Genomic DNA, 163,561 nt, shown 5'->3' on the forward strand with positions numbered 1-163,561 from the left:
CGCGCTCGTTGTTCAGCGTGGTCTGCGCGACCTTCCAGCCGTCGCCGACCTCGCCGAGGCGCCGCGTGTCGGGGATGCGGACGCCGGTGAGGAAGACCTCGTTGAACTCGGCCTCACCGGTGATCTGCCGCAGCGGCCGCACCTCGACGCCCGGGTCGGTCATGTCGCACACGAAGTAGGTGATGCCGCGGTGCTTGGGCACGTCCGGGTCGGTGCGGGCGATGAGGATCGCCCAGCGGGCCACATGGGCGCTGGACGTCCAGACCTTCTGCCCGTCGACCACCCAGGTGTCGCCCTCACGCACCGCGCGGGTGCCGAGGGCGGCCAGGTCCGACCCGGCGCCGGGTTCGCTGAACAGCTGGCACCAGACCTCCTCGCCGGTCCACAGCGGCCGCAGGTAGCGCCGCTTCTGCTCCTCGGTGCCGTACTGGAGGATCGTCGGCGCGGCCATGCCGAGGCCGATGCCGATGCGCCGCGGGTCGTTGTCGGGCGCCCCGGCCGCGGTCAGTTCGGCGTCGACGACGGCCTGGAGGGAGCGGGAGGCGCCGAGTCCGCCGAGGCCCTGCGGGAAGTGCACCCAGGCCAGTCCGGCGTCGAAGCGGGCCCGCAGGAAGTCGAGGCGGTCGGTCGAGGCCGGCGGGTGCGCGGCCAGGAACTCCCGTGTGCTGTGGCGCAGTTCCTCGGGGGTCATGCCGACTCCTCCATGACGACGGCGATACGGCCGGTGGTCCGGCCGTCGGCCACCTTCTGCACGGCGTCGGCCGCTCGGGCGAGCGGCACGCGCTCGCTGACCAGCGGCTTGATCGCGCCCCGCGCGGCCAGCTCGGTGAGTTGCTCGTGGCAGTGCCGCACGAGCTTCGGGTCCTTGGTGTTGTACAGACCCCAGTGCAGGCCCAGGATCGAGTAGTTCTTCACCAGGGCGTGGTTGAGGGCCGGGCTCGGGATGGTGCCGCTGGCGAAGCCGACGACGACGATCCGTCCCTCGAAGGCGACGGTCTTGGCCGACTGGGTGTAGGCCTCGCCGCCGACCGGGTCGTAGACCACGTCGGCGCCCCGGCCGCCCGTGGCCTCCTTGACGGCGGCGACGACGTCCTCGGAGCGCCGGTCGATCACCACGTCGCACCCCAGCTCGCGGGCGACGGCCGCCTTGTCGGGGCCGCCGACGACACCGATGACGGTGGCGCCGGCGGCCTTCCCGAGCTGCACGGCCGCGCTGCCGACCCCTCCTGCGGCAGCGTGGACGAGCAGGGTCTCGCCGGCCTCCAGACCGGCCCGGCGGTGCAGGCCGAACCAGCCCGTCTGGTAGCCGATGTGCAGGGCCGCGGCCTCGGCGTCGTCCAGGGCCTCGGGCGCGGGCAACAGGGCGGCGGAGTCCGCGAGGGCGTACTCGGCGAAACCGCCGTGCGGCAGCGCCGGGTTGGCGATGACCCGGCGGCCGTCCTCGGTCTCGCCGCAGATCTCCACGCCGGGGGTGAACGGCAGCGGCGGCCGGACCTGGTACTGGCCGCGGCACAGCAGGGCGTCGGGGAAGTTGATGTTGGCCGCCCGCACCTTCAGCAGGACCTGGCCCTCACCGGGGGTGGGCGGTTCCGCGTCCTCGAGCCGCATCACCTCGCCCGGCTCGCCGTTCTCGTGCACGTGCCATGCCTGCATGCGGGGCCTCCACGGGGGACTGCTTCGTCTGACCGGGTCCGGTTCGCATACTAAGCGGTCGCTTGCCGATCAGGGAACAGCCTCCGGCGGAAAGGTCCCGCGCTCGGCCTGTCGTGTGCGTCACGACCGCTTCGGCCGCGCCCGCACGTGCATCCGCTCCCCCTGCGGCCCGAACAGGCTGAGGAACTCCACGGGCCCCTCCCCCGTCGACCCGAACCAGTGCGGCACGCGCGTGTCGAACTCGGCGGCCTCGCCCGCCGTGAGCACCACGTCGTGCTCCCCCAGCACCAGGCGCAGCCTCCCGGACAGCACGTACAGCCACTCGTAGCCCTCGTGCGTGCGCGGGTCCGGCTCCAGCTTCCGCTGCGGCTCCAGCACCTTGTAGGCCTGGAGGCCGCCGGGCTGGCGGGTGAGGGGCCAGTGGGTGCGCCCGCCCATCTGGATCGGCTTGGCACGCACCCGCGGGTCGCCGGCGGGCGGCGCCCCGACCAGCTCGTCCAGGGCCACCTGGTGGGCGCGCGCGATCGGCAGCAGCAGTTCCAGGCTGGGTTTGCGCAGGCCGGACTCCAGCCGCGACAGGGTGCTGACCGAGATGCCGGTGGTCTCCGACAGCGCCGCCAGGGTCACTTCCCGCTCCTTGCGCATCTGCCGCAGCCTCGGGCCGACGCCCGCGAGTACCTCGTCCGTGGTCATGGGGGTATTGCAGGTTCGGCAAAGGCGTTTGTCAATCCCGGGGGTCCGGAGCGACGCTCGGCGACGGAGGTGGTCACCATGACCGAGAAGTACGCAGTGGTCGTCGTCGGCGGGGGCGCGGCCGGTCTGTCCGCGGCGCTGGTGCTGGGCCGGGCCCGGATCCGCACCCTGGTCGTCGACGCGGGTGAACCGCGCAACGCGCCCGCCGCACACATGCAGGGTTATCTGTCGCGTGACGGCATGCCACCGGCCGAGTTCCTGGCCGCGGGCCGCGCGGAGGTCACCGGCTACGGCGTCGAGCTGGTGCGGGACCGGGTGGTGGAGGTGGGACGGGACGAGGACTTCACCGTGGTGCTGGCCGGCGGCCGGAACGTGTGCGCCCGCCGCCTGGTCGTCGCCACCGGGCTCGAGGACGAGCTGCCCGACGTGCCGGGGGTGGCGGAACGGTTCGGGCGGGACGTCCTGCACTGCCCCTTCTGCCACGGCTGGGAGGTGCGGGACCAGCCGTTCGGGGTGCTGGCGACGAGCCCGGCGAGTGTGCACCAGGCGCTGATGGTGTCCCAGTGGTCCAAGGACGTGCGGTTCTTCCTGCACCGGGTCGCCGAGGAGGAGCTGTCCGACGTCGACCTGCGCCGGCTGGCAGCCGCCGGGGTGGACGTGGTCCCCGCCGAGGTGGCGGGCCTGGTGGTCGAGGACGACCGGCTCACCGGGGTCCGGCTGGCCGACGGCAAGGTGCACGCCCGCTCGGTGCTGTTCGCCGCTCCCCGGCCGGTGCCGCGGACGGGCTTGCTGGAGCGGCTCGGCGCGGAGCTGCACGAGACGCCCTTCGGCGCGTACCCGGTGGTCGACGCGACGGGCCTGACGACCGTGCCGGGCGTGTGGGCGGCGGGCAACGCGATCGGTTTCGCCGAACAGGTCGTGCACGCGGCGAGCGGCGGCTACCGGGCCGCGTCCGCGATCGTCGGGGACCTGCTGATGGCGGACCTCGACGCGGCGGTGCAGGGATAGGGGGCGCGGGGCAGGCACCGCGCGAGGACCGGTGATGACGGTCCGGCGGCCCCGGCACGGCGGCCCCGGCACGACCCTCCGGGCGGCCCGCCAGGCTCCCCGGGCAACCCGCCAGGGGCCCCGGGCGGCCCGCCAGGCTCCCCGGACGACCCGCCAGGGCCGCCCGGGCAACCCGCCAGGGGTCCCCGGACGACCCGCCAGGGTCCCCGGGCAACTCGCCAGGGATCCCCGGGCGACCCGCCAGGCTCCCCGGGCAACACCGGCCCGGGCGTCCGGGTGTAGAGGTGGCCCCGGCGGTGCACCATGACTGCATGCTTCTGCACCGGTTGGCCCGAGTGTCCCAGGAGGTCGCCGCCACCTCCGCACGGTCGAGGAAGACGGCGCTGCTCGCGGAGCTCTTCCGGGACGCGGAGGCGGACGACGTGCCCGTCGTCATCCCCTACCTGGCGGGACGCCTGCCGCAGGGCCGCATCGGCGTCGGCTGGAAGGTGCTGGGGCGGCCGGTCGTCCCCGCCGCCGAGCCGAGCCTGACCGTGCGGGACGTCGACGCCCGGCTGTCCGAGCTCGCGAAGGTGTCCGGCCCCGGCTCCCAGGCGGAGCGCACCCGGCTGGTCGGGGAGCTGATGGGCGCGGCCACCGAGGACGAGCAGCGGTTCCTGCTGGGACTGCTCACCGGCGAGGTCCGGCAGGGCGCGCTGGACGCGGTGGCCGTGGAGGGCCTGGCCCAGGCGACCGGGGCGCCCTCCGCGGACGTGCGCCGGGCGGTGATGCTCGCGGGTTCGCTCCAGTCGGTCGCCGAGGCGCTGCTCTCGGACGGGCCCGCGTCCCTGGAACGGTTCCGGCTCACCGTCGGCCGCCCCGTGCTGCCCATGCTCGCGCACAGCGCCTCCTCGGTCGCCGAGGCCGTGGACAAGCTCGGCGCCTGCGCGGTGGAGGAGAAGCTGGACGGCATCCGGGTCCAGGTGCACCGGGACGGCGGCACGGTGCGGCTCTACACCCGCACGCTCGACGACATCACCGACCGGTTGCCCGAAGTGACGGCCGCCGTGCTGGAGTTGCGCGGCGAGCGGTTCATCCTGGACGGCGAGGTGATCTCCTTCGGCGAGGACGGACGCCCCCGTTCGTTCCAGGAGACGGCCGGCCGGGTCGGCTCGCGCACCGACGTGGCGACCGCCGCCCGCGCGGTGCCCGTCTCCCCCGTCTTCTTCGACGCGCTGTCCGTCGACGGCCGTGACCTGCTGGACCTGCCGTTCACCGAGCGCCACGCCGAACTCGCCCGCCTGGTCCCCGAGCCGATGCGGGTGCGCCGCACACTGGTCTCCGGTCCCGAGGAGACCCCCGCGGCGGAGCAGTTCCTGGCCGCGACCCTCGGGCGCGGCCACGAGGGGGTGGTCGCCAAGGCGCTTCAGGCCCCCTACAGCGCGGGCCGGCGGGGTGCGTCCTGGCTGAAGGTCAAGCCCGTCCACACCCTCGACCTCGTCGTCCTGGCCGCCGAGTGGGGCCACGGCCGCCGCAGCGGCAAGCTCTCCAACCTCCACCTGGGCGCCCGCACGGCCGACGGGGGTCTCGCCATGCTCGGCAAGACGTTCAAGGGCATGACCGACGCGATGCTCGCCTGGCAGACCGAACGGCTCCAGCAGCTCGCCGTCGAGACGAACGACCACGTGGTCAGGGTCCGCCCGGAACTCGTCGTCGAGATCGCCTACGACGGCCTGCAGCGCTCCACGCGCTACCCGGCCGGCGTCACCCTCCGCTTCGCCCGCGTGATCCGCTACCGCGAGGACAAGCGCCCCGAGGAGGCCGACACCGTCGAGACGCTCCTCGCGGCGCACCCGGAGGTGAGGCCGTGAAGCGCAGCGCAGGCCTGCTGCTCTTCCGCCCGTCCGCGCACGGCCGCGAGGTCTTGCTCGGCCACATGGGCGGCCCCTTCTACGCCCGGCGTGACGCCGGCGCCTGGACCATCCCCAAGGGCGAGTACGAGCCCGACGAGTCCCCCTGGGCCGCCGCCCGCCGCGAGTTCGAGGAGGAGCTGGGACTGCCCCCGCCCGACGGTGAGGCCATCGCCCTGGGCGAGGTGCGGCAGACCAACGGCAAGATCGTCACCGCCTGGGCGATCGAGGCCGACCTCGACCCGGACACCGTCACACCCGGCACCTTCCGCATGGAGTGGCCGCCGCGCTCGGGGCGGATGCAGGAGTTCCCCGAGCTGGACCGGGTCGCGTGGTTCGGGGCCGAACAGGCCCGAGCGGTGATCATCACGACCCAGGCCGCGTTTCTCGACCGGCTGGCGGAGCACTCGCCCTGAGGAGACACTCCCGCGTTGCGGTCCCCTCCGCCGCGCGGGAAGGTCGAGACACAGCCCGCACCGAGGGAGGTCAGCCATGCCCATCGCGACGGTGAACCCGGCGAACGGCGAGACGCTCAAGACGTACGAGGCCATGGGCGAGGAGGAGATCGAGCGCCGGCTCCAGCTCGCGGAGGCCACGTTCCGCACCTACCGTACGACGACCTTCGAGGAGCGCGCGCGGCTGCTGCACCGGGCCGCCGACCTCCTCGAGGAGGACCAGCAGGACATCGCCCGGGTGATGACCACCGAGATGGGCAAGCCGATCCAGCAGGCCCGGGCCGAGGCCGCCAAGTGCGCCAAGGCGATGCACTGGTACGCCGACCACGCCGAGGAACTGCTCGCCGACGAGCGGCCCTCCGACGCGGACGTGAAGGACTCGGGCGCCTCACGCGTCCTGGTGCGCTACCGGCCGGTCGGCCCGGTGCTCGCGGTCATGCCCTGGAACTTCCCGCTGTGGCAGGTGATCCGCTTCGCGGCGCCCGCGCTGATGGCGGGGAACGTGGGTCTGCTCAAGCACTCCTCGAACGTCCCGCAGACCGCCCTCTACCTCGAGGACCTCTTCCACCGGGCGGGCTTCACCGAAGGCTGTTTCCAGACCCTGCTGATCGGCTCGGCGGCGATCGACGACATCCTGCGCGACGAACGTGTCAAGGCCGCCACCCTCACCGGCAGCGAGCCGGCCGGCCGTGCGGTCGCCTCCACCGCCGGGGAGATGATCAAGAAGACGGTGCTGGAGCTGGGCGGCAGCGACCCGTTCGTGGTCATGCCGTCCGCCGACATCGACCGGGCGGCGCAGGTCGCGGTGACGGCACGGGTGCAGAACACCGGGCAGTCCTGCATCGCCGCCAAGCGGTTCATCGTGCACACGGACGTCTACGACGCCTTCGCCGAACGGTTCACCGAGGGCATGCGGGCGCTGAAGGTCGGCGATCCCCTGTCCGAGGACACCGAGGTCGGGCCGCTCTCCACCGAGCAGGGACTGCGCGACCTGGAGGAGCTGGTCGACGACGCGGTGCGCGGCGGCGCCCGGGTGCTGTGCGGTGGCGAACGCCCGGAGGGTCCGGGCTGGTACTACACGCCGACGATCCTCGCCGGCATCACCCGGGAGATGCGCATCCACCGGGAGGAGGCGTTCGGGCCGGTCGCCACGCTGTACCGGGCGGCGGACCTGGACGAGGCGGTGCTGATCGCGAACGACTCGCCGTTCGGGCTGAGTTCCAACGTGTGGACGCGCGACGAGGCCGAGGTGGACCGTTTCGTCCGGGATCTGGAGGCCGGAGGCGTGTTCTTCAACGGGATGACGGCCTCGCACCCGGCGTTCCCGTTCGGCGGTGTGAAGCGCTCCGGCTACGGGCGTGAGCTGTCCGGGCACGGAATCCGCGAGTTCTGCAACATCACCACGGTTTGGCACGGTGCGTGAGTGATGCGGGGCTACGATCCCGTGTGTGAACCGCGAAGTGACTCTGCCTCTGATCGTCGACAACCGCGGGACCCTGCAGGTGGCTGCGGCGGATGTCAGCAAGCTGCTGCGGACGGTGGGGGGACGGTGGGTGCGGCTGGTGGAGGACGGGGAGTCCGGACTGGACGAGGACACGGTCGCGGCTCTGACCATCGAACTGGCGAAGCTCGCCGACCGTATCGACGTGGCCTGCATCGCGCACAGCAGCGGGACGGCCACGTAGCGGGTGCGTGTGCGGGTGCGGGTGCATGACGGCTTCTCGCGCGGTTGCCCCGAGGCCGGTTGACCGCCGGGGCCGGGACCGCGTCCGGCGGTGGGGCGCCCAGGGCCTGCCGGGCCGCGTACGCCCGGTAGGCCCGGCGGCCGCGCGGCGGCCGCCGGCAGCGGGTCCCGGGCCGGACGCGTCGTCGCGCGGCCGCGTCATCCGACTGCCGCAACGAGCCTTGCACGTCCTCCCCGGTACGGAGTAGCCCGGCGCGAAGTCACCGTGCCCCCGGGTGATCGTGGGGTGACCACCCCTAGTGGTGAACCACCTTCTGGCCGGGGGGCGAAGCGCCTTCCGGAAGGCGAAAGCAGGCACGGTTCATGGCGACTTTGTGCAGACCCTCGGTGTCCGTCCCGGAGTACGTGATCACGATGGAGGAGACGCTGGAGCTGGCGCGGCAGCGCCACGCGGGCCACCCCCAACTGCCGCTCGCCCTCCGGCTGATCGAGAACACCGGCGTGCGCACGCGACGCATCGTGCAGCCCGTCGAGGAGACTCTGAGACACCCGGGTTTCGAGGAGCGCAACAAGCTCTACGAGGCGGAGGCCAAGGCGCGGGTGCCCGCGGTGGTCCAGCGGGCTCTCGACGACGCCGAGCTGCTCACCACCGAGGTGGATCTGATCGTCTACGTGTCGTGCACGGGCTTCATGATGCCGTCGCTGACGGCCTGGCTGATCAACGAGATGGGTTTCGAGCCGACCACCCGTCAGCTGCCGATCGCCCAGCTCGGGTGTGCGGCCGGCGGGGCGGCGATCAACCGGGCCCACGACTTCTGCTCCGCCTACCCCGAGGCCAACGCGCTGATCGTGGCCTGCGAGTTCTGCTCGCTGTGCTACCAGCCCACCGACATGGGCGTCGGTTCCCTGCTGTCGAACGGGCTGTTCGGCGACGGCATCGCCGCCGCCGTGGTGCGCGGCCGGGGCGGCGAGGGCATCGCGCTGGAGCGCAACGGTTCGTTCCTGATCCCGAAGACCGAGGACTGGATCACGTACGACGTGCGCGCGACCGGTTTCCACTTCCTGCTGGACAAGCGGGTCCCGGGCACGATGGAGCCGCTCGCACCGGTCATCACGGACCTGGCGGGCGACCACGGGTGGGACGCGTCCGACCTGGACTTCTACATCGTCCACGCGGGCGGGCCCCGGATCCTGGACGACCTGAGCACCTTCCTGCGCGTCGACCCGCACGCCTTCCGGTTCAGCCGGGCCACGCTCACCGAGTACGGCAACATCGCCAGCGCCGTCGTCCTGGACGCGCTGCGCCGGCTGTTCGACGAGGGCGGCCCGGAAAGCGGGGCGCGCGGGCTGGTCGCCGGGTTCGGTCCCGGCATCACCGCCGAGATGGCGCTGGGCCGCTGGCGGGACGGGGACCGGGCGGGATGACGGCGACGGAAGGGCTGCTCGTCCCGCCGGGGCAGGGCCGGGTCGTCCGGGCGCCCGCCCAGCACGTGACCTTCAAGGTGACCGGCGCCCACTCCCGCGCGGCCTCCTCCTTCGAGGTGGTGGTGCCGCCGGGGTTCGACGTCGGCGCCCATGTGCACGCGCGCAGCGAGGAGTTGTTCTACGTGCTGGAGGGCGAGCTGGACGTGCTCGCCTTCGAGCCGCGGATCCGCACCCCCGACCGCTGGCAGGGGTGGGAGTCCGCCGCCGGCAACCGGGTGGTGCGGGCGACCCCCGGCACGGTGATCGTCGTGCCCCCGGGGTGCCCGCACGCGTTCGCCAATCCGACGGACGAGCCCGCGAAGATGTTCTTCCAGGCGAGCCCGCCGCCGGACCACGAGCGGTACTTCGAGGAGCTGCTGGAGATCCTCGGCGCCGGCGGCCCGCCGGACCACACGGCGATCGAGGAGCTCCGGGCGCGGTACGACATCGAGCAGCTGACGCCGCTCAGGCACCGCTAGCGGACGTCAGCGGATGGGCACGCCGGCGAGGGTGCGGGCGATGACCAGGCGCTGGATCTCGCTCGTGCCCTCGAAGATGGTGTAGATGGCGCTGTCGCGGTGCATGCGCTCCACCGGGTACTCGCGGGTGTAGCCGTTGCCGCCGAGGATCTGGATGGCCTGGGCGGTGACCTTCTTGGCGGTCTCGCTGGCGAAGAGCTTGGACATGGAGCCCTCGGCCGCGGTGAACGGCTTGCCGTTGATCGCCATCCAGGAGGCGCGCCACACCAGCAGCCGCGCCGCGTCGATCGAGGTGCGCATGTCCGCGAGCTGGAACGCCACGCCCTGGTTGTCGATGATGGGCCGGCCGAACTGCTCGCGGTTCGTGGCGTAGTCGAGGGCGACCTCGTAGGCGGCGCGGGCGGTGCCGACCGCCATGGCCCCGACGGCCGGGCGGGAGGCCTCGAAGGTGGCCATGGCCGCGTTCTTCACGCGCTCCCCGCCCTGCCGGGCCTTCTCCCGGGCGCGGGCGAGCCGCTCGTCCAGCTTCTCCTTGCCGCCGAGCAGGCAGGAGCCGGGCACGCGCACGTTGTCGAGAACGACCTCGGCGGTGTGCGAGGCGCGGATGCCGTGCTTCTTGAACTTCTGGCCCTGGGAGAGTCCATCGGTGCCCGGCGGGACGATGAAGGAGGCGTGGCCCTTGGAGCCGAGCTCGGGGTCGACGACCGCGACGACGACGTGGACGTTGGCGATGCCGCCGTTGGTGGCCCAGGTCTTGGTGCCGTTGAGCACCCATTCGTCCTTGGCCTCGTCGTAGACGGCCCGGGTGCGCATGGAGGCGACGTCGGATCCGGCGTCGGGCTCGGAGGAGCAGAAGGCGGCGACCTTCACGTCGTCGGCGTCGCCGTACATCTGCGGGATCCAGGTGCCGATCTGCTCCTCGGTGCCGTTGGCGAGGACGCCGACGGCGGCGAGGCCGGTGCCGACGATGGACAGGGCGATGCCCGCGTCGCCCCAGAAGAGCTCCTCCATCGCCATGGGGATGCCGAGGCCGGTGGGGTCGAAGTACTGCTGGGCGTAGAAGTCCAGGGAGTAGATGCCGACCTTGGCGGCCTCCTGGATGACCGGCCAGGGAGTCTCCTCACGCTCGTCCCATTCGGCGGCCGCGGGCCGGATCACGTCGGCGGCGAAGCCGTGGATCCAGTCGCGGACCTCCTTCTGTTCGTCGTTGAGCTCCATGGTGAACTCGGCCATGTCGTCCCCTCCAGCGGCGCACGTGCATGTTACTTGCGGTAACCGCAGTCTGTTACCGACGGGTAGTCCACGTCAACTCCCCTCGGCCCGGTCGGGCCCTTCCCCTGTCCGGATCACGCCCGAGTGCTAGTTTGCGCAGGCGTCATCGAAACACCACGGGTGGGGAGAGCACATGGACACCACACAGCGGACCGATCAGCAACGGTCCGCCGACCGCCGGCGGCGCGAGCTGCTCGAGGCCGCCGACCGAGTGGTGCTGCGCGACGGCCCCCAGGCCTCGATGAACGCGATCGCGGCGGAGGCCGGGATCACCAAGCCGATCCTCTACCGCCACTTCGGCGACAAGGGCGGACTTTACGCCGCCCTTGCCAAACGGCACACCGACGCACTGCTGGACTCCCTGCGGGCGGCGCTGGACGCCCCGGCGGACCGGCGCGAGCGCGTCGAGGCGACGCTCGACACCTACCTCGCCGCCATCGAGGCGCGCCCCCAGGTGTACCGGTTCCTGATGCACCCCGCCGAGGGCGGCCAGCCGGGCGACCCCGGGTTCGACGTCGGCAAGCACAGCGCGCCGTTGCTGCGGCGGATGGGCGAGGAGCTGGCCCAGGTCATCGAGGAGCGGCTGGACCTCGGGCCGGGCGGCCAGCAGCTCGCGCGGGTGTGGGGCCACGGGATCGTCGGCATGATGCACGCGGCCGGGGACTGGTGGCTGGGGGAACGGCCCTGCTCGCGGACCGAGTTGGTGCGCAGCCTGGCGGACCTGCTGTGGGGGCGGCTGGCGAGCGTGGGCGACCGGGTCGGGGGCCCGGGGTTCTGACCACGGCGCTCAGGCATTCCAGGAGGCCCGGGCGACCTGCCGCATCAGCTTGCGGTGCCGCCGGCCCGTGAGGCGGTCCGCGTAGATGCGGCCCTCCAGGTGGTCGGACTCGTGCTGCAGGCAGCGGGCGAAGAAGCCCGTGCCGTGGACCGTGACGGGCTCACCGGTCACGGTGAAGCCCTCCACCACGGCGTGGTCGTGGCGTTCGGTGCCCGCTTCCAGGCCCGGCAGGGACAGACAGCCCTCCGGACCGCGGACCACCACCCCGTCCGCGACCACCAGGCGCGGGTTCACGACGTGGCCCAGATGGCGGACGTCCTCGTCGTCCGGGCAGTCGTACACGAAGACCCGCAGCGGCACGCCGACCTGGTTGGCGGCGAGGCCGACGCCCCGCGCGGCGTACATCGTGGCGAACAAGTCCTCCACGAGCCGGGCCAGTTCGGGGCCGAAGTCGGTGACCTCCGCGCAGGGCGTGTGCAGGACGGGATCGCCGTGCAGCGTGAGGGGTCTCACGCGGCCTCGGGCGCCGGGGATGGGGCTGTGTCGCATGGCGGCAAGAGTAAGGTCCTGTCGGTCCGCGCCTTCCACACGAGTTCGCCACAGTGCCACGGTTCGGGAGTGCGAATGGATCTCGATAGGCTGAGGTCCACACCACGTGGCCGTCAGGCTTCAGGGCGCGGCGCGTACGCAAGGAGGATCGAGAACTGATGGCAGGCAACTCGGACCCGCTCTCGCCGCGGGCCAAGCTGGCCGTGACCGCGGGCAAGGCGGTCGCGGCGGCGTCCCGCGCCGCGGGACGCGGCAGCGGATCGGTGATCGGCGGCCGGGTGGCACTCAAGCTCGACCCCGACCTGCTGGCCCGGCTCGCGCAGAACCTGGACGTGACGCTGGTCTCGGCGACCAACGGCAAGACCACCACCACCCGGCTCATCGCCGAGGCCCTGCGCGCGGCGGGCCCCGTCGTGTCGAACGCGCTGGGCGCGAACATGCCGGCCGGCATCACGTCGGCGCTCGCCGGCGGCTCGGAGGCCCGGTACGGCGTCATCGAGGTCGACGAGAAGTACCTCGCCGGGGTCGCCCGGGACACCGCGCCGAAGTGCATCGCGCTGCTCAACCTCTCCCGCGACCAGCTCGACCGGGCCGCCGAGACGCGCATGCTCGCCGAGAACTGGCGCGAAGGGCTCGCGGGCTCCAAGGCCGTGATCGTGGCCAACTGCGACGACCCGCTGGTCGTGTGGGCCGCCTCCTCCTCCCCCAACGTGGTCTGGGTGGCCGCGGGTCAGATGTGGAAGGACGACGCCTGGTCCTGCCCGTCCTGCGGCGGTGTGATGCAGCGCCCGGGCGACGACTGGTTCTGCGGCGAGTGCGGCTTCCGCCGCCCGACGCCGAGCTGGGCGCTCTCCGGCGACCACGTCCTCGATCCGCACGGCTCGGCCTGGCCGATCCACCTCCAGCTGCCCGGCCGCGCCAACAAGGCCAATGCGGCCTCCTCGGCCGCCGTCGCCGCCGTGTTCGGCGTGCCGCCGCAGGTCGCGCTGGAGCGCATGTACCAGGTGCAGGCGGTCGCCGGCCGGTACGACGTCGTCCAGTTCCAGGGCCGTGACCTCAGGCTCCTGCTCGCGAAGAACCCGGCCGGCTGGCTGGAGACGTTCTCCCTGATCGACCCGCCGCCCACGCCGGTCATCCTGTCCGTGAACGCGCGCGGCGCCGACGGCACGGACACCTCCTGGCTGTGGGACGTCGACTACACGCGGCTGTCGGGCCACCCGATCTGCGTGATCGGCGACCGGCGGCTGGACCTGGCGGTGCGCCTGGAGGTAGCCGACCAGAACTTCCAGGTCCACGACACCCTCGACCAGGCCGTGGCCGCCTGCCCGCCGGGCCGGATCGAGGTCATCGCCAACTACACGGCGTTCCAGGACCTGCGCCGCCGCGTCGGCAACTGAGCACGAGACGTCAGGGGACTTTTGTGAGCGACAACCAACTGCGGGTCGTCTGGATCTATCCCGACCTGCTCAGCACCTACGGCGACCAGGGCAACGTCCTCGTCGTGGAGCGCCGTGCCCGGCAGCGCGGCCTGGACGTGGCCCGGCTCGACGTGCGCAGCGACCAGCCGATCCCGACCTCGGGCGACATCTACCTGATCGGCGGCGGCGAGGACCGGCCGCAGCGGCTCGCCGCGGAGCGGCTGCGCCGGGACGGCGGACTGACCCGGGCGGTGGAGAACGGCGCCATCGTGTTCTCGGTGTGTGCCGGCTACCAGATCCTCGGCCACGAGTTCATCAACGACCTCGGCCAGCGCGAACCCGGCCTGGGGCTGCTGGACGTGGTCTCGGTGCGCGGCGAGGGCGCGCGGTGCGTCGGTGACGTGCTGGGCGACATCGACGAGCGCCTGGGACTGCCGCCGCTGACCGGCTTCGAGAACCACCAGGGCGTCACCCACCTGGGCCCCACCGCCCGCCCCCTCGCCCGGGTGCGGTTCGGCAACGGCAACGGCACGGGCGACGGCACCGAGGGCGCCTTCAACGACACCGTCTTCGGCACGTACATGCACGGCCCGGTGCTGGCGCGCAACCCGCTGATCGCGGACCTGCTGCTGAAGCTGGCCCTCGACGTCAACGCGCTGCCGCCGACCGACGACCGCTGGTACGAGGCCCTGCGCAACGAGCGCATCGCGGCTGCTCAGCAGCCCGCCTGAGCACAGCGCCGCAGCTCGTCCGAGGCACGCGTCGACCTCCGGGTCAACAGCCCGTCTGACGGCACATCCGCACAGGTGAGCGGGGTCGTCCAGCAGGCGGACGCGTGCTTCGGTCCGGTGCCCGGATGCGGCTAGGGTGGCGGGGATTCCCGCCGGACAACGTGGTCCGGTCCCCGGCCCACGTTGAGAAGGTATTCGGGCTATGCGCATTGGTGTCCTCACGTCCGGCGGCGACTGCCCCGGCCTGAACGCCGTCATCCGGTCCGTCGTGCACCGCGCCGTCGTGGACCACGGCGACGAGGTCATCGGCTTCCGGGACGGCTGGAAGGGCCTCCTGGAGTGCGACTACCTCAAGCTCGACCTCGACGCGGTGGGCGGCATCCTCGCCCGCGGCGGAACGATCCTCGGTTCCTCCCGTGTCCAGCCCTCCCACCTGCGCGACGGTGTCGAGCGGGCCCGGGGGCACCTGGAGGAGCTGGGTCTCGACGCGATCATCCCCATCGGCGGTGAGGGCACGCTGAAGGCCGCCCGCCTGATGTCCGACAGCGGACTGCCCGTGGTGGGCGTGCCGAAGACCATCGACAACGACATCGCCGTCACGGACGTCACCTTCGGCTTCGACACGGCCGTGGGCGTGGCGACCGAGGCGCTCGACCGGCTGAAGACCACCGCCGAGTCGCACCAGCGGGTGCTGGTCGTGGAGGTCATGGGCCGGCACACCGGCTGGATCGCGCTGCACTCCGGGATGGCGGCCGGCGCGCACGCGATCGTCGTCCCCGAGCGGCCCTTCGACATGGAGGAGCTGACCCGGCGCGTCGGCGAGCGGTTCGAGGCGGGCAAGCGCTTCGCGATCGTCGTGGCGGCCGAGGGCGCCAAGCCGCGGCCCGGGACCATGGACTTCGACGAGGGCGGCAAGGACATCTACGGGCACGAGCGCTTCGCCGGCATCGCCCGGCAGCTGTCGATCGAGCTGGAGGACCGGCTGGGCAAGGAGGCCCGCCCGGTCATCCTCGGCCACGTGCAGCGCGGCGGGACGCCGACGGCGTACGACCGGGTGCTCGCCACGCGATTCGGCTGGCACGCGGTGGAGGCCGTGCACCGGGGCGAGTTCGGGCAGATGACCGCGCTGCGCGGGACGGACATCGTGATGGTGCCGCTGGCGGAGGCCGTCGAGACGCTGAAGACCGTGCCGGAGGACCGCTACGACGAGGCGGAGTGCGTCCTCTGAGCCCGAGCTGATCTGCCGGGTGCGGGTCGCGGGTGGTCGCTCGCGCCGTTCCCCGCGCCGCCGAGGCGCCGTGCCGCCCCCGGTCACCGTGGTGACCGGGGGCGGCTCTACTCTTGTGGACGGACAACTTGTTGCACACCCCCACGAAACAGGAGCCGGCGGAATGGATCACAGCGGGCACGGCATGACCATGGATCTGCCGCCGTTCACGCTGGGGCGAGGGCTGGAGTGGTCGGCGGACCCGTTCTTCCTCGTCGCCTGCCTGGCGGGTCTGGCCCTGTACGGGTGGGGTGTCGTCCGGCTGGTGCGGCGCGGGGACAAGTGGCCCGTGGGCCGGACCGTCGGCTACACGCTGGGCGTGCTGAGCATCATGCTCATGATGTGCACGCAGCTCAACGACTACGGCATGGTCATGTTCAGCGTGCACATGGTGCAGCACATGGTGATCAGCATGGTCTCGCCGATCCTCATCCTGCTCGGAGCGCCGATCACGCTCGCGCTGCGGGCGCTGCCCACGGCCGGACGGGGGCGCAAGGGGCCGCGTGAGCTGCTGCTGATGTTCCTGCACAGCCGGTACATGCGGATCGTCACCCACCCCGCGTTCACGATCCCGCTGTTCATCGCCAGCCTGTACGGGCTCTACTTCACGCCGCTCTTCGACACCCTGATGGGGTCCAGGGCGGGGCACGTGGCGATGATGGTGCACTTCCTCGCCGTGGGCCTGGTGTTCTTCTGGCCGATCATGGGCGTGGACCCGGGTCCCCACCGGCCCGGCTACCTGATGCGGATGCTGGAGCTGTTCGCGGGCATGCCGTTCCACGCGTTCTTCGGCATCGCCCTGATGATGGCGACCGAGCCGATGGTCGAGACGTTCAAGAACCCGCCCGCCTCCCTCGGCGTCGAGGCGCTGTCCGACCAGAACGCGGCGGGCGGCATCGCCTGGGCGTTCAGCGAGATCCCGTCGGTGCTGGTCCTGATCGCCCTGCTGTTCCAGTGGTACGCCTCCGAGCAGCGCCAGGCGCGGCGCACGGACCGGGCCGCGGAGCGCGACGGCGACAAGGAACTGGAGGCGTACAACGCCTATCTCGCCTCGTTGAACGCGCAGGGGCGCTGAAGGCGGCTCGCGCAAGGCCCGTGCGCGCCGGGCGTCCGGCAGGCACCATGGAGGGACCGGACCACGAGGAGGGTGTCGCGATGCCCGGTTCCACGAACGGTTCCCACTCGACGAAGACCATGGGGGTGCTCACCGTCGGCGGTCTCGTCGTCGTGACGGCCTACACGGTGGCGCTCGGGAGCAACGGCTGGCTGTGGTTCGGCTGGGTCGTCCTGGGATTGATCACCCTCGGCATGGTGGTCACCACGCGCAGCACCTGAGCGCTCACCCGCCGGTCAGCCGGCCCGCCGAGTGGACGCCCGGCTGGTACTTGGGCAGCCGGACGGTGATCTTCATGCCCGCTCCCTGCGCGGTCTCGATGACGAGGCCGTGGGCGTCGCCGTAGACCTGGCGGAGCCGGTCGTCGACGTTCGACAGGCCGATGCCGCCCGAGGGGCTGGCCTCGCGGGCGAGGATGCGGCGCAGGAGTCCGGGGTCCATGCCGGCGCCGTCGTCCTCGATGACGACGAGCGCCTCGGCGCCGGCGTCCTGCGCGGTGATCTGGATGTGGCACCGGCCCGCGGCGACGGCCTTGCCCTCCAGGCCGTGCTTGACGGCGTTCTCGACGAGTGGTTGCAGGCACAGGAAGGGCAGGGCGACGGGCAGCACCTCGGGCGCTATCTGCAGGGTGACGGAGAGGCGCTCGCCGAAGCGCGCCCGGACCAGTGCCAGGTAGTGGTCGATGGCGTGCAGCTCGTCGGCGAGGGTGGTGAAGTCGCCGTGCCGGCGGAACGAGTAGCGGGTGAAGTCGGCGAACTCCAGGAGCAGCTCGCGGGCGCGCTCGGGGTCGGTGCGCACGAACGAGGCGATCACCGCGAGCGAGTTGAAGATGAAGTGCGGCGAGATCTGGGCCCGCAGCGCCTTGATCTCGGCCTCGATGAGGCGGGTGCGGGAGCGGTCGAGGTCCGCCAGCTCCAGCTGCACCGAGACCCAGCGGGCGACCTCGCCGGCGGCCCGGACCAGCACGGCGGACTCGCGGGGGGCGCAGGCGACCAGGGCGCCGTGCACGCGGTCGTCGACGGTGAGGGGGGCGACGACCGCCCAGCGCACCGAGCAGTCCAGGTTGTCGCAGGTCAGCCGGAACGCCTCGCCGCGGCCGGTGTCCAGCGGCCCCCCGAGGCGCTCCATGATCTCGCCGCGGTGGTGGGCGCCGTCGCCGTCCCAGACGAGGACCTGTTCACGGTCGGTGAGGCACAGGGCGTCCGTGCCGAGCAGGGAGCGCAGTTTGCGGGCGGACCTGCGGGCGGTCTCCTCGGTCAGGCCGGCCCGCAGCGGCGGCGCGGCCAGGGAGGCGGTGTGCAGGGTCTCGAAGGTGGCGTGCTCGACGGGCGTGCCGAGTCCGGCGAGGCTGCCGGCCCGGGCGGTGCGCCGGCCGATCCAGACGCCCAGGGCCAGGACCGGCAGCACGGCGACGCACAGGCCCGCCAGGAAGTCGCTCACGGCGTCACCTCGCTGCGCAGTTCCTCGGGCAGGTGGAAGCGGGCCAGCACCGCGTTCGTGCCGGGCGGCACCCGGCCGGGGGTGGCCAGGGAGACCACGACCATGGTGAGGAAGCCCAGCGGCACGGACCACAGGGCGGGCCAGGCGAGCAGGGCGTGCAGGGCGCCCGGGCCCGGGTAGCCCGTCATGGTCGCGGCGACGGCGAGGAGGGCGGAGCCGCCCCCGACCAGCATCCCGGCGGCCGCGCCGGGCGGGGTCAGCCGCCGCCACCAGATGCCCAGCACGAGCAGCGGGCAGAACGAGGACGCCGACACGGCGAAGGCCAGTCCCACGGCGTCGGCGACCGGGAGCCCGCCGACCAGCACGCTGGCCGCGAGGGGCACGGCCATGGCCAGCACGGTCCCCAGCCGGAAGTGCCGTACGCCCCGGGAGGGCAGCACGTCCTGCGTGAGGACACCGGCGACCGCCATGGTGAGCCCCGAGGCCGTGGAGAGGAACGCGGCGAAGGCGCCGCCGGCGACCAGCGCGCCCAGCAGGTCGCCGCCCACTCCCCCGATCATGCGGTCGGGCAGCAGCAGGACCGCCGCGTCGGGGTCCGAGGTGAGGGTGAGTTCGGGCGCGTAGAGGCGGCCGAGGGCGCCGTAGACGGGGGGCAGCAGGTAGAAGGCGCCGACCAGGGCGAGGACGGCGACCGTGGTGCGGCGGGCGGCGACGCCGTGCGGACTGGTGTAGAAGCGGACGACGACGTGCGGCAGGCCCATGGTGCCGAGGAACGTGGCGAGGATCAGGCCGTAGGTGGCGTACAGGGGGCGCTCCTCCCGGCTCTCGGCCTGGGACGGGGACAGGTCGCCGCCGCCGCTGCGTTCGGCCTCGGGGACGGCGGCGCCGGCGGGGAACGCGAGGCGCGTGCCGCCGTCGATGCGGTGGGTTCCGGCGGTCAGGTCGACGCGGCCGGCGGTGTGGGTTCGGCCGTCGACGGTGCCGGTGACCGTCACGGTCAGCGGGCGGTCCAGCCTCAGGTCGATGTCGTCCGCGACACGGACGACGCGCTGCTCGCGGAAGGTGGCCGGTTCGTCGAAGGCGTGGCGCGGGGCGCCGTCGCCCTGCCAGGCCAGTACCAGGAACAGGGCGGGGACCAGCAGGGCGGTGAGCTTGAGCCAGTATTGGAAGGCCTGGACGAAGGTGATGCTGCGCATGCCGCCCGCGGCGACGGTGGCGGTGACGACGAGGGCGACGGTGACCCCGCCCAGCCAGTCCGGCGCCCCCGTGAGCACGGTCAGCGTGAGCCCCGCTCCCTGGAGCTGGGGCAGCAGGTACAGCCAGCCGACGCCCACCACGAAGGCCCCGGCGAGCCGCCGCACGGCCGGGGAGGCGAGGCGGGCCTCGGCGAAGTCGGGCAGCGTGTAGGCGCCGGAGCGGCGCAGCGGCGCGGCGACGAACAGCAGCAGCACGAGGTAGCCGGCGGTGTAGCCGACCGGGTACCAGAGCATGTCGGGGCCCTGGACCAGGACGAGCCCGGCGATGCCCAGAAAGGAGGCGGCGGACAGGTACTCGCCGCTGATCGCCGCCGCATTCAGCCGCGGGCCGACCGTGCGGGAGGCGACGTAGAAGTCGGACGTGGTGCGGGAGATGCGCAGGCCGAAGGCGCCGACCAGGACGGTCGAGACGACGACCAGGGCGACGGCGGGGACGGCGTAGCCGGAGTTCATCGGGCGGGGCTCAGCGGTCTTCGACGAGGCGCACGAAGTCGCGTTCGTTGCGTTCGGCGCGGCGGACGTACCAGCGGGCGAGCAGCACCAGGGGCAGGTAGAGGCCGAAGCCGAGGACGGCCCACTCCAGGCGGCGGGCGCCCGGCAGCGCCGCGAACAGCAGGGGCAGCGGGCCGACGAGCAGGCCGAGGACCGCGAGGACGGTGAGGGCGGCGCGCAGCTGGCTGCGCATCAGGGAGCGCACGTAGGTGTGGCCGAGGGTGGTCTGCTCGTCGATCTCGGTGCGCGGCCGGTAGGAGGCGGAAGGCGCGGGATGGCGCCCCCGGGAGCGCAGCCGGGCGTGCGGGAGGCTCTGGCGGGGCGGGCCGGTGACGACGACGCGGCGCGCGGTGGGGTCCTGGGGCACCGTCACGGCCTCCGCATCAGCAGGTCGCGCAGTTCCCGGGCATGGCGCCGGCTGACCTGCAGCTCCTCCGAGCCGACGAGGACGCTGACGGTGCCGGCGTCGAGGCGGAGTTCGCCGATGTGGCGCAGGGCGACGAGGTGGCGCCGGTGGATGCGGACGAAGCCGCGCGAGCGCCAGCGCTCCTCCAGGGTGGACAGCGGGATGCGCACCAGGTGGCTGCCGCGGTCGGTGTGCAGGCGGGCGTAGTCGCCCTGGGCCTCGACGTGGGTGATGTCGTCGACGGCGACGAAGCGCGTCACGCCGCCGAGTTCGACGGGTATGTGGTCCGGGTCGGGTTCGTGCACGGGGATGCTCGGGGCGGTGCCGCGCCGTTCGGCGGCCCGGCGGACGGCCTCGGCCAGTCGTTCCTTGCGCACGGGTTTGAGGACGTAGTCGACGGCCTTGAGGTCGAAGGCCCGGACGGCGAAGTCCTCGTGGGCGGTGACGAAGACGACGAGCGGGGGCCGGGCGAAACCGCCCAGCAGCCGGGCGAGGTCGAGGCCGTCCAGGCCGGGCATCTGGATGTCGAGGAAGACGACGTCGATCGCCTCGGGTCCGCCGGGGCCGGACTCCAGGGCACGGTTGATGCGGCGCAGTGCCTCGGTCGCGTCGCCGGCGCCCTCCGCGCTGCCGATGCGGGGGTCGGCCCGCAGCAGGTAGAGGAGTTCCTCCAGCGAGGGGCGTTCGTCGTCGACAGCCAGGGCGCGCAGCATGAACCCGGAGTGTAGGGGCGATCCCCGCGTCCGGACACGGGCCGGTGGTGATCGTTCGCACCGGCCGGGGCGGCCGCGCCGGGCCGGGGGCGCACCGGGGCGGCGGTGGATACAGTGCCCGCATGAACAGCAGGTCCGCGCCGTTCGACGAACTCGACCGGAAGATCATCACCGCGTTGATGGCGAACGCGAGGACGTCGTTCGCCGAGATCGGTACGGCGATCGGGCTGTCGGCCACCGCCGTCAAGCGCCGGGTCGACCGGTTGCGCGAGACGGGCGTGATCACCGGGTTCTCGGCCACGGTCAAGCCGTCCGCGCTGGGCTGGCGCACGGAGGCCTACGTCGAGGTGTACTGCGAGGGCGCGGCGCCCCCGCGGCGGCTGGCGGAGGTCGTGCGGGACTATCCGGAGATCGCCGCGGCGATGACCGTCACGGGCGGCGCGGACGCGCTGCTGCACGTGCGGGCGCGGGACGTGGAGCACTTCGAGGAGGTGCTGGAGCGCATCCGCCAGGAACCGTTCATCCGGAAGACGATCAGCGTGATGGTGCTGTCGCATCTGCTGCCGGAGAGTCCCGAGGCGGGAGCCAGTCAGCCGGCACCCGAGTAGCCCGGCCGGCCGGCGCAGCAGGCGTGCGCTGACCAGCCTGAAGACGCAGCATTCGTGCGTCGACGCGCAAGCAATGTTTCTTGTCGGGCCCGGCTCTTGATTCCTACCGTTGTGTCCACCACCCATTACGGACCGTGAGGAAGCGGAGGGACCCCTTCGTGCCCGACTCCCGTGTGCCGCGCCGGCGGCGCTATCTCGTCTGCGAGCCCAGACACTTCGCCGTGCAGTACGCGATCAACCCGTGGATGCACCCCGACGAACCCGTCGACGTCCTCCGCGCCCTGGACCAGTGGCAGACGCTGGTCGACACCTACCGCGCCCACGGCCATACCGTGGACATCGTGAAACCCGTGCCCGGTCTGCCCGACATGGTCTTCGCCGCGAACGCCGCGGTCGTCGTCGACGGCCGCGTCTTCGGCTCGCTGTTCCACGCCCCCGAGCGCCGTCCCGAGTCCGTGCCCTACGAGGCGTGGTTCAAGACGGAGGGCTACGAGGTCTACCACCCGGAGTCGGTGTGCGAGGGCGAGGGCGACCTGGTGCCGGCCGGCCGGTGGATCCTGGCCGGGACGGGCTTCCGCACCACGCGGGAGGCCCACAGCGAGGTGCAGGAGTACTTCGGTGTGCCGGTGGTGAGCCTGACGCTGGTGGACCCGTACTTCTACCACCTGGACACGGCGCTGTTCGTCCTCGACGACGGGCACGACGGGCGCGACGGGAACATCGTCTACTACCCGGAGGCGTTCTCGCCGGGCAGCCGCGAGGTGCTGGCCCGGATGTACCCGGACGCGGTGCTCGCCACCCGGGAGGACGCGATGGCCTTCGGGCTCAACTCCGTGTCCGACGGACGCCACGTGTTCGTCTCGCCCGGGGCGTCGGGACTGGCCGCGCAGCTGGCCGACCGCGGTTACGTCCCGGTCCCCGTCGACCTGTCCGAGTTCCAGAAGGCCGGTGGCGGCATCAAGTGCTGCACCCAGGAGATCCGGGAGAACCGCTCATGACCGCACCCGTCCGCGCCCAGGACTCGCCCGGGACCCGTGGCTCCGAGGAGCTGATCCGCGCCGAGGAGCCGGTCCTGGCGCACAACTACCATCCGCTGCCCGTCGTCGTGGCCCGGGCCGAGGGCACATGGGTGGAGGACGTCGAGGGCCGGCGCTACCTCGACATGCTGGCCGGTTACTCGGCCCTCAACTTCGGTCACCGGCACCCGGCGCTGATCGAGGCGGCCCACCGCCAGCTCGACCGGCTGACCCTCACCTCGCGCGCCTTCCACAACGACCGGCTCGCCGCCTTCGCGGAACGGCTGGCGGGGCTCACCGGCATGGACATGGTGCTGCCGATGAACACCGGCGCGGAGGCGGTGGAGAGCGGCGTCAAGGTGGCCCGCAAGTGGGCCTACGACGTCAAGGGCGTCCCGGAGGGCCGGGCGACGATCGTCGTCGCGGCGGACAACTTCCACGGCCGTACGACGACGATCGTCAGCTTCTCCACGGATGAGACGGCACGGGCCGGCTTCGGGCCGTTCACGCCGGGGTTCCGGGTCGTGCCGTACAACGACCTGGCGGCGATGGAGGAGGCCGTCGACGAGACGACGGCGGCGGTGCTGATCGAGCCGATCCAGGGCGAGGCGGGCGTCATCGTCCCCGACGACGGCTATCTGGCCGGCGTGCGCGAGCTGACCCGGCGCAAGGGGTGCCTGTTCATCGCCGACGAGATCCAGTCCGGCCTGGGCCGGACGGGCAGGACGCTGGCGGTCGCGCACGAGTCGGTGGTGCCGGACGTGCTGCTCCTGGGCAAGGCGCTGGGCGGCGGCATCGTGCCGGTGTCGGCGGTGGTCGGACGGCGTGAGGTGCTCGGGGTGCTGCACCCCGGTGAGCACGGCTCGACCTTCGGCGGTAACCCGCTGGCGGCCGCCGTCGGCACGGCAGTGGTCGAGCTGCTGGAGACGGGCGAGTTCCAGCGCCGGGCCACGGAGCTGGGCGAGGTCCTGCGCGACGGTCTGACCGGCCTGGTCGGCAAGGGCGTGGTCGGCTTCCGCTCCCGCGGCCTGTGGGCGGGCGTCGACGTGGACCCGGCGCTCGGCACCGGCCGCGAGATCAGCGAGCGCCTGATGCGCGAAGGCGTCCTGGCCAAGGACACCCACGGCTCGACGATCCGTCTGGCCCCGCCGCTGACCATCACGGCGGAGGAGCTCACGGGCGCCCTCGCGGCGCTGGAGAAGGCCCTGGGATGAGACCCGGCCGGGGAGGGCCGCCTTCCTGTCCCTCCCCGGCCGCCCGGGCGGCCCGGCGGGCACCCTGTCGGGGCTACCGCGGGGCCAGGGGCTCCCCCGCCGGAGGTGGCGCGGGCCCCGACCGGACCCTCCCGGGCCGCCCCCTGGCGCCGGAAGGGTGAAGATTGGGGCAAGAGGTGGTAGACCACTCTCAGCGACAGAGAGGTCGGCCGTGGGCGCACACGAGGAGTCCGGCGTTGCCCGGCATCGGTTCGACGTGGCCGATGCCGCGCCCCTGTTGCTCGATTCCCGGGGCGTGGTGACGGGCTGGACGGGCGACGCCCGGCGGCTGCTGGCGTACCCGGCGGCGGAGGCGGTCGGCAGGAAGCTGGCCGATCTGCTGGTCGCCGAGGACGCGCAGCGCGTACCGGACCTGGTGGAGCGGTGCCGCAGGGACGGCGGCTGGGCCGGGCTGCTGACGGCCCGGCGCAAGGACGGGCGGCGGGTGAGGGTCGCGGCCCGCATCGCCTCCGCCGAGGAGGCCCAGGGGGCCCCGCGCTGGCTGGTGCTGCTGTCGGAGCTGGCCGGCGCGACCGGCTGGGACATGAGCCGCACGGTGCTGGAGCAGATGGTGGCCGACGCGCCGGTCGGCATCGCGATCGTCGACACGGACCTGCGCTTCGTGTGGTCCAACACCGCTCTCGAGCAGTTCGGCGGCGGACCGGCGGCGAGCCGGCTCGGCCTGCGATTCGCGGACGTCCAGCCCGGCATGGACGCCCAGGCGGTCGAGGCGCAGATGCGGCACGTGCTGGAGACGGGCGAGGCGGTCGTCGGGTACGAGCACGTCGGCCGCGTGCGGTCGGCGCCGCTGCGCGAGACGGCGCACATGCTGTCCTTCAGCCGCCTCGAGGACGACCAGGGGCGGCCGATAGGCGTCTACTACACGGTCGTCGACATGACCGAGCGGCACCGCGCCCGCCAGCGCCTGGCGCTGCTGGACCGGGCCGGGGAGAGCATCGGCCGCACCCTCGACCTCAACCGCACCGCACAGGAACTGGCCGACGTGGCCGTGCCGGGCCTGGCCGACTTCGTCTCCGTGGACCTGCTGGAGTCGGTCCTCGGGGGTGCCGAACCGGCTCCCGGGCCGCTCGCGGACACCGGGGAGCCGGTGGCGCTGCGCCGCGCCGGCTTCCGGTCCGCGCAGGAGGACCTGGTGGAGGCCGTCATCGCGATCGGCGAGGTCGTGGAGTTCCGGCCCGGCACGCCCCCGGTGCGCTGTCTGGCCACCGGCCGGTCCTGGCTCGGGGAGCGGATCGACCCGCAGGCCAGGGACTGGACCACGGACGTCCCGAGCGGCCGGCCTGCCACGTTCCGGGAACTGGGCCTGCACAGCGTGCTGACCGTGCCGCTCCGGTCGCGCGGCATCACGCTCGGCGTCACCACCTTCTTCCGCCGCAACCGCCGGGAGTCCTTCGACGAGGGGGATCTGCGGCTGGCGGAGGACCTCGTCACTCGGGCGGCCGTCTGCGTGGACAACGCCCGCCGCTACACCCGTGAGCGGGACGCCGCGCTCGTGCTCCAGCGCAGTCTCCTGCCCCACCGCCTGCCCGAGCAGGGCGCGGTCGACGTGGCCGCCTGCTACCGGCCGGCGGACGAGCTGACCGGCCTCGGGGGCGACTGGTACGACCTGATCCCGCTGTCCGGTGCCCGGGTGGCGCTCGTCGTGGGCGAGGTGCCCGGGCACGGCATCGACGCCGCCGCGGCCATGGGGCAGCTGCGGACCGCCGTGCGGACCCTGGCGGCACTGGACCTGCCGCCCGAGGAAGTGCTGGCGCACCTCGACGACCTGGTGGCCCGCACGGCGCGGGAGGACGGCGCCGAGCCGGGCGCGGCGGGGTCGGCGGGCTCGCTGTGCGTGGGCGCGGGGTGCCTGTACGTCGTCTACGACCCGGTCGACGGCGGCTGTGCGATGGCCGCGGCCGGGCATCCCGCACCGGCCGTGGTCCGGCCCGACGGCTCGGTGGTGTTCGCCGATCTCCCGCAGGGACCGCCGCTCGGGGTAGGCGGCCCGCCGTTCGAGGCGGTCGCGATGCCGCTCGACGAGGGCAGCACGCTCGCCCTGCACACCGACGGACTGCTCGCCCGGGGCGAGGCCTGGGCGGTCGACGCCGGACGCGAGCGGCTGCGCCGGGCACTTGAGCACGGCGGGCCGCTGGAGACGTCCTGCCGCGCCGTGGTGGACGCGCTGGTGCCGGCGCGCCCCTACGACGACGTGGCCCTGCTCATGGCCCGGACGAAACGTCTCGGCAGTGATCAGGTCGCCGACTGGGAGCTGCCCTCGGACCCGGCCGTCGTCGCCGAGGCCCGTCGCACGGCCACCCGGCAGCTGGCCCGCTGGGGCCTGGACGAGCTGGCCTTCACGACGGAGCTCGTGGTGAGCGAGCTGGTCACCAACGCCATCCGGTACGCCACCGGCACGATCCGGCTCCGCCTGATCCGCGAGCGCACCCTGGTGTGCGAGGTGTTCGACGGCGGTGCCACCGCCCCCCACCTGCGGCACCCGCGCACGACGGACGAGGGCGGGCGCGGTCTGCTGCTGGTCTCCCAGCTCACCCAGCGGTGGGGCACGCGCTTCGTCGCCGACGGGAAGATCATCTGGGCCGAGCAGTCCCTCACGGAGCTCGCGGACTGACGCCCGGGCGAGGACGGTCCAGGCCGTGCGAAACTGGGGTGATTCCGGCAGCAGTGAGGCGGCGGCCATGACGGAAACGGCGATCGATTTCTCCGCGGTCTTCCAGTCCCTGCCCGGCATGGTGGCCCTGCTGACGCCCGACCTCGTGTACGCGGACGTCAACGCGGAGTTCGTCCGGGTCTCCGGCCGCACCCGCGAGCAACTGGTCGGCCGCTATCTCTTCGACGTCTTCCCCGACAACCCCCACGATCCGCAGGCGACGGGCGTGCGCAACCTCCAGGCGTCGCTGTACCGCGTCCTGGCGACCGGCGAGCGGGACGCCATGGCCCTCCAGCGCTACGACGTGGAGGATCCGCCGCACTCCGGGAAGTGGCAGGAGCGCTACTGGAGCCCGGTGAACACGCCGGTACCGGGCCCCGACGGACGCGTGGTGCTCGTCGTGCACCGCGTCGAGGAGATCACGGAGCTGATCCGGGCCCGGGGCCGCTCCGACGGCCACGGCGACGGCCGCGCCCGGGTGCTGGAGGCCGAGCTCTACACCCGCGCCCGTGAACTGCAGGAGCTCAACGAGCGGTTGCGTCTGGCGCACTCGCGGGAGCGGGAGGTGGCGCTGGCCCTCCAGGAGGCCATGCTGCCCGCCGGGCCGCAGACCCGGCACGACCACCGGGCCGCCGTCCGCTACCGGCCCGCCGTCGGGGCGCTCAACGTGTGCGGGGACTGGTACGACCTGGTGGACCTGGTCGGCGGTCACCGCACCGGGGTGTCCGTCGGCGACGTCGTCGGGCACGGCCTGGGGGCCGCCGGGGTGATGGGCCAGCTGCGCAGCGCGCTGAGCGCGGCGTCCCGGGTCGCGGAGGGGCCGGCGCAGGCCCTGGACGTGCTGGGGCGGTACGCGCACGTCGTCGACGGCGCCGAGTCGGCGACGGCGGTGACGACCTTCATCGACTTCGACCGGCGGACCATCACCTACAGCAGCGCCGGTCATCCGCCGCCCGTGCTGGTCCACCCCGACGGCCGCACGGAGTTCCTGGACCGGGCCACGGACACACCGCTCGACGCACGCCCCGACCCCATCCCCCGGCCGCAGGCGGAGACGGTGTTCACGGCGGGCGCGACGCTCGTGCTCTACACGGACGGGCTCGTCGAACGCCGGCGCGAGGACATCGACACCGGCCTGGAACGCCTCGCCGACGCCCTGCGCCGGCACCGCGCCCTGGACCCCGAACTGCTGGCCGACACCGTCCTGATGGAGCTGCTGCCGCCCGGCGGCGCCACCGACGACACCGCCCTCATCGTCGTGCGGCTGTGACTACAGCCGGGCCTTGCCGTGGTCGAGCAGCCGCACGCGGTCCACGTTCTGGCGGTCCTCCGGGTCCGCGCTGGGCTCGCCGGCGAACCAGGCGTCCAGGATCTCGCCGAGCAGCGGCCCGGACGTCAGGCGCAGGCTCAGCGCGAGCACGTTGGCGTCGTTCCAGCGCCGGGCCCCGTCGGCGGAGTAGGCGTCCGTGCACAGGGCGGCCCGCACGCCGGGCACCTTGTTCGCGGCGATCGAGGCTCCCGTGCCGGTCCAGCAGCACACCACGGCCTGGTCCGCCGTCCCCTCGGCGACCTCCCGGGCCGCGGCCTCGGAGCACACCGCCCATTGCGGATCGTCGCCGGGGCGCAGCGCCCCGTGCGTCCGCACCTCGTGGCCCCGCTCGCGCAGCGCGTCCACGAGGGCCCGGGCCACGGGCTCGTCCATGTCCGAGGAAACAGAGATGCGCATGTCCGGCAGACTACTCGGCGCTCCCCCCGCACGGCACCGGCCGCGCAGCCGAGCGGCGGCATCGGACGGGGCGGCTCGCCCCTCACCCCGGGGACCGCCGGTCGATCGGCGGAGGATCGGCGCGGACCTGTCGGACCTGGTGTCCGGCGGCCGCGCCTGCACCTACACTGGCACCCCACGACATGCCGGTTGACCTGCTGGAACGCGGTGGTTGAGTCCCCCGCGAGAGTCGAAGGGCGCCCGCTTTGTTCTACTACCTGCTGAAATACGTGCTGCTGGGTCCGCTGCTGAGACTGGTCTTCCGGCCGAGGATCGAGGGTCTGGAGCACGTTCCGGCGGAGGGCGCGGCCATCGTCGCCGGCAACCACCTGTCGTTCTCGGACCACTTCCTGATGCCCGCGATCCTGAAGCGGCGCATCACCTTCCTCGCCAAGGCCGAGTACTTCACCGGCCCGGGCGTCAAGGGCCGCCTGACGGCGTTCTTCTTCCGCAGCGCCGGGCAGATCCCCGTCGACCGCTCCGGGAAGGACGCGGGCCAGGCCGCGATCCGCGAGGGTCTCGGCGTGCTGGGCAAGGGCGAGTTGCTCGGCATCTACCCCGAGGGCACCCGCTCGCACGACGGGCGGCTCTACAAGGGCAAGGTCGGGGTGGCGGTGATGGCGCTCAAGGCCGGCGTGCCGGTCGTGCCCTGCGCGATGATCGGCACCTTCGAGGCCCAGCCGCCCGGCAAGGTCGTCCCCCGCCTGCACCCGGTGGCGATCCGCTTCGGCGAGCCCCTGGACTTCTCCCGCTACGAGGGCATGGAGAACGAGAAGGCGGTGCTGCGGGCGATCACCGACGAGATCATGTACGCGATCCTGGCGCTGTCCGAGCAGGAGTACGTCGACCGGTACGCGGCCGACGTGAAGGCCGAGGCGGCCGCCGCCCGGCAGCGCAGGTTCCGGCGGTCGCCCCAGAGCTGACCTCCGCCGTCCGCGGCATGGGTGTGGGGCGGCCGGAGGTCCGGCCGCCCCACGTCGTTCGGTCCGCTACGGCTTCGGCGTGGCGTGCGGCGCGCACGTCACGTCCGCGCCGTCCAGCTTGCCGGTGAGCAGGTAGGCGTCGACCCGCGTGTTGATGCACGGGTTGGTCAGCCCGGTCACGCCGTGGGAGCCGGCGTCCTTCTCCGTGATCAGGCGCGAGCCCTTGAACCGCTTGTGCAGTTCGACGGCGCCCTCGTACGGGGTGGCGGCGTCACGCTCGGACTGGACGATGAGCACGCCGGGCAGGCCCTTGCCCGTCCGGACGTTCAGCGGCGTCTGCTGCTTGGCCGGCCAGGTGGCGCACGGCAGGTTCATCCAGGCGTTGGCCCACGTCATGAACGGGTGGTCCTTGTGGAGCCGCGTGTTGTCGCGGTTCCACTTCTGCCAACTGGTGGGCCACTTGGCGTCGGCGCACTCCACTGCCGTGTACACGGCGTTGCCGTTCTCCGAGGAGGCGTTGCCGACCGTGTCCGACAGGTCGGGGGCGGCGGCGTCGACGAGCGCCTGGGTGTCTCCGGCGACGTACTTGCTGAAGACCGAGGCGACCGGTGCCCAGGAGGAGTCGTAGTAGGGGGCGCTCTGGAAGAAGGAGATGAGCTCGGCCGGGCCCACGACCCCGCCGATCGGGTTCTTCTTCGCGGTGGCACGCAGCTTCAGGTACTGCTGCTGGACCTCGGCGCGGGTGTCGCCCAGGTGGTAGGTCGCGTCGTTCTCGGCGACCCAGTCCTGCCAGTCCTTCCAGCGGCCCTCGAACGCGACGTCCTGGTCCAGGTTGGCCTGGTACCAGATCTTCTCGCGGGAGGGGTTGACGACGCTGTCGACGACCATGCGGCGCACGTGGCCCGGGAAGAGCGTGCCGTAGACGGCGCCGAGGTAGGTGCCGTACGAGACGCCCAGGTAGTTGAGCTTCTTCTCGCCGAGGGCGGCGCGGATGACGTCGAGGTCGCGCGCGGTGTTCGGCGTGGTCATGTGCGGCAGCATCCAGCCGCTGCGCTCCTGGCAGCCCTCGGCGTACTCGCGGGCCAGCTTGCGCTGGGCGCGCTTGTCGGCCTCGGAGTCGGGCACCGGGTCGGCCTTGGGCGCCTTGACGAACTCCTGCGGGTCGACACAGGAGATGGGCGTGGACCGGCCGACGCCGCGCGGGTCGAAGCCCACGAAGTCGTACGCCTTGGCCGCGTTGGCCCAGATCGGGTTCTTGGACGTGACGCGGGCCGGGAAGCGCAGTCCGGAGCCGCCGGGGCCGCCGGGGTTGTAGAGGAGCGCACCCTGCCGTTCGGCCTTCGTGCCGGTGTTGCCGATGCGGTCCACGGCGAGCTTGATCTGCTTGCCGTACGGCTTGGCGTAGTCGAGCGGCACGGTGACGTACCCGCACTGGATCGGCTTGGCCAGGTTCCAGTCGGCGGGGCAGTCCTGCCAGTCGATGCCGGTCTTCGCGGCCCGGGCGGCGGCAATGGCGGCTCCACGCGCCTCACGGTCCTGGCCGTGCCCGCTGCCCGCGCTGGCGTTGGCCGTGGGCGCCGCGACGGCGCCGGCTATCAGCGTGGCCGTGACGAGCGCACCGGCCGAACCGAGCGCCGTCATACGCCTTGTCGGTCTCATACCCCTCAAGGGGGACCTCCCCGTACATCGTTGCGATCAGTACGGGGGATCCTCGCGGTTGCGAGGTGTCCGGGAACAGGGGCGGCCGCCCTTCTTTGCCAATCCGATAAACGGAGAAGTCGTGCTGCTGTACGGACGTGGCCCGTCTAGGAGAGGAGCAGCAACGCCTCGTCGAGCACGCGCCGCAGGCGCAACGCGTCCGGTGCCAGGGCGCTGACCAGCGCGGCGGGGCCGGCGAGCGGCATGAGGCAGGCCGTCTCCCCCAGCATCCGTGCCGTCACCGGCCGCGTGGCGAACTCCGGGCGGACGACGACGAGCTGGCCGACCGCGCGATGGCCGGCGAGTACGGCCGGGCCGTCCCAACCGCCGGGCGCGCCGGGTCCGCAGGCCAGTTCCTGGTCGAGCACGACGCGTTCGGCGACCCGCACGGTCAGCCGGCTCGACAACCGCCCGGGCTGCTCCCCCGCGCGTCCCAGCACCTGCTCCTCGCGCAGCACGAGTCTCGCGGTGGGCGCCAGGTCGGCCCGGGTGGTGACGCGCAGGCCGCTGCCGCGCACGGAGATCAACTGCTGGGGCAGCCAGTGCAGTTCGCCCCGGTCGGCGACGGACAGCCGGACGTCGTAGCGGGCTTCGTCCCCGCTCTGCCCGGGCAGTGCGAGGGTGGCGGCCGCCGACTCCACGGTCAGGCGGGCGCCCTCCTCCACGTGGCCCTCCACGGTGAAGTGGTCCCCGCCCAGCGGCCCGCTCATGGCGCCCACCAGCACGACCCGGGCCTCGGAACCGGCCGAGCGGGTGCGGCGCAGGGCCAGGGGGCCGTCGCTCTCCAGGACGGGCAGCGCGGTCCCGCCCCGCCCGTCGTCGCGGGCGACGATCCGTGCGACGGACCGCACCCCCGTGCCGTACGTGGTCACGCCGTCCACGCGGCGAGCCGGTCCCGCACCCAGGCGGCGACTTCGGCCACCCCGGCCTCACCGCTCAACGACTGGAGGACGACGGGGAGTTCACCCCGCTGCGCCTTGGCGTCGGCGGCCATCCGGGCCAGATCGGATCCCACGTGCGGGGCGAGGTCGGTCTTGTTGACGACGAGCAGGTCGGCGGTGGTGACGCCCGGTCCTCCCTTGCGCGGGATGTCGTCACCCCCGGCCACGTCGATGACGAAGATCTGCGCGTCGACGAGTCCCTTGGAGAAGGTCGCCGTGAGGTTGTCCCCACCGGACTCGACGAGCACCAGGTCCAGCGGGCCGGCCTCGTCCTCCAGGTCCTCCACGGCCTCCAGGTTCGCGGAGATGTCGTCCCGGATCGCGGTGTGCGGGCAGGCACCCGTCTCCACCGCGGTGATCCGCTCGGGTGGTAGCACGGCCTCCCGCAGCAGGAACTCGGCGTCCTCGCGGGTGTAGATGTCGTTGGTGACGACGGCCAGGGACAGTTCGTCGCGCAACGCCCGGCACAGTGCGGCCACGGTGGCGGTCTTGCCCGATCCGACGGGCCCACCGAGCCCGATGCGCAGGGCACGGCGGCGGCCGTCGGGACGCAGGGCGTCGGCGCCGACAACGGCCGGGCCGTCGTGGGTGTGGTCGAGGTGCATGGTGCGGCTCCTGCCGTGTGGCCCGTTCGGTGCGGCTGGCCCGACGGGTGCGGGTGGTTCGGTGGGGGGCGGGTGGTCCGGAGGGGCGATCGGGTCGGCGAGTCGGCGGATTGACGGGGTGCCGGGGTGCCGGGGTGCCGGGGTGCCGGGGAGGCTAGGAGGCGAACAGCCGCGTTCCCCACGCCGCGTGCGCTTGTGCCCCCGTCTCCAGCAGTGGCGCCGACCCGGCGGGCAGTGCGTCGGTCCCGTCCTCGACGGCTCGGCGCGCCGCCTCCACCGCCCGGCCGGCGACGAGGTCCATCTCCGGCGCGAGCCGGGCGAGGACGCCCGTCGCGTCGAAGGGGTCCAGGCTCAGCAGGCGCACGGTCGCCGCCGCGGGTCCGCTCACGCTCTCGTACGCGGCGCAGTACGCGGCGTCGGCCGGTCCGAGGCCGGCCGCCCGGGCGGCCAGGCCCAGCACCACCGGCTGATGCGCGCCCTTGGGGAACTCCCGGGCGAGTGCGTCGAGTTCCCGGGAGGGCCAGGTGGTCCGCGCGGCCCGCAGCAACTGCCGTCCCAGCTTCCGCGCGGCGGTCCGCAGCGCGGGTGAGGGCGTACGGGCGTCCGCCGCACGGTCCAGCGCGACCGCGTCGAGCCCGAGCGCGGCAGCCGCGGCCAGCCCGGCCGCCGTCAGGCCCGCCGTGTGCAGCCGTCCCCGGCAGAACTCCCCGAGGCTCGCCGCCCCGGTGATGCGCCCGGCGCCGACGGCCGCCTCGGCGCCACCGGAGTGGGCGTGGCCGCCGGCCGGGAACCGCCCGTCGGCCAGGATCAGCAGCGTCGCACGCGACATGGGATCACCCCTGGCCGTCAGAAGAGGAAGTAGCGCTGGGCCATGGGCAGTTCCGCCGCGGGCGCGGCCTCGACCGGTCGGCCGTCGATGTGCACGGCGAAGCTGTCGGGGTCGATCCGCACGTCGGGCCGGGCGTCGTTCTCCCGCATGTCGGCCTTGGTGACGCCGCGGGTGGACTCGATCGGCACGAAACGCTTCCCGAGGCCGAGCCGTTCGGGCAGGCCGTCGTCGAGGGCGAGGGGCGCGACGAAGTTGACGGAGTTGGCGGCGGGCGCCCGGCCGATCGCCCCGAACATCGGACGCGGCAGGATCGGCTGCGGGGTGGGGATGGAGGCGTTCGCGTCGCCCATCTGCGCGTACGCGATCTGCCCGCCCTTGAGCACGAGCAGCGGCTTGACTCCGAAGAACGCCGGTTCCCACAGCACCAGATCGGCCAGCTTGCCGGTCTCCACCGAGCCGATCTCGCGGGCGAGGCCCTGGGCGAGGGCGGGGTTGATCGTGTACTTGGCGACGTAACGGCGTACGCGGTGGTTGTCGGCCCGCCCGTCCCCGGGCAGCGCACCCCGGCGCAGCTTCATCGCATGGGCCGTCTGCCAGGTGCGCAGGACGACCTCCCCGACGCGTCCCATCGCCTGGGAGTCGGAGGAGATGATCGAGATGGCACCGAGGTCGTGCAGCACGTCCTCGGCCCCGATGGTGGACGGCCGGATGCGCGACTCGGCGAAGGCCAGGTCCTCCGGCACGGCCGGGTTGAGGTGGTGGCACACCATCAGCATGTCGAGGTGTTCCTCGGCGGTGTTCACGGTGAACGGCCGGGTGGGGTTGGTGGAACTGGGCAGCACGTGCGGCTCGGACACCACGGTCATGATGTCCGGCGCGTGGCCGCCCCCGGCGCCCTCGGTGTGGTAGGCGTGGATGCCGCGCCCGGCGATCGCGGCGAGCGTGTCGCCGACGAAGCCGGCCTCGTTGAGGGTGTCCGTGTGGATGGCGACCTGGATGCCGGTCCGCTCGGCGACGGTCAGCGTGGCGTCGATGACGGCCGGGGTGGAACCCCAGTCCTCGTGGAGCTTCAGGCCGAGCGCGCCGCCCCGGATCTGCGACAGCATCGCCTCGTGGGAGACGGTGTTGCCCTTGCCGAGCAGGCCGATGTTGAGCGGGTGGGCCTCCATCGCCTCCAGCATCCGCGCCAGGTGCCAGGGGCCGGGTGTGACGGTGGTGGCCTTGGAGCCCTCGGCCGGGCCGGTGCCGCCGCCGACGAGGGTCGTGATGCCCGACGCGAGGGCCTCGTCGGCGATCTGCGGGCAGATGAAGTGGACATGGGCGTCGATGGCACCGGCGGTGAGGATGCGTCCGTTGCCGGAGATGATCTCGGTCTCCGGGCCGATGACCAGCTCGGGGTGGACCCCGTCCATGGTGTCGGGGTTGCCGGCCTTGCCGATGCCGGTGATCCGGCCGTCGCGGATGCCCACGTCGGCCTTGACGATCCCCCAGTGGTCGACGATCACCGCGCCGGTGACGACGGTGTCCGGCGTGCCCTCCGCCCGGGTGGCACGGGCCTGGCCCATGGACTCGCGGATGACCTTCCCGCCGCCGAACACGGCCTCGTCCCCGGCGCGTCCGGGCCCGCCGGAGCGGTCCTCCTCGATCTCCACCAGCAGGTCGGTGTCCGCCAGGCGGATCCGGTCACCGGTCGTCGGGCCGAACAGGTCGGCGTAGGCGGCACGCGAGAGCTCAGGCATCGAGGGGACCTCCCGTCCGGCCGCGCAGGCCGGGCACGATCCGGGCCCCGGCGAGCGGGACGAGTTCGACCTCGACGGGGATGCCGGGCTCGAAGCGCACGGCCGTCCCGGCGGCGACGTTCAGCCGCTTGCCGCGCGCCGCGACGCGGTCGAACTCCAGACCGGGGTTGGCTTCCGCGAAGTGGTAGTGGGAGCCGACCTGGACGGGGCGGTCGGCGGCGTTGAGGACGGTGAGCCGGGTGACCTCGCGGCCGGAATTGCACACGATCGGCCCGTCGGCGAACAGGATCTCTCCAGGAATCACTGCGGTACCCCGTCAGACGATCGGGTCGTGGACGGTGACGAGCTTGGTGCCGTCCGGGAAGGTGGCCTCGACCTGGACGTCGTGGATCATCTCCGCGATGCCCTCCATGACGTCGTCCCTGGTGAGCAGTTGGCGGCCGGAGGACATCAACTCCGCGACGGTGCGCCCGTCACGGGCCCCCTCCAGGAGGTGCGACGTGATCAGGGCGACCGCCTCGGGGTGGTTGAGTCGCAGGCCGCGGTCCCGGCGCTTCCGCGCCACGTCGGCCGCCACATGGATGAGCAGACGCTCCTGTTCGTGCGGGGTCAGCTGCACGTCCCACCTCAGTCCTCGCTCCGGACCGTGCGGGGTCCGGTGGCCGCCGCCACGGGGCGACGAGCCGGGTGGCGTGCGCGGCAGGCTAGTGGGGCCGCGTTTCGGGTGCGTTAACCGCGTGGCACTCCGCCGGCGGCGGCGGACCGGCCCTCCATGCTCATCAGCGCCCGCAGTCCGTCCCGCAGGATCTCCACCGGGGCCGGGCCGAACAGGGACTGCTGGGCGATGAAGCCGAGCACGGAGGCGATCATCGTGCGGGCCACGTCGTCCGGCTCGACGTCCGCCCGCATCATCCCGGCCTCCTGGTAGGCCTGGACGATCCTGCCCCAGGACGCGCGGACCGAGCCGTAGCCCTCCCGGAGCAGGGCCGCCAGCTCCTCGTTGCGCAGGGTCTCCGTCCACACCTGGATCACGAGCCGGGGGAAGGCGGGCCTGCCGTCCACGACGAGGGACTCCCGGGCGCCGAGCGTCCTGCCGAGCACGGAGGCGACGAGTTCGTCGGGCGGCGGGGGCGGGGCCTGACGGGCCGCCTCCTCGAAGGCGTCCCGGACCGAGCCGAGGACCTCGGTCACGATCGCGCCGATCAGCTCCTCCTTGCCGCTGAAGTAGCGGTACACCGCACCCGCCGAGAGGTCGACCTCCTTCAGCACGTCCTGCATGGAGGTGGCGTGGAAGCCGTTGCGGGCGAAGCAGAGCGCGGCGCCGTCGAGGATCTGGCGGCGGCGGGCGTCGAGGTGTTCCTGGGACACGCGGGCCATGGCCCCTAACGTAAAACGAATATTCATTCTTGACAAGGACGCACCCCGGGAGGACGGTGGAGACAGCAAAACGAACGATCCTTCTTTTTAGTCCAGACCTCTCCCTCCAGGAGACCCTCATGTCCTCCCGAGCCCGCCCGCTGATCGCGGTCGTCGTCCTCGTGCCCGTCGTCGCCGCCCTGGCCCTGTGGGCCTTCGCCTGGCCGGCCTCCCGCACGGCCCCCCGCGATCTGCCGCTGGGCGTCGCCGGACCGCCCGCCGCGGCGGCCCAGGCCGAACGGCAGCTCCAGCAGCACGAGGGAGCTTTCGAGATCCACCGCTACGCCGACGAGGCAGCCGCCCGCGACGCCATCGAGGACCGGAGCGTCTACGGCGCGATCGTGGTGACGCCCCAGGGGCCCGAGCTGCTCACGGCCTCCGCGGCCGGGCCGGCCGTCGCCCAGTTCCTGCAACAGGCCGTGGCCCGGCAGTCCTCCGCCGAGGGCACCCCGGTGCGGACGGTCGACGTGGTGCCCACCCCTGCGAGCGATCCCCGCGGCGCGGTGCTGAACGCCGCCGTGCTCCCGCTCGCCCTGGCCGGGATCGCGGCCGGCGCGGCGGTCACTTTGCTGGGGCTGCGCGGCGTCCGCGCCGTGACGGCACTGCTCGCGGTGTCCGCCGCGGTGGGTGCGGTCGCCGCCGGGATCGCGGACAGCTGGCTCGGCGCCCTCGCCGGCGACTGGTGGGTGGAGGCCTCGGCGCTCGGTCTGTCCACCCTGGCCGTCGGCGCGGCCGTCGCGGGTCTCGCTGCCCTGATCGGCCCCGCCGGCACAGGACTCGGGGCGGCCCTGGTGATGCTGCTGGGCAACCCCTTCTCCGGAGCCACCTCGGCCCCGCAGATGCTCCCGGAGCCGGCCGGGGCCATCGGCCAGTGGCTGCCGCCGGGCGCGGGTACGGCGCTGCTGCGCTCGGTGTCCTACTTCGACGGCGCCGCGGCAACCGGGCCGGCGCTCACTCTGGCCTGGTGGGCGGCGCTGGGACTGGGGGCCGTCCTGCTCGGCGGCACCCTGCGCGCCCGCAAGAAGGGCGGCGCCCCCGCCGAGGAGCGGCGCGACCTCGCAACGGTCGGCTGACCGCCGGCGACGGCCGTCGCCGGGCGACGGCACCCTGACGACCGTGCATCCCCGCTGTAGCGGACGGGGGTGCACGGTCCTGCCGTGCTCCTACGGAGTCCGGCACCGGACCCCTGCGGGGGTTCTTGCGGGGGCGCGACGACCTTCGCCGGGGAAGGGCCGCCCGCGACCGCAGGTACCGATGCGACTGCCCGCCCTGGCCTGCCGACGCGCCGTGCTCCCGGCGCGCTCCTGGTGCTCCGTCAGCCGGGCCGGCCGAGCCGGTGAGCGGGCGGCCGGTGAGCGGGCGGCCAGTGATCCCCTGGTGCGGGTGGAGGAGCCGACCCGGTCGAGGGCGAGCGAGGGCGGGCGAGGGAGGGCCGGGCGGGAACCGGCCCCGCCGCTCGGGAAGGCTGAGCTGATCGGTCGTTACCTCGGCGTCGTCGACCTCCTCGGACGGGCCAACTCGGCGTGTCGCGCTCACCCTGATGCACCAACGGGGGAAGACGGACTCGCGCGGCGCCACGCCGGACCGCGTTCCGACGCGTGCGGGACGGCGAGCCGCGCACCGCCCGGGTCACCCTTCCGCCGCGGTCCGCCAGTTGAGGGGGGGTGCACCACCCGGAACACGCCGACCGGCGGAGCGTCCGGCTCCGAGCCGAAACCGACAAAATGGCGTACCCCTGTTCGGAGTAGACACGCGTCCGGACTTCGGGTGGCTGAAGTTGCGCAACGGGCCTGGCCGCGGGGCGGAATTGGACATTCCATCCCTGGTCGGACCGTCCACGACGGGGTGGACGGTGGCTCGAACACAGACGTGTCCACCCGAACGGGTGAGTGGTGAGTAACAACACAAATCCTCGGTTCCGTTGGGATTTCGGGACAGCCATGAGTCAAGATCCCTGACTGACGACAAGCCCCCGCCACAGCGGCGGGGCGATCCGGGCGGACGCCGAGTCCTGCCGCCGCCCGGATGACCGGTCGACAGGAGTGGATCGGCAGGAGTGGAGGACCCAAGCACGACGGGTCGCCGGGACGGTCACGCCATGACCGGGTCCGAGCAGCCCTTGGGGTGAAGCCGCGTCAGCGGCCGGGCAACTTCGCCAGCCCGAATCCGACAGGTCATCCTTCACAGGCGGCTGACGAAGGGTTGCGCATGACTGCGCTCAATCGTGTCCCGTCGCTCATGGCCCGTGCCGGTACGGCCTCGGCTCTCACCATCGCCGCCGTCGGCGGCTCGATAGTGGCGCCCGGCTTCTCGTCCGAGGCCGCGGCAGCCACCCCGGCGACCAAGGCACTCCAGATCGCGGCCTCGAAGAAGGGATCGCCGTACAAGTACGGGGCCACCGGTCCGCACCGGTTCGACTGCTCCGGGCTGACGCTGTACTCGTTCAAGAAGGCGGGCAAGAAGCTGCCGCGCACGGCCGCCCAGCAGTACAACAAGACGCGCCACATCTCCGCCAAGAGCCGCAAGGCCGGGGACCTGGTCTTCTTCCACTCGGGCAAGAACGTGTACCACGTCGGTATCTACGCGGGTAAGAACAAGCTGTGGCACTCCCCCAAGACCGGGGACGTGGTGCGACTGCAGAAGATCTGGACCAAGAGTGTCTGGTACGGGCGCGTGAAGTGACCGCCCGGCGTGCGGCGGCGTCCTGACGCGCCGCCGCACGCCGTGGGCGTGAAGGCGGCTCCGACGGATACCCGTGAGGTCACCCAGACGGACGTGCAGATCCCCTTCCTGCCGTCGCTGGCCCTCACCGCGCGCTTTCGCCTTCAGCGGCTCGGCCCTGCTGGTGGTGGTGGACGTGACCATGGGCCGCAAGGCCGGGATCGCGGCGAGTGGGGCCACCAGCCCGGCTCCCTCAGAGCGCGCACGGAGGCCCCGGCCAGGCATCGCCGAGCGGGAAGGGGTCCCGGGGGCCGAACGAAGGGTGATCAGGGGCTGTCCGCGGAGGTCCGTCGGAGTTCTAGGGTTCCTGAGGTCCCCGGGACGGTACCGGCTGGGCCGGGATGATCCAGGGCAGTTCGATCGTGATGGTCTTGCCGCCCTCGCGGGTCGGCCGGATGCGCAGCTTGCCGCCGCATTCCGCGGTCAGCCACCGGATGATGACCAGGCCGCGCCCGTTGTCCTGCTGGACCGCGGCGGGCAGGCGCCTGGGAAGGCGCGGATGGCTGTCGGTGACGCCGATGCGCAGATGCTCGTCACGGTCGAGCACGACGTCCACCGTGAACGTGGGCGACTGGCCGAAGGTGTGCTGGACGGCGTTGGTGGCCAGTTCGGAGATGATCAGCCGGACGGTGTCGGACACCTCCGTGTCGGCCGGCAGGCCCCACTCCGCCAGCGTGCCCACCACATAGGCGCGCGCCGCGGGGACCGAAGCGGGATCGCTCGGCAGAGTGACGGATGCTTCCAGATGGTCTGCCATGGCGACGTCGTCCCTTTCCCACGGCACCGCGGTCCGACACCACGCGGATGGTTCGAGTACGGTCCCGGACTGGTGCTTCCGTCGCCAGAGTGCCACCAGAACACCCCCGAAGGACGGCGATCCACCAAGATATGCATATATCTGTCGCCCGAAGCGGTGAACTCTGCGACGCGAGACCGTATATGGGTGGTCCGGAAGGAGTAAGGAGAAGCACATGCAGCACGGTCCCGCGGTGCGCCGCCGGAAACTGGGCGCCGAACTGCGCGCCCTGCGCACGTCGGCGGGGCTGACCAGCGGTGAGGCGGCCCGGCTGGTGGGCTGGCACCAGTCCAAGGTCAGCCGGATCGAGACCGGCACGAGCGGGGTGAAACCGGCCGACGTGCGGTTACTGCTCGACGCCTACGGCGTGGCCGATTCCCAACTGCGCGAACTGCTCGCGGTGTTGGCGGGTTCGGACGACGGTGGCGGGCGGCACCACTGGTGGCACGCCTACCGCGGTGTGCTGCCCCCGACCTACCGGGACTTCATCAGTCTGGAGTCCCAGGCCACCGCGATGCGCACGCTGGAGACCACCGTCGTCCCCGGCCTGCTCCAGACGCCCGAGTACGCCCGTGCGGTGACCAGGGCGGCGGTGGGGAACGTGCCGGAGGACCGGCTCGACACCCTCGTGGAGGTGCGCCTCGCCCGGCAGGACGTGCTGCGCGCGGATCCGCCGCTGGAGTTGAGCGCCGTCCTGGACGAGGCGGTGCTGCGCCGGGAGGTGGGCGGCCCGGGGGTCATGGCCCGGCAACGGGAGCGACTGGTGGAGGCGGCGCGGCTGCCCCACGTACGGCTTCAGGTTCTGCCGTTCGCCGCCGGTGCACATATCGGGGTGACCGGACCTTTCGTTATCTTGTCATTTTCGAGCACTTCTGATCTGGACGTGGTTGTTCTCGACCACTTGACGAGTAGCCTCTACCTCGAACGGAAAGAAGACCTCCGGGCCTACACGGAGGCCTTCAACTCCCTTTTGATCCACGCCCTTTCGCCCGAGGATTCGTTGGATTTCATCGCCGGGACATCCACCGGCGCATAAGGAGGCACCATGCGTGCACTGCCTCGTCATGTCCCCTCGAGCCGCGCACTGCACGGTGTGCGGTGGCTGCGCAGCAGCTACAGCACCGGCGCGAACAACTGCGTCGAGACCGCGCGTCCGGACGCCCCGCCGTGGGCCGGACTGCTCGCCGTGCGCGACTCCAAGGCCCCGGACGGGCCCGCGCTGCTCTTCTCACCGCGGAGCTGGGCGGGGTTCACCGCCGGCCTGGACCGTCTGTGAAGCCCGTCTGTGAAGCCCGTCTGTGAAGCCCTTTTGATCAGCCGCTTCAGGCGCTGCGTCAGCTGCCTCAGCCGCTGAAGAGGCCCGTCCCCCGTCCGATCAGTCCGTCATCGTGCCGACGCACGGCCGTGTCACGCCGACTCATGGTCGCGTCTCGCCGATCACTCGTACAGCGCGTTCGATCTGTTCACCGGTCAAGTCCGCGCGGGCGGTCAGCCTGAGCCGGGAGATGCCGTCGGGCACGGAGGGAGGACGGAAGCAGCCCACGGCCAGGCCCGCCGCGCGGCATTCGGCCGCCCAGCGCACCGCGTCCTCGGCCGAGGGCGCCCGCACCGAGACCACCGCGGCGTCGGGGCGTACCGCCTCCAGACCCGCGGCGCTCAGGCGTGCGTGGAGTTCGCCCGCCACCTCCCGGGCCCGGGCGGCCCGTTCGGGCTCGCGGCGCAGCAGCCGCAGCGCCGACAGGGCCGCCCCGGCCGCGGCGGGGGCCAGGCCTGTGTCGAAGATGAACGTCCGCGCCGCGTTGACGAGATGGTCGACGACCCGCGCGGGACCCAGGACGGCTCCGCCCTGGCTGCCGAGCGACTTCGAGAGGGTGACCGTCGTGACGACGTCCTCGGCGCCCGCGAGCCCCGCCGCGTGGGGCGCACCCCGGCCGCCCTCCCCCAGGACGCCCAGGCCGTGGGCGTCGTCGACGACGAGTCCGGCGCCGTGCTCGCGGCAGACGTGGGCCAGTTCCGTGAGCGGGGCGGCGTCGCCGTCGACCGAGAAGACGGTGTCGGAGACGGCGATCGCGGGTCCGTCGTGTGTCCTCAGTGCCTTGCGCACCGCCTCCGGTTCGGCGTGCGCGGCGACCTGGGTCGCGCCGCGGGCCAGCCGGCAGCCGTCGATGAGCGAGGCGTGGTTGCCGGCGTCGGAGACGATCAGCGAGCCGTGCGGGGCCAGCGCGGTGACGGCGGCGAGGTTCGCGGCGTATCCCGAGGAGAAGACCAGAGCCGCCTCGTAGCCGCAGAAATCGGCCAGTTCGCCTTCCAGCTCGGCGTGCAGTTCGGTGGTGCCGGTGACGAGCCGGGAGCCGGTGGCGCCGCCGCCCCAGACCCGGGCCGCCCGGGCCGCCCCCTCGGCCACCTCGGGATGGTGGGCCAGTCCGAGGTAGTCGTTGCTCGCGAGATCGAGGAGGGGCGAATCGGCCGGGCGGGGGCGCAGCGTCCGGACGAGTCCGGCGCTGCGGCGCCGCTGCGCCTGCTCGTCGAGCCAGCCGAACGCCATGGGTGGTCCTCCGCGGGATTTGTAGGCAGTGCACAGACACTAGCGGGACGACCAGCGGGTCACAGTGTGGCAATACCCACACGTCGAAGCCGATTGCTTGTGTGAAGTCTCCTTGGCCCGAAGCGGGTCCGTAGGACAGGATCGGCTCTCATGGACCTGCTGAACACGCTGGTGGACAAGGGGCTTCGGCGCGAGACGCCGACCCGTGACGAGGCACTGGCCGTCCTTCGGACGTCCGACGACGACCTCCTCGATGTGGTGGCCGCGGCCGGGAAGGTGCGCCGGCACTGGTTCGGCCGACGGGTGAAACTCAACTATCTCGTCAACCTGAAGTCGGGCCTGTGCCCGGAGGACTGCTCGTACTGTTCGCAGCGGCTCGGCTCCACGGCCGGGATCCTGAAGTACAGCTGGCTCAAGCCGGACCAGGCGTCCGACGCGGCGGCGGCCGGGGTGGCCGGAGGCGCCAAGCGGGTGTGCCTGGTGGCCAGCGGACGGGGCCCGACCGACCGCGACGTGGACCGGGTCTCCGAGACGATCAAGGCGATCAAGGAGAACAACGAGGGCGTCGAGGTGTGCGCCTGCCTGGGGCTGCTCTCCGACGGCCAGGCCGAGCGGCTGCGCGAGGCGGGAGCGGACGCCTACAACCACAACCTCAACACGTCCGAGGCGACGTACGGGGACATCACCAGCACGCACACCTACGCCGACCGCGTCGACACGGTGAACAAGGCGCACGCGGCGGGGCTGTCCGCCTGCTCGGGGCTGATCGCCGGCATGGGCGAGACGGACGAGGACCTGGTCGACGTCGTCTTCTCGCTGCGCGAACTGGACCCCGACTCCGTTCCGGTCAACTTCCTGATCCCCTTCGAGGGCACCCCGCTCGCCAAGGAGTGGAACCTCACCCCGCAGCGGTGTCTCCGGATCCTCGCGATGACGCGGTTCGTCTGCCCCGACGTGGAGGTCCGGATCGCGGGCGGGCGCGAGGTGCATCTGCGCACCATGCAGCCGCTCGCCCTGCACCTGGCCAACTCGATCTTCCTGGGCGACTACCTCACCAGTGAGGGCCAGGCCGGAAAGGCCGACCTGGAGATGATCGCGGACGCCGGGTTCGAGGTGGAGGGCACCGACCAGGTCACGCTGCCCGAGCACCGGGCCGGCGGCGGCTGCGGCAGCGGTGGCGGCGGCTGCGGTACCGAGGCGGCCGAGGGCACAGGCGCGTGCGGTTCCGGTGGGGCCGAGGGAGCGGGCGTGTGCGGTTCCGCGCCCGCCACCGAGCCCGCGTCCGCCCCCGAGCCCGCGTCCACCTCCGGGGCTGCGCCCGCTCCCCCTGCGGAGCCCGCTCCCGCCGGTCCCCGTACGGACCTGGTCGCCGTGCGCCGCCGGGGTGCCGGGACGGATCTCGCGCCCAATGCCTGAGCTGACGGTCCCCGAGCTGCTGGAGCTCGACCGGCGGCACGTCTGGCACCCGTACGGCCCCATGCCGGGGCAGCAGGAACCCCTCGCCGTGGAGTCCGCGAGCGGGGTGCGGCTGCGGCTGGCCGACGGCTCGGGCGAGCTGGTCGACGGGATGTCCTCCTGGTGGTCGGCGATCCACGGGTACAACCACCCCGTGCTGAACGAGGCCGCCCGCGAGCAGCTCGGGCGGATGAGCCACGTGATGTTCGGCGGGCTGACCCACGAGCCCGCCGTCCGTCTGGCGAAGCACCTTGTCGACATGTCGCCGGAGGGGCTGGAGCACGTCTTCCTCGCCGACTCCGGGTCGGTGTCGGTCGAGGTGGCGGTCAAGATGTGCCTGCAGTACTGGCGTTCCCTGGGCCGCCCCGGCAAGCGGCGGCTGCTGACCTGGCGCGGCGGCTACCACGGGGACACCTGGCAGCCGATGTCGGTGTGCGACCCCGAGGGCGGGATGCACGAGCTGTGGGCCGGGGTGCTCCCGCGCCAGGTGTTCGCCGACCCGCCTCCGGCGGAGTTCGAGGAGACCTACGCCGAGCACCTGCGCTCGCTGATCGCCGAGCACGCCGACGAGCTGGCCGCGGTGATCGTCGAGCCGGTGGTGCAGGGCGCGGGCGGCATGCGGTTCCACTCCCCCGCCTATCTGCGGGTGCTGCGCGAGGCGTGCGACGCGCACGACGTGCTGCTGGTGTTCGACGAGATCGCGACCGGATTCGGCCGTACCGGCGCGCTGTTCGCGGCGGGGCACGCGGCGGTCACGCCCGATGTGATGTGTGTGGGCAAGGCGCTGACCGGCGGCTATCTGACGATGGCGGCGACGCTGTGCACCGGGCGGGTGGCCGACGGCATCTCGCGCGGCGAGGTGCCGGTGCTCGCGCACGGCCCGACCTTCATGGGCAACCCGCTCGCCGCCTCGGTGGCCTGCGCCTCGATCGAGCTGCTGCTCGGGCAGGACTGGCTCGCGGAGGTCAAGCGGATCGAGTCGGGACTGCGCGACGGGCTCGCCACGGCCGCCGAGTACCCGGGCGTCGCCGACGTACGGGTCCTGGGCGCCATCGGCGTGGTCCAGCTGGACCACGCCGTTGACATGCGGGCGGCCACGGCGGCGGCCGTGCGCGAGGGTGTGTGGCTGCGGCCGTTCCGCGATCTGATCTACACGATGCCGCCGTACGTCACGGGCGACGCGGACCTGGCGCGGATCGCGCGGGCGGTGTGCGCGGCGGCGCGGGAGGGATGACATGCCGGTACTGATGATCACGGGCACGGGCACGGAGGTCGGCAAGACCGTCGTGACCGCCGCCGTCGCCGCGGCGGCGCTGGCGGCCGGACGTACGGTGGCCGTGCTGAAGGCCGCGCAGACCGGCGTGCTGCCGGACGAGCCCGGGGACGCGGCGGAAGCGGCCCGGCTGGCGGGTCCGGTGACGACGGCCGAACTGGACCGGTACCCCGAGCCGTTGGCCCCCGCCACCGCCGCACGCCGGGCCGGCCGGGCTCCGGTGCGGCCGCACGAGGTCGCGGAGGCGGCCGCCAAGCTGGCCACCGAGCACGACCTGGTGCTGGTGGAGGGCGCGGGCGGGCTGCTGGTCCGGTTCGACGCGGCCGGCGGCACGCTGGCGGACGCGGCCGGGCTGCTGTCGGCGCCGGTGCTGGTCGTGGTGCAGGCGGGCCTGGGCACCCTCAACACCACGGAGCTGACGGCCCGTGAGCTGCGGCGGCGCCGCCTGGACCTGGCCGGGATGGTGATCGGGAGCTGGCCCGCCGAGCCGGACCTGGCCGCGCGCTGCAATCTCGCGGACCTTCCGGACGTGGCCGGGGCGCCCCTGCTCGGTGCGGTCCCGGCCGGGTCGGGGAGCCTGTCCCCCGCCGAGTTCCGGTCGTCGGCGCCGGAATGGCTGGCGCCGCGTCTGGACGGCACCTGGGACGCGGAGGCGTTCCACACACGGGAGGCTCCCCGGGAGGTGTGAGCGCCCCGGTGGCCCGGACGGCCGGCGCCACCGGGGGGACCGGGGCACCGGGGGGCGCGAGCGTCGCGTGGGGCATGGCGGTGAAACCGCGCACGGGCGTGATCGCGTGGTGAACCACGCAGGCGATCACCTCCGCACCTCCCACCCTCCGCTCCTGCGCTCCTGCGCTGCTTCGAAAGGACCACCGTGACCACCGTGCGCACCACACCTCTGCTCCCGTCCCGGCGTACCGCCCTCACCCTGGGTGCGGCCGCCGCCCTCGCGCTGGGCGGCGGATCGGCCCGAGCCGCGACCGGCGCCGGCGGCGTCACCGCGCGGCTGAGGCAGCTGGAGCGGGAGCACACCGCGCGGCTGGGGGTGTACGGCCGGAGCCTGCGCACGGGCCGCACGGTCGTGCACCGGGCCGACGAACGCTTCCCGATGGCCTCGCTGTTCAAGACGCTGGCCGCGGCGGCCGTCCTGCGCGACCTCGACCGCGACGGCACGTTCCTGGCCCGGCGCATCCACTACACCCAGGACTACGTCACGCGGTCCGGCTACTCCCCGATCACCGAGCAGCACGTGGCCACCGGGATGACCGTCGGCGAACTGTGCGACGCCACCCTCCGGTTCAGCGACAACACGGCAGGCAACCTGCTGCTGAAGGAGCTGGGAGGGCCGGCGGCCGTGACGCGTTTCGCCCGCTCGGTCGGTGACCGCGTCACGCGGCTGGACCGCTGGGAGCCCGAACTCAACTCGGCCGAGCCCTGGCGCGAGACCGACACGACCTCCCCGCGGGCCATCGGCCTCACCTACGCGCGTCTGGTGCTCGGGGACGCGCTCGACCCGTGCGACCGGGCGCGGCTGACGGACTGGATGCTGCGCAACACCACCAGCGGCGAGAAGTTCCGCAGGGCCCTGCCCGCCGACTGGCTGATCGCCGACAAGACCGGCGGCGGGCGCTACGGCGGCAACAACGACGTGGGCGTCGTGTGGCCGCCGGACGGATCGCCGATCGTCCTGTCGGTCCTCACCACCCAGCCCGTGGAGGACGCTCCCGCGGACAATCCGCTGGTGGCCCGGGCGGCCGAGTTGGTGGCGGCGGAACTCGCCTGAGCAGGCCGCTCCCGGCCGGCCGGGGCGGCGGCTCCCCCGGCCGCGACCGCATGCCCCGCGGACCACGGACACCGTCCGCAGCGGTGAGGGGTGCGGCGCGTCCGTCCGGGGGAGAATCCGGGTGAGGCCCGCCTCACGAGGGAGGTCCCCCATGCCGCTCCGGTCCGGCCGGGTGCCGCGGGACGCCGTGCACCACCCGCTGTTCGCCCGGTGCTACGCCCGGGTCAGTGTCCGCGCGGAGACCGGCATGGGCATGGGCCGGGTCCGCGAGCGGCTGCTCGGCGGACTGTCCGGGCGGGTGATCGAGATCGGCGCGGGCAACGGCCTGAACTTCGCGCACTACCCGGGCACGGTCGCGGAGGTGGTGGCCGTCGAGCCGGAGCGACGGCTGCGGCGGCTGGCCGTGGAGGCGGCGCTGCGTGCCGAGGTGCCGGTGGACGTGGTGCCGGGGGCGGCGGAGGCCCTGCCGGTCAAGAGCGAGGGGTTCGACGCGGCCGTGGTGTCGCTGGTGCTGTGCAGCGTGCGCGACGTGCCCCGGGCCCTCGGGGAGCTGCGGCGGGTGCTGCGGCCGGGCGGTGAGCTGCGGTTCCTCGAGCACGGCCGCGGTGGCGGCCGGGCGATGGTCTGCGCGCAGCACGCCCTGGACCGGACGGTGTGGCCGCTGGTCAGCGGCGGCTGCCACGTGGCGCGGGAGCCGGTGCGGGCGCTGCGGGAGGCCGGCTTCGAACTGGGCCCTTACCGGCAGCTTCTGATGCCGGAGCAGGGTCCGGTGCTGCCCACGTCGTACTGCGTCCTGGGCACGGCCTGGCGCCCGGCTGACGACTGACCCCTGACCCCTGACCGCCAACGGCCTACGGCGACGGCCGACGGCTCACGGCTCACGGCTCACGGCCGACGGCTCACGGCTCACGGCTCACGGCTGACGGCTGACGGCCGACGGGCGACGGGCACCTGATGGCGGCCGGCATGCGGGAGCCCGCGCGCCCGTGAGGTCGCGAGCCCGCGAGGTCGCGCGCGGCGAAAGGACGCGTGCGGGCCCTCGGGTGTTTCGGGTGTGGGGCGGGTCACATTACCCTCGGCGGGGACGTGCCCGTGTCACCGGAGGAGGCGCCGTGTCCACACCTGCTGCCGAGCACGCTCCCGGCCTCGCGCCGGCCGACGGGATCGCGGCCCGCGCCCGCGGCCTGACCAAGGCGTACGGCTCCGGCGAGACGGCCGTGCTGGCGCTGGACTCGGTGGACGTGGACATCGCCCGCGGCCGGTTCACCGCGGTCATGGGCCCCTCGGGCTCGGGCAAGTCCACGCTGATGCACTGCCTGGCCGGGCTCGACACGGTCTCGGCCGGACAGGTCTGGCTCGGCGACACGGAGATCACCGGGCTGAAGGAGCGGGACCTCACGCGGCTGCGCCGGGACCGCATCGGGTTCATGTTCCAGTCGTTCAACCTCATCCCCACCCTGAACGCGCGCGAGAACATCACCCTGCCCATGGACATCGCGGGCAAGAAGGCCGACGAGGAGTGGCTGGACCGGGTGATCGACACCCTCGGCCTGCGCGACCGGCTGCGGCACCGGCCGGCCCAGCTCTCGGGCGGGCAGCAGCAGCGCGTGGCGTGTGCGCGGGCCCTGGCGTCCCGGCCGGAGCTGATCTTCGCGGACGAACCGACGGGCAACCTCGACTCCCGGGCCGGCCTGGAGGTGCTGGGGTTCCTGCGGGAGGCGGTGGACCGGCTGGGGCAGACCGTCGTCATGGTGACCCACGACCCGGGGGCCGCCGCCCACGCGGACCTCGTGCTCTTCCTCGGTGACGGCCGGATCGTGGACGAGATGCCCCGGCCCACGGCGGACGCCGTGCTGGAGCGGATGAAGCGGTTCGACGTGATCCGCTCCCGGTCCGGGGACGCCCCGGCGACGGGTGCGGAGAACTGACACCGTGCTCAAGGCGACCCTGAGGAGCTTCCTGGCCCACAAGGGGCGGCTGCTGCTCTCGGCGCTCGCCGTCGTGCTGTCCGTCGCGTTCGTCGTGGGGAGCCTGATCTTCTCGGACACCGTCAGCCACACCTTCGACCGCCTGTTCGCCTCCACCGCGGCCGATGTCACGGTCAGCCCGCAGGAGGACCTCGACGAGGCGGTGCCCTCGGGGCGGACGGCCACCCTGCCGGCGTCGCTCGCCGCACGCGTGCGCCGGATCGACGGGGTCGCCGCGGCCCGGGCCGACGTCGAGGTCTCCGGCCTCACGGTCGTCGACCGCGAGAGGCGAGCGGTGAGCCCGACCACGGGCGCGCCCGCGCTGGGCAACGCCTGGAACCCGGGCGAGCACAGCCGGGTGGAACTGGCCTCCGGCCACGCCCCGCGCGGCCCCGGCCAGGTGCTGGTGGACGAGGAGACCGCGCGCCGCAAGCACGTGCGCGTCGGCGACACCCTCACCGTGATCGCGCCCCCGGGTTCGTTCGAGGCCCGGGTGGTCGGCATCGCCGGTTTCACCACCGCCAACGCCGGTGCCGCCCTGTTCTACTTCGACACCCCGACCGCGCAGAAGAGGCTGCTGGGGCGGCCGGGACTCGCGACGAGCATCTCCGTCGACGCGGCGGCCGGAGTCGGCGACGAGCAGCTCGAACAGCGGGTCGTCGCCGCGCTCGGCTCGCGGGGCTACGACATCAGGACGGCCGGGGAGCAGGCGAAGTCCGACGTCCAGAAGCTGGGCGGGTTCCTCGACGTCATCAAGTACGTGATGCTGGGCTTCGCCGGGGTGGCCGTCCTGGTGGGCGTCTTCCTGATCGTCAACACCTTCAGCATGCTCATCGCCCAGCGCACCCGGGAGCTGGGGCTGCTGCGGGCCCTGGGGGCCGACCGGCGCCAGGTCCGCCGGTCCGTGCTCACCGAGGCGCTGCTGCTCGGCCTGGCCGGCTCCACGGCGGGGCTCGCCGCGGGCATCGGGCTCGCGGCCGGCCTGATCGCGCTGATGGGGCTGCTGGGCACAAGCATCGACGCCGGTGAGATGCAGATCGGCTGGGTGACGCCGGTGTCGGCGTACGTCGTGGGCCTCGGGGTCACCTTCGTCGCCGCGTACCTGCCGGCGCGCCGGGCCGCGAACGTCTCGCCGATGGCGGCGCTGTCGGACGCCGAGGTCGCCGGCGTGGGCCGGCCGCTGCGGGTGCGGGCGGTCGCGGGCGCCCTGGTCGGGGCGGCCGGGGCGGCGGCGCTCGCGGGCTGTGCGGCGGCGGACCGGACGGCGCCGGCGGCCTCGCTGCTGGGCCTGGGGGTGGTGCTGAGCCTGATCGCGACCGTGATCGCCGGGCCGCTGCTGGTCCGCCCGGTGATCCGCGTGCTGGGCGGCGCGTTCCCCGCCCTGTTCGGTCCGATCGGCCGGATGAGCCAGCGCAACGCCCTGCGCAATCCCCGGCGCACCGGTGCCACGGCGGCCGCCCTGATGGTGGGTCTCGCCCTGGTCGGCGGGATGTCGGTGGCCAGCGAGTCGATGACGGCCTCGTTCGACCAGCAGATCGACAGGACGCTGGGGGCCGACTTCGTCGTGCAGAACACCAACTTCCTGCCGTTCCCGAGGGAGGTCACCGACGCCGTGCGGGGCACGGAGGGCGTCGGCCTGGTGGTGCGCGGGCGGTTCGCCCCGGTCGCGGTGCGGCTCCCCGACGGCGACCGCGTGGAGACCACGGCGGCGGGCTACGACCCCCGGCTCGACGAGGTCGCCGACATCACCTACACCCAGGGCGACTCGGCCACCGCGCTCGCCCCCGGCCACCTGGCCATGGACCTTGACTTCGCCCGCGAGCACGGCGTACGGGCCGGCAGCACCCTGCCGGTGGAGTTCCAGGGCGGGCGCCGGGCGGAGCTGACGGTCGGCGCGCTCACGGACCAGGACACCGCCGAGGGCTTCGGCACGCAGGGCGGGCTCTACTTCGGCCTCGGCACGCTCCAGCGGTACGCCCCGGGCGGCCAGGACTCCGCGCTGTACGTCAACGCCGCCCCGGGCACCGGCGACGACGAGCTGCGCGCGAACCTGGAGGAGGTCCTCGACCCCTATCCCCAGGTGCAGGTGCGCGACCTGGCCGACTACAAGCAGCTGGTCCGCGACCAGATCGCCGTGCTGCTGTACCTCGTGTACGCGCTGCTGGGGCTGGCGATCATCATCGCGGTGCTGGGGGTGGTCAACACGCTGGCCCTGTCGGTCGTCGAGCGCACCCGGGAGATCGGGCTGCTGCGGGCGATCGGGCTGGCCCGCCGCCAACTGCGGCGCATGATCCGGCTGGAGTCGGTGGTGATCGCGGTGTTCGGTGCCGTGCTGGGCCTGGCGCTGGGGCTGGTGTGGGGCGTGTGCACCCACGAGGTGCTGGCCCTGCAGGGCATGACGGCGCTCGCGATCCCGTGGCTCACGGTCGTGGCGGTGGTGGCCGGTTCGGCGGTGATCGGCGTGGTGGCGGCCCTGCTGCCGGCCCTGCGCGCCTCGCGGATGAACGTCCTGGCCGCGATCGCGCACGACTGACCGGCGGCGTGCCGGTGGCGTGGTGGCGTGCCGGTGGCGTGACCGTGCCGGGACCCGAGGGAGGGCTGTCCGCATCGTGGAACCGTCTGTCCGAGAGGGCCGCCCCTGGTGTGATCGTCGGCATGGACGACGTGCGCATCAGGGCAGCGACCCCGGACGACCTCGACTCGGTCCTGGCCTTCTGGAAGGTCGCCGCCGAGGGGACGAGCATCAGTGACGACCGCCAGGGCGTGGAGCGTCTCCTGGCACGCGACCCCGGGGCGCTGCTCCTGGCCGAGAGCGGTGGCGACACGGCCGGCACGGTGATCGCGGGCTTCGACGGCTGGCGGTGCCACCTGTACCGGCTGGCCGTGCATCCCGGCCACCGCCGCCGGGGCGTGGCGAGCGCACTGCTCGCCGCCGCCGAGGAGCGGTTCGCGGCGCTCGGCGGGCGGCGGGCCGACGCGATGGTGCTGACCCGCAACGAGACCGCGCAGCGCGCGTGGGAGGCCGCCGGCTACGCGGCCGAGGAGCAGTGGCGACGCTGGGTGAAGCCCCTCACCGACGCGTCCGTCTGAACCCCTCCGAAGGACTTTGCACATCCTTTACTCTTGTCGGGCCACTCGGTTCTGCATGAAAGGTCGTGAGCGTCCGCCCATGGGCGATCCTCCCCGCGCGTACCCCGCCGTCCTGGAGAACCATGGAACGGGGGTGAACCGATGACCGAAGTGCTCCTGCTCCTCGCGGCGATCCTGCTGTCGCTGGCCTGCGGCGCCTTCGTGGCCGCCGAGTTCTCCCTGACCACGGTCGAGCGCGCCGAACTGGAACGGGCCGTGGAGCGCGGCGAGCGCGGCGCGCAGGGCGCGCTGAAAGCCGTACGGAACCTGACCTTCCAGCTGTCGGGGGCCCAGCTGGGCATCACCGTCACGAACCTGGTGGTCGGCATGCTCGCCGAGCCGTCCATCGCCGCCCTGATCGCCGGGCCGCTGGAGGACCTCGGCGTCTCCCGGTCGGCCTCGCGCAGCGTGGCGCTGGTCATCGGCACGGCCCTGTCGACGGTGTTCCTGATGGTGGTCGGCGAACTGGTGCCCAAGAACTGGGCGATCTCCTCGCCGCTGGCGGTGGCCAAGACGGTCGGCAACGCCCAGCGCGGGTTCAGCGCCGTGTTCCGGCCGTTCATCACCCACCTGAACAACACCGCGAACCGGGTCGTGCGGCGCATCGGCGTGGAGCCCGCCGAGGAGCTGGCCTCGGCGCGCGGGCCGCAGGAGCTGGCGGCCCTCGCCCGGCACTCCGCCAAGGAGGGGGTCCTGGAGCCGGACACCGCCGAGCTGTTCGTGCGGACCCTGAACCTCGCCGACCTGACCGCCGAGAACGTGATGACGCCGCGGGTGCAGGTCGTCGCGCTGGAGGTGCAGGCGACCCTGGAGGACGTGGCGAACGCGACCCGCGCCACCGGACTGTCCCGCTTCCCGGTCTACCGGGGCACCCTCGACTCGGTCGTCGGCACGGCCCATGTCAAGGACGTGCTGGCGGTGCCCGCGGAGCGCCGCACCCGGATCCACGTCTCCGAGCTGATGCGCGAGCCGCTGCTGGTGCCGGAGAGCCTCACCGTCGACCGGCTGCTGGACCGGCTCTCCGGCAGGCGCACGATGGCCGTGGTGATCGACGAGTACGGCGGCACGGCGGGCGTCGCCACGCTGGAGGACATCGTCGAGGAGGTCGTCGGCGAGGTGCGCGACGAGCACGACCCGCACGAGACGCCGGACCTCGCCCCCGCCGGGACGGACGAGGGCGGCCACGCCCTGTACGCGGCCGACGGCGCCGCCCGCGTGGACCATCTCCAGCGCGTCGGCCTGCGCGCGCCGGAGGGACCGTACGAGACGCTGGCCGGACTGGTGGCCGCCACCCTGGGGCGGATACCGGCCCCTGGTGACACGCTCGAGGTCGCGGGCTGGCGGCTGGAGGTCCTCGACGCCACCGGCCGCCGGGCGGCCCGGGTCATGCTGCGCGCGCCCCTGGACGAGAAGCCCGAGGAGAAGGGGGCGGAGCTGTGACCGCCGTGCAGTTGCTGATCGGTCTGGCGACGCTCGTCGTCAACGCGTTCTTCGTCGGGGCCGAGTTCGCGCTGATCTCGGTGCGCCGCAGCCAGATCGAGCCCTACGCCGACCAGGGCGACCGGCGCGCCAAGAGCGTGCTGTGGGGCCTGGAGCACGTGTCCGCGCTGATGGCGGCCGCGCAGCTGGGCATCACGCTGTGCACGCTGGTGCTGGGCGTGGTCGCCGAGCCGGCGATCGCGCACCTGCTGGAGCCGGTGTTCCACGCGGTCGGCGTCCCCGAGGGGGCGGGGCACGCGGTGTCCTTCGTGATCGCCCTGGCCCTGGCGACGTATCTGCACATGCTGCTCGGCGAGATGGTGCCGAAGAACATCGCCCTCGCCGAGCCGGTGCGCAGCGCGCTCGCGCTCGGTCCGCCCCTGGTGGCGCTGTCCCGGGCGCTGCGCCCGGTGATCTTCACGGTGAACGCCTTCGCGAACGCGCTGCTGAAGCTGTTGCGGGTGGAGGCCCGCGAGGAGGTCGCGGCCTCCTACTCGGACGCGGAGATCGCGCAGATCGTGAAGGACTCCGGCGAGGCCGGGCTCATCGACGACCGCGCCCAGGAGCGGTTGCGCGACGCGCTGGAACTGGGGCGGCGGCCGGTGCGCGACGTGGTGATGCCGCTGGAGCGCGTGGTGTACGCGAGCGTGGGCATCACGCCCGAGGGGCTGGAGCGGCTGTCGGCCGAGTCCGGGTTCTCCCGGTTCCCGGTGGTGGACGAGGGGCGGCGGATCGTGGGCTACCTGCACGTGAAGGACGCCCTGGAGGCGGTCGGGCGGGACGTGCCGTTCCGGTTGCGGGACATGCGGTCCATCGCACGGGTGCGGGAGGCGACCCCCATGGACGACGTCCTGACGGCCATGCGGGGCAGCCGGACGCACCTCGCGGCCGTCCTCGGCGCCGACGGAAGGCTGGCGGGGCTGGTGACGATGGAGGACGTGCTGCGGGAGCTGTTCGGGCAGCGGGCGTGACGGGGCGGCCCCGGGTGCCGTGAGGGGGCCGGTGCGGGGCCCGGGCGGAGGCCGACCGACTGCTGGGTATGTGCACGGGATACCCTTTCCGTCGCCATGCAGACGAACCCCACCTACAGCAGCCTGGTCGCCCTCGGCGACTCCTTCACCGAAGGCATGTCGGACCTGATGCCCGACGGCACCTACCGGGGCTGGGCCGACCTGCTCGCCGCCCGGATGGCGACCCGCACACCCGGCTTCCGGTACGCCAACCTGGCGGTACGCGGCAAGCTGATCCGGCAGATCGTCGAGGAGCAGGTGGACGTCGCGGCCGCCATGCAGGCCGACGTCGTGACCTTGGTCGGCGGCCTCAACGACACCCTGCGGCCCAAGTGCGACATGGGCCGGGTGCGCGGGCTGCTGGAGGAGGCCGTGGAGAAGCTGGCCCCCTCCTGCAAGCAGCTCGTGCTGATGCGCAGCCCGGGCCGGCAGGGACCCGTCCTGGAGCGGTTCCGCCCGCGCATGGAGGAGCTGTTTGCCTGCGTCGACGACCTGGCCGCGCGGCACGGCGCGCTCGTCGTCGACCTGTACGGCGCGCCCTCGCTGAGCGATCCGCGCCTGTGGGACGTGGACCGGCTGCACCTGACGGCCGAGGGCCACCGCCGGGTCGCGGAGGCCGTGTGGCAGGCGCTGGGCCACGACCCGGAGGACGCCGACTGGCACACGCCGATGCCGGTCACGCTGCCGCCGGGCTGGATCACGCGCCGGGTCACGGACGTGCGCTTCGCGCGGCAGCACCTGCTCCCCTGGATCGGCCGCCGCCTCACGGGGCGCTCCTCGGGCGACGGTCTGCCCCCGAAGCGGCCGGACCTGCTGCCGTTCGAGGAACTGACCTAGGACCTGTCGTCCGGACCGCGCAGGACCGGCCGCCGCCGCACGGCCGAGCGCTGTGGCGCGGATCTCGTAGGTTCCGACGAAGCCACCCGTGGCGCTGGCCTGCACGAATCGCCAGTAGAATCCGTCCACGTGACTTCCGCTCCCGCCAAGCCCCGCATCCCGAACGTCCTCGCCGGACGCTACGCCTCGGCCGAGCTCGCCACGCTCTGGTCGCCCGAGCAGAAGGTGAGGCTGGAGCGGCAGCTCTGGCTCGCCGTGCTGCGCGCCCAGAAGGACCTCGGGATCGAGGTGCCGGACGCGGCGCTCGCCGACTACGAGCGGGTGCTCGACACCGTCGACCTGGCCTCCATCGCCGAGCGTGAGAAGGTCACCCGGCACGACGTGAAGGCGCGGATCGAGGAGTTCAACGACCTCGCCGGGCACGAGCACGTGCACAAGGGCATGACCTCCCGCGACCTGACCGAGAACGTCGAGCAGTTGCAGATCCGGCTCTCCCTGGAGCTGGTCCGCGACCGCACGGTGGCCGTCCTGGCCCGCCTCGGCAAGCTGGCCGGCGAGTACGGCGAGCTGGTCATGGCCGGCCGCTCGCACAACGTGGCCGCGCAGGCCACCACCCTCGGCAAGCGCTTCGCGACCGCGGCCGACGAGCTGCTCGTCGCGTACGGCCGGGTCGAGGAACTCCTCGGGCGCTACCCGCTGCGCGGCATCAAGGGCCCGGTCGGCACCGCCCAGGACATGCTGGACCTGCTGGGCGGGGACGCCGCGAAGCTCGCCGAGCTGGAGCAGCGCATCGCCACGCACCTGGGCTTCTCGCAGGCGTTCACCTCGGTCGGCCAGGTCTACCCGCGCTCCCTGGACTACGAGGTCGTCACCGCGCTGGTGCAGCTGGCGGCGGCGCCGTCCTCGCTGGCGAAGACGATCCGGCTGATGGCCGGGCACGAGCTGGTCACCGAGGGCTTCAAGCCCGGCCAGGTCGGCTCCTCGGCGATGCCGCACAAGATGAACACCCGCTCCTGCGAGCGCGTCAACGGCCTGATGGTGATCCTGCGCGGCTACGCCTCGATGACCGGCGAGCTGGCGGGCGACCAGTGGAACGAGGGCGACGTGTCCTGCTCGGTGGTGCGCCGGGTGGCGCTGCCCGACGCGTTCTTCGCGCTCGACGGCCTGCTGGAGACGTTCCTGACCGTGCTGGACGAGTTCGGCGCGTTCCCGGCGGTCGTCGCCCGGGAGCTGGACCGCTACCTGCCGTTCCTCGCCACGACCAAGGTGCTCATGGGCGCCGTGCGCGCGGGCGTGGGCCGGGAGCTCGCCCACGAGGCGATCAAGGAGAACGCCGTGGCCTCCGCGCTCGCGATGCGGGAGCAGGGCGCCGAGCGCAACGAGCTGCTCGACAAGCTGGCCGCCGACGAACGCATCCCGCTGGACCGCGAGCGGCTGGACGCCCTGATGGCGGACAAGCTGTCCTTCACCGGCGCAGCGGGCGACCAGGTCGCCACCGTCGTCGCCCGGGTCGAGGAGATCGTCAAGCAGCACCCGCGGGCCGCCGGCTACACGCCCGGCGCGATCCTGTGACGCGCCGCCGCTGATGCCGCGTTTCACCCCCGAGGAACTCCGGGCCGCCCGCGACCGCGTCGTGCCCGACGTGGTCGCGGAAGGCCTGCACGTGCTGTTCTGCGGCATCAACCCGGGCCTGATGACCGCCGCGACGGGCCACCACTTCGCCCGCCCCGGCAACCGGTTCTGGCCCGCGCTGCACCGCTCCGGCTTCACGCCGAGGCTGCTGAAGCCGTCCGAGCAGGGGGAGTTGCCCACGTACGGGCTCGGCATCACCAACGTCGTGGCGCGGGCGTCCGCCCGGGCCGACGAGCTGAGCGCCGAGGAGTACCGGGAGGGCGGGCGGCTGCTCGCCCGGAAGGTGGAGCGGCTGCGGCCGCGCTGGCTGGCCGTGGTGGGCGTGACCGCGTACCGCGCGGCGTTCGACGACCGCAAGGCCCGGGTGGGGCCCCAGTCGCTCCTGATCGGCGATACGCGCGTGTGGGTGCTGCCCAATCCGAGCGGGCTGAACGCGCACTGGACGCTGGAGACGATGGCGCGGGAGTTCGCCCTGCTGCGGGAGGCCGCCGAGCTCCCGGACGCTACGGGGGATCCGTCTCCGTGACGAGCGCGAGCAGCCGGACCGCGTCCGCCGGGTCGCGGTCGGCGACCGCCACGGCGACCCAGCGGCCGGTGCCCCCCACCTGCCACAGGTGGGCCACGCTCGCCCGCTGACTCAGCTCGGCCCAGGGCCGGGGTATCTCCTCGCGCTCGGTGCGCAGCAGGACGGTGAGCAGGTTGTAGGGGTCCGCGTCGCCCCAGCGGGAGGCCAGCACCTCGTGGACGGCGTCGCGGTCCTTCTCGAACCGGTCGACCGTCACCGCCCGCAGTGCCGGATCGTCCTCCTCAGCCGTCGCCAGCACCGCCGTGTGGTGACCGGGTCCCGACACGCCGACGTCCGACGGGCCGTGCTCCGCCGGAAAGGGGCGGTGGCACAGCTCGTCGACGACGGCGATGTGCCGTGCGATGTCCATGGCTCCAGTAAACCCGCCACCACTGACAGTTGGCGGTGCGTCAACCGGCCGCCCCGCCGTCCGCCGCCGAACCGGCCGGTTCGGCCGGTGACTTCCCGCCCGGACCGGAACCGGCCGGTGGTCCGGGTGAACGGCTGCGACCATGACCCGCACGACCGGCCTGACCCGCATGCGGGACCGCACGCAGGCGGTGATCGCCGCCTACGAGTCGGGGTTCGTCGCGCCGGGCTGACGGACCCGTCCGGGTGCCCGCCCCTCGCCGGGGCGGGCCGGGGCAAGTACGATCCGGCCAACACGCGCACGACCTGGGAGGACGGACGGTGGGGCGGCTGACCGGCGGGGATCCCTCGCTGCTGCGCAGGATCAACTCCGCGGTGGTGCTGCACGCGTTGCGTGCCACGGACTGCGCGACGCTGACCGAGATCACCCGGGTGACGGGGCTGTCCAGGCCGACCGTCGAGGGTGTCGTGGAGGGCCTGATCGAGGCCGGGCTCGTCGTGGAGAAGGCCGCGGAGGAGGGCGCCGCGCGGCGGCAGGGACGGCCCGCGCGGCGGTTCCGGTTCCGGGCGGAGGCCGGGCACCTGCTCGGGCTGGAGATCGGCGCACGCCGGGTGGCGGCGCTGCTGGCGGACCTGGACGGCCGGGTGATCGGCTCCCAGGCGCGGGACGTGCCCGAGACCGCGGGGGCCGACGAGCGGCTGGAGCGGCTGCGGGGAGCGGTCGCCGAGCTGCTGCGCCGGGCCGGGGTGGCCCGGGGCTCGCTGCGGGCGGTGGGGGTGGCGACGCCCGGGATCGTCGACGCGGACGGCACGGTGCGGCTGGGCACGGCGCTGCCGGGCTGGACGGGCCTGCGGCTGGGCGAACGGCTGAGCCGGTCCTTCAAGTGCCCGGTGCTGGTCGAGAACGACGCGAACGCGGCGGCCGTGGCCGAGCACTGGAAGGGCGCGGCGGCCGAGACGGACGACGTGGTGTTCGTGCTGGCCGGTCTCAGCCCGGGCGCCGGTTCCCTGATCGGGGGACGGCTGCACCGCGGCTACGGCGGGGCCGCCGGGGAGATCGGCGCGCTGCACCTGCTGGGCCGTGAGGTGACTCCCGAGACGCTGCTGTCGACCACCGACGAGCCGCTGCCCCCGCTGGACGAGCAGGCGGTCGCCGGGGTCTTCGCCCAGGCCCGCGAGGGGGACCAGCGGGCCCGGGCGGCCGTCGACCGCTACCTTCAGCGCCTGGTCCACGATGTGGCGGCCCTGGTCCTGGCCCTCGATCCCGAGCTGGTCGTGATCGGCGGCTGGGCGGCGGGCCTGGACGGTGTGCTGGACCCCCTGCGCCGGGAACTGGCCCGGTACTGCCTGCGCCCGCCGCAGGTGACCCTGTCCCGGCTCGGTGACGCGGCGGTGGCGACGGGAGCGCTGCGGCTCGCCCTGGACCATGTGGAGGAGCAGCTGTTCAGCGTGGAGGGCACGACCACGCCGCGCCGCTGAGGGCCCGGGGCCGGACGGGCCGGACCCGGGGGTCCGGCGTCAGCTGGCCTGGCGCTGCGGGCCGTCGTGGATCTCCACGCGCCCCGCGTCGCCGAAGGTCAGCCGGCAGGTGTCCGCCCGGTACGTCGCGACGGACAGCGCGGCCGTGCGCCCCGCCGTGACGAACCGCGTCGTCACCACCAGCACGGGCGCTCCGGGCAGCCGGTCCAGCTCGCGGGCGTCGTCGGCCCCGGCCGAACCGAGCTCCACCGCGTTCTCCTGCCGGTCCAGCTCCAGGCGCTGCAGCTCGCGCAGCACCGCTCGCGCGCGTGCGGTGCCCGAGGGCGCGTCGATGCCGGAGAGCTCGGGCACCGAGGCCCGGGGGATGTAGAGCAGTTCGGCCGCGACCGGGCGGCCGTGGGAGACGCGGAAACGGCGCACGACGTGCACCTGCTCGTCGTCACGGGTCTCCAGCGTCCCGGCGACCGCGGCGGGCGGTACGGCGGCCGTGCAGTCCACCGGCTGCCAGGCGTCCTCGGGTCCGCCGGGCCAGGTGTGCGGGCCGGTGCCGAGGGAGACGCCCATGCGGGGCGGCGCGACCGTCGTGCCGACACCGCGGCGGCGCTGCAACCGCCCTTCCAGCTCCAGCTGCTCCAGGGCCTGGCGGAGCGTGGCGCGGGCGACGCCGAAACGGGCGGCGAGATCGCGCTCGTTGGGCAGGATCTCCCCCACCGCGAACTCCGAGTCGAGGGCTTGGCTGAGCACGGTCTTGAGGTGCCAGTACTTCGGCTCCGGCACCGGTTCCAACTGCGTGGTCCCCACCCTGTCCTCCGCAATCGCCGTGGTCGGCTTCGTTTAAGCGCCCTTGTTTATTAAAGGTTGTTGCACTTATCTGCGACCATAGGGCGGCCCTGATGCTTGGTCAAGACCAATGCCGGGAACGTTCACGGCGCGTTGACACAGGGCGCGCCGGGCCGCGCGGCACCGGCTAGGCGGCGGGCAGCGCCCCCAACTTGTCCGGGTTGCGGACCACGTAGACGGTCTGGACGCGGCCGTCGGCCACATCGAGCTGGAAGACCGTGTCGGGCTTGCCGCCGGACAGGACGAGGACCGCCGGGCCGGCGTTGAGCTCCAGGAAGCGGACCGAGAAGTCCTCCACACCCTTGCGCGCCGCACCGACGAGGAAGCGGCCGACCTTGTCCGCGGTGTGCACCACCCGCAAGGGCGCCCGCGACTTGCCGCCGCTGTCCCCGACGAGCCGGACGTCCGGGGCGAGCAGGGCCATCAGCCCCTCCAGGTCGCCGTCGGCCGCGGCGGCGAGGAACCGTTCGGTGAGGTCGCGGCGCTGGGCGGGGTCGACCTCGTAGCGGGGCCGCCGTTCCTCGACGTGCTTGCGGGCCCGCCCGGCCAGCTGGCGAACGGCCGGTTCGCCCCGGTCGAGCATGGCGGCGATCTCGGCGTGCGGGAAGCCGAAGGCCTCGCGGAGCACGAAGACCGCGCGCTCCAGCGGGGAGAGCGACTCCAGCACGACGAGGACGGCGAGGGAGACGGAGTCGGCGAGCACGGCCCGCTCGGCGGTGTCGGGCACGGTGTCGCCGAAGTCGGTGACGTACGGCTCGGGCAGCCAGGGCCCGACGTAGGTCTCGCCGCGTGACTTGATCTGGCGCAGCCGGTCGATGGCGAGGCGGGTGGTGATCCGCACGAGGTAGCCGCGCGGCTCGCGCACGCCCCCGCGATCGGCGCCCGACCAGCGCAGCCAGGCCTCCTGGACCACGTCCTCCGCGTCGGCCACCCGCCCCAGCATGCGGTAGGCGACGCCCAGCAGAACGGGCCGGTGTGCTTCGAAGACGTCGGTCGCGGTCTCGGTCGTCACGGTCCCATCCCAGCCCACGGCCGCCGCCCTGTCCAGGCGGAACCGGTCCTTCCCGGACACCATGGCCGAGTGGCGCCGGACCCGGCGCCCGCCCTCGGCGGGATCCGGCCGGTGCGGTGGGCGGAGAGGGGCCTGCTCCTGGGGAACCCGGAGGTGGGCACGGCCCGTTGAGCGTGCCACCCGGGGGTGAAGGTGGCGGCTTCCGGGGGCTACCCGCCGGTAGCAATTGCTGACAAGCTGTCTACGGCGTCTGTCAGCGCATCCAGCCGAGGAGCACCCCATGTCCGCCACCGTGTCCTTCGACGTCGCCACCGCGCGCGGCGAGCGATCTGTGACCCTGTCGTACACGCGCAGGGGCAGCGGCGATCCGCTGCTCCTGCTGCACGGCATCGGCCACCACCGGCAGGCGTGGGACCCGGTGGTCCCCGCCCTGGCCGCCGAGCGCGACGTGATCGCCGTGGACCTGCCGGGCTGCGGCGAGTCGCCGGCGCTGCCGGACGGCATGGCGCACGACCTGCCCACGATGAGCGCGGTGCTGACGGCCTTCCTCGGCGCGCTGGACATCGAACGGCCCCACGTGGCGGGCAATTCGCTGGGCGGTCTCCTGGCCCTCGATCTGGCCCGGGCCTCCCTGGTGCGGTCCGTGACCGCCCTGTCCCCCGCCGGCTTCTGGAACGACGCCGAGCGCCGTTACGCCTTCGCCGTGCTGACGGCCATGCGGGGCATCGCCCGGCGCATGCCGCTGCCCGTCGTGGAGCGGCTGGCCAGGCCCGCGCTCGGCCGCACCCTGCTCACCAGCAGCATCTACGCGCGCCCGGGGCGCCGCGCCCCCGAGGCCGTGGTCGCGGAGACCCGCGCCCTGGCCGGCGCGCAGGGCTTCGCCGAGACGCTGCGCTCGGGCCGTACCGTGCAGTTCACGCACGACATCGTCGGCACACCCGTCACCGTCGCCTGGGGCAACCGGGACCGGCTGCTGGTCCCGCGCCAGGGGGTGCGCGCCAAGACCGTCATCCCGCAGGCCCGGCTCGTGCGGCTGCCCGGCTGCGGCCACGTCCCGATGAACGACGATCCGGCCCTGGTGGCCAGGGTGGTCCTGGACGGCAGCCGCTGACCGCCCGAGGGCGGAAGGCCCCCGCCGGGGGGCGGGGGCAGCCTCTAAGGTCTCCTTCCATGAGGTCGACGCACAGCGAGCCGGGCGAGGGCGGCGCGTCCACCGCCTGGGAGCTGCTGCTCCCCGCCGCCTCCGCGCCCGCGCGCACCCGCGGCCGCGCGCTCCAGGCGGCGCTGCGCGAGGCGGTCCGCTCGGGACGGCTCACCCCGGGCACACGACTGCCGTCGAGCCGGGACCTCGCCGCGGACCTGGGGGTCTCCCGCGGTCTGGTCACGGAGGCGTACGAGCAGCTCACGGCCGAGGGCTACCTGCGCAGCGGCCGGGGCGCCGGGACCTGGGTGGGCGACGCGGTCCGGACCGCGCGGCCCCGGGCGCACGACCTCGCTCCCCGGTCCCCGGGCACCCGGGCGGACTTCGTGCCCGGCACCCCGGACCTCGCGCTGTTCCCCCGCTCGGCCTGGGCCGCCGCGCAGCGCGGGGTGCTGGCGGAGCTGCCCCACAGCGACCTGGGCTACCCCGATCCGCGCGGCCTGCCCCGGCTGCGCACCGCGCTGGCCGAACTGCTCGCCCGGCGGCGGGGCGTGGTGGCCGACCCCGAGCGGATCGTCGTCGTCTCCGGCGTCGCCCAGGCGACGACCCTGCTCGGTCACGCGCTGCACGCGCGCGGGATCCGCAGGGTCGGGGTGGAGGACCCCGGCAGCCCGCAGCACGACGCGCTGTACGGCTCGGCCGGCGTCACGGCCGTACCGCTGCCGGTCGACGGCGAGGGCATCGCCATGGAGCCCCTGCGGGCCTCGGGCGTACGGTCCCTGGTGACGACACCGGCCCACCAGTTCCCCACCGGGATCGCCTGCTCGGCCCGGCGCCGCGCCGAACTGCTCGACTGGGCCCGGTCGGTGGACGGACTCGTCCTGGAGGACGACTACGACGGGGACTTCCGCTACGACCGCGCTCCCGTCGGGGCGCTCCAGGGCCTCGACCCCGACCGCGTGGCCTACACCGGCTCGGTCAGCAAGTCCCTCGCCCCCGGGCTGCGGCTGGGCTGGCTGCTGGTACCGGAGGCCTGGACCCCGGAGGTCGTGGAGCGCAAGCGCACCATGGACCTCGGCCATCCGGCCCTCGACCAGGCCCTGTTCGCCCGGTTCCTGGAACGCGGCGACTACGACCGGCAGTTGCGCCGCTGTCAGCGGGCCTACCGTGAGCGGCGGGACGCCCTGGTCGCCGCGCTGGACGCGCACTTCCCCGGCTCGGTGGTCTCGGGCATCGCCGCCGGGCTGCACGTGATCGCCACCCTGCCGCAGCGCTACGGGCCCGAGGAGCGGTTCCTCGCGCGCGTGGCGCGGGCCGGGGTGGCGGTGCGCCCGCTGTCCTCGTACGCGCACGCGCCCGGCGCCGGTGACGGCGCGAAGGAGGTACGGCTGGTCCTGGGCTACGCCCACGTGCCGCCCGCCCGGATCCTGGAAGGCGTACGGCTGATGGCGGAGGCGCTCGCCGGCTGACGGCGGGTCGGCCGCGGGACCGCCACCGACACCCTCAGGCGACACCGTCACCGACACCCACCGGCGACAGGAGGACGTCGCCCTGTTCCCTCACCCTGCGATCAGTTGTTCACTTGGGGTTCGTGCGGGCGCTGCGGCGTGCCAGTAGGTGTGGCTCTGCACACTGGCCGGATTCCGTCCCTGGAGGCGCATCCATGTCCCACCGTCCCTTCCCCCGACGCAGCGTCCTGCGCGGCACCCTCGCCGCGTCGGCGGCCCTGTCCCTGCCCACCGCGCTCGGCTCCGCCCCCGCCTTCGCGCGGTCCGGGCGCCCGAACGCCGCCTGGGGCGTCCAGGCGGGCGACGTGACCTGCGACTCGGGGCTGGTGTGGGTGCGCTCCGACCGGCCCGCCCGGATGATCGTGGAGACCTCCGCCACCGAGTCGTTCCGCCACACCCGGCGGTGGCACGGCCCGCTGCTCGGTCCGGGCACCGACTTCACCGGCACCACCCGGCTGCGCGGACTGCCCTCCGGTGAGCAGATCCACTACCGGGTCTCGCTCGCCGACCCGGACGACCCGCGCCGTACCGGCGAGCCCGTCACCGGCACCTTCCGGACCGCCTCCGCCCGGCGCCGCGACGGCGTGCGGTTCGTCTGGTCCGGCGACCTCGCGGGGCAGGGCTGGGGCATCAACCCGGAGTTGGGCGGCTACACCATCTACAACGCCATGGCCGCCCTCGACCCCGACTTCTTCCTGTGCAGCGGCGACAACATCTACGCCGACGGACCCATCGCCGAGACCGTGACCCTGCCCGACGGCCGGACCTGGCGGAACGTCACCACCGAGGAGAAGTCCAAGGTCGCCGAGACGCTCGCCGAGTTCCGCGGCAACTTCCGCTACAACCTGCTGGACGAGAACCTGCGGGCCTTCAACGCCCGGGTGCCCTCCGTCGTGCAGTGGGACGACCACGAGGTCGTCAACAACTGGTACCCCGGTGAGATCCTCACCGACGGCCGCTACACCGAGAAGCGCGTCGACGTGCTGGCCGCCCGCGCCCGCCGGGCGTTCTCGGAGTACTTCCCGGTCTCCACCCTGCGCCGGCCGGACGGACGGGTGTACCGCGTGCAGCACCACGGCCCGCTGCTGGACGTGTTCGTCCTGGACATGCGCACCCACCGCAACGCCAACTCCCCCGGCGACCAGCCCGTGGACGAGCAGGGCATCCTCGGCCGCGAGCAGCTGGAGTGGCTCAAGCGCGAGCTGTCCCGCTCCCGCGCGGTGTGGAAGGTGATCGCCTCGGACATGCCGATCGGCCTGGTCGTGCCGGACGGGAAGACGGACGTCGAGGCCGTCGCCCAGGGCGACCCGGGCCGGCCGCTGGGCCGGGAGCTGCAGATCGCCGAACTGCTCCGGCACGTCAAGCACCGGCGGATCACCGGCACCGTGTGGCTCACGGCCGACGTGCACCACACCTCCGCCCAGCACTACCTGCCGTCGCGGGCCGCGTTCACCGACTTCGCGCCGTTCTGGGAGTTCGTGTCGGGCCCGCTGAACGCCGGCGCCTTCCCGGCGAGCGCGCTCGACGGCACCTTCGGCCCGGACCGCGTGTTCGTGAAGGCGCCGGCCACGGGCAACGTCTCGCCCGCCGGGGGCTACCAGTTCTTCGGCGAGGTCGACATCGACGGGCACAGCGGCGAGCTGACGGTGCGTCTGCGCGAGCAGGACGGCACGGTGCTGTACACGAAGGTGCTCCAGCCCGGCCGGGTCGGTCAGTGAGTACACAGCGCAACGTTTGAATCGTCGATAAAACGGGGAAAATGGCGCCTTTACCCGCCGGTCACAATCCGTTCTCGACCGCGCAACACCGTTCCGTCACAGTGGGTGCATGACGCGCGAAGCGAACGAACCGACGAACCGCAACGACGACCACCGCACCACGACGGCATGGCAGCGGGCCGGGGCGGCCTTCCGCGGACGCTTCAGTCGCCGCCACGGACACGCCCCGCCGACGAGTGATACCGGGTCCCCGGCACCGCAGCAGGTGCCGGGGGCGGACACCCTGTGGCGGATGCGGACCACGGTGCAGGACGAACCGGGGTCCCTGGCCGCCCTGTGCGCGGCCCTCGCCGCGCAGCGGGTGGACATCATCAGCCTCCAGACCCACCCGCTGGCCGAGGGCACGGTGGACGAACTCCTGCTGCGGGCCCCGGCCGAGCTGCTCGCCTCGGACCTCTCCGCGGCCGTGAGATCGGCCGGCGGCGCCGACACCTGGCTGGAACGGGCCGACGCGCACGACCTGGTCGACGCGCCGACCCGGGTCCTCGGGCTCGCCGCGCGCACCGCCCTCGACGCCGCGGAACTGCCGCTGGCGCTCCGGCAGTTGCTGGGCCGGTGCACGATCCGCTCCCGGCCCGCTCCGGCGGGCGGCGACCGCGCGCCGGCCACCTCGCCGGTGGAAGGGGCCCTCGACGGCACCGTGCTGCGGCTGCGCTCCCCGGAGGGCGGGACGATCACCGTGGAGCGGCCGTACCTGCCCTTCACCCCGACCGAGTTCGCCCGGGCCAGGGCCCTGGTGGAACTGGACGCCCGGCTCGGCCCGCGGGTGCCGCAGGGCGCCGACGTGCTCACTCTCGCCGAGGGCAGCGACATCACCGTGCGGCGGGCCGACCCGAGGGACCTGCCGGCGGCCCGGGCGATGCACGAGCGCTGCTCGCCGCGGACGCTGCGACTGCGCTACCACGGGCCCGTCGGTGACGCGGACCGCTACCTCGGCCATCTGCTCAGCCCCCGGCACGGCCGCACCCTCGCCGTGCGGACGGCCTCCGGCCGGATCGTCGGCCTCGGTCACCTGCTCTGGGACGGGGACGAGACGGAGGTCGCGCTGATCGTCGAGGACGCGTGGCAACGGCGGGGTGTGGGCACGCAGTTGCTGGCCCGGCTGGTGGGCATGGCCGTCGAGGCGGGCTGCTCCAGCGTGTACGCCGTGACGCAGGCGTCCAACACGGCGATGGTCGCGGCCATGCGGGGGCTCGGGCTCCCCCTCGACTATCAGGTCGAGGAGGGCACGCTGGTGATCACGGCGCGGCTGGCCGGGGCCGTGCCGGCGGGTGCGGAGGAACTGGGCAGCACCTCCGCACCGTAGGGCCGCCGGTCAGAGGGCGGGGACGGGGGTGTGCCGCCCGTGCGTGCGGCTCCCCGCGGCACCGGCCGCGCCGGACAACGCCCGGTCCAGGTCCGCCCAGAGGTCCTCCACGTCCTCCAGGCCGACGGACATCCGCAGCAGCCGGTCGCCGACCCCGGCGCCCCGGCGGTCGTCGGCGTCGACGATGCGGTGGCTGATGGACGCCGGGTGCTGGATGAGGGTGTCCACACTGCCCAGGCTCACGGCCGGGGTGATCAGGCGGACCCCGGCGATGACCTCGTGCGGGTCGCCGTGCACCTCGAAGGCGACCATGCCGCCGCCGATGCGCGGGTAGTGCACCCGGGCCACCCGCGCATCGGCGGTGAGGCGGCGGGCCAGTTCGGCGGCCGTGGCGGACGCGGCGCGCACCCGCACCGGCAGCGTGGACAGGCCGCGCAGCAGCAGGTAGCCGGCCAGGGGGTGCAGGACCCCGCCCGTGGCGAAGCGCACCTGGCGCAGCTTCCCGGCGAACTCCTCGTCGCAGGCGACGACGCCGGCCAGGACGTCGCCGTGCCCGCCGAGGTACTTGGTGGCGCTGTGCAGCACCAGCCGGGCCCCGTACTCGGCCGGGCGCTGGAGGACGGGTGTGGCGAAGGTGTTGTCCACGAGCAGCGGCACCGAGCCGCAGGCGTGGGCGACGGCCCGCAGGTCGACCTCGGTGAGCGTCGGGTTGGCCGGCGACTCGACCATCACCAGCCCGGTGTCCGGGCGCAGCGCGTCGGCGACTCCGGCCGGGTCCGTCCAGGTGACCTCCGAGCCGAGGACCCCGGCGGTCAGCAGATGGTCGCTGCAGCCGTACAGGGGGCGCACGGCGACGACGTGGCGCAGGTCCGCCGCGCCGCGCGCGAGGAGGACGGCGCTCAGCGCGGCCATGCCGCTGGCGAAGGCGACCGCCGCCTCGGTGCCCTCCAGCCGGGCCAGGGCGGTCTCGAAGCGGGCCACGGTCGGGTTGCCGAGCCGCCCGTAGACGGGCGGTCCGTCCGGCTCCGCGCCGGTGGCGGCGAAGGCGTCGATCCGGGCCGCCTCGGCACGGCTGTCGTACGACGGGTAGGTCGTGGACAGGTCGATCGGCGGGGCGTGCAGCCCCTGCCGGGCGAGATCGTCCCGGCCGGCGTGCACGGCCTCGGTGGCGAGTGCTCGCGGTGCGGTGCGTACGTCGTCGTAGGCGCCCATGCTCGCTGTGTCCATGACGGAAGGGTGAACACCGGCCGGGTCGGAGGGGGCGGAACCCGTGCTACGTTCGGCCGATGGCCGAATCTGTCGTACTGGACCCGGTGGATCTCCATCTTCTGCGGCTGCTGCAGAACGACGCCCGGGCCACCTACCGGGATCTCGCCGCACAGGTCGGGGTGGCGCCGTCGACGTGCCTCGACCGGGTGGCCCGGCTGCGGCGCTCGGGGGTGATCCTCGGGCACCGGCTGGAGCTGGATCCGGCCAAGCTCGGGCGGGGCCTCCAGGCGCTGCTGTCGGTGCAGGTCAGGCCGCACCGGCGGGAGCTGGTCGGCCCGTTCGTGGAGCGGATCCGCGCGCTGCCCGAGTCCCGGACCGTCTTCCACCTGACCGGCCCCGACGACTACCTGGTCCATGTCGCGGTGGCCGACATGGCGGACCTCCAGCGGCTCGTGCTGGACGAGTTCACCGCGCGGCGGGAGGTGGCGCGGGTGGAGACGCGGCTGATCTTCCAGGAGTGGGCGTGCGGCCCGCTGCTGCCGCCTTCGCCCTCGGCTCAATCCGCGTGACGCGGGCGGTCCGCCGTACCAGGATGGACCGCATGTCTGAGATCACCAGCGCGCTTCCCCGAGAGGTCGCCGACGCCTACGTCGACGAGCTCGTCGCCCTCGACCCGATCACCGGCACGTTCCTCGGCGACAAGGCGAGTTCGAACCGGCTCCCCGACACCTCGCCCGCCGGCCAGGAGGCGCTGGCGGAGCTGGCCCGCCGGACGCTGGCCCGGCTGGACGAGGCGGAGCGGCGGCCCGGCGCGGACAGCGACATCGAGCGCCGCTGCGGGCGGCTGCTGCGTGAGCGGCTCACCGCCGAACTCGCCGTGCACGAGGCCGACGAGAGCCTGCGCTCCGTCAGCAACCTGAGCTCCGTCGCGCACGCGGTGCGGCAGGTGTTCACCGTGACGCCGGCGCAGAGCGAGGAGGACTGGGCGGCGATCGCCGAGCGGCTGCGCGGGGTCCCGGCCGCGCTGGAGGGCTACCGGGAGTCCCTGGCGCTGGGCCTGGAGCGCAAGCTGTACGGCGGGCCGCGCGCCACGGCCACCTTCGTCGGGCAGCTCGGCGAGTGGGCCGACACGGACGGCTCGGGGCGCGGCTGGTTCGAGGGGTACGCGGCCGCGGGCCCCGAGTCCCTGCGGACCGAACTCGACACGGCCGCCCGGGCCGCCACCGAGGCGGTCGCCGGGCTGCGGGACTGGATGCGGGACGTGTACGCACCGGCCGTCGAGGGCGCCCCGGACGTGGTGGGACGGGAGCGGTACGCCCGCTGGGTGCGCCAGTACAACGGCACGGACCTCGACCTGGACGAGGCGTACGCCTACGGCTGGTCCGAGTACCACCGCCTGCTGGGCGAGATGAAGGGCGAGGCCGAGAAGATCCTCCCCGGTGCCGCCACCCCCTGGGAGGCGCTGGCCCACCTCGACGGGCACGGCACCCACATCGAGGGCGTCGACGAGGTCCGAAACTGGCTCCAGGGCCTGATGGACGAGGCGATGGACGCCCTGGACGGCACCCACTTCGACCTGGCCGAGCGGGTGCGCCGGGTCGAGTCGCGCATCGCCCCTCCGGGCAGCGCCGCGGCCCCCTACTACACGCCGCCGTCGGACGACTTCTCCCGCCCGGGCTGCACCTGGCTGCCGACCATGGGGGCGACGCGCTTCCCGGTGTACGACCTGGTGTCGACCTGGTACCACGAGGGCGTGCCCGGCCACCACCTGCAACTGGCCCAGTGGAAGCACGTGGCGCAGGACCTCTCCCGCTACCAGGCGAGCGTCGGCATGGTCAGCGCCAACGCCGAGGGCTGGGCGCTGTACGCGGAGCGGCTGATGGACGAACTGGGCTTCCTGACCGACCCGGAGCGCCGGCTCGGCTACCTGGACGCGCAGATGATGCGGGCGGTGCGCGTCATCATCGACATCGGCATGCACCTGGAGCTGACGATCCCGGACGACTCGCCGTTCCACCCCGGCGAGCGCTGGACGCCGGAGCTGGCGCAGGAGTTCTTCGGCTCGCACAGCAGCCGCCCGGCCGACTTCGTGGAGAGCGAGCTGACCCGCTACCTGTCCATGCCCGGGCAGGCCATCGGCTACAAGCTGGGCGAGCGGGCCTGGCTGCTGGGCCGGGAGAACGCCCGCAAGCGGCACGGGGACGCGTTCGACGCGAAGGCGTGGCACATGGCGGCGCTGTCGCAGGGGTCGCTGGGGCTGGACGACCTGGTGGACGAACTGTCCCGGCTGTAGGCCCCCCGCCCGGGGGTCACCTCGGCGTGCGCAACCGGAGCCGGACGAGGTCCAGCCAGGTCTCCTGGCCCGGCTGGACCCGCGCGGCGCTGACCGCGTAGGTGCCGGGTCGCAGGGCGACCCGGACCTGGTCGGCGTCCGTGAGGCCGGTGCCGGGCCAGGCGGCGTCGAAGAGACGGACGGGGCCGGGCACCCTCCAGGCCAGCTCCGGCCCCCACTCGGCCGTCGCGGCCGCCGAGGGGAGGCTCGCCAGCAGCTCCTCCTCGGAGTCGGCCGCGCACCAGCGGACGAACAGGCCGTGGCCGGGGAGGTACGCCGTCGCGGCCGGTTCGTCGCCCAGGACGAGGGCGGTGCCGTCGCCGACCGGGAGGAGCCCGGCCTGCCCGTCGACCTCGCAGGCCCGGTCGTAGTCCGAGGCCGTCTCCTCGCCGTCGGCGCCCGCCCAGAACGGCAGGACGGTCTCGGGAACCGCGATCAGCGGCCCGCCGCCCGACTCCACCCACTCCACGACGCCCGGTTCCGCGTATCGCACCATGGCGCACGAACCTACAGGGTCAACACCTGGGCGTGGACGGGGGTTCAGCAGCCGCAGTCGTCCGCGTCCACGGGGGCCGTCAGCGGGTCGGGGTCCCGGTGGACGGCGCCGCCGCGGGTCTCGAACGCCAGGCCCTCGCGCACCCAGTACTCGAAGCCGCCGAGCATCTCCTTGACCCGGTAGCCGAGTTCGGCGAGGGCGAGCGCGGCGCGGGTGGCGCCGTTGCAGCCGGGGCCCCAGCAGTACGTGACGACGGGCACGGACGGATCGAGGAGCCGGGCGGCCTGCTCGCGGACGAGCGCGGTCGGCAGGTGGAGCGCGCCGGGGACGTGCCCCTGCTCCCACGCCCGGGTGGCACGGGAGTCGACGAGGACGAAGCCCGGGTCCCCGCCCGCCGCGAGCGCGGCGGAGACGTCGGACACGTCGGTGTGGAAGGCGAGGGCGGCCCCGAAGTACGCGGCGGCCTGCGCCGGTGCGGCCGGCGCGACCCGCAGGACGGGATTCACGGTGGTGGTCATGGACAAGAACCTACGGACCCCGACCCGCCCGTTGAAGGAGTGATCCCCGGCCCCGGCCTTGATCCGCCGGGGATTCCCCTGCTATTCCTCGGGAATGACCGACTATTCCCCGGACAGCACCGACTGGCGCATCCTCGACGTCCTCCAGCACAACGGCCGGGCCGGTTTCGCCGAGCTGGCCCGGGCCGTGTCGATGTCGGCGAGCGCGGTCACCGAGCGCGTGCGCCGCATGGAGGAGGCCGGGGTGATCCGGGGCTACACGGCGGTCGTCGACCCGGAGCGGCTGGGGCTGCCGATCCTGGCGTTCGTCCGGCTCAGGTACCCGACCGGCAACTACAAGCCCTTCCACGACCTGGTCGCCGTCACGCCGGAGATCCTGGAGGCGCACCACGTCACGGGCGACGACTGCTTCGTCATCAAGGTCACGGCGCGGTCCATGCGCCACCTGGAGGAGGTGTCCGGGAAGATCGGCGCGCTGGGGTCGGTGACCACGAGCGTCGTCTACTCCTCGCCGCTCCCCCGGCGTGCTCTGGGCCGCTGACCGGCCTCAGCCGGCGCCCCGCTGCCTCAGGACCGATCCCGAGCGGCCCTTGACGACCTCCAGCCGGGCGTGGATCCGCCGTCGCAGGTCGGCGACGTGGCTGACGATGCCGACGCTGCGGTCGCGCTCGCGCAGGGAGTCGAGGACGTCGAGCACCTCGTCGAGGGTCTGGTCGTCGAGGCTGCCGAAGCCCTCGTCGATGAAGAGGGTGTCGAGCCGCACCCCGCCCGCCTCGTCCGTGACGACGTCGGCGAGGCCGAGGGCGAGCGCGAGGGAGGCGAAGAAGGTCTCGCCGCCGGAGAGCGTCGCCGTGTCGCGTTCGCGGCCGGTCCAGGCGTCGACCACGTGCAGTCCGAGACCGCTGCGGCCGCGCCCGGTGCGGTCGTCGGAGTGGACGAGGGTGTAGCGGCCGGACGACATGCGGCGCAGCCGCACGGTCGCGGCGGCGGCGACCTGCTCCAGCCGGGCCGCCAGCACATACGACTCCAGGCGCATCCGGCGTTTGTTGTCCGCCGAGGTGCCGGCGGCGAGGCCCGCCATCCGGGCCACCCGGTCGTACTGCTCGCGCAGCGGCGCCAGTCGGCGAACCGCCGCCTGCGCGCGGGCGGACAGCCGGTCGAGTTCGGCGCAGCGCCTCCGGGCGGCGTCGTGGGCGGAGGCGGCGTCGCGCAGACGTCGGGCCGCCCGGTCGGCGGTCTCCTGCGCCGCGGCCACGTCGGCGGGCGGCCGCGCGGCGGCGTCGGCGGTGTCCGCCTCGGCGAGGACGGCCCGGACGGCTGCCTCCTCGTGCTGCCAGGCGTCCAGCCGCCGCTGCAGCTCCCGGTGGGCGGCGTCGTCGAGGAGGGCGGCGGCCGCGGCCTGCGGGGTCTCGAAGCCGGCGCGGAAGGCGGCGTCCGCGAGCCGGGCGTCGGCCTCCTTCAGGCGCTGGGCGCAGTCCGCGGCCGCGCGGACGGCGTCGGCGGCGTCCTGGAGGAGTGCGGTGCGCCGCTCCAGCTGCGCCGCGCGGGCCGCGACGCTCTCCGCAGCGCCCCGCGCCCGGTCCAGTTCCTCCTGGAGGGCGGTGCGCTCACGGTCGAGGCGCTCCCGGTGCCCCACCCGGGAGGCGGCCCGGACGGCGGCCTCCTGCCGGGCGGCGACGCGCCGCTCGTGCTCGAGCCCGGCCTGGCGCAGCCTCTCCTGGGCGGAGTGCAGTTCGGCGGCGGCGCCGCGGGCCCGCGCGTACTGCTCCTCCAGTTCCTCCGCCTCGGCGGCCAGCCGGGCGGTGGGTGCGTCACCGGCCTCGGCGGTGGCGGCGGCCAGGGCCTCCCGGACGACGCCGAGGCGGCGTTCGTGCTCGGCGCGCTGCTCCTCGGCGCGCTGGTGTGCGGCGAGGGCGCGTTCCTCGGCCTCGCGGTCGACGTGCCCGGCGACCTTGCGGGCGGGGGCGGGGTGCTCGGTGGCGCCGCACACCGCGCAGGGTTCGCCGTCGGCGAGGCTCTCGGCGAGTTCGGCGGCGATGCCGGCCAGCCGCTGTTCCTTCAGGTCCAGCCAGTGCTGCTTGGCCCGCAGCGCCTCCTCCTGCGCGGTGCGGACCTGTTCGACGGCCTCCTCCGTGTCCCCGGCGAGCTGGTCGCGCAGCCGGGCCGCGGCCAGCCGCTGCCGGGCGGGCTCACGCCGCACGGCGAGCTGCTCGGCGAGGGCGGCGGCCCGCTGGGCGTGGTCCACGCGGGTCTGGAGGGCCGTGCGGGCCTCCTCCCAGCCGTCGAGCCAGGCCTCGGCCTCCTGGAGGAGGTCGGCGTCGGCGCGCTCCTGGCGGTCCAGGCCGGTGCGTTCGTCGTGGAGTTCGGCCAGCCGGCGTTCGGCGCGGCGGGCCGCGTCCAGTCCGCCCAGTTCCTCGGCGGCGCGGCGGGCGGCGGTGGCGAGACCGGACGCGCCCGCGTCGGCGAAGTCGGCGGGCAGCAGGGCGCGGGCGCGCGCTTCGGCGGCGGCCGCCCGGTGGTGTGCGGCCTCGGCGGCCTCCCGCAGGTCCAGGGCGGGGGCGACGCCCTCGGCCTTGCGGGCCCGCTCCATGAGTGCCTGCGCCTCCCGGAACGCCCCGGCCCCCTCCTCCAGCCGCGCCGCCCGCTGCCGCGCCTCGGCGAACCTGCGCTGCAGCCGGGCGAGCTCGCGCACGGCGTCCAGGGCGCGGGTGGCGGCGGTCTGCGCGGACTCGGCGGCGGCGAGGGTGCACTCGGCGACGGTGAGCTGTTCGCGGGCGGTGCTGCGGGCCACGGCCGCGGCGCCCAGCACGGCTTCGGCCAGCCCGGGTTCGCCCGGGGTCAGCTCCGGCAGCCGCAGGGCCTCGCCGGCGGCCTGCTGCATCCGGTGGGCGTCGGCCAGCAGCTCGGCGTCGCCCTCGCGCACCCGCGTCTCGGTGGCGCGGCGGCGGTCGGCCAGGCGCTTCTCGACGTCGGCGAAGCGACGGGTGTCGAAGAGGCGGCCCAGCAGCTTGCCGCGAGCCTCGGCGTCGGCGCGCAGGAACCGCGCGAAGTCGCCCTGGGGCAGCAGCACGACCTGGCAGAACTGCTCCCGGCTCATGCCGAGCAGCTGGGTGATCTCCTCGCCGACCTCCTGGTGGGAGCGGCTGAGGTCCTTCCAGACGCCGGCGGACGCGTCGTAGGCGCGCAGCCAGGTCTGGGCCTTGTCGACGGTCGTGCCGGTGCCGCGCTTCTTGGGGCGCTCCCAGGGCGGCTGGCGGGTGACCTCCAGGCGGCGTCCGGCGACGGTGAGTTCGAGGCTCACCTCGGTGCGGGTCGCGGGCGCGGCGTGGTCGCTGCGCAGGCCGGTGCCCTGGCCGCCCGTCTGGCGGGCACCGGGGACCGAGCCGTACAGGGCATAGCAGACGGCGTCGAGGACGGAGGTCTTGCCCGCGCCGGTCGGTCCGTGCAGCAGGAACAGGCCGGCGGCCGACAGGTCGTCGAAGTCGACGCTCTGGGTGCCGCCGAAGGGCCCGAACGCGGTGACCGTGAGCCGGTGCAGCCTCACCGGGCCACCTCCCGCACGGTGTCGTCGGCGCGGACCGCGTCGAACGCGTCGCCCAGCACGCGCTGTTCGTGCGGATCGGGCCCGGTGCCGCGCACGTGCGCGACGAAGTCCTCGGCGATCTGCTGGTCGCTGCGTCCGGCCAGGCGCCGGGCGTAGGACTCCTCGCCCTCCTCCCGCTCGCGGTCGGGGTCGAACACCAGGCTGAGGGTGTGCGGGAAGCGCTCGGTGAGCCGGGCCATGGGGTCGGCCGGGCGGACCGGGTCGGTGAGCGTCGCCTCCACCCACGCCTCCTCGTGCCGGGCGAGACCCGGGTCGGCGAGCAGGTCGTCGAGCGTGCCGCGGATGCGGGCCAGGGGACGCGGCACGGGGCAGTCGACGCGCTCGGCGCCGACCGTGCCGTCGGCGGCCAGGTCGATCAGCCACATGCTCTTGCGGTGGTCCGCCTCGGAGAAGGAGTACGGCAGCGGGGAGCCGGAGTAGCGGATCCGGTCGGTGAGGGTCTGGCAGCCGTGCAGATGCCCGAGGGCCACGTAGTCGACGCCGTCGAAGACCCCGGCGGGCACGGCGGCCACTCCGCCGACGGTGATGTCGCGCTCGCTGTCGCTGGGTTGCCCGCCGGTGACGAAGGCGTGGGCGAGGACGACGGAGCGGGTGCGGGGCGCCCGCCCCGCGAGGTCGGCGCGGACGCGGTCCATGGCGGCGGCGAGCACGCTCTCGTGCCCGGCCTTCTCCACACCGAACTCGTCCTTGACCAGGGCCGGTTCGAGGTAGGGCAGTCCGTAGAAAGCGATGTCGCCGTGGGCGTCGGCCAGCACCACCGGGGTGCCGGCCGCCGACGGCTCGGTGCGCAGGTGGATGCCGGCCCGGTCGATCAGCCCGGCGGCCACGCCCAGCCGGCGGGCCGAGTCGTGGTTGCCGGAGATCATGACGGTGGGCACACCGAGGGCGGCGAGCCGGTGCAGGGCGTCGTCGAACAGCTCGACCGCGGCGAGCGGCGGCACCGCCCGGTCGTACACGTCTCCCGACACGACCACCGCGTCCACGGCCCGCTCCCGCACGGTCGCGACGAGGTGCCCGACGAACTCGGCCTGGGCACCGAGCATGTCGACCCGGTGGAAGGAGCGGCCCAGGTGCCAGTCGGACGTGTGCAGGAGTCTCATGATCCCCCGAGACTAACCGCCGGTGCCGACATCACGGGTGCTTACTCCCGTATCGCCCGGCATCAGCAGGCGCGTTGTGACCCGTTAACGTCCGCTTCGTCCCATGTCCTCAGGCGTCGCCGTACGCCTCGCCGCCCTCTTCGAGACGGGCCGTGCCGGAGGTCACGTCGGCGAGCCAGGCCCGGAAGGCGTCCAGGTCGGCGTCCGGGAGGGCGATCTCCAGGTCGACCTCCTCGCCGTACCGGACGTCGCGCACCCCGCGTCCGGTGGTGCGCAGGTCGTTCTCCAGCCTCCCGGCGCGCTGGTGGTCGACGGTGACCGTGGCCAGGCGGTACCGGCGGCGGGTGCGGGTGCCGACCGCGTCCAGGGCCTCGCCGACCGCGCCGCCGTAGGCCCGGATGAGCCCGCCCGCGCCGAGTTTGACGCCGCCGAAGTAGCGGGTGACGACGGCGACGACGTAGCGCATGTCGCGGCGCAGGAGCATCTGGAGCATGGGAAGACCGGCGGTGCCGCCGGGCTCGCCGTCGTCGCTCGCCTTCTGGACCGAGGCGTCGGCGCCGATGACGTAGGCCCAGCAGTTGTGGTTGGCGTCGGCGTGCTCCTTGCGGACCGCGGCGATGAACTCCTGGGCCTCCTGCTCGGTGGCCGCCGGGGCGAGGGCGCACAGGAAACGGGAGCGGTTGACCTCGGTCTCGTGCACGGCCGCGCGGGCGACCGTGCGGTATTCGTCCTGCATCCGGCCAGCCTATGCGTGCGGCCCGTGGTGCTTCCTGTCGCCCCGGGCGACGGTCACCGCGGTGAGCAGCGCACTTCCGGGGGTGAGGGCGTGCCAGGCCGTGCCGTGCCAGGACAGGACGGCGATCGCCGCGGTCGGGAACTTCGTGCGGACCCGCTCCAGGGTGTCGTCGAGGCCGTCCCCGGCGAGGGCCAGGACCAGATCCTCCAGTCCGGGGTTGTGCCCGATCAGCAGCAGCGTCTCCACCTCGGCGGGCACCTCGTGGATCACGTTCAGCAGGCCCTGGGGCCCGGCGGCGTACAGCCGCCGGTCGTGCCGGACGGGCGGTGGTGTGCCCCATTGCGCGGCGGCCAGGTCCCACGTCTCACGGGCGCGCACGGCGGTGGAGCACAGGGCGAGGTCGGGCAGGCAGTCCGCCTCGGCCAGGGCACGCCCGGCGGCGGGGGCGTCCCGGCGGCCGCGCGGCGCGAGGGGGCGTTCGTGGTCGGCGGCGTCCACGGGCCAGGCGGACTTGGCGTGCCGCAGCAGCACCAGGCGGCGCAGCGGGCCTCCTCCCGCACGGTCGATCACGAGGATCCCAGGCCGGCGGTGAGGTCGAGGCCGAGGAGGCGGTCGGCGTGGGCGTAGGTCTCGAAACGGGCCCCGTCCGGCACCTCGGGCCCGGTCTCCACCCGGCGCAGTTCGTCCAGCACCGCCGGGAGGCCGAGGTCGTGCTCCCAGGCCTCGCGCAGCCGCCGGCGCACGTCCTCGGGGACCGGGCGCGAGGGGCTGCGGGCCCAGCGGGCGACCGCCTCGCGCCAGCGCGTGAGCGTGGCGTCCGCCTCCTGGAGAGCGGCCGGCCCCACGTGGACGGGGGTGCCGTGGTGCCGGGTCAGCAGGGCCAGGCGCAGGGCCGCCGGGTCGGGGAGGCCCGCCGGGCCGGGGCCGCTCGCCGCTGCGACCGCGATGCGCGGCCCGTCCGGCTCGAAACCGCCGTCGGCGGCGACATGGACGACCCGGGTGCCCCTGACCCCTGCGTCGGGTCCGGCCTCGAAGGGCCGCATGCCGAGCGCGGCGGCACCGGCCCGCAGCTCCGACTGGAACGGCCCGCCGTCGAGCCACGCCGACGCCACGCAGCCCCCGATCTCCAGGGCCCGGACGAGCAGATCGGCCACGAGCAGGACGCGCAGGTCCGTCAGCGCGGAGCCGGCGGCGTGCGCCCGGACCAGGGTCGGTCCGCGGTGGGCCGGGGCGGCCTCGGCCGGCTCGCCGGTACGGGCGTCGATGATGCGCAGCACAGGGCGAGCCTAGGCCGGTCGGCGGCCCCGTGCGACGTGTTCCGGACGGCGTTTCGGCGCACGGTGCATCGCCGCGAGATGGAGGCTCTCCTGCGCGACGACGGTCGTTGCCGGCGGCCAGGTGCTCCAGGGCCTCCTCGCTGCCTCCCCCGCCGCGCCGGACGGGGGAGCTTCGCCGTTGGTCGGCGATCCGGTGCCGGATCGCGCGAAGCGTCCCCTACGGTGCTGCGCCAAGGCAGCTTGTCGCGGCTCTGGCGACGAGCACACATGAAGTGAGGTGCCGTCATGGCCGTCCGGGATAGAAGTGCCACCATCGGAGCGAGCGGGATCGAGCAACTCCACCTCTCCGTCGCGAAGCAGTGCACCGTGGAGATCCGTCAGCCCCGTGACACCTTGACGCTCAGCCGTCGCAAGAACGGCGTCAACCTCGACCTGATCGAGGACAATCCCAACTTCACCGGCCTCCTGGCCTCTCAGACCATCCCCTGGGGCACGATTCGCGCACTCGGGCCCCAGGGGCTCCGGATCCTCTACCGTGTACGGACCGGCAGAGACGTCACATTCGTCCCGGAATTCGAGTTCGAGGACTGAGCCACCGCTCAGGGCCCCCGAAGCAAGACCGGCCGGCTGAAGGCGACTTCGAGGGTTTTCACCCGGCTCACCTCTTCGTGCGGCACAGCAGCCACAACGCGACACCGGCACCGGCGGCGGCCAGCAGCACGGTGCGGTTGTCCCGCGCCAGTCGGGTGCCGCGGACCGCCTGGGCGCGGACCGGGTCGGGCAGCTTGTCCTGCACCCGGGAGGTGGCCCGGACGGCCTCGGCCTTCAGCTCGCCGGCCTTGGCAGCGGCCTGCTCCTTGACCTCGGCTGCCTTTTCCTGGGCGCGGCCCCTGATGTCGGTCTTGGCCGCCAGGGCCTCGACCGTCCTACCGAGCTCCTGACGAGTGCGCTCGACCTGGTCGCGCACCTGATGCGGGTTCGAGGCGGTGGGCTCGTCCTGGGACGGTCGGGTCATCGCTGTGCACTCTCCTTGATCTCGGCCACGTCTGCCTTCACGCTGTCGATCGTCTTCTCCGGGGTGGGCGGAGCACCCTGCTGAACCTGCTTCTTTCCGCTCAGGGCCATGATCGCGGCGATCACCCCCAGCACCGCGGTGACGATCAGTGCCGCGGCCCACACGGGCAGCGGGACCGCCAGGGCGGCGATCGCGGTGGCGACCAGCGCCTGCAGCATCAAGAACCCCACGATGCCGGCGGCACCGAACAGGCCGCCGCCCTTGCCGTAGCGCTTGCCCTTCTCCTTCATCTCCGCCTGTGCGAGCTTCATCTCGCCGCGCACCAGGTCGGTCAGCTGCTGCGAGGCACGCTGCACCAGCTCGCCCACCGGCTCGTCGCCGCCCTGGCCGGCTCTGCTTCCGGCAGGGGGTGGCTGCATGGTCGACACGACGATCACCCTCGTCCCTCTCTTGGTCCGATCCGCACCGGTGAGCTTCGGACTCGTCGGCGGTGTTCACGCGAGTACCCAGGAACAGCGGCTCAGGCCACCGATCAACGCGCGCGTTCCAGCAACCGGCGGTTGGTCGGAACGTCGTGCGGGAACGGCAGGCGGGACTGCCGGGCATGCGGCGCCCGCCGCGCGGCGACGACACGCAGGCATCGGCTGGAGGACTTCGGCCGTTCCGGCCGGCGAGCCACGTGCCGGCCCGCTCGCGCTACAGCGGGCGGGCCGGCACGCAATGAGGGCGAGGGCCACTACCGTTCGTGGCGGTCCTCGTCGACCCCTTCGGTGTCGATGTGCTCCTTGCGGACCTGACCGTGCACCGTTTCCTCGTCGGTGTACTCATCGGTGGTCATCCGCACCCGCTCCACCGGCACCGTCTCGGTCTCGGTCACCGGCCGCTCCTCGTGCAGGGTGACCTCGTGCTCGGCCTCGGTGATGTCGGGTCCGGACAGGGCAGCATCCCGGTTGGCGTCCGTGATCGGCTCGCGCTCGACACGCACTTCCTCCCGGCGCACCGGCACGGTCTTCTGCACCTCCTCGGTCACGACGTACTTGCGCAGTCGAGCCCGGCCCACCTCACGGCGCTCCACGCCGACGTGCATACGCTCCTCCGAGCGCGTCATGGCGTCGTCACCGCTCGCGGCGGTGTCCGCGTATCCGGCTCGGGACGTGCCGGTCGTCTCCGCCATGTCGGCATCCGGCCTGCCGATGGTCTCCCCGGCATCGGCACGGCCGTGCCCGCCCATCATGTCGCCACCGGTGCCGGTGTGGTCGGGCATGCCGGTCGCTTCCCCGGTGTCGGCGTAGCCGGACCTGTGGGTGGTCTGGCCGGTGCCCGTGCGGGCCCAGCCGCCCTGGCCGGATGTGCCGGACTCGTGGGTCTGCTGCCAGGCGGTGTCCCAGTCGATGCCGTAGTGCTCGTACAGGCGGTGCTCCTCGTCCTCGGAGAGGTGGCCGCCTGCGTCCACATCGACGTTGGGCGCGTCCTTGACCTCGGCCTTGCGGTAGGGCACCTCAAGGTGGTCCTCCACGACTGAGGCGTCGTGGATGGGCACGAACGACTCGTTGGTGCCGAACAAGCCGGTCTTGACGCTGACCCACTCGGGCTGGCCGGTGACGTCGTCGAGGAAGACGTGCTTCGCCTCCCCGATCTTGTCGCCGTCGGCGTCGTAGACCGGGTGATCCATCACGGTCGGGATCTGTTCACGGGTGATCATGCAGACCTCACCCCTTCATGCTTGTCGCGTGCTGGCTGACTGTCCGGCGCACCACCCCGCGTACAAGTCAGGGGGGAGGACGGTCCGTCCACGCCGGATCGAACAGCGATACCGCCCGCGATTCCTGAGGCGGCCCATGCCGTCACCACCTCCGGGTGTCCGTTATGCCGGGAAACACACAGCTCGTTCCCACTGGTTTTCTCGTCCGGCTGGAGACCTGATCGCCGCAGCCGGACTCCGTGCGGCGCCGGGGCGGTCCGGGCCGCTCATCGCACCCTCCGTGTCCGGTACAGCACCGCCACGAACGCCGGCACCCCGACGAGCGACGTCACGACGCCCACCGGGACCTCCTGGGGGTCCAGCACGGTCCGGGCGAGGGTGTCGACCCACACCAGGAACACGGCGCCGGCCAGGGCCGTGACCGGCAGCAGCCGGACGTGGCCGGGGCCGGTGAGGGCCCGGGTGGCGTGCGGCAGGACCAGCCCGACGAAGCCGATGGCCCCGGCGGAGCTGACCAGCGCGGCCGTGAGCAGGGCCGTGACGCACAGCAGTACCAGGCGGGTCCGGGCCACGGAGACCCCGAGGGCGGCGGCGGTGTCCTGTCCGAGGGCGAAGACGTCGAGCGTACGGGCGTACCCCAGGCACATCGTCAGGGCGACGGCCAGTGCGGCGAGGCACAGCCGGACGTCGGTCCAGCCCGCGCCGCCGAGCGAGCCGAGCAGCCAGAACAGCACGCCGCGGGTCGTCTCGGCGTCGGCCGAGGTCATCACGACGAACGAGGTCAGGGCGGAGAACAGCTGCATGGCGGCCACGCCCGCGAGGACGACCCGGTCGGTGGTGCCGCCGAGGGTGTGGCTGAGCAGCAGCACGAGCGCGAAGGAGACGAGGGCGCCGAGGAACGCGCCCGCGGACACCGACACGGCACCCCCGCCGACGCCCAGCACGACGACGGCGACCGCTCCCGTCGAGGCGCCGGAGGACACCCCGAGCACGAACGGGTCGGCCAGCGGGTTGCGCAGCAGCGACTGCATCACCGCCCCGCACACGGCGAGTCCGGCCCCGCACACGGCGGCGAGGAGGGTGCGCGGCAGCCGCAGCTGCCAGACGATGCCGTCCCGCACGGGCGTCAGCCCGGACTCCCCGAGGCCGAGATGGGCGGCCACGACCGACCACACGTCCCCGACGCCGATGTCGGCGGGGCCGATCGTGATGGCCGCGGCGACCGAGACCACGAGGGTCACGGCTCCGGCCGCGCCCAGCGCGAGCCCGGCGGCGCGGCGAGGGCGGACGCGGGGGCCGGCCGGATCCGGGGCGGTCACCCGGCCAGCCCGAACCGGCGCAGCCCCGCGGCCACCTGCTCCACTCCCTCGACCGTGCGGATGGTCGGGTTCATGGCCTGCCCGCTGAGCAACACGTACCGCCGGTGGCGGACGGCGTCCATGGTCCGGGTGACCGGGTTGGACTCCAGGAAGGCGATCTTCTTCGCGGCCGATTCGGCGGTCTGCGACTTACGGGTCAGGTCGCCGATGACGAGGACGTCCGGGTCGCGGTCGGCGACCGTCTCCCAGTTGATCTGCGGCCACTCGTCGTGGGTGTCGTCGAAGACGTTCTGCGCGCCGAGGGCCCGGGTGATGATGCCGGGCGCGCCGCAGCAGCCCGCCATGTAGGGCGAGTCGGAGTTGGCGAACCAGTACAGGAGGGTGACCCGGGAGGCGTCGAGGCCCGCGGTGGCCTTGTCCATCCGCCGTTGCAGGGAGACCACGAGCCGGTCGCCGCGTTCCCGCTCGCCGAACACCGTGGCCAGGTCGCGCACTTCCCGGTAGACGGTGCCGATGCCGAGGGGCTTGCCGCGGGAGCCGTCGCCGCCGGAGTTGTTGTCCTTGCCGGCGCAGTCGGACGGGGAGACGTAGGTGGGGACGCCGAGCTTCTCGAACTGTTCCCGGGTGGCGACGCCGCCCTTGCCGAGGGTGGAGACGAACGAGGCGGCCACGAAGTCGGGGTCGGCGTCCAGGACCCGCTCGAAGGAGGGGTTGTTGTCGGCGAGCCGCGGCACCTCGGCGTTCTCCTTCTCGAGCCCCTTCATCACGGGGTCGGTCCAGGTGGCCGTGCCGGCGAGGCGGTCGGCGAGACCGAGGGAGAGCAGGATCTCGGTGGTGCCCTGGTTGAGGGAGACGGCGTGCCGCGGCGGGGACTCCACGCGGACCTCGTGTCCGCAGTTGCGGAGGGTGACGGCTGTCTTCCCGTCATGGCGGCCGGAGGATTCCGTGCCGCCGCAACCGGCGAGGAGCAGGGAGCAGACGGCGAGCAGGGCGGCCGCGCGGGCGGGTCGGGCGAGGGGCACGGGGAACCAGTCCTCGGTCGTCGAGGGCTCGGTCGCGGAGCCCGGTCGTACGGTGCTCCCCCGCCGCGTCGGCCGCGGGGGCCGCCAGCAGGTCTTCGGACTCGGGTTCGTCCGGATCGGGGCGCCTTCCCGGACACGCGGTGCGTCCAGTGGCCGAGGCCCCGCCCGTCCCCCTCACCGCTGCGCGTCAGTTCCGGGTTCGCACCGGATTCCCTGACCCACGTACATGGGTTCGACTGGCTTCGGCAAGCTATCACGGGGGTGCCGGGGAATCACCGGGCGGCCCGGGCCGTTGACCGGGAACAGTTCCTTTGCGACTCCCGAGGAGGTCACCGGTGTACGGCGACGAGGCAGCGGTCCGCAGGATTCTCACCGAACTCGGCGACACCTGGGCCGTGGTGGGCCTGTCGTCGAACCGGCAGCGTGCCGCGTACGGCGTGGCCGCGACGCTCCAGCACTTCGGCAAGCGCGTGGTGCCGGTGCACCCGAAGGCGGAGACGGTGCACGGCGAGCAGGGGTACGCGAGCCTCGCGGACATCCCCTTCGAGGTGGACGTCGTGGACGTCTTCGTGAACAGCGACCTGGCCGGCGCGGTCGCGGACGAGGCCGTCGCCAAGGGCGCGAAGGGTGTCTGGTTCCAGCTCGGCGTCGTCGACGAGGCGGCGTACGAACGGACCCGCGCGGCGGGTCTGGAGATGGTGATGGACCGCTGCCCGGCCATCGAGATCCCCCGACTGGGGCGGTGACGAGGGCCGTCGCCGCGCTGTAGGCGGCCTCGGTGGACCGCTCGGTGCCGGAGACGGAGACGCGGGCGTTTCGCCGAGCAGTGCCCGGACGCGGCGGCGCGCTACGGAACGGGAGCTCCGAGGCCCTTCACGACCTCGGCGCCCGGCAGTTCGGCGAAGGCCTTGCCCGGGACCAGCAGCTTGCCGCGGCGCCGGCCGCTGCCGACGAGGACGTAGGGCAGGTCGACCACGGCCGCGTCCACGAGGACGGGCCAGTCGGCGGGCAGCCCGATCGGGGTGATGCCGCCGTACTCCATGCCGGTCTCACCGGTCGCGGTGTCCATCGCGGCGAACGAGGCCTTGCGGGCGCCCAGTCGGCGGCGGACCACGCCGTTGACGTCGACCCGGGTGGTGGACAGCACGACGCACGCGGCGAGCGTGGTCCCGCCGCCGCGCTTGCCCGCGACGACCACGCAGTTGGCGGAGCGCTCCAGCAGGTCCTGCCCGTAGTGCTCCACGAAGGTCGCGGTGTCGGCCCAGGCGGGGTCGGTCTCGACGTAGACGATCCGGTCGGCGGGGACGCTGCCCTGCCAGTGGCGTACGGCGTCGGCGACGGGGACGGTCAGCTCGTCGAGGCAGGCGGGGGCGGGCCGGGCGTCGTCGAAGTGTCCGAGGGGTGCGCGCATGGCCGCACGCTAACAACACCGCGGGGCCCGCCGCCCGGGCGTCTCAGGAGACGGGCGGCACCGAGACGGCCATGACCATTTCCATCGGCACGTCCCCGGTGTTGCCGTACGTGTGGGGCACGCCGGCCTCGAAGTGGACGCTGGCGCCGGCGGGCACCCGGTGCTCGGCCCCGTCGACGGTGAGCGTCAGCTCCCCGGCCGTGACGTGCAGCAGTTCGGTCGTGCCGGCCGGGTGCGGGTCGGAGGGGCTGCTCTCGCCGGGCATCAGCCTCCAGTCCCACATCTCCAGCGGCCCGGGGGCCTCGGTGCCGGCGAGCAGCCGGTTGTAGCTGCCGGCGTCGGTGTGCCACAGCCGGACGGCCTGCTCGGCGGGGACGACGCGGACGTTCGGGCCCTGCTCGTAGTCCAGGAGGGTGGTGATGCTGACGCCGAGCGCGTCACCGATCTTCACGACGGTGCCCAGGCTGGGGTTGGTGCGGGCCTGCTCGATCTGGATGAGCATGCCGCGGCTGACTCCGGCGCGGGCGGCGAGCACGTCCAGCGTGAAGCCGCGCACCGCGCGCCAGTGCTTGACGCTGCGCGCCAGGGACTGGGTCAGGAGGTCGAGGTCCGACACGTTCCGTCCAATATTCTGTATGACATAGTTCAGCGAGCTGCACTATGGTGTGGTTGACCTGATCGTCCACTGAACTGTACTGCGAGGCATCCGTTCCATGACAGCGCTCTTCGCCCTGGCCACCAGCCTGCTCTGGGGCCTGGCCGACTTCGGCGGCGGACTGCTGACCCGCCGCACGCCCGCGCTCACCGTGGTCGTGGTCTCGCAGTCGATCGCGGTCGTCGTCCTCGGTGCGGTCGTCGTCGCCACGGGCGGCTGGAGCGAGGCCGGGCCGCAGCTGTGGTTCGCCGTCGCCGCCGGGCTGGTCGGGCCGGTGGCGATGCTGGCCTTCTACAAGGCCCTGGCCCTCGGGCCGATGGGCGTGGTCTCGCCGCTGGGTTCGATCGGCGTGGCCGTGCCCGTGGGGGTGGGACTGGTGCTGGGCGAACGCCCCGGCCTGCTGCAGTTCGTCGGGATCCTCGTCGCGGTCGCCGGCATCTGCCTCGCCGGCGGGCCGCAGTTCCGCGGCGCGCCCGTGCAGCGCCAGGCCATCGCCCTGACCCTGCTCGCGGCCTTCGGGTTCGGCGCGGTGATGGCCCTGATCGCCGAGGCGTCGCACACTCTGACCGGTCTGTTCCTGGCCCTGTTCGTGCAGCGGGTGACCAACGTGGCCGCGGGCGGGGCGGCCCTGTACGTCTCGGTGCGGCGCGGCGCCCCCGCGCTCCCGGCGGACGGCTTCCCCTGGCACGCCCTGCCCGCCCTCGCCTTCGTGGGCCTGGCGGACGTCGCCGCGAACGGCACCTACTCGATCGCCGCCCAGCAGGGGCCGGTCACGGTGGCGGCCGTGCTCGCCTCGCTCTACCCGGTGGTGACGGCGGTGGCCGCGCGCGGCGTGCTGCGCGAGCGGCTGCGGGCGGTCCAGGCGGCGGGCGCCGGACTGGCCCTGGTCGGTACGGTCCTGCTGGCCTCGGGCTGAGCCCGCGGGCGGCCGGCCCGCCGTGCGGCTCAGGAGCCCGGTTCGAGCTCCGCGAGTCCGGCCGCGGCCTCCTCGTCCAGCCGGGCCGGCCGCGCCGCGCTCTCCTCGTCCAGCCGGGCCAACCGCGCCGCGCTCTCCTCGTCCAGCTCCGACAGCGCCCGCAACTGCTCCGGCGTGACCCCCTCCGGGATGGGCACCGGCGCCGGGGTGCGCAGCGGCGGCTGCCAGCCGTCGCCGGGGGTCCAGCGGCGTACGACGCGGGCCGGCGCGCCCGCCACGACGGAGTGGTCCGGCACGGCGCCCCGGACGACCGCGCCCGCCGCCACCACCACGTTCCGGCCGATCCGGGCGCCGGGCAGGATCACCGCGCCGGTGCCGATCCAGCAGCCCGGCCCGATCTCCACCGGCTCCATGCGCGGCCACTGCCTGCCGATCGGCTGGTGCGGGTCGTCGTAGGAGTGGTTCGTGGACGTGACGTAGACGTAGGGCCCGAAGTAGCAGTCACTGCCGATGGTGACCGTCGTGTCCGCGATGACGTGGCTGCCGCGGCCGAGGACCACGCCGTCGCCGATCCGCAGGATCGGGTCGGGACCGAGGTCGAGGTCGGGCATCAGGCCCGCGGTGAGGGTGACCTGCTCGCCGATGATGCAGTGGGCGCCGAGGCGGATCCACGGCTCGCCGAAGACCGTGCCGAGCGGGAAGGCGAGCCTCGTGCCCGTCCCCATCGCGCCGAAGCGGTACCGGCCGGGGTGCTCGGCGGTGACCGAGGCCGTCCGCTGGAGCCAGGCCCAGCCCGCGTGGACGGCGCGCTGCGTCAGGCCCCGCCGCCAGGATGAGAACGTGTTCTTGCGCTTCGGCACGGAAGTCACCGTACTCAGCCGGGTCGGCCCCCATGACGGAGAGGGCCTGTGATCTTCGCCCCACGGCGTGGCGTACGGTGCGGATCGGCAACGACGTCAGTGGAGGCGGGCATGGCACAGCGGGCGATGGTCATGGGGATCGGCGGCCGGGAACCGGAGATCGACGGGACGGCGTTCGTGGCGCCCACGGCCTCTGTCATCGGGGGCGTGACGCTGGGCGCCGGGGCGAGCGTCTGGTACGGGGCCGTGGTGCGCGGCGACGTGGAGGAGATCTCCGTCGGCGCGAGCAGCAACGTCCAGGACAACTGCACCCTGCACGCCGACCCCGGTTTCCCCGTGCGGATCGGTGAGCGGGTCAGCATCGGGCACAACGCGGTGGTGCACGGCGCGACCGTCGAGGACGACTGCCTGGTCGGCATGGGGGCGACGGTGCTGAACGGGGCGGTGATCGGTGCGGGCTCCCTGGTCGCCGCCCAGGCGCTGGTGCCGCAGGGGATGGTCGTGCCGCCCGGTTCGCTCGTGGCCGGGGTGCCCGCGAAGGTCCGGCGGGAGCTGTCCGAGGAGGAGCGGCAGGGCGTCACCCTGAACGGCACGATGTACGCCGAGCTGGCGAAGGCCCACCGGGACGCGCACGCGTAGGCGGGACGGGGGGCGCGGCGTCCCTAGGAGGTCGGCGCCCCGGTCGCTTCCAGGTTCTGGCCTGCCTTCTTCGCCTTGCGCTTGATGACCAGCATGGAGGTCAGGCCCACCAGGACCGCCGCCACCAGCCCCAGCCACGAGAAGCGCTTCAGCCAGGACTCAGCGACGATGCCGACGTAGTAGATGACGGCGGTCGTGCCACCGGCCCAGACGATGCCGCCCAGGACGTTGGCGATCAGGAACTTCCAGTACGGCATGCGCAGCACGCCCGCGAGGGGGCCGGCGAAGATGCGCAGGAGGGCGACGAAGCGGCCGAAGAAGACGGCCCACATGCCCCACTTCTCGAAGGACCGCTCGGCGGTGGCGATGTGGCCCTCGCTGAAGTGCCGGGGGAACTTCCTGCCCAGCCAGGCCAGCAGGGGCCGCCCGCCCTTGCGGCCGATGGCGTAGCCGATCGAGTCGCCGATGATCGCGCCGGCCGTGGCGCAGGCGCCGAGGACGACGGGGTCGATGTCACCGTGCTGGGAGGCGAGCAGCGCGGAGGAGACCAGGATGATCTCCCCGGGCAGCGGGATGCCCAGGCTCTCCAGGCCGATGACCACTCCCACGAGCGCGTAGACGGCGATCGCCGGTACGGTTTCGAGCCATTCCTGGACGTGCAACGCCGGTTCCTTTCGCCGAGCCTCCCTGCGTGCCCCGGGAAGCCTACCGGCTTGGAGGACGCCGCCGACGGCTCAGGCGTTCCAGCTCCACTCGGCGACCTCGGGCAGGTCCGTCCCGTGCTCGCGGATCCAGGCGTGGTGCCGGGTGCGGGCGTCGGCCATCCGCTGGCGTACGGCCGTGGCGCGCACGGCGAGGCCGGGGACCCGGTCGATGACGTCCATGACCAGGCGGTAGCGGTCGAGGTCGTTGCGCACCACCATGTCGAAGGGCGTCGTGGTGGTGCCGGCCTCCTTGTAGCCGCGCACGTGCAGGTTCTGGTGGCCGGTGCGGCGGTAGGCGAGGCGGTGGATCAGCCAGGGGTAGCCGTGGTAGGCGAAGATCACCGGCTTGTCGGTGGTGAACAGCCCGTCGTACTCGAAGTCGCTCATCCCGTGCGGGTGCTCCTCCTGGGGCAGCAGCCGGGCCAGGTCCACGACGTTCACCACGCGGACGGACAGCTCGGGCAGGTGCCGGCGCAGCAGGTGGGCCGCGGCCAGGGTCTCCTGGGTGGGGACGTCCCCGGCGCAGGCCAGGACGACGTCGGGCTCGCCGCCGTCCTCGGTGCCGGCCCACTCCCAGGTGCCGGCACCGCGGGCGCAGTGCACCCGGGCCTCGTCCATCGTCAGCCAGTCGAAGCAGGGCTGTTTGCCGGCCACGATCACGTTGACGTAGTCGCGGCTGCGCAGCGCGTGGTCGGCGACCGACAGCAGGGTGTTGGCGTCCGGCGGCAGGTAGACCCGGACGGCCTCGGGGCTCTTGTTGAGGACGTGGTCGACGAAGCCGGGGTCCTGGTGGGAGAAGCCGTTGTGGTCCTGCCGCCAGACGTGCGAGGTCAGCAGGTAGTTGAGGGAGGCGATGGGGGCGCGCCACGGCAGGCGGCGGGAGGTGCGCAGCCACTTGATGTGCTGGTTGACCATCGAGTCGACGATGTGCACGAACGCCTCGTAGCAGGAGAACAGCCCGTGCCGGCCGGTGAGCAGGTACCCCTCCAGCCAGCCCTGGCACAGGTGCTCGGACAGGACCTCCATCACCCGGCCGTGCCGGTCGAGTTGCTCGTCGACGGGGAGCGTCTCCGCCTGCCACGTCTTGCCGCCGGCGTCGACGACGGCCTGGAGCCGGTTGGAGGCCGTCTCGTCGGGGCCGACCAGGCGGAAGTCGCGCCGGTCGGCGGTGTCGCGCATGAGGCGGGCGAGCAGGTCGCCGAGGACCCGGGTCGGCTCGTGCAGCGTCGCGCCGGGCTTGTCGACGGGCACGGCGAAGTCGTCCAGGGGCGCCACCGGCAGGTCGCGCAGGAGCAGCCCGCCGTTGGCGTACGGGGTGGCGCCCAGGCGCCGGGTGCCCTCGGGGACGCAGGCGAGGACGTCGTCGACCGGGCGGCCGTCGGCGTCGAAGAGCTCCTCGGGCCGGTAGGAGCGCAGCCAGTCCTCCAGCGCGCGCAGGTGCTCGGGGTTGTCGCGGACCCCGGACAGGGGCACCTGGTGCGCCCGCCAGGTGCCTTCGACCGGGTCGCCGTCCACCTCGGCCGGTCCGGTCCAGCCCTTGGGGGTGCGCAGCACGATCACGGGCCAGCGCGGGCGTTGCGTCGCGCCCTCCTCGCGGGCGGCGCGCTGGAACCGCGCGATGCGGTCCAGGGCGTCGTCCATGGCCTCGGCCATGGCCCGGTGCACGGTCGCCGGGTCGTCGCCGGTGACGTGGATCGGCTCGTGGCCGTAACCGTGCAGCAGCGCGTCGAGCTCCTCCCGGGGGAGCCGGGACAGCACGGTCGGATTGGCGATCTTGTAGCCGTTGAGGTGGAGGACGGGCAGGACGGCACCGTCGTGCACCGGGTCGAGGAACTTGTTGGCGTGCCAGGACCCGGCGAGGGGGCCCGTCTCCGCCTCGCCGTCGCCGATCACGCAGGTGACGAGCAGGTTGGGGTGGTCGAGGGCGGCGCCGTAGGCGTGGGCGAGGGAGTAGCCGAGTTCGCCGCCCTCGTGGATCGAGCCGGGCACCTCCGGGGCCACGTGGCTGGGCACTCCCCCGGGGAACGAGAACTGCCGCATGAGCAGCTCCATGCCCCGGGCGTCCCGGGACGCGTCGGGGTACTTCTCGCCGTAGCTGCCCTCCAGCCACGCGTTGGCGAGCACGGAGGGCCCGCCGTGGCCGGGCCCCCAGATGCACAGGGCGTCCAGGTTGCGCGCCTTGATGACGCGGTTGAGGTGGGTGTACACGAGGTTGAGCCCGGGTGAGGTGCCCCAGTGGCCGAGAAGCCGCGGCTTGATGTGCTCGGGCCGCAACGGCTCGGTGAGCAGCGGGTTCGCCAGGAGGTAGATCTGACCGGCCGCCAGGTAGTTGGCGGCGCGCCAGTGCGCGTCGAGGGTGCGCACCTCCTCGTCGGTCGGTGTCGTCCTGCTGTCCAGGCGCGGGGCCTCGGGCATGCGTCACTCCCTGGGTTCTGCGGCGGCCTCAGGAGGAGTACCAGTCTGTGCCGGTTCGATGCGCGGCGCCTCCCGGCGATCCGTCTGCGCGCGGCCTCTGCGGCCGTGCAGGCGAGAACATCCCGGTAAGCACGGGCACGCGCCGGCCAGGGCGGTGGCGGCGTCCCGCACGCCGGTCCCCTCGTGCGCGCCCCGCGCACCTGCCCGCACCCCGGGCGCCGACTCAGCGCAGCAACCCACCCGCACGGCCCGCGGGAAGTACCGCTCCGGCGGCGGTGGCGGTGGCGTCGAGCGCCTCGGTCACCTCGTACGCGACCCGGGCCTCGAGCCCCTGCCGCGCCCTCGGAGCCGCTTCGGCGCAGCGGCCATCCGCCCGCCCGCGTCGAGTACCGCTCCGACGGCGCCGAGCGGGCGGTCCAAGCCGTAGGAAACACCCCACGGCGGTGGCGGTGACCAGCGTCGCGCACGCCGGTCACCGCGTACGCGACCCACCCCCCGCCCACACCCCGGAAGTCGACTCAGCGCAGCAACCCACCCGCACGGCCCGCGGGAAGTACGGCCCCGGCGACGCGGCCACCGCCGAGGCCGGTCGGAAGTGCGCCGGTCACGGCGGCCGTGGTCGCGGTGTCGAGCGTGCCGGTCACGGCGGTGGTGGCGGCGTCGAGCGCGTCGGTCGTCTCGTGCGCGGCCCGGTCTTCGGACGGCACCCCGGGAGCCCCTCCGGCGCAGCAGCCCACCTGCACGGCCCGCGTCGAGTACCGCTCCGGTGGTGCCGGGTCCGCGGACCCGGTCCGCGGCGGCCTCGGCCGCCGGGTTGCCGAGCCGGGCGGTGCGGCGTCCGGGGGCTGCTCCTCCGCCCTCCGCGGGCTCGTCCCCGAAGGTTCCTCGGCTCCCCGGCCGGCCGGGGAGCCGCCCGCGGCGGGCGCCGGTTCCAGCGCCCAGCGCTGGGACGCCGAGCCGTCGCGCGGTGCGACGGTGACCCCCCTCCCGCTGCCCGGTGCCAGGGCGCCGCCCTTCCCTTCCCGTGGCAGCAACTCCCCCCGCACGGTCAGGTCGTAGCGGACGGTTCCGGCGTGCACGAGGCAGCCGGCCAGCACGACCGACTTCTCGGCCGCGTCCGATCCCAGGCAGAGCCGCGGGTCGGCGGCCGAGCGCAGCAGGCCGTCGTCCCGGTACGTCCACTGCGGCGTCCCCGCGGAGCAGCCCGCCAGCGTCACACGGGAGTCGGCGCGCAGGCGCCCGCCCCTGACGTCGAGGCACAGGTCCGTGTCGAGGTTGCGCAGCCGCCCCCGGGCCACCTCGGCGGGGTGGGCCACGGTGGCGGCGGTCGCGTCGGGGCGCGCCGCTCCCCCGGTGGCCTGCGAGGCGACCGTGCCGGCTTCCTCGCTCCAGCCTCGGGCTGTCAGCAGCGTCGCGAGCAGCACCAGGGACGTCACCCCTACCGCGGCAGCCAGCGCCTTGGCGTGGCGCCGCCTGGGAACTCCCGGCCGGCCGTCGCCGTCCGGGGTGCGGGCCGTGAGGCGGTGGCGTCCGCCCGCGGCCGGGATGGTGCATCCCGGGTCGCGGCCCGGCCGCGACTCCATATAGCGGCGGGCTCCCCACCCGAGCACGGTCTCCGCCAGCAACTCCCCGAGCCCGCCCTCGAAGTGGCTGAGCTGCTCGGCCGCGTGCCGGCAGTAGCGGCAGGCCATCAGGTGCCGCTGCACGTCCGGCAGCAGGGCTCCCCCGCGGCGCATCGGGACGTCCAGCAGACGGTTGTAGTAGCGGCATTCCCGGGTCGGCGCGAGTTCCCGGTGGGCGCGTGCACAACCCGTCCTGAATTGCTCGCGGGCATGCTCCAGGGCGGCCGCCGCGATACCGGCGTCCACGCCCAGCAGACCGGCCGGTACGGATAGCGACTCGGCTTCGACCTCGGTGTGCCAGAGCAGGCATTGAGAAGCTCCCGGAAGCGCCCGGAAAGCGCGCTCGGCAAGGCGTCGCCTTTCGGGTGTCACCGACCGGGCGGCGCGCAGACCGCGGGCGCCGACGGTTTTGCGGAGTTCCGGCAGCGAGGCGGATACGGCGTCGTCGGCCGCCCACTCCCCGACGGTGTCGCGGACGGCCGCGAGCAGCCGCGGGCGCAGGGCGCCGCCGTCCGGCCGGGCCAGTTCCCGGCGGAAGGCGGCGGCGGCAGCCATCGACGCCGAGTCCTGCGAGCAGGCCAGGCAGATGACGGCGTACTCGTGGACCGCACGCCAGTGCCGCGCGAGCAGCAGCGCGACGGCGCGTGGGCCTTCATTCGGTTCGGCTGCCCGGGCGAGGAGATTGCGGTCGGAATCCGCCGGCACCGCTCCGGGGCGCGGCGGGTACGGCGGGCGTGGGGGGTGGGGGGACGGCACGGAACCATTTCCTTCCAGCCGCAGGACGGCAGGCGAATGGCGCGTCCGTCCGAAAGCAGGGTGGTGGGTGCATACCTGTGCCGGGTCGATTGCGGACCGGACCCGGCTGTGAGGCGGCTCACTTTCGCACACACGACTGACAAGTAACAAGGAGTTCGGGTGACTTGAGTTCGCGGTACGAGGAAATGCGAATTGTTACCGGCGGTATCCGCACCGGCTTTCGAAGAAACGACTCGACAGTACGGGCGAGTTGTGCACGGACAAAGGCGATCGGTCCACGAAATCTCCCCCCGGACCGGCGCACGACGCACGAGAGCCCCGGCACACGGCCGGGGCTCGGGCAGGGCGGTGACGGATGGTTCAGCCGTTGGGCCGCAGGGTCCACACCACTGTCATCTCGCCGGTCACGGCGCCGTCGGCGCGCCGGATGGCGATGGCGACCGGGAACTCCGGCCGCTCACCGGCGTCGAGTTCGGCGACGACCTCGGCGGCCGGGCGGCCGAGAGTGGCCGTGGCGGTGACGACGCCCATCGCGAGCTTCTTGTAGGCGATCTCGGCACGGACGGCCAGCGGGACGGCACGCGAGAGCTGGTCCCCGAACGCGGCCAGCACGATCGCCCCGCTCGCGGACTCGCCCAGCGTGAACATCGCGCCGGCGTGCGGGCCGCCCACGTGGTTGTGGTACTCGCCCTGGTCCGGCAGGGAGACGACCGCCCGCTCCGGCGAGGTCTCGAGGAACTCGAGGTTCAGGGTCCGGGCCATGGGCACCGTGGCGGCGAGCATCTCGCCGATGGACATCTGGTCTGCGCTCATGCCCGCATGTTACTCACGAGTAGAGTCGTCTGACCAGGTCCGTGTGACGACCGCCGCACACGCCTCCACCGCATGTCCCGCACGACTCCGCCCCCGGGTTGCTACGCCCCCGTCCACGGGCGGTGACCGAATCGTGTCCGAAGCGCGGCTAGGGTGACTGCCCATGTGGCCAGGACAGCAGCCGCCCGGGGGCGAGCAGAACCCGCAGACGAACAACCCGTACCAGCAGCCGGGGTACCAGCAGCCGAATCCGTACCAGCAGCCGGGCTATCAGCAGCCCGGCCCCTACGGACAGCAGCCGCAGTGGGGCACCCCCGCGCCGGCCGGTGCGCCGCAGCCCCCGCAGGGCGGCGGCGGCAACCGGACCAAGCTCGTCGCGATCATCGCGGCGACCGCGGTCGTGGTGGCCGCCGGCGTCACCGGCTTCCTGGTGCTCGGTGGTGACAAGGACGACACGGCGGACGGCACGGACGGCAAGAAGAAGCCGTCCCCGACCGCGTCCAAGGACCCCTCGGCCGATCCGAGCGCCTCGGGCGGCGGGGACAACCCGCGCGGCGGCGGGCCGGAGAAGGCGACCGTCCCCGGTTGGAAGGTCGTCGCCAACCCGCGCTTCGGCACCAAGTTCGACGTCCCCTCCGACTGGGAGATCGAGACGCCGGACACGAGCGTGGGCTTCGAATGGGAGAAGAAGGACGGGGAGATGGACCGCACCACGGTCACCGCTCCCGCCTACTTCAAGTCCAAGTGGTGCACGAGCGACGCGAACAAGGACGGGCGCGAGGAGGACACCGCGCTGGCCACCGCCGGCACCCGCGGCGAGAACGGCGCGAAGAACACGGACATGGCGGCCGAGACCCGCGTCCCGTGGTGGATCTTCGGCGGTTACACCCAGCCCGACAAGAAGAGCGTCAAGTACACCAAGCCCAAGCCGTACACCACCAAGTCGGGCATCAAGGGCAGCGTCGCCACGGCGCATTCGGAGAACACCCCGCAGAACGGCAAGTGCGACAGCGAGGGCAAGGCCATCACCTTCGCCTTCAAGAACGGCGCGGGCGACTTCGTGACCTGGAACCTGTACGGGGCCAAGGGCGTCAAGGACGAGCTGCCCGAGGCGACCATCCAGAAGATCCTCAGCACGGTGCGCCTCACCGAGGAAGCGCCCACGGACTCCTGACCGGGCGGGGCCGGCGCCGGCCGTTTTGGCAAGCCAGCCCCTTCCCGTGGATAGTCACGGGGTGCCGACCACCTTCTCCCGCCGCCCCGCCTGGGCGGGCCGCAACTACACCCTGCTGACCGCCGCCGCGGTCGTCACCAGTCTGGGCAGCGGCGGCGCCCTCGTCGCCGCCGCCTTCGCCGTCCTCGAGGCGGGCGGGGACGGCGGCGACGTCGGCCTGGTGGCCGCGGCGCGGACGGTGCCGCTCGTGCTGTTCCTGCTGATCGGCGGTGCCGTCGCCGACCGGCTGCCCCGGCACCGGGTGATGGTCGCGGCCAACGCCCTGAACTGCCTCTCGCAGGCCGTGTTCGCCGTTCTCGTGCTGACCGGGGACCCCCTGCTGTGGCAGATGATGCTGCTGGCCGCCCTCGGCGGTACCGGGCAGGCCTTCTTCGGCCCGGCCGCCGAGGGCATGCTCATGTCCTCGGTCCAGGGCGAGCAGGCGGGCCGCGCCTTCGCGGTGTTCCGGATGGCGATGCAGGGAGCCGGCCTCGGCGGGGCCGCGCTGGGCGGCGCCATGGTCGCCGCGATGGGTCCGGGCTGGGTCCTGGCCGCGGACGCGGCCGCCTTCGCCGTCGCCGGGGCGCTGCGGGCCTTCCTCGACGTGGGCCACATACCGCCCCGGGCCCCCGGCGGCGGCCTGCTCGCCGACCTGCGCGAAGGATGGCAGGAGTTCGCGGGCCGGCCCTGGCTGTGGGGCATCGTCGTGCAGTTCTCCGTCGCCAACGCCGTGGTCGCCGCCGCCGACGCCGTGTACGGCCCCCTCGTCGCCCGCGACCACCTCGGCGGCGCGGGGCCCTGGGGTATGGCCCTGGGCGCGTTCGGCGCAGGCACCGTCGCCGGCGCCCTGCTGATGACCCGCTGGAAGCCGCGCCGGCTGCTCCTGGCCGGCACCCTGTGCGTGTTCCCCCTGGCGCTGCCCTCGGCCGCCCTGGCCGTCCCGGTGCCGATCGGCGTGCTGTTCGCGGTGATGTTCGTCGCCGGGGCGACGGTCGAGGTGTTCGGCGTCTCCTGGATGACGGCCCTGCACCAGGAGATCCCGGAGGCGAAGCTCTCCCGCGTCTCGGCGTACGACTGGTTCGGCTCCGTGGCGTTCGTGCCCCTGGCCACCGCGGCGGCCGGACCGGCGGAGGACGCCTTCGGCCGCACCGCGGCCCTGTGGGGCTGCGCCGGTCTGGTGGTCCTGGTGACGGCGGCGGTGCTGTGCGTCCCGGACGTGCGCAACCTGCGCCGCCGCACCACACCGGTGGCCAAGGGCGTCACCGGTGAGGCCGCCGGACAGCCGTCAGCCGATGCCGAACGCCCCGTCGGGGGGCTCGGGTGACGGTACGGCGTCCTCGTCCCGTACGGCCCGCGCGGCACCGGTGAACTCCCGCAGCGCGCGGCCGTGCACCACCCGGGCCGGGAAGGCGTCGGCGGCGGCGAGCCGGGCCAGGGCGGCGACGTCGACGGGCCCGTGCGCGGCGACGAGCACCGCGTTGCCGAACCGCCGCCCGCGCAGCACCCCGGGTTCGGCGACCAGCGCGATCTCCTCGAAGGCGGTGGCCAGGGTGGCGAGTTGGGAGCGCAGGAAGGCGAAGGGCGCCGCGTCGGGCAGGTTGGCGAGGTAGACCCCGCCGGAGCGCAGCACCCGCGCGGCCTCGCGCACGTAGCTCACCGAGGTGAGGTGCGCCGGCACCCGGGAGCCGCCGAAGACGTCGGCGACGACGACGTCCGCCGAGTCGCCGGGAGCCTCCTCCAGCCAGCGCCGCGCGTCCGCCGCGTGCAGCGTCACCCGGGCCCCCTCGGGCAGCGGCAGATGCCCGGTGACCAGCTCCAGCAGGCCGCGGTCGGCCTCGACGACGTCCTGCCGTGAGCCGGGCCGGGTGACGGACACGTACCGGGGCAGCGTGAGGGCCCCGCCCCCGAGGTGCACCACGTCCAGCGCCCGCCCCGACTCGGCCGCGACGTCCAGCGCGTGCCCGAGCCGGCGCGCGTACTCGAACTCCAGGTGGGCCGGGTCGTCCAGGTCGACGTACGACTGGGGCGCCCCGTCCACGGTGAGCAGCCAGGCACGCTCCCGGTCGACGTCGGGCATGAGCTTGGCGAACCCGTGGTCGACGGACTGGGCGACGGGGAGGGCTTCGTTCACCCCTCGATTGTGCCGGGGCCGGGCGCCGGGGAGGGACCGGGGCCGCCCCCGCGCGGTCGCTGCGCACGGGGGCGGCCGGAGGCTCGGTGCCGCGCCGCCTCAGCCCACCTCGGTCACGGTCCCCGCCGCGACGGTCCTGCCGCCCTCGCGGACGGCGAAGCCGAGGCCCGGCTCCAACGGCACGTCCCGGCCGAGTTCCACGCGCATGGCCACGGTGTCCCCGGGCCGGGCCACCGCCTGCCCGCCGAGGTCGACGACCCCGACCACGTCCGCGGTCCGGATGTAGAACTGCGGCCGGTACCCGGTGGAGACGGGCGTGGTCCGCCCGCCCTCCCGCGCGGACAGCACGTACACCCGGGCGGTGAAGCGGCGGCCGGGCACCACGCTCCCCGGCGCGGCCACCACGTGCCCCCGCCGGACGGCGTCGCGCGGCACACCCCGCAGCAGCAGCGCCACGTTGTCCCCGGCCTGGGCCTCCTCCATGGGCTTGCCGAAGGTCTCCAGACCCGTCACCACGGTCTCCACCGCGGCCCCGAGCACCTCCACCCGGTCGCCGACGCGCACCACGCCCCGCTCGACGGCGCCGGTCACCACGGTCCCCCGGCCGGTGATGGTGAGCACGTTCTCGACGGACAGCAGGAACGGGGCGTCCAGGTAGCGCTCGGGCATCGGCACGTAGGTGTCCACCGCGTCGAGCAGCGCCTCGACCGACGCCGTCCACCGCAGGTCGCCCTCCAGCGCCCTCAGCCCGGAGACCCGGACGACGGGCACCGAGTCGCCGCCGTAGCCGTGCGCGGTGAGCAGGTCGCGGACCTCCAGCTCCACCAGGTCGGTCAGCTCCTCGTCGCCCGCGTCGGCCTTGTTCAAGGCGACGACGACGTGGTCGACCCCCACCTGCCGGGCGAGCAGGACGTGTTCGGCGGTCTGCGGCATGATCCCGTCGAGCGCGGAGACCACGAGGATCGCCCCGTCGAGCTGCGCGGCGCCCGTGACCATGTTCTTGACGTAGTCGGCGTGGCCCGGCATGTCGACGTGGGCGTAGTGGCGGGTGTCGGTCTCGTACTCGACGTGCGCGATGTTGATGGTGATGCCGCGCGCCGCTTCCTCGGGCGCCCGGTCGATCCGGTCGAACGGCACGAAGGCGCCGGTGCCGCGGTCGGCGAGGACCTTGGTGATCGCGGCGGTCAGGGTCGTCTTGCCGTGGTCGACATGGCCCATGGTGCCGATGTTGAGATGCGGTTTCGTGCGGATGTAGGCCGTCTTGGGCATGGCTGTACCTCGAAGCGTCTGGCCGGAGGCGCGATGCGCGCGCCCGCCGGCGGAGAGGAAAAAATTCGGGGACCCCGAGGCGCTGCCCGACCCTCCCCTCGCGGGGCCCGCCGGACGAACCGGGGAGGGTCAGCTTCGGGCGCCGTCCGCGACGGCCGCGACAGTGACGACGGCAGCCTTCGGAGCGCCCTTGACCAGGGCCGCAGCGAGAGCGAAGGCGTGCCGGAACATGAGGTCGATCCTCGCCGACAACACCCCGCGCGTCGAATGGTTTTCCCCCGGCCCGGGCACCCCGCGCCCCCGGGCTCCTGTGACGCTCGTGAGACGAACCATACGGCGATCACACACATTTGTCGGTTAGTGTCACCGGATGCTCGATGCCACCAACCGCTCTGGGGGCACTGCAACGGCCTCTCCCCCGGCCGCCACCGCGGAACTCGCCGTCGCCGCTCCCCGGGCCACGACCGCCCCGTCCACCGCGTCCTCCGGTTTCGCCGCCCGCTGCACCAGACTTCTGTTCTCCCCGTGGTCCCGGCTGTCCCTGCTCGTGGCGCTGCTGGGCGCCGGCGCCTGCGCGGTGCTGCTGTTCGAGCCGCAGCGCCTGCTGACCGAGGGCTGGCCGCCCTACATCGGGGGCGCCATGGCGGCCGTGGTGTTCGCGGCCGCGTACGGCGTGTGCACCGTGGCGTTCGTGCCGAGGCCGCTGCTCAATCTGGCGGCGGGTGCGCTGTTCGGTTCGCAGCTCGGCCTCGGCGTGGCCCTGTCGGGCACGGTGCTGGGCGCCGGGATCGCCTTCTGCCTGGGCCGGGCGCTCGGCCAGGACGCCCTGCGGCCGCTGCTGCGGGGGCGCTGGCTGAAGGCCGCGGACGGCCAGCTCAGCCGGCACGGCTTCCGCTCGATGCTGGCGGTGCGGCTGTTCCCGGGCGTGCCCTTCTGGGCGGCGAACTACTGCGCCGCGGTCTCCCGGATGGGCCTGGTGCCATTCCTGCTGGCGACGGCCCTCGGCTCGATCCCGAACACCGCCGCCTACGCCGTCGCCGGCGCCCGCGCCTCCACGCCGACCTCCCCGGCGTTCCTGATCGCCCTGGCCTGCATCGCGCTGCCGGCCCTGGCGGGCGTGGTGGTGGCCTGGCGCAAGCGGCACCGCCTGCGCGGGCTCTGACCGCCCGTCAGCCGGACGCCCGCCCCGCCGGCCCCGCTCAGACCCGTTCCAGCACCATGGCGTTGGCCAGTCCGCCCGCCTCGCACATGGTCTGCAGCCCGTAGCGGGCGCCGCGGGCGCGCAGGGCGTGCACCAGCGTGGTCGTCAGCCGGGTGCCGCTGGCGCCCAGCGGATGGCCGAGCGCGAGGGCGCCGCCGTGCACGTTGACCCGCTCCAGGTCGGCACCCGTCTCCTGCTGCCAGGCCAGGACCACGCTGGCGAAGGCCTCGTTGACCTCGAACAGGTCGATGTCGTCCAGGGTCAGGGAAGCCCTGCGCAGCACCTTCTCGGTGGCCGGGACGACGCCCGTGAGCATCAGCAGCGGGTCGGAGCCGGTGACGGCGAAGCTGTGCAGCCGGGCGAGCGGGCGCAGCCCGAGCCGGGCCGCGGTCTCGCTCGAGGTGATGAGCACCGCCGAGGCGCCGTCGTTGACGGGGCTGGCGTTGCCGGCCGTGATGTTCCACTCGATCTGCGGGAACCGCTCGGCGAAGTGGGGGTCGTGGTAGGCCGGCCTGAGCCCGGCGAGGGCCTCCCGCGTGCCGCCGGGCCGCACGCTCTCGTCGCGCGTGAGGCCCTCCAGGGGCGCGACCTCGGCGTCGAAGAGCCCGGCATCCCAGGCGGCCGCTGCCCGGCCGTGGGAGGCGAGCGCGAAGTCGTCCATCCGCTCGCGGCCGAGGGACCACTTGGCGGCGATCAGCTCGGCGCTGATCCCCTGCGGCACGAGTCCTTCGGGGTAGCGGGCGGCGACGCCCGGCCCGAACGGGTCCGCGCCCGCCGGCACGTTGGACCACATCGGCACCCGGCTCATCGACTCCACCCCGCAGGCCACGACGAGGTCGTAGGCCCCCGCCAGGACGCCCTGGGCGGCGAAGTGCACGGCCTGCTGCGAGGAGCCGCACTGGCGGTCGACGGTCGTCGCGGGCACCGACTCCGGGAAGCCCGCCGACAGCAGCGCGTACCGGGTGGTGTTCATGGCCTGCTCGCCGACCTGGTCGACGGTGCCTCCGATGACGTCGTCGATCAGTGCCGGGTCGACGCCGGAGCGTTCGACGAGGGCGCGCAGGGTGTGGGCGAGGAGCTCCACGGGATGGACGTGCGCGAGGGCGCCGTTCGGCTTGCCCTTGCCGATCGGGGTGCGTACGGCTTCGACGATGACTGCGTCACGCATGGCGGGCCTCCACGGCTACCAGGGAGCTACCAGTGAGTAGGAAATCCGAACTCACAGTAGACCGGTGGGTTGGATTTTCCAACCCTCTTCTAGACTGGAGTCCATGGCCGCCACCAAGGACCCCCGCCCCTGCTCCATCGCCGACACCCTGGCGCTCGTCGGCGAGAAGCACTCCCTCCTCGTCCTGCGCGAGGTGTGCCTGGGCAACGGCCGCTTCGACCAGCTCGTGCGCAACATCGGCGCGCCGCGCGACATCCTCGCCACCCGGCTGCGCCGGCTCGTCGACGCCGGGATCCTGACCCGGCGGCTGTACAGCGAGCGTCCGCAGCGCTACGAGTACCGCCCGACGCAGGCCGGTCTGGAGCTCGAACCGGTGCTGTGGACCCTGATGGCCTGGGGCGACCGCCACCTCCGGGGGGACGGCGACCGGCCGATGCTGCTGGAGCACTCCTGCGGCCGGGCCCTGGACCCCGCGGTGACCTGCCGGACCTGCGGCGACGAGGTACGCCACCAGGACCTCACGGCCCACCCGCAGGCGCCGGGCTGGACGGTCACGGGGCCCAGGGCGGTCTAGGCGGCTTCCTCCGCGGGCGCGCTCACCCGCGCCGGGTGAGGCCGCGCGCGGCCCGGCACGGCACGCTGAAGTGGCCCGTACCGGTGCGGACCCGTACGGCGGACGGGGCCGGACCGCCTTCCCGGCGGGCTGTGGGGCATCCCGGTCGGCACGGCCGTGCGGCGCCCCCTGCCGACCCGTCCCGGGCGGGCACACCCGACGACGCGAGGCGTCCTCGGCAGGCCGGTGTCGGAGGAAGGGCGTGACACGTGGCGCGACGCGGAGACGACACGAAGGAGCCGGGTGACGGTGGCGCCGCCCGGACACGCGGCGCCGGGCCCGCCCGCCTCGCCCTGCTGGCCCTCGGGGCAAGCGTTCTGGTGCCGCTCGTCGCCGCGGGACTGCGGAGTGTGCTGTGGGCCCTGGCCGGTCTCGCGGGCCTCTCGCTCGCCGCCGTCGGCGTGTGGTGGTTCCTGGCCCACACCGGTGTGCTCCGCGTCGTCGGAGCGGTCCTGGCCGTGGCCGCACCGGTGACCGTGCTCGCCCTGTACTCCGCGTTCGGGCTGCTGGGCCCGGCTCTGGCCTCCCTGGCCCTGTGGGCGACGGCCGTGGCCATGGCCCGTGCCGCGTCGCGACCCGGCGGGGCCGGAGAGGGGAGAGCCGTCGCCCCGGCGGCCCGCGCTCCCTGGGTGGTGATGAATCCGCGTTCCGGCGGCGGCAAGGTGGGCCGCTTCCAGCTGGTGGAGAAGGCGCGGGCGGCAGGCTGCCGGGTGGAGGTGCTGGACGCGGGTCAGGACGTCGTCGAACTGGCCCGGCGGGCCGTCGCCGACGGGGCCGACCTGCTGGCGGTGGCCGGCGGTGACGGGACCCAGGCGCTGGTGGCCGAGGTCGCCTCCCAGCACGGCCTGCCGTTCGTCGTGATCCCCGCCGGCACCCGCAACCACTTCGCCCTCGACCTCGGTCTCGACCGCGACGATCCCGCCGCGGCCCTGCGGGCGCTGACCGACGGCGTCGACGTCCCGGTCGACCTCGGGTGTGCCGGGGACCGCGTGTTCGTCAACAACGCCTCCTTCGGGACCTACGCGTCGGTCGTCACCGAGCCGGCGTACCGCGAGGCCAAGGCGCGTACGACCCTGCGCACGCTGCCCGGTCTCCTCACCGGCGGCGGCACCGGGCTCCGTGCCCGGGCCGGCGCACGGCTCGTCGGCGAACTCCAGGCGCTGCTCGTGAGCAACAACGTCTACGGGCGGGCGCTGGACGCGGCGCGTCCCGGACGCAGGCACCGGCTGGACGCGGGGACGCTCGGCGTGGTGGGCGTACGGATCGGCAACGCCGTCGAGGCGGCGCGCTCGGTGCGCGGCGCCCGCTCGCAGGCCGTCGTCCGGTTCACCGCCGGCGACGTGGTGGTCGAGGCGGACGCGGAGACCCTCCCGGTGGGCATCGACGGGGAACACGTCGTGCTGCGCTCGCCCGTGGTGTGCCGCATCCTGCCCGGGGCGCTCCGGGTCCGCGTGCCACGCCGGCGCGCCCGCATCCCGCGGACGGTCGGGGAGGCGGCGGACTGGCCGCACGTGGCCCGGCTGGCGCTGGGCCGCCCCTCGCCCGGGCGAGGACCGGACGGGGCGGCCCCGCGCGAGCCGGGCGACCCGCTGGCCGGAGCCCACGACGGGGAGGCGGCGCGGGCGGAGGACCGGGGCGACCGGGCCGAGCGCCGTCGGCGGCACCGCGCGTCTCTGCCCGGTTGCTGGGGTGCGCTCGTCCTGGCCTGCCTGTCGTTCACTCCGTCGCTGCTGCCCCGCGGAGGAGTCCTCCAGGGGCTGATCTGCGGGATCAGCGCCGCCATCGGGTACGGGCTGGGCGTGGTAGCGGCCTGCGTCGGGCGCGCGTTCGCCGACCGGGACGCACGCACACCCTCGCCCCGGTCGTGGCGGGTCCTCCTCGTCGCCGCCGCCGTGCTGGGCGGCCTCTCCTTCGGGCTCGGCCAGTACTGGCAGCACAGGATCCGAGAGCTCATGGGGGTCACCGACTACAACGTCCTCGCCACCGTGGCCTGCCCGTTCGTCGCGGCGGTCGTCTTCTGCCTGCTGCTGCTGGCCGGGCGCGGGCTCCGCCACGCGTACCACTGGACGGCCGCCCTCCTGGCACGCTGGATCGGCAGACGAGCGGCGCGCGCGGTCGGCTGGCTGGCGGTGGCCGCCCTGGCGTGGTCGGCGTTCACCGGGCTGCTGCTCGGCGGCATCGTGAACGCGGCCAACGAGGCGTTCTCGCTCCGGGACACCGAGACCCCGGAAGGCGTGCTGCAACCCACCTCCGCCCTGCGCTCGGGCGGGCCGGGCTCCCTCGTCCCCTGGGACTCACTGGGCAGGCAGGGCCGTGCCTTCACCGGCAGCGGCCCCTCGGCCGCCGACATCGGCGCCTTCACGCACCGCACGGGACAGGAGCCGGTGCGCGCCTACGCGGGCCTGGCGACCGCCGACGACACGGAGAGCCGGGCGGCGCGTGCCGTCGCGGACCTCGAACGGGCGGGCGGGTTCGAGCGCGCGAACCTGCTCGTGATGACCACGACGGGCAGCGGCTGGGTGGACCCGGCCGCCGTGGACTCGTTCGAGTACCTCGGCAACGGCGACTCGGCCACCGTCGCCATGCAGTACTCCTATCTGCCGTCGTGGCTGTCGTACCTCGTCGACCAGTCCAAGGCACGCGAGGCCGGCCGCGAACTCTTCGACGCGGTCTACGACACCTGGTCCAAGCTCCCGTCCGAGCGGCGTCCGCGTCTGTTCGTCGCCGGCGAGAGTCTGGGCTCGTTCGGCGGGGAGACCGCCTTCAGCGGGGAGTACGACCTGCGCAACCGCACCGCGGGAACCGTGTTCGCCGGGCCGCCCAACTTCAACACGCTGTTCCGTGAGTTCAGTGACGGGCGCGACCCGGGCAGTCCCGAGATCCAGCCCGTCTACGAGGGGGGACGCACGGTGCGGTTCACCGACGACCCCGCCTCCGGAACGCCTCCGGCGAACCGGCCGTGGAACGGTCCCCGGGTGCTCTACCTCCTGCACCCGTCCGATCCGATCGTCTGGTGGAGCCCCCGCCTGCTCCTCTCCGAACCGGACTGGATCGGCGAGGCACCCGGCGACGACGTGCTCGAGGAGATGGTGTGGATGCCGTTCGTCACCTTCTGGCAGGTCACCGCCGACCTGCCGTTCTCCACCGGCGTCCCCGACGGCCACGGCCACACCTACAAGGCCGCGTACGTCGACGGCTGGAACGCGGTCATACGGCCCGCCGACCTCACGGCGGAGGACCTCGACCGGCTCAAGGACCTCGTCCGGCCCGGCGACTAGCGCGCGGCGGCGGGGCTCGGGGCCGCGGTGCGGTCAGCGGAGCAGGAAGGCGACGAGGTAGCCGAGTGCGTTGACCGCCCAGTGCAGGCCCATGGGAGCCAGCACACTGCCGCTGCGGCGCCGCAGTTCGCAGAACAGGACGCCCGCCGCCGCCGTGAACAGCACCGCGGCCACCACGGCCAGCGCGGCGCCCAGCGGGGTGACACCGAACACCGTGGTCAGCGCGGGCTTCGCGCCGGCCAGGTGCAGTGACGGCAGTACGTGCCACAGGCCGAACAGCACGCTGGACACCGCGGTCGCCCACACGGCCCCGCGGGCCCGGTACACCAACCCGTAGAGCACGCCGCGGAAGGCCAGTTCCTCCACCAAAACTGTCCCGACGGGTACGAGCACCACGACGCGCAGCGCGAGAGCGGTGCCGCTCATCCCGTCGTAGCGGTGGTCCTCGAACAGCGTGCGGGTGGCGGGCACGGCGGCCCCGGCCAGGTAGACGCCGGCCACCACCGCGGACAGGGCCAGCGCCCAGCGGGCACCGCGGGCCAGGGTCCCGGGTGCCAGCCCCGCGTCGGCGCGGGTGCCGCCGGCCCAGCGCAGTACGCCGAGCAGCAGCACGCAGACCAGGACGGCCACCGCCAGGCGCGACCAGCCCGTCGAGCGGTGCAGGGCCACATTGGCGACCAGGAGGAGGGCCACCGTGAGACCGACCGCCGGCCACGTGCCGAGCGGCGTCCGGCGGCGTTCCGCGACGTTGCCGCTCACGGCGGGCCGCCTCGCCGCGGCGGGAGACGGCGGTCGTCGGCCCCGCTCGTCACCCGCCCTCTGCGGTGAGTGGTGCGTCGCGGCCCGCGCGGTGGCCGTTCACGGGCCCGGAGTGTGCGTCGCGAAGTCCGGTCGGCCGGCCGGTGTTCCGCTGCCGGATGCCGCCGTGCCCGTGGCCGGCCGGATGCGTGCATCGAAGGCCTCCTGCTGCGCCCGCGCCTGGGCGATGTCACGGCGGCCCGTGTCCTTCCCGCGGGCGCTCACACGGAGGAGGACGCCCCGGAAGGGCAGCACGACGGTGACCACGAGCCGGCCGCTGTTCGGCCCGGCGTGAGGCCGGGCAGGTGTCCCCAGCGTGCGCGGGCCGGCGGCCGGTCGGCCTCACCCGACGCGGGTGAGCGCACCCGGCGGCCCTGTCGCGGCCGGGGAGCGCGGGCGTCACGGCACGTCGCCGGGTGGCCGCGGGCACGGCTCAGACGGCCCGGTCCCCGGCCGCGTGCGCGTCCCGGCCGGGCCGCCCGGCGGCAGCGGCGAGAACCGCCACGACGATCAGCAGGGCCAGGGCGATGCCCAGGACGAGGGCGACGGCCCCGGCACTCGGCCGGTTCCAGAGCAGCAGCGCCAGCGCCCCGCCCGCCAGGACGACGCCGGTGATCGCCGTCCGGTGCCGGTCCAGCCAGGACCCCAGCCCGCCGGTGCGCACTCCTGCCCGTCCGAGGGCCCGGCCGGCGGCGGAGGTGCCGCGGTCCGCCGTGCTCCGGACGCCGCGGGCGAGCCGTCCGGGACCGTGGAGGTACGCGATCAGCGCGGTGACCACCGCCACCACCAGCAGGGTGGTGGCACTGTCGCGCAGGAAGCGGACGAAGGTGTCGAAGACGGCCGCGGCGGCGTCGGCGGGCAGGGCCGCGGGCGGAACGGAGTCGAGGTAGACCCGCCGGACCAGGGCCAGGATGACGAGCAGGACCGCCATCATCACGGCGACGCCCGTCGCGGTGATCAGCAGCATGAACCGGTGGGCCGGCGCGGTCCACACGGCCAGCGCGGCCAGGACGACGGTGAGGACGGGCAGCCAGGCACCGAGGACGTCCAGCAGCCGCATGGCGTCCTGGGCCTTGCCCAGGTGCTCGGTCTCGAACAGCGTGACGGTGCGGTCGGTGTCCGGGATGGCGGCGGCCTTGTCGAACCCGGCGTCGACGAGCCGCTGCTGCACCTGGTCGACGAGCTCGCCCACGTCCAGCTGGACGGTGCCGTTCTCCTCGCTCACGGCGCCTTCGCGCTCACCTGTGAGCATGTTCGTCACGGCGGCGTGCGAGCGCCGGTTGGCGCCTTCCCAGATCTGCCGGAAGGCCTCGCTCGTGACCACCCCGGCGACGGCGCGGTCCACGGCCGTCCGGACCGCGTCGTGCAGGGGTCCCTCCAGCGCTGCGGCGCCGTCGACCACACGGGGTGGCGCGTCCGCCTCCTGGAGGGTCCGCGCCAGCGCGTCCGTCACCGCTTCGACGTCGACACGGTCCACGACACGGTCGGTGAGACGCTCCGTCAGGACCGCCTGCACGGCGGGGTCGGACGCCAGCGGGGCGACCGTGCTCACGTATCCGTCGGTGTCGGACACCGTGTCCTCGACCCACGCGGCCACGACGGCCAGCGGGGCGAAGAGCAACGTCAGCAGGAGCAGGACCGACGCCCCGGCCCGACGCGCGCGCCGGTGCCGGACGGACGCCTGACGCCGCAGCCGCTCGTAGTCCGACCTCTCCCCCGGGCTGAGCGGCTGCTTCCCTCGCGCGGCGTCGCGGCGATCGGGCCGGCCGGGGTCCGCGGCGTTTCCCATGGGTGCGCCTTCCGACGTTCCGCCGACCGTCGCACTGCCGTGCCCACGGTCGCGGTGAGTGCCTTGCGCTCGGTACGACCGTCCCAGCCTGGTGCCGCGAGGGGCTGCCGGGATCACCCTGCGTGGGTGAACCCGCGGGAAGGGCTGCGCCGGGGGCGCCTCACTCCGGTGTGGGGCGCATCTCCACGACCCGCAGGCCCAGCGATTGGCAGCGGGCCAGCAGCCCATACAGGTGCGCCTCGTCCACGACATGGCCGTACAGGACCGTCTGCCCGGCCATCACGACATGTCCCAGCTCCGGGAATGCCTTGGCCAGGGTCTCCGACAGGTGGCCCTCGACGCGGATCTCGTAGCGCACGAGCTTCCTCCCACGGTTGCCCGGGACAGGCGGACGGCGCCCTGTGAGTCATCCTCCGGCCCGGTGCCGGTGCGGTACCTCACCCGGAGCAGGTGAGCCACCGCGGGCGCCCGCCGGGCCCGGTCGATCCGGCGGGTCAGGACAGGGCACGCACTCAGGAGCGCCCCCGCTTCAGGGAGTCCCGGACGCCCCGGACCCGTTGCAGGACATCGGCGACCGCCTCGCCGGCCGCGGCTTTCGCCTGGTCGGTCCTCCCCTCGGACCTCAGCCGGTCGTTCCCGGTGAGCTTGCCGGTCATCTCCTTCAGCTTGCCCCTGGCTCTGATTACGGCGTGGTTCATGACGGCCATCTCCCTTGCGACGCTCGTCGTCGATGCGGACATGGGGGTTCCTCGCGGGCCTAACGTGGCCGGCCGGGGGCCCGGGCGCGGTCGGCGGTGCCCGGCCCTCGCGGCCGGCTCTCCTTGGCGGCCGGCAGGTTCGGGGTGACGAGGAAGGCGGCCCCGGCGATGGCACCGGTGGCCAGGACGGCCGCCTTCAGGCCTTGCAGCTGGGCCGAGGCGTACGAGTCCGCCACCGCCTCGACCTCCGCGGGCGGCAGCCCCGCACGGTGCGCCGCCGAGCGCACCTGGTCCGTGGAGACGAAGGTGACCCCGGCCTCGAGGGCGACGCCGACCTCCTCGCGCGTGGCCGCGGACAGCTGAGGGTCGTCCTCCACGCGGGTGGTGAACGCGTGGGCCAGCGAGCCGATGAGCAGGGACCCGATGAGTGCCGTGCCCAGCGCGGATCCCAGGTTCTGGGCGGTGAACTGAAGGCCGCCCGCCTCGCTGCGCTCCGCCTCCTCCACGCTCGACTGCACGACGTTGCCGAGTTGCGAGGCCAGCAGGCCCATCCCCACCCCGAGCACGGCCATGGCGCCGGCGAACTGCGCGTCGTCGATGGCCGGGTCGATGGTGGCGAGCAGCCAGACGATGGCCACCACGAGGGTCAGCAGGGCCAATCGGACCACCCGGCGCGGACCCAGCATCCGCCCCAGTGAGGACGCGCCGAGCGAGGTGACCAGCATGGTGGCCGACACCGGCAGCAGACGCAGCCCCGTCTCGAAGGCGTCGAAGCCCTGGACCACCTGCAGGTACAGCGGAATGGTGAAGAAGAGCCCCAGGAGGATCAGGTTCTGGCTCAGCAGGGCGAGCAGACCGGACCGCAGGACGGGCCGGCTCAGCAGGGTCAGGTGCACGAGCGGATCGTCGCCCCGGTGGGTGCGGCGCCGCTCCCACCACCGGAAGACGGCCAGGACGGCCGCGCCGGCCCCGACGACGAAGAGGGTGGGGGCGAAACCGAGGACGGTGAAGGGCGGGTTGCGGGGCTGTACCCAGCCCCAGGTGCTGCTCTGCAAAACGCCGAGGACCCCCAGCCCGAGCCCGGCGGCGGAGAGGAGCGCGCCGACCACGTCCAGTTGCGGGCGTGCGCCCCGGGCGGGCGCCGCCTTGATCACACGGCGGCACAGCAGCACCACCGCGACGATCACGACCTCGCCGGCGAAGACCAGCCGCCAGGTCAGATACGTCGTCACCCAGCCGCCCAGCAGCGGGCCGACGGCGATGCCGGCCCCCGCGAGACCGCCGATCACCGCGTAGGCGACGGCCCGCTCGCGTCCGCGGTAGGACTCCGCGACGAGGGCGACCATGGCCGGGAGCACCATCGCCGCGCCGAGCCCCTCGATGACGGACCAGCCCAGCAGGAGCACCCACAGCTCGGGCGCCACCGCGGTGAGGGCCGACCCGACGCCGTAGACGGCCAGGCCGAGCAGGAACATGCGGCGACGGCCCACGATGTCGCCCAGCCGGCCGCCGATGATCATGAAGGCGGCCATGACCAGCGCGTACAGGGTGATGACCGCCTGGATGGCGGTGACGTCCGTGTCGAAGTCCTCGACGAGCCGGCTGATGGAGACGTTCATCACGGACGTGTCCAGGACCATGAGGAACTGGGCCGTGCCGAGGACGATCAGAGCGCGCCAGCGTTTCACTGTCTCCACCTCGCCGGGTGAGCCGGGATGCCGGCGCGGCACCGCTCCCGGCACCGCGTACGACCCCTCAAGGACACACCCGGCCGCGGCCGTGCGCCTCACCCGCGAGGAGGGACCCCGGCCGGATCGAGGGCGTGCCCGCCGTCTGCCGGGCCGCCGTCACAGCATCCGCAGCTCCCGCGCGCGGTGCACGGCCTCGGCGCGCCGGGTGACCGCAAGTTTGCGGTAGATGCTCTTGAGGTGGGTCTTCACCGTGTTCACGGACAGGCAGAGGTCTGCGGCGATCTCCTCCGTCGACATCATCCGCGCGACACGTGCCAGGACGTCGTGCTCGCGCGCGCTCAGCTCGACCGCGACGAGCGGCGGGGCCTGCTCCTTCTCGCCGAGCGGCGGCACGGGCCGGAGCCAGCCGGCCGCCAGGTCCCGCAGGGGCGCGGTGGCCAGGAAGGGGCGCAGCCACGCCCCGGCGTCCAGGAAGGGCCGCCGCAGCCGTTCCCGCCGGGCGTCCAGGAGTGCCTGCCCCACGAGCCTGCGGGCGAGGGCGGAGTCCCCTTCCGCCTCCGCGGCCCGCGCCTTGACCAGCACCGCCCGGACGGTCACGGCCGGTCCGGCGCGTCCTTCGGTGCGCAGGGTGCCGAGCAGGTCGAGGGCGGCTTCGGGGCCGCCCGCCGCGAGTTGCAGGGTGGCCGCCTGCACGGCCCACACCGGCTGGTCGCCGGGGACCGCCGCGAGTGCCTCGGCGGCCCGGTCCGCTCGTCCCTCGGTCAGCTGGGCCGTCGCCGCCACCAGCATCTCGTGTGTCGTCGCCCAGGGGCAGGCCACGCTGGCGGTGACGGCCGGGTCCGCCGCCTCCACGGCGGCCCGCACCTTGCCCCGGGCCAGCAGCAGACGGGCTTCGACCAGGGCGCGTCCCGCCGCCACGACCGGGTCACGGCTGTCGCGGGAGAGGTGGTCCGCCCGGTCGAGCAGGTCCCCGGCCCGGTCCAGTTCGTCGCGGTCGACCGCGACCGCCGCGAGGACCAGCCGGCCGATGGCGGCGCCGGACGGCTCAGGCGCACCGGGGCGTTCGGTGTCCGGGACCGCCTCCAGCGCCTTGTGCTCGGCCCGCGCGGTCCAGCCGTTCAGGTAGTCGAGCAGGGCCAGGTGCCCCATGGCCTCCTCCCGGGCGGACGCGGTGGACACTCCACCGGCCGTGCCGGCCACATCGGTGAGGACGGCACGCGCGTCCTCGAGCCGTCCGGCCCACAGCAGGGTCGAGCCGACGTGGGCCATCAGCAGGGCGTCGAACTCCGGGTGCTTGTCCAGCAGATGGGCCGGCACCTTCCGTTTCAGCCCGGCGGCCGTCTCCGCGGCCCGTTCCACGTCCGGCGGCGAACCGGCCAGCCGGGCGGCCAGGGCGTCCAGCAGGGTGCAGCTCAGCCGGGCCGCCGCGTCGTCGGGCAGGTTCCGCTCGGCCTGGCGCAGGCTGGCGCGGGCGTGGTCGACGTCGTGCCGGGACAGGTCCCGGGCGGCGCGCACGAGGTCGGTCGCCGGACCGTGGGCCTCCGGCTCCATGTCGGAGAAGAGCTGGGTCAGGTCGTCCGCGCCGGGACCGGTGAACAGCCGGCCGATCGCCAGGTCCTCGACGAGGGCGTCGGCGGCGAAGTCCCAGTCGCCCGCGGCGGTGCTGTGGGTGAGGGCCTCGGCGAGGCAGCCGTGACGGCGCAGCCACTCGGCGGCCCGCCGGTGCAGCTCCGGCTCCTGGCCGGGCATGCGGACCCGCAGGTGCGTGCGCAGAATGGCCCGGAACAAGGGATGCAGCTGGTACCACGCGTGCCCGAGACGCTCGACGAAGGCGTTGGCGCCGTGCAGCGAGGCCAGGATGGGCTCGGCGTCGATGCGCCCGGTGAGCGCGTCGGCCAGGTCGGGGCAGAAGCGCTCCAGGATGCTCACCCGCAGCAGGAAGTCCTGGGTCTGCGGTGTCTGCCCGTTGAGCACCTCGGCCAGCAGGAAGTCTCCTACGGTGCTGCAGTCCGCCTCGAACTCCTTCAGGTAGAGCTCGGGGTCGTGGTTCTCCTTGGCGGCCAGGGCGGACAGGCTCAGCCCGGCCGCCCAGCCGCGGGTGCGGTCGACGAGGTTGCGTGCCGCCTGCACCGGCAGGTTCAGGCCGTGCAGGTGCAGCAGCGCCGCGGCCTCCTCGGGCGTGAAGGCGAGTTCGGCCGAGCGGATCTCCGTCAGGACACCGGCGGCCCGGTACCGGTGCAGCGGGAGCACGGGTTCGGTGCGGGTGACGAGCACGAGACGCAGGCCGGGGCCGGCGTGGTGCAGCACGAACTCCAACTGCTCGGCGATCCTCGTGTCGGTGACGCGGTGGTAGTCGTCGAGCACGAGGGTCACGGGCCTGTCGCGTTCGTTCAGTTCGGCGGCGAGGACCGAGAGCAGCCGGTGATCGACGTGCGCGGCGTCCGCGGGTGTGCCCACCCGGTCGGAGACCGGCGCGCCGCCCGCGCGCAGGGCTTGCAGGACGTAGGCCCAGAAGACCCCGGGCGGACTGTCCGTCCCGTCGAAGGTGAGCCAGGCGAGCGGTGTGTCCACCTCGTCGGCCCAGTCGGAGGCCAGCAGGGTCTTGCCGGATCCCGCCGGCCCGTTGATGAGGGTCAGCGGTGCCCGGAGGGCCTCGCCGAGGTGATCGACGAGGCGCTGGCGCCGCAGGAAGGCGGAGGGCTTGGCGGGCCGGGCGAAGCGGGTGCGCAGGAAGGGATCGCCCAAGGGGTCGGTGTGGCTGTGCGAGAGAGCTCCGACGAAGGCGACCGCCGGATCCGGGGAATCCATGTCGATGTCGTCCACGGTGCTCATCACCCCTGTCCACCGGGCCGCAGCATGAGCAGCGCTTGCAGCTACAGCATCCCAGCCCCGGCGGTGCCGCGCACGGTGACCGTTCGGCGCGCAGGTCACCCGTCATCGGCGCCACCCGGGGACGAGGGGGGCGGGGGCACGCCGGACCGGCCGGGTCACCGTGGGGGGCGCGGGGACATCGTGGAGCGGTACCCCTCGTCCCGTGCGTACATCGACAGGTCGTCCGACGCCTCCAGGAGGTTGTCGTGCGGTACGACGCACAGGGCCCAGATGATCGAGCCCGACAGCGCGATCATCACGACCGACCAGACCGGGTACTGCGGCAGGGACAGGAAGTTGGCGATGATGACGAGCCCGGCGATGGCCACGCCCACGACGCGGGCCCACAGCGCCGTCCTGAGCAGTCCCAGGCTCACCACCACGGCGATCACCCCGAGGGCGAGGTGGACCCAGCCCCACCCGGTGAGGTCGTACGCGAAGACGTAGTCGCGCGTGGTGACGAAGATGTCGTCCTCGGCGATGCCCGCGATGCCCCGGAAGACGTCGAGGAGGCCGACCAGGAAGAGCATCACGGCGGCGAAGGCGGTCAGCCCGCCGGCCCATTCGTCCCGCGCCCGGTGCGACGGCTGGGTGGATGTCGTGCTCATCTCACGCCTCGTTCCCGCGGTTCGGCGGCTACTGCCGTGTCTCCACCGAGCCTGAGCGCCTCCGGGGCGGGTGGCCTCACCCGGCGCGGGTGAACGGACGGGGCCGCTTCGGTGACTCGCCGGTGACCGGCCGCCCCCTCCCCCGGCTCGCCGCCTCCACGGGCCCGCGGCTGCCAACCCCTGTGTCGGTGCGGTCACCCGGGGGCGCTACGCTTCCCCCTCGGCACACATGATCCCCCGTTCACCGCAACGGCGGTCCGGTGCGCCCGTCGCCCGTCCCACGATCGGCACTTGGACTCCGCTACCTCATGTCTTGGTTCGAATCACTCATCCTCGGACTCGTCCAGGGGCTGACCGAGTTCCTTCCCGTCTCCTCCAGTGCGCACCTGCGCCTGACCGCGGCCTTCTCCGGCTGGGAGGACCCGGGCGCGGCCTTCACGGCGATCACGCAGATCGGCACCGAGGCCGCCGTGCTGATCTACTTCCGCAAGGACATCGGGCGGATCATCTCGGCGTGGACGCGCTCGCTCACGAACAAGGAGCTGCGCGGCGATCCGGACGCCCGGATGGGCTGGCTCGTGATCGTCGGCTCCATCCCGATCGGTGTGCTCGGCGTCACGCTGAAGGACCAGATCGAGGGGCCGTTCCGCGATCTGCGGATCACCGCGACGATGCTGATCGGCATGGGCATCGTCCTGGGGGTGGCCGACCGGCTCGCGGCGCGGGACGAGAGCGGCGGCCGGCACCGCGCGCCCAAGCAGCGCAAGGCCCTGGAGGACCTGGGTGTCCGGGACGGCCTGATCTACGGTCTGTGCCAGGCCATGGCGCTCGTCCCGGGCGTCTCCCGCTCCGGCGCCACCATCAGCGGCGGCCTGTTCATGGGCTACAGGCGTGAGGCCGCGGCCCGCTACTCCTTCCTCCTCGCCATCCCCGCCGTCCTGGCCTCCGGCGTGTTCGAGCTGAAGGACGCCACGGAGGGCGGGCACATCTCCTGGGGGCCGACGATCTTCGCCACGATCATCGCCTTCGGCGTCGGTTACGCGGTCATCGCCTGGTTCATGAAGTTCATCTCGACCAAGAGCTTCATGCCCTTCGTCTACTACCGCATCGCCCTCGGCATCCTCATCATCGCCCTGGTCGGCATGGGTGTCCTCAGCCCGCACGCGGGGGAGCCGGCGCACTGACCCGACCGCGTGACCGGACCGTGTGACCCCGGTCTCGTGACCAACCGCATATCGATTCCGTAGCCGTCCGGTAGCGGCCTGTCAGGGGCTGCCCCTAGGCTGGGCGGCATGTCCTCCGATTCCCTGACCCCTGGTTCCGTGCGGCCCGCTGCCCAGGTCAACGAGGAGATCCGTGCGCTGTGGCGGCGCACGGGCGGCACCCTGTCCGCCGAGGAGCGCGCGGAGTACGAGCTGCTGGTCGTCGAATGGGCCACCGCCGTCCGCGCCCACGTCGTCAGGGCGGCCTGACCCCACCGCGTGCGGGGTGCTCAGGCACGCAGCGGCGCCAGCACCTCCTCGTCCACCTCGAACGGCCGCTCCTCGGGCAACAGCCGGGCGGCCGCGTCCAGTTCACCGGCCTTCACCCGGGCGTGCACCTCCGTGGCGAGCGGCGTGACGTCCTCGATCCCGACGATCCACTCGTCGGCGTACCGGGCCGCGGCCTCCCCCGCCAGTCCCAGTTGCAGCGAGCGGTGGGGCAGGGCGGCCAGCCGCAGGTCACGCTCCGGGTCCCACTGCACCCGGGCCGGCGCCTGCCTCAACCGCCGCGCGTAGTCCGCCCGGTCACCGTGCAGCGCGGGCACGTGATGGGTGAGGCACGCGTGCCGCAGCGCCCAGCAGAAGCCCTCCCGGCTGATCTCGACGGCCAGGACGGTCTCCTGCCCCTCCTTGGTGCCCCAGCCGCAGCGGTACATCATCCACAGGAACGAGGGCTTGATCCAGGTCATGCGGTCCCGCTTCCACGACGACGGGAAGCGGCCCGTGCGGGCCGCGGGGCCGCCGATCTCCGGGCGGTAGGCCTGATAGACGGTGAGCGTGGAGTCGGTCTGGCGGGCACGTATCCGGTGGCGCGGTTCTCTTCGGTCGTTCACGCAGGACAGGCTGGCCCCGGCGGCCCGGCCGGGGCCACCGATTATCGCGCGGCGTCCGCCCGCCGCCCTCCTCGTCCGGCACAAGGGTGGCGTTTCCCGGGCGGCCGAGGGCGCCTGCGCCCACCCGGCCCGGCGTCCTGTGTCCTGTGTCCTGTGTCCTAGATCGTCCGCGGGGCGCACACTGGAGGCAGCACGGGGTAGGAGGCGCCCATGAAGACGCTCGGCCACTGGCTCGCCTCCCCCTGGCGGCGTTCGGCCGCCGCGGCGCTCGCGGGCGCCCTGCCCGTCCTGGCCTTCCCCGCCCCGGCCCTGTGGTGGTGGGCGTACGCCGCCCTGGTGCCCTGGCTCCTGCTGCTGCGCACCGCGCCGACGGGCAGGCGGGCGGCCTACGACGGCTGGTGCGGCGGCTTCGGGTTCATGCTGGCCATGCACCACTGGCTGCTGCCGAGCCTGCACGTGTTCACCTTCGTCATCGCCGCCCTGCTCGGCGCCCTGTGGGCCCCGTGGGGGTGGCTCGTGCGCCGTCTGCTGGGCGGCGTGCCCTCGCGCGCCCGGGTCGCGACGGCGCTGCTGGTGCTGCCCTCGGGCTGGCTGGCCGTCGAGCTGGTGCGCTCCTGGCAGGGGCTCGGCGGCCCCTGGGGCATGCTCGGCAGCAGCCAGTGGCAGGTGCAGCCGGCGCTGCGTCTCGCCTCGGTGGGCGGAGTGTGGCTGCTGAGCTTCCTGCTCGTGGGGCTGAACGTGGCCCTCGCCGTCCTCGTCGCGGTCCCCCGGGCGCGGGTGCCCGCCGTGGCCGGGCTGGTCGCCACGGCCGCCGCCACCTCGGCCGCCTGGGCCTTCGCGCCGCGTCCGGCGGTCGACGGCCGGGTGCGGATCGCCGTCGTCCAGCCCGGGGTCGTCGCCGGGGCGGACAGCGCCGACCGCCGCTTCGCGCGTGAGGAGCAGCTCACGCGGCGGCTCGCCGGGCAGGACGTCGACCTGGTCGTCTGGGGCGAGAGCAGCGTGGGCTTCGACCTCGACGACCGGCCCGGCCTGGCGCGGCGGCTGGCCGCCCTGTCCCGCGCGACGGGCGCCGACATCCTGGTCAACGTCGACGCCCGCCGCTCGGACAAGCCCGGCATCTACAAGAGTTCGGTCCTGGTCGGGCCGGACGGTCTCACGGGGCAGCGCTACGACAAGATGCGGCTCGTGCCGTTCGGCGAGTACGTCCCGGCCCGCTCGATGCTCGGCTGGGCCACCTCCGTCGGCAAGGCGGCGGGCGAGGACCGCAGGCGCGGCTCGCAGCCGGTCGTGATGAGCATCGGCGACGGGCTGCGCGTCGGGCCGATGGTGTGCTTCGAGACCGCCTTCCCGGACATGACCCGCCACCTCACCCGGGAGGGCGTCGACGTGCTGGTCGGCCAGTCGTCGACCTCCACGTTCCAGCACAGCTGGGCCCCCGCGCAGCACGCCTCCCTGGCCGCCCTGCGGGCCGCCGAGACCGGCCGGCCCATGGTGCACGCGACCCTCACGGGCGTCTCGGCCGTCTACGGCCCCGACGGACGCCCCGCCGGGTCGCGGCTCGGGACGGACGCCTCCGCGGTCCTGCGCTACTCCGTGCCCCTCGCGCACGGGACGACGCCCTACGTGCGCTTCGGCGACTGGACCGTGTACGCGGCCCTGCTGATCCTCGGCGTCTGGGTCGTCGGGGAGGGGACGCGGACCGTGCGGCTCAGGCGGTCGGCCCCTGGATCGCCCGTACCACCCGTTCGCACAGCTCATGGGTCTGCAGCGCGTCCCTCGCGCTGAGCACCCGGCCCGCCTCGACCGCGTCCAGGAACGCCAGCACCGCCTGCTCGATCCCGCGCTGGCGGGCGACCGGCACCCAGTCCCCGCGGCGCCGCACGGTCGGCTGCCCCTTGTGGTCGACGACCTCGGCCAGATTGACGACCTGCCGTTTGGTGTCCTGCCCGGACACCTCCAGGACCTCCTCGGTGGAGCCGCTGAGCCGGTTCATCACGCCGAGCGCGGTGAAGCCGTCCCCGGCGAGCTGGAGCACCACGTGGTGCAGCAGCCCGTCGCGGACGCGGGCCCGCACCGTGACGTCGTCGACCTCGCCCGGCACGAGGAACCGCAGTGTGTCGACGACGTGGATGAAGTCGTCGAGGATCATCGTGCGCGGTTCCTCCGGCAGCCCGACGCGGTTCTTCTGCATCAGGATCAGCTCGCGCGGATGGTCGGCGCACTGGGTGTAGCCGGGGGCGTGGCGGCGGTTGAAGCCGACGGCCAGACTCACGCCCCGCTCCTCGGCCAGCTCCACCAGCCGGGTGGAGTCGGCGAGTTCGTAGGCGAGCGGCTTGTCGACGTAGGTCGGGACGCCGGCCTCCAGCAGCCGCGTCACGATCTCCGGGTGGGCGTGTGTGGGCGCGTGCACGAAGGCCGCGTCGAGGCCCTCGGCGATCAGGGAGTCGAGGGTGGCGTGCCGCCGCTCCCCCGGTACGCGCAGTTCGTCGCCGACCCGGTCGAGCGTGGCGGGCGTGCGGGTCTGCAGGTGCAGTTCCAGGCCCGCCCGGAAGGCGAGGACCGGAAGGTAGGCCTTGCGCGCGATGTCACCGAGTCCGATGCAGCCGACCTTCACGGGACGCGTCTCCTCCAACGGTTGCCTGCCGGGTCTGCTGGGAAGCATACGGCGGCCGCGGCGGCACCCAGTCGGCGATGCCGTCGAAGCTGCGCACGAACAGGGCGGGCCCGGCGAGCGACAGCAGGCTCATGGCCGTGTCGCGCGCGGCGAGACCGGCCCGGCTGCTCATCAGGCTGAGCCGGGACGTCTTCACTGCCTGGCGGGCGATGGCGGTCGTGCGGGGGCGCCGGGCGGCGGTGTAGGCGGCGAGGTCGTCGCAGTGGTGGGCGAGCACCACGGCGTCCTCCACGGCCTGGTTGCCGCCCTGGCCGAGACTCGGCGGCATGGCGTGCGCGGCGTCGCCGAGCAGCGCCACCCGGCCCCGGTGATAGGCGGGCAGGGGGTCGGCGATGTGGTGGACGTCGTGGCGCAGGACGTCCTCGGGGCGGACCGCGGCCAGCACGGCGGGGATCGGGTCGTGCCAGTCGCCGAACAGGCGCAGCAGTTCCGCCTTCTCGTCGTCCCGGGCCCGTCCGCCGGCGGGGGTGGTGGCCCCGGCGTAGGCGTAGACACGGCCGTCCTTCAGCGGGTGGGTCCCCCACAGACGGCCGGGGCCCCAGGTCTCGTGCGAGGCGAACCGGGCACCGGGCACCGGGATCAGCACCCGCCAGGTCGTCCAGCCCGCGTAGACGGCGCCCGGGTGGTGCGGGAAGAGCGTCCCGCGCACGGCGGACCTGATCCCGTCCGCGCCGACCACCAGGTCGGCCTCGTGCTCGCCGTCCGCGGTCGCCACGCGGGCCGGCCGGTCCGGGCCGCCGCAGTCGGTGAGGGTCGCCGCGGCGTCCGTCCGGACGGACCCGGCCGGGAGCAGGGCGGCCAGGCGCTCGATGAGGGTGGCGCGGGGCAGCAGCACGAGCGGACCGCCGAAGCGCCGGGCGGCCGCCTCGGCGGAGGTGCGGGACAGCCACCGTCCCTTCGGGGTGCGCAGGCCCCCGTCCCCGGACCAGGCCGCGAGGTCGCGGATCTCGTCGCCCAGCCCGATGACGTCCAGTGCGCGCAGGGCGTTGGGCGCGAGGGAGATCGCGGCGCCGACCGGCTCCAGCGACCGGGCGCGCTCCAGCACGGTGACGTGCAGGCCGCGCCGGTGCAGGGCGACCGCGGCCGTCAGCCCTCCGATGCCGCCCCCGACCACGACGGCCCGCCTCGGCTGTGTCATGACTCCTCCAAAGGTGACTACACCTGTAGTGACAGCACCGAGGCTACTACAGGTGTAGTCAGGCGGGTAGCGTGGGGCCATGCCCGCACGCACTCCCGCCTCCTCGCGCACCGCCGCCTCCGCGCGCTCCGACCTGGTCGCCGACACCGCCCTCGCCCTGCTCGCCGAGCGCGGGATGCGCGGACTGACCCACCGGGCGGTCGACGAGACGGCCGGGCTCCCCCAGGGCTCCACCTCGAACCTGGCGCGCACCCGGCAGGCCCTGCTGGAGCTGGCGGTGCGGCGACTGGCGGACCGCGAGGCGAAGGTGCTGGCCCTGCACGAGATGCCCGACCCGGCGTCCGGGCCGCACGCCATGGCCGACGCGCTGGCACTCGCGGCCCACCGCGCGCTCACCGACCACAAGGCCCTGACCCTGGCCCGCTACGAACTGGCCCTGGAGGCCACGCGCCGACCCGAGCTGCGCACCTTCTTCGACGCCACCGGCGCCCGCTTCCGGGACCAGCTGACCGCCCTGGTCACCGCGATGGGCTCGACGGACCCGGACCGGCACGCGCTGTCGCTGATCGCCTGGGCGGACGGGCTGATGTTCAGCTGCGTGGCCGGCTCGTTCGGCGCCCGGGTGCCGAGCCTGGAGGAGGTGCGGGCCGGGGTGCGCGAGCTGCTGACCGGCATGCTGGGCGCCTGAAAACCACGTGTGCCGTCGGGGCGCCTGGGACAGGATGCGTGCATGACCGACGAACGACGGATGCCCGGGACCACTGCCGACGAACGCACCATGCTGGAGGGCTGGCTCGACTTCCACCGGCAGACCCTCGCCTGGAAGTGCGAGGGCCTGAGCGACGAGCAGTTGCGGTCCGCCTCCGTGGAGCCCTCGAACCTCTCCCTGCTGGGCCTGGTCCGGCACATGGCGGACGTGGAGCGAAGCTGGTTCCGGCGCGTGCTGGCGGACGAGGACGCGCCCCCGCTCTTCTTCAGCGAGGCGGACCCGGACGGCGAGTTCCACCTGACCGAGGCGGACACCTGGGAGCGGACCCGGGAGGTCTGGCAGGCGGAGATCGACGCCGCCCGGGCCAACGCGGCCCGGTTCGCCCTGGACGACCTCACCGAGGGCAAGCACCGGCGCACCGGGGAACGGTTCAATCTGCGCTGGCTGTACACCCACATGATCGAGGAGTACGCGCGGCACAACGGCCACGCCGACCTGATCCGCGAACGCATCGACGGCGCCACCGGCGACTGACGGCCCGCCCGTCGCTCGCGACCTTCGGGGGCGCGGGAGATCACTCGTGCGGGGCATCCTGCGCCGGTCCGCCGCCCCACCGGGGTACCCGGGCGCCAGAGTTGCGCGGGTGCACCGAAACACGACCGCAGCGACGCTCCTGCTGACCGTGGCCGCCGCGGCCCTCGCCGGCTGTACGACGGTCGGGCAGCCGCCCGTCCCGGGGCCTTCGGCGCCGCCGCCCACGGCGCCGGGGCCGGAGCCGGAGGGACGCTCGCAGGCTCCGTCCGTCCAGGCTCCGGCGCGCGGGGTCCTGCAACGCATCGACGAATCCGACGGGCCGGAAGCAGCCGCGGCGCCGACCCGCGCGGCACCGCCGCCCCCCGCTGCGGCGCCGGACCGCGTGCGCCCGCCCCGGGGTGTTCCGGCTCCGCGTCCCCGCCCGGAGCGGCCCGGACCGGGCGCACGCGGCCCCCAGCGTCCGCGCACCGGCGCCCCGGACGTCCCGGGGACGGCGGGGAGGGAGGTCCGCGAGCAGGTGCCGGGCGGCTCGGACGTCTGCGCCCTGGGCCGGCGCTACGGGGGCTGGCGCGCGGACAGCCCGGAGGCGACGATCTGCCGGGACACGTACGGCGGCTGACGTCGGCTAAGGCCGCTGTCGCGGCGGCCTCCGGCTGCCCGGGCCGTCCTCGCCGAGCCGCCGCTCCAGCCGGGCGATGGCCGCCCACACCCCGTCGCCGTAACGGTCGTCCGCGAGGGCGACCGCCGCTTCCCTGGCACGAGCCAGGTGGGCCCGGGCGGCGTCGTACCGGCCGAGTCCCAGGTAGTCGTCGGCCAGGTTCAGGTGCAGGGACGGACGGAAGGCGCGTACCGCGAGGCCGTCCGACCGGGAGGACGGCCCCTCGGCGACCTCCTGCGCGGCCGACAACGCCCGCAGGTCCCAGGCGAGTTCGTCGGCCGGGTCGTCCTGCGTGTCGGCCAGGTAGTGGGCGAGGGTGCAGCGGTGCAGCGGGTCCCCCTGCGGGCCGATCTCCGCCCACAGGTCGAGGAACCGGTGCTGCGCCTCCTCCCGGTCGCCCGCGTGGTGCAGCATGACGGCCTGCCCGATCCGGGTCGGCACGGCGTCCGGCACCGTCCGTCCCTGTCGTTCCGCCACGGCACCCTCCGCGCACTCGCCGGCTGTTCCCGCCGACGCTAACCGCAGGCGGGGACGATCCGGCTCAGGCGGCTCCGGACGCACCGGGGTGCATCCCCGGGAGCCGCCGTGCGCGCGGGGCACTCAGCCCAGGTCGGGGATCGTCCAGTCGATCGGCGGGTGCCCCTGGGCGGCGACCGCTTCGTTGATCTGCGTGAAGGGGCGCGAGCCGAAGAACTTCTTCGCCGACAGCGGCGAGGGGTGCGCCCCCTTGACCACCACGTGCCGGGACTCGTCGATCAGGGGCAGCTTCTTCTGCGCGTAGTTGCCCCACAGCACGAACACCGCCGGGTCGGGACGCTCGGCCACCGCGCGGATCACCGCGTCCGTGAACCGCTCCCAGCCCCGGCCCTTGTGCGAGTTGGCCTCGCCGGCGCGGACCGTGAGCACCGCGTTGAGCAGCAGCACGCCCTGCCGCGCCCACGGCATCAGATAGCCGTTGTCCGGGACGGGCGTGCCCAGCTCCTGATGCATCTCCTTGTAGATGTTGCGTAGGGACGGCGGGATCCGCACCCCGGGCCGGACCGAGAAGCACAGCCCGTGGCCCTGGCCCTCGCCGTGGTAGGGGTCCTGGCCGAGGACCAGGACCTTGACCTCCTCGTACGGCGTGGCGTCCAGCGCCGCGAAGACCTCCTCGCGGGGCGGGTAGACGGGACCGTTCGCCCGCTCCTCCTCGACGAACTCCGTCAGCTCCTTGAAGTAGGGCTGCTGCAGTTCGTCGCCCAGAACCCCGCGCCAGGACTCGGGCAGCATGGCGATGTCGGTCACGTCAACGTCCTATCGATGTGCGGTCACTTGCCGCTTCCAGAACCTACCGGCGACCACTGACAACGCGCCCCGCGGGCGTGGGGAGGGGGCGGTCACCAGGCGGTCTTGCGGTGCAGCTCCCACATCGTCATGATCGTCGACGGGTCCAGGGCCCGTTCCGCGCCCGAGACGTCCCGGCTGGCCGCCACGTACTGCCGGCCCTGCCACAGCGGCAGCAGCCGTGCGTCGTCGACGAGGATCTGCTGGGCCGCCTCGAACTCCTTCACCACGTTCGCGCGGTCGCTCTCGCGGCGCGAGCGGGGCAGCAGGTCACCGGTGATCTCGGGCGCCGGGTAGGGCGTGCCGAGGGCGTTCTGCTCGCCGACGAACGGCGCGATGAAGTTCTCGGCGTCCGGGAAGTCGGGGAACCAGCCGCGGCCGAAGACCGGGTACTCGCCCTTCTGGTAGCCCTCGACGTAGGTCTTCCAGGGGCGGCTCTTGAGGGTGATCGTGAACAGGCCGGAGCCGTCGAGCTGGCGCTTGAGCTCCTTGAACTCGGCGGCGGTCTCGGAGCCGTAGCGGTCGCTGGTGTACCAGAAGGTGAGCGGGACGCGCTGGTTGATGCCCGCCTCGCCGAGGATCTTCCGGGCCTTGGCGATGTCGGGGTCGCCGTAGTCGTCGAAGAAGCCCGTGGTGTGGCCCGCGAGACCCTTGGGGACCATCGAGTACAGCGGGTCGACGGTGTCCTTGTAGACCTTGTGGGCGATCGCCGCGCGGTCGACGACCTGGGCGATCGCCTGGCGCACGGCCTTCTTCTCGGCCCAGGGGTCCTTCGGGTTGAACACCAGGTAGCTGATGTCCGTGCCGGTGCCCTCGACGAGCTGGATCTCCTCCTCCTTGGCGCTCTGCAGGTCGACGACGTCACCGGCGGCCAGACCGCGGTACGTCACGTCGATCTTCTTGTCGCGCAGGGCCTCGACCATGGTGCCGGAGTCCTGGAAGTAGCGGACGGTCACGGCGTTGTTGCGGCGCTCGGCGAAGCCCTTGTAGGAGTCGTTGCGGGCGAGGACGGCCTCCTGGCCCTCGTCGTAGGAGTCCAGGGTGTACGGCCCGGAGCCGACGACGTCGTCGCCCTTGCGCAGGCTGTTCTGCGGGTAGGCCTTCGGCGACACGATCGACATCGCCGGGGTGGCGAGCACGAACGGGAAGGTCGCGTCGGGCTTGTTGAGGTGGAAGACCACCTCGCGGTCGTTGGGCGCCTGGACCCGTTCGAGGCTGCCCAGCAGACCGGCCGGACCGCCGTTGACGTTGATCCGGCGGATGCGGTCGAAGGAGTACTTGACGGCCTGGGCGTCCAGGGCGTCCCCGTTGGAGAACGCCAGGCCCTCGCGCAGTTCGCAGCGGTAGACCTGGTTCGAGGAGTCGCTGAACCCGCACTGCTCGGCGGCGTCCGGCTGGGGCTCGGTCGCGCCGGTGGGGTAGCTCAGCAGCGTCTGGTAGATGTTGCGGAACAGCTCCCAGGAACTGTCCCAGGACGCAGCGGGATCGAGCGTGCTGGGGGCGCTGGTGGTGCCCACGACGATGGGTCCTTCGTCCTCCGGTGCGTCGGACGACAGCACCCCGCATCCGGCGACCAGGGACGATATGGACGCGATGGCCGCCACCCGCCGCAGGCATCGATTCCGGTTGAACACGCGCACGCTCCTCGATCTGCCATACCAAGGGTCGGCAGACCATACCGCAGTGCCGCGCCCGCTGACCCTCCTCGGAACACTGCTTCTTGATCGGTAAACCTATGACGACGTTGTCAGTCCGTTTTGCGCCTGTTCCACGGCTGGTTCACGTCCCCCGCACAGGGGTACGGGCGCCCCCCGCGGTGGAGGGGCGCCCGTGCCGGACCGTGGGAGGCCGGATCAGCCGGTGCCCGCGTTGAGGAAGATGCCGCCGTCCACCACGAGCGTCTGGCCGGTGACCCAGTCGGACTGCTCGGAGGTGAGGAACGCCGCGGCGCCCCCGATGTCGGAGGGCACGCCGAGCCGCCCGAGCGGGTAGGCCGCGGCGGCCTCCTCCTCGCGACCCTCGTACAGGGCCTGGGCGAACTTGGTCTTCACGACGGCCGGAGCGATGGCGTTGACCCGCACCCCGGGGGCGAACTCGTGCGCCAGCTGCACCGTCAGGTTGATCATCGCCGCCTTGCTGACGCCGTACGCGCCGATGAAGGGGGAGGGCGACAGGCCCGCGACGGAGGCGATGTTGACGATCGCGCCGCCGTTGTCCTTCTGCCAGGCGTGCCAGGTGCGCTGGGCGAAGCCGAGGGCGGAGACGACGTTGGTCTCGAAGACCTTGCGGGCGACGTTCAGGTCGAGGTCGGCGATCGGGCCGAACACCGGGTTGGTCCCGGCGTTGTTGACGAGGAAGTCGACCCGGCCGAAGGCCTCCATCGTGCGCTCGACGGCGACGGCCTGGTGGGCCTCGTCGTGCGCCTTGCCGGCGACGTAGATCGCGCGGTCGGCGCCGAGCTGCTCGACGGCCTCCTTCAGGGCGTCCTCGTTGCGGCCCGTGATGCAGACGCGGTCGCCGCGGGCGACCAGGGCCTCGGCGACGCCGTAGCCGATGCCGCGGCTGGCGCCCGTGACGAGGGCGACCTTGCCGGAGAGTTCCGTGGATGTCATGTTCTCGGTCCTTTAGTCGAGCGGCCCGCCGGCCACGTACAGCACCTGGCCGGAGACGAACCCGGCGGCCTCGCCCGTGAAGAAGGCGATGGCGTTGGCGATGTCCTCGGGCTCACCGACGCGGGCCACCGGGATCTGGGTGGCGGCGGCCGCCTTGAAGTCCTCGAAGCCCATGCCGACCCGCTCGGCGGTGGCCTTGGTCATCTCGGTGGCGATGAAGCCGGGGGCGACGGCGTTGGCGGTGACGCCGAACTTGCCGAGCTCCTTGGCGAGCGTCTTGGTGAAGCCCTGCAGACCGGCCTTGGCCGCCGAGTAGTTCACCTGGCCGCGGTTGCCCAGCGCCGAGGACGACGACAGATTGACGATGCGGCCGAAGCCCGCGTCCACCATGTGCTTCTGGCACGCCTTGGCCATCAGGAAGGCACCGCGCAGGTGCACGTTCATGACGGTGTCCCAGTCGGAGACGCTCATCTTGAACAGCAGGTTGTCGCGCAGCACGCCCGCGTTGTTGACCAGGATCGTCGGCGCGCCGAGCTCCTCGGCGATCCGGGCGACGGCGGCCTCGACCTGGGCCTCGTCGGAGACGTCGCAGCCGACCGCGAGGGCCCTGCCCCCGGCGGCGGTGATCTTCTCGACGGTGTCCTTGCAGGCGGCCTCGTCGAGGTCGAGGACGGCGACCGCGCGCCCCTCGGCGGCCAGTCGTACGGCGGCGGCGGCACCGATCCCGCGCGCTGCACCGGTGACGACGGCGACCCGCTGCTCAGTGGTGGACATGACTGGTTTCTCCTCAGGTGAGCGACCGCTTAGTACCTTCAGTGGATGTGACGCTAGAAGCCCTGGCACGCGGTGTCAACGGCCGGACCGGCCATGTGATCCATCCCCCGTGGCCCGCACGTCGGCGGCGGGTGCGCAAACACCCGATCGGCCCAGGGCCGCGGGCCGCCCCCGCCGGTCGCCCCTAGCGTCGAAGGGGCCACCCGTGGCCCGAAAGGAGACGCCCCATGCGCCGTCGCACCGGTGTTCTCGGCACGCTGCTGGCGATCGCCGCGATCGCGTCACCCGCCGTCCCCGCGCACGCCCAGACCGACCGGGACTGCCGGGACTTCGCCTTCCAGGAGGACGCGCAGGCCGTCTTCGACGCGGACCGCAGCGACCCGAACCGGCTCGACGAGGACCAGGGCCCCGACGACGGCATCGCGTGCGAGGCACTGCCGCGCCGGGGCGGGACGGGCATCATCGACCCCGTCACCCCGCCGGCCACCCCCGCGCCGGCCACCTCCCGGCCGGTCACTCCGTCACCAGCGACCACCCGGCCGGTCACCCCGTCACCGGCGACCACCCGACCGGTCATCCCCACCGCCATCCCCACCGCCACCGCCGCACCGTCGCAGGGCGTGCGCGGCGGGCTCGGGGGCACCGCGAGCGACGGTCCGAGCGGCTGGGAGATCGGTGTCGGCCTGGCCTTCGCCGGCGGCGCCACGGTCGTGGCCGGGTACCTGCTGCGGCGCCGGCGGGCCTGACGGGCCCGACCGGCCCTCACTTCACCAGCAGGTCCAGCAGCCGCGCGAGTTCCGCCGCCGGGTCCCGGGTGAGGCCCGTGTGCACGGGGCCCGGCTGGACGATCGTCGAGCGGGGGGCGACCAGCCAGCGGAAGCGGCGGCCGGGGTCGTCGGCCGCCGCCTGACCGGCCGCGGCACCGCCGGTGCAGACGCCCTCGACGGCCGCGAGGGCCGCGCGGACGCCGGCGACGTCCGCCTCGGGGTCGAGAGCCAGCAGGCGCGCCTCGTCGAGGTGGGTGAGCGCGCCGACGTAGCCGGCGGCGCGGCAGTAGACGAGGACGCCCGCGTTGATGCACTCGCCGCGTTCGACCCGCGGGACGACGCGCAGCAGGGCGTACTCGTAGACCTGGCGGTCGCGCGGGCCGCCCCTGATGATGTGCCGGTCGGTCACGTGAGCCCCTGGATGCGGTCGTGGATGACGGCGGCCCGGGCGAGCAGCGGCCGCGCGTAGGCCTGCCGCAGCTCGTCCGGCGTGCCGAAGCCGGGCTCGTCGGCGAGCCAGGCCCCGGGGATCTGCGCGGTGACGTCGGCGAGCAGTTCCTCGGTGACCTGCGGCGCCAACTCGGCGGCGGCCGCGGCGACATCGGGGGCGAACCGCGCGAGCGCGTGGTCGGCGGCGTCGTACGGGCGGGCCGCGGAGGCCTCCACGCCGGGCCAGTTGTGGTGCCAGATCATGGTCGCGCCGTGGTCGACGAGCCACAGTTCGCCGTGCCACATCAGCAGGTTGGGGTTGCGCCAGGACCGGTCGACGTTGTTGACGAGCGCGTCGAACCACACGACGCGCCCGGCCTCGCGCGGGTCCACGTGGAACGCCAGCGGGTCGAAGCCGAGCGCGCCGGACAGGAAGTCCATGCCGAGATTGGTGCCGCCGCTGGACCTGAGCAGGCTCTGCACCTCCTGGTCGGGTTCCCCGAGCCCCAGGTCCGCGTCGAGGTCGACGGTGACCAGGCGCGGGACCCTCAGACCCAGCCGGCGCGCCAGTTCCCCGCAGACGACCTCCGCGACGAGCGTCTTGCGCCCCTGTCCCGCGCCGGTGAACTTCAGCACGTAGCGGCCGAGGTCGTCGGCCTCGACCAGGCCCGGCAGCGAACCGCCCTCGCGCAGGGGCGCGATGAACCGGGTCGCGATCACTTCCTTGAGCATCGCCCCAGGTTACTGACGCGGGAGCGGGCAGCGGCGGCGGCCCTGCGGTGCCGGGCCGGAACCCGACAGCGAACCGACAGCTTGCCTTTACCCGCGCCCTGCCGCCCGCGGGCCAGGATTTCGGTGGTCTCTGAACAGCCGGTCCCCGAGGGCCGTACCTCTGCGCAGATCACGAATCCCCGGAAGGAACGTCAGCATGACCAGCGAATCAGTTCAGCCGGTGCCGGGCCCGAACCGCCGTGCCGTCGTGGCGGCGGCCGGTGCGGCGGGGCTCGCCGTGGCGCTGACGGCGTGCGGCTCGGACGACAAGGCGTCCGGTCCGTCGACCGGACAGGGCGCGGCGGACGGCGGCGCGACGAGCGAGGGCGGCGGCGCGTCGGCCGGGGCCGGGGGCGGCGCGGCGCTCGCCAAGACCTCCGACATCCCGGAGGGCGGCGGCAAGATCTTCAAGGACGAGAAGGTCGTGGTGTCCCAGCCGGCGGCGGGCGACTACAAGGCGTTCTCGACGATCTGCACCCACCGCAACTGCCCGATGGTGGATCTCGAGGGCGACACCATCTCCTGCACCTGCCACGGCAGTCGGTTCTCGGTCCTGGACGGCAGCGTGCAGAAGGGCCCGGCGGTCGACCCGCTTCCGGCCAGGAAGGTCACCGTGGACGGCGACTCGATCAGGCTGGCCTGAGTTCGCCGGCTTCCCTTGCCTGCCCGGCGATCGTCGCGGGAACGCCCGCACGGGCGTTCCCGCGACGATCCGCCGCGCCCCGGCGCGCCACTCCGCGCGGGCGCCCCTTGCCCCCGGACGAACCGGCACCCATCCTTCTCCGACGTGATGGCAGAGGATCACCTCTGCCACGACGCGGGAGAAAGAGGGGGAGCATGACCGCCACACAGCAGCGCCGGGGCCGGAAGATCATGATGACGCCGGGCGAGCTGGACGCGTTCCTCACCGCACAGCGCACCTGCCGGGTCGCCACGGTGTCGGCGGACGGCGCTCCGCACGTGAGCACGCTGTGGTTCGCCTGGGACGGCACGTCGATCTGGCTGTACTCGGTGGTGCGCAGCAAGCGGTGGGCGGATCTGCGCCGCGATCCGCGCGTGGCGATCGTGATCGACACGGGCGAGGAGTACGACGAACTGCGCGGGGCGGAGCTCTCGGGCACCGTCGAGTTCGTGGGCGAGATCCCGCGCACGGGTGAGCTGTGCGCGGAACTCGACGTGCCCGAGACGCTGTTCGCGCGGAAGAACTTCGGGCTGGAGGAGATGCCCCACGACGGCCGGCACGCCTGGCTGCGGCTGACCCCGGCCAAGATCGTGTCCTGGGACTTCCGCAAGCTCGGCGCGCACTAGCGCCCGGCCGGCCGGGCGACGCTCTCCCCCGCCGCGCGCAGCGCCGACACGGCCGCCCGGATCGACGGGCGGCGGTCGGCGTCCGCGCGCCAGACGACGTAGACGTGCCGCCGCACGCGCTGCTTGAGGGGGGCGGTGACGACCCCGTCGGGCACCGGGTGGCGGCCCAGCAGGGGGGCGATGCACACGCCGAGACCGGCGGCGACCAGGGCGAGTTGGGTGTGGTGTTCGGCGGCGCGGTGGCCGACGATCGGCTCGACGCCCTTGGAGCGGAGCGTGAACATCAGCCACTCGTGGCAGAACTCGCCCTCGCCCCAGGTGATCCACTCGTCGTCGGCGAACTCGGCGAGGTCCACCTCCGCCCGCCCGGCGAGCGGGTGGGCCGCCGGCATGGCGACCTCGGCCGGGTCGTCCAGGATCGACGCCTTGACCAGTCCGTCGGGCAGCGCCATCGGCTTGTTGTACCAGTCGAGGACCACGGCGAGGTCGAGGTCGCCGCGGACCACCCCGGCGATGCCCTGCTCCGGTTCCAGCTCGCGCGAGCGCAGCCGCAGCGCGGGGTGCTGCTCGCGCAGCGCGGACAGGGCGTGCGGGAACAGTCCGCGCGCGGCGGTGGGGAAGGCGGCCAGCCTCAGCTCGCCCACGACCTGCCCGCGCTGTGCCTCCAGGTCGGACTGGGCGAGTTCGACCTGGGAGAGGATGCGCGCGGCGTGCTCGGCGAGCAGCCGGCCCGCGTCGGTGAGCCGCACGCCCCGGCCGTTCTTGGCGAGCAGCTGCTGGCCGACCTCCCGCTCCAGCTTCGCCATCTGCTGCGAGACGGCGGACGTCGTGATGTGCAGCCCTTCGGCGGCGCCGCTGACCGAGCCGTGACGGGCGAGGGCGTCGAGGGTCCGCAGGCGCTCCAGGTTCAACATGTAAGGGATGCTACGCAATATCGCGTGCGAATTCTCGCTTGTGCTACGAAGACGTTGTGCCGCAAGGTGACGGTCATGAGCACCGTGACCACCACCGGCCGGGTCGCCGCGACCCCGTCCCCCCTGCCCTCCCGGCCCCGCCTCGACTGGCGGCTGCGCTTCGCCGCCCTGTCCTTGATCTGGGGCTTCAGCTTCCTGCTCATCAAGGTGGGCACCGGGGGGTTCGCGCCGTTCCAGGTGACCTTCGGACGGCTGGTGTTCGGTACGGCGGTGCTGGCCGCGGCGATGGCGGTGCGCCGCGAGCGGCTGCCGCGCGGCGCGCGCACCTGGGCGCATCTGGCGGTCGCCGCGTTCCTGCTGAACGCCCTGCCGTTCTCCCTGTTCGCGTACGCCGAGCTGACCATCCCGTCGACCCTGGCGGGCATCTGCAACGCGACCTCGCCGCTGTGGGGCATGGCGCTGTCGCTGGTCGCCCTGTCGGAGGACCGCCCGACCCGGGTCCGGGTGGCGGGGCTCGGCCTCGGGTTCCTGGGCGTGCTGACCGTGCTCGGGGCGTGGCAGGGCTTCCACGGCCTGGACGCCACCGGCACGGCACTGGCCCTGCTGGGCTCCCTCAGCTACCCGGTGGGCTGGATCTACGTCCGGCGCACCCTGGCGGGCACGGGCCACTCGCACCTGTCGATGACCGGCGCTCAGCTGCTGCTGGCCACGGTCCAGCTGGCCGTCGTGACGCCGCTGTTCACGACCCTGCCCAGCGGCCTGCCCGTCGTGCCGCTGCTGGCGGTCGCCGCCCTGGGCGCCCTGGGCACGGGCCTGGCCGTGCTGCTCCAGTACGGTCTGGTCGCCGAGGTCGGCCCCACGACCGCGCAGATGGTCACCTACTTCATCCCGGTCATCGCCACGGCCGCCGGTGTCGCCGTCCTGGGTGAGTCCCTGAGCTGGTCGACGCCGGTCGGCGCGGTGGTCGTGCTGGTGGGGGCGGCCCTGACGCAGGTGCGCCCCCGGCCCCGGCCTCAGACGTAGCCGCGCGCCGGGGCGGGGCGGAGCGCGGAGGCGACGGCGTCGGCGAGGGCCTGCGTGTCGGCCTCGCCGAGCGTCGAGACGGTGATGCGGATCCCGGGCGGAGCGCTCAGCCGGAAGCGGGCGCCGGGGGACACGGCCCAGCCGGCGTGCAGCAGCCGGGCGACGGCCCCGGTCTCGTCCGGCACGGGCACCCACACGTTCATGCCGCTGCGGCCGTGCGCCGTGACACCGCGCCGCGCGAGCGCCGTGATGAGCGCGTCCCGCCGCCGCCCGTACGCCGCCGCCACCCCGGCCGTGTCCACGGCGCCGTCGGCCCACAGCCGCACCAGGGCCCGCTGCGTCAGCAGGCTGACCCAGCCCGGCCCGAGCTGCTGCCGGCCGCGGACCCGGTCGAGGGTCACCCGGTCGCCGGTGAGCAGGGCGAGCCGCAGGTCCGGCCCGAAGGCCTTGGCGGCCGAGCGGATGAACGCCCAGTGCCGGGTGGCGCCGGCCAGCGGGTGCAGGGGCAGGTCGACGATGCCGTGGCCGTGGTCGTCCTCGATCAGCAGCACCTCCGGGTACTCGCGCAGCACCGCCCGCAGGGCGCGCGCCCGTGCGGCGCCCACCGCGGCACCGGTCGGGTTCTGCGCCCGGTCGGTGACGATCAGCGCGCGTGCCCCCGCCGCGAGGGCCCGGCGCACGTCCTCGGGCCGCGGCCCGTCGTCGTCGACCCCGACGGGGGCGGTGCGCAGGCCCAGGGCCGGGACGAGGTCGAAGGTGCGCCCCCAGCCCGGGTCCTCGACGGCGACCGTGTCCCCCGGCTTGAGGTGCGCCGCCAGCACCCGCTCCACCCCGTCGAGCGCCCCGGAGACCACGGCGAGCGGCCCCTCCGGCACGCCGTCGGCGTCGAGCCCGGCGCGCGCGGCCCGGGCCAGATCGGGGTCCACCGGATCGTCGTCGTACAGCACGGGCGCCCGGTCGCCCTGGGCGGCCGCCGCCGCGAAGGCGCCCGCGAGCGGCGGCAGCAGCGCCGGATCCGGGTTGCCGCCGGCCACGTCCCGCACCCCGTCGGGCACCTCGACCCGGATGTGGTCCCGGCCGGTCGTGGCCGGCACGGGACGCACCCGGCTGCCGCGCCGGCCCGCCGTCTCGATGACCCCGCGCTCCCGCAGGGTCCGGTACGCGGCCGCGACCGTGTTCGGGTTCACTCCGAGCTGCTGAGCCAACTCCCGCATGGGCGGGAGCACTTCACCCGGTCGCAGTTCTCCGTCGCCCACGGCCCGCTCGATGCTCGCCGAGATGTCCGCTGCGCGCCGCCCGCTGATCCGATACTCTCCTAGCACAAAGCCAATTATGCACTAGTGCAATGGAGAGCGCCATGCAGGGGCCCGCGCAGACGCCGCAGACCGACACCGCCTACCCCCGGACCGAGCGCACCGTCCCCACGCGCTCCGCGGAACGGGCCTCCTACGACAAGGAGTTGGTGCACGCGATACTCGACGAGGCCTACGTCTGCCATCTGGGCTTCGTCCGGGACGGCGCGCCGGTCGTCCTGCCCACGCTGTACGCCCGGGTCGGCGAGCGGCTCTACGTGCACGGCTCCACGGGCTCGCGCCCGCTGCGGGCGGCCGGCCAGGCGGACCCGGGCCTGCCGGTGTGCCTGACGGTCACCCACGTCGACGGCCTGGTCCTGGCGCGTTCGGCCTTCCACCACTCGATCAACTACCGCTCGGTGGTGGTGCACGGCATCGCGTACGACGTGACGGACCCGCAGGAGAAGCGCGAGGCGCTGGACGCCCTGGTCGACCACGTCGTCGCCGGGCGCTCCGCCGACTCCCGCCCGGCGAACAAGAAGGAGCTGGCCGCCACGGCGGTGATCCGCCTCGACCTCGACGAGGTCTCCGCCAAGCTCCGCACCGGTGGGGTGAACGACGAGCCAGAGGACCTGGCCCTCCCGCACTGGGCCGGGGTCGTCCCGGTGCGCCCGACCTACGGCGCCCCGCTCCCCGACCCGGATCTCGCCCCCGGCACCGCGCTGCCCGGCTACCTGCGGACCCTGTGACGCCGATCCGCCCGCGGCCCCTGCCCTCCCTCCCGGGCACGGCGTGCCGACGAGCCCTCACGCGGCCGCCCGGCTCCAGGGCCACCCGCCGCGGTCGGCGGTCGGCGGTCGGCGGTCGGCGGTCGGCGGTCGGCGGTAGCGACGAACCACACAGCCGGATGCTCGCGGGGATCCGCGCCCTGCGTCGCGCAGGGACGAACGCGCACCGGCCGGGTTCCTCCCGTGGCCCGCGAGCCCGGCCCCGGTGCGGGAGCGGATCGCCGCGGGCCTCTCGGCCCGCGGCGGCCCGGGTGACCGCCCGGGCGCGGAAGCGCCTCCGCTGCCGGTGGGACCTCCGAGCCCCGCGCCTCAGCCGAGCGGCACGGGCGCCCTCTCCGGGCGGGCGCCCCGCGCCTCCGCGACCGCGAGACCGGTGACCGATCCGAGCATCAGCAGGGTCCCGGCCATCGTGGCTCCCGTGAGGTGCTCACCGAGCAGCAGGACGGCCAGCGCGGCAGCGCTCACCGGTTCCAGCAGCATGATCACCGACACGGTGGCCGACCGTACGACGGCCGCGCCCGCGAAGTACAGGCCGTAGGCGAGGGCCGTCGGCACGGCGGCGACGTACACCAGCAGGAGCAGCAGCCGGCCTGGCGCGTCGGTGTGCGGAACCAGCCCTTCCAGCGAGGCGAAGGGCAGCAGGCACAGGCTCGTCACGGCGAACGCCCCGACGGTCGTCCGGGCGGAGTCGGCCCCGCCGTCGCGGCCCCAGCGGCGGGTGAGCAGCGTCATCGCGCTGTACCCGGCCGCCGACAGGAGCGCGAGCAGCACTCCGGACGGGCGCACGGTCGCGCCGCCACCGCCCAGGACGAGCACCGCCAGGCCCGCGAGGGCGCCGGCGACGGCGGTGGTGCCGCCGCGGCCGAGCCGTTCCCCCAGGGTCAGCCGCGCGCCGAGGGCGATCAGCACCGGCCCGGCGCCGAGGGTGACCACGGTGGCCACGGCCAGTCCCGTGGCGGAGACGGCGGCGAAGTAGGCCGTCTGGAAGACGGCGAGCCCGAGCCCGGTGACGCCGGACCGCGTGACTCTGCGGCCGAGGGGCTCGCGCACGGGTGCCGGGCCGGTGCGCGGCCGCAGCGCGCGGACGGCGAGGAGGACGGCCAGTCCGGCGGCGCAGCGCCAGAAGGAGAGGGCGACGGGCCCCATGTCACTGGCCCGGTAGACCAGGGAGGCCGCCGCGCCCGCGGTGCCCCAGGCGGCACCGGCGACGATCAGGTAGAGGAGGCCTCGCCCCACGGGCAGGCCGGTGGCGGTGTTCGACACGTGTTCTCTCCGCAGAGCGCACGGCACGCCGTCATGACGGAGGGCGGCGGTGCGCGGAAGTTCGGAAGGGGCCCCGGGTCGATGGACCGGCGGGGTCCGCGGACTTCGTCTGCGGGCAGCACCGTTCAACGCGGCGGCGAGAGCGCCGGGCGCGGTTTCCGGAGGGCCCGCCTCAGGCGGCCGGAGGCGGGAGAACGAGTGCGTCGGAAGGCATGATCGACACCCTATGCGCTGCTTCCGCGCCGGGACAATTCCCTTTCCGGACCACCCCGGGCCACCGGCTGCTCCGCTCCCTTCGCGGGCGCGGAGGACTGCGCGATGAACGCCCCCACCAGCACGATCACACCACCGGCGATCTGCGGGGCGGACAGGTGCTCGCCCAGCAGCACCCAGGCCAGGACGGTGGCGATGACCGCCTCCAGGCAGGCCACCACCCCGGCGACCTGCGGCGAGAGCCGCCGTACGGAGATCACGCCGGTCACGTACGCGACGACCGTGGCGACCAGGACGATCCAGGCCAGCAGGGCGAGCGCGGCGACGGGTGTGCCGTCCATGTGCGCGGTGCCCGTGAGCACCGACCAGTCCATGCTCCAGGGCCGGGCGACCACGGTGAGGACGGCCGCGCCGACCAGCAGCCCGTAGGCGATGACGCCGAGCGGGTCGGGCGTCTCCTCACCGGCGTCGCTGCCCTGGTCGGACAGGACGAAGTAGCCGACCTGGCAGCAGGCGGCACCGAGGGCGAGCAGCAGGCCCAGGACGTCGAAGCGCAGACCCGACCACACCTCGACGACGCAGGCGAGGCCGCCGACCGCGAGGACGACGCCGACCGCGGCGGCACGGGTCACGGGCCGCCGCTGGACGAAGCGCACCCAGCCCAGCACGAGCGCGGGCGCCAGGTACTCGATGAGCAGCGCGACCCCGACGGGGATCCGGGACAGGGCCGCGAAGTAGCAGGCCTGGACGCCTGCGACCGCCAGCAGGCCGAACCCGGCGAGCAGCCCGGGGCGCCGGCGCAGCAGGGCCCGGTGCCGCACGGCGAGCGGCAGCATCACCAGGGCCGCCCCGGCGACCCGGAGCCACACCACGTGCAGCGGGTCGAGGCCCGCCTCGATCAGCGGCTTGGCCGCGACACCGGACCCGCCGAAGGCCACCGCGGAGCCGAGCGCGAGGCTGAGCCCCACTCCCCTGCCGCGTCCGCTCGCGCTGCTGTCAGTCGTACACACCGGCACATGATGACAGGCCCCGACAGGAGCGTCACCCCTTATGACACCTGTCTCATACCGTGGACGACCGGAGCGCGGCTGCTCAGCGGCCGGTCTCGCCGCACTCCTCCGCGGCGCCGGGCCGGTCCCCGATCAGGGGGCACACCTCGCGCGGGTCGATCCCGGCGCGCCGGACCACCTCGACCGCACGCGCCTGGGGGTCGGCCAGGAGCGCGGCCAGCAGGTCGGTGCCGCGGGCCTGTCCGCCCCGCGCGGCGGCCCGTTCCCGGGCCTCCTCCAGCGACGCGGACGCGAGCGGCGAGAAGCCCGTCGCTCCGGGCGCCGCGGGCAGGGCGCCCGAGTCCTCGACCCGGCCCTGCCAGCGCAGTCCGTAGCCGATGCTGCGCTGGACGAGGTAGCCGAGCAGCCGCGCGATCCGCGGCCCGTCGCCGAAGGCGGCTCGCACGGCGGGGTCGGACTCCAGCAGGGAGTGCAGCAGATGGGCCGTGTCGACCTGCCGGTCCCCGTCCCGGACCGCCCGGCGGCGGGCTCCGCCGATCACGGGGGCCAGTGCGTCACCGGGTTCGGCATCGTTGTCGGAGCGCCGGGCATCGGGCTCCCGGGCCGACTGCCGAGGGATCGGGGGTTGCGGGGATTGCACACCCCCACCCCATCAGCCCCGCCCGCCCGGGTCATCCCCGGCGGGAACCATCTCCGCGTCCCACGGGGAGTGGACGCGACCGGCCCGAATCTCCTCCTTGCGGAGGAGATCAGACCGGCCTGCCTCGCCTCCCGGCACGAGGGGCGGCCGGCGGAACCGGGCCCGCCGGCACACGTGCAGACGCCCGCGGAACCCTCCGGCACACACGCAGGCGCCCCCGGATTCCTCCAGGGGCGCCTGCCGCAGACCCGCCTCAGTCCTCGTCGGCGAGGATCAGGTACAGCTTCTTGCGCGCCTCGTTGATGACGCCGAGCGCCTTCTCCCGCTGCTCCTTGCTGCCGGTCTTCCAGACCTGCCCGAAGGCTTCCATCAGGCCGAACCCGGCCTGGCGGATCTCGCCGAGCGCCTCCCAGTCGACCCCGCGAGAGGCCTCCTCCCAGGGCGCCTCAGGCCCCTCGCCGGCGGCCTCCCGGCCTGCTTCGGTGAGGGAGAACAGCTTCTTGCCGCCCTCCGACTCGCTGACGATCAGGCCCTCGTCCTCCAGCAGCTGAAGGGTCGGGTAGACCGAGCCGGGGCTGGGCTTCCACGCCCCGCCGCTGCGCTCGGCGATCTCCTGGATCATCTCGTAGCCGTGCATCGGCCGGTCCTTCAGCAGGGCCAGGATCGAGGCCCGTACGTCACCGCGCCGCGCACGGCCCCTGGGCCCGCCGCGCCCGCGCCCGCCCCAGGGGCCGGGACCGAAGCCCGGCCCGCCGGGTCCGCCCCAGCCGGGGCCTCCCGGGCCGAAGGGACCGAAGGCCGCGCGCAGCCCCTCGAACCCGCCGAGGCCGTGCCGGTGTCCACCGTGTCCGTGTCCGTGCTCGAAACCATGGGTACGCATCGCCACCACTCCATTCCATCGTTGATCTGTCGCGATGCTTCAACGATATATCGGAAACATGTGTCCGACAAGGCCCGCCCTTCTCCGCGTCCGGCACGCGTGCCCATCCGGAGCGGTCCGCGCATCGGGGATTGGCCTTGGCCTGCGGCTTCACCCAGGACCTAGCGTCGGGGCATGCGGATCCGAATCGTCGACGCCTTCACCGACCGGCCCTTCACCGGCAACCCGGCGGGAGTACTGCTCCTGCCCGACGCGGACGCCTTCCCGGACGACACCTGGTTGCAGGACGTCGCCCGGGAGGTCAACCACGCCGAGACGGCCTTCGCCCACCCCCTTCCCCCGGGCGGACGAGCCGACTGGGCCCTGCGGTGGTTCACCCCGGCCACCGAGGTCGCCCTGTGCGGGCACGCCACCCTCGCCACCGCCCACGTCCTGCACACCACCGGCGCCCACGAGGGCCCGGTGCGCTTCGCCACCCGCAGCGGCGTGCTCGCCGCCGCGCCGGCACCGGACGGCTCCGTGACGCTGGACTTCCCGACGGCACCGCTCACCCCCGCCGATCCGCCCGCCGGCCTCGCCACGGCCCTGGGCGCCGAACCGCTCACCGTCCTCGACACCGGCCCGGACGTCGGCGACCTGCTGGTCGAACTCGCCGACGAGAGGACGGTCCGCGGCCTCCGTCCCGACCCTCGGGCCCTCGCCGCCCACTCCGAGCGCGGCGTCATCGCCACGGCGCGGGCCGCGGACCCGTCCCTGGGCTACGACTTCGTCTCGCGCTGCTTCTTCCCGAACGTCGGCATCGACGAGGACCCGGTGACGGGCAGCGCCCACACCGCACTGGCCCCGTTCTGGTCCGGGCGCCTCGGCCACCCCTCCCTCACGGGCCTCCAGGCCTCACCCCGAGGCGGCCGCGTGCACACCCGGCTGCGCGACGGCCGCACCCTGCTCACCGGCCGGGCGGTCACGGTCCTCGACGGCCGTCTGCTGGCCTGAGACACCGAAGGGGCGTACGACAACCGTCGTACGCCCCTGGCGCGCCGGCCTCACGCCGTCGGCAGCCAGCCCACCTTGCCCGCCAGAAGCGCGTACCCGACGAACGCCCCGATGTCGAGCAGCGCGTGCGCCACCACGAGGGGACCGACCCGGCCCCAGCGGCGGTAGAGAAGGACGAAGACGACGCCCATGACCATGTTCCCGACGAAGCCGCCGATGCCCTGGTACAGGTGGTACGAGCCGCGCAGGACCGAACTGCCCACCAGCGCGGCCGTCGGCGTCCAGCCCAGCTGCCCCAGACGGCGCAGCAGGTACCCGACGACGATGACCTCCTCCAGCACGGCGTTCTGGATCGCCGACAGGATCAGGACCGGGTACTTCCACCACACGTCGGGCAGTGCCTCGGGCACCACGGTGAGGTTGAAGCCGAGGCCGCGGGCCGCGAGGTAGAAGGCGATGCCCGTGCTGCCGATGACCGCGGCGACCGCCGCGCCGCGCCCGAGGTCGGGCCACGGACGCGTGCGGTCGAAGCCGAGGGTGCGCAGGCTCGCGCCCTCGCGCAACAGGAAGTGGGCGACGAGGGCGACGGGCACCAGCGCGGTGGTGATCCCGAACAGCTGCCAGGCGAGGTCGAGCCAGGGGCGGCCGGGCGCGGCCGAGGCGTTCATGGTGGCCGCCTGGTCCTTGAGCCCGCCGGGCCGGGTGACCGACCCGATGAAGCTGATGAGCGCGGACACCCCGCTCGCCCCGAGCGACAGCGCGAGGACCAGCAGCGTCTCGCTGCGCAGCATCCCTCGCGAGAGCCCCTGCCGGGGTAGGGGATCGCCCACCGGGCTCGCCTCCGCCTGCACACCCGCCTCCACTTCACCGACCTGTCGGATCAGTATGGCGGCAGCGGGACGCGGCCCGGTGGGCGCCCTCAGCCGAGCGACACCGGCTCGGGCAGTCCCAGGGGCCAGCTGTGCACCGGGTCGCCCTTGTGCATCAGCTCGCGGTAGCGCCGGGTGGTGGCGGCCAGCGCGTCCTCCCGGCCGAGGCCCGCGTCGAGGGCCTGGTGGAAGGTCGCGGCCTGCCAGGTCGCCCCGTTCGTGCGGCGTCGGCAGCGCTCCTCGATCACGCCCAGATACAGGTCGCGGTCGGCCGGTTCGACGCCCCAGGCGTCCAGGCCCGCCTCGGCGAGCGGGAGCAGCTCGTCGCGGACCAGGTTCACCGCGTCGACCTGGGTGACGCCGCCGTGGCGGCCGCGGGGCCAGGTGAAGCGGGCGTCGATGCCGTCCTTGCAGGCGGCGTCGAAGTTGGCGGCGGCCGCCTCGAACGGCAGCCGCGTCCACACCGGCCGGCTCTCCTCGGCGAGGGCTCGGACGACGCCGTAGTAGAACGCCGCGTTGGCGACGATGTCCACGACCGTCGGCCCGGCGGGCAGGACGCGGTTCTCCACGCGCAGGTGCGGAACGCCGTCGGCGACCTCGTACACCGGACGGTTCCAGCGGTAGATCGTGCCGTTGTGCAGGACGAGCTCGGCGAGCGAGGGCGCACCGCCCCGGTCGATGACCTCGAGCGGGTCCTCGTCGTCGCAGATCGGCAGCAGCGCCGGGTAGTAGCGCAGGTTCTCCTCGAACAGGTCGTACGCGGAGGAGATCCAGCGCTCGCCGAACCAGGTGCGCGGGCGCACGCCCTGGGCCTGGAGCTCCGGCGGGCGGGTGTCCGTGGACTGCTGGAACAGCGGGGGCCGCGACTCGCGCCACAGCTCGCGGCCGAACAGGAAGGGCGAGTTGGCGCCGACGGCGATCTGCGCGGCGGCGACCGCCTGGGCCGCGTTCCACACGTCGGCGAAGCGGGACGGGGTCACCTGGAGGTGCAGCTGCACGGAGGTGCAGGCCGCCTCGGGCGCGATGGACTTGGAGGTGCACCGGAGGTGCTCCACTCCCTCGATGTCGAGGGTGAACTCCTCGCCGCGGGCGGCCACGATCTGGTCGTTGAGGAGGGTGTAGCGGTCGACGTCGGAGAGGTTCGACGAGACCAGGTCGTCACGGTCGAGCGTCGGCAGAATACCGATCATCACGATGCCGGCGTCGACCTCGGCCGCTTTCCGGTCCGCATATGCCAGTGACGTACGGAGTTCTTCCGCGAGCCGGTCGAATACCCGGCCGTCCACCCGGTGCGGGGGGATGTTGACTTCCAGGTTGAACATGGCGAGCTCGGTTTGGAAGTCGCGGCTCGCGATGCGTTCGAGGACTTGCTTGTTCAACATTTTCGGCATGCCGTCGGCACCCGCCAGATTCAGTTCGATCTCCAGCCCCATGAGGTTCTTGGGGCGGTCGAACCGCTTCTCCGCCAGGAGTCGCTCCAAGCCCGTCAGACACTGACCCAGCTTGTCGCGGTAGCGCTGGCGATCGGACAGGTCGAACCGGCCTGCCACGACCTTCTCCCCCATTGAGCGTCCCTCCTCGGATGATGCGGGCCGAGATCCGGCCGCCGGGGTCCCGGTCAGGTAAGGGATGCCCAGCGAAAGCGATCGATAACGTCCCGGGCCGTCCCGGTGACCGCTACGCTGGTCACATGTGACCGGTGGCACATTCGCCCGGCATGACGCGCACGACGGGATTCCGGTCCGGCGAACTCGTGAAAAACGCCGACGAGAATGGGCCGACCGCGCCGCGGACATGTTCCGAGGTCACCGCCGGGTACCCCCGCCTGGAATCGGGATTAATCTCGCGTATCGCCGACCGAATGTACCCTTGTCCTACTCACCGGAAACGGCTAGGCGAAACACAGTCTGAACCCGTGTCGTATAAACTTCGCGAACAAGGCAGAAGGTTGGCGCCCACGGTCGACGGGTTCTGCCGTCGAGGCGATGTTCGACGGGACCCACCCCCCTCTCGTTTCCCTGACCCCGGCCCCTGCCTCTCTGACCTTTCGTGAGCTGACAGCGCCGTCCGCCCCCGCCCTCGCGCCACCGTGCCTTTGAATGAGAGGCGACCCACCATGCCGCTGCATGTCCCGCCGGCTCCCGCGCCCGCACTCCGTTCCGTCCTGGCTGCGCTCTCCTCGCCCACCGCGGTCCGGGAAGCGCGAACTCCCTCCCTGCTCCGCAGCCAGGTGCCCGGCACACCCGAGCTCCCGCTGCCCGTGCACGTGCTGGACCGGGTCACCGCCGAGGGCGTGTCCGCGACCCGGCTGGCCGGGTGGCGGTTCCTGATCCGCTGCGGCGAGCACGCCGTCGCCGCGGCGGACACCATGCTGACGCCGGACGGCTGGACCTTCTCCCATTTCTTCGAGGGCCCGTACATCACCTCCACCGAGCTCGCCCTGCGCCAGGCCGAGGCGCTGCCCCAGCCCTACCAGCCGCGCCTGCTGTCCGTCCCCGGGCTCTACATGCTGACGCTGTGGCTGCACGAGGACTGCGCCGCCGACGGAGCCGACGGGCACCCGGCGGCCACCGACCTCCTCGTGCCGCTGGCACCCGCGCCGCCCGGCATCGCGGCCCACCGCCCGCACCGCGTCGCCGAACTGCTCCCGGTGCTGACCCACCGGGCGACCCCGACCCGCCTGCTCGGCTCACCCGCCTGAAGCCACCGCGGACCGACGTTCCCGTACGCCGTCCCCGTACCCCGTCGCCGGAGACCCGGCGGCGGGGTACGGCCGTTCCGCGCCCCTCGGCGACTACCCGCCCGGCCTCCGCTCCGACGAGCACGCCCCGGCTCGTACGAGCCGCACGGAGCGGGTGGCCCGACCGGACTAGCCCCATCAGGCCACGCCGAACCACCCGAAGGGACAGCGCAGTTGGGATGAACCGTCCGCGTGGGTGACGCGTCCTGAAGCGGTGAGGGGCGGTGCTGCGAAATCCCTGCGGATCGACGCCCGTGGGGCAACACTGGGTTCCGACGAACACACCGACGGGGGGCGGCCATGGACGACACTTCCAGCCGCGGAACGCAAGCGACGGCCGAGCCTGTCGACTCGGTCACCACGTCCACCACGACAGAGCGAAAGATCCCACCCATGTGCCAGCACCAGACACCGTGCCCGCCCGCCCACTCCGCCGACCGGGAATCTGCCCGCCTGGTGGCGCACCATCCGGAGCAGGGATGGAGCCTGCTGTGCAACGGCGTGGTGCTCTTCGAGGACACCGGTGAACTGCTGCCGGACGGCCGGGTCATCGCCCCGCACCGCCCGATGGCGGGCGCCAGGTGACGACGGCCGCCTGAGGGCCGCCGGGCGGGGGGCGACACCCCGCCCGGGACACGAGGGGCCGGCCGCGGACGTCTCGCGCACCGGCCCCGACGCGTATCCGCCGCGCGTGCCACGGGCGGACACGGACCCGGGCGGACACCGGCGGACGTCACCCCTTGGTGGCACCGGCGGTCAGGCCGCCGACGAGCTGGCGCTCGGCGACGGAGTAGAACGCGAGTGCCGGGACCATGGCCAGCACCAGGTAGGCGAAGACCTTGGCGTACTCCGCGGAGTACTGCCCCTGGAACTGCTGGACCCCGATGGGCAGCGTCCACCACGTCGACTCGGTGAACACCAGCAGCGGCAGGAAGAAGTTGTTCCAGCTGGTGACGACCGCCAGGACGGAGACCGTGCCGAGCGCGGGCCGCGCCATGGGCAGCAGCACCCGCCAGAAGAAGCCGAGGGAGCTGCACCCGTCGAGTGTGGCGGCCTCCTCCAGCTCTCCGGGGATCTGCCGGAAGAAGCCCCGCAGGATGATGATCGTCATCGGCAGCCCGAAAGCCGCCTGCGGGAGGATCACGCCGAGCGGGTTGTCCAGCAGGTCCAGCGACCGCAGCAGCAGGAACAGCGGCAGGGCCGCCACCGCGAACGGGAACATCAGCCCCAGCGTGAACAGGGTGAACAGCACCTCCCGGCCGCGGAAGGCGAACCGCGCGAAGGAGAAGGCCGACAGCGCCGACACGGCGACGACCAGGACCGTCGTACCCACCGCGATCAGCGTGCTGTTGCCGATCAGCCGCCAGAAGTCCCCCGAGCCGAGGATCTGGGAGTAGTTGGAGGTCACCCAGGACTCGGGCAGCCCGACGGGGTTGCGGGACAGCTCGTCGGTGGTCTTGAAGCCGGACAACCCGGCGTAGAGCAGGGGGACGGCCATCACCGCACCCACGACGACCAGGACGAGGTGCAGCGGGAGGTTCCGTCCCTTGCGCACGGCCTGACGACTGGTCACTTTCCGTCTCCCCGCATGGTCGTGGTGGCCCCTTCCAGGTCGCGCCGGAGCACGAACCGCTGGTAGGCGAGGGCGAAGACGAGACTGATGGCGAACATGACCACGCTGATCGCGCCGGCGTAGCCGACCTGGTAGCGCTTGAAGCCGTACTGGAACATGGTCACGGCCATGGTCTCGGAGTGGTGGTCGGGGCCGCCCGCGGTGGTGACCCACACCAGGTCGAACAGCTGGATGGAGCCGATGACCGCCAGGAACACGCTGATGCGCAGGGTGGGTGCGAGCAGCGGCAGCGTGACGTTGCGGAAGCGCTGCCAGGGGCCTGCCCCGTCGATGAGCGCCGCCTCGGTCAGCTCCCGGGGGACGGCCTGGAGTCCGGCCAGGTAGAGCATCATGTGGAAGCCGAAGTACTTCCACGTCATGACCAGGAACAGGGTCGCCATCACGGTGGACTGGTCGGCGAACCACTGCCCGCCCACGCCGTCCAGGCCGATCCGCCCGAGGACCTGGTCGGCGAAGCCGTCGTCCGGGGCGAAGATCATCCCGAAGAGGATGCCGGTGATCGCCTCGGACAGGACGTACGGGGCGAAGAACAGCATCCGGTAGACCGCCCGGCCGCGCATGCGCTGGTTGAGCAGCACGGCCATGGCGAGCGCGAACGGCAACTGGACGACGAGGGTGAGCACCACCAGGACGAGGCAGCGCCACAGGTCGCCGAGGAAGACGTCGTCCTGGAGGAGCCGGGTGAAGTTCTCGCCGCCGATGTAGTCGGTGGGCATGCCGAAGCCGCCCCAGCGGAAGAACGCGACGTACAGGGCGAAGAGCATCGGCAGCAGCACGAGCCCGAGGAACAGCGCGAGGGCGGGCACCTGGAAGCCCACCGCGGTGAGCCAGTGCAGCGTGCGGCGCCGGGCCCGGCTCCCGGTCCGCGGCACGGGCGGGGGCGGGGCGCCGGGGCCGGGGCCGGTCCGTTTGTCCGGCAGGAACGTGGAGGTCATCGCCGGCTACTGCTCTTCCTTCGCGGTCCTGGTGATGGACTGGGCGACCTGGCCGGGCGACTTGGAGCCGGCGATGAGCGCGGCGACGCTGTCGTTGACCTCCTGGCCCACGGCGGGCGCGTAGGCCTGGTCGAGGTAGAGCTGGAATCCGGTGGCCGCCTTCAGCTGTGCCTGGACGGCCTTGATGTTGGGGTCGGCGATCGCCTTCTCGGCGGCCGGGACGACGGGCAGCACGCCGGTCTTCTCGACCAGCTCCAGGTCGGTGGCCTCGGAGGCGAAGAACTCCAGGAAGTCGACGGCCTCCTGCGGGGCGCCCCGGCGCAGGGCGTGGCCGCCTCCCCCGCCGAACACCTCGGTGATGGATCCCTTGCCGCCGTCGACGGCCGGGAACGGGAAGAAGCCGAGGTCCTTGCCGAGACCCTTGCCCGCGTCGGCCTGCACGGTGGGGGCCCACTGGCCCATCAGCTCCATGGCCGCCTTGCCGTTGCCGACGGTGGCGGCCTGGCCGGTGGGCGTGGAGTAGGCGGCGCCGAGGAACCCCTTCTGGAACGGCTGGAGGGCGACGAGTTCACCGAGGTGCTCACCCGCCTCGACAAAGGGGGCGCCGGTGAAGTCCTTGGCGTCGTAGGCCTTCTGCAACTCGCCGGCGCCGGCGGTGCGCATCGCCAGGTAGGCCCAGTAGTACATGCCGGGCCACTTCTCCTTGCCGGCCAGCGCCAGGGGCGTGATCTTCGCGTCCTTGAGCCGCCGCACGGCGTCGAGGAACGCGTCCCAGGTGGCGGGGGGCTCGTCGATGCCGGCCTCGGCGAAGTGCGCCTTGTTGTACCAGAAGCCGATCATGCCGATGTCGAACGGGATGCCGTAGAGCTTCTCGTCGATCAGGTACGGCTCCTTGGCGACCGGCAGCAGCGCCTCGCTCCACGGCTTGGTGCGGTCGGTGAGGTCCTCGACGAGCCCGGCGTCGACCTGCTGCTTGAGCACGCCGCCACCCCAGGTGTGGAAGATGTCGGGCAGCTTCCCGGACGCCGTCAGAGCCGTCATCTTCGACTTGTAGGCGTCGTTCTCCAGCTGGACGATCTTTATCTTCACCTTGGGGTGCTGCGCCTCGTACTTCTTGGCGAGCGAGGCCCAGACGCTCTTGGCGGGCTGGGTGGTGGAGATGTTCCACCACTCGATGGTGGTCGTCCCGGACGACCCTCCGTCCGAGTCCCCGCCGCATGCGGTCAGTGCCGTGGTCCCCAGCCCGGCCGCGGCGGAGGCCGCCAGGAAGCCGCGGCGGGACAGTGCCGGGTGGCCCATCATGCGCTCCTCGAAAGTTTCGATTGAGATTCAGAAAGCTGCGTTGATGCCGCACCCTAGAGACACCGGCCAAACGGTGACAACCCCTCGTACGCGGTGAATCTTCAGACGGGATACGGACGTTGGCGCCCACGAAACATTCGGCTGCCGCTCCGAACGTTCCGCAGCGGCTCGCACGACCGCACCCGGCGCCCCTCGGGCCGTCCGGCGAAGCCCGGAAAGCGGACCGAGCCGGGCACCGGTCCCGCGGCCCTCTCCGCCCGCGCCGCCGCCGTAAGGTGACGGCCATGCAGTCGTACACGATCGGCCAGGCAGCACGGCTGCTCGGCGTGAGCCCCGACACCGCGCGGCGCTGGGCGGACGCCGGCCGCATCACCACCCACCGGGACGAGACCGGGCGGCGGCTCGTCGACGGACGGGACCTGGCCGCCTTCTCCGTCGCACTCGCCAGGTCCGCCACCCCCGAGGACGACGCCCCCTACACCTCGGCCCGCAACGCCTTCCCGGGCATCGTCACGGCCATCAAGCTCGGGGACGTCGCCGCCCAGGTGGAGATCCAGGCCGGTCCGCACCGCCTGGTCTCCCTGCTCACCCGGGAGGCCGTGGAGGAACTGGGCCTGGAGGTCGGCATGGAGGCCACGGCCCGCGTGAAGTCGACAAACGTGCATATCGACCGGGTCTGACTTCTTCGCCTCCCGCACATACACACCTACAGCCCCCGCCCGCATCGCTCATGCGATGCGACAGAAGACTTATGCCTCGCAGATGCGCCAGTATGATCGGCGTATCGGAAGGGCCCTGCGGGTTCTTCCCCCCGCAGACAGAGGGAGCGACCCCGAGATGATCCGTTCCGCGCAGAGGACCCGCCGGACACTCCAGGTCGCCGGCGGGGCCGCGGCGGTGCTGCTGGCCCTGAGCGCCTGCTCCTCCTCGGACGGGGCGCCGGGCAAGGACGCGTCCTCCTCCGGGCTGTCGGGCACGGTCACCGTCTTCGCCGCCGCCTCCCTCCAGGAGAGCTTCGAGAAGCTCGGCACCGCCTTCGAGAAGCAGCACCCGGGTACCGAGATCACCTTCAGCTTCGGGGGCAGCGACAGCCTCGCCGCCGGCATCAACAGCGGCGCCCCGGCCGACGTCTTCGCCGCCGCCAGCCCCACGACCATGGCGCTCGTGACGGACCGGAAGGGCACGGCGGACTCCCCCGCCACCTTCGTGCGCAACCGGCTCCAGATCGCCACCCTGCCCGGCAACCCCGACAAGATCACCTCTCTGAAGGATCTCGCGAAGCCCGGCCTCAAGGTCGTCCTGTGCGACCGGACGGTCCCGTGCGGGGCGGCCGCGCAGAAGGCCCTGAAGGCGGGCGGCCTGAAGGTCACACCCGTCTCCTACGAGCAGGACGTCAAGAGCGCGCTGACGAAGGTCGAGCTGAAGGAGGCCGACGCGGCCGTCGTCTACCGCACCGATGTGCGGGCGGCGGGTGACAAGGTGGACGGCGTGGACTTCCCCGAGTCGGCCGACGCCGTCAACGACTACCCGATCGCCCTGCTCGACGACGCCCGCAACCCCGAGACCGCCAAGGCCTTCATCGCCCTGGTGCGCTCCGCCGAGGGCCGCGAGGTGCTGTCCGGGGCCGGGTTCATCGCGCCGTGACCGGCACGCGGGAGAGCCGTCCGCACGGCACGCGTCGGCGCGGCGGCAGTCCGCGGGGCCGGACCCGGACGGTGCCGGTCCCCCTGCTCGTCCCAGCCGTGATCGGTCTGGCCTTCCTGCTCCTGCCGCTGATCGCCCTGCTGGTGCGGGCGCCCTGGCGCAGCCTTCCCGACCAGCTGACCAGCCCGCAGGTCTGGGAGGCGCTCCGGCTCTCCCTGGTGTGCGCCACGGCGGCGACGGCTCTGAGCCTCGTCGTCGGCGTGCCGCTGGCCTGGCTGCTGGCCCGCACGCAATTCCCCGGCCGGGGCCTCGTACGGGCCCTGGTGACCCTGCCGCTGGTGCTGCCGCCGGTCGTGGGCGGTGTGGCCCTGTTGCTCGCCTTCGGGCGCAACGGCGTGGTGGGGCAGTGGCTGGACTCCTGGTTCGGGATCACCCTGCCCTTCACCACGGCGGGCGTGGTCCTGGCGGAGACCTTCGTGGCGATGCCGTTCCTCGTCATCAGCGTGGAGGGCACCCTGCGGGCCGCCGACCCCCGCTACGAGGAGGCCGCCGCCACCCTGGGCGCCTCCCGCTTCACCGCGTTCCGCCGGGTCACCCTGCCGCTGATCGCCCCGGGCATCGCGGCGGGGGCGGTCCTGGCCTGGGCCCGGGCCCTGGGCGAGTTCGGGGCGACCATCACCTTCGCGGGCAACTTCCCCGGCCGCACGCAGACCATGCCGCTGGCCGTCTACCTGGCCCTGCAGAACGACCCGGCGGCGGCGATCGCCCTCAGCCTCGTGCTGCTGGCGGTGTCCATCGCCGTGCTGGCGGCCCTGCGCGACCGGTGGATGACGGCGTCGTGACCCCCCGCACGCGCGGCCGGGCGCGCTCCCCCCACCGGGCCGATCGCCGACTGCCCGACGACGGCCCCTCCGACCTCTGGACGACACACCCATGACCGGTCCCGACGACGACACGCCCAGGCGCCCCCTCCAAGGGCTCGACGCCCGTCTCCTCGTCGACCGGGGCGGGTTCCGGCTGGACGTCACGCTGGCCGCCGCCCCGGGCGACGTCGTGGCCCTGCTCGGCCCGAACGGCGCCGGAAAGACGACCGCCCTGCGCGCGCTGGCGGGCCTCGTCCCCCTCACCTCCGGGCATCTGCGTCTGGACGGCACGGCGCTGGACGGCTCGCCGCCCGAGGCCCGGCCCGTGGGCGTCGTCTTCCAGGACTACCTGCTGTTCCCGCACCTGACCGCCCTGGACAACGTGGCCTTCGGCCCGCGCTGCCGGGGCGCCGGCAAGGCCGAGGCCCGAGCCCGGGCCGCCGAGTGGCTGGACCGCATGGGCCTCGCGGACCACGCCGGGGTCAAACCCCGCCGTCTCTCCGGGGGCCAGGCCCAGCGCGTGGCCCTGGCCCGGGCCCTGGCGACGGAGCCCCGCCTGCTGCTCCTGGACGAGCCGCTGGCCGCCCTCGACGCCCGGACCCGGCTGGAGGTGCGCGCCCAGCTGCGCCGGCACCTCGCCGCGTTCGAGGCCGTGGCCGTGCTGGTCACCCACGACCCGCTGGACGCCATGGTGCTGGCCGACCGCCTGGTCGTCGTCGAGGACGGGGCGGTCGTCCAGGAGGGCACGCCCGCGGACATCGCCCGCCACCCCCGGACCGACTACATCGCCCGGCTCGTCGGCCTCAACCTCTACCGGGGCCGGGCCGAGGGCCACACCGTCCGGCTCTCCGCGGGCCCCGCCCTCACCACCACCGAGGAGCTGTCCGGGCCGGTCTTCGTGGCGTTCCCGCCGGGCGCGGTGACGCTGTACCGCGAGCGCCCGGCCGGCTCCAGCGCCCGCAACCTGTGGCGCTGCGAGGTCGCCGGGCTGGAGACGCACGGCGACCAGATCCGCGCCGACCTCACCGGCGAACTCCCCCTCACCGCCGACCTGACCACGGTGGCGGCGGCGGAACTCGATCTGCACCCCGGGGCACCGGTGTGGGCGGCGGTCAAGGCGACGCAGACCCACGCCTACCCGGCGTGACACCCGGACCGGCGGTCTCCCTCACCGGGTCCGTCCCGCCGGGGCGGCCGGCATCCGACATGCCGGGAGGGGCCCCGCACCCGCGGAGCCCCTCCCTGGAACCGTGTGGTCCGGCCGGCCGGATCAGTCCTCGTACGCGTCCAGCGGCGGGCACGAGCAGACCAGGTTGCGGTCGCCGTAGGCCTGGTCGATGCGGCGGACCGGCGGCCAGTACTTGTCGGCGGCCGACACCCCGGCCGGGAACACGGCCTCCTCGCGGCTGTAGGCGTGCTCCCACGCGCCGGCGAGGGCACCGGCGGTGTGCGGGGCACCGCGCAGCGGGTTGTCCTCCGCGGGCCAGGCGCCGGAGCCGACCTTCTCGATCTCCGCGCGGATGGCGATCATCGCCTCGCAGAACCGGTCGAGCTCGGCCAGGTCCTCCGACTCGGTCGGCTCGATCATCAGCGTCCCGGCCACGGGGAACGACATCGTCGGCGCGTGGAAGCCGTAGTCGATCAGCCGCTTGGCCACGTCGTCGACGCTCACACCGGTCGCCTTGGTCAGCGGACGCAGGTCGATGATGCACTCGTGCGCCACGAGCCCGCCCGGGCCGGTGTAGAGCACCGGGTAGTGCGGCTCCAGCCGCTTGGCGATGTAGTTGGCGCTGAGGACGGCCACCTGCGTGGCGCGCTTCAGCCCCTCACCGCCCATGAGCCGGACGTAGGCCCACGAGATGGGCAGGATGCCGGCCGAGCCCCAGGGAGCCGCCGAGATGGGTCCGACGCCCGTCTCGGGACCGGCCTCGGGCTGGAGCGGGTGGTTCGGCAGGTACGGCGCGAGGTGCTCGCGCACCGCCACCGGGCCGACGCCCGGACCGCCGCCGCCGTGCGGGATGCAGAACGTCTTGTGCAGGTTCAGGTGCGAGACGTCGCCGCCGAAGTGCCCGGGCTTGGCGAGGCCGACGAGCGCGTTGAGGTTGGCCCCGTCGACGTAGACCTGGCCGCCCGCCTCGTGCACCTGCGCGCAGATGTCGGCGACGTGCTCCTCGAACACCCCGTGGGTGGACGGGTAGGTGATCATGAGCACGGCCAGCTGGTCGCGGTACTGCTCGATCTTCGCCCGCAGGTCCTCGACGTCGATCTCGCCGTCCTCGGCGGTCTTCACGACGACGACCTTCATGCCGGCCATCACGGCGCTGGCCGCGTTGGTGCCGTGCGCGGACGACGGGATCAGGCAGATGGTGCGCTGCTCGTCGCCGTTGGCGCGGTGGTAGCCGCGGACGGCGAGCAGACCGGCCAGCTCGCCCTGCGAACCGGCGTTGGGCTGCAGGGAGACCTTGTCGTAGCCGGTGACCTCGGCGAGGCGGTCCTCGAGCTCGTGGATGAGGGTGAGGTACCCCGCGGCCTGCTCGGCGGGAGCGAAGGGGTGCAGCTGCCCGAACTCGGGCCAGGTGACCGGCTCCATCTCCGTGGTCGCGTTGAGCTTCATGGTGCAGGAGCCCAGCGGGATCATGCCGCGGTCGAGCGCGTAGTCCCGGTCGGCCAGCTTGCGCAGGTAGCGCAGCATGGCCGTTTCCGAGCGGTGCTGGTGGAAGACGGGGTGGGTCAGGTAGTCGTCGGTGCGCAGCACGGCGGCCGGGAGGACGTCCTCGGCGGCGGCGTCCAGGGTCTCCACACTGCCCTCGACGCCGAAGGCCGCCCAAACGGCGCGCAGCTGGGCGCGGGTGGTGGTCTCGTCGCAGGCGACGGAGACGTGGTCGGCGTCGACGAGGCGCAGGTTGACCCCGTTGTCCCGGGCGGCGGCCACGACGTCGGCGGCCCGGCCCTCGACCCGCGCGGTCACGGTGTCGAAGTACGAGCCGTGCACGACCTCGACGCCGCCGTTCGCGAGCCCGGCGGCGAGGACGGTGGCGTACCGGTGGGTGCGCTGCGCGATGCCCTTGAGGCCGTCGGGGCCGTGGTAGACGGCGTACATGCCGGCCATGACGGCGAGCAGCACCTGCGCGGTGCAGATGTTGCTGGTGGCCTTCTCCCGGCGGATGTGCTGCTCACGGGTCTGCAGCGCCAGCCGGTAGGCCCGGTTCCCGTCGACGTCGACGGACACGCCGACGAGCCGCCCGGGCAGGCTGCGCGCCATCTTGTCCTGGACGGCCATGTAGCCGGCGTGCGGACCGCCGAAGCCCATGGGGACGCCGAAGCGCTGCGTCGTGCCGACCGCGATGTCCGCACCGAGCTCGCCCGGGGACTTCAGCAGCGTCAGCGCGAGCAGGTCGGCGGCGACGGTGACGAGGGCCCCGAGCTCGTGCGCCTGGTCGATGACGAGCTTGATGTCCCGCACGGCTCCGGAGGCACCCGGGTACTGGATCAGTACGCCGTTGATCTCGCGTTCGGCGATCTCGGCGGGGATGCCGTCACCGAGGTCGGCCACGACGACCTCGACCCCGGCCGGTTCGGCCCGGGTCTCGATGACCGCGATGGTCTGCGGCAGCGCGTCCGCGTCGACCAGGAACAGGCCCTTCTTGTTCTTGCCCAGGCGCCGCGACAGGGCCATGGCCTCGGCGGCCGCGGTGCCCTCGTCGAGCAGCGAGGCGCCCGAGGTCGGCAGTCCGGTCAGGTCGGCGACCATGGTCTGGAAGTTCAGCAGCGCCTCGAGCCGGCCCTGCGAGATCTCCGGCTGGTACGGCGTGTAGGCCGTGTACCAGGACGGGTTCTCCATGACGTTGCGCAGCACGACGGGCGGCGTGTGGGTGCCGTAGTAGCCCAGGCCGATCATCGAACCGAGGACCTGGTTGCGGTCGGCGAGGGAACGCAGCTCGGCGATCACCTCGGCCTCGCTGCGGGCGCCCGGCAGGTCCAGCGCCTCGGCGCTCTTGATCACGGCCGGGACCGCGGCGGCCGTCAGCTCGTCCAGCGAGCCGTAGCCGACGTGGGCCAGCATCTTGGCACAGGCCTCGTGGTCGGGCCCGATGTGACGCTGCTCGAAGGGAACTGCCTCTTCGAGTTCGGAGAGCGGAATGCGGTGGGCGGTCATTGCGGAGGCCTCCTGGTCTGACGCGACCTGCGAGGGGCACCACGGCGCGGGTACCCGGACGGCCTCCCCCTCTGTCATCTCAACCTGAGAGCTTCACCGGATCGCCCGAAGGCGTCCGGTTTTCACCGTCGGTGAGAGCGGAAGCCGTCGACACCCGCCCTGCTTTCCAGAGTGACCTCGTCCGTGCGGTACGTGTGCCTGAGAGATTCCGGGGAGGATTTGCTCCTTCGGCGCCTCCGATGGTGTCTGGAGGACTCTCCCGCACGGGGTCAGCAGCCGCTGTCAGCGTACCAGCGAGGTCAACGCACGAGCCTTCGAGTGGCCGCATCCCCGCTTGTACCGTTTTGTTAGGTCTACAGGTGACTTGCGACCATGTGGAGGGCCCGTGCGTACCGACATCGATCCGCGCAGTCTGATCGGCCGCAAGGCGTTCGACCGCAACGGCACCAGGATCGGCACCATCGACGAGGTGTACCTCGACGACGCCACGGGCGAGCCGGAGTGGGCGGCGATACGCACCGGTCTGTTCAGCAGGGACGCGTTCGTCCCGCTCGAGCCCAGCGAGCTGATCGAGGGCGCGCTGCACGTGCCCTTCGAACGCGCCCTCATCAAGGACGCCCCCGACTTCGGCGTGGGCCGCCACCTCTCCCCGGAGCAGGAACTCCAGCTCTACCACCACTACGGTCTGGACATCGCCGCCCCGCCCCCGCTCCCGGACCGCGACTTCGGCAGGCTGGCGGGCACGGACGAGACGAAGGCCTGAGCAGCGCCCGGCCCGGGCAGCGCCCCGGGCCCGCCGCCCTACGCCCGCACGGCCCCGGACGGCCGGCCCTCCGGCCCGGCAGCCGCACAGCCCTCCCCCGCGGCCGCTCCCCCGCACTCCTCGCCGTCCCGCACCGGCGCGGCCCCGCCACCCTCGGGTCCGCATAACACCAGCGGCAGCGGATCCGCCGGCTCCAGCAGGGGGTCGTCGACACGGAAGGTGCGCACCCGCCCCGGCCCCGAGTCGGGCGTCTCGAACCGGACGGTGACCCGCCCCAGGCCGCTGCCCTGCACCCACCCGTGCCCGAACTCGGCGTGACGCACGTCGTGCCCGGCGGGCCAGCGCCGCTCGGCCGGCGACGGCGGCTGCTCCTCGGCCGGTACGGCGGCACGCTCCTCGGCCGGTCCGTCCGTCTCCGCCCGCTCCCCGGCCGCCTGCGCGAACAGGTCCTCCTGCGTGTAGTCGGCGAGACCGGTGACGCCCACTCCGAGCAGCCGCACTCCGCCCGTGGTGTCGACGGAGTCCAGCAGCCGGGCCGCCGCCTCCCTGACCACCGCCGGGTCGTCCGTGGGGCCGCGCAGCGTCTCGGAGCGGGTGAGGGTCGAGAAGTCGTAGCGCCGCACCTTCAGCACGATGGTCCGTCCCGACAGCCCGGCTCCCCGCAGTCTGCGCACGCACCGGTCGGCGAGCCGCTGCACCTCCAGGCCCACCCTGGTCCGGTCGTGGATGTCCACGTCGTAGGTGTCCTCCACGGACACCGACTTGGCCTCCCGCTCGGCGACCACGGGCCGGTCGTCCCGGGCGAGGGCCATGGCGTACAGGCCGTGCCCATGGGCCTTCCCCAGCAGCCGGACCAGTTCGTCCTCACCCGCCTCGACGATCTCCCCGACCGTGGTGATGCCGGCCCGCCGCAGGTGGTCGCCGGTCGCCGGGCCCACCCCCGGCAGGATCCGCACGGACATCGGGCCGAGCATCGCCCGCTCGGTCCCCGGCTCGATCACCACCAGGCCGTCCGGCTTGGCCTGCTCGGAGGCGATCTTCGCGAGCATCTTCGAGGCGGCCAGCCCCACCGACCCGGTGAGGCCCGTGGCGGCGCGGATGTCGGCCCGCAGCTGCGCCCCGACCAGCCGCGCGGAGCGCTCGTCCCAGGCCCTTCCCCCGGCCTCCAGATCGACGAACGCCTCGTCCAGGCTCAGGGGCTCCACGAGCGGCGACAGGGCCCGCAGCAGCTCCATGGCCCGCTCGCTGATGGAGCGGTAGAACATGAAGCGCGGCACGAGATAGGCGGCGTGGGGCGCCAGCCGCCGGGCCTGCCCCATGGGCATCGCCGAATGCACCCCGAAGACCCGGGCCTCGTACGAGGCGGTCGCCACGACGCCCCGGGGTCCCAGCCCGCCCACGACCACGGCCTTCCCGCGCAGACTCGGTTTGGATGCCTGCTCCACCGAGGCGAAGAAGGCATCCATGTCGAGATGCAGGATCGTGGGCGCGGTTCTCACATCTCCGATGCTGCCCTACCGCACTGACAATGCCCTGCCCAGGCGCCCCGGAGGCCCGGGACCGCTCAGACCGCGCGGTTGCGCCGCCGGGCCAGCTCGTCCGCCGGGTTGGAGCCGATCAGCGTCTCCCCAGTGTCGACGCGCTCCCCGTGCAGCTGGGACAGGGCGCTCTCCACGTCCCGCCACACGACGCCCACGGCGATCCCGAAGACCCCCTGGCCCCCTTGCAGCAGCGCGTGGACCTCGTCGGGGGAGGTGCACTCGTAGACCGTGGCGCCGTCGCTCATCAGCGTCATCCGCTCCAGGTCGCTGAAGCCGCGCTCCCTGAGGTGCTGCACCGCCGTGCGGATGTTCTGCAGCGAGACCCCGGTGTCGAGGAACCGCTTGACGATCTTCAGGACGACCACGTCCCGGAAGCTGTACAGCCGCTGCGTCCCGGACCCGTACGCGGGGCGCACACTCGGCTCCACGAGCCCCGTGCGGGCCCAGTAGTCCAGTTGCCGGTAGGTGATGCCGGCCGCCGCGCAGGCCGTGGGGCCGCGGTAACCGATCTGCTCGGACGCCATGGACGTCGTCCCTCCGCTGCTCGGCACCGCCACGGGTCGCTGCGCAGCGTGGTCGGCCGCACTGTCGGGCTGGGGACACGCCCCGCTCGCGCGGAGCCGTGAGCCGGGGGGAGGGTACGGACCGCTCGCCCTGAGACTGCGCTCGGGGCCGCCCCCGGCCGTACCGCCGCCGCTGCTTCTCACGCCGACCTCCGTCCTTGACCTGCCTTCTCGACGGTAGGCAGTCACCCGGGGTGCGTCAACGATCGCCACACTCGCCACGCCGAGTGATAATCACCCTGAGAGTGGTTTCCCGTGCCCCTCCGCGGGGAAAGGCTAGCCGAATGCCCTCGCGGCGACCGGTATGACGCTCTCACACGCCTCCGGCACATGCGGGCATTTCGCCCGCCGCGCACAGCTGTGCGGATCAGCCTCCGTAAGCCTCACTGGCTGCTGCTGCCGAAGTCCTCCGGAGAGATCTGGTCGAGGAACTCGCGGAACTTCTCGACCTCGTCCTCCTGCTCGTCCGGGATCGCGATGCCGGCGTCGTCGAGCACCGTGTCACTGCCGTAGATCGGCGTGCCGGTGCGCAGCGCGAGCGCTATGGCGTCGGAGGGGCGGGCACTCACCTCGACACCGCTGGCGAAGACCAGCTCCGCGTAGAAGACGCCCTCACGCAGGTCCGTGATGCGCACTTCCGTGAGCTCCTGGCCGACGGCCTCCAGCACGTCCTTGAACAGGTCGTGGGTCAGCGGTCGCGCCGGAGCCATGCCCTGCTGGGCGAAGGCGATCGCCGTCGCCTCCCCCGGTCCGATCCAGATGGGGAGGTAACGGTCGCCTCCCACTTCACGCAGCAGCACGATCGGTTGGTTGGAGGGCATTTCCACCCGGACACCTACGACATCGAGCTCGTTCACACAGCAACCCTAGGCCGTGCCCGGGATGTTTGGGTAGTCGGGCCCGGATCGGGCGCCCTGTCCCGGCCCCGGCGTCCCGCCCGTCAGGGCTGCCGCACGCCGAGCGCCGTCCGCACCAGAGCGGCGTGCAGCTTCACCGTGAGTCCCGCCAGCTCCTTCGTCCGGGCCTCCGCGTGCGCCCTGGTCTGCGGGTTGCGGTGCCGCCTCAGCGGGGCCACCACCTGGTCCACGAGCCCCGCCTCACGGTCGGCGGCGGCCTTCATCGCCCGCAGGTGCCGGGGCTCGATCCCGAACCGCCCCAGCTCTCCGACCAGCTCCGCGACCGTCACCGCCTCGGCGTCGAAGGTCCCGTCCTCCAGTGGAGTGAGCAGCCCGTAGGACTCCCACTCCTGGAGCTCCTGCTCCTCGATGCCGGCGGCGGCGAGCAGCTCGGCACGCCCGATCCGGGCCGCCGTCGGCCCCTCGGACGTCTCGGGCACCGGCTCCCCGTCGCGCTGACGGCCCACGACGGGCAGCTGGACGGCCTCACCCCGCTCCATGGCCTCCAGGTGCTCCCGGATGACCTTCAGGGGCAGGTAGTGGTCGCGCTGCATCCTCAGGACGTGCCCGAGGCGCTCCACGTCCCGGGCGCTGAACTTGCGGTACCCCGAGGGGGTCCGCTGCGGTTCGATGAGGCCCTCCGACTCCAGGAAGCGGATCTTGGAGACGGTGACCTCGGGGAACTCGTCGCGCAGCACGGTCAGCACCGTGCCGATGCTCATCAGCCCGCCACTGTCCGTGGCGGCGGCGCCGTGTCCGGCACCGCCGCTCGGTGTTCGACGCATGGACCTTCCCTGACGGACGGACCTTCACCGGTCCCGGGAGCGGCAGCGGGCTCAGTAGCCCCGCTGGCTCGCGTAGAAGACCAGCCGGTACTTGCCGATCTGCACCTCGTCGCCGTTGTTCAGGGCGACCTGGTCGATCCGCTCGCGATTGACGTAGGTGCCGTTGAGGCTGCCGACGTCGGCCACCGTGAACGAGCCGTCCTGGGCGCGGCGGAACTCCACGTGCCGCCGGGAGACGGTCACGTCGTCCAGGAAGATGTCGCTCTGCGGGTGCCGCCCGGCCGTCGTCAGATCACCGTCCAGCAGGAAGCGGCTGCCCGAGTTCGGCCCGCGCCGCACGACCAGGAGCGCGGAGCCCAGCGGCAGCGCGTCCACCGCCGCCTGCGCCTCGGGCGACAGCGTCGGCATCGGCGTCTGGCCGGTGGTCTCGCTGTCGTAGGCCTCGAGGCCGGAGATGGAGATCGTGGACGTCGTCTCGGACGGGCGCTCGGGTACCGCGCCCGCCCGCAGCGGCGCACCGCAGTTCGAGCAGAAGCGGCTGTTCTCCGCGTTGCGGTTGCCGCAGCGCGTACACACCAGGGCCGACATGGGATCCTCCTGCCGCGGCTGCTCACCCGGAGCGTGGGACGCGTACGGGTCGGAGAACCCACCCGCACCTGAGGCTGACGGCTGGCCGAAACCTATTCCGCCGGACCGCGCAGGGTCAACCGACGGCGCGCCCTGGCCACCGGGGACATCGCCGCCCTGGCCGCCGACCTGGTCCCGGAACAGCGGCCGCTGGCCCTCCGCGTCAGGCTGTGCGCGATGGCGGGCGGTCGCGTTGTCGCTGCCCTCTCGCGCGCTCTTGCCGAACAACTTCGCAAACAACTTCACGGGCGATTCCCCTTGACCGAAACAGACCCGCCCGTGGGGCAGGACGAACCCTGACTGAACACTCTGGCCGACCCGGACATCCTGACAACGTCCGTCTGCACCAGACAGTTTCCACCACGCACCACCCAATCGGTGCGTCGACCCCCCGCAACCTCATGCCCTCGCCGGACGACGCCCATGCGCCTCCGGCTCACCGCGAGGACGACCGAGCGTAGTCAGGCCGCTTCGCCGCCCGCAAGGCGTCCACGACCACGTCGGTCGACCGCTCGATCGTGACGGTGGCCTGTTCCTTCTCGAGAGTCTGCACCACGCCTCCGGGGATGTTGAGCGCCGGCTCCAGGTCCTGCGGCTTGCCGATGACAAGGAAACGATAGGGCGCGTTGATCTTGTTCCCGTCGACGCTCACTCCCTTGCCCGAGTCGCTGAGGTAGGTGCCGGCGACGACCCGATGGCCGTTCACCTGGATCGCCTCCGCCCCGGCGGCGCGCAGCTCCTGCACCGCGTCGAGCAGCATGTCCGCCTCGACCGTCCCCTTCGTGTCCTGGATCGTCATGGTGATGCCGGGCCCCTGCGCGGCCACCGTGCCCGCCAGGATGCCGAGTTGCCGTTCCTTCTCGAACGTCTGCCTGCGGGCCTCCTCGGCTTGGTCGGAGCTGTTCTCCAGCTCGTCGCGCTGCTTCTCGAGGCCCTGCTTCTCGTCTTCAAGACGCTGGGTGCGGTCATCCAGTTCATCGAGGATGCGGACAAGATCTTCCTGACGCGCACCGCGCAGGGCACTGTCGCTGTCGCTGTTCGAGGCCACCTGCACGGCGAGCCCGAAACCGAGGCCGAACAGCAGCAGCGCGACGATCAGTTGCGCCCGGCTGAGCCGCGGCGGCCACAGCCCCTGCACCAGCCGCTGCCGGCCCGTCAGCCCGGACCCGGCGGCGGCCCGCGGCTGCGGCACCGGTCCGGACTCCGGTGCGCCGTGCGGCGCGGCAGGCGTCTCGGACCCGTCCGCGGCAGCGGTCACCTCCTGCGGCAGCTCGCGCCGCAGTCCGTTGCCGGCCGTCTCGCCGTCGTGCTGCTCACCGCGCGCGTGGCGGTGCTTCTCGGTGTGCTGGTCGTCCTGCTCACTCATCGGCCTCACGCCCGGAACACGTGCCGGCGGATCGCCGCGGCGTTGGAGAAGATACGGATGCCGAGGACGACCACCACACCGGTGGACAGCTGGGCTCCCACACCCAGCTTGTCGCCCAGGAACACGATCAGCGCGGCCACGACCACGTTCGACAGGAACGACACGACGAAGACCTTGTCGTCGAAGATGCCGTCGAGCATCGCCCGCAGGCCCCCGAAGACGGCGTCGAGCGCCGCCACGACGGCGATCGGCAGATAAGGCTCGACCACCGCCGGAACCTCAGGCCGGACCAACAGGCCGGCCACGACTCCCACGACGAGGCCCAGTACGGCGATCACGATGTGCCCTTCCCGCTCTTCTCGGTGCTCGGCTGTGCGGTACGCACGGTCACGCTCGGTGCGGCAGGCAGCCGGAGGTCGTCCTCCGCGGAGATGCCTGTCCGGATGCCGTAGCTCTCCTGCAGCACGTTCAGGTAGATCCCGTCCGCGCTGTTCTGGAACCGCGTGCTGAGCCGCTGCCCGTCCCCCACCGCCAGCACCGTGTACGGCGGCACCAGCGGTTTGTTGTCGACCAGTATGGCGTCCCCGGCGGCCCTGATCGCCGACAGTGCCGTCAGCCGCTGCCCGTTGATGGAGATCGCCTCGGCGCCCGACTCCCACAGCCCGTTGACCACACGCTGCATGTCCCGGTCGCGCACCCGGCCCGTGTCGGAGAACCCGGATGTCCCACGGGGTTCGCCGTCGCCGCCCGTGCCGGCTTCCTTGGCGTCGTTCACCACGAGCTTCACGCCGGGGCCGTGCACCGCGACGGCGCCGGACAGGATGCCCACCAGGTCGGATTCGGCGCCGCCGCTGTGCTTCAGCGCCTCGCGCTGCCGCGCGCTCACGTCCGCGCGCAGCTCGTCGACGGCGTCCTCCAGCTCGTCGGCCGCCTCGGTCTCCCGGTCGATGCGGTCGACCAGTTCCTCGCGCTCCTTGGCCACCACCGGGGCTGCCACCCGCGCCTGGGCGGCGCCGACGGTCACGACCAGTGCCGCGAGCACCAGACCCGCCGCCAGGCCGAGCTTGGCACGCAGGGTCTTCGGCATGCCGCCGTCGCCGGCGGCCTTCTTGCGCGCCGCGGCCTCGGCGTAGCCGTCGTCGAGGCTGTGGTCCATGACGTTGGTGAGCAACGACATGGAAGCGTCCGGGCGCCGCGGCCGCGCTGGTGTGCTCCGAATGGGGGGTTGCTGCGGCATGCCGCACATCGTCGCACGTCGCGGCCACTACCTCCGAACGGCCCCACCGGCGTGCCGGACAGGCCCCGTTGGGGGCACATGTCCGGCACGCCCGCGTGCGGGCCGTTCCATCCGCCGGTCAGCGACCGGCGCTGTCCACCACCGCGGCCCACTCGTCGAGCAGCGCCTGCGCGGAGGCGTCGTCCGGGCCCTCGGCCCACAGGTGGGTGACGGCCTCGGCCGGGTCGGGCAGCACCATCACCCAGCGGCCGTCGGTCTCCACCACGCGCACCCCGTCCGTGGTGTCCACGAACCGGTCCCCGGCCGCCTCGACGACCCGGCGCATCACCAGGCCCTTGACGGCCCACGGGGTGGCCAGGTCCCGCTTCAGGACGTGCGCCCGCGGGATCCGGGCGTCGATCTGGCTCAGCGTGAGCTGCGTCCGCGCCACCAGTCCGATGAGCCGCACGAAGGCCGCCGTGGCGTCGTACACGCTGCTGAACTCGGGGACGATGAAGCCGCCCTTGCCGTCGCCGCCGAAGATGGTGCCTTCCTCGCCGCCGACCCGCGTGAGGTCGTCGGGGGACGTCGTCGTCCACTCGACCTGCGTGCCGTGGTAAGCGGCCACCTGCTCGGCGATCCGGGTCGTGGTGACCGGGAGCGCGACCCGGCCGCTGCGCCGCTCGGCGGCGACCAGGTCCAGCATCACCAGCAGAGCGCGGTCGTCCTCGATGATGCGGCCCTTCTCGTCGACGAGCGACAGCCGCTCGCCGACCGGGTCGAACCGCACGCCGAACGCGGCACCCGAGGACGCCACGATCTCCCCGAGCCGGACCATGCCCGAGCGCCGGATGTCGGCCGTCTCGGTCGGCCTGGCCTCGTCGAGACCGGGGTTGATCGTCAGCGAGTCGACACCGAGCTTGCCGAGCAGGCTCGGCAGCACGAGGCCGGCGCTTCCGTTGGACGCGTCCACGACGACCTTGAGGCCGGACTCCGCGATCCCGGTCGTGTCGACGTTGCGCAGCAGGGACCCGGTGTACGAGTCGAAGACGCTGGACGGGAAGTGCAGGTCACCGATCTCGCCGGGGAAGGCACGCCGGTACTCCTGGCGCGCGAACACCCGGTCCAGCTTGCGCTGGCTGCCCTGGGAGAGGTCGGCGCCCTGGCTGTCGAAGAACATGATGTCGACGGAGTCCGGCACCCCGGGCGTGGTGCGGATCATGATGCCGCCCGCGCTGCCTCGCGCCGTCTGCTGCCGCGCCACCGGCAGCGGCACGTTCTCCAGGTCCCGTACGTCGATGGCGCTGGCCTGCAGCGCGGAGATCACCGCTCGCTTCAGCGCGCGGGCACCACGGGAGTGGTCGCGCGCGGTCGTGACGGTCGAACCCTTCTTCAGGGTCGTCGCGTAGGCGCCCGCGAGCCGCACGGCGAGCTCGGGCGTGATCTCCACGTTGAGGATGCCGGACACGCCGCGGGCACCGAACAGGTGCGCCTGGCCGCGGGACTCCCAGATGACCGAGGTGTTGACGAAGGCACCGGCCTCGATGGTCTTGAACGGGTAGACCCGCACATTGCCCTGGACGATCGATTCCTCACCGATCAGGCACTCGTCACCGATGACCGCCCCGTCCTCGATCCGGGCCGCACGCATGATGTCGGTGTTCTTGCCGATCACGCAGCCGCGCAGATTGCTGTGGGGCCCCACGTACACGTTGTCGTGCACGACGGCCTTGTGGAGGAACGCGCCGCTCTTGACGACGACGTTGGAGCCCACGACGGTGTGCTCCCTGACCTCGGCCCCCGCCTCGACCTTGGCGTAGTCACCGATGTAGGCGGGCCCGCGGAGCACGGCGTCGGGGTGGACCTCGGCCCCCTCGGCGACCCAGACGCCCGGGGAGATCTCGAACCCGTCGATGTCGACGTCGACCTTGCCCTCCAGGACGTCGGCCTGCGCCTTGACGTAGCTCTCGTGCGTGCCGACGTCCTCCCAGTAGCCCTCGGCGACATAGCCGTAGATCGGCTTGCCTTCCTTCATCAGCTGCGGGAAGACGTCGCCGGACCAGTCGACGGGCACGTCGGGGTCGACGTAGTCGAAGACCTCGGGCTCCATCACGTAGATGCCGGTGTTCACCGTGTCGGAGAAGACCTGGCCCCAGGTGGGCTTCTCGAGGAAGCGCTCCACCTTGCCTTCTTCGTCGACGATGGTGATGCCGAATTCCAGGGGGTTGGGCACACGCGTCAGGCAGACGGTGACCAGCGCACCCTTTTCCTTGTGGAAATTGATGAGCTCGGTGAGGTCGAAATCGGTGAGCGCATCGCCGGAGATGACGAGGAAGGCGTCGTCCTTCAGCGCCTCTTCAGCGTTCTTGACGCTTCCGGCGGTGCCGAGGGGCTTCTCCTCGTTGGCATAGGTGAGCTCCATGCCCAGCTCTTCGCCGTCACCGAAGTAGTTCTTGACGAGCGAGGCCAGGAACTGGACGGTGACGACTGTTTCATTGAGCCCATGCCTTTTGAGCAGCCGCAGCACGTGCTCCATGATCGGGCGGTTGGCCACAGGCAGGAGCGGCTTGGGCATGCTCGAGGTCATGGGACGAAGGCGCGTGCCTTCGCCACCGGCCATCACGACGGCCTTCATGTCGGAAGCGTCCTCCTCGCAGAGACGGGTCTAGCCGACCTCCCCCGCCAGGATCGTCCCGCGCTTTTCCAGCGCGGGCCATCGCGACCGTGCTACCGGAGCAATCAGCGGGGTTCAATCGGCCATGGTGTCCGCACGGACCAGGCGGCGGACTTGTACTACGTAGAGCACTCCTGCCCACCAATAGAGGGTTGTACCCCATCCGGCGAACGCCCATCCGAAAATCGCAGCCAGTGACGAGATCCAGCCACTTCCGTCACTGAGCAGGAGCAGCGGGAAGGCATACATCAGGTTGAACGTGGCGGCCTTGCCCAGGAAGTTCACCTGGGGCGGCGGATAGCCGTGCCGGCGCAGGATGCCCACCATGACGAGCAGCAGCAGCTCACGCGCCAGCAGGACGGCGGTCAGCCACAGCGGCAGGATCTCGCGCCAGGTGAGGCCCACCAGCGTCGACAGGATGTAGAGCCGGTCGGCCGCGGGGTCGAGGAGCCGGCCCAGGCTGCTGATCTGGTTCCAGTGCCGTGCGAGCTTGCCGTCCAGATAGTCGCTGACACCGCTCAGAGCGAGCACTAGGAGGGCCCAGCCGTCGCTCTTGGGCCCACCGAACTCGGGGCGCAGGATCAGCCACAGGAAGACGGGAACGCCGACGAGACGCGCCATGCTGAGGATGTTCGGGATGGTGAGCACACGGTCCGTCTGGACGCGAGTCTCCTGAACCTCCACCCGGGGGCCTCCTGTGGGAAACGTGCCAACGATGCACCCTGACCCTACCTCAACGCAAAAAAGCTCCGGCTCTCGGGCTGTATAACCCGAGAGCCGGAGCTCAAGAATTGTTCGGCGGCGTCCTACTCTCCCACAGGGTCCCCCCTGCAGTACCATCGGCGCTGTAAGGCTTAGCTTCCGGGTTCGGAATGTAACCG

The 163,561-nt window shown here is 73.4% G+C and carries 155 protein-coding genes, 1 rRNA gene, 1 pseudogene and 2 riboswitches (1 of these 159 cut by a window edge); of the genes and pseudogenes, 71 read left to right on the forward strand and 86 right to left on the reverse strand.

Annotated features, from left to right (window positions below; translation table 11 throughout):
- From ACZ6ZN_RS25045 to ACZ6ZN_RS25055, 3 genes are all read right to left on the reverse strand, one after another.
- Positions 1-691: the 5' portion of an acyl-CoA dehydrogenase family protein gene (locus ACZ6ZN_RS25045; protein ID WP_398108556.1), read on the reverse strand. It extends 488 nt beyond the left edge of the window; only the first 691 of its 1,179 coding nucleotides appear in the window; it begins with the start codon at positions 689-691; its stop codon lies beyond the left edge, outside the window.
- Positions 688-1,653 (reverse strand): NADPH:quinone oxidoreductase family protein, encoded by a 966-nt coding sequence (locus ACZ6ZN_RS25050; protein ID WP_451878137.1) that lies wholly within the window; start codon positions 1,651-1,653, stop codon positions 688-690. The genes ACZ6ZN_RS25045 and ACZ6ZN_RS25050 overlap by 4 nt, the downstream gene beginning before the upstream one ends.
- 120 nt (positions 1,654-1,773) lie before the next feature.
- Complete coding sequence (locus ACZ6ZN_RS25055; RefSeq protein ID WP_398108558.1) at positions 1,774-2,346, reverse strand: helix-turn-helix domain-containing protein; 573 nt, start codon at positions 2,344-2,346, stop codon at positions 1,774-1,776.
- Between the two features lie 78 nt (positions 2,347-2,424).
- Between ACZ6ZN_RS25055 and ACZ6ZN_RS25060 the strand changes: the two genes are divergently transcribed.
- From ACZ6ZN_RS25060 to ACZ6ZN_RS25090, 7 genes are all read left to right on the forward strand, one after another.
- A complete protein-coding gene (locus ACZ6ZN_RS25060; protein WP_469649601.1) occupies positions 2,425-3,354 on the forward strand; it encodes an NAD(P)/FAD-dependent oxidoreductase in 930 nt (309 codons plus the stop codon).
- 311 nt (positions 3,355-3,665) lie between these two features.
- Entirely contained in the window at positions 3,666-5,204 is a 1,539-nt protein-coding gene (locus tag ACZ6ZN_RS25065) for an ATP-dependent DNA ligase (protein WP_451878135.1), read from the forward strand.
- On the forward strand, positions 5,201-5,659 hold the full coding sequence (locus ACZ6ZN_RS25070) for an NUDIX hydrolase (protein WP_469649604.1): 459 nt from the start codon (positions 5,201-5,203) through the stop codon (positions 5,657-5,659). Before ACZ6ZN_RS25065 ends, ACZ6ZN_RS25070 begins: the two co-directional genes overlap by 4 nt.
- Before the next feature lie 76 nt (positions 5,660-5,735).
- Positions 5,736-7,121, forward strand: coding sequence for an NADP-dependent succinic semialdehyde dehydrogenase (locus ACZ6ZN_RS25075; RefSeq protein WP_469649606.1), 1,386 nt, complete (start codon positions 5,736-5,738; stop codon positions 7,119-7,121).
- A 25-nt stretch (positions 7,122-7,146) separates the two neighbouring features.
- Complete coding sequence (locus ACZ6ZN_RS25080) at positions 7,147-7,383, forward strand: DUF6213 family protein (protein ID WP_333929907.1); 237 nt, start codon at positions 7,147-7,149, stop codon at positions 7,381-7,383.
- Positions 7,384-7,745: 362 nt separating this feature from the next.
- On the forward strand, positions 7,746-8,807 hold the full coding sequence (locus ACZ6ZN_RS25085) for a type III polyketide synthase (RefSeq protein WP_469649610.1): 1,062 nt from the start codon (positions 7,746-7,748) through the stop codon (positions 8,805-8,807).
- Positions 8,804-9,325, forward strand: a complete 522-nt coding sequence (locus ACZ6ZN_RS25090; protein WP_398108564.1) for a cupin domain-containing protein — start codon at positions 8,804-8,806, stop codon at positions 9,323-9,325. Before ACZ6ZN_RS25085 ends, ACZ6ZN_RS25090 begins: the two co-directional genes overlap by 4 nt.
- Positions 9,326-9,331: 6 nt before the next feature.
- Here ACZ6ZN_RS25090 and ACZ6ZN_RS25095 read toward each other — a convergent pair whose 3' ends face one another.
- On the reverse strand, positions 9,332-10,558 hold the full coding sequence (locus ACZ6ZN_RS25095) for an acyl-CoA dehydrogenase family protein (RefSeq protein WP_469649613.1): 1,227 nt from the start codon (positions 10,556-10,558) through the stop codon (positions 9,332-9,334).
- A gap of 172 nt (positions 10,559-10,730) precedes the next feature.
- On the opposite strand from ACZ6ZN_RS25095, the gene ACZ6ZN_RS25100 reads away from it, so the two are divergent.
- Positions 10,731-11,375 (forward strand): TetR/AcrR family transcriptional regulator, encoded by a 645-nt coding sequence (locus ACZ6ZN_RS25100; RefSeq protein ID WP_398108565.1) that lies wholly within the window; start codon positions 10,731-10,733, stop codon positions 11,373-11,375.
- Between the two features lie 9 nt (positions 11,376-11,384).
- On the opposite strand, the gene def is transcribed toward ACZ6ZN_RS25100, so the two are convergent.
- Positions 11,385-11,924 carry a peptide deformylase gene (def, locus tag ACZ6ZN_RS25105; protein WP_398108566.1) on the reverse strand — a complete coding sequence of 180 codons (540 nt, stop codon included), beginning with the start codon at positions 11,922-11,924 and terminating at the stop codon, positions 11,385-11,387.
- 158 nt (positions 11,925-12,082) lie between these two features.
- On the opposite strand from def, the gene ACZ6ZN_RS25110 reads away from it, so the two are divergent.
- The 5 genes from ACZ6ZN_RS25110 to ACZ6ZN_RS25130 all read left to right on the forward strand — a co-directional run bounded on the left by ACZ6ZN_RS25110 (position 12,083) and on the right by ACZ6ZN_RS25130 (position 16,675).
- Positions 12,083-13,321 (forward strand): MurT ligase domain-containing protein, encoded by a 1,239-nt coding sequence (locus ACZ6ZN_RS25110; protein ID WP_398108567.1) that lies wholly within the window; start codon positions 12,083-12,085, stop codon positions 13,319-13,321.
- Between the two features lie 23 nt (positions 13,322-13,344).
- Entirely contained in the window at positions 13,345-14,073 is a 729-nt protein-coding gene (locus ACZ6ZN_RS25115; RefSeq protein ID WP_369198542.1) for a type 1 glutamine amidotransferase, read from the forward strand.
- Between the two features lie 202 nt (positions 14,074-14,275).
- Complete coding sequence (locus ACZ6ZN_RS25120) at positions 14,276-15,301, forward strand: 6-phosphofructokinase (protein WP_398108568.1); 1,026 nt, start codon at positions 14,276-14,278, stop codon at positions 15,299-15,301.
- 163 nt (positions 15,302-15,464) lie between these two features.
- Positions 15,465-16,415, forward strand: coding sequence for a cytochrome c oxidase assembly protein (locus tag ACZ6ZN_RS25125; protein ID WP_398108569.1), 951 nt, complete (start codon positions 15,465-15,467; stop codon positions 16,413-16,415).
- 80 nt (positions 16,416-16,495) lie between these two features.
- Positions 16,496-16,675 carry a hypothetical protein gene (locus tag ACZ6ZN_RS25130; RefSeq protein ID WP_398108570.1) on the forward strand — a complete coding sequence of 60 codons (180 nt, stop codon included), beginning with the start codon at positions 16,496-16,498 and terminating at the stop codon, positions 16,673-16,675.
- 4 nt (positions 16,676-16,679) lie between these two features.
- On the opposite strand, the gene ACZ6ZN_RS25135 is transcribed toward ACZ6ZN_RS25130, so the two are convergent.
- Genes ACZ6ZN_RS25135 through ACZ6ZN_RS25150 form a run of 4 tightly spaced genes read right to left on the reverse strand, consistent with a single transcriptional unit; the run spans position 16,680 to position 20,761 of the window.
- Positions 16,680-17,894: a sensor histidine kinase gene (locus tag ACZ6ZN_RS25135; RefSeq protein WP_451878130.1), complete on the reverse strand. Its 1,215-nt coding sequence runs from the start codon at positions 17,892-17,894 to the stop codon at positions 16,680-16,682.
- Complete coding sequence (locus tag ACZ6ZN_RS25140) at positions 17,891-19,603, reverse strand: cation acetate symporter (protein ID WP_398108572.1); 1,713 nt, start codon at positions 19,601-19,603, stop codon at positions 17,891-17,893. Before ACZ6ZN_RS25140 ends, ACZ6ZN_RS25135 begins: the two co-directional genes overlap by 4 nt.
- A gap of 10 nt (positions 19,604-19,613) precedes the next feature.
- Positions 19,614-20,009: a hypothetical protein gene (locus ACZ6ZN_RS25145; RefSeq protein ID WP_398108724.1), complete on the reverse strand. Its 396-nt coding sequence runs from the start codon at positions 20,007-20,009 to the stop codon at positions 19,614-19,616.
- A 2-nt stretch (positions 20,010-20,011) separates the two neighbouring features.
- Positions 20,012-20,761: a LytR/AlgR family response regulator transcription factor gene (locus tag ACZ6ZN_RS25150; RefSeq protein WP_451878128.1), complete on the reverse strand. Its 750-nt coding sequence runs from the start codon at positions 20,759-20,761 to the stop codon at positions 20,012-20,014.
- A gap of 122 nt (positions 20,762-20,883) precedes the next feature.
- On the opposite strand from ACZ6ZN_RS25150, the gene ACZ6ZN_RS25155 reads away from it, so the two are divergent.
- The 5 genes from ACZ6ZN_RS25155 to ACZ6ZN_RS25175 all read left to right on the forward strand — a co-directional run bounded on the left by ACZ6ZN_RS25155 (position 20,884) and on the right by ACZ6ZN_RS25175 (position 27,579).
- Positions 20,884-21,369, forward strand: a complete 486-nt coding sequence (locus ACZ6ZN_RS25155; protein ID WP_369198548.1) for an Lrp/AsnC family transcriptional regulator — start codon at positions 20,884-20,886, stop codon at positions 21,367-21,369.
- 158 nt (positions 21,370-21,527) lie between these two features.
- On the forward strand, positions 21,528-22,367 hold the full coding sequence (ddaH, locus tag ACZ6ZN_RS25160; RefSeq protein ID WP_398108574.1) for a dimethylargininase: 840 nt from the start codon (positions 21,528-21,530) through the stop codon (positions 22,365-22,367).
- The gene (gene rocD / locus ACZ6ZN_RS25165) at positions 22,364-23,599 is read left to right on the forward strand and encodes an ornithine--oxo-acid transaminase (protein ID WP_398108575.1); all 1,236 of its coding nucleotides are present in this window, start codon (positions 22,364-22,366) and stop codon (positions 23,597-23,599) included. The genes ddaH and rocD overlap by 4 nt, the downstream gene beginning before the upstream one ends.
- A gap of 211 nt (positions 23,600-23,810) precedes the next feature.
- Positions 23,811-26,270: a SpoIIE family protein phosphatase gene (locus ACZ6ZN_RS25170; RefSeq protein WP_469649623.1), complete on the forward strand. Its 2,460-nt coding sequence runs from the start codon at positions 23,811-23,813 to the stop codon at positions 26,268-26,270.
- A 67-nt stretch (positions 26,271-26,337) separates the two neighbouring features.
- On the forward strand, positions 26,338-27,579 hold the full coding sequence (locus ACZ6ZN_RS25175; RefSeq protein ID WP_469649626.1) for a PP2C family protein-serine/threonine phosphatase: 1,242 nt from the start codon (positions 26,338-26,340) through the stop codon (positions 27,577-27,579).
- Here ACZ6ZN_RS25175 and ACZ6ZN_RS25180 read toward each other — a convergent pair whose 3' ends face one another.
- A complete protein-coding gene (locus tag ACZ6ZN_RS25180; protein ID WP_469649629.1) occupies positions 27,580-28,035 on the reverse strand; it encodes an RpiB/LacA/LacB family sugar-phosphate isomerase in 456 nt (151 codons plus the stop codon). It lies immediately after the preceding gene.
- Between the two features lie 245 nt (positions 28,036-28,280).
- Here ACZ6ZN_RS25180 and ACZ6ZN_RS25185 point away from each other — a divergent pair, with 245 nt between their 5' ends.
- On the forward strand, positions 28,281-28,997 hold the full coding sequence (locus tag ACZ6ZN_RS25185; protein ID WP_398108579.1) for a lysophospholipid acyltransferase family protein: 717 nt from the start codon (positions 28,281-28,283) through the stop codon (positions 28,995-28,997).
- 66 nt (positions 28,998-29,063) lie between these two features.
- Here the strand turns inward: ACZ6ZN_RS25185 and ACZ6ZN_RS25190 are convergent, their stop codons facing one another.
- From ACZ6ZN_RS25190 to ACZ6ZN_RS25225, 8 genes are all read right to left on the reverse strand, one after another.
- Complete coding sequence (locus ACZ6ZN_RS25190; protein ID WP_398108580.1) at positions 29,064-30,656, reverse strand: alpha/beta hydrolase; 1,593 nt, start codon at positions 30,654-30,656, stop codon at positions 29,064-29,066.
- Between the two features lie 146 nt (positions 30,657-30,802).
- Positions 30,803-31,576: an urease accessory protein UreD gene (locus ACZ6ZN_RS25195; RefSeq protein ID WP_469649633.1), complete on the reverse strand. Its 774-nt coding sequence runs from the start codon at positions 31,574-31,576 to the stop codon at positions 30,803-30,805.
- Positions 31,564-32,241 carry an urease accessory protein UreG gene (ureG, locus tag ACZ6ZN_RS25200; RefSeq protein ID WP_469649636.1) on the reverse strand — a complete coding sequence of 226 codons (678 nt, stop codon included), beginning with the start codon at positions 32,239-32,241 and terminating at the stop codon, positions 31,564-31,566. The genes ACZ6ZN_RS25195 and ureG overlap by 13 nt, the downstream gene beginning before the upstream one ends.
- A 154-nt stretch (positions 32,242-32,395) precedes the next feature.
- On the reverse strand, positions 32,396-33,070 hold the full coding sequence (locus tag ACZ6ZN_RS25205) for an urease accessory protein UreF (protein WP_469649638.1): 675 nt from the start codon (positions 33,068-33,070) through the stop codon (positions 32,396-32,398).
- A gap of 17 nt (positions 33,071-33,087) precedes the next feature.
- Positions 33,088-34,809, reverse strand: coding sequence for an urease subunit alpha (locus ACZ6ZN_RS25210; RefSeq protein WP_469649641.1), 1,722 nt, complete (start codon positions 34,807-34,809; stop codon positions 33,088-33,090).
- Positions 34,802-35,113, reverse strand: a complete 312-nt coding sequence (locus ACZ6ZN_RS25215; RefSeq protein WP_398108585.1) for an urease subunit beta — start codon at positions 35,111-35,113, stop codon at positions 34,802-34,804. The genes ACZ6ZN_RS25210 and ACZ6ZN_RS25215 overlap by 8 nt, the downstream gene beginning before the upstream one ends.
- 12 nt (positions 35,114-35,125) lie before the next feature.
- The gene (locus ACZ6ZN_RS25220) at positions 35,126-35,428 is read right to left on the reverse strand and encodes an urease subunit gamma (protein WP_398108586.1); all 303 of its coding nucleotides are present in this window, start codon (positions 35,426-35,428) and stop codon (positions 35,126-35,128) included.
- A 110-nt stretch (positions 35,429-35,538) separates the two neighbouring features.
- On the reverse strand, positions 35,539-36,186 hold the full coding sequence (locus ACZ6ZN_RS25225; protein WP_469649644.1) for a TetR/AcrR family transcriptional regulator: 648 nt from the start codon (positions 36,184-36,186) through the stop codon (positions 35,539-35,541).
- 119 nt (positions 36,187-36,305) lie between these two features.
- Between ACZ6ZN_RS25225 and ACZ6ZN_RS25230 the strand changes: the two genes are divergently transcribed.
- Positions 36,306-37,298, forward strand: coding sequence for an ABC transporter permease (locus ACZ6ZN_RS25230; RefSeq protein WP_469649646.1), 993 nt, complete (start codon positions 36,306-36,308; stop codon positions 37,296-37,298).
- A 1,135-nt stretch (positions 37,299-38,433) separates the two neighbouring features.
- The gene (locus ACZ6ZN_RS25235; protein ID WP_333929876.1) at positions 38,434-38,907 is read left to right on the forward strand and encodes a C40 family peptidase; all 474 of its coding nucleotides are present in this window, start codon (positions 38,434-38,436) and stop codon (positions 38,905-38,907) included.
- Between the two features lie 337 nt (positions 38,908-39,244).
- Here ACZ6ZN_RS25235 and ACZ6ZN_RS25240 read toward each other — a convergent pair whose 3' ends face one another.
- Complete coding sequence (locus ACZ6ZN_RS25240; protein WP_469649650.1) at positions 39,245-39,703, reverse strand: ATP-binding protein; 459 nt, start codon at positions 39,701-39,703, stop codon at positions 39,245-39,247.
- A gap of 214 nt (positions 39,704-39,917) precedes the next feature.
- On the opposite strand from ACZ6ZN_RS25240, the gene ACZ6ZN_RS25245 reads away from it, so the two are divergent.
- Positions 39,918-40,778: a helix-turn-helix domain-containing protein gene (locus tag ACZ6ZN_RS25245; RefSeq protein WP_398108590.1), complete on the forward strand. Its 861-nt coding sequence runs from the start codon at positions 39,918-39,920 to the stop codon at positions 40,776-40,778.
- A gap of 9 nt (positions 40,779-40,787) precedes the next feature.
- Positions 40,788-41,018, forward strand: coding sequence for a DUF397 domain-containing protein (locus ACZ6ZN_RS25250; RefSeq protein ID WP_469649653.1), 231 nt, complete (start codon positions 40,788-40,790; stop codon positions 41,016-41,018).
- A gap of 141 nt (positions 41,019-41,159) precedes the next feature.
- Here the strand turns inward: ACZ6ZN_RS25250 and ACZ6ZN_RS25255 are convergent, their stop codons facing one another.
- Complete coding sequence (locus ACZ6ZN_RS25255; protein ID WP_469649655.1) at positions 41,160-42,287, reverse strand: 8-amino-7-oxononanoate synthase; 1,128 nt, start codon at positions 42,285-42,287, stop codon at positions 41,160-41,162.
- Between the two features lie 150 nt (positions 42,288-42,437).
- On the opposite strand from ACZ6ZN_RS25255, the gene bioB reads away from it, so the two are divergent.
- The 13 genes from bioB to mug all read left to right on the forward strand — a co-directional run bounded on the left by bioB (position 42,438) and on the right by mug (position 57,378).
- Positions 42,438-43,703, forward strand: a complete 1,266-nt coding sequence (bioB, locus tag ACZ6ZN_RS25260; RefSeq protein ID WP_469649659.1) for a biotin synthase BioB — start codon at positions 42,438-42,440, stop codon at positions 43,701-43,703.
- Complete coding sequence (locus ACZ6ZN_RS25265) at positions 43,696-44,976, forward strand: adenosylmethionine--8-amino-7-oxononanoate transaminase (protein ID WP_469649661.1); 1,281 nt, start codon at positions 43,696-43,698, stop codon at positions 44,974-44,976. The genes bioB and ACZ6ZN_RS25265 overlap by 8 nt, the downstream gene beginning before the upstream one ends.
- A 1-nt stretch (position 44,977) precedes the next feature.
- Positions 44,978-45,703 carry a dethiobiotin synthase gene (bioD, locus tag ACZ6ZN_RS25270; protein WP_469649664.1) on the forward strand — a complete coding sequence of 242 codons (726 nt, stop codon included), beginning with the start codon at positions 44,978-44,980 and terminating at the stop codon, positions 45,701-45,703.
- A gap of 210 nt (positions 45,704-45,913) precedes the next feature.
- Complete coding sequence (gene bla / locus ACZ6ZN_RS25275) at positions 45,914-46,798, forward strand: class A beta-lactamase (RefSeq protein ID WP_469649858.1); 885 nt, start codon at positions 45,914-45,916, stop codon at positions 46,796-46,798.
- A gap of 151 nt (positions 46,799-46,949) precedes the next feature.
- A complete protein-coding gene (locus tag ACZ6ZN_RS25280) occupies positions 46,950-47,624 on the forward strand; it encodes a class I SAM-dependent methyltransferase (RefSeq protein WP_469649666.1) in 675 nt (224 codons plus the stop codon).
- Between the two features lie 286 nt (positions 47,625-47,910).
- Positions 47,911-48,726 (forward strand): ABC transporter ATP-binding protein, encoded by an 816-nt coding sequence (locus tag ACZ6ZN_RS25285; RefSeq protein WP_469649669.1) that lies wholly within the window; start codon positions 47,911-47,913, stop codon positions 48,724-48,726.
- A gap of 4 nt (positions 48,727-48,730) precedes the next feature.
- A complete protein-coding gene (locus tag ACZ6ZN_RS25290) occupies positions 48,731-51,298 on the forward strand; it encodes an ABC transporter permease (protein ID WP_469649672.1) in 2,568 nt (855 codons plus the stop codon).
- A 122-nt stretch (positions 51,299-51,420) separates the two neighbouring features.
- Positions 51,421-51,855, forward strand: a complete 435-nt coding sequence (locus tag ACZ6ZN_RS25295) for a GNAT family N-acetyltransferase (RefSeq protein ID WP_451878107.1) — start codon at positions 51,421-51,423, stop codon at positions 51,853-51,855.
- A 141-nt stretch (positions 51,856-51,996) separates the two neighbouring features.
- The gene (locus tag ACZ6ZN_RS25300) at positions 51,997-53,334 is read left to right on the forward strand and encodes a hemolysin family protein (protein WP_451878106.1); all 1,338 of its coding nucleotides are present in this window, start codon (positions 51,997-51,999) and stop codon (positions 53,332-53,334) included.
- Positions 53,331-54,344, forward strand: coding sequence for a hemolysin family protein (locus tag ACZ6ZN_RS25305; RefSeq protein ID WP_451878105.1), 1,014 nt, complete (start codon positions 53,331-53,333; stop codon positions 54,342-54,344). Before ACZ6ZN_RS25300 ends, ACZ6ZN_RS25305 begins: the two co-directional genes overlap by 4 nt.
- A 96-nt stretch (positions 54,345-54,440) precedes the next feature.
- Positions 54,441-55,220: an SGNH/GDSL hydrolase family protein gene (locus tag ACZ6ZN_RS25310; protein WP_469649676.1), complete on the forward strand. Its 780-nt coding sequence runs from the start codon at positions 54,441-54,443 to the stop codon at positions 55,218-55,220.
- Between the two features lie 129 nt (positions 55,221-55,349).
- Complete coding sequence (gene purB, locus ACZ6ZN_RS25315) at positions 55,350-56,792, forward strand: adenylosuccinate lyase (protein WP_451878103.1); 1,443 nt, start codon at positions 55,350-55,352, stop codon at positions 56,790-56,792.
- Positions 56,793-56,805: 13 nt separating this feature from the next.
- Positions 56,806-57,378 (forward strand): G/U mismatch-specific DNA glycosylase, encoded by a 573-nt coding sequence (gene mug / locus ACZ6ZN_RS25320; RefSeq protein ID WP_469649679.1) that lies wholly within the window; start codon positions 56,806-56,808, stop codon positions 57,376-57,378.
- Here mug and ACZ6ZN_RS25325 read toward each other — a convergent pair.
- Entirely contained in the window at positions 57,356-57,787 is a 432-nt protein-coding gene (locus tag ACZ6ZN_RS25325; protein ID WP_469649682.1) for a hypothetical protein, read from the reverse strand. The two genes, mug and ACZ6ZN_RS25325, sit on opposite strands and share 23 nt — an antisense overlap.
- 320 nt (positions 57,788-58,107) lie before the next feature.
- Here ACZ6ZN_RS25325 and ACZ6ZN_RS25330 point away from each other — a divergent pair, with 320 nt between their 5' ends.
- Entirely contained in the window at positions 58,108-59,265 is a 1,158-nt protein-coding gene (locus tag ACZ6ZN_RS25330; RefSeq protein ID WP_398108606.1) for an ROK family transcriptional regulator, read from the forward strand.
- Positions 59,266-59,304: 39 nt separating this feature from the next.
- Here ACZ6ZN_RS25330 and ACZ6ZN_RS25335 read toward each other — a convergent pair whose 3' ends face one another.
- A complete protein-coding gene (locus tag ACZ6ZN_RS25335; RefSeq protein WP_469649686.1) occupies positions 59,305-60,066 on the reverse strand; it encodes a GntR family transcriptional regulator in 762 nt (253 codons plus the stop codon).
- Between the two features lie 166 nt (positions 60,067-60,232).
- Complete coding sequence (locus ACZ6ZN_RS25340) at positions 60,233-61,117, reverse strand: RNA polymerase sigma-70 factor (protein ID WP_451878099.1); 885 nt, start codon at positions 61,115-61,117, stop codon at positions 60,233-60,235.
- Between the two features lie 280 nt (positions 61,118-61,397).
- On the opposite strand from ACZ6ZN_RS25340, the gene ACZ6ZN_RS25345 reads away from it, so the two are divergent.
- From ACZ6ZN_RS25345 to ACZ6ZN_RS25360, 4 genes are all read left to right on the forward strand, one after another.
- A complete protein-coding gene (locus ACZ6ZN_RS25345) occupies positions 61,398-62,228 on the forward strand; it encodes an alpha/beta fold hydrolase (protein WP_469649689.1) in 831 nt (276 codons plus the stop codon).
- Between the two features lie 59 nt (positions 62,229-62,287).
- Entirely contained in the window at positions 62,288-63,727 is a 1,440-nt protein-coding gene (gene pdxR, locus ACZ6ZN_RS25350; protein WP_469649691.1) for a MocR-like pyridoxine biosynthesis transcription factor PdxR, read from the forward strand.
- Positions 63,728-63,921: 194 nt separating this feature from the next.
- A complete protein-coding gene (locus ACZ6ZN_RS25355) occupies positions 63,922-65,484 on the forward strand; it encodes an alkaline phosphatase D family protein (protein ID WP_469649695.1) in 1,563 nt (520 codons plus the stop codon).
- Positions 65,485-65,593: 109 nt separating this feature from the next.
- Positions 65,594-66,850: a GNAT family N-acetyltransferase gene (locus ACZ6ZN_RS25360; protein ID WP_469649697.1), complete on the forward strand. Its 1,257-nt coding sequence runs from the start codon at positions 65,594-65,596 to the stop codon at positions 66,848-66,850.
- A 9-nt stretch (positions 66,851-66,859) separates the two neighbouring features.
- Here ACZ6ZN_RS25360 and ACZ6ZN_RS25365 read toward each other — a convergent pair whose 3' ends face one another.
- Entirely contained in the window at positions 66,860-68,077 is a 1,218-nt protein-coding gene (locus ACZ6ZN_RS25365) for a trans-sulfuration enzyme family protein (RefSeq protein WP_469649699.1), read from the reverse strand.
- Between the two features lie 59 nt (positions 68,078-68,136).
- On the opposite strand from ACZ6ZN_RS25365, the gene ACZ6ZN_RS25370 reads away from it, so the two are divergent.
- The gene (locus ACZ6ZN_RS25370; protein ID WP_398108614.1) at positions 68,137-68,628 is read left to right on the forward strand and encodes an Lrp/AsnC family transcriptional regulator; all 492 of its coding nucleotides are present in this window, start codon (positions 68,137-68,139) and stop codon (positions 68,626-68,628) included.
- Between the two features lie 32 nt (positions 68,629-68,660).
- A complete protein-coding gene (locus ACZ6ZN_RS25375) occupies positions 68,661-70,352 on the forward strand; it encodes a DUF885 domain-containing protein (protein WP_469649704.1) in 1,692 nt (563 codons plus the stop codon).
- A gap of 16 nt (positions 70,353-70,368) precedes the next feature.
- On the opposite strand, the gene ACZ6ZN_RS25380 is transcribed toward ACZ6ZN_RS25375, so the two are convergent.
- Positions 70,369-70,887 carry an immunity 21 family protein gene (locus ACZ6ZN_RS25380; protein WP_469649706.1) on the reverse strand — a complete coding sequence of 173 codons (519 nt, stop codon included), beginning with the start codon at positions 70,885-70,887 and terminating at the stop codon, positions 70,369-70,371.
- A gap of 44 nt (positions 70,888-70,931) precedes the next feature.
- The gene (locus tag ACZ6ZN_RS25385; protein ID WP_398108617.1) at positions 70,932-71,405 is read right to left on the reverse strand and encodes a rhodanese-like domain-containing protein; all 474 of its coding nucleotides are present in this window, start codon (positions 71,403-71,405) and stop codon (positions 70,932-70,934) included.
- 94 nt (positions 71,406-71,499) lie between these two features.
- Between ACZ6ZN_RS25385 and ACZ6ZN_RS25390 the strand changes: the two genes are divergently transcribed.
- Positions 71,500-71,946 (forward strand): Lrp/AsnC family transcriptional regulator, encoded by a 447-nt coding sequence (locus ACZ6ZN_RS25390; protein WP_398108618.1) that lies wholly within the window; start codon positions 71,500-71,502, stop codon positions 71,944-71,946.
- Between the two features lie 6 nt (positions 71,947-71,952).
- Here the strand turns inward: ACZ6ZN_RS25390 and ACZ6ZN_RS25395 are convergent, their stop codons facing one another.
- The 5 genes from ACZ6ZN_RS25395 to ACZ6ZN_RS25415 form a co-directional block, all read right to left on the reverse strand.
- On the reverse strand, positions 71,953-74,949 hold the full coding sequence (locus tag ACZ6ZN_RS25395) for an AAA family ATPase (protein ID WP_469649711.1): 2,997 nt from the start codon (positions 74,947-74,949) through the stop codon (positions 71,953-71,955).
- Positions 74,946-76,109, reverse strand: a complete 1,164-nt coding sequence (locus tag ACZ6ZN_RS25400) for an exonuclease SbcCD subunit D (protein ID WP_469649714.1) — start codon at positions 76,107-76,109, stop codon at positions 74,946-74,948. The genes ACZ6ZN_RS25395 and ACZ6ZN_RS25400 overlap by 4 nt, the downstream gene beginning before the upstream one ends.
- Before the next feature lie 109 nt (positions 76,110-76,218).
- Positions 76,219-76,845, reverse strand: a complete 627-nt coding sequence (locus tag ACZ6ZN_RS25405; RefSeq protein ID WP_469649717.1) for a YigZ family protein — start codon at positions 76,843-76,845, stop codon at positions 76,219-76,221.
- A 9-nt stretch (positions 76,846-76,854) separates the two neighbouring features.
- Positions 76,855-77,415, reverse strand: coding sequence for a SixA phosphatase family protein (locus ACZ6ZN_RS25410; RefSeq protein WP_451878087.1), 561 nt, complete (start codon positions 77,413-77,415; stop codon positions 76,855-76,857).
- Positions 77,412-78,122, reverse strand: a complete 711-nt coding sequence (locus ACZ6ZN_RS25415; RefSeq protein WP_469649719.1) for a hypothetical protein — start codon at positions 78,120-78,122, stop codon at positions 77,412-77,414. Before ACZ6ZN_RS25415 ends, ACZ6ZN_RS25410 begins: the two co-directional genes overlap by 4 nt.
- A gap of 285 nt (positions 78,123-78,407) precedes the next feature.
- Here ACZ6ZN_RS25415 and ACZ6ZN_RS25420 point away from each other — a divergent pair, with 285 nt between their 5' ends.
- Positions 78,408-78,713, forward strand: coding sequence for a hypothetical protein (locus tag ACZ6ZN_RS25420; protein ID WP_451878085.1), 306 nt, complete (start codon positions 78,408-78,410; stop codon positions 78,711-78,713).
- Positions 78,714-78,780: 67 nt separating this feature from the next.
- Here ACZ6ZN_RS25420 and ACZ6ZN_RS25425 read toward each other — a convergent pair whose 3' ends face one another.
- From ACZ6ZN_RS25425 to ACZ6ZN_RS25445, 5 genes are all read right to left on the reverse strand, one after another.
- Positions 78,781-79,137 (reverse strand): DUF3618 domain-containing protein, encoded by a 357-nt coding sequence (locus ACZ6ZN_RS25425; RefSeq protein WP_469649721.1) that lies wholly within the window; start codon positions 79,135-79,137, stop codon positions 78,781-78,783.
- Positions 79,134-79,556 (reverse strand): phage holin family protein, encoded by a 423-nt coding sequence (locus tag ACZ6ZN_RS25430; protein ID WP_451878146.1) that lies wholly within the window; start codon positions 79,554-79,556, stop codon positions 79,134-79,136. The genes ACZ6ZN_RS25425 and ACZ6ZN_RS25430 overlap by 4 nt, the downstream gene beginning before the upstream one ends.
- A 317-nt stretch (positions 79,557-79,873) precedes the next feature.
- The gene (locus ACZ6ZN_RS25435) at positions 79,874-80,839 is read right to left on the reverse strand and encodes a DUF2382 domain-containing protein (protein WP_469649723.1); all 966 of its coding nucleotides are present in this window, start codon (positions 80,837-80,839) and stop codon (positions 79,874-79,876) included.
- A gap of 266 nt (positions 80,840-81,105) precedes the next feature.
- Entirely contained in the window at positions 81,106-82,158 is a 1,053-nt protein-coding gene (locus ACZ6ZN_RS25440; protein WP_469649725.1) for a FecCD family ABC transporter permease, read from the reverse strand.
- Positions 82,155-83,180, reverse strand: coding sequence for an ABC transporter substrate-binding protein (locus ACZ6ZN_RS25445; protein ID WP_451878082.1), 1,026 nt, complete (start codon positions 83,178-83,180; stop codon positions 82,155-82,157). Before ACZ6ZN_RS25445 ends, ACZ6ZN_RS25440 begins: the two co-directional genes overlap by 4 nt.
- Before the next feature lie 69 nt (positions 83,181-83,249).
- A riboswitch (cobalamin riboswitch) is annotated at positions 83,250-83,436 on the reverse strand.
- Between the two features lie 79 nt (positions 83,437-83,515).
- Between ACZ6ZN_RS25445 and ACZ6ZN_RS25450 the strand changes: the two genes are divergently transcribed.
- On the forward strand, positions 83,516-83,926 hold the full coding sequence (locus ACZ6ZN_RS25450; RefSeq protein ID WP_451878081.1) for a CoA-binding protein: 411 nt from the start codon (positions 83,516-83,518) through the stop codon (positions 83,924-83,926).
- 101 nt (positions 83,927-84,027) lie between these two features.
- On the opposite strand, the gene ACZ6ZN_RS25455 is transcribed toward ACZ6ZN_RS25450, so the two are convergent.
- A complete protein-coding gene (locus ACZ6ZN_RS25455) occupies positions 84,028-84,591 on the reverse strand; it encodes a YbaK/EbsC family protein (RefSeq protein WP_469649730.1) in 564 nt (187 codons plus the stop codon).
- A gap of 43 nt (positions 84,592-84,634) precedes the next feature.
- A complete protein-coding gene (locus ACZ6ZN_RS25460; RefSeq protein ID WP_369198341.1) occupies positions 84,635-85,207 on the reverse strand; it encodes an XRE family transcriptional regulator in 573 nt (190 codons plus the stop codon).
- A 97-nt stretch (positions 85,208-85,304) separates the two neighbouring features.
- Between ACZ6ZN_RS25460 and ACZ6ZN_RS25465 the strand changes: the two genes are divergently transcribed.
- A complete protein-coding gene (locus tag ACZ6ZN_RS25465) occupies positions 85,305-86,162 on the forward strand; it encodes an EamA family transporter (protein ID WP_451878079.1) in 858 nt (285 codons plus the stop codon).
- Between the two features lie 29 nt (positions 86,163-86,191).
- Here the strand turns inward: ACZ6ZN_RS25465 and ACZ6ZN_RS25470 are convergent, their stop codons facing one another.
- Positions 86,192-87,022 carry an acyltransferase gene (locus ACZ6ZN_RS25470; RefSeq protein ID WP_469649732.1) on the reverse strand — a complete coding sequence of 277 codons (831 nt, stop codon included), beginning with the start codon at positions 87,020-87,022 and terminating at the stop codon, positions 86,192-86,194.
- Positions 87,023-87,133: 111 nt separating this feature from the next.
- On the opposite strand from ACZ6ZN_RS25470, the gene ACZ6ZN_RS25475 reads away from it, so the two are divergent.
- Entirely contained in the window at positions 87,134-87,661 is a 528-nt protein-coding gene (locus ACZ6ZN_RS25475) for a gamma carbonic anhydrase family protein (protein ID WP_398108632.1), read from the forward strand.
- A gap of 23 nt (positions 87,662-87,684) precedes the next feature.
- Here ACZ6ZN_RS25475 and ACZ6ZN_RS25480 read toward each other — a convergent pair whose 3' ends face one another.
- The 4 genes from ACZ6ZN_RS25480 to ACZ6ZN_RS25495 form a co-directional block, all read right to left on the reverse strand.
- Positions 87,685-88,323: a DedA family protein gene (locus tag ACZ6ZN_RS25480; protein WP_469649735.1), complete on the reverse strand. Its 639-nt coding sequence runs from the start codon at positions 88,321-88,323 to the stop codon at positions 87,685-87,687.
- 72 nt (positions 88,324-88,395) lie between these two features.
- A complete protein-coding gene (locus ACZ6ZN_RS25485) occupies positions 88,396-90,780 on the reverse strand; it encodes a phosphoketolase family protein (protein ID WP_469649738.1) in 2,385 nt (794 codons plus the stop codon).
- A gap of 518 nt (positions 90,781-91,298) precedes the next feature.
- Positions 91,299-93,158, reverse strand: a complete 1,860-nt coding sequence (locus ACZ6ZN_RS25490; RefSeq protein WP_469649740.1) for an RICIN domain-containing protein — start codon at positions 93,156-93,158, stop codon at positions 91,299-91,301.
- Positions 93,159-93,518: 360 nt separating this feature from the next.
- Complete coding sequence (locus ACZ6ZN_RS25495; RefSeq protein WP_398108635.1) at positions 93,519-93,971, reverse strand: DUF4442 domain-containing protein; 453 nt, start codon at positions 93,969-93,971, stop codon at positions 93,519-93,521.
- Between the two features lie 163 nt (positions 93,972-94,134).
- Here ACZ6ZN_RS25495 and ACZ6ZN_RS25500 point away from each other — a divergent pair, with 163 nt between their 5' ends.
- Together ACZ6ZN_RS25500 and ACZ6ZN_RS25505 are read left to right on the forward strand one after the other, a co-directional pair.
- On the forward strand, positions 94,135-95,145 hold the full coding sequence (locus ACZ6ZN_RS25500) for a DUF8017 domain-containing protein (protein ID WP_398108636.1): 1,011 nt from the start codon (positions 94,135-94,137) through the stop codon (positions 95,143-95,145).
- 25 nt (positions 95,146-95,170) lie between these two features.
- On the forward strand, positions 95,171-96,508 hold the full coding sequence (locus ACZ6ZN_RS25505; RefSeq protein ID WP_469649744.1) for an MFS transporter: 1,338 nt from the start codon (positions 95,171-95,173) through the stop codon (positions 96,506-96,508).
- Here ACZ6ZN_RS25505 and ACZ6ZN_RS25510 read toward each other — a convergent pair.
- Both ACZ6ZN_RS25510 and tuf read right to left on the reverse strand, forming a co-directional pair.
- Positions 96,470-97,315 (reverse strand): spermidine synthase, encoded by an 846-nt coding sequence (locus ACZ6ZN_RS25510; RefSeq protein WP_469649747.1) that lies wholly within the window; start codon positions 97,313-97,315, stop codon positions 96,470-96,472. The two genes, ACZ6ZN_RS25505 and ACZ6ZN_RS25510, sit on opposite strands and share 39 nt — an antisense overlap.
- Positions 97,316-97,414: 99 nt before the next feature.
- The gene (gene tuf / locus ACZ6ZN_RS25515; protein WP_469649749.1) at positions 97,415-98,584 is read right to left on the reverse strand and encodes an elongation factor Tu; all 1,170 of its coding nucleotides are present in this window, start codon (positions 98,582-98,584) and stop codon (positions 97,415-97,417) included.
- Positions 98,585-98,954: 370 nt separating this feature from the next.
- Here tuf and ACZ6ZN_RS25520 point away from each other — a divergent pair, with 370 nt between their 5' ends.
- Complete coding sequence (locus ACZ6ZN_RS25520) at positions 98,955-99,746, forward strand: TVP38/TMEM64 family protein (protein WP_398108639.1); 792 nt, start codon at positions 98,955-98,957, stop codon at positions 99,744-99,746.
- A 37-nt stretch (positions 99,747-99,783) separates the two neighbouring features.
- Here the strand turns inward: ACZ6ZN_RS25520 and ACZ6ZN_RS25525 are convergent, their stop codons facing one another.
- Positions 99,784-100,953, reverse strand: a complete 1,170-nt coding sequence (locus tag ACZ6ZN_RS25525; RefSeq protein ID WP_469649751.1) for a thiolase family protein — start codon at positions 100,951-100,953, stop codon at positions 99,784-99,786.
- Positions 100,954-101,056: 103 nt separating this feature from the next.
- On the opposite strand from ACZ6ZN_RS25525, the gene ACZ6ZN_RS25530 reads away from it, so the two are divergent.
- Positions 101,057-101,527, forward strand: coding sequence for a winged helix-turn-helix transcriptional regulator (locus ACZ6ZN_RS25530; protein ID WP_469649754.1), 471 nt, complete (start codon positions 101,057-101,059; stop codon positions 101,525-101,527).
- A gap of 248 nt (positions 101,528-101,775) precedes the next feature.
- Positions 101,776-104,844 (forward strand): alpha/beta-hydrolase family protein, encoded by a 3,069-nt coding sequence (locus ACZ6ZN_RS25535; RefSeq protein WP_469649757.1) that lies wholly within the window; start codon positions 101,776-101,778, stop codon positions 104,842-104,844.
- 33 nt (positions 104,845-104,877) lie between these two features.
- Here the strand turns inward: ACZ6ZN_RS25535 and ACZ6ZN_RS25540 are convergent, their stop codons facing one another.
- The 7 genes from ACZ6ZN_RS25540 to ACZ6ZN_RS25570 all read right to left on the reverse strand — a co-directional run bounded on the left by ACZ6ZN_RS25540 (position 104,878) and on the right by ACZ6ZN_RS25570 (position 113,299).
- Entirely contained in the window at positions 104,878-105,603 is a 726-nt protein-coding gene (locus ACZ6ZN_RS25540; RefSeq protein ID WP_469649759.1) for a lysostaphin resistance A-like protein, read from the reverse strand.
- A 472-nt stretch (positions 105,604-106,075) separates the two neighbouring features.
- Positions 106,076-107,431, reverse strand: a complete 1,356-nt coding sequence (locus tag ACZ6ZN_RS25545) for a hypothetical protein (protein WP_469649762.1) — start codon at positions 107,429-107,431, stop codon at positions 106,076-106,078.
- A gap of 160 nt (positions 107,432-107,591) precedes the next feature.
- The gene (locus ACZ6ZN_RS25550) at positions 107,592-107,789 is read right to left on the reverse strand and encodes a hypothetical protein (protein ID WP_376326096.1); all 198 of its coding nucleotides are present in this window, start codon (positions 107,787-107,789) and stop codon (positions 107,592-107,594) included.
- A gap of 154 nt (positions 107,790-107,943) precedes the next feature.
- Entirely contained in the window at positions 107,944-108,129 is a 186-nt protein-coding gene (locus ACZ6ZN_RS25555; protein ID WP_469649765.1) for a CsbD family protein, read from the reverse strand.
- A gap of 59 nt (positions 108,130-108,188) precedes the next feature.
- Positions 108,189-109,817, reverse strand: a complete 1,629-nt coding sequence (locus tag ACZ6ZN_RS25560; RefSeq protein WP_469649767.1) for an MFS transporter — start codon at positions 109,815-109,817, stop codon at positions 108,189-108,191.
- A gap of 159 nt (positions 109,818-109,976) precedes the next feature.
- Positions 109,977-112,628: a winged helix-turn-helix domain-containing protein gene (locus ACZ6ZN_RS25565; RefSeq protein ID WP_469649860.1), complete on the reverse strand. Its 2,652-nt coding sequence runs from the start codon at positions 112,626-112,628 to the stop codon at positions 109,977-109,979.
- A gap of 179 nt (positions 112,629-112,807) precedes the next feature.
- Positions 112,808-113,299, reverse strand: a complete 492-nt coding sequence (locus ACZ6ZN_RS25570) for a DUF7144 family membrane protein (RefSeq protein ID WP_451878324.1) — start codon at positions 113,297-113,299, stop codon at positions 112,808-112,810.
- 308 nt (positions 113,300-113,607) lie between these two features.
- On the opposite strand from ACZ6ZN_RS25570, the gene ACZ6ZN_RS25575 reads away from it, so the two are divergent.
- Entirely contained in the window at positions 113,608-114,483 is an 876-nt protein-coding gene (locus ACZ6ZN_RS25575) for an undecaprenyl-diphosphate phosphatase (protein WP_398108647.1), read from the forward strand.
- Positions 114,484-114,591: 108 nt separating this feature from the next.
- Entirely contained in the window at positions 114,592-114,771 is a 180-nt protein-coding gene (locus tag ACZ6ZN_RS25580) for a hypothetical protein (RefSeq protein ID WP_469649770.1), read from the forward strand.
- A 20-nt stretch (positions 114,772-114,791) separates the two neighbouring features.
- On the opposite strand, the gene ACZ6ZN_RS25585 is transcribed toward ACZ6ZN_RS25580, so the two are convergent.
- Positions 114,792-115,394, reverse strand: coding sequence for a DUF4291 domain-containing protein (locus tag ACZ6ZN_RS25585; protein ID WP_469649771.1), 603 nt, complete (start codon positions 115,392-115,394; stop codon positions 114,792-114,794).
- Positions 115,395-115,604: 210 nt separating this feature from the next.
- Between ACZ6ZN_RS25585 and lnt the strand changes: the two genes are divergently transcribed.
- The gene (lnt, locus tag ACZ6ZN_RS25590; protein ID WP_451878322.1) at positions 115,605-117,179 is read left to right on the forward strand and encodes an apolipoprotein N-acyltransferase; all 1,575 of its coding nucleotides are present in this window, start codon (positions 115,605-115,607) and stop codon (positions 117,177-117,179) included.
- On the opposite strand, the gene ACZ6ZN_RS25595 is transcribed toward lnt, so the two are convergent.
- A complete protein-coding gene (locus ACZ6ZN_RS25595) occupies positions 117,103-118,008 on the reverse strand; it encodes a Gfo/Idh/MocA family protein (RefSeq protein ID WP_451878321.1) in 906 nt (301 codons plus the stop codon). The genes lnt and ACZ6ZN_RS25595 overlap by 77 nt on opposite strands.
- Positions 117,980-119,206 carry an FAD-dependent monooxygenase gene (locus ACZ6ZN_RS25600; RefSeq protein WP_451878320.1) on the reverse strand — a complete coding sequence of 409 codons (1,227 nt, stop codon included), beginning with the start codon at positions 119,204-119,206 and terminating at the stop codon, positions 117,980-117,982. The genes ACZ6ZN_RS25595 and ACZ6ZN_RS25600 overlap by 29 nt, the downstream gene beginning before the upstream one ends.
- A 79-nt stretch (positions 119,207-119,285) precedes the next feature.
- Here ACZ6ZN_RS25600 and ACZ6ZN_RS25605 point away from each other — a divergent pair, with 79 nt between their 5' ends.
- Both ACZ6ZN_RS25605 and ACZ6ZN_RS25610 read left to right on the forward strand, forming a co-directional pair.
- On the forward strand, positions 119,286-119,894 hold the full coding sequence (locus ACZ6ZN_RS25605) for a TetR/AcrR family transcriptional regulator (RefSeq protein WP_451878319.1): 609 nt from the start codon (positions 119,286-119,288) through the stop codon (positions 119,892-119,894).
- 42 nt (positions 119,895-119,936) lie between these two features.
- Positions 119,937-120,449, forward strand: coding sequence for a DinB family protein (locus ACZ6ZN_RS25610; RefSeq protein ID WP_451878318.1), 513 nt, complete (start codon positions 119,937-119,939; stop codon positions 120,447-120,449).
- Positions 120,450-121,074: 625 nt separating this feature from the next.
- Here ACZ6ZN_RS25610 and ACZ6ZN_RS25615 read toward each other — a convergent pair.
- The 5 genes from ACZ6ZN_RS25615 to fabG form a co-directional block, all read right to left on the reverse strand.
- Entirely contained in the window at positions 121,075-121,584 is a 510-nt protein-coding gene (locus ACZ6ZN_RS25615) for a hypothetical protein (RefSeq protein ID WP_451878317.1), read from the reverse strand.
- A 123-nt stretch (positions 121,585-121,707) separates the two neighbouring features.
- Complete coding sequence (ung, locus tag ACZ6ZN_RS25620) at positions 121,708-122,391, reverse strand: uracil-DNA glycosylase (protein WP_398108657.1); 684 nt, start codon at positions 122,389-122,391, stop codon at positions 121,708-121,710.
- A 92-nt stretch (positions 122,392-122,483) separates the two neighbouring features.
- Positions 122,484-124,064, reverse strand: coding sequence for an ABC transporter substrate-binding protein (locus tag ACZ6ZN_RS25625; RefSeq protein ID WP_451878316.1), 1,581 nt, complete (start codon positions 124,062-124,064; stop codon positions 122,484-122,486).
- Between the two features lie 219 nt (positions 124,065-124,283).
- On the reverse strand, positions 124,284-125,042 hold the full coding sequence (locus ACZ6ZN_RS25630) for an SDR family oxidoreductase (protein WP_451878315.1): 759 nt from the start codon (positions 125,040-125,042) through the stop codon (positions 124,284-124,286).
- A 12-nt stretch (positions 125,043-125,054) separates the two neighbouring features.
- The gene (gene fabG, locus ACZ6ZN_RS25635) at positions 125,055-125,816 is read right to left on the reverse strand and encodes a 3-oxoacyl-ACP reductase FabG (protein WP_398108660.1); all 762 of its coding nucleotides are present in this window, start codon (positions 125,814-125,816) and stop codon (positions 125,055-125,057) included.
- A gap of 227 nt (positions 125,817-126,043) precedes the next feature.
- On the opposite strand from fabG, the gene ACZ6ZN_RS25640 reads away from it, so the two are divergent.
- On the forward strand, positions 126,044-126,562 hold the full coding sequence (locus tag ACZ6ZN_RS25640) for an excalibur calcium-binding protein (protein WP_469649779.1): 519 nt from the start codon (positions 126,044-126,046) through the stop codon (positions 126,560-126,562).
- Between the two features lie 16 nt (positions 126,563-126,578).
- Here the strand turns inward: ACZ6ZN_RS25640 and ACZ6ZN_RS25645 are convergent, their stop codons facing one another.
- Both ACZ6ZN_RS25645 and ACZ6ZN_RS25650 read right to left on the reverse strand, forming a co-directional pair.
- Complete coding sequence (locus ACZ6ZN_RS25645) at positions 126,579-126,992, reverse strand: DUF3037 domain-containing protein (RefSeq protein ID WP_398108662.1); 414 nt, start codon at positions 126,990-126,992, stop codon at positions 126,579-126,581.
- On the reverse strand, positions 126,989-127,744 hold the full coding sequence (locus ACZ6ZN_RS25650) for a HipA family kinase (RefSeq protein ID WP_451878312.1): 756 nt from the start codon (positions 127,742-127,744) through the stop codon (positions 126,989-126,991). Before ACZ6ZN_RS25650 ends, ACZ6ZN_RS25645 begins: the two co-directional genes overlap by 4 nt.
- 196 nt (positions 127,745-127,940) lie before the next feature.
- Between ACZ6ZN_RS25650 and ACZ6ZN_RS25655 the strand changes: the two genes are divergently transcribed.
- Positions 127,941-128,426 carry a Rieske (2Fe-2S) protein gene (locus tag ACZ6ZN_RS25655; RefSeq protein ID WP_469649782.1) on the forward strand — a complete coding sequence of 162 codons (486 nt, stop codon included), beginning with the start codon at positions 127,941-127,943 and terminating at the stop codon, positions 128,424-128,426.
- Between the two features lie 194 nt (positions 128,427-128,620).
- On the forward strand, positions 128,621-129,091 hold the full coding sequence (locus tag ACZ6ZN_RS25660; protein ID WP_469649785.1) for a pyridoxamine 5'-phosphate oxidase family protein: 471 nt from the start codon (positions 128,621-128,623) through the stop codon (positions 129,089-129,091).
- Here the strand turns inward: ACZ6ZN_RS25660 and ACZ6ZN_RS25665 are convergent.
- On the reverse strand, positions 129,088-130,005 hold the full coding sequence (locus ACZ6ZN_RS25665; protein WP_469649787.1) for a LysR family transcriptional regulator: 918 nt from the start codon (positions 130,003-130,005) through the stop codon (positions 129,088-129,090). The genes ACZ6ZN_RS25660 and ACZ6ZN_RS25665 overlap by 4 nt on opposite strands.
- 75 nt (positions 130,006-130,080) lie before the next feature.
- Between ACZ6ZN_RS25665 and ACZ6ZN_RS25670 the strand changes: the two genes are divergently transcribed.
- Positions 130,081-131,028 carry a DMT family transporter gene (locus ACZ6ZN_RS25670; protein ID WP_469649789.1) on the forward strand — a complete coding sequence of 316 codons (948 nt, stop codon included), beginning with the start codon at positions 130,081-130,083 and terminating at the stop codon, positions 131,026-131,028.
- Here the strand turns inward: ACZ6ZN_RS25670 and ACZ6ZN_RS25675 are convergent.
- Positions 131,019-132,350 carry an aminotransferase class I/II-fold pyridoxal phosphate-dependent enzyme gene (locus ACZ6ZN_RS25675; RefSeq protein ID WP_451878309.1) on the reverse strand — a complete coding sequence of 444 codons (1,332 nt, stop codon included), beginning with the start codon at positions 132,348-132,350 and terminating at the stop codon, positions 131,019-131,021. The genes ACZ6ZN_RS25670 and ACZ6ZN_RS25675 overlap by 10 nt on opposite strands.
- A 35-nt stretch (positions 132,351-132,385) precedes the next feature.
- Between ACZ6ZN_RS25675 and ACZ6ZN_RS25680 the strand changes: the two genes are divergently transcribed.
- Positions 132,386-133,069 (forward strand): pyridoxamine 5'-phosphate oxidase family protein, encoded by a 684-nt coding sequence (locus tag ACZ6ZN_RS25680; protein WP_469649792.1) that lies wholly within the window; start codon positions 132,386-132,388, stop codon positions 133,067-133,069.
- A 348-nt stretch (positions 133,070-133,417) separates the two neighbouring features.
- Here the strand turns inward: ACZ6ZN_RS25680 and ACZ6ZN_RS25685 are convergent, their stop codons facing one another.
- The 4 genes from ACZ6ZN_RS25685 to ACZ6ZN_RS25700 all read right to left on the reverse strand — a co-directional run bounded on the left by ACZ6ZN_RS25685 (position 133,418) and on the right by ACZ6ZN_RS25700 (position 137,114).
- The gene (locus tag ACZ6ZN_RS25685; RefSeq protein WP_469649795.1) at positions 133,418-134,371 is read right to left on the reverse strand and encodes a DMT family transporter; all 954 of its coding nucleotides are present in this window, start codon (positions 134,369-134,371) and stop codon (positions 133,418-133,420) included.
- A 224-nt stretch (positions 134,372-134,595) separates the two neighbouring features.
- Positions 134,596-135,600 carry an EamA family transporter gene (locus tag ACZ6ZN_RS25690; RefSeq protein ID WP_469649797.1) on the reverse strand — a complete coding sequence of 335 codons (1,005 nt, stop codon included), beginning with the start codon at positions 135,598-135,600 and terminating at the stop codon, positions 134,596-134,598.
- A gap of 76 nt (positions 135,601-135,676) precedes the next feature.
- Positions 135,677-136,234, reverse strand: coding sequence for a hypothetical protein (locus ACZ6ZN_RS25695; protein ID WP_469649799.1), 558 nt, complete (start codon positions 136,232-136,234; stop codon positions 135,677-135,679).
- 253 nt (positions 136,235-136,487) lie between these two features.
- The gene (locus tag ACZ6ZN_RS25700) at positions 136,488-137,114 is read right to left on the reverse strand and encodes a PadR family transcriptional regulator (RefSeq protein ID WP_451878304.1); all 627 of its coding nucleotides are present in this window, start codon (positions 137,112-137,114) and stop codon (positions 136,488-136,490) included.
- A 174-nt stretch (positions 137,115-137,288) separates the two neighbouring features.
- On the opposite strand from ACZ6ZN_RS25700, the gene ACZ6ZN_RS25705 reads away from it, so the two are divergent.
- Positions 137,289-138,107 carry a PhzF family phenazine biosynthesis protein gene (locus ACZ6ZN_RS25705; RefSeq protein WP_469649802.1) on the forward strand — a complete coding sequence of 273 codons (819 nt, stop codon included), beginning with the start codon at positions 137,289-137,291 and terminating at the stop codon, positions 138,105-138,107.
- Between the two features lie 50 nt (positions 138,108-138,157).
- Here the strand turns inward: ACZ6ZN_RS25705 and ACZ6ZN_RS25710 are convergent, their stop codons facing one another.
- Positions 138,158-138,958 carry a CPBP family intramembrane glutamic endopeptidase gene (locus tag ACZ6ZN_RS25710; RefSeq protein WP_451878347.1) on the reverse strand — a complete coding sequence of 267 codons (801 nt, stop codon included), beginning with the start codon at positions 138,956-138,958 and terminating at the stop codon, positions 138,158-138,160.
- A 68-nt stretch (positions 138,959-139,026) separates the two neighbouring features.
- Positions 139,027-140,541, reverse strand: coding sequence for a glutamate-cysteine ligase family protein (locus ACZ6ZN_RS25715; protein WP_469649805.1), 1,515 nt, complete (start codon positions 140,539-140,541; stop codon positions 139,027-139,029).
- Positions 140,542-141,092: 551 nt separating this feature from the next.
- On the opposite strand from ACZ6ZN_RS25715, the gene ACZ6ZN_RS25720 reads away from it, so the two are divergent.
- Both ACZ6ZN_RS25720 and ACZ6ZN_RS25725 read left to right on the forward strand, forming a co-directional pair.
- Positions 141,093-141,677, forward strand: a complete 585-nt coding sequence (locus ACZ6ZN_RS25720) for a hypothetical protein (RefSeq protein ID WP_398108677.1) — start codon at positions 141,093-141,095, stop codon at positions 141,675-141,677.
- A 432-nt stretch (positions 141,678-142,109) separates the two neighbouring features.
- Positions 142,110-142,301: a DUF5999 family protein gene (locus ACZ6ZN_RS25725; RefSeq protein WP_398108678.1), complete on the forward strand. Its 192-nt coding sequence runs from the start codon at positions 142,110-142,112 to the stop codon at positions 142,299-142,301.
- Between the two features lie 148 nt (positions 142,302-142,449).
- Here ACZ6ZN_RS25725 and ACZ6ZN_RS25730 read toward each other — a convergent pair whose 3' ends face one another.
- The 3 genes from ACZ6ZN_RS25730 to ACZ6ZN_RS25740 all read right to left on the reverse strand — a co-directional run bounded on the left by ACZ6ZN_RS25730 (position 142,450) and on the right by ACZ6ZN_RS25740 (position 145,583).
- Positions 142,450-143,214 (reverse strand): carbohydrate ABC transporter permease, encoded by a 765-nt coding sequence (locus tag ACZ6ZN_RS25730; protein ID WP_469649862.1) that lies wholly within the window; start codon positions 143,212-143,214, stop codon positions 142,450-142,452.
- A 71-nt stretch (positions 143,215-143,285) separates the two neighbouring features.
- On the reverse strand, positions 143,286-144,284 hold the full coding sequence (locus ACZ6ZN_RS25735) for a carbohydrate ABC transporter permease (RefSeq protein WP_469649808.1): 999 nt from the start codon (positions 144,282-144,284) through the stop codon (positions 143,286-143,288).
- A 6-nt stretch (positions 144,285-144,290) separates the two neighbouring features.
- Complete coding sequence (locus ACZ6ZN_RS25740; protein WP_469649864.1) at positions 144,291-145,583, reverse strand: extracellular solute-binding protein; 1,293 nt, start codon at positions 145,581-145,583, stop codon at positions 144,291-144,293.
- Positions 145,584-145,870: 287 nt separating this feature from the next.
- Here ACZ6ZN_RS25740 and ACZ6ZN_RS25745 point away from each other — a divergent pair, with 287 nt between their 5' ends.
- The 4 genes from ACZ6ZN_RS25745 (at position 145,871) to ACZ6ZN_RS25760 (ending at position 149,240) form a co-directional block, all read left to right on the forward strand.
- Positions 145,871-146,266 (forward strand): TOBE domain-containing protein, encoded by a 396-nt coding sequence (locus tag ACZ6ZN_RS25745; RefSeq protein WP_398108681.1) that lies wholly within the window; start codon positions 145,871-145,873, stop codon positions 146,264-146,266.
- 157 nt (positions 146,267-146,423) lie between these two features.
- Entirely contained in the window at positions 146,424-147,230 is an 807-nt protein-coding gene (modA, locus tag ACZ6ZN_RS25750; RefSeq protein ID WP_469649810.1) for a molybdate ABC transporter substrate-binding protein, read from the forward strand.
- A complete protein-coding gene (locus ACZ6ZN_RS25755; RefSeq protein ID WP_469649812.1) occupies positions 147,227-148,072 on the forward strand; it encodes an ABC transporter permease in 846 nt (281 codons plus the stop codon). The genes modA and ACZ6ZN_RS25755 overlap by 4 nt, the downstream gene beginning before the upstream one ends.
- A gap of 91 nt (positions 148,073-148,163) precedes the next feature.
- Complete coding sequence (locus ACZ6ZN_RS25760; protein WP_469649815.1) at positions 148,164-149,240, forward strand: ABC transporter ATP-binding protein; 1,077 nt, start codon at positions 148,164-148,166, stop codon at positions 149,238-149,240.
- Between the two features lie 123 nt (positions 149,241-149,363).
- Here ACZ6ZN_RS25760 and gcvP read toward each other — a convergent pair whose 3' ends face one another.
- Entirely contained in the window at positions 149,364-152,249 is a 2,886-nt protein-coding gene (gene gcvP, locus ACZ6ZN_RS25765) for an aminomethyl-transferring glycine dehydrogenase (RefSeq protein ID WP_469649817.1), read from the reverse strand.
- Positions 152,250-152,425: 176 nt separating this feature from the next.
- Positions 152,426-152,521: riboswitch (glycine riboswitch) on the reverse strand.
- A 113-nt stretch (positions 152,522-152,634) separates the two neighbouring features.
- Here gcvP and ACZ6ZN_RS25770 point away from each other — a divergent pair.
- Positions 152,635-153,012, forward strand: coding sequence for a PRC-barrel domain-containing protein (locus ACZ6ZN_RS25770; RefSeq protein ID WP_398108686.1), 378 nt, complete (start codon positions 152,635-152,637; stop codon positions 153,010-153,012).
- Here the strand turns inward: ACZ6ZN_RS25770 and ACZ6ZN_RS25775 are convergent.
- The 11 genes and pseudogenes from ACZ6ZN_RS25775 to rrf all read right to left on the reverse strand — a co-directional run.
- Positions 152,928-154,511: pseudogene (locus ACZ6ZN_RS25775) on the reverse strand (DNA polymerase IV). The gene ACZ6ZN_RS25770 and the pseudogene ACZ6ZN_RS25775 sit on opposite strands and share 85 nt — an antisense overlap.
- Before the next feature lie 65 nt (positions 154,512-154,576).
- The gene (locus ACZ6ZN_RS25780; protein WP_398108688.1) at positions 154,577-155,260 is read right to left on the reverse strand and encodes a MerR family transcriptional regulator; all 684 of its coding nucleotides are present in this window, start codon (positions 155,258-155,260) and stop codon (positions 154,577-154,579) included.
- A 239-nt stretch (positions 155,261-155,499) separates the two neighbouring features.
- Entirely contained in the window at positions 155,500-155,973 is a 474-nt protein-coding gene (locus tag ACZ6ZN_RS25785; RefSeq protein WP_003988851.1) for a bifunctional nuclease family protein, read from the reverse strand.
- Positions 155,974-156,056: 83 nt separating this feature from the next.
- Complete coding sequence (gene ftsR, locus ACZ6ZN_RS25790; protein WP_469649820.1) at positions 156,057-156,797, reverse strand: transcriptional regulator FtsR; 741 nt, start codon at positions 156,795-156,797, stop codon at positions 156,057-156,059.
- Positions 156,798-156,848: 51 nt separating this feature from the next.
- Positions 156,849-157,799, reverse strand: coding sequence for an FHA domain-containing protein (locus ACZ6ZN_RS25795; RefSeq protein WP_398108690.1), 951 nt, complete (start codon positions 157,797-157,799; stop codon positions 156,849-156,851).
- Positions 157,800-157,860: 61 nt separating this feature from the next.
- Positions 157,861-158,790 carry a DUF881 domain-containing protein gene (locus tag ACZ6ZN_RS25800; RefSeq protein ID WP_469649823.1) on the reverse strand — a complete coding sequence of 310 codons (930 nt, stop codon included), beginning with the start codon at positions 158,788-158,790 and terminating at the stop codon, positions 157,861-157,863.
- Positions 158,791-158,795: 5 nt separating this feature from the next.
- A complete protein-coding gene (locus ACZ6ZN_RS25805) occupies positions 158,796-159,128 on the reverse strand; it encodes a small basic family protein (RefSeq protein WP_003988855.1) in 333 nt (110 codons plus the stop codon).
- Positions 159,125-160,036 carry a DUF881 domain-containing protein gene (locus ACZ6ZN_RS25810; protein ID WP_451878295.1) on the reverse strand — a complete coding sequence of 304 codons (912 nt, stop codon included), beginning with the start codon at positions 160,034-160,036 and terminating at the stop codon, positions 159,125-159,127. Before ACZ6ZN_RS25810 ends, ACZ6ZN_RS25805 begins: the two co-directional genes overlap by 4 nt.
- 109 nt (positions 160,037-160,145) lie before the next feature.
- A complete protein-coding gene (locus ACZ6ZN_RS25815; protein WP_398108693.1) occupies positions 160,146-162,641 on the reverse strand; it encodes a sugar phosphate nucleotidyltransferase in 2,496 nt (831 codons plus the stop codon).
- Between the two features lie 114 nt (positions 162,642-162,755).
- The gene (locus ACZ6ZN_RS25820) at positions 162,756-163,364 is read right to left on the reverse strand and encodes a CDP-alcohol phosphatidyltransferase family protein (protein ID WP_398108694.1); all 609 of its coding nucleotides are present in this window, start codon (positions 163,362-163,364) and stop codon (positions 162,756-162,758) included.
- A 109-nt stretch (positions 163,365-163,473) separates the two neighbouring features.
- Positions 163,474-163,561 (reverse strand): 5S ribosomal RNA (gene rrf / locus ACZ6ZN_RS25825); the annotation flags it as partial.

The organism is Streptomyces sp. NPDC053665, assembly GCF_055585285.1.

Bases quoted from the DNA above. Each gene is read 5' to 3' on its own strand.
- ACZ6ZN_RS25050 (WP_451878137.1), bottom strand. From the start codon at position 1,653: ATGCAGGCATGGCACGTGCACGAGAACGGCGAGCCGGGCGAGGTGATG.
- ACZ6ZN_RS25055 (WP_398108558.1), bottom strand. From the start codon at position 2,346: ATGACCACGGACGAGGTACTCGCGGGCGTCGGCCCGAGGCTGCGGCAG.
- ACZ6ZN_RS25060 (WP_469649601.1), top strand. From the start codon at position 2,425: ATGACCGAGAAGTACGCAGTGGTCGTCGTCGGCGGGGGCGCGGCCGGT.
- ACZ6ZN_RS25065 (WP_451878135.1), top strand. From the start codon at position 3,666: ATGCTTCTGCACCGGTTGGCCCGAGTGTCCCAGGAGGTCGCCGCCACC.
- ACZ6ZN_RS25075 (WP_469649606.1), top strand. From the start codon at position 5,736: ATGCCCATCGCGACGGTGAACCCGGCGAACGGCGAGACGCTCAAGACG.
- ACZ6ZN_RS25085 (WP_469649610.1), top strand. From the start codon at position 7,746: ATGGCGACTTTGTGCAGACCCTCGGTGTCCGTCCCGGAGTACGTGATC.
- ACZ6ZN_RS25090 (WP_398108564.1), top strand. From the start codon at position 8,804: ATGACGGCGACGGAAGGGCTGCTCGTCCCGCCGGGGCAGGGCCGGGTC.
- ACZ6ZN_RS25095 (WP_469649613.1), bottom strand. From the start codon at position 10,558: ATGGCCGAGTTCACCATGGAGCTCAACGACGAACAGAAGGAGGTCCGC.
- ACZ6ZN_RS25100 (WP_398108565.1), top strand. From the start codon at position 10,731: ATGGACACCACACAGCGGACCGATCAGCAACGGTCCGCCGACCGCCGG.
- def (WP_398108566.1), bottom strand. From the start codon at position 11,924: ATGCGACACAGCCCCATCCCCGGCGCCCGAGGCCGCGTGAGACCCCTC.
- ACZ6ZN_RS25110 (WP_398108567.1), top strand. From the start codon at position 12,083: ATGGCAGGCAACTCGGACCCGCTCTCGCCGCGGGCCAAGCTGGCCGTG.
- ACZ6ZN_RS25120 (WP_398108568.1), top strand. From the start codon at position 14,276: ATGCGCATTGGTGTCCTCACGTCCGGCGGCGACTGCCCCGGCCTGAAC.
- ACZ6ZN_RS25125 (WP_398108569.1), top strand. From the start codon at position 15,465: ATGGATCACAGCGGGCACGGCATGACCATGGATCTGCCGCCGTTCACG.
- ACZ6ZN_RS25130 (WP_398108570.1), top strand. From the start codon at position 16,496: ATGCCCGGTTCCACGAACGGTTCCCACTCGACGAAGACCATGGGGGTG.
- ACZ6ZN_RS25140 (WP_398108572.1), bottom strand. From the start codon at position 19,603: ATGAACTCCGGCTACGCCGTCCCCGCCGTCGCCCTGGTCGTCGTCTCG.
- ACZ6ZN_RS25150 (WP_451878128.1), bottom strand. From the start codon at position 20,761: ATGCTGCGCGCCCTGGCTGTCGACGACGAACGCCCCTCGCTGGAGGAA.
- ACZ6ZN_RS25155 (WP_369198548.1), top strand. From the start codon at position 20,884: ATGAACAGCAGGTCCGCGCCGTTCGACGAACTCGACCGGAAGATCATC.
- rocD (WP_398108575.1), top strand. From the start codon at position 22,364: ATGACCGCACCCGTCCGCGCCCAGGACTCGCCCGGGACCCGTGGCTCC.
- ACZ6ZN_RS25175 (WP_469649626.1), top strand. From the start codon at position 26,338: ATGACGGAAACGGCGATCGATTTCTCCGCGGTCTTCCAGTCCCTGCCC.
- ACZ6ZN_RS25180 (WP_469649629.1), bottom strand. From the start codon at position 28,035: ATGCGCATCTCTGTTTCCTCGGACATGGACGAGCCCGTGGCCCGGGCC.
- ACZ6ZN_RS25190 (WP_398108580.1), bottom strand. From the start codon at position 30,656: ATGAGACCGACAAGGCGTATGACGGCGCTCGGTTCGGCCGGTGCGCTC.
- ureG (WP_469649636.1), bottom strand. From the start codon at position 32,241: ATGCACCTCGACCACACCCACGACGGCCCGGCCGTTGTCGGCGCCGAC.
- ACZ6ZN_RS25205 (WP_469649638.1), bottom strand. From the start codon at position 33,070: ATGTCGCGTGCGACGCTGCTGATCCTGGCCGACGGGCGGTTCCCGGCC.
- ACZ6ZN_RS25210 (WP_469649641.1), bottom strand. From the start codon at position 34,809: ATGCCTGAGCTCTCGCGTGCCGCCTACGCCGACCTGTTCGGCCCGACG.
- ACZ6ZN_RS25225 (WP_469649644.1), bottom strand. From the start codon at position 36,186: ATGGCCCGCGTGTCCCAGGAACACCTCGACGCCCGCCGCCGCCAGATC.
- ACZ6ZN_RS25230 (WP_469649646.1), top strand. From the start codon at position 36,306: ATGTCCTCCCGAGCCCGCCCGCTGATCGCGGTCGTCGTCCTCGTGCCC.
- ACZ6ZN_RS25235 (WP_333929876.1), top strand. From the start codon at position 38,434: ATGACTGCGCTCAATCGTGTCCCGTCGCTCATGGCCCGTGCCGGTACG.
- ACZ6ZN_RS25240 (WP_469649650.1), bottom strand. From the start codon at position 39,703: ATGGCAGACCATCTGGAAGCATCCGTCACTCTGCCGAGCGATCCCGCT.
- ACZ6ZN_RS25245 (WP_398108590.1), top strand. From the start codon at position 39,918: ATGCAGCACGGTCCCGCGGTGCGCCGCCGGAAACTGGGCGCCGAACTG.
- ACZ6ZN_RS25250 (WP_469649653.1), top strand. From the start codon at position 40,788: ATGCGTGCACTGCCTCGTCATGTCCCCTCGAGCCGCGCACTGCACGGT.
- ACZ6ZN_RS25255 (WP_469649655.1), bottom strand. From the start codon at position 42,287: ATGGCGTTCGGCTGGCTCGACGAGCAGGCGCAGCGGCGCCGCAGCGCC.
- bioB (WP_469649659.1), top strand. From the start codon at position 42,438: ATGGACCTGCTGAACACGCTGGTGGACAAGGGGCTTCGGCGCGAGACG.
- ACZ6ZN_RS25265 (WP_469649661.1), top strand. From the start codon at position 43,696: ATGCCTGAGCTGACGGTCCCCGAGCTGCTGGAGCTCGACCGGCGGCAC.
- bioD (WP_469649664.1), top strand. From the start codon at position 44,978: ATGCCGGTACTGATGATCACGGGCACGGGCACGGAGGTCGGCAAGACC.
- ACZ6ZN_RS25280 (WP_469649666.1), top strand. From the start codon at position 46,950: ATGCCGCTCCGGTCCGGCCGGGTGCCGCGGGACGCCGTGCACCACCCG.
- ACZ6ZN_RS25295 (WP_451878107.1), top strand. From the start codon at position 51,421: ATGGACGACGTGCGCATCAGGGCAGCGACCCCGGACGACCTCGACTCG.
- ACZ6ZN_RS25300 (WP_451878106.1), top strand. From the start codon at position 51,997: ATGACCGAAGTGCTCCTGCTCCTCGCGGCGATCCTGCTGTCGCTGGCC.
- ACZ6ZN_RS25310 (WP_469649676.1), top strand. From the start codon at position 54,441: ATGCAGACGAACCCCACCTACAGCAGCCTGGTCGCCCTCGGCGACTCC.
- mug (WP_469649679.1), top strand. From the start codon at position 56,806: ATGCCGCGTTTCACCCCCGAGGAACTCCGGGCCGCCCGCGACCGCGTC.
- ACZ6ZN_RS25325 (WP_469649682.1), bottom strand. From the start codon at position 57,787: ATGGACATCGCACGGCACATCGCCGTCGTCGACGAGCTGTGCCACCGC.
- ACZ6ZN_RS25345 (WP_469649689.1), top strand. From the start codon at position 61,398: ATGTCCGCCACCGTGTCCTTCGACGTCGCCACCGCGCGCGGCGAGCGA.
- pdxR (WP_469649691.1), top strand. From the start codon at position 62,288: ATGAGGTCGACGCACAGCGAGCCGGGCGAGGGCGGCGCGTCCACCGCC.
- ACZ6ZN_RS25355 (WP_469649695.1), top strand. From the start codon at position 63,922: ATGTCCCACCGTCCCTTCCCCCGACGCAGCGTCCTGCGCGGCACCCTC.
- ACZ6ZN_RS25360 (WP_469649697.1), top strand. From the start codon at position 65,594: ATGACGCGCGAAGCGAACGAACCGACGAACCGCAACGACGACCACCGC.
- ACZ6ZN_RS25365 (WP_469649699.1), bottom strand. From the start codon at position 68,077: ATGGACACAGCGAGCATGGGCGCCTACGACGACGTACGCACCGCACCG.
- ACZ6ZN_RS25370 (WP_398108614.1), top strand. From the start codon at position 68,137: ATGGCCGAATCTGTCGTACTGGACCCGGTGGATCTCCATCTTCTGCGG.
- ACZ6ZN_RS25375 (WP_469649704.1), top strand. From the start codon at position 68,661: ATGTCTGAGATCACCAGCGCGCTTCCCCGAGAGGTCGCCGACGCCTAC.
- ACZ6ZN_RS25380 (WP_469649706.1), bottom strand. From the start codon at position 70,887: ATGGTGCGATACGCGGAACCGGGCGTCGTGGAGTGGGTGGAGTCGGGC.
- ACZ6ZN_RS25385 (WP_398108617.1), bottom strand. From the start codon at position 71,405: ATGACCACCACCGTGAATCCCGTCCTGCGGGTCGCGCCGGCCGCACCG.
- ACZ6ZN_RS25390 (WP_398108618.1), top strand. From the start codon at position 71,500: ATGACCGACTATTCCCCGGACAGCACCGACTGGCGCATCCTCGACGTC.
- ACZ6ZN_RS25400 (WP_469649714.1), bottom strand. From the start codon at position 76,109: ATGAGACTCCTGCACACGTCCGACTGGCACCTGGGCCGCTCCTTCCAC.
- ACZ6ZN_RS25405 (WP_469649717.1), bottom strand. From the start codon at position 76,845: ATGCAGGACGAATACCGCACGGTCGCCCGCGCGGCCGTGCACGAGACC.
- ACZ6ZN_RS25420 (WP_451878085.1), top strand. From the start codon at position 78,408: ATGGCCGTCCGGGATAGAAGTGCCACCATCGGAGCGAGCGGGATCGAG.
- ACZ6ZN_RS25425 (WP_469649721.1), bottom strand. From the start codon at position 79,137: ATGACCCGACCGTCCCAGGACGAGCCCACCGCCTCGAACCCGCATCAG.
- ACZ6ZN_RS25430 (WP_451878146.1), bottom strand. From the start codon at position 79,556: ATGCAGCCACCCCCTGCCGGAAGCAGAGCCGGCCAGGGCGGCGACGAG.
- ACZ6ZN_RS25435 (WP_469649723.1), bottom strand. From the start codon at position 80,839: ATGATCACCCGTGAACAGATCCCGACCGTGATGGATCACCCGGTCTAC.
- ACZ6ZN_RS25455 (WP_469649730.1), bottom strand. From the start codon at position 84,591: ATGCGCGCACCCCTCGGACACTTCGACGACGCCCGGCCCGCCCCCGCC.
- ACZ6ZN_RS25465 (WP_451878079.1), top strand. From the start codon at position 85,305: ATGACAGCGCTCTTCGCCCTGGCCACCAGCCTGCTCTGGGGCCTGGCC.
- ACZ6ZN_RS25475 (WP_398108632.1), top strand. From the start codon at position 87,134: ATGGCACAGCGGGCGATGGTCATGGGGATCGGCGGCCGGGAACCGGAG.
- ACZ6ZN_RS25485 (WP_469649738.1), bottom strand. From the start codon at position 90,780: ATGCCCGAGGCCCCGCGCCTGGACAGCAGGACGACACCGACCGACGAG.
- ACZ6ZN_RS25495 (WP_398108635.1), bottom strand. From the start codon at position 93,971: ATGAGCGCAGACCAGATGTCCATCGGCGAGATGCTCGCCGCCACGGTG.
- ACZ6ZN_RS25500 (WP_398108636.1), top strand. From the start codon at position 94,135: ATGTGGCCAGGACAGCAGCCGCCCGGGGGCGAGCAGAACCCGCAGACG.
- tuf (WP_469649749.1), bottom strand. From the start codon at position 98,584: ATGCCCAAGACGGCCTACATCCGCACGAAACCGCATCTCAACATCGGC.
- ACZ6ZN_RS25520 (WP_398108639.1), top strand. From the start codon at position 98,955: ATGCTCGATGCCACCAACCGCTCTGGGGGCACTGCAACGGCCTCTCCC.
- ACZ6ZN_RS25525 (WP_469649751.1), bottom strand. From the start codon at position 100,953: ATGCGTGACGCAGTCATCGTCGAAGCCGTACGCACCCCGATCGGCAAG.
- ACZ6ZN_RS25530 (WP_469649754.1), top strand. From the start codon at position 101,057: ATGGCCGCCACCAAGGACCCCCGCCCCTGCTCCATCGCCGACACCCTG.
- ACZ6ZN_RS25545 (WP_469649762.1), bottom strand. From the start codon at position 107,431: ATGGGAAACGCCGCGGACCCCGGCCGGCCCGATCGCCGCGACGCCGCG.
- ACZ6ZN_RS25555 (WP_469649765.1), bottom strand. From the start codon at position 108,129: ATGAACCACGCCGTAATCAGAGCCAGGGGCAAGCTGAAGGAGATGACC.
- ACZ6ZN_RS25565 (WP_469649860.1), bottom strand. From the start codon at position 112,628: ATGGATTCCCCGGATCCGGCGGTCGCCTTCGTCGGAGCTCTCTCGCAC.
- ACZ6ZN_RS25570 (WP_451878324.1), bottom strand. From the start codon at position 113,299: ATGAGCACGACATCCACCCAGCCGTCGCACCGGGCGCGGGACGAATGG.
- ACZ6ZN_RS25575 (WP_398108647.1), top strand. From the start codon at position 113,608: ATGTCTTGGTTCGAATCACTCATCCTCGGACTCGTCCAGGGGCTGACC.
- ACZ6ZN_RS25580 (WP_469649770.1), top strand. From the start codon at position 114,592: ATGTCCTCCGATTCCCTGACCCCTGGTTCCGTGCGGCCCGCTGCCCAG.
- lnt (WP_451878322.1), top strand. From the start codon at position 115,605: ATGAAGACGCTCGGCCACTGGCTCGCCTCCCCCTGGCGGCGTTCGGCC.
- ACZ6ZN_RS25600 (WP_451878320.1), bottom strand. From the start codon at position 119,206: ATGACACAGCCGAGGCGGGCCGTCGTGGTCGGGGGCGGCATCGGAGGG.
- ACZ6ZN_RS25605 (WP_451878319.1), top strand. From the start codon at position 119,286: ATGCCCGCACGCACTCCCGCCTCCTCGCGCACCGCCGCCTCCGCGCGC.
- ACZ6ZN_RS25610 (WP_451878318.1), top strand. From the start codon at position 119,937: ATGACCGACGAACGACGGATGCCCGGGACCACTGCCGACGAACGCACC.
- ACZ6ZN_RS25630 (WP_451878315.1), bottom strand. From the start codon at position 125,042: ATGACATCCACGGAACTCTCCGGCAAGGTCGCCCTCGTCACGGGCGCC.
- fabG (WP_398108660.1), bottom strand. From the start codon at position 125,816: ATGTCCACCACTGAGCAGCGGGTCGCCGTCGTCACCGGTGCAGCGCGC.
- ACZ6ZN_RS25640 (WP_469649779.1), top strand. From the start codon at position 126,044: ATGCGCCGTCGCACCGGTGTTCTCGGCACGCTGCTGGCGATCGCCGCG.
- ACZ6ZN_RS25650 (WP_451878312.1), bottom strand. From the start codon at position 127,744: ATGCTCAAGGAAGTGATCGCGACCCGGTTCATCGCGCCCCTGCGCGAG.
- ACZ6ZN_RS25655 (WP_469649782.1), top strand. From the start codon at position 127,941: ATGACCAGCGAATCAGTTCAGCCGGTGCCGGGCCCGAACCGCCGTGCC.
- ACZ6ZN_RS25660 (WP_469649785.1), top strand. From the start codon at position 128,621: ATGACCGCCACACAGCAGCGCCGGGGCCGGAAGATCATGATGACGCCG.
- ACZ6ZN_RS25665 (WP_469649787.1), bottom strand. From the start codon at position 130,005: ATGTTGAACCTGGAGCGCCTGCGGACCCTCGACGCCCTCGCCCGTCAC.
- ACZ6ZN_RS25670 (WP_469649789.1), top strand. From the start codon at position 130,081: ATGAGCACCGTGACCACCACCGGCCGGGTCGCCGCGACCCCGTCCCCC.
- ACZ6ZN_RS25680 (WP_469649792.1), top strand. From the start codon at position 132,386: ATGCAGGGGCCCGCGCAGACGCCGCAGACCGACACCGCCTACCCCCGG.
- ACZ6ZN_RS25700 (WP_451878304.1), bottom strand. From the start codon at position 137,114: ATGCGTACCCATGGTTTCGAGCACGGACACGGACACGGTGGACACCGG.
- ACZ6ZN_RS25705 (WP_469649802.1), top strand. From the start codon at position 137,289: ATGCGGATCCGAATCGTCGACGCCTTCACCGACCGGCCCTTCACCGGC.
- ACZ6ZN_RS25715 (WP_469649805.1), bottom strand. From the start codon at position 140,541: ATGGGGGAGAAGGTCGTGGCAGGCCGGTTCGACCTGTCCGATCGCCAG.
- ACZ6ZN_RS25720 (WP_398108677.1), top strand. From the start codon at position 141,093: ATGCCGCTGCATGTCCCGCCGGCTCCCGCGCCCGCACTCCGTTCCGTC.
- ACZ6ZN_RS25725 (WP_398108678.1), top strand. From the start codon at position 142,110: ATGTGCCAGCACCAGACACCGTGCCCGCCCGCCCACTCCGCCGACCGG.
- ACZ6ZN_RS25730 (WP_469649862.1), bottom strand. From the start codon at position 143,214: ATGGCCGTCCCCCTGCTCTACGCCGGGTTGTCCGGCTTCAAGACCACC.
- ACZ6ZN_RS25735 (WP_469649808.1), bottom strand. From the start codon at position 144,284: ATGACCTCCACGTTCCTGCCGGACAAACGGACCGGCCCCGGCCCCGGC.
- ACZ6ZN_RS25740 (WP_469649864.1), bottom strand. From the start codon at position 145,583: ATGGGCCACCCGGCACTGTCCCGCCGCGGCTTCCTGGCGGCCTCCGCC.
- ACZ6ZN_RS25745 (WP_398108681.1), top strand. From the start codon at position 145,871: ATGCAGTCGTACACGATCGGCCAGGCAGCACGGCTGCTCGGCGTGAGC.
- modA (WP_469649810.1), top strand. From the start codon at position 146,424: ATGATCCGTTCCGCGCAGAGGACCCGCCGGACACTCCAGGTCGCCGGC.
- ACZ6ZN_RS25760 (WP_469649815.1), top strand. From the start codon at position 148,164: ATGACCGGTCCCGACGACGACACGCCCAGGCGCCCCCTCCAAGGGCTC.
- gcvP (WP_469649817.1), bottom strand. From the start codon at position 152,249: ATGACCGCCCACCGCATTCCGCTCTCCGAACTCGAAGAGGCAGTTCCC.
- ftsR (WP_469649820.1), bottom strand. From the start codon at position 156,797: ATGCGTCGAACACCGAGCGGCGGTGCCGGACACGGCGCCGCCGCCACG.
- ACZ6ZN_RS25800 (WP_469649823.1), bottom strand. From the start codon at position 158,790: ATGAGTGAGCAGGACGACCAGCACACCGAGAAGCACCGCCACGCGCGC.
- ACZ6ZN_RS25810 (WP_451878295.1), bottom strand. From the start codon at position 160,036: ATGTGCGGCATGCCGCAGCAACCCCCCATTCGGAGCACACCAGCGCGG.
- ACZ6ZN_RS25815 (WP_398108693.1), bottom strand. From the start codon at position 162,641: ATGAAGGCCGTCGTGATGGCCGGTGGCGAAGGCACGCGCCTTCGTCCC.